We start from the raw sequence: 227,340 nt of genomic DNA, 5'->3' as shown, positions 1-227,340 counted from the left end.
TGCGGCCTAGTACCACTTCCAGCCGGCACCAGCGATGGTGGCAACGGCAACGAGGGTGGTCGCGGAAGCCGCAACGCGCACGACCTTCGAGTTGGCGAGGATGGTCCACTTGTCCATGACAGATTCCTTACGTGAGTGAAGTTGAGATGAGTGAATTGGGGGCAAAGCTGGGTAGGGCCTAGTACCACTTCCAGCCGGCACCAGCGATGGCAGCGACGGCAACGAGGGTGGTCGCGGAAGCCGTGACGCGCACGACCTTCGAGTTGGCGAGGATGGTCCACTTGTCCATGGTGATCTCCTTATGTCGTGGCGATGGCAGAGCCGCAAGCCGCCCCTGCGGAGATCCTCGAGACTGAGGGGACCCTGGATCTCTGTTTTGCCGCCATCGTCAACTTCGGTGTTGTGGTGCAGGGCGCAACCAAGACCCATCATGGCGTCCGGACGCCTTTGGTGCCACCCATATTTGGGGCAAATATCGCAAACTGGCTGTGAGCGGTCCCAGTCGCTGAGCCGCTAGGCTCTCAAACATGAGCGCAGCAGGACTCACTCAGGCCCAAGACAAGATGCGTGCAGCGGGCATCAGCCCAGCAGCGGTAGACGTCTTCACTCACTATTACGGGGAGCTCGAGGCGGGGGCTACTGGCCTCATCCTTGAGGACTCGATTGAGCCTCTGACCCGCCCAGACCATCTCGCAGGCGTCGAGATCAGCGACGAGGCCGCCAACGAGGCATTCGCCAAGACCGCGATCATCAAGCTCAACGGTGGACTCGGCACGTCCATGGGCATGGACCGCGCCAAGTCTCTACTGCCCGTGCGGGACGGAAAGAGCTTCCTCGACCTCATCGTTGGCCAGGTGCTTCACGCGCGCGCCACCACGGGAGCCCGCGTCCCGCTCATCCTCATGAACTCGTTCCGCACCAGGGACGATTCTCTGGAGGCGCTTGCCGCGCATCCCGACATCGCGGTGGCAGGACTCCCCCTGGACTTCCTCCAGAACGCGGAGCCCAAGGTCCGCGTTGACGATCTCACCCCCGTGACCTGGCCAGCCGACCCCACCCTCGAGTGGTGCCCCCCGGGCCACGGCGACATCTACACGGCGCTGCTCGGCTCCGGGGTTCTCGAGCAGCTCCTTGACGCCGGCTTCACGTACGCGAGCGCCTCCAACAGCGACAATCTTGGCGCCGTGCCAAGCCCGCGTATTGCGGGCTGGTTTGCAGCGTCGGGCGCCCCGTACGCCGCGGAACTGTGCCCCCGAACCCTCGCGGACAAGAAGGGCGGCCACCTCGCCATCCGCAAGGCCGACGGCCGGCTCATCTTGCGCGACACCGCCCAGACCGCTCCCGAAGAGATGGAGTACTTCACCGACGAGTTCCGCCACCCGTTCTTCCACACCAACAACCTGTGGTTCGACCTCGAGAAGCTCTACGCGGCCCTCACCGAGCGCGGCGCGGTGCTTGGCCTGCCGCTCATCCGCAACGTCAAGACCGTGGACCCCACGGACTCGAGCAGCCCAGAGGTGTTCCAGATCGAGACCGCCATGGGCGCGGCGATCGAGGTGTTCGAGGGCGCAACCGCCATCGTGGTTGGCCGCGATCGCTTCCTGCCGGTGAAGACCACCAACGACCTGTTGTTGCTGCGCAGCGACGCCTACGCCCTCGCCGATGACGGCGCGCTTCGCCTCGCGGTGGAGGCCGCCCCGCTCGTGGACCTGGACCCCAAGCACTTCAAGACGATGCAGAAGTTCGACGAGCGCTTCCCCTACGGCGCCCCGTCGCTTCGCGACGCGACGTCGCTCACGGTCAAAGGCGACTGGACGTTTGGCGCCGATGTCACGGTGACCGGGGACGTCAGCCTGGCCGACGCTGGCTCGCCACAGCTTGTGCCCGACGGCTCCCAACTGGGCGGCACCGCTTAACCCAGCCCCAGCGTCGGGCCGGCTGGCGGCCCCTGCCTCCCCAGAATGGGTTCTGAGTCCGGCTATGAGCCAAAACAGCCAGCACCAGAACCCATTCGGGACGTGGGAGAGACTCAACGCGGCGCGCCTCCGCGGAAATCAGATCCGGGACGCTTAGCGTTGCCATCAGCAGCTGGCAGTTGTTCATTCAACGCAAAGCTGCGGGCAAGGCGAAGGCCCCCCGGAATAGGAGTCCGGGGGGCCTTGCCATGACCAAAGAGTTCTCGCCCACGTGCGGGAAGCCCCGCAAGAAGCGACGGCCGCGATTGACGATGCGGCTTCACCCCCGTGAGGGTGACCTCTTGGCCGACGCTACGGGCCGTGAGTCCCTGTGCCGTCACCCACAGTTCGCACCGACGGCCTTGCGGGCTGCCGCTTTGAAGTGGACCAACGTTGTCCGAAGCGTCCGATCGGATCATTCACCGTTCCCTTGCGGGGAGAGCCTGCGCCTCGGTCGAGATCCGGCCGCGGCCCCAAAGGGGCCCCGGTCGATCCCGCTCGGCTCGGCTGCCGATCCGCCGCCGGGCGTAAGCCCTGCAGCCTCACAGCGACCGGTCCGCCATCCGCACGAACCCCAAAGGGCCACGGCTTCCGGCATCCCGAGGGATCGCACTTCGACCGCAACCCCCAAAGGGGCCGCACTCTCCGGCCATCCCGCGCCGAACCACCCGAGGGCCGAATCAGCTGGATGCCCAGCCAACCCTGGCCCGCTCCGAGCCGCGGTCTCCCGCCGCCCGGAACAACTCACCGGCTCCGGTTTCCCGGACCCCGCGAGCCTCGCGTGGGTTTGTGATCGTCTTCCTAGGTGACGATCGAGGGGCCAGCCCGCCTTCCGCTTCGCCGTAAGGCGCCGCTTCCGGCGATGCAGTCCCGGCTGCCCTAGGGCCTCCGGCACTCCAGAATCCTTCCCCGACGGCCCGGAGGCCCTCGGTTCCGGTACCTTCCCTGCTAGCTCCGATTTCGCATCCGCTGAGGACCGCTACCTGAGCCCGGAGGCTCCTGTCGCGGTGACCCTCACCGGCTGCCTCTCGGCCACCAGTTCCGGCTATTCCGGTCCCTCATCGATTGGTGAATGTCCCTCTCGATGTGGATAGGTCTACTCGCGTCCCAGGGGCGGTGCAAGGCGAAATGGAGACTTTTTTTGTTCCACTTTTTCCTCACATGGTTCTCCACCGCGTTCACGCGTGATTCACCGGAAGTTCACATGCCTGTGGAGGAAATTTGTGGATGACTGGGGTGGCGGAGTGGGCTGCGTCACGTCCCCGGGGGCCGGGACTTTGGTCCCTGCGGCAGGGGCAGCGAGGCCGCGCCCCCCGCGGATTCCGGCGGATCGGGCCTTCGCGGTTCCGTCAGTTTCCGCGCAATCACGGAATCTGACGGTCAGGCCTTGCGGGCGTCCGTTGCAACCCGCGTAGCGCTGGGGAGCCGCCGCCAGCCCGACGCTGTGCCTGGCCGCAGCGGGGCCGTCACCCTTGGCGCTCGGCGTCCTCTTGGGCCACTCGGGCGAGCATCTCGTTGTAGGCGTTGAGATCGGCGTCGTGGTCGCGCTCGGCCTTGCGGTCGAGGCGAGCGGTCTCTCGCGCGTCCGATTGCCTCCAGAACGTGACCACCAGCACGGCGAGCAGCACCACGGGCAGCTCACCCATGCCCCATGCCAACTGGCCGCCGTATTGCTGGTCGGTAATAGCGTCGGGCCCCCAAGTGCGGCCCATGAGTCCAAACCAGGTGGGTGCCAGCAACACGTGCGAGGTGGTGAGAACCACGCCAAAGAACGCGTGCGCTGCCATCGTGGCGAAGAGCAGCACGATGCGCATGGGGAAGCGCGGGCGGGACGGCCCTGGGTCTATGCCGATGAGTGCGTTCACGAAGAGGTAGCCGACAATCGCGAAGTGGAACAGCATCCACAGGTGGCCGGCGTGATTGCGCAGCGTGAACTCGAACAGCGGCGTGTAGTAGAAGAGGATGAGCGCGGACGCGAAGCTCGCGGCGGCGATCACCGGGTGCGAGACGAACTTCATGAAGCGCGACTCGACGAGGCCGCGCAGCCACTCGCGCGGACCGCGCGAGTGGTCGTGGCGAACAGGGAGGGCGCGCAGCGCCAGCGTGATGGGGGCCGCGAGCGCCAGAAAGATGGGCGCCACCGTCACGAGCACCATGTGTTCCACCATGTGACCGCTGAACAGCGTCATGCCGTAGATCGCGGGCGCGCCCTGGCTCACCCAGATGAGGATCAGGATGCCGATGATCCACAACACGTCGCGATACACGGGCCATGCGTCGCCGCGTCGCCGTAAGCGAGCGGACCACCGCAAGTACTGCACGCCCGCGGTGACGAACACGAAGGCGGCGATGATTTCCAGTCGCCACAGCGCCACCCAGTTCCAGGCCGACGGCGCGGGCGGCAATTCGTAGCCCGTCAAGTAATACGCGGGGCTGGGGTCGATGACGGGGAGGGCGGTCAGTGGCGGCGCCATGGTGCCGAGCACCCCGGCGATTCCCATGATCGCGACGAGCGCTATGACATCGACCGAGAGGACGCGCCAGAACTTCGCGGCCACCTCCGCGTCGCTGAGGCGCGGAAGGGTGCGCGCGCGGTGCCACGCCGCGAGCGCAATCGCCACCGCCATGAGCGCGACCTTGGTAGCGAGCACTCCTCCATATGAGGTGGTGAAGAGGTCGGCGGGCGAGTTGAGGCGAAGCGCGGCGTTAGCGACGCCAGAGACGGTCACGAGGATCGCACCCCAAATAGCGATGCGTGACGCGCGCCTCATGACATCCTTCGCGGCGTCGCCAAGGGGCTTGCGCAGCAGCGCCACGACGAGGATCACGCCCACCCAGATGGTGGCTCCCGCCAGGTGGAGGGCCATGGAGCTCGTGGCGAGGTGATGGTCGGCGGAGCCTGCCGCGTGGCCGGTCTGTGCGAGCCATCCCACGGCCCACGCCACCGGCAGCAGGGACCAGCCAGCGAGTAACGGCCCGCGTACCAGGGCCATCATCACAGAGGCGATCAGCGCGCCCACCAATACCTGCCGGTGCGCTTGGAGCAGTTCCACCGAGTTGGAGTAGCTCCACCACTCCTGGAGGAAGCGGTTGACGTCCACGCCCGAGTCGCGAATGTAGGCGTAGGTGGCCAAGGAATAGGTGAGCGCGGAGGCCACCCACACGATGCTCGAGATGCGGCCGATGAGCGCGGCCCGCTCGGCTGCGGCGCTACCAGCGGGGATGCTCGTGGCGATGAGCAAGAGGGCTCCGACGACGCCTGCCATCGACAGGTCGCGAACTGCGCCTGACACGGCCACGATCGTGTCGGCGGTCATGCTGAAAAGCGTACGCGGCCCAGGCTGCTGGCCCTACCGCGCGCGCAGCCCCCCACCACACCGGATTTAGGCAGCTCACACATACCAAATCGCTCCCGCGGCCTTCCTCTAGGCATCTCACTGGTACTTCGCGCAGGGACCCCATCCGGAGGCGCACCCGCACTGGGCGCCGCGCGAAGTACCTGTGAGATGCCTAAACGGAGCGCATTTTGCTCCCGGAGTATGTGTGAGATGCCTAAACCGCTAGTGGTGCGGGGGTGGGCGGGATATCCAGCCACGCACCATGGTGATGGCCTTGCGCGACGGCGGGGCTGTCGTAAGGCCGGGCTCCCACGTGGATCAGCGGGAAGAGGCTGCCGTGCCGCGGCTCGAAGGAGACGCGCGCGAGCGGCCGGGTCTCAGCAAGTGAGGCGACGATGTCGTCGAGCGTCGCCTGGGCCTCCGCCGGCAATTGATACAGCGCGATCGTGTGGAAGATGAGCGCCGGCTCCCCTGCTGGCAGGGCCTCGACAACGCCAGCGAGCGTCTCAAGCGCGTCCCCCGCGATCATCGTTACTGGCGTCTGACGGCGGATCGCGATGGCGGCACGCAGGCGCTTCAGCCGGTCCGCATGCTCGGGCCACACGAGAGCCTCGAGCCACGCCACCGCGTCCGCATCCTCAACATCAATGGGAGAGAGGTCCAGGCCAGTACGGCTCGCGAACTGCGGCACACCAGAAGGCAGCGCAAAGCCGCCACGGTTCTCGCAGCCAAGCACGAGCGCACTGTCGCCCACAACGCCCGCTCCGTAGTCGTAGGCGAAGCGATCGAGGCACAGATTGAGCCCCGCCGAGGTGCCGATGTCGATCGCATGCGCCCGCGCGCCGTCGCCAAACCCGGCCACCGCATTGGCGACGAAAGGGAGGATCACGGCACAGCGTCGGGCCTCATTGGTTTGGGTGCGGCGCGTGCACCCGATCCGCACGATCTCCTCCTCGTGGGCGAGCACGAAGGCGCGAAACTCGCCGTACGGAACGCTAGGCAACGCGCCGCCGCGCAAGAACTGCACCGCGCCAAAGAGCAGATTCATGGGCGGCACGTTGTCGATGCGCGCCACGACGTCCAGCAGCACGGGGTCCTCACACACCTCGGCAGCGAGGCGCGAGTAGATGGGGGAATCGGCGGCCGCGGGAATCCAGCCGCGAATCTCCGCAGCGACGCCCTCGCGCGTTGCCCTGTCCGCGCTCGAGTGCGCCCAGTCGCTCATGGGGCGAGGCTACGGCGTGTGGGCGCCGCGGCGTAGGGTCACGGGCATGGCAACTGGCACCTCCACTGCACTGTCCGACGCTGACGTCAGGAAGGCACGGTTGCGCTCGCTTCTGCTGGGCAAGGGTGAGCAACGCTTCGTGCTTGAGGTTGCCGAATGGTTTGGCGCGATGCAGGCTCAAGACCTCGCGAGCGGGGCGTGGTCGTTTGGGGTGCGGGTGCCCGGCCTGACCGCGGCGGATGTTCAGGCGGCGCAAGAGAATCGCGAGGTGCTGCGCACGTGGCCCATGCGCGGCACGGTGCACTTTGTGCCCGCGAAGGATGCGGCGTGGATGGTCAAGCTCATGGAGAAGAAGCCGCTGGCCGGGGGTGCGGCGCGGCGCGAGTACTTGGGGATCACGCTGGCGCTCGTTGACCGCGCTGTGGGCCTGCTCTCGGGTGCGCTCGCGGGTGGGCGCGTGCTGACTCGCGACGAATGCGTGGCGGTGCTCGAGGCCGGCGGCGTGCCAACTGCGGGTCAGGTGAGTTATCACCTGCTCTGGTACGGGTGCCAATTAGGGGTGCTGTGCCAGGGGCCCCCGCGCGGGAAGGAGCACACCTTCACGCTGCTCAGCGAGTGGGTGCCGAGCCCCAACACCCCGTCTCGCGAAGAGGGTCTCGCCATCATGGCCCGGCGGTACTTCCAGTCTCATGGACCGGCGAGCGAGAAGGACTTCTCACGCTGGACGGGGCTTGGACTGCGCGAGTGCCGCGAGGGGATCGCGGGCGCGGGCGATGAGCTCGTGAGGGTGGAGACGAGCGCGGGGCCGATGCTCGCTTCACGGAGCGTGCTCGACTCGACGACGGCCGTGCGGCGGCACGTGGTGCTGCCCGGCTTCGACGAGTACATGTTGGGGTACGGGGACCGCTCACTGCTGCTGGAGCCCGAGCACTTCAAGACCGTCGTCCCCGGCAATAACGGCGTCTTCCAGTCGACGCTCGTCAAAGACGGGCGTGTGGTGGGAATCTGGAAGCGAACCCTGAAACCCAAGACCGTCGACGTGGTGACGACGACGCTCGAGCCAGCCACAGCGTCGGACAAGAAGGCCTTTGAACGCGAGTTCGCGGCGTACGGAAAGTTCCTTGGGAGAGAGCCGCGGGTTTCTTGGGGTTAGCATCGCCGGGCGTTCGAGGCAGTCTCAACCTGGTCTCAAATTCCGCCGGCGGGGGTCACAGGCGCGCGTGCGCGCAGTAGCGTTTTGGCACTGCTGGGGAGGCACAATCATGACCGTTCTTGACTTGCGACCGCGTATTCGGAGCATGGTGGCAGCGATCGCCGCCACACTGATGCTGGCGGGAATCATCACCGCCGTTGAGGCGCAACCTGCCGCCGCTGCCACGGTGACCCTTCCGAATGGCTCCTGGTACTCGGGCGCGATGCAGAACACCAGGGAGATCGACTGCTCCGGCGTGATCTGGGGCAGCCCGTACATCAGCCCCGCGGTCATGGCGTATGCCGCGATCGAGGTAGATATGGCGGCGTCCAAGCCCGCGCAGGGCGACACGTTCTATGCGTCCATCTCGGTGGGCGCCGCGGCCGCGCCGTGCGGCGGCCAGGGCGTCGTTCCTGGATTCAAGCTTCCCGCAGGCGTGCAGCTGAACATCACACCATCCACTCCCCTTGCGGTGAACGGCACCGTGCTTGCCAGCAGTTATGTGCAGCAGAACTGCGCGGGCACCTCCGGCGTGTACTGCATCACCTCGAACACCGTCGACGCGCCGCTGTGGGCAGCGGTCGGCGGCAACAAGTGGGAGTGGCTGATCCCGCTCAAGGCGACGACGCCGCAGAACATGACGAAGTTCGAGGCCTGGGTGCAGGTGGCATCGGGCTCCGGAACGTACCTGTTGAAGCCGTGGGCTCCCATCAACGTGTTCGGCACTGCCTCCAACGTGGGCAATGGCTCCACTCCGACGGTGACGGGCGCCAACTCCCCCAACGCCTACCGCGTTGGCTACCCGCAACCCTCGACGAGCGCGGTAGACCAGTTCGAGTGGTTCGGCGAGACCTATACCGCCAAGTACGGGCTGCTCTCGCTCGCCTACTTGTATACAAACGGCAGTGGCGGCACGTACTACGTAAGGCGAGCCACAACGTCGGCCGGTCTTGATACGAGCGGCTCGTATCAGCAGTCAACGGGCGCCCTGCCAACTGGCTCCGACGCGCTGACGTTCGCCTCCGACTGGGACGTGGCCGCCTACTCGGCCATCAAACCCGGCGTGAAGTACTACTGGAAGATCGGCTTCAAACCCACAGGAGCGTCGTCCGTTATCTGGGGCTCCGTGCAATCGTTCACCGGCCTGTACTCCGCGCAATGCGCGGGGCATGGAGTCACGGTGTCGCTCGCTGCAGGAGAGGTGCCGACCACCGGGGCGGACGTCATTCTTGGCACGCCTGGCGATGACATCATCGATGGCCTTGGCGGTGACGACGTGATCTGTGGGCTTGGCGGCAACGACAAGATCATCGGTGGAGCGGGCGCCGACCAGATGTTTGGCGGCGACGGCAACGACTCGATCGACGCCTCGGAGCCGCTGTCCAGTTGGAAGGTGGGCGGGAGTGTCTACGGCAATGACATCGTCAACGGTGGCGACGGCACAGACACGGTGAGCTATGCCCGTCAGGGCCAGGATGACGGCTACGGTACGGGCGTCATCGTGGATCTCAGCACCACGTCGATGCAGAACACGGGTAATGCTGGCCGCGACACCATCTCCGGCGTGGAGAACCTCATCGGCTCGCAATGGGGAGACACGCTCAAGGGCACCACGGGCAACAACACGTTCCGCGGACTTGGCGGCACCAACAACATCAACGGCAACGGCGGCTCGGACACGATTGACTACTCGTGGCTGACCTCGCAGAGCGCGGATCCCACCTACAAGGGCGTGAAGTACGAGCTGCTCGACGGTGGCGCCACCACCAGGGCGACGTTCGGCAGCGGACAGCAGACCGGAATGGACAACCTGGCGTGGAGCGGGGTGGTCGTGGCACCGCAGCACGTCATCGGCTCCAAGTACGCGGACTACATCTTCGGAGACGCGCGCGCCAACACGATCCGGCCGGGGCTTGGCAATGACCGCATCGACGGCATGGGCGGCACGGATACGGTCTCGTACTCGGGGATCACCAAGGCGATTTCGATCAACCTTGGGGCAAAGAAGGCCACGGGCGGCTCTGGTACTGATGTGTTGATCGGCTTCGAGAATGCCATCGGCGGAAGCGGCGGTGACACTCTCATCGGCACCTCAGGGAACAACGTGCTGAACGGTGGTTCCGGCGTGGACACGGTCTCGTACGCGGGGACCACTAAGGCCGTGAAGATCAGCCTGACCACCAAGAAGGTGACAGGTGGCGCCGGAACGGACACCTTGTCTTCGATCGAGAATGCGACGGGCGGCAGCGCCTCGGACACGATCTACGGCAATACGGGGGTCAACATCCTCAAGGGTGGCAAAGGCAACGACCTGATCAAGGGCTCGAGCGGGAACGACAAGTTGTACGGCGAGTCAGGAAACGACAAACTCTACGGGGATTCTGGCAAGGACTCATGCTCCGGGAGCACCGGCAGCGACAAGGGCTACTCCTGCGAGTCGAAGAGCTCGATTCCTTAGCCCCAGACGAGCCCGTGCGCGGGGCCACTGTAACCGAGCGCGGCAAGACTCGGCCTCATACACACGATTGAGGCTAAGGAGTACCGTCGCGCTGGGGCGGGTCGGTACACTCCGTGGAAATGGTGCGTCGGGCACCCGGCGCCATACGGCTCAGTGGCCGAGGTTGGCGCGCAGTCGCGTTCGGGAGGTAACTTGGCACCCAGGGGCAAGACGTTCGCGAATGCTATCGACATTCCGGCAGAGGTGACTCCTCACATGTTCGAACGGCGCATCCAAGATATTCACTCGGACCCTGGTCGGCCAGTTCGCCTTCCGACAAGTTTCGCCGAAGACAGTGCAAGCGCGGCTCGTGCGTTCCAACTTGTCGCTACATGGGCCGAAATGAACCGTGACAATGCGCGCAATCTCATTCTCGCGTCATTGAAGGACGCGCGCACGTTCGGATTGAACTCATCGAGCCCAGTACACGCCTTCGGTTTTCGCGTCGCCACGGCAGTGCATTCATCGGACATAGACAAGCCCGAACTAACCGGTGCGACACTCCGCGAACTGGCAAGTGCTTCTGGAGAGTCACGCGCCGAGGAACACAAGGAGGAAGGCTCCTGGCTCGCCGTCGCGATGGCCAGCCAAAAGCAACTCCCTCGAACGATGTACGCGCGTGCAGCCGTCCACCCCGCCGAACTACGTGCTCAGGATGTCAGCACATCCGTGTCCACGATATTGCGTCTTCACCCCATGCTAGTCAGCGACCTGGACACCGCGACGAAAGAGTCGCCCGGCGTCGGAGTCAGCACCCATCTCATGGACGGGGGGCCCTCAGAGTGGCTGAAGACTGTTGTCGAAGAGGTCCTCGGGAACGCACACTTGCACGGCGCACGAGGATTGGTAGCGGGCACCGCGCCCGAGGCGGCCATTCTGGTACGCGCGCGGGTTGGAACGGTTGGGGCGGAGGACGCGCCGCCAAGAGCGGCGCTGTGCATCACAATCGCTGACACGGGTCAAGGCATCGCTCTGAGGCACAAACTGCGCGACGAGATGCGCGCGACACCGGCAACTGTCGGGGCCGGCTTCGTGTCATTCGACGAAGAACTTCAGCACCTCCGTGCCGCCCTCGGCCTTCGCCTCGCCGGTCGGGACAACCCGTCGCCATACCGCCGTGGGATGCCGCTTATCGCGGTTGGCCTTTCCCAGCTCGAAGCCCAGATCGAGATCCGGACCGGGCGCGTGCTGCTTACTCGCAACTTCGCCAGCGACCCACTCGAACCCGAAGAACTCGGAAATCCGCGCTGGACCCGAGACTTGCCTCTGTTCGGACCCACCTCCGTGACGGGTGTGCCGCCGGAACGCGCGCTGGTACGAGGCACCTCCATCGGAATCACCGTCCCCCTTGAGCGCAACGAGAGCCAGACTCAGTCGTGACCGCAATCCCGTACCGCTCGGTTGAAGCCGCGATCGCCTTCACGACTCGCATTGGAGACAGCGAAGAGCTCGTGATCTGGATCGACAGCGACGACCTACAACGAAGCGAACTTGACCAACTCATTCGCGTTGACACATGGCGCTCATTTAGGGCGGTACGCCTCATCGGATCAGACCGGGGCATCGCCAACGTCGAGAGGCTGCTCGGCTCGGCATGGTTCGCGAACTGGCTCTTGGGGCGGAAGATCGAAATCGACATCCTGCCGACGCACTACTCGCAACGCATCAGCGATGGAGTGTCGGACCCACGACTCGCCGCAGTGCTCGCAGACGGGGTCGCTTTGGCAATACGGCATTACGACGCACTCTCGGACGCTCGCACTCATGCCTATCACTTTCAGGCGCCGAGCGGACTCCACCAGAACTACTTCGTCCGCACGGGCAACGCGCTTATGAGCGGCGCAGCAGCCCGGCTCGCGGCGTACGCCTGCGTGGAGGCCATCGCATGCCAGCGACCGGCAGCGCAGGTCGACGAAGCCACTCATTCGCGGCGGATTTTCACGGACAGCCGGACAATCCTTCCCGTCGGGATGCTCGTCGCCCAACTGCTGAATACTCCTGGGAATCACCGGTGCGAAGTACTGTCCGCGACGAGACTGGATGCCGACCTGTTCCTCGACGACGCCTCGCTTGTGCTCGAGTCCGTTGCGGTGTCCGGTGCGTTCGAACAGCGCTTGTCCCGGCACGTCGAACCCGCCAGCACAACGACTGTCGTGAGACTTCTCGATGCCGGACAGATCGATGAATATCCCCCGAACGCGCCGCTGAAGGCAGTTGTCGTCTGCGGTCCCGAGCGCCTAAATCTCCAAATCCAAGAGAGCGGATGGGACGCTCGTGACTGCCCACGCTGTGCTGCAGGGAGCCCGGTGGTCAGGATCACGCCCGAGGCATTCAGCTACGAAGTGCCGCGGGCCGACTATGTGTCAGTCGTGCGCAAGTACGCAATGGAAGATGACTTCCAGTCCTTCGTCCCCGGCGCGCTTAAGTACTCGTGCGTGTCGATCTCTGCCAGGCCCACACGAGAAACTCTCATGAGGGCAGGTGAACGGACCGCAGTGCACTTCGATATCGAGGGAGCAATTGCTGCATACGTTGCCGAGGATGCATCAGCCCGAAACGAGACAAGCCTCGGGAGGCGTATTGCTGAGGTTGCGCGACAGGTAGGCGAGGGCGCCTACGCGACGGTGGTCACTGGTCCCGATCCTGCGTCCGATGCCATCGTGGAACTGGCCCGCACCGAATATGGTCTGCCGCCTGCGACCACAATAATCGCATATGAACAGCTACAGATGAGCGAGAAGCTACGCGGGCCAATCGCGGTCCTCCTCCCCGTTGTTCAGTCCGGGACCGAGGCCGAGAACGTATCGACCTGGCTTCGCGACCGAGCTATCGATGCACCCATCCACTACTTGGCGGTAGTGACCAAACCCAGAGACCATCAGCATCTCGACTTCCTCAAGGCAACTCTCGCGGTCGACGGGGCGGGCACTCCGCACAGGTTTGATCCTGGCTTCGTGATCCCACATGCCGCCACCTGGCCACTCCGATACCATCCTTGGCGAGGAGAGCTTGAGTTCCTGAGCAATCGGGCTTTCGAGGGGATCGGCGACCGCATCGCGATGATCAATAACATGATCACATCGGACTCACGGCTGGGACACCGGGATCACATCTTCCTCCCGGACTCGGCATCAGTCTCGATGCACGGCTCGTCCGCCATCCCCTTGACGCTCCAGGATGGCTTCAGCTTCTGGCCCCAGAATGCTCCCGCGCAAGTCGCATGCCAAGCAGACGTTCTGTTTGCAATGTCGTACACATTAGAGCGTATGCGCCGCGGCGCGCGGTTCGGCGAGGGAACAATGCCGCACCGATGCCCCAGATGCAACCACAATCACGACGGGCCTGTGTCGCTTGCAGCGGTCTTGCACCAGGACTATCACGGCAGTCGAATTGATCCTCGGGTGTTTCGGCGCTTGTCGGATGGTGTTGTGCAGGCGGCACTCATTCGCTCCGCGAGAAGTGTCGAACTTGACTACTCGGGAAGCGAGCGCATGAGCAACGAGCTCGCAGACGTCATTCTCGATCAAGTTGCGGTTCGATCGCAGCCAGAGGGTAGCGCGCTCCCCGAGTTCCTGCTTGCCTTGCATCCCGAGGTGGCACACATGAGGCTCGCAGAGCCCGTACTGCCCCGCCTAGTTAAGGCGCTGCGTTCCCAAGTGGGCCCAAGCGGGACGTTAGGTGCTTGGCTGATCGGCCAGTTCCCCGGCTAGGCGCCGCCTCAGCACGGAAGCCTCGGTCCGGAGGCGTGCGGCGACTCGCGCCGGTCACTTGCCAAACTTAGCCCCAGACGAGCCCGTGCGCGGGGTCGTTCATGACCCGCGCCACGTCCGCAAGCACGCGCGCCCCCAGTTCGCCATCCACAAGCCGGTGATCGAAGGAGAGCGCCAGTTGGGTCACCCAGCGGATCTGGATCTCGCCGTTGTGCACCCACGGCTGCTCGCGGATCGCGCCGAAGGCGAGGATCGCGGCCTCGCCGGGGTTGAGGATCGGCGTGCCGGTGTCGATGCCCAGCGCACCCACGTTGGTGATGGTGATGGTGCCGTCGGACATCGCGGCGGGAGTGGTGCGTCCCGCGCGCCCCTCGGCCGTGAGGTCCTGAATGCGCGATGCGAGACCGTGCAAGGGCAACCGGTGCGCGTCCTTGATGTTCGGCACCACAAGGCCGCGCGGCGTCGACACCGCGATGCCCAGATTCACGTAGTGCTTGTAGACGATCTCTTGCGCGGCGTCATCCCAGCTGGCGTTGATCTCCGGGTGCCTGCGCGCGGCGAGCAGCAGCGCCTTCGCCACGATCAGTAGCGGGGTGACGCGCACGTCCGCGAACTCGCGGTCCGTCTTGAGCTTGGCCACCAGGTCCATCGTCGCGGTGACGTCCACGGTCTGGAACACCGTGACGTGCGGCGCCGTGAACGCGGACGCGACCATCGCCTCCGCGGTGCGCTTGCGCACCGACTTCACAGGCACGCGGGTGGCGCGACCATCGGGCGTCGAGACTCCCGACTCCAGCCACGGCTGGTCGTCCGCCTCATACGTCGCGAGCACCTTCGCCGACGTCGCCTTGGCGTGCTGCTCCACATCTTCCCTGGTAACGATTCCACCGGGGCCACTCGGCGTCACGGTGGTGAGGTCGATGCCCAGGTCAGCCGCGAGCTTGCGCACCGGAGGCTTGGCCAGCACGGGGAAGTCGTCGTCCTCGCCGCCAATCGGCTCCAGGTCGCCAACGCGCTCGCGCCGCTTAGCGCTACCCGCCTTCACGCCGTAGCCAACAAGCACGGCGCCCGACGCTGACTCGGCTTGGGCGGGAGCGGCAACTTGGGCGGGGGCTGGCTCGGGAGCCGGCGCTTCCACAACCGGTGCGGGCTCAGGCCCCGCGTCTTCGCGCAGGGTGACATCAGGCCCTGCGTCTTCGCGCAGGGTGACATCCTCACCCTCAACCTCAAATCGCACAATCGGCGCGCCAACATCCACAGTCTCGCCCTCGGCGACGAGCAGTTCGGCAATCACGCCGTCGTACGGTGAAGGCAGCTCCACCAAGGACTTCGCGGTCTCGATCTCGACGATCGGCTGGTTTACCTCAACGGTGTCCCCAGCGGCGACGAGCCACGTGATGATGTCGGCCTCGGTGAGGCCTTCGCCTGCGTCCGGGAGGTTGAAGATCTGGAACTTGGGCATCCCAAGCCTCCTTAATGAGCGACGACGCGGTCTACGGCGTCGAGTACACGGTCGATGTTCGGCAGGTACTCGTGCTCGTACTTGGCTCCAGGGTATTGCGCGTGGAAGCCTCCCACGCGGAGCACGGGCGCGTGCAAGTGGAAAAAGGCCTGTTCGGATACGCGAGCGGAGATTTCCGCGCCCGCGCCGTACGCGGTGGGCGCTTCGTGGATGACCACCACGCGGCCCGTCTTCTTGGCGGATCGCACCACCGCGTCGGAGTCCAGCGGCGACAGCGAGCGCAGGTCGATCACCTCCGCCGAAATCCCTGACTCTTCCGCAACGGAAGCGGCCTGCAAAGCCAGCCGCACCGTCGGGCCGTAGGAAACCAAGGTGACGTCCGCGCCTTCGCGGGCAACGCGGGCCGTGCCCATTTCCGCGGTGCCAGCCAGCGCACCGTCGGGCGCGGCGAGCTGGCGCGCAACCCGCTCAACGCCCACCTCACCCTTATCCCAATAGCGGGCCTTGGGCTCAAAGAACAGCACCGGGTCCGGCGAGGCGATGGCCTGCTGGATCATGTCGAAGCCGTCTTGCGGCGTGGCGGGCGTGCAGACGCGCAAGCCGGGGACGTGCGCGAAGAGCGCCTCGGGGCTTTCGCTGTGGTGCTCGATGGCGCCGATGCCGCCCGCGTAGGGGACGCGGATGACGACGGGCACGGTGAGCTCGCCACCAGAGCGCGCGTGCAGCTTCGCGAGCGACGTGGTGATCTGATCGTAGGCGGGGAAGATGAAGCCGTCGAACTGGATCTCCACCACGGGCCGGTAGCCGCGCAGTGCCAGGCCAATCGCGGTGCCGACTATGCCGGATTCCGCGAGCGGCGTGTCCATGACGCGGTCGCCGCCGAAGTCCTTGTGCAGGCCGTCCGTGACGCGGAAGACGCCGCCGAGCGCGCCGATGTCCTCGCCCATGAGTAGCACCTTGGGGTCGCGCTCCATGGCGGCGCGCAGGCCCGCGTTGATCGCTCCAGCGAACGTGAGGGTGTCAGCCATCAGTGGGCCTCAACAAACGAGCGCTCAAAGCGTTCGTACCAGGCACGTTCCGCCTCCACGGTGGCGTGGGGCGCGGCGTACACGTTCTCAAACATCCCGACGTTGGGGCCAGGCTCCCACGACCTCACCTCTTCGCGGGTGCGGCGGGCGAGCTCCTTGCCTTCGGCGGCAACCTCGTCGACGAACTCGTCGGGGAGCTCGCCGATGGACTGCAAGTAGGCGACCAGTCGCGAGATGGGGTCGCGCTCGGCCCAGTAGGCCTCGTCGGCCTTGGTGCGGTAGCGGGTGGGGTCGTCGGAGGTGGTGTGCGCACCCATGCGGTACGTGAACGCCTCGATGAACACCGGCCCGGCGCCGGAACGCGCGTACTGCATCGCCCAGTTGGTGACCGCGTAGGAGGCGATGACGTCGTTGCCGTCCACGCGGATGGACGGCATGCCAACACCCTTGCCGCGCTCTGCGAGCGGCACGCGGGCCTGGCGCGTGGTCGGCTCCGAGATCGCGAACTGGTTGTTCTGGCAGAAGAACACCACGGGGGCGTTGTAGACGGAGGCGAACACGAGCGCCTCGTTGACGTCACCCTGCGCCGTGGCGCCGTCGCCAAAGTAGGTGATGACGGCCGCGTCGCGCGTGGGATCGCCACTTGCGACGAGGCCGTCACGGTCCATACCCATGGCATAGCCGGTTGCATGCAGGGTATGGGCGCCTATGACAAGCGTGTAGAGGTGGAAGTTGTGGTCCGCAGGGTTCCACGCTCCGTGCTTGAGTCCTCGGAAAATCTTGAGCATCTGCGGCAAGTCAACGCCGCGCTGCAGGGCCACCGCGTGCTCGCGGTAGCTGGGGAAGACGTAGTCGTCGCCGCGCACCACCGCGCCCGAGCCCACTTGCGCCGCTTCTTGGCCCCATGACTGCACCCACAGGCCCAGCTCGCCCTGCCGCTGCAGGCTCGTGGCCTCCATGTCGAAGGCGCGCGTGAGCGCCATGGAGCGGTAGAACTCGCGCAGCTTCTCAGGCGTGAGGTCGGCGGCGTACGGCGAGAAGAACTCGTGCTCCTCGCGCTCACCGGTGTGGTTCAGCAGACGGATAAGGCCGTCGTCTGACAGCGGACCAACAGCGTCCATGGATTCCTCCGGGCTGGGGTGGTTCCCCCCAAGGTTTCGTAACTTACGCAAGCGTAGGCTACGGAACCGTAGGTTGCAAGTGCAACGGCCCGACGGCGTGGCGGCTTTCGCGCGATAGGCGCCAGTTAGGAGGCGGCTGGCCCGGGCAACGCAGCAAGCAGCGCGTCGTTCTCGTCCGGAGTGCCGATCGTGATGCGCACTCCCTCTCCCGCGAAGGGCCGCACCAGAATTGGGGTGGGCAGCGCGCCCAGCGCGGCCACAACATCGGCCGTGCCGTCGCCAGCGGGGAGCCACACAAAGTTGCCGTCAGTCTCCGGGGCGTCCCAGCCAAGTTCGCGCACGCCAGCCAACACTCGTGAGCGCTCGGCCGCCGTCAAGTCCACCCGCTCGAGCAACTCGTCCACCGCGTCGAGCGACGCAATCGCGGCGGCCTGGGCCGGCTCGGTGATCGAGAACGGCGTCACGACCGCGCGAATCGGAGCGAGCAACTCGGGAGAGCCGAGCGCGTATCCCACGCGCATGCCCGCGAGTCCGTACGCCTTGGAGAACGTCCGCAGCACCAACAGGTTGGGGTAGCTGGCGAGGAGGTCGGCGCCGCGAACCGCGTGCGGGTCACGCGAGTACTCGCCGTACGCCTCGTCCAGCACCACCGCTACGTACGAAGGCACCCGCGCCATGAACTCCGCGAACTCGTCGGCGTGCACCGCCGGGCCGGTGGGGTTATTGGGCGAGCACACCAGCACCACCTTGGTGCTGTCCGTGATCGCGGCAACCATCGCATCGAGGTCGTGCCGCGCATCCGCATCGAGCGGCACGCGCACCGCTTCGGCACCCGCAATGGCCACCAGAATGGGGTACGCCTCAAAGCTCCTCCACGCGAAGACCACCTCATCGCCTGCGCCCGCGTAGGCCTGAAGGATGTGCGCGAGGACGGCAACCGAACCGGCCCCCGCAACCACACCGTCGGGCGTTGTGCCGCAGGCCTCAGCCAAGCGAGCGTGCAATGCAGAGGCGCCCATGTCCGGATAGCGCTGAGGCGCGGCGGCACCAGCGGCGATCGCCTCAAGCACGGAAGGCAACGGGCCATACGGGCTCTCATTCGAGGACAACTTGATCGGGGCGGGGCCGTCGCCACCGCGTGCGCCGGGGACGTACGCGGGGAGGGCGGCGATGGCCGGGCGAGGCGCGGGGGTGCTCATAGGTTCAGTGTGTCAGGCGCGTGGAAGAATGCGAGCCATGCGATTCCTGTTGAACTCCGCCCTGACCGCCGTGGCCGTGTGGGTGGTGACGCTCATCTCGTGGTTCGACGTGGTGGTGGAAGGCGGCGAGAGTGACTGGTGGAAGCGCGCGCTCGTGTTCCTGGTCATCGGCATGGTGATCGCGGGCATGAACGCCCTGGTGCGACCGCTGCTGACGTTCCTCGCGTTGCCGTGCTTGATCCTGACGCTTGGGCTGTTCTCGCTGCTGATCTCGTGGGCGATTCTGTGGCTGGCCTCGTGGTTCACGGGCATCATCCCGGGAGTGGAACTCACGCTTGGCGACTTCTGGCAGACGTTCTGGGCAGCGCTGGTGCTCGCGATCGTGACCGCGATTCTGCAGGCGCTCATTCCTGGCGCTGGACAGCGCAGGGAGCAGACCTTCTAGGCACTACCGCGTTACCGGGGTGTACTCGGTGACCGTCACCTCCTTGGTCTCATCGAAGAACTCCGCGGCATCTCGCATCCACGCGTCCGTCGACTCGGTGAGTCCCTCATCTACGAGCCGCGCCGTCTGCCCGTAGGTGTCGAGGTGATGCGCTGAACCGATCGATGTTCCCTCTCCGGCGAGTTCCGGCAGTTCAGAGCGCCGCGCGTCGTGATGCACGGTGACGCGCGTGGGGGTGTCGGGATTGGGCTTGCCGTCGAGGCCAGGGACGATGTCTCTGGTGCCCTCGAGGTGGAGCGCGCTGACCGTGGAAGGCACCGTGATGCGGCCCACGGGAGAGCCGGCCGTGACGAGCGCGCGGACGTTGAACCGCCGAGTGAAGTCCGGGTTGGCTGCGAGCGCCGTGGCCAGGATCCCGCCAAGGGAATGGCCAGCGAGCAGTACCGGCTCGTTGGGATCGGCCCCGTCGGCGACAAGCGCCGCCGCCACAAGGTCCGCCATCTGGGGCATCTGCCGCGCCATGAGCGCCAAGTCCGCCTCAACGTCTACCGGGTTGCCGTCCCAGAACAGCCAATCCTCGGTGCCAGGCAGATAGACAATCCTGTGGGTAACGTCGCTCTGGTCCGTCCATCGCTCAATGCGAATGGAGCCGTCATTCACGAGTTCCGTCTCGCGCAGCCGATGCATCACGTCTTCGACGCTCGCAGCGGGTTGCGCGTCAACGACGCTGCCGTGGGCCGCGAAGAACCCGGGCTCCCCAAGCCACCCCTCTAGCGCCGCCGCGACTCGCGCAAGCAGCGCCACCACCACGGCGTACTGAGCGAAGCTCAGCGTGCCCTCCACCGAGTCGCGGGTCAGCGTGCCGGTGGTTGGTGGCGCGTCATCAGGAAGCAGCCCCGTGATGGCGCCGCCGTTGCCTGTGGCGATGAGAGCCGTGCCGGGCGTCGACACGGCGGCCACCCCCGCGAGCGCAACCTGGCCAAGCCACATCCCGCGACCTCGCAGGTCTTCCCCAGCCTCAACAACGGCTTCAATGCGAGTCACCTTCTGCCTGGCTCGCCGCTCCGCGTCGAGGTACGCGTGCGTCACCTTGGCCAGCCGGCTCGCGGTGTCGTCGAGCTCTGCCTCAACTCGCGCCGCGGGCCCGAACGCAAGGCTCGCCAACGCCGCACTCGCTCCCGCATGCCCGACGCTGTGGCTGAGCTCCATAGCCGCGCGCCTTCGCGCCACCTCCAGCCGGGCGGAGGCGACATGATCCGCGGCGGCACGCAATGCGCTGACCGCCCATTCGAGATCCTCCGTGACGGCGCGCTCCCCGCCCGCGCCGCCCGTGGACCAGATCGGCTCCGTCACGCCACCCCGTCCCTGGCCGCGGAGAGGCGGTCGCGGAACTGCGTGAGGTCCTGGATGGTGGCGTAGAGCTCCTCTCGATAGCGAGTGGCGAACACCGAACGCCAGTCCACCTCTTGCGCGTGCCGCACCTTGGCAATCGCGACCTGCACGTCGTCGATGGCGCGACTGAGCGCGGCGTGAGTGGCTGCCAGGTCATCCATGGAGGCAAACCTAGCCAGAGCGTCGGGCCTGCAGGGAGGCCACCGGGGGTACCTGTGGAGAACTCCTATGCCATGGAAGAATGGGGACGTGACTGACTGGACGCCGCTCGCCGAGATCACCCCGCCCATCGCCCTTGGTCCGCTTGACGGCCGGTATCGCCGCACCGTGGCGCCGCTCGTTGACCACCTCAGCGAGCCCGCCCTCAACCGCCAGCGCCTGCACGTGGAGGTGGAGTGGTTCATCCACTTGTGCGCCACGAACGCGGTGCTGGGCACGCGCGAGCTCACCTCCGATGAGGTGGCGCTGCTCCGCGCGATCCCTGCCGGGTTCGATGCGGACGGCATCGCCGAGCACGCGGAGATCGAGCGCGAGACGATCCACGACGTCAAGGCGATCGAGTACTACATCAAGCGTCGCCTCGTCGGCACGTCCCTCGAGAATCTAAGTGAGTTAACTCACTTTGCCTGCACGAGCGAGGACATCAACAACCTCTCCTACGCACTCATGGTGAAGGGGGCGGTGAGCGAAGTCTGGCTTCCCGCCGCCCAAGACTTGGTGACACAGATTGCGGACCTGGCCACGGCGTCGGCCGGTTTGCCGATGCTCTCGCGGACGCACGGGCAAACCGCAACCCCTACCACGCTGGGCAAGGAACTCGCAGTACTCGCTCACCGGTTGCGCCGCCAGCTGCGCCGCATCGAGGGCGCCGAGTATCTGGGCAAGATCAACGGCGCCACGGGCACCTACGGCGCGCACACCGCGGCCGTGCCGGGCACCGACTGGATCACCGTCTCGCGCACGTTCGTGGAGGGCCTTGGTCTCACGTGGAACCCGCTCACCACGCAGATCGAGAGCCACGACTGGCAGGCAGAGCTGTACGCGGACGTCGCGCGCTTTGGCCGCATCCTGCACAACCTCACCACGGACGTGTGGACGTACATCTCGCTCGGCTACTTTGCGCAGGCCGCTGCGCCGGGCTCGATCGGCTCCAGCGCCATGCCGCACAAGATCAACCCCATCCGCTTCGAGAACGCGGAGGCGAACCTCGAGATCTCGGCAGCGCTCTTTGACTCGCTGGGCTCCACCCTGGTGACGTCGCGGCTTCAACGTGACCTCACCGACTCCACCACGCAGCGCAACATTGGCGTGGCGTTTGGCCACTCGCTGCTCGCGATTGACAACGTCGCGCGCGGGCTCAAGACGCTGTCCGTGAACGAGGCCGCGCTTGCCGCGGACCTCGACGCCAGCTGGGAAGTCCTCGCCGAGCCCATCCAATCCGCAATGCGCGCCGCGTCCATCGCCGGCGTCCCCGGCATGGACAAGCCCTACGAGCGCCTCAAGGAACTCACGCGCGGCCAGCAGATTGACGCCGCCGCGATCCGTGAGTTCGTTGGCACCCTTGGCCTGCCCGACGCTGTGGCTGAGCGGTTGTCCGAGCTCACCCCTGGCACGTACGTGGGATTGGCGGAGCGGCTAGTTCGCGACTACCTCTAGTAGGTGCCACCCTGCGCGCAGTAGCCCGTCACCCTACGCGAAGTCGCAGGGCCTGAGTCACTCCGCGGGGTCGAGTTTCTGCCACGCGTACTCCGGGCCAGTCCATTCGAGTCCGTCGAACCGCGCGACGCCCCCAACTGCGTAGAGGTCCCACGGGGCGTCAAGCGAGCCGTCGGCGCACGCCACGAGCGCATCAGCAGGATCCGTGAGTCCCCAGAGTCGTGGTGGAGACAACTCTCCATGGGCGTACGCGCCACTGTTAACATTGCCCGCGCGGTACAAGCCCACCACCTCGCCGTCGCGCACCGCGATGAAGGTGGTGCCCACGACGAGCTTGTCCTCGTCTGGGTCTGACCCGCTTGTGGTCATCTGGGTGGCCGGGTCGCCGAACGTCTGCACTTCGTAGCCAGTCGTGTTCACTCCTGCGTCCTCCCAATAGTCACTCTGAAAGGCGGCCACCGGCAGCGGGCCAGCGGCTTGCGTTTGAGGTACGGATGGGGGATCTGAGTACAGCGCCAAGAACTCCGCGTCGACCTCTTGGGCGGACTTCCAACCCGCGCTCACCACTTCAAACGTGTCGGAGCCGTGCCCGAACGTGCCGAGCTGGGTGCCGCACGTGAACGGGTCGATGCCAGTTGCGGTTGGGTTGCCAAAGGAGTCGCTCACCCGCGGGTCAGGAGTCACCGTAGCTTGCGCACTGATAGCCGGAGAGGTCGTTGCCGCCGCACTCTCACCCGGCTCGGGCGTGATAGTCACACACGTCACCGCCGGCGCTTGAGCTGGTTCTAGTGAGGTGCTGGTCAGCTCCAGGTGGTCGTTGATGACGGTGAACGTGACTTGCTTGCCCTCGTCGATCTGCAGCGCATACACCCCGCCACTGTTGGGAGTCAGAACCGTCGAGTCGCCGCTAGGCAGCGAGCCGAGGACCTCCTGTGTCTCAAGATCGATCGAGATGTTCGCTATGAGGTGGGGCGCCTCTTCATCACCCACGGACACGGCCCAGACCACGCTCCCGGAGGGCGATGGGATTGGCGAGACGTGTAGCGCATCGCCTGAACCTGTGTCCACAGCGCTCTGTGCGCGGTGCGACGTGACGTCGACGTCCCCGTCAAACACCGAAACGGTGAGGTAGTCGTTGGGGTCCGTACCCTCTGGCAGCCCGACCAAGAAGATGCCGAACCCGATGGTCGCCTGCGCACCATTGGGAAGGGTGAGGCGGTACTTGCCATCCTCGAGCGCAACGAGCGCCGCCCCTTCCGTCTGCAGCACCGGGTCCTCGTCCGCCGACAACGCGACATCCGCCGTCGAACCATCCGAAGAATCCGTGAAGGTGAAAATCTTGGGTGGCCACGAGGTCTCCGTCGTGGATTCCACAGCGTCGGGCGTTGACGTGGTGCACACCACGTAGGGCGACGCTGCCGGCCCCGCAAACACCCACCCCGACCACGGCACCTGGCTCGCGCCAAAGGCCACCGCACCAACGCCCGCCAACGACACTCCGCCAGCCGCAGTCGCGGACAGGGCGCGGCGACGCTTCACGCGTCCAGCCACCCCGCGCCCAAATTCGCCGGCGAAGTCCTCGTCCGCAAAGAGCTGCCGCTTCGCGTCCAAACCCCCAAGCAACGCGTCCTTGAGTTCATCGGGCATGTCAGCGGCCCACCTTCCCAGTTGGGAGCACCGGCACATGGTCGGCCTCCGGGTTCTGTCCCTCCGCGGTGCCGAGCTGAATGGCCAACTTGGCCGTAGCGTCGGACAGATACCGCTTGACGGTTCCTTCCGCGATGCCCAACTGGTGCGCCACTTGCTGCACGGTGCAGTCGTCGAAGTAGCGCAGCGCCACGCATGCGCGTTCGCGCGGTGACAGCGTCGCGAGCGCGCGTTGCACGTCTACCTGGGCTTCCACGTCCGGGGTTGTCGCCGCGTCCCGCTCATACGCGCGGGCGTGATTGCGCTCACGGCTCTTGCGCTTGCGCAATCCGTCCAGGTAGACGGTGGGAATGGCCCTGCGCACGTACGCCTCTGCGGCGTTGACGTGAGCGAAGGCCCGACGCTTGGAAAAGCTCCGTACGAGCGCCTCCTGGAGCACGTCGTGGGCTTCCGCATCGTCGCCGGTCACCATCGCGGCATACGCGAGCAGGCGTGCGGCCCGCTCTCGCATGACCTGATCGAGGATCGGTTCCCAGTGCGCCACCCCTACCCCTTCGTTTGGTTGAGCATCTCACTTCAACAACGTGAGCTGCGCACCAAACGGTTGGGGGCAGGAGCGGCGGGGGCTGAGCTCAGCCTTGGAGGTCGATCTTCTTCCACGCGAAGACTGGCGCCTCCACGACTCCGTCTTCGTCCGCGTACATCTCTCCGGCAACTGCGTACATGTCCCAGTCATCGCCCAAGTCCACGCCCGGGCATGCCTCGAAGGCATCGTCGGGAGTGAGCAGGTAGGCAGAGGGGTCGGGGTCCATGCCGTCCTCGTACACGTGGCCCCCTGCGCTTGAGTCGTCAGGAAGTACGCCGACCACGACGCCGTCACGCACCGCGACGAAGCCAAGGCCCCTCGCGAACGCCGCGCCGTCGCCATCGGTCATGATGTAACCGAGATCCCACAGGTCGCGCGGGTCCCCGGGCCACGTAGAGCCAGCACCGGACTGCGGCGGGTCGCTCGCCGCGGGACCGGTGTCAAGGTCCACCTTGAGCACCTCGTCCGCGGTGGCGCGATCCCAGAAGTCATCTCCAATGTTCTCGACAATCCCGTCAATTTCCGCGTTGACTTCCGCCGAAGGCACCGTGGTGACGCTCGTCACCTGGAGATCCGCGTCCCCGTGCTCCTCCGTTGCGATCTCGGCCTTGCAATAGAACGGCGAGTCCACTGCCGCCGCGGGGCTCGTAGTAGGAACCGCCGATTCACTCACGCTGGGCAACACGCTGGGTGACACAGACGCGCTCGGCGAAGCGCTCGGTGCCTGGCTCTCGCACGTCACCGCGCCCTCGGCGTTAACGATGGTGAGTGTTCCGCCGTCAAACATGAACTGCAGCTCGCCCCCGTTGGCAAGACCCATGCTCAACTGTTCGTCCGCCGTAAGTTCAGCGACATCGAACTCAACAGTCTCACCGCTCATGAACGCAAAGGTGAGCGTGGAGCCGTCGAAGTCCGCCTTGGCGAGTTGTTCGCCGTCTTGAAGGAGCAGCCACGAGTCAAGCTCTGTGCCTCCGGCGCCTGGAATCTGGCTGCCATTGGGGTCGGCGCTTGCGGGCCCAGGCGTCACCACGTCCTCAAGATCGTTAATGGGCATCGCTGTCACGCCCTCTGGCGCTTGCACTCCACCACCCTCGGGCAAGAGCAGTCGAGCTCCCGACTCGAGCACAAGTTCCGTGCGCCCGTCGGTGGTCTCAAACGTTGTGAGGGAGCCGTCCATGTTCCGTGCCCTGGGATTGCCGTCGGCGTCCCAGTCCACGAAGTAGACGTAACTCGTCGCCTCGTCGATGATGCCGAACCCTGGCGGCGTGGGAAGCACGAATGGCTTCGCGACAACGACACCTGGGGTCGGAGTGCAGAGCTCTTCGCCTCCGCCCGCAGGCGAGCCAAGCACAAACCCACTCCACGGCACCTGCCCGGCACCAAAGGCGACGGCCCCAACGCCCACCAGAGACGCGCCACCGATACCCGCAGACCTGGCGGCACGGCGTCGGGCAATGCGCCCCTTCACCGCGCCAAACCGGGCGTCGGCGTACTCGCCGCCGTTGAACCTCATCGAATCCACATCTACTGCGGCGTCAAGCCGCGCGTGCAGTGCTGTCATGGCTTTGCTCCCTTCATCTCCGGCGTGACCACCGGAACCCCCTCCGCCTCGGTTGAGGCATCGACTTCCTCGCCAAGAATCCGCGCCAATTTGCCCGACGCGTCGCTCAAGTACCGCTTCACAGTTCCCTCTGCGACGCCCAGTTGGGCAGAAATCTGCGGCACCGTGAGGTCGTCATAGAAGCGCAGCACAACGCAGGCCCGCTCCTGTGGCGGCAGGGCGGCAAGCGCGGCGCGGACATCCATGACGACGTCACGGTCCGTTGTTAAGACGTGGCGCCCCCCGATCGCCACGTCTCGATCATGAGCCCGCTCAGCGGCCTTGCGCTTGCGGAGCCGGTCAATGAAAACGCTGGGGATGGTGCGGCGCACGTAGGCCTCCGCGAGGTTCGCGTTGTCGAACGCGCGGCCCCTGGAGAAAGAGCGAACCAGCGCGTCCTGGAGCACGTCTTGGGCCTCGGCGTCGTCGCCGGTGAGGAGTGCCGCGTAGGCGAGCAGGCGGGGCGCGCGCTCACGCATCACCTCATCGAGCACCGGTTCCCAGCGAGCCATGCGTCCTCCCCAATTGCAAAGTCTGTCTGAAGAACGCAGCGGGAATCATGAATCGTTGGGTGGAAGCGCGCCGCCACGACAAACGTCGGAACCACTACGAGGCTTTTTTCGGCTGAGGTGCCAGCGAAATGCCGAGATAGTGGTTCAGACGTTTGTGGCGGCGACATTGCGGGCGGTCCAGTCGTTACTGTGTCCGTGACCATGGACACCGCTGTTGCTTCGCAAGGGCCCGACGCTGGGGCGGCTCTCCCCTCGCGTCGCCGCTTGCGTGCCGAGATTCTCATCGTGCTGGGGTTGTCGCTTGGCAAGAGCGGCATTTACGCGATTGTGAAACTCGCCGAGCGGTACGCCGCGGAGACCCCCGTGGGCGATCAGGCCACGACGATCAACCCGTCCCGCTCCAGCATCGACATCTTTGACCTCATCTACCAGGTGCTATCCATCACGTTCGCGCTCGTGCCCGTGGCGCTGGCCATCTACTTGCTCGGCTCACACGGAACCCGCGCCACCCGCATCCTTGGGCTCGTGGGGCCCGCGCGCGCGTGGTGGAAGGACGTGGGCCTCGGCGCCGTCCTGGCCGCGTGCATCGGCATCCCCGGTCTCGGCGTCTACTACCTTGGCCGCGCGATTGGCCAGAACGTGCACATCGACACCTCCGGACTTCCGGAGTCCTGGTGGGCGTCCACCGTGTTGCTCACCGCCGCGGCCGCGGCCGCGATCCTCGAGGAGACCATCGTGGTGGGCTACCTCGTGACGCGACTGGAGCAGTTGAAGTGGTCGCTGCCGGCGATCCTTATCGCCTCGGCGCTGCTGCGCGGCTCGTACCACCTCTACCAAGGCTGGCCCATGGCGCTCGGCAATGTGGCGATGGGCCTGGTGTTCGCCTGGGTCTTCTACAAGCGCCGCCGTCTGATGCCGCTGATGGTCGCGCACTTCCTGCTCGACTTCGTGAGCTTCGTCGGCCCCGAAGTAGTGCCGCACGAGTGGCTCGTTGCGCTCGGCCTGGTTTAGGGCACGTCCGCATAGACTCCCCCTATGGCCGCCGATGCTGACGCAACTGCGCGCGCTCAGGTGACCCCAGCGTCGGGCATAGAAAAGCCCCAGCAAGCGGTGCAGGTGATCGATTCCCCGCTCACCAGAGTGCATCGCTTCACCGATCTCATCTCGCTAATTGCGACGTCGCTAGGCATTGCGCTGACCCTGCTGATTTCGGCGTATGCGCAAGAAACGTCGGCGGGCATTACCGAGGACATCCAGGGGGTGTCGTCGTTCGTGCAGCGGCTGCTCGTGGCGCCGGTCAACATCATCAGCGGCATCATCACGATCGTCATCCCTGGGTACGTGATCATCGCGCTCGCGATTCGCAAGGAGCCGCGACGAATCCTCGAGATCATCGGGGCGTCCGTGGTGGGCTTCATGCTCACCGGAATTGCCGCCTTGCTGTTGCTCAGCTTTGCCTCCGAGCCGCTGCTCTCGTCGCTGTCCATTCGAAATGCCGACGGCACCACGAGCCTGCAGTTGCCCGCCTATATCTCGGCGGTGTCGGCGATGGTGACGGCGTCGGGGACGCGACTAGGTGGGCGGACGACCACGTGGTCATGGACGCTGCTGTGGGTGGGGTCCGCGATCGGCGTGGTCACCGGAATCGTCACGGCGCCTGCGGCGATCCTGACGATCCTCATCGGCCGCGTTGCTGGCCTTGCGGCTCGCTATGCGGTGGGCTCGAACGCCGACCGCGCCTACGGCGACGCGCTCGTGGACGGGATTCGGCGGGCAGGGTTTGAGCCGCGACGACTCGTGCGCGCCGACGCTACGAACAACTACACGCCCGAGGGCATCGACCCCATGACGGCGGCCATTGCGCGCTCGCGCGCGGCCCGCATCTACGCCATCACTACGCGCGAGAACCACCACCTCATCGGCGTGGCGATCGACGGTGATCAGCATGCAGCGGGCTTCCTCACCAAGCTGTGGGGCACGCTGCGGCTGCGCGGCATCAACACGCGAGCGGATGTGTCGCTGCGGGCGAGCGCCCAGGCCACCGCGTTGGTCAGTCACGCCGCGCGCACAGCGGGGGTTCGCACCTCGCGAGTGCTTGGGATGGCGGCCGCTCGCGACACCTTCATCACGGTGTACCAGCGGCCCCCGGTCGCGACAACCGTTGCGCAGGCCTCTGCGGAGGACATGACCGACGCCGTGCTCGACGCCCTGTGGAACCAGGTGGAGGTGGCGCACAGCGCCAACATCGCGCACCGCAACCTGTCATCGGAGACGGTGCTCGTCTCCGGGGAGCAGGAGGCGGACGATCCGTCCGTGTGGCTCACCGCCTGGGACCTTGGCGAAGTGGCCGCCTCCGACCTTGCGATTCGCATCGACCGCGCGCAGGTGCTCGCGATGCTCGCGACCAAAGTAGGGGTGGAGCGAGCGCTCGCCTCGGCCTTCCGCTGCCTGTCCAGCGAAGAGGTGGAGCAGTTCGCGCCGCTCATCCAGCCAGTTGCGCTTCCTGGCGTGACGCGCGCCGAGCTCAAGGCGGCCAGGCCGGTCAAGCTGCTCGAAGAGCTGCGCGAAGGCATCCTCAACAAGCTGCCCGATGCCAACGTGGACACGCAGAACATCACGCGCTTTGGCGCCCGCACCATCATCACCGCGGTGCTCGCGATCGTCGCGATCGTGGTGATGGCCGGTTTCAACACCACGGAACTCATCACCGCCCTGCGAGACGCGAACCTGTGGTGGCTGCTGGCGGCACTCGTGTGGAGCTTCGCCACGTATGTGGGTGCGGCGCTGACTCTCATGGCATTCAGCCCTGTGCGTCTGCCGTTCATCAGTGCGTTCCTTGCGCAGGTGGCCGCGACCTACGTGGCCCTTGCCGCCCCTGCCGGGGTGGGGCCTGCGGCCCTCAACATGCGGATGCTGTCTCGCCGCGGGGTGGCGACACCGCTTGGCCTCGCGACCGTGGCGCTCATTCAGGTGAGCTCCGTGGTGGTCACGGTGATTGGCCTCGTAACGCTGACGCTGCTGACCGGCTCGCCGGACACTCTGGCGAATCTGCCCTCGACCGCCGTGCTCATCGGCGTGGGCATCACGATCGTGGTGTTGGCGCTCGCACTACTGGTTCCCCGCGTGCGCAAGTTCGCGCTGGGCAAGGTCATGCCCGTCGTGAGCCAGACGTGGCCCCGACTGTCCCAAGTGCTTAGCAAGCCGTGGCGGCTTGGTCTTGGCCTGGGCGGAAACCTGCTCATGACCGTGGGCTACATCGGCGCGTTCTACGCCTCCCTCGAGGCGTTTGGCCAGTCTGTCAAGATCGTGGACTTGGCGATCGTGTTCTTCATCGGAAACGCCGTTGGCGCCGTCGTGCCAACTCCCGGCGGTGTTGGGCCAGTCGAACTCGCGCTCACCGCAGCGCTCACGAGCCTTGGCATTCCGTATGGTGTCGCGTTCTCCGCAGTGCTGATCTACCGCTTCATCACGCACTTCCTGAACATCCCGCTTGGGTACATCTCGATGAAGTACTTGGAGCGTAAGGGCGAGGTATAGCGCTCAGCCAGCCGTAGCGTCGGGCAGATGCCTGCGCCCCCCTTACATACCCGACGGCATGTTGGCGAAGTGCGCCACGTCCTTGCGGAAGGCCACGGCGATGGTGGCGGTGGGGCCGCCGCGGTGCTTGGCGACGATGAAGTCGGCCTCGCCGGGGCGGGCCTCGTAGTCGTAGGCGTCCTCGCGGTGCAGGAGGATGACGATGTCGGCGTCTTGCTCGATGGAGCCGGATTCGCGCATGTCGGAGAGCATGGGCTTCTTGTCGCCGCGCTGCTCGGGTCCACGGTTGAGCTGGGAGATCGCGATGACGGGGACGTTGATCTCCTTGGCGAGCAACTTGAGGGCGCGGGAGAACTCGCTGACCTCTTGCTGGCGGGACTCGACCTTGCGGCCAGAGCTCATGAGTTGCAAGTAGTCGATGACGACCAGTTGGAGGTCGTGCTGCTGCTTGAGGCGGCGGCACTTGGCGCGGATCTCCATGAGCGACATGTTGGGGCTGTCGTCGATGTAGAGCGGCGCCTTGGCCACGCGCGCGGCGTGGGTGGCGAGCGCCTCCCAGTCGTTGGGGCCCATGGGTCCCTTGGTGAGCTTGGTGAGCTTCACGCCCGACTCCGCGGACAGCATGCGCTTGGTGATTTCCTCGCGGCTCATCTCGAGGGAGAAGATGACCGACGCCTTGCCCGCACCGATCGACGCGGCGCGCGCGATGTCGAGGCCGAGCGTGGACTTACCGATGGCGGGACGAGCCGCGATGACGATCATCTGGCCGCCCTGGAAGCCGCCCGTGAGGTCGTTGAGTTCGTCGAAGCCGGTGGGTACGCCGCGCAGGGAGCCGTCGTGCTTGGAGGCCGCCTCGACCTCCTCGAGCGTGCGCTCGATGAGGTCGCCCACCGCGAGGTAGTCCTCGGAGTTACGCCGCTCGGTGACCGCGAAGATCTCCGCCTGCGCGCCGTCGACGACGTCGTCAACCTCGGTGCCGTCGGCGTCGTAGCCCATGTTGGCGATGCGCGTGCCGGCCTCAACGAGGCGACGCAGGATGGACTGCTCGCGCACCAGGCGCGCGTAGTAACCGGCCGACGCTGCGGAGGGTACGGCGGCAATAAGGGTATGGAGGTACTCGGCTCCACCAACCCGTGAGATCTGGCCGCTCTTCTGGAGCTCGGCGCCCACGGTGAGGGCGTCCACCGGGTCACCGGAGTTGTAGAGCTTGACCGCGGTGTCGAAGATGGTCTCGTGCGCCGGGCGGTAGAAGTCATCGCCGCGCACCACCTCGACGACGTCCGCCATCGCGTCCTTGGAGAGCATCATCGCGCCCAACACGGACTGCTCCGCGTCGACGTTCTGCGGCGGCACGCGGTCATACGTGGCGGGGCGCGAGCCGTACGCCGCTGCCAACTCATCGACCGACATGGGACACCGCCTCGCGCATCATTTCTCCCTCACCCTCGGACCTTCGCGCCTGTCTGCCTACAGTGTTGCTCCGGGGTCTGACACGCGAGAGTATCGCGGTCGCGTGGCGGCCACGACCGGAGTGCTTACGGGCCTGTGAGTTACTGCGAATTTCTCGTGGACAGCCGGTGGATGACGTGTGCAGACGCCACCGAGGGCGCTGTGGAAACTTGTGTGAATTACTCGGGGGAGTATGGCGTATTAGGGCGTTTACCTGGGGTTTTACCGAACGTCGCTATGGGGATAAACCTGAGGTTGAAGTTCTCGGCGTGTCGCGCGTCGGGCGTGTCGCGGCTTGCGCGGCGAGGTGAAATGTGCCTCCTGTGCTGGTCCCTCATCGTGCCGCCATCGTGCCTGGTTGAGGTGGTGTGGTGCGGGTGGTGGCGCACCTAGCGCCGCCGTCGCGACGCGAGTCGTGGCGCACCTAGCGCCGCCGTCGCGACGCCAGTCCGGATCCCTCCTCGCACCTCGTGACGCCGCCGCCGCGCCTCGCGACGCCGGGCCGCGCGCTCCCTGAGTCCCTGAGTGCTCGATCTCGGCCAGATCCGACACTCACGCACTCACAGAGCGCAGCGGCTGGAGGCGGAGGCGGGTTCGGCTGGGGGCGAAACGGGAGGCGAGCGGGAGGGGAGCGGGCGGGGCCTGCGGCTCGCTCGCACACTCCCTGAGTGCCTGGGTGCTCGATCTCGGCCAGAACCGACACTCACGCACTCAAGGGGTGTAGCGCGCCTGGGCGCCGGGCAGACGCAGCAGCCCAGGGCAGATGCAGCAAGGCCCGACTCCCCGGCGCCTTTTGAACGGCGCAGGGAAGCCGGGCCTCACCAGCAGTCTGAACAGCCTTACTTGGCTGCGACCACCTGAACGTCCACGGTCGCCACGACGCCGTCGTGGAGCGAGACCTTCACCTGGTAGTCGCCAACAGCCTTGATGGGCTGGGCGATCTGGATGCGACGCTTGTCTACGGCGGCACGCGAACCGATCGCCTCGGCGATGTCACCGGTGGTGACGGCGCCGAACAGGCGACCGGACTCGCCGGCCTTCGCGGACACGACCACGGGCGACGCCTGGAGCGCCGAACGTGCAGCCTGAGCGTCCTCGACGGAAGCGAGCTCGCGAGCGCGGCGCGCCTTGCGCATCGCCTCGATGGACTTCTCGGCACCCGCGGACCATGGCGTGGCCAGCTTGCGGGGGACGAGGAAGTTGCGTGCGTAACCGTCCTTGACGTCAACGACGTCACCGGCAACGCCGAGGCCGTTGACCTCGTGCGTGAGGATTACCTTTGCCATAAGAGCACGCCCCCGATCAGCGGCCGGAGCCGGCGTAGGGGAGAAGCGCCATCTCGCGCGCCACCTTGATGGCACGGGCGATGTCACGCTGCTCCTGGACGGAGACACCGGTGACGCGACGCGAACGGATCTTGCCGCGGTCAGAGATGAACTTGCGAAGCAGCGCGGTGTCCTTGTAGTCAATTGTGGAGACCTTGGCGGCCTTCAGCGGGTTGACCTTCTTGCGCGGCTTGCGAATGTCGTTCTTAGCCATGTTGAAACTCCTGAAGAAGATAGAAAGAAGATTTAGAACGGGGGTTCGTCAGACGCCGGGGCGGATGCCCACGGGTCGTTTGCCGATCCACCAGCTGGGGCCTGCGAATAGCCGCCGCCACCGCCAAAGCTGCCACCGCCGTCGGGCCCCCCAGAACGCTGGGTACGGTTCACCTTTGCGGTGGCGTAACGCAGCGAGGGACCAACTTCGTCGACCTGCATTTCGGTAACGGTGCGCTTCTCGCCGTTGGCCTCCCACGACCTCGACACCAGGCGGCCCGTCACGATGACGCGCATGCCTTTGGTCAGCGACTCGGCCACGTTTTCCGCGGCCTCGCGCCACAGGGAGCAGCGCATGAACAGGGTCTCGCCGTCCTTCCACTCGTTCGACTGACGGTCAAACGTGCGGGGAGTGGACGCCACCGTGAAGTTCACTACGGCCGCACCGGACTGGATGAATCGCAGTTCGGGGTCGCCCGTGAGGTTGCCAACCACGGTGATTTGAGTGTCGCCTGCCATGTGAGTTCCCTTTGGTTGTGGGTTGTGTCTGGACTAGTGAGCGTCCGGACGCAGCAGCTTGGTGCGAAGAATCGACTCGTTGAGGCCCAGCTGACGCTCGAGCTCCTTGGCCGTGGCGGACTCCGAGGTGAAGTTGATCACCGCGTAGATGCCGTCTGCCTTCTTCTTGATCGGATACGCGAGACGACGACGGCCCCAGATGTCGAGCTTGTCGACCGTGCCGCTGTCTCCCGTGATCACCGTCAGGTACTTCTCAAGCGACGGCTGAACCGTGCGCTCTTCTACCTCAGGGTCAAGAATGACCATCATTTCGTACTGACGCATTGATACCCACCTCCTCTGGACTCATGCGGCCACGGACTTTCCGTGGCAGGAGGGTGTCGTCATGTGGCAATTGCCACCGAACAAGGGTACCGGGCGGCGGCGACATTAGCGAATGAGGATGCCCGACGCTGTGGATAAGTCCCGTACGCCGCCCACCCGGGCCTCCGAATGGGTTCTGGTTCCGGCTATAGGGGCCAATAGCCTGACTCAAGACCCATTCGGGGCTGGGGGATCGTGCGGGAGGCCCCACATGACCCCCGACTAGACTCAACTCGCACCCAGACAGTTAGGAACAGCGTGAAGCCTGTGCTCCTTGTCGGCCTCGGCGGCGACATCGGCGTCTACGCGTTCCTGCGCGCCGCCCACGAACGCTACGGCTGGCGCCCCACGGTCCTGTCGCAGAACACCACCACGTTTGGCCGCTACTCCACTCTGGGCGATTGGCTCATCGAGCCCAACATCCACACCCCGGCCGTCCTCATCGAGCGCCTCAACCAGCTCGCCAAGGACCACACAGAGCACGACCTCATGCTCTTCACCAACCTCGATTGGCACGTGCGCGCGCTCGCGCAGCACCGCGCAGACCTCGACCCCCGCTGGGTGGTGCCCCTGTGCGACCTCGCCACCTTCGACCTCGTGAGTTCCAAGGTCGCGTTCGCCGCCGCCGCCAAAGCCGTGGGCGTCCGCACCCCGCTCACCATTGACGTGGTTTTCCGGCCCGACGCTGTGGGCACCCCCGCGCGCGACGTCGCCTCCCGCATCGAGGAGTTGGGCATCCAGTTCCCCGTCATTGGCAAGCCCGCGATCAGTGCGGACTGGTTCCAGGCGCACTTCCCCGGCAAGGCCAAGATCCACCACTTCGAGTCCCTGGCAGAACTCACCACAGTCCTGGAGCACCTGGACACACTCCAGTACCCCAGCGAGTTCTTGCTCCAGGAGTTCATCCCGGGCGACGAGACGCACATGCGCTCCCTCACCGCCTACCGGGACTCCAAAGGAGAGATCACGCTGCTCGCCGGCGGCCAGGTGCTGCTCGAAGAGCACACCCCCGGCACCATCGGCATACCCGCCGCGATCCTCACGGGCGAGGACGCCGATGCCTTCGCGGACGCGAGCCGCATCCTGGACCACACCAACTACTTTGGCTTCGCCAACTTTGACTACAAGATCCACTCGGGCACGGGCGAGCGCGTGTTCTTTGAGCAGAACCCCCGAATCGGTCGCAACAACTACTACGTGACGGCCGCGGGTGTGAACGTGGCTCAGATCGCCGTGCAGGATCTGCTCCCACATCAGGAGCAGGAGCCGGCCAAGGCGCACACGGTCACCACGGAGATCCTCTACTCCGTGGTCCCCTACAAACTGCTCACTCACTACCTGCTTGACCCCGCGCTCCGCGAGCGTGTGGACAAAGCCAAGCAGCGCAGCGGACTGTTCCACCCGCTCAGGTACCGCAAGGGCGATGGCTCGCTGAAGCGTCGGGCATATGTACGGGCGCTGGACTGGCGGCTCACGCGCAAGTACAAGGAGTTTTACCCCAACGCCACGGACAGCGGGTTCTGATGGCGGCGCCGTTCGCGCACCTCGTTGAGGGCAAGAACCTGCTGCCCGTGATCCTGGGCGGGGATATCGGCGGGTACTCGCTCGCGCGCGCGTTCCACGAGGCGTTTGGGGTGAAGTCGATCATCATGTCGACGGCGCTTGGCGGCACGGTGCGGGACAGCGCCATCGTCATCAACGTCGTGGAGCCGGGGATGGACTCGCCTGAGGTCGCCGTGGCGGCGCTCAAGCGCATTGCCGCCGCTCATCCCGGGGCCGCGCTCATCGCGATGGGCAGCGCGGACTGGCTGGTGCGGATCCTCGTGGAGAACCGCGAGCAGCTGCCCGAGTACGTCGTCCCCTACGTGGACAAGGAGCTGCTGGATCGTGTCACGTCCAAGGAGGCGTTCGCGGAACTGTGCGTGGAGTACGGGCTGGCACACCCGCGCACGGTGGTCGTTTCGCTTGGCTCCGGGGTGCCCGACGCTGGGGCCGGGTTGTTCTCGGAGTTGACGTTTCCTGTGGTGGCCAAGGCGGCCGACTCTGGCGCATTCCACGCGGTGGAGTTCGCAGGCAAGGAGAAGGTTGCGTACGTGGCCTCGCCCGCCGAGCTGGTGGACCTGTTGGGGCGGGTGGTTGAGGCGGGGTATCGGGACGCGTTCATCGTGCAGGACTTCATCCCTGGCGACGATGCGGGTTTGAGGATTTTCAACACGTACTGCTCTAGCGCTGGCGCCGTGGAGTGGACGGTCTACGGGCACGTGCTGCTGCAGGAGCACACGCCGTCCACGGTGGGGAACTCGTCGATTGTGCTGACCGAGCCCGCCCCCGCCGCGATCGAGCCGTTCCTGCGACTTCTTGAGGGCATTGGGTGGCGCGGGTTTGCCAGCCCAGATATGAAAGTGGATCCGCGCACCGGCGAGCTGGTGTTCTTTGAGCTCAATCCGCGGTTGTCTCGCTCCAACTACTTTGTGACGGCATCCGGGGTGAACCCGGCCGTGGCGTATGTGCGGGACTGGCTGCTGGGGCTGCCCCCCTCAGAAGAGGAGTGCGGCGGGCCGCAGAAGCAGGCGGTGTTCACGGTGGTGCCGCGGTGGATCATGGATCGGTATGTCATCGATGCGGATATCCGCGCGCGGGTGAAGGCGTTGCGGCGCTCTGGATCTGTGAAGAACCCCTTGTGGAACCCTGCTGAGCGTCATCCGCGCCGGCTCGCGTATGTGGCCGCACACCAGCTGAATCAGATCCGGAAGTACCGGACGTTCTATCCGCGGTCTGTACAGGCCGCGGAGCGCGAAGCGATCGAGGGGATGCCGTTTCCGCGGGGGAGCAACGCCTAACCCCTACGGCGCAGGCGTCGCAGTCGGCTCCGGCGTCACGCTCGGCTCCGGCTCACTCGTCTCGGTCGGCTCGGGCTCCGGCTCCGTCGTCTCCGTCGGCTTCGGTGTAGAAGACGGCGTCACCGACGGCGACGGCGTGGTCACCGGCACGTAGCCAATGTTCGCGCGCGGCGGGAACTTCTCGATGTCCGTGCCCTTGAGGATGGGCGCCATCATCCACGTGAACACGCGGGCGGGTACCGATCCACCGGTGATCTGGTCAAAGCCACCGAACGTGGTGATGCTCTCCGCAGAGCCGTCCTCACCCACCTGGTACAGCGCAACGGCGCCCACCACGGAGGGCGTGAAGCCCACAAACCACGCCGACTTGTTGTCGTTCGACGTACCTGTCTTGCCAGCCACGGGACGCCCCAGCTCCTTCACATAGGAACCAGAGCCCTTCTCCACCACCTGCGTCATGGCGTAGGTAGCGTCGGCGATGACGTCGGCGCTGAACTGCGCCTCCTCAACCACCTTGTGCTCGTACACGGTGTTGCCCTCGGCGTCCACGACGCTGGCCACGATGTACGGCTCGGTGCGCACACCGTTGTTGGCGATGGTCGCGTAGGCGCGCGCCATATCCAGCACGTGCGGGGACGCGGTGCCAAGTACGTTGGCCGCGTTGTTCGTCAAACCAGCCGTGTCCTCAGGCAAACCGGCCCTTATCGCCACGTCCTGCACAGCGTCGGGCCCTACCTCCTGGCCAAGCTGCGCGTACACAGTGTTCACCGAGTACGCGGTGGCCGTGGTGAGGTCGATGCGGCCAAAGCTGTCGTTGTCGAAGTTGCGCACCTTGTTCTCGAAGCCGGGAACTGTCATGAGGTTCTTGCCCGAGTACTTGGTCTTGAGCGAGATGTCATCCTCAAGCGCCGCGATGAGCGCGAAAGGCTTGAACGTGGAGCCGGCCTGCGCGATGTCTTGGGTCACCGCGTTGCGCTGACGCTCCAGGTAGTCCGCGCCGCCATACATAGACAAGATCGCGCCGGTCTTGGGGTCAAGCGTGACGGCGCCCACCTGCAGGTTGTCCGCGTGGTCGTCCGGGATCTTCTTGACGGCCTTGACCGTGGCGTTCTGGGCCTTCTTGTCGATGGTCGTGACGACCGTGTAGCCCATGGACTCGATCTCTTCTTGGGTGATGCCGGTTACCGACTCCACCTCCTTGAGCGCGTAGCTCAAGAGATACCCCTGGGTGCCGCCGTAGGTGTCCTTACTGGCGTACTCGATGGTCTCGGGGAACACCGCCGCATTGCGCTGGGCCGCAGTGATGTAGCCCTCCTCCTCCATGGAGTTAAGCACGTAGTTCCAGCGACGCTCGGCGTCCTCGGGAGAGATGCGGGGGTCCCACGCGGACGGCGCGGGGATGATGCCCACGAGCAGCGCGGTCTCGTCCACGGTGAGATCCGCGGCGCCCTTGCCAAAGTACTGACGAGCCGCGGCCTCGATGCCATACGCACCCCTACCGAAGTAGATGGTGTTCATGTAGTTGCCGAGGACCTCGTCCTTCTCCTGCTCGTTGTCGATCTTGTACGCGAGCAGCGCCTCATCGATCTTGCCCTTGATGGACGTGGTGGTGGAGCCCACGTAGTACCGCTCCACGTACTGCTGGGTGATGGTGGAACCACCCTGCTTCTTGCCCAGCACCACGGTCTTGAACAGCGCGCGGCCGGTGCCCATGAAGTCGATGCCGTGGTTGGTATAGAACGTCTTGTCCTCCGACGCCACAAACGCCAGCGGCACGTAGTCCGGCAGCGTGGAGATGTCGATGATCTTGCGGTCGGCGACGCCGAGGCGTCCCATCTCGGTCTTGCCGTCTGCGTAGTAAATGGTGGAGGTCTGCGCCATCGCGAACTCCGACGGCTCCGGCACGTCCAGCATCGTGTACCGTATCGCGAGCCCGAGGAAGCCCAGGATCATCGCCGCGCACCCCGCGATGAGCACGCCAAGGCCAAGGCGCTTAGCCACGCGCTTCCACTTGGGGCCCTCTGGCTGCTTCTTGCCGTTCTTGGTGGGGGGCTTGGGGCCGCCTCCATTGGTAAAGCTGCCCGACGGCACTGGCGCCTTGGGTGCCGACGCGTGGGTAGTCGCGGGCTTGGTTGAGCGACGAACGGGCTGGTTGGTGGCCTGCTTGGGGGTCGACGCAGAGCGCGTCGAGACACGCTGCGGAGCCTTGCGCTGGTCAGTCACGAGAGTTTCCCTCAGTAGAAGTTGGTGGATGTGCTGCGCGGGACACTGCGCGGCGTTCTGCGTACCTAACGCTCAAGGCGGCTGGAAAGTGCCCCGGTCATCCTGCGCGGAGTTGCAGGACCTAGGTACTGCGATCCGCTTCGCGGCCGCAGCATGACGAGGAGCTTTCCCCGTCAATTTGCGCGACCCCTTGCTTGTGTCTATTCTATTCGATGTATCGACGCGATACAACTAGGTGTTATAGCGAGCAGAAGGGAATGGCCATGGCGAAGACCGACGTGTTGAACCTTGCCATCCTCGGCATGCTCGCCGAGCAGCCCCTGCACGGCTACCAGATTCGCAAGCTTCTTGGTGCCGAGCTGGGCCCGTTCCGTGCCCTGAGCTACGGCTCGCTGTATCCGGCGCTCAAGCGCATGGAGGCAGAGGGGCTGATTACCCTCGCTGAGGATGAAGGCGACGGTCGCGGCTCGCGCCGCTCCCGGATCGCCTACGCCCTCACCCCCGCAGGCAAGGCCGCCCTCGACGCCGAACTGGCGTCTTCCGGCGCGCACTCCTGGGACGACGATGCGTTCGACGTGCGCTTCTCGATGTTCGGCAAGACCGACTCGGCGACGCGACTGCGCATCCTCGAGGGCCGCCGCACCCGTTTGGCCGAGAGGCTCGACGAGGTGTCTGCTGCGGCGCGCCGCCAGCGCGACCGCTACGACGCCTACACCGCTGAACTGCAGCGGCACGGGCTGGAGCAGGTGGAGCGCGAGGTCGCCTGGCTGGATCAACTGATCGAAAACGAACGATCCGCGAACAGCGGAACCCCAACCCCGTCCGCTGAGCAAGCGGACAACAACTAAGGAGAACACCATGGCGAAGCTGCGCGTTGCCATCGTCGGCGTGGGCAACTGTGCCACGTCGCTCATCCAGGGCGTCGAGTTCTACAAGAACGCGGCCGCTGGTGACACCGTGCCTGGCCTCATGCACGTCCAGTTTGGCGACTACCACATCTCGGACATCGAGTTCGTGGCGGCGTTCGACGTGGACTCGCTCAAGGTGGGCAAGGAACTCGTTGAGGCCACGCAGGCTTCCGAGAACAACACGATCAAGATCTGCGACGTCCCCAAGACGGACATCCAGGTGCAGCGTGGCCACACCTACGACGGCCTTGGCAAGTACTACCGCCAGACCATCGTCGAGTCCGACGAGAAGCCGGTCGATGTGGTTGCGGTTCTGCGCGAGACCGAGGCCGACGTGCTCGTGTGCTACCTCCCCGTTGGTTCCGAAGAGGCCGCCAAGTTCTACGCGCAGTGCGCGATCGACGCCAAGGTTGCGTTCGTCAACGCGCTTCCGGTGTTCATCGCGTCTGACCCCGAGTGGGCTTCCAAGTTTGAGGCCGCCGGTGTGCCGATCGTCGGCGACGACATCAAGTCCCAGGTGGGCGCCACGATCACGCACCGCGTGCTCGCGAAGCTCTTCGAAGACCGTGGCGTGCGCCTCGACCGCACGTACCAGCTCAACGTGGGCGGCAACATGGACTTCAAGAACATGCTTGAGCGGGACCGCCTCGAGTCCAAGAAGGTCTCCAAGACGCAGGCCGTGACGTCCAACCTCAACTCCGGCCCGCTGTCCGGTGTGAAGGATGACCGCAACGTGCACATCGGCCCTTCCGACTACGTGGCGTGGCTCGACGACCGCAAGTGGGCGTACGTGCGCCTCGAGGGCTCGGCGTTCGGCGAGGTGCCCCTCAACCTTGAGTACAAGCTCGAGGTGTGGGACTCCCCCAACTCGGCCGGCATCATCATCGACGCGATCCGTGCGGCGAAGATCGCTAAGGACCGCGGCGTTGGCGGCCCCATCCTGTCCGCTGCGACGTACTTCATGAAGTCCCCGCCCGTGCAGACCGAGGACACCCTCGGCCGCCAGCACCTTGAGGAGTTCATCGCGGGCTCGCGCGAGCGGTAAAGCCTGACTCACCGCCGCACGTGTGAGGGCGGCGTTGAGTCACACAAGGGCCGGGTTCCTCTGAGGGGGGAACCCGGCCCTTTGCTGTTGCTTGGAGGTGGCACCCAGCCAAGCGCCCAAATGGGTCGTGAGTCTGGCTATACAGCGGACTAGCCGGACTCAGAACCCATTCCGGCCGGGACGGTTAGGTGACCACAGCGTCGGGCACCCCCAGCTAAGCCGCGACCGGTAGCCGTGCGTCCTGGCGGCACCCAGCGCGTCGCATAGCCCGGATGCGACGCCTGCAGGGCCGCCAGCGCGCATTCGCGCAAGGTCGGACGGTTAGGTGACCACAGCGTCGGGCACCCCCAGCTAAGCCGCGGCCGGTAGCCGTGCGTCCTGGCGGCACCCAGCGCGTCGCATAGCCCGGATGCGACGCCTGCAAGGCCGCCAGCGCGCATTCGCGCAAGGTCAGGCGGGTAGACGATGCGGCCCGGTGAGGCCGGGTCAGGACGCCCGGTGAGGCCGGGTCAGGAGGCCCGGTGAGGCCGGGAGCGCCAGCTCAGACGAGCGTGTTGCCGCGCTTGTCCCGGTACGAGCCCGTGCCAATCATGATGGCGTCAATGATTGTGCCGATCACGAAGAGCCCGCCGGTGAGCACCCACAGGAGGCCCGTCCAGATCTTGCCGGTGTAGAAGCGGTGAAGTCCCGCCACACCCACAAAGCCAATCAGGCACAGAATGAAAGCCACGGTCTTCGAGTTCTGTTGGTCCATGCCTGAACTGTAGGACCCGCGACACCAGCGTGCGCGCAGGCGCGAGTTAGTCCATGGGCCAGACGAACCCGGGAACGCTTTGTATGCGAGCCGTCTTGTCGACAAGGTCACGACCGGTGGCGACACGTCGCACCGAGAGCGCGAAGCTAACCGACACGAGCACCCACGCGGCGAGTCCGACCCCTGCCAACGAGTACACCGCGAACCAGAAGAAGTACTGCCCAAAGGACTCGGATCCAGATGGCAACGCGAGGAGCACCACGCTCACAAGGACGAGCGGCAGCCACGTTAACGGCGCGGGAACACGGCGACCGAGGATCTCGAGCACGGCGACAGCCCAGCATCCAAGCGTTGCGGCGAGGAGCAGCTGTCCCGACCAGTCCGCATCGACGCCGAAGGACATGGCCGCCCCAGCGAACACGAGCGGCAGGGAGAGCACCATCCCCCACACGCCGTGGAACGTCACCCCTCTTCGCGCATACTCCGGCGTGCCGCTACGGCCCCGACTGCGCCGCACACCGGCCCAGATCAAGTAAGTCACGCATGGCGCCGGAATGGCCGCGATCGCCAGCGCGCCCAGGCCGTCGCTCACAACTCAGCCCACCCAGGCCGCGCTACGTGCAGATCCGCGAGCTGTTCCAGCAGCACCCTCACCAAGGGCCGCACTGCGGGAACGCGTGACAGTGATACAACCCGCCCCAGCGTCGTTCCAAGCCGCTCAACCGAACGCCGCGTCGCAACCTTGCCCTCCGAGAGGTCCTGCACCCACCCCAGCGTGGTCGCCAGTTGAACCAGCCACAGCAACTCTGGCAGCGCCGCGCGCAGCTCCGCGTCAATACGACCCCGCGAGCCCTCAACCAGTTCGGTGCACGTCTCGATGAACAGTTCGCGCGCCCGGGCGCTCTCGCGGCTGAAGGGGTTGAGCGGCCCCCGCGGCGCGATGCCGCGCGTGAGTAGCGCGTCCGCCACGGGCTCGTACTCGTCGCAGATGTCCACGAGCACCAACAGGCTCGCGGTGATCCGTGGCCCCAGTCCGCGCTTGCCGCGCACGGCGGCACGCGTCCTCACCTGGTGCTCTGCGGCGACCTCGTCGTAGATCCCCTGGATCAGGTCGTCTTTGCCCGCGAAGTAGTAGTAGGCGTTGCCGAGCGACACGCCCGCCCGCTCGGCGATCCCGCGCATGGTGGTGCGGTCAAAGCCGCTCTCAAACATGAGCTCGCGTGCGGCTGCGAGGATCGCGGTGCGAGTGTCTTGCGTGAGTTCCATGGGTGTCTCCGAGGGACTTGAACGTGTTCAACTTTCGCCACGTTAGCACCGCTTTTGAACATGTTCAAGACCTCGCGTGCCCGACTCTGTGGCTGGCCCCGCTCGGATCGCACCCCAGAGCGTAACTCGCCCCGGCGCGCAAACCACCCCCGCTCCTAGCGCACCTCAGTGCGCCACGGCCACCCCGTTGACGGACTGAGTGGGCTCCTCGCCCTCAGGGCGATCTGCCGGCAGCGGCACCAGGACCACATACGTGCCGGCCTCCAGGTCAGCGCCAATCACCACCATGGGATTAGGCCCCGAGTAGCAGTTGTCGCTGAGGCCCCACACCAGCACGCTCTCCACCGCGCCAAACGCCACGTGCGAGACGGGCCGGTCAACCAAGCCCGCATCGGAACCCGGCACGGGTTCAGAACTCCCCACTTGCATCGAGGAGTAGGCGGTGGGGCACTCGGTGAGTTCTGGAGAAGTGCCCGCCACCACGTGATTCGCCGCACCCGTGACGCCCACAAATACCGCGTTGCGCTCTCCGAACACCTGAACCGTGTCGTCAGACGCCCGCGCAACGATCGTTGGCCAGGCATCTCCGCCAAATCCGCAGGTGACGAGCGGCGAGTCGTTGGTACCCGGCGCTGCCGCAACGCAGTCGTCCTGCCCCAACTCGGCGCCCACCTTGGCCACACCGTCCACCGCGTCTGGGATGGAGTACCCCTCTTGACCCCCATCCGGCGAGATAGTGACGAAAGCCGACACCGTGTCGTCCCCCCGCCACACCGGTGACCCGTTGTCGTCAAGGAACGCGAGGGACCAGATGTACGGCGCGTACCCATCGTTCGGCGTCACGGTGCCCGTGGTCAGGTCAACGCTGCCCCCGTAGCGGTCGAACTCGGGCGTCTCCACCGTCACCGGTGCCGTGACCGCGCCCCCTTCCCACGCGAGCACGCTGACCGTGTCGTCTCCAGAAACCGTCGTCAGCTCATACCTCTCCCCTGCAGGCGACACCAGGTAGATCACTTGCGGGCCGTAGGCAAAGGGCGCGTCGTCGGCGTCACCCACAAGCCACGATTCCTGGTACGAAATCAACGCCCAACCCGGCCCCGCGGAAGCCCACACCTCGGGAGTAATGGCCATAGCGTCGGGCAGATGGGGGTCAACGGTGACGGTGCCAGCGAAAGCCGGCATGGGCGCGACAGACGGCGACGGCGACGCAGACGGCGACACCGTTGCCGCCGCGCTCGCGCCAGGGCCGCCACCGGCGCCGTCCATCGACGCCGACCCTCCGTACTTCCCCAGCCCGTACACCGTCCCGGCCCCCACGATCACCACGGCAACGGCCGCCAGTCCCGCACGCAACGCAGACCGCCGCGCATGCGCGCGCCGCACCCGCGTGTGCACCTCGCCAAGCTCCTCGCCAGCCAACCTCGCTCCCCCTGCCGCGCGCGCCGCACCGGCGTCCGCCTCGTCGAAGAGATCCCCAAGTCCATTCATCGCACACCTCCCTTGGGCGTCGCCGACGGCGTCACCGAGGCGCGCACCGGATCGTCCGGCGAATCGTCGGTACCTAGCAACGCATTCAGCGCGCGGATGCCGTCAGAGAGGTAGCGCTTGACCGCACCCTCACTCAGCCCCAGCGCCTCGGCGGTCTCGCGCGTGCTCAGCCCCTCCAAATACCGCATCGCCACGCACGCTCGCTCTCGCGGCGCCAGCCTGCGAAGGGCCGACGCTACGTCAAGGGCGTCTCCCGCCGCACCGGCGGGGTCGCTCACCACGTCCCCAGCGAAAGTGTCACGCTCGCGCCTCCTGGCCGCAGCGTCGGACCTCACGGAGTCCACGTACCGCGAGGCGATGGCGCGCCGCACGTACTGCTCTGCTTGGTTGATCGAGTCAAACGTCCGCTTGGTGCGCAGCGCGGAGACCAGGGCCTCCTGCACCAAGTCCTCTGCCGCACCACGGTCGCCACACAGCAGCACCGCGCGCCCCAGCAAGCGCGGGTAGCGGTCAGCCGCGAGCTCCGCGAGCGCCTGATCCCACTTGATAGGCATAGCCGTTGTCACATCCCCTCCATGCAACAAGACCGGAGCCGCCCGGCGATCGGTTGGGGTTAGCCGCGGCCCTTAGGGTCCGGGCCGTACTTGTTGGTCGTGGGCTGGCCGTCAAACATCGCCATGATCCAGCCAACGAGCGCGAGCGGGGTGAAGAAGAACAGCACCCACCACTTGCTGCGGCCGAGGTCGTGCATGCGCCGCACGGCCACGGCGAGGAACGGGAAGAAGATCACCACCGCGAGCGCAAACGTCACGGTGATGCAGATCCAGCCAACGAGGGTGACCTGGTCAATGGCGAGCGTCATCGTGTCCGAGTCCAACGCTGGGTTGACGACCATCGCCGTGATCGCGAGCGCGAACACCTCGATCAGCCACGCCACGAGCGTGAAAAGCCAGAACTCCGTGCGACGCGCTCGCGTGCGGTAATCCGTCCACTGGCCAAGGGCCTTGAAAAAGTAACCACCGGGCATGATGCGCTCCTAGTCGTTGCGCGGCGGTGCCGCGAAGGGATCGGTCGGTTCGCCCGACGCTGGGGTTGGCGGCGCCTGCTCGGTCGCGGGCGGCTCCTCAACAGGGGTCTTGGAGTACGGCGGCGGGGCGTCCGGCGGGAGCTCCACGACGTCGGGGCCTGGGTTGAGCGGTGCCGCCGAGTATGGCGGGGGCGTGGGCGGGGCGGCGGGTGCCTCGGTGTAGCCGGGGGCCGGAGCCGGCGGGATGTACGCGGGGGGTTGGGCGTACGCGGGCGCCTGCGGGTAGGCCGGCTGGGGGTAGCCGGGCTGCGCGTATCCCGGTTGCGCGGCGGGCCACTGCTGGTTACCGATGCCCTTGGGGTTGGGTCCCCACTGGTTGGGGTACGGCTGCGAGTCGAAGAACGCCATGATCCACGGCACGATGCTGAGGCCGGCGAGGCAGAACCACATCCAGTGACCGCTGTACCCGGCGTCGTGCAGGCGTCGCACCCACACCGCAAGCATGAGGAAGAACGTCACGAGGCTCACCACAAAGAGCAGGCCGTAGGAGACGAGCATGCTGCCCAAGAACTGAGCCGCCTGTTCGTCGGTGAGTTCGCCGGTGGGGCTGTCGTTCGTGAGGTTCACGAGCGTCGCGAACATCGGGATGAAGACCGCGAAGCTCAGCGGCAGGCTTACGAGGAAGGCGAAGAGGTAGAACCACCAATACTCGCTGCGACGGGCGCGCCCCTGGAAGTTGGTGAGGTTCTTGAAGACGTGCTTGATCGACTGTCCAAAGCTCATGGGGCAACGCTAGCGCGCCGCACGGCCAGCGTCGTGAGAAGCGCCGACGCGACCACCAGCGCGCACGCCGCCACCGAGTTAAGCGGCACGCCCACCACGGTGACCGTGTAGAGCTCGGCGATGCCGCGGAAGCCCACCGCCGCGAACCCGATCATGCCCACGATCCCGCACGCCACACCCAGGGCGGCGACGAGCGTGCGCCACAGTCGCGGCCCGGCAATCTCCGGGGTGGGGAAGCGCTCAAAGCGGCGGAAGACGAGGACGAGCGCGGCCACGAGGCCCAGATAAGGGACGAGCAGGTAGAGCTTGGACCACCACCATGCGGCCGTGCCCCCTGCCGGCGACGTGTCAGGGCCAAGCCACCACCACAGCCCATTCACGCCAACCAGCGCGGTGAAGTGCCACAAGAACGCGGTCATCGCCATGGAGCCGCCGACGATGACTGCCTTCCAGGTGCGCGGCCGCTCGAGCTTGCGGGTGGCCCAGTCCCTCGCGAGCAGCGCAACCCCCGCCTGGGCCACGCCGAAGGCCAAGAGCACCACCGTGGGAGGGGCAAGGTTGCTGAGCTGCTCGCCCTCGTAACTCACCATCGAGATGCCGTATGGGCCGAGTGTGGTGAGGAGAACGATCGCAATGGTGCCCGTGGCCAGCATCGCCGCACCTAGGCGTTTGGGGCCCAACTTCTCGTGCACGCCGTCCGCGTAAAAGAAGCCCAACTGATGGATCGCGAGCCACACGAAGGCAAAGTTGAGCCACTTCACGCCGTCGGCAACCTCGGTGAGGCGCAGGACGTCCACGAGTGCCGCCGCGGCAACGAGGGTCGCGAGCGCCCGCCAGCCCCACCGCTCGTGCGCCCTGAGCAGCGCGGGTGCGAAGGCCGCGGCGATGAGATAGATGCCGATGAACCACAGCAGTTGGCCAAGAATTTGGAGGATCGGCGCGCTCTGCTCGGGCCACAGCAGTCCAATGACGAGTCCAAGCACCATCCACACCCCCACGTAGACCAGCGCGGGCCTAATCAGCCGGCCCACGCGAGCGGCGACGAAATCTGCGTAGCCGCCGTGCCGTCGGGCAGTAGAACGCCACGCGATGGCGTGCGAGAAGCCGCCAACCGCAAAGAAAAGGGGCATGACCTGCAACACCAGCGTCATCCAACGGGTCCAAGGCTCCACCGCGAGGATATTGGTGAAGCCCACGTTTTCGCCGGGCGCCCACGTCACCACGGCCATGAGGTAGTGGCCCATGATGACGCCCGCGAGCGCGAGCACGCGCAAGGCATCCACGTAGCGATCGCGAGTGGCGGGCGTGGCGGCAACCATGGCATCAACGCTCATGGCCGGGATGGTACGCGACGCGGCGGTTTCGGCGACCCATAGGGTGGAGCCATGTCGCTCGCCTCTGATCTGCGGATCCTGTGGCGAGCGAGGGGATTCCGGAGGCTCGCGTACGTGCGGCTCATGTCGCAAGGCGGCGACGGAATGTTCCAGGTGGGCATCGCCACGGCGTTCTTCTTTGACCCCACCCATGCCACGTCGGGGCGCGACATCGCGATCGGGTTCGCCACGCTGCTAGCGCCGTTCACCCTCGTGGGGCCGTTTGTGGGGCCGCTCACGGACCGATGGCAGCGGCAGCGCATTGTGCTGGTGGGGAACCTAGTGCGGCTGGTGCTGGTGGGGGCGATCATCGTGTGCGTCGCCGGTGGGGCGCCGCAGTGGACGCTGTACGCGTTGGCGCTGCTGACGCTTTCCGTGAATCGCTTCTTGCTCGCGGCGCTCACCGCTGGCATTCCACGGGTGGTGCCGGCGAGCGAGCTGCTTGCAGCCAACTCCGTGCTGCCCACGCTTGGAACCTTGGCGGCGGCGCTCGGTGGGGCGATTGGGGCGGTGGCGTCGTTCGTGGTGCCGGGATCCACAGATTCGTCGATTGCGTTGGCCGCGCTGATTGGCGCGGCGGTGGCGTTTGGGATGTCGTCGTGGCTCACGACGTTGCTGGCACGCACCGAGCTTGGGCCCGTGCATCCGCTGGAGCGGCTGGACTTTCTGCGGCAGGTACGGGAGTTGTTCGCCGAGCTGATGGCGGGCGTGCGGCACCTCGCGGCGCGGCGCACTCCGGTGCACGCGCTTGGAGTGATGGCGGCGCAGCGATTCCTCTACGGGATGCTGTTTGTGGCGGCGATTCTGATGTCTAGGTCCGTGTTTGGGCCTGGTGGTGGTTCTGGTTCTGGGGACGGTTCTGGTACTGATGCGCTCGCGAACTTCACGATTGTGTTGGGGTTCGCGGCGATTGGCTTTGGCTTGGCGGCCGTGATCACGCCGCTGTTTGGTGACCGCGTGGACCGGCATCGGTGGATCGTGGTGTGTCTGTTCGTGGGGGCCGTGGGGCAGGGGTTGCTCGCGATGTCCACCGAGGTGTGGGCGCTGCTGACGGCGGCGGTGATTGTGTCGTTCGCGGTGCAGGGCTCCAAGATCGCGATCGACACCATCATTCAGCGAGACACCGACGACGAGGTGCGCGGGCGGGCCTTCACGCTCTATGACGTGCTGTACAACGTGGCGTTCATCTCAGCTGCCGTGGTGGCGGGTTGGGCGTTGCCGGACTCCGGGTACTCCGCCGGGGTGATGGCGGGGCTGGTGCTGGCGTACGTGGTGGTGGCGCTGATCTACTGGCGAACCCCAAGGCGCCCGCCGAGCGTTCCCTGAGTGCCTGAGTGCTGGATCCGAGCACAATCGAGCACTCAGGCACTCAGGGGGTGCGGATGACCGACGGTAGGGCTGGGGCTGGAGCGGATGGCCGACGCTGCGGCCGGGTTTGGCCGACGCTGTGGCCAGCTCGGGCGGGCCTGGTGCGGATGGCCGACGCTGTGCCCAGCTAGCCCCGCTCCGCCCACCACTTCTTCAGTTCCGCCTGGGCTCGCTCGGCGCCCAGCGGGCCGTGTTCCATCCGCAACTCCAGCAGGAACTTGTAGGCAAGCCCCACGTCTCGCCCGGGCCCAATGCCCAACAGCGCCATGATCTGCGTGCCGTCCAGATCCGGCCGGATCGCGTCGAGCTCCTCTTGCTCCCGCAACTCGGCGATGCGCGCCTCCAGATCGTCGTACGCGAACGACAACCGCTCGGCCTTGCGGCGGTTGCGCGTGGTGACATCAGCCCTAGTCAGACGGTGCAGTCGCTCCAAGAGCGGCCCGGCATCCGTCACGTACCGCCGCACCGCAGAGTCAGACCACCGCGCATCCGCGTATCCGTGGAAGCGCAGGTGCAACTCCACCAGCAAGGACACGTCGCGCACGGTGTCGCGGTCAAATCGCAACTCTTTGAGCCGCCGCGAAGCGAGCTTGGCGCCCACCACCTCGTGATGGTGGAAGGACACCCCGCCGCCAGGCTCGAGCCGCCGCGTCGCCGGCTTGCCGATGTCGTGCAGCAGCGACGCCAAGCGAAGAACAAGATCCGGCCCGGGCACCGGCCCGGAAGCATCCGTCTCCAGGTCGATCGCCTGCTCCACCACGGTCAGCGTGTGCTCGTAGACGTCCTTGTGGTGGTGGTGCTCATCCACCTCAAGCCGCAGAGCTGGCAATTCCGGCAGCACCACATCCGCGAGCCCAGAATCCACCAACGCGGCGAGCCCCTCGCGCACCCACGTCCCAAGCAGCAGCTTGGTGAGCTCGTCCCGGCACCGCTCCGCAGAAACAATCGCCAACCGCGACGCCATAGAAGACATCGCGGCGAACGTCGCCGGCTCCACGTCGAACCCCAACTGCGAGACGAACCGCGCGGCCCGCATCATGCGCAAGGGATCGTCCCCAAAGGACACCTCGGGCGCAATGGGCGTCCGCAGTAGCCCGCCCGCGAGGTCCTCGAGCCCCCCAAAGGGATCCACAAACTCCAACGAGGGCAGCCGCACCGCCATCGCGTTCACCGTGAAATCGCGGCGCGCGAGGTCCTCCTCGAGCGACGTGCCGAACGCCACCACGGGTTTGCGCGTCTCGCCGTCGTAGGCGTCCGCTCGGTACGTCGTGACCTCCACAATCACGTCGCCTAACCGCGCGCCGATAGTCCCAAACTCGCGGCCCATGTCCCACGTGGCCCGCGACCATTTCGCAAGCAGGGCCTCGGTCTCGGACGGCGCGGCGGACGTCGCAAAATCCAGATCCGCCGTGGATCGCCCAAGGAACGCATCGCGCACCGGACCGCCCACGAGCGCCAACTCATGCCCCGCCTCGGCGAACAAAGCGCCAAGGGTTGCCACAGCGTCGGGCAGGCCGTGCCACAGCCCGACGCTGCGCTGACGCAAGACGTCGAGCGACGGCTGGGAAGGTGGCTGGCTTGGCATGCCGACTAGCATCCCACGGGCGGCGGTGACCCAGGTGAGCGAGCCCGCTCGTTAGGCTGACACCATGTCCTCCTCGCCTCCCGTCCCTCGCCCGCCCGGCGCTGGGCTGCTGGGGGCGAGCGCTGGCACGCAGCGATCCGATCCGCAGCGGCAGCCGCAGCTGCCGGTCAGTAACGAGGTGTCTGCCGGGGGAATTGCGATCCGCGTGGAGGATGGCGTGGCGTACGCCGCGTGCATCGGCAGGCGGAATCGCGCCGGCCGCCTTGAGTGGTGCCTGCCGAAGGGGCACCTTGAGGGCGGCGAGACTCCAGAGCAGGCCGCGGTGCGCGAGGTTGCGGAAGAGACCGGTATTGAGGCGGAGATCATCCAGCAGTTGGGGACGATCGACTACTGGTTCACGGGCGATGATCGCCGCGTGCACAAGGTGGTTCACCACTTCCTGCTGGAGGCGAAGGGCGGCGACATCACCGTGATGCATGACCCCGATCAGGAGGCCGAAGAGGCACGCTGGATCGCGGTGAGGAACCTCGCGGCTGAGCTCGCTTTTCCCAACGAACGCAAGATGGCGCAGGCGGCGGCCGCGCTGCTCTCGATCGACACGTGATCCGCCGGCTGCTCGTCGTCGCCGCGCTTGCCGTCCTTGGGCTTGCGGGCGCTACGAGCGCATCCACCGCCGAGGGCGAGCCCAGCATCACCCTCACCGAGTACGGGCCCGCAGTTCTCACGGCCACGGACACACTCACCGTAGGGGCCACCGTGGCCAACCCCACCACTGAGACCATCACCACGGTCAACGCCACCATCTCGATCACCACGAAGCCGCTCACCACGTCCTCCGCCCTGTCCCAGTTCCTCGCCAATCCCGTGGCCGTGGAGACTACGGAAGCGGCAAGCACCCCCGTACTGTTCTCCACCCCTGGCGGGCCGGTGAATCTGCTGCCCGCCGGTGGCGTGTCGAAGGTGTCGCTGAGCGCGGGCGCCACCGCTTTGGGCCTCCCCGCTGACACCGCGGGCGTCTATGGAGTGGTGATCGCCCTGCAAAGCGCCGACGGCGTGCTCGCCTACCAAACAGCCGCACTTACCTGGTATGACGCCGAGATCACCGCGCTTCCAGTGTCCGTTGTTGTCACCGCCTCGGGATCGCAGGAGCGCGTGGCCCAGGTGCTCGCCGCGGCGAGCGACAGCCGCGCCACCGTGCAGCTGGATCCGGCGACCATCACCGACTCCACGCAGGCGGACGCCCTCGCCACCCAGCGCGAGCTGTTCGGCGTGCCCACGTGGAACCCCGATCTCACCTCCATTGCCCACGGCGAGGACCGCACCCTCCTCGACTTCGCCATCGCGGATGCGAACACCAACTCGCTGCCCGCGCTGCAGTCGCTTCCGTGGCTCGCGACGCTCTCGGTGGTGGACCAGGCAACTGTCGAGCTCGCGGCCTCGCGCGGCGCGGTCGCGGGTCTGCTCAACGTCGCCGGCGGCGCCACGCTCGGCGCGAGCGCCCCGGTGGTCGACGTCCGCGCGGGCGACACCACCCTCCCCGTCCTCGTGCCCAACGGCGCGCTGTCCACCCTCCTCGCGACGTATCACCCAGGCATGCCCGACGCTTCGGCTCGGTTGGTAGCTGAGGCCGCCTTGATCGCCGCTCACTCGGATGGGGAGACTCCCGTGGTGGTGGCACCTGGGGCGTCCTGGCAAGTGCCGACGATGGGAGAGTCCGCGGCACTCGCCGACCTCCTCAACGCGCCCTTCGTCACTCCCGTGACCCTGCAGTCCGTGATCGACGGCGCGGACAGGGGCAGCTTCGAGGCCCCAGAACTGCGCGGGGCTAAGGATGACCTCGGCCCGGATCTCATCAACGCGCTCGCCCTGCAACTCGAGGAGGTCAAGCAGCTCTCCGTGACGGCGGAGAACCCCGCGGACATCTACGTTCCAGGTGGTCGCACCCTGCTACAGCCCCTGGCGTCGAACTTGCGCGCGGATCCCGATGCAAGAAGCACCACCTACCAGGCGTCTCGCGATGCGGCCAACGAGCTGCTCAGCTCTCTCCATGTGGCGGTGGGATCGGACGTCAACCTGATTGCAGCGTCGGGCAATGTGCCTGTGACCCTGCGCAACGATCTGGGCGTGGACGCCACGGTGACCGTGGTGATGCGCTCCACGTCCCCCAACCTGGTGGTGCAGGATCAGCCGGTGGTGACGATCCCGGCGGGCTCGGACCTCACCGTCCACATTCCGGTGACCGGCGTGAAGAGCGCCAACGTCACCACCACGGTGGCGCTGCGCAATGCAGATGGCGACGTGGTGGCCGCGCCGCAAGCGCTCAAGGTGCGCGTGCGCGCGGACTGGGGCAACGCGATCACTGTGGTGTTCGTTGTTGGTCTTGCGTTGCTGCTCGTGGCAGGGGTGGTGCGCACGGTGCGGCGCGGACGCAGGTCTAGCCGCATGGCACCCATGGAGCCGCCGGTTCCGGAGGGGAACACCGATGCCGGAGGCAAGGATGGCTGAGCGCGGACCCTCGCTGAGCGGCGCCACGGCGATCATGGCGTCTGGCACGCTCGTGTCGCGAGTGCTTGGCTTTGTGCGCAACGCCCTGCTGGTCTCCGCCGTGGCGGTCAACGCCTTCGGTGCGAACGCCTACGACGTGGCCAACCGCATCCCCAATGCGCTCTACGCCGTGCTTGCGGCGGGAGTGGTGAACTCCGTGCTCGTGCCGCAGATAGTGCGCGCCTTCCGCAGGCCAGACGGCAAACGCACCGTTGACCGCATCGTCACCATTGGCCTCGCGATCTCGCTGATCGTCACCGTGGTGTGCACCATCGCCGCGCCGTTCATTGTGCGGTTGTACTCGTCCGCGGAGTGGTCAGATGCGCAACGCGACCTCGCCACCGCCTTCGCATTCTTGGTGATCCCGCAGCTGTTCTTCTATGCCGCGTACACGATTCTTGGCCAGGTGCTCAACGCGCGTGAGCAGTTTGGGCCTTACATGTGGGCGCCCGTGCTCAACAACATCGTGGCGATTGGCGGCCTGCTCGCATACCTGGCCCTTTACGGTGCGTACGATCCCGCGAACGACGCCGCGAGCGACTGGTCAACGGGGCGGATCCTGTGGCTCGCGCTTCCCGCCACGATCGCCATGGCGTCGCAAGCGCTCATCCTCATCTGGCCGCTCTTGCGCGGCGGCTACCGCCCCAAGTTTGTGTGGCGCGGCCCCAAGGGCGAACTCGCCACGGTGCGCGTGGTGGCCAGCTGGGCGCTTGCCGCCGTGATCGTGGAGCAGATTGGGGTGGCGCTGTCGATACGCGTGGCCTCAGCGGCGGATCCCACGGGCGCGGACCCGTCCATCGCGGGAAACGCCGCCTACTTCAACGCGCTCATGATCTACCTGGTCCCTCACTCGCTCGTGACCGTGTCGATGCTTACGGCCCTTGGCACCACCATCGCGAAGCACTGGGCGGACGACGACCGCGAGGCCACAAGGGGCGACGTCGCTCGCGGCCTTCGCCTCACTGCGGCGTTCACCTTCTTCGCCACCTCGGCGCTCATCGTCCTTGCCCCCATGCTCGCGCGCACGCTGCTGCCCAAACTCAGCGTGGTGCAAGTGGAATCGGTGGCTCCCGTCATCGTGGCGCTCGCACTTGGCATGGTGCCGCTTGGCGCGATGGTGCTCGTAAAGCGCGTCTACTTTGTCTTGGAAGACGCGCGCGGCATCTTTCTCATCCACATCCCCATGACCCTGGCACTCGTGGCAGTGGCATACCTGGGCAAGTGGACGCTCGACGCGAAGTGGTGGACGGTAGCCGCGGCGCTCGGCCTTTCGGTGTCCAACCTGGTTGGCCTTGCCCTGCGCGGCGGGGGCTTGCGCTCTCGCCTCGGCAGCCTACGGGGAAGGGGCATCGCACGCGTGCACTGGCTCGCGGCCCTTGCCGCCGTGCTCGCTGGCGCGGTGGGCTTCGCGTTGCGCATCTGGGTGATGCCGTCCGTCGAGACTGCGTCCAGCAATCCCGTGCTCATCGGTGGCTTCACGTGCCTCGTGGTGGGGCTCGCGATGGCGCTCGTTTACGGCGCTGTTCTAAAGCTCGCGCACGTGGAGGAAGCGGATACCTTGATCCGCCGGGTCACCTCGCGACTGCGTCGCAACGTACGATAGGTCAGCATCTAAAGATCACGAATGGGGGATTTTCGTGCTGACCGGCGAGGTCCTCGATGGGCGCTTTGAGGCGCTCCACACCGTTGAGTACGACCTGCCCGGAATCACCCGGTACGAGGGGGTAGACACTCGCCTCAACACCACGGTCTTGGTGGATGAGGTCACGTCCGTTGCCCCCACCGCGGTGCGCAGGGCGGCACTGCGGTTCATGTCGGTGCGCGACCCTCGCCTCAGCCGCGTGGTCGCGGTCACCGGAGGCTCCGCGGGAAGCCCAACCGTCATCGTTTCCGAACCACTGCAAGGGGTGAGGCTCAGCACGATCTTGGCCCGCCGTCGGCTTGATGAAGCGAAGGCGAGCGCTGTGGTTGGCGAGGCCGCACGCGCCCTTCTGGTCGCGAGCGCCGCGCGCGTGCACCACGGCTGGGTGCGCCCGTCGTGCATCGCCGTCGACAGCCGTGGGCGCGTCAGCATCGCTGGTACGGGGGTCGATTCGGAGCTCGCGCTGCAGGCCGGCGTGCGGCGCGGCAAGGGCGAAGGGGCCGACGCTACGGCCCTGTCTCGCGTTTTCCTCGCCTGTGTGACGGGTAAGGACGCGGATGAGGCGACAGAGGCGGATATCCCGCAGTCCACGAGCGCAGAGGCGCGAGCGCTGTGCGAGCGAGTGCTTGCGGGGAAGAGCTTCGACACCCTGACCGGGCTTCTCGATGCGCTCGGACCGTTCGACACGCGCGTGCTGCGCAATCTGCCGTCTGGGGTCGACTCACTGCCGCTGTCCCTCACCAAGCAAGCGGAGGCGGAGAAGAAGCGCAAGCGGGACAAGCTCGACGCGGCCAGGCGCGCCTTCACGGGGCCGCGCGTCACGGGCGGTGTGACGATCGCCAGGGAGACGCTCGTCAAGGCCGAGGTGGAGGCGGAGGCGGTGAGCGGGTCGATTCCGCTGGTTGTTGCGGGCTCGCCGGTCACTCCTGTTGTTGAGGAGGAGCCGCTCGAGGACCTGCACGACCTACTCACGTTCGAGGAGATGGTGGACGAGCAGGTGGCGCGATCAAAGCCCACCACCGCTGAACTGTTCTACGAGCGGCTGCACGCGCGCTGGCCGCAATCACGTGGAATCACCAAGCGCCTGGAGCGCGCGCACTACCGCGCGGTCAACGGCGGTCCCATCAATGCCACCCCCATCTTGATGGTGCTGCTGGTGATTGGCCTTGTCGTCTTGGCCATCGTCGCGGTCTCGCTGCTGAGCCAAGGATTCGGCCAAGATGATCCCGGTGGCGGCGGCAATATCTACCCCACGTACTCGTACGGGCCGTGAGTAGGCCTGCGAGTGGTCGCGAGCGGGAACATTGGGCCCCTACGATCTGTTACCAAGCCACACCAACCCCAAGGAAGCACCCGTGAGCGACACCCGCAACGTCATCATCATCGGCTCCGGCCCCGCCGGCTACACCGCGGCCATCTATGCCGCGCGCGCCGGCCTTGAGCCGCTCGTCATCGCTGGCTCCATCACGGCCGGCGGTGCGCTCATGAACACCACCGAGGTGGAGAACTTCCCCGGTTTCGTCGAGGGCATCCAAGGGCCGGAGCTCATGGAGACGCTCAAGGCGCAGGCCGAGCGTTTTGGCGCCGACGTGCTCATGGATGACGTCGTCGAGGTGTCTCTTGAGGGTGACATCAAGACCGTCAAGACGGGCATCGGCAAGGAGTTCTCCGCGAAGTCCGTGATCCTCGCGATGGGCTCCGCATACCGCGAGCTTGGGCTCGAGGACGAGAAGCGCCTCAGCGGCAAGGGCGTCTCGTGGTGTGCGACGTGCGACGGCTTCTTCTTCCGCGACCAAGAGGTGGTTGTGGTTGGCGGCGGCGACTCCGCCGTGGAGGAGGCCACCTTCCTCACGCGCTTCGCGTCCAAGGTGTACCTGGTGCACCGCCGCGATGAGCTGCGCGCCTCCAAGATCATGGCCGACCGCGCTGCCGCTGACCCCAAGATCGATTTCGTGTGGAACTCCGAGGTGGTTGGCCTGGACGGCGACACCAAGCTCGCGGGCGTCCACGTGCGCAACCGGGTCACCGGCGAAGAGAGCGTTCTGCCTGCTACGGGCCTTTTTGTTGCCATCGGCCACGAGCCGCGCAACGAACTGGTGCGCGGAGTGATCGACATGGATGCCGCGGGCTACGTGCTCGTCGACGGCCGCACCACCGCCACGAACGTGCGCGGCGTGTTCGCGTGTGGCGACCTCGTTGACAGCCGCTACCGCCAGGCCATCACCGCGGCCGGTTCCGGTTGCGCGGCGGCCCTCGACGCCCAGCACTTCCTCGACGAACTGACCGACGCTGAGACGGCTTCGGTTGCGGACGCCGCCTCCGCGGTGGTTGCGACGGAAGACGCCGCGCCTGTCGCCGAGGCCCCCTCGGCTCCCGTCGCGGCCACCGAGGACACGTTCCAGGCGGAGGTCATCCACTCGGACGTCCCCGTGGTGGTGGACTTCTGGGCCACCTGGTGCGGTCCGTGCCGCGCGGTGGCGCCGATCCTCGACGAGCTCGCCGCCGAGTACCAGGGCAAGCTCAAGATCGTGAAGGTCGACACCGACGAGAACCCCAACCTCGCGATGGCGTACGGAATCACGTCCATCCCCACGATGAACTTCTACAAGTCGGGTGAACTTGTGAAGTCCGTCGTAGGCGCTCGGCCAAAGCCCGCGCTCAGCGCGCTGTTCGACGAGGTCATCGCCTAGGTCGTTCTCACTGGCCCCGTCCGGAAGGTGCCAGTGGCGCGCGCGGTGGCCAGCGTCGGGCATGAAACACTGTCCCCCATGAATGAGAGCACGCCTGGCGTGCCCCGGGCCACCGAGGGCACGCGCCTCGACCCTTGGTTCGATTCCTACGCAGCCCGCGCGCACCAGATGCGGGCCTCGGAAATACGGGCTCTCTTCGCCGTCGCAAGCCGCCCGGAAGTGGTGTCGCTTGCGGGCGGCATGCCGTACATCGGCGGGCTTCCCCTTGGCGACCTCGGCGAGATGATGAGCCGCATCGTGAGCGAGCGCGGCGAGGTCGCACTGCAGTACGGCTCCGGCCAGGGCGATCCCGCGCTGCGCGAGCACATCACGCACGTCATGGCGCTTGAGGGGATCTCGGCGCATCCGGACGACGTTGTGGTCACCACGGGCTCTCAGCAGGCTCTGGATCTGGTCACTAATATCTTCATTGATCCGGGCGACGTGATCGTTGCGGAGGCGCCCTCGTACGTTGGCGCGCTTGGGGTGTTCCGCGCGCGCGAGGCCGAGGTTGTCCACGTGCCCATGGACACCGACGGCCTCATTCCTTCCGCGCTCGAGGAGACTCTCACGTCGTTGCGGGATGCCGGGCGGCGGGTCAAGTTCCTGTACACCGTGCCCAACTATCACAACCCGGCTGGCGTCACGCTGTCGCTCGAGCGGCGGCCGCAGGTGGTGGAGATTTGCGCGCGCTTTGGCGTGCTGATTCTCGAGGACAACCCGTACGGTCTGCTTGGCTTCGATCGTGAGCCGCTGCCCGCGTTGCGGTCGTTGTCGCCCGAAGGCGTGGTTTACCTGGGGTCTTTCTCCAAGACCTTCGCCCCCGGGTATCGCGTTGGCTGGGCCGTGGCGCCTCACGCCGTGCGCGAGAAGCTGGTCTTGGCCTCTGAGGCGGCGATCCTCTCCCCGTCCAACATCTCCCAGATGGCCATCTCGACGTACTTGGACCACTTCGATTGGCAGGGCCAGATCAAGGCGTTCCGCGAGCAGTATCGCGAGCGCAGGGACGCGATGATCTCCTCGCTGCAGGAGTTCATCCCCGAGGCCACGTGGAATGTGCCGGATGGCGGCTTCTACGTGTGGGTGAAGCTTCCCGAGGGGCTCGACGCGAAGGCGATGCTTCCGCGTGCTGTGACCGCGCGCGTGGCCTACGTGGCAGGAACTGCGTTCTTCACCGACGGCTCCGGCGCCGACTACATGCGCCTCAGCTACTGCTACCCCACGCCGGAGCGGATTCGCGAGGGCGTGCGCCGGCTCGCGGGCGTGGTCGAGGCAGAACTCGAGACGGTGCGGATCTTTGGCACGGCGGGAGGTACGCGATCCGAGATCGTTGACTTCCCGTCACCCGATTTGGCTTAGGAAACACTCAAGGAGGCTGGCATGGACGTGACGATCCTCGCAGGGGGCCTGTCCCACGAACGCGACGTGTCGCTGCGTTCCGGCCGCCGCGTGCAAGAGTCACTTCGCGCGCTTGGCGAGTCCGTGACTTTACACGATGTTGACCCTGACCTGATTGCTTCTTTGCGCTCAGCGGGCCCCGATGTGGTGTGGCCCATGGTTCACGGCGCGTCGGGCGAAGACGGCTCGCTCCAGGGCCTCCTTGAGCTGCTTGGCATCCCATTTGTGGGCACGTCGGCGAAAGAAGCACGCGTGGCGTGGGTGAAGTCCGTGGCCAAGGCGGTGCTCGGCCGCGTCGGCATTGCCACTCCCGACTTCGTCACGCTCCCCCAATCGCTCTTCCTCGAGGTAGGCGCCGAGCAGGTCATGGACGTGCTCGCCACCAACTTTGGGCTGCCCGTGGTGGTCAAGCCGGCTCGCGGAGGATCTGCGCTCGGTGTCACGCTTGTGACCGCCCGCGGTCAGCTGCCGCAGGCGCTCGTGCATTGCTTCGCGTACGGCGACATGGCGCTCATCGAGCGCGCGGTGACCGGCACCGAGGTTGCGGTGTCCGTAATTGGCACCGGCGACACCGCGAGGGCACTTCCCGCGGTGGAGATTGTGTGCGATGGCGCCTATGACTACGACGCCCGCTACAACCCCGGCCGAGTCGAGTACTTCGCTCCCGCGCGACTCGATGAGGCAACGGCGCAAGCTGTGGAGCGCGCGGCCGTCGCCACCCACCGTGAGATGGGACTGCGAGACCTCTCCCGCATCGACATCATCGTGGACGCCGACGGTACGCCGAACGTCATCGACATCAATGTGGCGCCCGGACTCACCGAGGTGTCGCTGTTCCCGCAGGCGGTTGCCGCGGCCGGGCTTGATCTTGGCCAGCTCTACCGCGAAATCGTCTCGGGAGCAGCCGCGCGCGGCTGACGGGTCATCCTGCGGCCGGCGTGGTTATCCTGCGGCCGGCGTGGTCATCCTGCGGCCGCGTAGCGGATCGCAGGATCTAGGAGAAGACGCCCGGGTCAGTGGGGTCAATGAGCGCCACAATGCGGTTGAGATCCTCCACGGTCGCGAACTCGATCGACACCGCCCCCTTAGCGCGCCCCAGCGTGACCTTGACGCGCGTGTCGAGGTGGTCCCCTAGGCGCGCTGCAAGGTCGTCAAGGGCCGCTGTGTGGCCTCCTGCGCGCACAGAACCCTTCTTGGGGCGTGGAGCCTCGACCCCAAGCGCTACGGCCTCTTCCGTGGCGCGCACGGAGAGGCCCTCATTCACGATGCGTTGGGCCAGGTGGTCCATGGCCTCGGCGTCCTCGAGGCCGAGAAGTGCGCGAGCGTGGCCCGCGCTGAGCACCCCGGCCGCGACGCGCGTCTGCACCTTGGGAGGCAGCTTCAGCAGTCGCAAGGTGTTGGAGATTTGAGGGCGGGAGCGGCTGATGCGATCCGCGAGCTGCTCGTGGGTCAACTCGAAGTCGTCAAGTAGTTGCTGGTAGGCCGCAGCTTCCTCGAGCGGGTTGAGTTGCGACCGGTGCAGGTTCTCTACGAGGGCGTCGCGAAGCAGGTCGGTGTCGTCGGTTTCGCGAATGATCGCTGGGATCGTTTGCAGGCCAGCCGCCTTGCTCGCGCGCAGGCGGCGCTCGCCCATGATGAGCTCGTAGCCGTCGCCCGCCTGGCGCACCACCACGGGCTGAAGCACACCGATTTCCTTGATCGAGCCAATGAGCTCGGTCAGCGCGTCCTCGTCGAACACTTCGCGTGGCTGGCGAGGATTCGGGACGATGAGCGAGACGTCGATCTGCGCGAAGCGGGCTCCAGGAACGGGAACCAGGTCAACTTCGCTGGTGCGAGGCGAGTCGCCACCGAAGAAGACGTCGCGGGGACGGTCCGCGCGCGTGGTTACCGAGGACAGCTCGGTGGTGTCGGCCGGGGCCTCTGTGGGGATGAGGGCGCCCAGACCGCGCCCTAGGCCACGCTTGGTGCTCACAGGCGTTCTCCTGGGTCTCGAGTGGCGATGTCTTGCGCAATCGCCAGGTAGGCCACCGCACCCGGCGAGTGGGGGTCGTGGGTCATGACCGTCTGGCCAAAGCTCGGTGCCTCGGAGACGCGCACTGATCTCGGCACGGTGGTCTCCACGGTCTGCTCGGGGAAGTGGCTGCGCACCTCGTCTGCCACGTCTCGTGCCAGATTGGTGCGGGCGTCGTACATCGTCAGCACGATCGTGGAGACGTGAAGCGACGGGTTGAGGTGCTTCTTGACCATGTCGACCGTCTTGATCAGCTGGGTCAGGCCCTCTAGTGCGTAGTACTCGCACTGGATGGGGATGAGCACCTCTCCCGCGGTCACCATCGCGTTGAGCGTGAGCAGCCCCAGGCTTGGCGGGCAATCGATGAAAACGTAGTCGAGTTCCTTGCCAGCGCCAGCCATGAGCTCCTTGAGCGCGTCGTGGAGCCGGAACTCGCGGCGCACCACAGACACCAACTCGATGTCCGCGCCGGCGAGGTCAATGGTCGCAGGCACGCACCACAGCGTCTTCACGTGCGGAGAGCGCTGGGCAACGCGGGAGAGCGGAACCTCGTCCAAGAGCACGTCGTAGATAGAAGGGGTGCCGCTGTGGTGAGCCACACCGAGGGCCGTCGAGGCATTGCCTTGAGGATCGGCGTCGATCACGAGGACGTTCGCACCCCGCTGCGCGAGTGCGGCGGCGAGGTTCACCGAGGTGGTGGTCTTGCCCACCCCGCCCTTCTGGTTCGAGACCGCGAACACGCGGGTCTTGCTAGGGCGCGGGAAGTCCCGCGACTCGAGGTCCCGGCGGAGGCGCTCTGTGGCGATCATCTCGGCCGCGAGGGGGCTGTCTCCGCCCACCTCAAGAGCCGCGAAGACGTCGTCTGTTTCACGTGAAACATCGGCTGCGGGAAGGGGCTCGCGCGGACCCGAGTCCGCGGGGAGACCGCCGTCAGCGGCCGCTGCGCCGGGGGCACCCTGCGGGTCTCGCGAGCTTTGGTGCTCTCGAGACTGCGAGGCGTCGTGGACGTCCTGAGGGGCCACGGTGCCGTTGGAGTCCACGGCATCGTTCGAGTCCGCACTGTCGTTCGAGTCCGCACTGTCGCGAGAGTCCCGAACTACGCGGGCGGCGGTGGTCTCTTCGCTATCCACCGCGTCCACAGCGCCCTCCTGCCCGTGGGCGCCACGCGAGGCGTCAGCCCGATGATCGCTGAAGCGCGCATCACCCGCGGCCGGCGAGTCACTCGTGGGAAGCACCGCCGAACCGTCGAGCCACGCGGCGTCAGACACGGCACCCGCACTGGAAAGCACGGCGGAGTAGGTGGGCATTTCGGCACGGCCGTGCGCCATCTCGCGATCCGACACCTACTCACCCTCCCTGGCTCCGAGTCAATGTTTCACGTGAAACACACGCCCCGCAACTGGTGGCCCAAACTGGCCCCGCGGCGACGTAGACAACCGACTCTACCGGCCCAAGGCTGCTTGTGGAGACCTCGGGGGATAACCCCGATCTGCGCACAAAAAGTCTGTGGATAGCGCTGGGGAGACCGCCCTCGAGTGTCAAGAACGCGTGAGGGTCACCACCGTCGTCGCCTCGAGCCCCGGCACGGTTGGAGCGCTGTGTACGGAGCCCACAAGACGCGCCTTGCGCAAGACGTACTTGGCCTTCTCGAGCTCGTCTGTGGCGCTGCGCCCCTTGAGGAGCGCCATCCGCCCGTCGTCGGCAAGAAGGGGAGCCGCCCACTTCACCAGCTTGTCAATCGACGCGACGGCGCGGGCGGTCACGACGTCGGCCTCGACGACCTCCCGGACTTCCTCGGCGCGGCCCCTCACCACTGTCACCCCGTCGAGTCCAAGAGTCTCGGCGGCCTCTCGCAACCATGCGCATCGGCGCTCCATCGGCTCCACAAGAACTACTCGCCTCGACGGCTCCATCGCAGCAATGACCAACCCGGGCAGGCCCGCGCCGGAACCGATGTCCACCACCACGCCTTCGCCGAGAAAGGGAACCACTGCGGCCGAGTTGAGGAGGTGGCGTTCCCACATGCGGCCGAGTTCACGCGGACCGATCAGGCCCCGAAGTTCACCTTGGTCGGCGAGCAGCGCGCCGAATTCCCTGACGGCGTCGTATCGATCACCCAGATAGGCGACTACGGCAGGATCGCCGTCCAGGGGGTCGCGCGATAGGTCGCGAACCCCGGCAAACTCCGCCTCGTCACCGCTCATGTTTCACGTGAAACATCAGGCCTTGGGGAGCACCACAACGTAGCGGTGTGGCTCTTCGCCCTCGGACTCGGACGCCAGTCCGGCCTCCAACACCACGTCGTGGACAACCTTGCGCTCGTAGGCGTTCATGGGCTTCATCGCCACTCGCTCTGCGCCGCCATTGACCTCAGCGATGGCCTCGCGAGCCTGCTCAGCGAGACGCTCACGGCGGCCCGCGCGGAAGTCGGCGATGTCTAGCATGAGCCGGCTCATCTCACCAGTCTCCGACTGCACCGCCAAGCGAGCCAGATCCTGCAGCGCGTCCAACACCTCGCCATCGGCGCCCACGAGACGCTTCAGGTTCTGATTGGGTCCCTCAGACACGATCGCCACTTTGGCGCGGCCGGCCTCGACGGAGATGTCGATGTCGCCATCCATGTCGAGGATGTCAAGCAGTTCCTCGAGGAAGTCCGCGGCGGCATCGCCTTCGGCATCGAGCTTGGCGCGGGAAGTCTCGTCAGTCATGGTGGCTCCTACTTCTTCTTCTTCGGCTGGGTGCGCTGCCCTGACTTCGCCTTAGGTGCGGGTGCAGCGGGCGCAGACTCTGCCGGGGTGGTCTCTTCTTCGGTCGCCTCGAGCTCGCCTTGCGGCTCTGGGACCACGGCTTTGGACTCGGCAGGCTTGGCAGCCGTTGCTCCGGAGCGCTTGGCGCGCGATCCGGCCTTCTTCGGCTGCTGGCGCTGACCACGAGCGGCCTCGATGGCCGCCTGCTTCTCCGCCTCGATCTCCTCGAGGGTGGTCTCTCCGCGCTTAATGGCGCGCGCCTGGTCCTTCGCCGCCTTCTTCTCCAGGAAGACGCGCTCGGCCTCGGAGCCGGGCGTGGGGTTGCGCTTGATCACGTAGTACTGCTGACCCATGGTCCACAGGTTCGTGGTGGTCCAGTAGATGAGCACACCAACGGGGAAGTTGGGGCCGGTGATGATGAAGATGAACGGCAACGCGTACATGATCATCTGCTGCTGACGGGCCATCGGGCCATCGAGCGCGGACTGTGGCATGTTCTTGCGCGTGAGCTGACGCTGCGTCGTGAACGTCGTCGCCACCATCGCAATGATGAGCACCGCGGACACGATCTTCGCGGCCGAGCCTTCAGAGGTGGTGAAGGACTCGGACAGCTTGGCGCCGAAGATCGTTGCCTGCTCCGCTTGCGCGGCAAGTTCCGGCGTCAGAAGGCCGATGCCGCCGCTCTTGAGTTTGTTGTTAAGCACCTGGAACAGCGCGAAGAAGATCGGCGCCTGGAGCAGCATCGGCATGCACGAGGAGAACGGGTTGGTGCGGTGCTTGGCGTACAACTCCATGGTCTCGCGGCTCATCGCCTCGCGGGACGCCTGGTCCTTCTTGCCCTTGTACTTGGCCTGCACGGCTTTGAGTTCTGGCGCGATCATCTGCATCGCGCGTGACGCCTTGATCTGCTTCACAAACAGCGGGATCAGGATCACGCGGATCGTCACAACGAGGCCCACGATCGCGAAACCCCAGGCCGCACCGCCCGCGGGGTTGAGCCCAAAGAACGTGAAGATGTTGTGCCAAACCACCATGATGGCGGCGACGACCCACTCGAGTGGATACATGATCGTGTTGATGAAACTCACGGGGATCCTTGATGCTAGGCGAGTTGCTGCTCGCGGCCAGGTGCGGCGCTAGCCGCGGAAACGGAAGAGGCAGCGTTGTTACGGTGCAATCGGAACAACTGCTCGCCGGGCGCGGGGACGTCGTCCACCCCACCAACACTCCACGGGTTGCAGCGCGCAATCCGCCACATCGCGAGCCCGCTGCCAACGAAAGCGCCATGAACTCGCACGGCCTCCATGCCGTAGTGGGAGCACGACGGGTAGTACTTGCAGCTCGCAGGCGTCATGGGCGACAAGACCAGTTGGTAGCCACGAATGAGTCCCATCACAGCGACGCGAGGGGCGCGCGCAACAGCCTGGGAAACGGTGGTCATGCGCTCACCTTAGTCAGTGCCTGCCCGACGGCCCCGCGCACGTCCGCGTCTAGCGAACCAAAGCTCGCGACGGCAGCCGGGGGGAGGGCGCGCACCACCACTGCTGTACCAGCGGGGAGAGTGGGGAGAGCCTCGGACATGATGGCGCGGAGGCGGCGCTTGACGCGGTTCCTCACCACGGCACCTCCTACGGCCCTAGAAACAGCGAAACCGGCCATGCTTTTCGCATCGCCGGTAAGCGCCACATGCACTACCACGGTGTTCCGGCCCGCTCGCGCTCCATGACGCATCACCTTCTGAAAGTCGGTGGATGACGTCAGTCGCGAGTCAGCCGGCAGCACCCCTACGCCGAGATTTCGGAGCGTCCCTTGCGGCGACGGGCCGCGAGGATCGAGCGTCCTGCGCGGGTGCGCATACGCAGACGGAAGCCGTGCGTCTTGGCACGCTTGCGGTTGTTCGGCTGGAAGGTCCGCTTGCTCACGGCATGGCTCCTGAAACGACGATTTGGGGGTGGTCAAACAGCGCATTAACGTTACGCGAAGATGACCCCCTGGTCAAATTCTGTCGCTCGCGTTGGTAGTGCGCCGTGAACAGGCTAGGCTCCACCATCACGGCCTCTACATTGTGCACGACACGCCGTGGGGCCAGGTTACGAACGGGTGACACTGCCTCAACCGGCTGTGAACAACACTGTGGAAGACACTCAACCCTGAGGGGAAAGCATGACGGAGACGGCCAGCGACTTGCCCGTCGACGAGGTGTGGTCGCGCGCTGTTCAGCAGCTGATTCGCGATGAGCAACTCTCCCCGCAGCACCGTTCCTTTCTGCGTCTCGTCAAGCCCCTCGCGATCGTTGAGGACAACGTCTTTCTGGCCGTGGCGGAAGACTTCACCAAGAACTACGTGGAATCCACCATTCGTGGTCCCGTTACCGAGGCGCTGTCGAACGTCATCGGCCGCGAGGTTCGCATCGCCGTCACGGTTGACGCGTCGATCACCCCGCCACCCTCTCCAGAGGTGACGCCGGACGAGGTGCCAGCCAAACCGTCGGGCAGGCAAGCGGCGGCAGCGCCGAGCGATGATCCCCATCTCAACCCGCGCTACACCTTTGACACCTTCGTCATTGGGCCGTCCAACCGTTTTGCTCACGCCGCGGCGCTCGCCGTTGCCGAGAGCCCTGGCAAGACGTACAACCCTCTGTTCATTTACGGCGATTCTGGGCTTGGCAAGACGCACCTGCTGCACGCGATCGGCCACTACACGCTGCGCTTCAAGCCGCAAGCCAAGGTGCGCTACGTGAACTCTGAGGAGTTCACCAATGACTTCATCAATTCCATCCGCGATGACCGGTCCTTAAGCTTCAAGCGTCATTACCGCGAGGTGGACGTGCTGCTCATCGACGACATCCAGTTCTTGCAGGGCAAGGAACAGACGCTCGAGGAGTTCTTCCACACGTTCAACGCTCTGCACAACGCGGGCAAGCATGTGGTCATCACCTCTGACGTGAGCCCACGCAATCTCGACGGCATCGAGGAGCGCATGCGCACTCGCTTCGAATGGGGCCTTATGACGGACGTGCAGCCGCCGGACCTCGAGACGCGCATCGCGATCCTGCGCAAGAAGGCGGCCGCGGATGCGGTTCAGGCGCCGTCGGATGTCTTGGAGTACATCGCGTCCAACATCACGAGCAATATCCGCGAGCTCGAGGGCGCACTCATCCGCGTCACGGCCTTCGCCGCGCTCAATAAGCAGCCGGTGGATCTTGGCCTTGCCCAGGTGGTGCTTAAGGACCTCATCAGCGACGACGATTCCGAAATCACCGCATCGATGATCATCGGCACCACCGCCGAGTACTACGGCATCACCATGGACGAGCTCACGGGCACCAGCCGCAGCCGCGTCTACGTCACCGCACGGCAGATCGCCATGTACTTGTGCCGTCAGCTCACGGACCTCTCACTGCCCAAGATCGGCGAGCACTTTGGCGGCAAGGACCACACAACGGTCATGTACGCGGTGAAGAAGATCGAAGAGCAAATGGGCCAGCGCCGCCAGACGTACAACCAGGTCAACGAGATTCACGCTCGCATCAAGCAGCGCTCTCGCGGCTGATCTCTTCGCGCTTTCCTCCAAATTCTCACGACACGCCGCACCGACACGCCGTTCACACCTGTGGATAACTTTGTGGAGGTCCGTGGAAGCACGGTTTGTCCACAGGGGAACAGTTGTGAACAAATGCCCGACGCTGGGGATTGCTGGATTCGGATTCACAAGAATTCGTGTGGTTCCGTTGGTTTGTCCGCAGGGACCTCACAACTCCTGTCATGGGTTTACCAGGAGCGTCGATGAGTTTCCACAGATTGAGACCTCCCTATGACTACTTCTTGAGATCTCTAGTTATTCATCCACCGGACCTTCATGACGCTGCGCGCCGGCCCTGGTCGCCTTCCACTTGCTTGCGCGTCACAACGTTGGCGTAGTCTGTGGCGCAGTTACCTTCAGGAGTCAAGCAATGAAGTTCTCTGTCGAGCGCGATGTACTGGCCGACGCCGTGGCATGGGTTTCCCGTGCCGTCCCTGCTCGTCCCCCAGTTCCGGTTCTTGCCGGCGTCCGGATCGTCGTCGATTCCGGTGGCACCGTGACACTCTCAAGCTTCGACTACGAGGTGGCCGCACGCAGCGAGTTCGGCGCTGATGTTGACGACGCCGGCGAGGCTCTTGTGTCCGGGCGCCTCTTGCGTGAGATCGCTAACGCGCTCCCGCATAAGCCCGTGCAGTTTGTGCTCGACGGCACCAAGGTCTCCGTCACATGTGGAGCCTCACGCTTCACCTTGGCGACCATGCCCGTTGACCAGTACCCCAACCTGCCGGAGCTTCCCGAGCGCAGCGGTGTCGTTGACGGCGCGGCCCTTCAGCAGGCCGTTTCGCAGGTCACGTCGGCAGCATCCCGCGACGAGACTCTCCCCATCCTGACCGCCGTGCGCATGGAGATCGAAGGCTCCACTATCTCTCTGCTCGCCACGGACCGCTACCGGCTTGCGCTGCGCGAGCTCACCTGGAAGCCGGCGAAGTCGGATGTCTCCACGGTGGCCCTTGTGCGCGCAAAGACCCTGGCAGATACCGCGAAGGCGCTTGGCCACGGCGACGTTGACGTGGCGCTTGGCGAGGGAACCGGCGTTGACCTCATCGGCTTCTCTGCCGGAGGGCTCGTCACCACCTCGCAGCTCATGGACGGCGACTACCCCCCGGTGCGTCGCCTCTTCCGCGACGAGAACCCCATCACCGCCGTGGTCCGCACCCAAGACCTCATCGATGCCACGCGGCGCGTGTCCCTCGTTGCCGAACGCAACTCCTCGGTGCGTCTCGCCTTCGCGGAGGGCGAGGTGGTGCTCGACGCCGGCCAGACCGACGACGCCCAGGCCTCGGAGGCGCTCGAGTCCACGCTCGAGGGCGACGCGATCACGGTCGCGTTCAACCCCCAGTACTTGCTCGATGGGCTGGGCGCCCTCGCCACCGAGTACGTGCAGTTTGGCTTCCTCCAAGAGACCAAGCCCGTGGAGTTCGTTGGCATCGACAAGCCGGGCGGCACTGTCGCTGCCGAGTTCCGCTACTTGCTGGTGCCCATCCGCATCACCTCGTGATGCTCGCGGTCTCGCCGTGCACGTTGCCCACCTCCAACTCGCGGATTTTCGCTCCTACCCAGAGCTAGATCTGGCGCTGGACGCAGGCGTCACCACCTTTGTAGGCCGCAACGGCCAAGGCAAGACCAACCTGGTGGAGGCGGTGCGGTATCTCTCCACACTCTCCTCTCATCGCGTAGCGTCCGACGCTCCGCTCATCAAGGCGGGCAAGGAACGTGCCGTGGTGGGCGCCAAGGTTGTCAAGGGTGGCCGATCGCTCACGCTCGAGGTGACCATTCAGCCGGGAAAGGCGAAGACGGCTCGACTTGGCAGGGCGGCCGCGCGGCCGCGCGATCTGGTGGGGATACTCCGCACGGTGGTGTTTGCTCCCGAGGACCTTGCGCTGGTCAAGGGTGACCCGTCTACTCGCCGGGCGTTCATGGACGAGTTGTGTGTGGCGCTCGCTCCCGTCCACTCCGGAGTGATCGCGGACTATGAGCGCGTGCTGCGACAGCGCACGTCGCTGCTCAAGACCGCGCGCAACGCACGTGTGGATCTCACCACGCTCGACATCTGGGATGAGAAACTCGCTGAACTCGGCGGAAAAATCGTCGCCGCGCGGCTCGCTTCGCTCGCCGCGCTGCGCCCGTACGCGGAGACCGCGTATCAAGACGTCGCCCCTGGCAGTGCGCCATTCTCGCTGACGTACTCTTCCGCGCTCGACACGTCGAGCGCGGAGGCCAGCGCGCTTGGGGCCCAGATCCTCGCAACGATCGGTGATCGCCGCCAGCAAGAGATCGAGCGCGGCGTGTGCCTGGTTGGCCCGCATCGCGATGACGTCGAGATCGCGATCGGCGACCTTCCCGCGAAGGGCTACGCGAGCCATGGCGAGAGCTGGTCGTGCGCCTTGGCGCTCAGGCTCGCCTCATACGACCTGCTGACGGCCGACGGCGGCCCCGACTCCGAGGCGGACGGTGAGCCCGTGCTCATCCTCGACGATGTCTTTGCCGAACTCGACTCCGGCCGCCGCGCGGCTCTCGCCGCGCGGATAGCCACCGCGAGCCAAGTTCTCATCACCGCAGCCGTCGCCGAGGATGTGCCGCCGGCGCTCGAGGGATCGGTTTTCGAGGTCTCGTCTGGCACGGTGACTCGACGTGACTGACGAGATTCCCCCAGACTCCGCGCCCAAGGATCCCCACGCCATGGCGAGGGAAGCGATGGAGCGAGCCAGAGCGTCGGCCAGGCAGAGGGGAGCGCGAAAGACGTCAGCTTCCCGCGGCCGCTCTGCGAAGCACGACGCACGCCGATCGACGGAGCCGTTCACGTCCGGGCGCGATCCGCGGCCGATGTCCGATGCCGTGGAAACCCTGCTCAAGCGGATGGGGTGGACCGAGCAGGTGGAGGTGGCGGCGGTGACCGCGAGGTGGCGAGAGGTGGTCGGTGACCAGATCGCCGATCACTGCGAACCGCTTGGGTTTGACGAGGGGAAGCTCACGGTGAGGGCGTCGTCGACGGCGTGGGCCACGCAGCTGACGCTCATGGCGGGGCAGATCCGGCACCGCATCAACGAGGAGTTTGGGCGAGACATCGTTGGTGAACTGGTGGTGCTTGGGCCCACCGCGCGGAGCTGGGTCAAGGGGCCGCGCACCGTTCCCGGCCGTGGACCAAGGGACACGTACGGATGAGTTGGGTTGTAGGTTCTGAACTCGCACGCGGCGCCACCGCGGTGATCACGCGCGGCGAGCCGGGCACCGTGGTGAAGACGCTGACGCGCGAGCTGCCCGCGATCGTGATGCAACTTGAGGCGGCGGGAACCCAGGCGGCGATGGCCGCGGGGCTGCCGTGCGCGGCGCTGCTCGCCGCGGACTTTGAGGGTGAGCCGCCCTCGCTCACGTTCGAATATGTGGAGGGTGCGATGCTCGCGCGTCTCTACGAGGAGTTGGGCCCGGGCGCGGTGGGGGTGATGCTCGCGGATCTCCAGCACCAGGTGCGTCAGGTTCCGGCCCCAGCCGTGATCCCCATCGAGGACTTCCTCGGCTTTCAGTTGGGCAACCCTGCGATTCCCGAAAATCTCGCCGCCGCTGCGCTGCGAGACCTCGCGCGCCTCACGGCGCGCTCGGAACGGGTGCTGTGCCACATGGATCTGCACGATGCGAATGTTCTGTATGGGCCGCGGGGCCCGGTGATCATCGACTGGATGAACGCGTCTGCGGCACCGCCGGAGGCGGACGTGGCGCGCACGCGCGTGGTCGTTGGGCACGAACGCTTCAACTCCCCCGACGAGGAGCAGGCGCTGACCGAGATGCTCGACGCGTACCTTCGCCGCACCGAGGAACTGGTGCCCGGGTTGGTGGGGGCTTCGCGCGAGTGGGATCGCGTACTCGCCGCGGCCAGGCTCGATGAGCACCCGGGGCCCGCGGAGCGCGAGGCGATCCTCGCCCGCTGGTCGCGCTGACTCGCTGACTCGCTGTTCGAGCGCGCACCCCGGAGCGCCCTGGCGGCAACCAGCAGGTCGCATACCCGCCTTAAGACGCGTCCGTTGCCGCCAGCGTGCATGTGGCTGGGGAGGGGCAGCTGGCTGGGGAGGGGCACGCGGCTTCCCATTGCGGCCACCCGGGCGCCCAACCCATCCCGACGCTGGGGTCACCCGAGCGCCCAACCCCACCACAGCGTCGGGCAGGCTTGGAATTTGCTAGGCGCGGAACTATCCACAGATAGCCCTGAAACGCCCAGGAAAGCCGCCAGATCGCGCTAGAATCGAGCGAGATAGCACGCATGCCGTATTGGCGCGTGTCAGGCGCTTGGAAGGCGAATTCGTGGCCCAGAAGGACAAGAAGGAAACGACCCCTGCCTACGGCGCGGAGAACATCACCGTTCTGGAAGGCCTCGAGGCCGTCCGCAAGCGCCCCGGCATGTACATCGGTTCCACCGGTGAGCGCGGCCTGCACCACCTAGTTTACGAGGTCGTCGACAACTCCGTCGATGAGGCGCTCGCGGGATATTGCGACACCATCACCGTGACGCTCCTGGCAGATGGCGGTGTGCGCACCACAGACAACGGTCGCGGCATCCCCGTCGACATTCACCCCACCGAGGGCAAGCCCACCGTCGAGGTCGTTATGACGATCCTCCACGCGGGCGGAAAGTTCGGCGGCGGCGGGTACGCGGTCTCCGGCGGCCTCCACGGCGTGGGCATCTCCGTGGTGAACGCGCTCAGCTACAAGGTGGAGACCGAGGTCAAGCGCCAGGGTCACGTGTGGCGCCAGACCTTCGCCGAGGGCGGCAAGCCGCAAGGCACCCTCGTCAAGGGAGAGAAGACCGACGAGACCGGAACGCAACAGACGTTCTGGGCAGACCCGGCCATCTTCGAGACCACGGTCTACGACTTCGAGACGCTCCGCGCTCGCTTCCAGCAGATGGCCTTCCTCAACAAGGGCTTGAGCATCACGCTCACCGATGAGCGCCCTGAGCACATTGCGCCCGACGCTGATGCCACTGACGACGAAGCGCCCACTTCTCGCTCGGTCACCTACAAGTACGACGGTGGCTTGGTTGACTATGTGGCTCACCTCAACGCCACCAAGAAGGTGGAGGTTGTGCACCCTGAGGTGATCTCGCTCGAGGCCGAGGACACCGACGCGAAGATTTCGGTAGAGCTCGCGCTGCAGTGGACCAACGGATACAGCGAAGGCGTCTACACCTACGCGAACACCATCTCCACCACGGAGGGCGGCACGCACGAGGAGGGCTTCCGCGCCGCGTTGACCTCTCTCGTCAACAAGTACGCGCGGGACAAGGGCCTACTCAAGGAGAAGGACGAGAACCTCACGGGCGACGACGTCCGCGAGGGCCTCACCGCCGTCATCTCTGTGAAGTTGGGCGAGCCGCAGTTCGAGGGACAGACCAAGACCAAGCTGGGCAACACCATCGCGAAGACGTTTGTGCAGAAGGTGGTCAACGAGCGGCTCACCGACTGGTTCGATTCGCACCCCAACGAGGGCCGCGACGTGATCCGCAAGGCGATTCAGGCGTCGCAGGCGCGGCTCGCGGCGCGCAAGGCGCGCGAGGCCACGCGGCGAAAGGGCCTGCTGGAGTCGGGCGGAATGCCCGGAAAGCTGCGCGACTGCTCGTCCAAAGACCCGTCGATCTCCGAGATCTTCCTGGTGGAGGGCGACTCGGCAGGCGGCTCCGCCGTGCGCGGGCGCAACCCTGAGACGCAGGCGATCCTGCCGCTGCGCGGCAAGGTGCTCAACGTGGAGCGGGCCCGCCTGGACAGGGCGCTCGCGAACACCGAGATCCAGGCGCTGTTCACCGCGTTCGGCTCCGGCATCGGCGACGAGTTCGACATCGAGAAGGCCAGATATCACAAGATCGTGCTGATGGCCGATGCCGATGTTGACGGCCAGCACATCCGCACGCTGTTGCTCACGGTGCTGTTCCGCTACATGCGGCCGCTCATCGAGGCCGGTTACGTGTACCTCGCCAACCCGCCGCTGTATCGCATCAAGTGGTCCAACGCGGATCACGACTACGCGTTCAGCGACCGCGAACGCGACGGCATGATCGAGGCCGGCAAGGCCGCGGGCCGCAAGCTCCCCAAGGAGAACGGCATCCAGCGCTACAAGGGTCTTGGCGAGATGGACTACTCGGAGCTGTGGGACACCACGATGAATCCCGAGACCCGCACGCTGTCCCAGATCACGATGGACGATGCCGCGCTCGCGGACGAGACCTTCTCCATCCTCATGGGCGACGACGTCGAGTCTCGCCGCAGCTTCATCCAGCGCAACGCGAAGGACGTGAGGTTCCTTGACATCTGAAATCACCGAACCGCACAACCACGGCCAGATCGAGCAGGTCGATCTCAATGTGGAGATGCAGCAGTCCTACCTGGACTACGCCATGTCCGTCATCGTGGGGCGCGCCCTTCCGGACGTAAGGGATGGGCTCAAGCCCGTCCACCGCAGGGTCATCTACGCGATGTACGACGGCGGCTACCGGCCCGACCGGGCGTTCTCCAAGTGCACTCGCATCATCGGCGAGGTGATGGGTAACTACCACCCGCACGGAGACGGCGCCGTCTACGACACCTTGGTGCGCATGGTGCAGGACTGGTCCCTGCGCTACCCGCTGGCCGACGGCCAGGGCAACTTCGGTTCGCCAGGTAACGACCCCGCTGCTGCACACCGCTACACCGAGTCGCGCATGTCCCCCATCGCCATGGAGATGGTGCGGGACATCGACAAAGAGACGGTGGACTTCAAGGACAATTACGACGGCCGCACGCAAGAGCCGATCGTTCTGCCTGCGAGGTTCCCCAACCTGCTCGTCAATGGCTCCGCCGGTATCGCCGTGGGTATGGCAACGAACATCCCTCCGCACAACCTGCGCGAGGTCGCCGCGGGAGTGCAGTGGTTCCTCGAGAACCCCCAGGCGTCGCGCGAAGAACTGCAGGACGCGCTCATCGAGCGCATCCAGGGACCGGACTTCCCCACCGGGGCGATGATTCTGGGCCGCCGCGGCATCGAGGACGCGTACCGCACGGGCCGCGGCTCCATCACGATGCGTTCCGTGGTCACGGTGGAGGAACTGCAGGGTCGCCAGTGCCTCGTGGTCACCGAGCTGCCGTACCAGGTGAACCCAGACAACCTCGCGCTCAAGATCGCGGAGTTGGTGAAGGAAGGCAAGATCACCGGCATCGCGGACATCCGCGATGAGACCTCTGGACGCACGGGTCAGCGCCTCGTGATCGTGCTTAAGCGCGACGCCGTGGCCAAGGTGGTGCTCAACAACCTCTACAAGCACACCCAACTGCAAGAGACCTTCGGCGCCAACATGGTCGCGCTGGTCGACGAGGTGCCGCGCACGCTCAGCATCGATGCCTTTGTGCGCCATTGGGTGACGCACCAGATCGAGGTGATCCAGCGTCGGACCGAATACCGCTTGCGGGAGGCCGAGCGCGAAGCCCACATCCTGCGCGGCTACGTCAAGGCGCTCGACCAGCTGGACGAGGTCATCGCGCTCATCCGCCGCTCCCCCAACGTGGACGAGGCCCGCGAGGGGCTGATGAAGCTGCTCGACGTGGACGAAATTCAGGCCACCGCGATCCTCAACCTGCAGCTGCGCCGCCTCGCGGCCCTGGAGCGGCAGAAGATCGAGGACGACTACGCCAAGCTCATGACGGAGATCGAGGACCTCATGACGATCCTCGCCTCCGAGAGCCGCCAGCGGACGATCATCTCCGAGGAGCTCGCTGAGATTGTGCGCAAGTTCGGCGACGAGCGCCGCACGGAGATCTCGCCGTTCGACGGCTCCGTGGACTTTGAGGACCTCATCGCCGAGGAGGAGGTCGTGGTCACGATCACCTCCGGCGGGTACGCGAAGCGCACGCGCTCGGACCAGTACCGGGCGCAGCGTCGCGGCGGCCGCGGCGTGCGTGGGGCGACCCTGCGCAGCGACGACGTGGTGAACCACTTCTTCGTGACCACCACCCACCACTGGTTGCTGTTCTTCACCAACCTTGGTCGCGTGTATCGCGCCAAGGCGTACGAGCTGCCAGAGGGCGGCCGCGACTCCAAGGGCCAGCATGTGGCGAACATGCTCGCGTTCCAGCCGGGCGAGGAGATCGCGCAGGTCTTGGCGCTCAAGTCGTACGACGACAAGCCGTACCTGGTGCTCGCGACCAAGCGCGGCCTGGTGAAGAAGACGGACCTCACCGCGTACGACTCCAACAGGAGTGGTGGCCTCATCGCGATCAACCTCCGCGACGTGGAGGGTGAGGATGGTTCGCTGCAGCCCGATGAGCTGGTGGCCGCGCGCCTCGTCGGGCCCGAGGACGACCTGCTTCTCGTGTCCCGCAAGGGCCAGTCCATCCGCTTCACCGCCGACGACACACAGCTGCGCCCCATGGGCCGCGCCACCTCTGGCGTGACGGGCATGAAGTTCCGCGATGCGGACGAGCTGCTCGCCGCAGACGTCGTCACTCCGGGCATGTTCTCCCTGGTAGTCACCGAAGGCGGCTACGCCAAGCGCACCGACATGGACGAGTACCGCGTCCAGGGCCGCAACGGTTACGGCATCAAGGTGGCCAAGCTGCAAGAGCAGCGCGGCGACCTCGTTGGCGCGCTGCTCGTTGAGGAGGCCGACGAGGTGCTCGTCATCATGGAGTCCGGCAAGGTCATGCGCTCCCCCGTGGAGGGCGTGCCCGCCAAGGGCCGCGACACCATGGGCGTCATCTTCGCCAAGCCCGCCGAGGGCGACCGCATCATCGCGGTGGCTCGCAACGTGGAGCGGAACCTTGGTGAGGAAGACTTGGCGGAGGGCGCTGAGGAGCCAGCCACCGAGGTGCCCGCGGCCGAGTAGGCGCCGCCAGGACTCCTATTGGTGGCTCAGGTTTACCCCTGGAAGCCGCCCGACGGCCAACCCGGCTTGCGTTGCCAACTCGCCACAGCGTCGGGCCGGCAGCCCTAGTCTTCGAGCACCGTGTGCGCGGCCGCGCCGTGGTCGGCGGGCGTCCGCACAAAGAGCAGCAGCACCAGGCCAATCGCCACCACGGTGATGATTCCGAGCGTCCCCCACAGTGTGGCGCCCGTGATCCCCACCGCGATCGCCCACGCGATCGGCGACATGAACGAGGCCGCGCGGCCGGTGGTGGCGTACAGACCGAACATCTCGGTCTCGCGGCCAACCGGAGAAACGCGCGCCAGCAGAGATCGCGACGCGGCCTGGGCCGGCCCCACCATTCCCGCAAGTAGCAGGCCAAAGATCCAGAACGTGATGTTCCCGAGCGAGTGGAGGAACGCCACCGCGAGCCCACCAATCACGATGCCGCACAGCGCGGCGATGATCACGGTGCGGGGGCCGATCCAGTCGTCGAAGCGCCCGGAGATGAGCGTCACCAGCCCCGCCACCAGGTTGGCCGCAATGCCGAACATGATGACCTCTTGGTCGCTGAAGTCGTAGGCGTTGGCGGCGATCACGGCGCCGAACACGAACACGCCAGCAAGCCCATCGCGGTACACCGCGGACGCCGCGAGGAACCACAGCGTGGAGCGCGCCTCTCGCCACAGCCCGCGCACCGAGTGCCACAGCAGCACGTACGCGTAGAGAATGCCGCCGCCGTCACCGCGCGGAACGGCGGGCGCCTCGGGCACAAAGCGGAAGAGCGGCCAGGCGAAGATCACGGTCCAGATGGCGCACCCCACCGCGATGAGCCGGTAGGCCATGCCGTTGGACGTGTCGATGCCGAACCAGTCAAACGAATCCGCGACCACCACCAGCACCAGCGCGATGATGCCCCCGATGTACCCAAGGCCCCACCCAAGTCCGGACACTCGCCCGGCCGTGCGCGGCGTCGACACCTGCACCAGCATGGCGTTGTAGTTCACGGAGGCGATCTCGCCAATCACCGAGCCCACCGCAAGGATGCACACGCCAAGCAGGAAGTAGGAAGGAGACGCCTGCACAAAGTAGAGCGCAAGCATCGAGATCACCAGCAGCACCGTGGTCCAGCCGAGCCACGCCTTCCGCCGTCCCGTGCGGTCCGCGAGCTGGCCGAGCACCGGCGCCACGAGCGCCACGCCGATTCCCGCGAGTGCCATCGCCCACGCCACGGTTCCGGACAGCCCGGCCAGCGCGGTGTCGTGATCCTCGCCCGGCTTGATGAAGTCACCGGATACCAGGTACAACGCGGTGAACACAAAGGTGAGGATCACCGTGTTGAATGGCTGCGTTGCCCAGTCCCACAGCGCCCACGAGAACACTTGCTTGCGCGGAATGCGGGTGGGTTCGGCGTCCAGTGGCGTCATCGTTGACGGTTCGCTCATGGCGTTAGTGTGGCGCACTCGCATGAACGGTGGGTGACGGCACGGCTAGATTCGTACCGTGGATTTCCTGCCCGACGTTCTGGCTGGCTTCAGCGCCGCCGCCACCGATGGCGTCACCCTGGTACGGGACGACGGCGCACCCGCCTCTCCCCGAGCCGCGGTCTTGCACGTGCACGGCTACAACGACTACTTCTATCAAGCCGAGCTGGCAGAGTGGTTCCGCGAGCAGGGTGTCGCGTTTTTTGCGGTGGATATGCGGCGGTCTGGGCGTTCGCTCAAGCCCGGCGAGCACGCACATGACATGGCGGACCTCGCCGAACAGGGTGATGACATCACCACCGCGGCTCTCGCGGTTGCGGAGCTCTACCCTGACCTGCCGCTCTTCGTGCACGCGCACTCGACGGGGGCACTCGCGGCCGCGATCTGGGCGGCGGACCGGCCCACGCCGAACACGGGTGGCGTGATCCTCAACTCCCCGCTCTTTGGCCTCGCAATGACGCGCCGCGACCGCGCGGCCATGCGCGCGCTCCCCGCCCTGGTGCGGATCCGCCCGGGGATGATCGTGGGCGACCGGCCCGCCATCTACGCCAAGTTCCTGCACACCAGTGGCGGCGGGCCCGCTGAGTTCGACTTCGCATGGAAGACCCCGCGCGGCGTGCCCGCCACGGCGCGATGGATGAACGCGGTCAATCGCGGATGGGCGCGCATCGCCGCCGGCGCCGAGGTGCAGGTGCCCACGCTCGTTGCGCACAGCGACTCGTCCGGACCGGAGCGCGACGACAATCCCCGCATCCTCGAGCAAGACGTGGTGATCGACACGGAAGCGATCGTGCGCGGGATCCCCAAGCTGGGCCCGCTCGCGCGGGAACTGGTGGTGCCCGGAGGCATCCACGACCTCAGCCAGTCGGCCCCCGGCCCGCGCAAGGTCTACCTCGACGGGGTGGCCGCCTTCATCGATGAGGTGCTGGGTTGAGCACCGCGCTCCCGCAGCTCACTCGCTAGCGTGCCGCGCCCACTTCCCTGAGTCCCTGAGTGTCAGGTTCCGCGCAAATCCGGCACTGAGGTACTCAGGGAAACCGCGGCACCGCGCTCGCAGTAGCGTGAGGACGTGAGCCACCCGTACTTCGACACCGGCGGCGCGATCGCCGCGCTCGCCCACCGTGGCTTCGACCTCGACGGTCTCGAGAACTCGATGCGCGCCTTCCAGGCGGCGGTTGACCTTGGCTACCACTACGTCGAAACTGACGCCCACGGCACCAGCGACGGCGTGGCGGTTGCTCTTCACGATGCGAGCCTTGACCGCACCACGGACGCCAAGGGCAACGTCGCGGACCTCCCATGGAGCGAGGTCAAGGGGGCGAAGATCGGCGGCGTGGAACCGGTGCCGCTCTTCGAGGATCTGCTCGGCACCTGGCCAACACTCAGGGTCAACGTGGACGTCAAGGCCGTAAGCGGAATCGAGCCCATCGCGAGCGCCATCGAGCGCACCAACGCCCACGATCGCGTCTGTGTCGCGTCCTTTTCGGCAGCCCGACGGCTCGCCACAGTCAAGCGGCTGTCTCGCCCAGTTGCGACGTCAGCAGGCACCACGGAGTTCGCGCGGTTCTGGGCGGGAGCCGGCGTGGGGCTGCGTGGCCATCGTCCCATCCGGCACGTGGACGCGCTGCAGGTGCCGTGGAAGGCGGGCCGGATGACGGTGCTCGGCCGCCGCCACATCGAGAAGGCCCACGCCGCCGGCACCGACGTATACGTGTGGACCATCAACGACCCCAACGACATGGAGACCCTCCTCGACCTCGGCGTGGACGGCCTCGTCAGCGACCGCGCGGACCTTCTCAAGGAGGTCTTGATCAAGCGCGGGCGGTGGATGGACTAGGCGATAGCGCAACCCACATGTTGGGCATCGCGCATCCCCCAGGTACCCTGGGAGACTGAACGCCTCAGGAGGGGCGCACGCAAGGAGACGTTTATGGCCGCGAACGACAGCGGAAACCTCTACACCCCGTCAACCGGCACTGAGCCGGCCCCGGTCACCGCAGAGACGCCGCGCCGTTCGGCATTCCGGCCCATCAACTCCACCGCAGCTCCCACGGCCGCACCCGCCGCCCCGGCAACCGCGCCCGCCTCCACGACACCCTTCCAGTGGACCGCCCAGCCGTCGGCACCGGCCGCTCCCGTATCGTCGGCCCCCGCAACCACTGCGCCCGCAACCACGGCCCCAACCACCACCCCCACTCCCGTTGCTCCGGTGACGCGCCCCGTGAACCCGGCCCCAGCGTCGGACGGCGATAACGGCGGCGCGTTCTCCGTTGGCGTGGACAAGGTCAAGGGCTTTGCATTGCGCGCCAAGAACTCGCTCACGGAGGGCGATGACCTCTCCGCGTCCGCGAAGCGCGGCGGCCCCCGCAAGGCCCGCGTGCTCGTGAGCCGCATCGACCCGTGGTCGGTGCTGAAGATCGGCTTCCTGCTGTCGATCGCGATCGGCATCATGATGGTCGTCGCCGTGTTCGTGCTTTGGAACGCGCTCAACGAGTTTGGGCTGTTCGCGCTCGTGGACGAGTGGGTCGCCAAGCTCTTCGAGGGCGAGCAGCCCATCGACATCACCAAGATCTTCGAGCTCAACAAGGTGATGTCCGCCACCATCCTCGTGTCCGTGATGAACGTGGTGCTGCTCACCGCGCTGTCGACGATTGGCGCGTTCTTGTACAACACGGTGTCTTCCGTGGTGGGTGGCGTGTACGTCACCCTTACTGACGACTGATTTCTGCCCGACGCTGTGGCCACCTCAGTTTGGGCGGCGCACGGCGCTTAGGGTACAGTTGGTCGCCGCGGCTGACGCCGCGAAGGGCCCATAGCTCAGGCGGTTAGAGCGCTTCGCTGATAACGAAGAGGTCGGAGGTTCAAGTCCTCCTGGGCCCACTGCGCTTCGGTAAAGATGCGGTGAGGTGATTCGCATGAAGAAGGCGTTGCTGATCGCCGCAGGCGTTGCCGCGGTGGTGGTGATTGTGGCTGTGCTGTCCTCTCCCCAAGACCGCGATCTCTGGGACACTGTCCTCGACGACATCTAGCCGAACGCACGGGGCCTTAGCTCAATTGGTAGAGCGCCTGCTTTGCAAGCAGGAGGTCAGGGGTTCGAGTCTTATCTTGGGGTCGCGCAACATGATGCCTGCTAGATGCCTCGTTTATTGTCGTCCACTTTGAGACCACGAGGACGCACCGTCTTCATCTGGGTCAGTTTGCGCAACCGCGCCTCCCTTTCGCGTCGGCGCGTACACGCCGGTTCAACGCGTAAAGCATGGGCATAGCCCTGCTGGCGGTTCGTGACCGAAGGCGCGACCTCGGCTTCGACATGCGAGGATCCCAGTAGTTGACATCTCCTTTGTGCCCCGAGGCGTCGACGCGGAAGCATCGGGAGCCAGAAGTGCGTGTACGTGGCGGACAACCCCCAGCGATGCGTGCACCCCAAGCCGACCGGCCGAGGGGACTACTACGCCCACAAGACGTGCCAGAACGGACTCGCCAGATGATCGAGTCCGGGGTTTGGGAGTCAGCCACTTTTGCAGAGCAGTCTGCGGTGAGCGCGACGGTTTCGCTTGGGGGCCACCTTCCCGGAGTTCAAGCGGATCCGAGTATCGATGCGATGCCCCTCAAGGCGCGTCTATACGAGGTAGCCCAGGTCCTAAGGCGGACATTTGCGGCCGATGAGATGTGGGAGGCCACGGTGGGGGGCAATGATGTCGTCCGATCCTCGGCAGCGATCGCCGTCGGATGCGATACGCGGGTGAGTCCACGTCGACGGCTGGCGTTGATGGCGCCTTTCGCGGACGATCATCATTTTGGTGTGCGGGAGTGGGCGTGGATCGGCCTCCGGGACAACCTGGGGCTCCGACTCGAGAGCCTGGTCAGCGACCTCGAAGTGATTGCTCAAGCGCCTTCGCCGAGGATCCGGCGGTTCGCGGTTGAGATCACGCGACCGGTCGGGGTGTGGTGTCGCCACATGCCGTTTGACCCGCGCCTGTCGCGGTTCTCCCGCCTGCCCGAGATTCTGTACACCGACGGCGCTCGCTACGTCCAGGACTCCGTCGGCAACTGGATGAATGACATGAGCCGCACCCACCCCGACTGGGTTCGCTCCACCTGCGAGCGCTGGGACGAGGTGGCCGTTTCCTTCCCAAGCGTGGAACGCATCACTCGGCTCAGTCGGCGGCGCCTGGATCGCCGCGTTGCCCCCGCCACGCAGACGCGGCGTGACGAGTGATCTCAGCGCGCAGGGCCTCAAGTTCTTCGATCGGGGACTGTGTTCCAGCGAGGTAGGCATCGGTTCGAGTGAAGACCTCGTTGAAGAGCAACTGTCCAGTCGACGGGTCTACCCATGAAGCCGCAAGGTACGCCACGACATGATCGCCCTGCCGGGCGATCGGAACTTGAATAAGCGGGTCGGCAATTCCCATCGCACGCAGCGCCGAGCACACCTCGGCAATGCCGGAGGTCTTTAGGCGGCGTCCAGCGACAAGGCGCTCTAGACCGCCACCGATGTCGACAAGTACTCGCACCGCCATCAGGTCGTCAAGACCGAGACGTAGCCACCGTCCCGCAGTCGGCCCGGAGTCGCCCGCGCACTCGCGCCGCAGGACGACAAGACGTCGTAGCCGCGCATGGTCGACGTGCGCCAAACCCAGAATCTCGGCAGCCTCGCCGGGAAAGAACTCGGGCCCGCCTCCACTTGCCAGCATGCGCGAGCGCGGAGATTTCTTACCGCGTCCGTGGAAATGGCGATCCATAAACTCTAGAATAGGAGTAGGACCTAATACGGATTTTGGAGGTGCCATGGCCACCGCGATCGAGACCTCGCTCGAGGCGAGCCCACCCGTCGAAGTTCGTCGGCGTCGGGTTGTCGTGTGCGGCAGTTTTCGCAGAGACCCGGCTGGCCTTAGCGCTGCTGTCGCGGGTCTGGAAGAGCACTTCGACGTCCTATCTCCACGTGGCACCGACTTCATCAACCCCGGAGCAGAATTCGTTCGCCTTCCCGGCGAGGAACTCGCGCCTGCGTGGGAGATCGAGCGCGCACACCTCGATGCAATTGAGCAAGCCGACTTCGTTTGGCTTTTTGCACCAGACGGCTACGTGGGCCGCAGTGCTGCGCTTGAGGTTGGACATGCAAATGCCGTGGGAGTACCGGTCTTCACCGACGCGGTTATCACAGACGAGGTTCTTCGTGGCTGCGTCCACATCGTTGCGGCTCCCGGTTCAATCGATCGCGCCGCGCTGCGCGACAAGGGCGCGTCCGGCCGCGGGGTCGGCCGATTGCAGCGGTACTACGCGGAGACGGCGCACCGCCGTGGCTGGGACTCCGAAGGGCCGGACCAGACGCTCCTTCTGATGTTGGAGGAAGTCGGGGAACTGTCTCGCGCGATGCGCAAGGGCGGCTCAACACCGTCTGCGACGGCGCGGCGTGAGATCGGCTTTGAACTCGCGGACGTGCAGTTGTACTTGGTGCACCTCGCCAACGCGTTAGGTCTCGATCTCGCGGATGCCGTGAGCGCCAAGGAACGTATCAACGCGAAGCGCTTCCCTGAGGTGAAGTAGCGCTGTGGCACCTGGGGGAACCGAATCGGGTCTGAGCCTGCGGGAGTTGGCCGATGAGCGCAGGCGCCTCCAGGAGTCAGTCCGCCCGCATCGGGAATCGGTCAACGCGTTCGCGACGGCGCAAGGTTTTGGGCGCCCATCCGAGGAGTCACCCAGGCATCCGAACGGCCTCCCCCCAGTCCTGCCTCCGCGGGACGGACCCGTCAAGGGTGTGACGACGGGTGCAACCTGCTTCGAATCACTTGCTTCTGTGTTCGACAAGGAAACCGCCGGAGCCCTCGACCTCCCAACTCAGGAAGACACTGATCGACTGTCGGCGTTCTGCGACTGGGTTCTCCCCGACGCACCGAAGTGGAAGAGCGAAGGCGCCGCGCGTCGCTACTGCATCGTGCGCGCGGCAGCGCCGATCTTGCGGCTTCGTCCTGCCAGCGCCGAGACGCCTCTACGCGACGCGATCGAGACTGTCTGGTCGTACGTGAGCGGCGATAGCGCAAAGCCAGGTAGCGGTGATGCGATCTATGAGGTTTCGCCGCCGAGCAAGAGCACCAAGTCGGAAGACCGCTGGGGTAACGATCTCGATCGGAGATACCCCGCCAACGCGTTCCTCACCTACTACGCGCTGGCATCACTCTTTCGCCTTCATGGTGACAAGTTCCCGGACTCCTACGCCGAGCGTGTCTCGCGCACGCGTTTGTGGCTCTCAAGCGCGTTGTCGTTTGAGACTTCCCAGGCGGCGGAGTCGGCACCCGATACTGACCCCCAGCAACTCGCTTGGGCCGTCAGCGGTCTCGTCGCTAGCGACGTGAAGCCCCTCTCGGACCGTTCCGATCTCCGTGCGCTCCGCCGGGTGGAGACAGGGCTCGACAGGTTCTTCTCGATGCAGCGAAGTGACGGCACATGGTCAACGGGCCGGCCCCTGTTCCACTACCCCAAAGCCGGAAACGCCTACTGCTACATATATGAGACTCTCGCAGAACTGCTTGGCCTTGCTCTGGACCCGGACGCGAAGTATGCCGATGAGATGCGATCTCTCCTTCGCCCGTACTTGGGTCATCTGTTGGCGGCAGACGCGTACCTTGAGCGGACGGCGAGGCAACTGGGGGAAGGCGCGGTTGGATGGTCTTCGGGCCATCACCCCCACCGAACGGCACCCGAGAGTTGGGCCACGGCCACGGCGTTCCGCTTCCGTCAACACCTGCGGCAGATCGTCTCGGCCGAAACCGTACGCCAGTCAAAGTCGGGGCTGCATGCGCGCACTCCGCGCGCGGATGCCAGCATGACCGACGCCCGATGGCGGACGTGGGGTCCTTACACCCCCTCGCTCGGCGAGACATTGCAGACCAACCTCGTTGATCCGATCTCGGCGATGACCCGAAATCGACACGACCCGGATCTCCCCTCGATCCCGGCTAGGGACTCGTGGCGTTCCGCGATGCTCTTTGGACCGCCTGGCACTGGCAAAACTTCGCTCGCTGAAGCCGTGGCCCATGCGTTGGGTTGGGACTTTGTCGAGATCACGCCCGCGGACTTCGTGAAAGAAGGCATCGACCGCGTGTCGGCTAGAGCCGACGAGGTCTTCGACGCGCTCATGGAACTCGATGAATGCGTCGTTCTGCTTGACGAACTTGATGAGTTGATACACACCCGTGCGAACGGCAACGGGCAACCGGGTAACGGATCGACGTCGGTGGAGGGCGAAGCAATCAGCCGTTGGTTCACTACGACGATGCTTCCGCGCTTGTCGCGATTGTGGAATTCTCGGCGAGTGGTGTTCTTCGCAAATACCAATGGCATCGACACCGTGGATCCGGCCATACGTAGGCGTCAGCGTTTCGATGCGCTGTTGTTCGTCGGGACACCGGACCTAGAGTCCAAGCGGGCATGGCTGTCACCAGATGTGGTGTCGCAGGTGCCAGACGCGGACCAAATTCGTCACCTCCTCGAGGACCTGAAGGTCGCGAGCGTTGATGCGCGCTGGGCCTGGCTTCCGTTCGTTGGCTACGAGAACAAGGACGCACTCGCGAAGGCGGCCACGGTCGATGAGGCGCTCAGCATTCTTAAGGAAGTAGGTTCCACGGCCGCTGGCGAGTGGACCACGACGGCCCTGTCCGACAATCACGACGACGCGCTCCAGAACGCGGTTGCGTGGCTCCACACTCAAACCAGTTTCGTGCGCCCTCGCGCGCAAGTTGAGCCCGCGCGGCCGACAGAGACAGAGGACGACTCTGAGGAGGGAACGGCCGGTGGCCGACCTCAGTAGCGACTCCGAAGTGTTGGTCCTAGTAGGGCGGATCTCGGCGGGCAAGACGACGCTTGCCAATGCCCTCACGATGGAACCCGTGCTGGCCCGCCGAATTTCCGCCCGCGAGTGTCTCCTCGCGGGTGTGCCTGAGAGCGAAGTTTCGCGGGGCGATCTCCAAAGGCTTGGTGTCGAAGTCGACACCCGAACTGAAGGCATGTGGTTGTTTGATCACGCATCGAGCCTCATGGACGGCCCGGGCCGTTACGTGATCGATGCGGCGCGGACGGAACGGCAAGCACGTCCGTTCCTCGAGCAATTCGCCTCCAGTCGCCTGTTGTTCGTTGACGCACCGGAAGCACTTCGCCGCGCGCGCTACGAGCAGTCCGCTGGACAAGGGGGCCTGCGACACACTCCTGACACCCACGCGGTATTCTCTCATCCGATCGAGCGAGGCGTGGTCGCGCTCGCGGAATTCGCTGATGCGGTTGTGAACACGGGAGTTCTCGGACCGGAAGAGACGGCCGCCGTAGCCCGAGAGTTGATGGGCTGGGGCTAGCGACAGATGCGTGATCGCTGTGTGTGTGAACCCTGGGGCGGCTAGCAGTCCAGTGTGCGCGGTTGAGCGAGGGTCGACACCGCCGAGTGGGCGACGTAGGCGCCATCTGCGCGATGTCACCCCGCCACGGCGCCTTGCTCGTAGATGTCCACGCGCAGAAGGTTGCGCACATGGTCCGAAGCGCTCGGAGACTTATGCCGATCGAAGGTGTCGGCGATGTAGTCCCGGTTGTAGACGCGAATCAGTTCCGTGCTTGCGGCCCTGGACCCTTCGATCTCCACGCCGGTTCCATATGAGTGGTCAGCGAGCGCTCGGCCAATTGACGTCTTGCCGGATCCATTCGGCCTGAACACGAAGTTCAGTTCGCGCACCGGTCCGGAGACCAGCGGATCGCAAAGTTGCACCCTTCCGGCTATGGTCAACGATTTGATCATGGCTGCCCCCGTCAATCGCGACGCAAATGCGAGCACCCTAGCGCCGCACGCCCCACGCCGCCCTAGCGTCCGACTGTGACATGCACCCTCGCAGATCTCGAGGGATGCTTCGGGCGCATGCATGACGTTGAGAGTGATGCCTTACGTCGAGTGGCGCGGGGCCTGGACCTGTGACGCACCGACGCACCGACGAGCCGACCCGGGGACGGTCTCAAAGCATGACTACCTCACCCGCGAGGTCTTCGCTAACCAAGGTGAGCGATCCAAGAACCTACCGATCCGATTCGTTGCGCGCTGTCGGCGAACCCAGCCGCGGGGCTCGTGGTTAGCGGTGATCGAGCGGGCAGAAGGGAGGGTTGTGAGGGGATCGGGTGGGGCGCAACTTCTTGCTCGTCAATGACCTGAGGTTCGCCGGGCTGCGAAGATGTCTGCCGTCTCGACTGTTAACCGGAACCGAGCGGACTTGCGCTTCGACAGGTCGAAGCCACGAGGCGACTGACTACGTTTCGAGTGGCAGCGCCTGGCGGGGGCCGCTATTACTTGGTTGTGCGGGCAAGGCGTTCGCACAACTTACAAAGGAGTGAGCGCGTGAACAGAACCTCTCGATCAGCCGTAGCGCTGCTGGTCCTCGGCATCGCCTTCGCGATGTCGCCACCTGCGTCGGCAGCACCACCCGTCGGGTGCATAAATTCTGCCTACAAGCCGATTCGATCAGGGATGACCACGATCACGTATGGCAAGTCGAAGCAGACCTGCCCCACGGGCTACAGCCTCGTGGCCGCATACCAGGAGTCTCGCCAACAGGAGCAGTTCGTAACCTGGCTCTGGCGGGGGAGTTGGGAAGGCCAGCCCAGCAATCTGAACACTAACACCGTCACCCAGGAGTATGACTGCGAGGGTCATGGCGTAGACAATTGGCGCACCAAAGGCCAGGGCTACGACAACTGGGACCGCTGGACGTACAGCACCTCAGGTAGCGTGGGCACATCCTGCTAGCGATAGGCTGATGCACCAGGCTGCTTTGGAGCCATGTTGCGCGGTACCAGAGCAGCCTGGTGTGAAACCTTCGGGCGTAGTCGGCAGTGCCAAAGGAGGCAACGGTGTCGGTGTTGGGGCGCGTGGCGGTCGGATCGTTTGCCACGCTCGCATTTTGCGCGATAGTTGTCGGTTGTGCAGGTGACGCGGGACAGGCTGACGCCATTACGTCATGGTCTGGTGTGGAACTCAACGCGTACCAGCAGGAACTCGCTGCAGATGGTCGCGTGTCTTCCGCGGAATTAGCCGCAGCCTTCGAACATGCCGCCGAGTGTGCGCGCGCCGAGGGGTGGCAAGTTACCGTGCAGGACTCAAGTGACGGCGGATTCACTCTCGCTGCATCCGCGCCAAAGGAAGACGCAGAACGAGTGATGGCGAAGGTCGACACGTGCCAGGACCAGTGGGTTGGCCCCCTAGACCAAGTGTTCCAAGCGTCAAACTTGCCACAAGGGGCCGAGCGCGAGGCCGAGTTCGCCGCATGGCAGGAGTGCATGCGCTCCAACGGCGCAGAAACAGAAGGCGTTGTTCTTGGTATGGAGCAGCCCCAGACCATCGCGCAACTAGAGTCACTCAACGGCCCATATCCGGAGTGGCAGATCTCGTGGGCCGATTGCGTTGACAAGTACTACTTTGTTTTGTGGCCAGACGCTGCGGGTAACGCGGACTAGCAATGCCCGCACATCGGTTTCGACGGGCGGCAGTCGGCGTCCTTGTCGCGATAGGCATCGTTGCCCCCGCGGTCGTCGCAGTGCTCGTGGCGAACTATGCTTCGAGCGAGATCTTGACCGGACAAGTAGATGATCGCACGCTCACAATGGGTGTTGAGACGCAGCAGGTAGAGATATCGAGCCCGGTGAGCGTGACGGTGGCTTCGACAGAGCAGATTGCCCCTGCGCCCCTTCTCACCGGGGGTGTGGTCACAGCAGTACTTGTGAAGCCAGGTGACGCCGTACTTAGCGGCGACAAGGTCTTCGCGATCGATGGAGTTGTGCGGTTCGCGTACATTCCTTCGAGCGGTGCCGTCCTATACCGGATCCTGTGCAATGGCGATCAGGGTCCGGATGTCTCGGTACTCCAGACTCTCCTCAGAGAGCGTGGCCTCTCGGGCGTTGAAGTTGATGGCAAGTTTGGCCCACGGACAGAGCGCGCAGTCGTGAACCTAAATCGCGCACTCGGGTCGAAAGACCCTTCACGATGCTTTGACCCGACGGTCGCCGTCCCCATTCCCAGCCAAGGCGCTACGGTCGACGCCGTGCTTGTCAGGCCAGGAACGGTCGCATCGACGGCCGCTGAGTGGGCCGTGTGGGTGCCAGAGGTTGAGAGTGTGAATGTTGAGCCGACTCGGACCGTTTCCTTGCCAGACGGACGATACTCGCTCGCGGTGAACGGTACTGACTATGGTGCGACGGTCATGGCCGGTGAAATTCTCGTCGACGAGCCGCAAGCCTTTGCAGGCATAGTTGACGAAGCCGGTGCGGCAATCACTGGCAATATTATGCTCGCTTCGCCAGTGTCAGCCCAGGTTTTTCCGGCGTCTGCGATTGTGGTCGCTCGAGACGGCTCACTTTGTGTGGCGATAACCCAGGACGGCGGAGCGACTATCGACTTCGTGACCGTTGAGCCTCTGCCAGTTGGCTTCGGGGAGAACGTGGCAGCAAGCCCGAGACCTGAACTTGAGGGCCGCGATGTCGTGCTTGGTATTGGTGGCCTCAAGGGTGAGACGTCGTGTCACTAGAAGTGGATGCCGTTTGGTTTCGATACCGAGCGGGTTCGCAGTACGTGCTCAAGGGTGCAAGTCTCACGGTCAAGTCCGGTGAGTCATGTGCCATTATGGCGCCGTCGGGCGAAGGCAAGTCGACGCTCCTTTCGATCGCGGGCGCTCTGTTGGTTCCCGAACGCGGTCGCGTGTCGCACGGCCCGGGGAGCAATGCCCGCGACCAGGTAACGTGGATCTTCCAGGGACCATCTGTGCTCGTGCGGCGCACAGCACTAGACAACGTCACCCTCCCGCTGGTCGCGAGAGGCGCCTCACACACGGATGCGCGTGGCCCCGCGCGCGAAGCGCTGACCCGGGTTGGTCTTGAAATGGATGTCGATCGACCAGTGCGGCAGTTGTCGGGTGGACAGGCGCAACGAGTGGCAATCGCCCGTGCATTGGTGACGTCGCCCGCCGTTGTTTTGGCCGATGAACCCACCGCGAGTCTCGACTTCGAAACTGGACGGAGCGTCTGTGCTGCATTGCTGGAGACGATGGCCGGCTCTGCGATCTTGATCGCCACTCACGATGTTCGCATTGCACGCATGGCTGATCGCTTGGTGCGGCTTGAGAACGGCGTCATTGTTGAGGCGGCGACATGAGAATGCGAGCGGCATGGACCGAGGCCGTGGCGAACCTTCGCCGCCAACCGCCGGTGATTTCGCTGACCATGTGTGGCGTCGCAACCGCGGTCGCGTTCACCACAGCAGCGACGGCCTACACGGCGTCTACGCTGGCGGAAGCCGAGTTGGCGGCGGGTGGCTCCGTGGTCGTGGTGAGTGCGACCAGCAGCGAGGGACTCAACATGCGTGAGTGCGAGAGGATGGCGAGGCTCCCCTTTGTAACGGCTGTCGGCGGACCATACCTTGACAGTGGTGTCTCGGCTATCACGGTTGTCAGCGGCGTGCCGATTGCAGTGGTCGCTGTATCACCCGGTGCGCTCGCGGTCTGGGATGGCCAAAGTCACGGTGACCCGGTGGTCGGTTACGACCTCGCGTCGACTCTCGGTATGGAATCCGGAGCGAGCGTCGGGATTCGCGTCGGCAGCGACGTGCTGGCCGTCGGCAGCGTGCTGCCGAGCACCGTGCCGGTCTCATCATTGCAGTCGGCGATAGTGATCCCGTTGATCTTGGATGAGCCCCTCTCCGAGTGCTGGATTGCGCATGAGCCGGGAGCGCAAGACGCGGTTGTGTCAGCAGCGTCGGCCACATTTGCCGCCAGTCCGAGCGCAGTCGGTCCTTACGTGCGCACTAACGCAGGAAGTCTGACCGCAACGGAGTACTGGCTTCGTTTCGTCTCGTTTCGACCGTGGTTGCTCGGTGCGGCGGCAGTTGGAGCGGTGACGGCCGCGACGGCAGTCTTTCGACGTCGCGAGGTGGGTGTCTACCGAATCAGCGGCACCAAGCGTCGCAGCGTCGCGCTGATCTTTGGGCTCGAGTACATTGCACCGCTTGTCTTCGTGCTCCCGGTTGGATACTCATGGGGCGTTGCATTGTGCGCGGTTGCAGCCGGGCCGAACCTCGATGCGTCGGCAGTGCTCGTCGCGGCGGCCTACGTCGCAGCGCTCGGAGGGCTGTTCGTTCCCTTGGCAACGCTCATAGCGGTGCTTGTGTCGCGATCGAACGCATTCGCCGCACTACGCGACACCTGACTGCCGGTTACGTTTCGTCAGCCGGGCACGGCCGCGCCGGCCTCCAGACCGCACCCGCGAGAGGTGCTGGTAGGCAGTTATGTGCCCGCCCGTGGACATCGAAGGTCGACGCGGCGTCGCGGGGGGAGGAGGACGGCAAAGAGATTCGCGGTCCACGGCTATACTCATGCGGTGCGCGTGGCGCCCGAAATGTGCGCACGGGGCGGTAGTTCAACGGTAGAACGGGGCCTTTGCAAGGCTCTAATCAGGGTTCGATTCCCTGTCGCTCCACTCACAAGCGGTACTCCGAACGCCTGCGACGACCTTGGCGGCAGATCGCGAGAGATCTACGAGCGTGGGACGCATTGCTGATCACGTCGGCGAGGAACGAAACCGCCGCGCGTCGACGCAACTACGTCCGGTCCGGAGCGGGAGCCCTCTTCACGGGCTTCCTTCCCGTTGTCTTTTCGAACCCATCTTCTGTGCTGCAACGCTTGATGAGGTACTTCACATAGCCTCGGGTATAGCGGTAGGTTCCGGTGGGCTCGTCGTACTCGCACCAGTCTGGATTTGTGACGTGCGGGTTCGTGGAGCCGGACTCGGGTCGCACCTTGAGACGCTTCCACGCGTCCGTGAAGTGGTGTTGCCTGAACTCGAACTCAATGCCCGCCTGCACTTCAGCGGCAGCGCGGCGGCCGGCATGAGGCGGCCCGCGCCGGAGACGGGCTGCTTTCGTGTCCGCACAACCACGCGGCCCGTGCGGCCCAGGCCTTCGATGACGAGACGCTCGTCCTCGGTGAGATCTTCGAAGCGTGTGAACTGGAAGGCGACGGTGTTGGGGCCCTTCTCCGCAGTGTCTAGAGTGGCTCGCAGACGAAACTCATAGCGCGGATCACTGCGAACTTTCTTCTCGAGTCCCGACTCGTATTCCGTGACGAAGCCGGCGATATCTGGGGGCAGAGTCGCTTTGACCTCCCGCAGTGCCTCTTCGCCGCGCACGCTGAACGCGCCTATGAAAACGGGCATTCGCAGTCGGTGCGCCAAGGTCCGATCGTGGCCAAACTCGTGGGTGAGTTCTTCCTCGAAGTTCAGGAGCAGCGCGTGCGCGTGGCCTGCAAGCGAGAGCGTCAGCGGAGCATCCGAACGTGCATGGCGATGTTCCAGTCGGTTCCGAAGGCGTATGAAGAGCGAAAGGTTTGCTCGCACGGGGTCGTTAACGTCTGGCCACCGTGCGCTCATACAGCGGTCGAGTTCCCAACGCTTGGGTTCGCCGTCTACGCGGAGCAGACGTCGCTTGTGCTGTGGATCCCAGTATCGAAAGTCTTCGCCGTCTCGAATCAACTCTGCGTGCAGAAGATACAGCCACGCTAAGTGCATGTGGATGGCGAACCCCTCAAACGACCGCACCTCGGCGGGATCATTGAAGAGCCTGACGGCAAGGCACGCTTCATCGACAGCCGCATCCAGCGTGGCCTGCCATCTCGGGGGGCGACCCATGCTTCCGAAGGTAGCCCTCGACTCTCGAAGCGAGGGTCGTTGTGTCTGGCGTGCCCGACTATTGGTCGACAGATCTTCGCCCGCCTGAGCGCTCAGCCGGGCGCACGGCGCACCGCCCGCGCCGTTAGGTTGCGATCTCTTGAGCCGGAGAGAGAGCGGACTTCTCTGCGCGTTCCCCCGCGCTGTAGCGGCGCTCGACGACTTCGGAAGGCACGATCTCGACAACGTTCGGGTTGTCATCCGAAACCCGTAGGTAGAAGTCATCGCCACCGGCGAAGTGCAGTTGCCGCGCCACCTGGGCAGGCAGGCGGAACTGGAGGTTGCTGCTCAGCCGCACTGGCCCATGAAGGCTCGCCACAGAGGAATTGTAGTCAGATGTTTTACTTTTTTTAAGTCCCGCGTAGAATGGTAGCAAGCGCTGACCCGAGCCCCATGGCTCGGTTAGGCGCTTCCCGCCCCCGGCCTTCGGGTCGGGGGCCCCTTTCTTTCACCGCAGCACGATTCCGGGCGCGGCACGCTGCGCGTGCTTGTTGACGGCGGTGTGGGTTGCGGGCCCCAGCGCCTCCCACGTCGTTGACGGACACACTTGGGCGACGCTCCCACCTGGTGGAACTACCGAGCGAAACCCTGCATACGCAACCAGGTCAGCGATCTGGATTAGGTATGACTGGTGTGAGTGGCGCGCAACGGGATCGTCTACGAGAAGTCGCGCAGGGTTGCGGACGCTACCGCCACCGTTCATGAGCCCCGCCGTCAAGTGACGGCGCGCGCGGCGGGTCCATCGCCGAACGGCATCGTTGTCGCCATCGTCGTGGATCAACATGAATGTTGCATTCTCGTAGTGGCTTGTGCGCTCCAGCCGTTGCATTAATCCTTCCCAAGCGAGGTCAAAACACCCAGAAGGCGTGAGGTCACGATCGCGCTTGTCGACGACCACTGCGAATGCTCGAGCCGGCAACGTCGACAGCATGTCGAGATGTGCCCTGTAGATCAGCCCGCGTTGCGCCGGAGCGAGGCCCAGCGCTCGTAGGTCGCCAGACCCGCGGGTCAGATATTGCGCTTTGATCTCGGACCGCATCGGCAATCCGAAGTCGTCGCGAAGTCGCCGCCTGAAGGCCAGCAACTCATCGAACGCCCCTGGCCAACGATCTGCGTCAACTAGGACGCAGCCCAGCGCGTAAGTCAGTGAGCCGCCCGCGGCGGGCGCGCCGGTGTTGCCAGATTCGTCCACGTACGCAAGCAGCATGGACTAATGGTTCCAACCACCCGGAGGACTGCGCTGTCGCGACACACCGCTTTTGCGACACGCCGCGCTCGGTCAGCGAGTGCCAATGCTGATGCTCATGTCCACGAGAGCACTACTCGTGTAGGTCGGGCACGCCCGGACCGGACACAGGCGTGCCCGCTTCCGAAGACGCGGTGCCTACGATGCTGCGAGGCAACCTCCCAAGGTGGTCGACACCGCTTGCCCGCAACGCTGTCCACAGATCGTCATCCATCCAGTCGATGGCCCCTGCCCGATGTGCCTCCACGACGGCCCGGCCTACGGGGGAACCGTGCCTTAACCACAGGCATTCGGTCACTTCGCCATCCGCACTCAGTGCGACGTATGCGGGACCGAGAGGCGAGCCGAAGTTGCCTTCGTGTTCCCTCTCTATGGTGACCGCTCCACTTAGGAACACGTGGAACTCAAGGCTCGCGTCATGCGAAAAGTCCCAGGTCACTACGACCTCGAAGTCGGACCGGATCGAGACTTGGGGCTGCGTCTCCGAGACTTGCGGAGCGTCAAGATCGCCCGACCTAGTGTCCACGTGGGGGCGCAATCTCAAGGTCCTCAAGCCTTAGCACTGCGGGGTGCCTAGGCCTGCATCGGGGTCGAGCCCGTGCACGTGGGTGCCGTTGGCGTTTTGCACGTTCACAGTTTCGACGGCGATGTGGGGGTTGCTACTCGTCATCACGGCGTGGCCTCCTCCCGATGGCGATGAACTCCTGGATGTCGACTACCTCTGCATCGGTGAGCCCGATGCGCGGGTCGCAGGACACGGTGAGCACCTCAGCGTTGTCGACCCACGCCGCACCTAGCACTTCGCTATCGGGACGGCCCGGTCGGCATATCCACGAGTCGATCTCGTCGTCCAGCCACACCACGCGGTAGCCGGCCTTGTGGGAGCCCTTGACCGCTGCGGCCTTCCACCAGTCCGCGTCCGCAGGCTGTGCCGCGCTGGCCACGTGTGGCCAGCCTGTGCCGATACCCACCTCGCGGCCAAAGGCTTCAGGGGCTGCAGCCTCCCATGTGGTGCACCACATCATCTCAACGCCTGGCAAGGCGGCGATCTCACGCAGAGCATCGACAACGGAGGTGCTGTACGTGACCCACACCCTGATCCCGTGTGACCGGATGTAGACCTGCCTGCGCCGCCAGGACTTCTCCGACCAGTCGGATAGGTCCGGTCGGTCGACATTGAGGACGCCGTCGATGTCGACGAAGACGCGAGTGCGGGTGGTGGATGCTTCGACCACTACACGCCCTCAGGCCGCTCAACGTAGCCTTCCGTCTTCGCCCGCTCAACCTCCGGCGGCATCTCGCCGAGCAGCACTAGCCGTGTGACAGGGCGCTGGCGCCACCAGTAGTCGGTTGTATCCGCGAACCCACCTGGCACCCGGTATTCGTAGACATGGACAGCGCCGACCCTGATCACCCACGGCTCAGCGTCGTCGTCTTTGAAGGTTGCCTTCATCGGGTCGGGCTCGCCCGAGAGATCAAGACCATACGACGTGATCTTCGTAACGCGGTGCCAGGAGTTGTCTCCTTCTGTCGTCAGGGATCTGCCAAGGCCCGTCGCTCGCATGACCTCCAGCCCTCGTTCGTCGGTGGCGCGCAGGTAGTAGACCGTGCTGGATGTCGACTCGATCCTCAAGATGAACGGGTCGCGCTGGGCGTTGATGTCGAAGCGTTCGAGGCCGGCCCCGCTCTGACTGTGGTCATTCATGGAGCCATGGTGGCGTCAAGACATGGCAGTTCCGGGGACGCTCAATACAGGGCTGTGGTAGCCCCGCGCCGGAGTCGACCGCGAAGCAGTGCGGGTGGAGATGTGGTGGTCTCGCCGCTGCCTACGGCGTGTCGCGAGATGCCTAGAAAGTGGTCGCGGCGACAACCCAAGGTTGCGACCGCTTGCTCGACATTTGGTACTTGTCTCTCCTCGCGGCACCCTGCAACTCGCCGAGGTTGCGTGGCTGGCGCGGCTGCTTCCACACGGACACTGCCCCCGACGCAACCGCGGCAGCGAACTCGGCGGGGTTGTCCCACCGGTACGCGAGCAACTCGGTTGGTTCGAACGCGCTCTTTCTCGGCCGGCTATGGCCAGTGTTCGAGGTCCGCCGCGCGCTCGCCTTGGTTGCGGTGGCGTCCTTGACCCAAGCGTAAAACTCGCCCGTCCGGTCGAACGTCGCGATGCCCTCCATGACGATCAGGCCAAGGCCATCCCTCGCCACGCAATGTTCCATCGCGACCTTGTCGTTGAGGATTGTCTTGTCGTCACCGCGCTCACGCATGCGCTCGGGCAACCAGAGTTTGCCAACAACGTGGGACTTGAGATCCCAGACGTAGTTGTGCGCGTAGTCGAAGTAGGTGTTGCCGTACCGCTGCTCCGGACCGCTCGCCGGCTTGGTGCCGAGTGCTGCAGCCAGCGCCGCGAGGCCCCTGAACTCGAAGTACCAGCCGGGCCATTCAGGTTGACGCCAATGGTTGTAGCCAGCATCGCGCATGTGGACGATGCTGGTCCGACCATCCCAGACGGCTCCGCCATCGAACTCGTTCTTGAGCACACCGAGAATCTGCGCGGCCTCGATCGCAGGCGACATCACGGCGGTGCCCCGACGCCGCATCTCTCGCGCCGCGCCCGCGAGTACGACGTTGAGACCCTCGAGAGTGATGGTGTACCCAGTGGAGGCGCAAGTGTCCGTCCATATGACGCCAAGACTCTGTGCGATCGCTTCGCCCAGTTCGATCTTCGACAGATCCGTGTTGACGCTCAGTCCCATACGGTTTGCCAAGTTCACGAACACGCGCTTGCGCTCCTTGCCGCCCGGCCCGAGATCTTCCGGGCCCGACTGGGTGAGCGCCGAGATGAGGTTGACGGCCTCGAGTTTCGAGCGAGCGGGCTTGAACCAGTCCCACTCAGGTCCGTCGAACTGCGGCGGCAGCGAAGCGGGCCTAGGTAGCGGGTGCGAATTGAAGTACACCCACGCACCGAGGAGAAGGTCATTGAAGACTTCGAGTTGCAAATATCCGCCGTGGCGGGCGCGCAGATCTACCACCACACGTACGCCAAGGTGCTCCGCAAGCACAAGGCTCAGTTCCTCGTTGGTCAGTTGCAGGGGAGCATCAAGGCCCACAGCGTTGGCGAGCGCTCGGAGTGCCCGTTTGGGCCCCCGCGTACTGCGATCCAGTGTCGTCCCAGCGATCGCGAAGATCCGCGCTTCTGCCTCAGGAACGGACAGCGCCGGCACAAAGTCAGCCATGCGCGTTAGCGTGTCAGAACTACCACAAGTCTGCCTGCCGACGCGCTAGCGATCGCCAAGCCAGAGCGCGAATTGCGGGGTACCGTTACGCCATGTCCGATGCACCCGCCTTCTCCTACGCGGACCTCTTCGCAGGCGTCGGCGGCTTCGCAGCGGTCCTCCGCGCCATGGGCGGAGAGCACGCATACGCCGTCGAAATCGACAATGCTGCGGCCGCCATCTACGCCGACAACTGGGGTCACGATCCGCTCGGCGACATCACCAAGGACGCCAACGACACGACGATGAACGTGCCTGCGCACGACATCATCGCGGGTGGCTTCCCCTGCCAGCCGTTCTCGAAGTCCGGTGCCCAGCGCGGCATGGACGAGGTTCGCGGCACTCTGTTCTTCCACATCGAGAAGGCCATCCGCGCGCACAAGCCGACCATGGTGTTGCTCGAGAACGTCCGCAACCTCGCTGGCCCACGCCACACCCACGAGTGGGACGTGATCATCCACCACCTGCGTGACGCGGGATACCAGGTGTCGAGCACACCGGCGATCTTCTCTCCCCACAAGATCGCGCCAGACTTCGGCGGCGCACCGCAGGTGCGCGAGCGCGTCTTCATCACCGCAACGCTTGTCCCTGAGGGCATGGTGGCCGACCCAGAACCAGAGCCGGTCGCGCTGCCGGATCGCGTCCTGATGCATCACGAGTGGGATCTGTTCGAGAACCTGCCGATCGACGATGAAACCGACGTGCCGGGCACTGAGATCAGTGACGACGAGCGAGCGTGGATCAACCACTGGGAACTCATGGTGCAGGTGATGCGACAGTGGCGTGCAGCGCAGTCGAAGGCGACGGGGGAGAGCCTGCGGCGGTTGCCGGGGTTCCCAATGTGGACCGACGCGTGGGTAGCCCAGAGTAAGCGCGCAGCGTTGCTGAAGGATGCGCCCGCTTGGAAGGCAGACTTCCTCCGCAAGAACTTCGACCTCTACGACGCGCTCAACGGCCTGGACTCAGTGTGGATGCGCGGATGGCTGCGCACCATGCGGCGGTTCCCTGAGAGCCGACGCAAACTCGAATGGCAGGCACAAGACACGGCGAGCCTCTGGGACTGCGTCATCTCTTTCCGGCCGAGTGGCCTGCGCGCGAAGCGGCCGACTCATCTACCAGCGCTCGTCGCAATCACCCAGACACCGGTGCTCGGCCCGCTCAAGCGCAAACTCTCGCCCCGCGAGGCTGCACGACTTCAGGGACTGCCGGACACATACGACTTCGGCGAGCAACGTGACGCGCTGACGTACAAGCAGATGGGCAACGGCGTGAACACCGGCGTCGTATGGAACGTCCTCAAGGCTCACTGCGAGCGTGACAAGGACCTGCTGCTCGCCACTGGGCGTGGCCGTGCGATCTACGAGGCTGTGACCGAAGCACCAGACAACCCACGAGAGAGGCTACGCCGGGCACTCTCGTCGACAGCGCTCAGTGATGCGGCGACCACCTGACGTAGTTTCGGATGCCGCGGCTCCCGTGGAGGGCACAAATCGGCGCGGCCCCGTTCGACGAGCACGACGGCCGGCCTATGGCAGTCCATACGCCCATACGAGAGGCCGAGCGGACAATCAAGGGCCAGTGGGCTGTTAAGCGCGTCGTCCAGGAGGCAGTCAGCCGGCTCGTCACTTGATACTCCGGACGCTCCGGAAACGGCGGACCACCGCATGGGCTGAGTCTGCGCGCAGAATCATGGGCTCGTTGTCAGTGCTCGTAGATATCGTGTGGGTGAAACAGAAAGCGGTGTGACCATGACAGTCAACGAGTCCTTCATTGCGCTTCAGGAGCACGTCGATGGTGACGTTGCGTTGGCACAACTTGCCCGTGAGCGCCGAGACATCTTCAAGGACGCACTGCGGAGTTCCGACGATGTCGAAAGTGTCTGGGGTTCTGGCTCCTTGCGGCGAAGTACTCAGTTGCAGCCCATTCACGACGTTGACCTTGTCGTTGAGTTCGACCGGACGGCTCACCCAGACTGGGGCAACGCGGGAGCATCGGCGTCGGAAGCCCTTGAGCGGTGCCGTGATCTCGTGACCGAACGCTTGGGTATCGACTCTGGAACGCATGAACGGCTAGTCCGCCTGGTTCGGACCGCCAACCGGAATCGTGCCGCAAAGTGCTTTGTCGATCCCCCGGAGGACGAACTGGCGTTCACCGTTGACGTCATGCCAGCGATTCGGGTGGAAGGCGGCATTCTCATCCCCCTCAAGTCAGAGGAGCGATGGACGCTCGCAGACCCCGAGTATCTGGCGCATGCGGTGAGTGACCGCCAAGCGGCTTGGGACAAGTTCCGTCCCCTTGTGCGCGTCCTCAAGTTCTGGTCGAAGCAGCAGTCTGTCGAGATCAAGTCGCTTGTCATGGAGGTACTTGCCCTAGATTGCCTCGTCGAAGCCGCCAACCGGCCGGCGGCGGTTGCCTCGTTCTTTGCCAGGGCCGCCCAACACAGCCTGGACGTCACAGACCCGGCAGGACTGTCTGGACCTATCCAGCCCAATCTCGACGTCGCAGGGTTCCGCGACGCGCTTGAAGAAGCGAGCATCTGGGCGGCGGCAGCGCAACGCGCGGTGGCAGACAACAACCAACCCGAAGCCACGCGGCTGTGGGCGCACATATTCGGCTCGGCGTTTCCGATCGTCCTCCCGCCGACTGGTGAGACGCCTGGCCCACGCCCGGTGAAGGACTCCCCTCAAGGGCGAGCCTGATGGAGCCAGCACGTCGAACGTGGTGGCAGGCCGAGCCCGAACGTCTCGCGGACGAACAGTCAAAGATGCAAGAATTGTTCCCGACGTTGGAATGGACTGCTGAGGGCGCTGGCAGGTGGGAGGGGACCGTGCCCCTATGGGCGTTCGAGCGCCCCGCGCCGACGGACCTCGAACTACTGCTCGGTGAGATCCCTTTTGAGATCGCAGTCGTCTACAGCCACGCGTTCCCGGCGTCGCCGCCAATGGTTTACCCGACAAATCCTGCGGCCGCACCGGAGTTGCGCAGTTTTACGGACTACCACGTGCTCGGCGATGGATCCCTATGCCTTCTGCGGGACGCGACCGACTGGTCGACGCGCGGCCTAACCACAGATCTTGTGCTCAAAGCCATCGGTTGGCGCCTCGAGTACGCACTCTTCCAGGTCGGCAAGATCAGGAGGTTCAGCAAGCGGGGCATCGTGACCAACCCGAAGTACGACGCGCTTATCCGGGAGGCTGTCGAGGAGGCGCGCAATGGCGTCACCCAATGATTGGCTCGTGGTTCTGCCCGGACACGTCGCTGAAGTGATTGGGAGCGGGGGCAGCCAGGGGCAGATTGCGTGTCGAGTGTCGCAGCCGGATCGGGCGGCCAGAGTCATATCTGTCTCGGTCGACGACGGTCCAATGGTGCAAGTCGCTAGCGATCGCGATCACTTCTTGGGCTCAGCGGACGTTCGACGCAACGGCATGTGGTTCGCCGCCGACGAGAGCGTTCACGTGCTTGCGTACTTTGCTGTCCGACAACACCGCGCCGTCCCGTTGGAGGAGTTCAGGCGCCTCCTGCCAGGTGTCCGCGATCCGGGCAATAAGCCATATGTTGCGCTGACCTACGTGGCGCACCCTCCCGAGTTTGCGCCGGGCCGACGACTTCCGAAGTTCTTTGCCTGGACAGTCGCCCGCCACGGCGTCGAGGTCATGGCGTGCGATGTGGAGCAAGGCGGCGCGTCGATCACGGCGCTGGAACCGCACTGGCCTACCGGAGAACTTGCCTCTAGACGCGTTCTCGTCGTGGGTGCGGGCAGCATCGGTGGGGCGACCGCACAGGCTCTCGCGGGGTACGGGATAGGTCACATTGACTTGTTGGATCCGGACAGGTTGCGTGACCACAATGTGCCGCGGCATGTGTGCACGCGCAATCAAGTCGGTATGCACAAGGTCAACGCGCTCGCACGCCTGATTTCGCGAACGTGGCCCGAGACGACGGTTCAACCATGGGTCGCGAGTGTCATTGAGGATGCTGATCTCGCACGGCCCCTGATTGACGCGGCAGACATCGTGGTGTGCACTGTCGATGGAGTTGAGCCGCGGCGCGTTGTCAACTACTTGGGGCAGCGTGCGTCCACGACAGTGGTGTTCGCTTGTGTCCTCGAGGACGGGCGATATGGCGAAGTCTTGAGAGTCCGACCGCTATCTGGCGTGGGGTGCCTGGACTGCCAGCGCCAGGCTTTGGAGGAGGGCGGCGCCATGAACCCCGAGCCTGGCCTTGACCATGGCTACGGTGAGGGCACGCGCCACAACCCGATGACCGCGGTTGGGCCAGACCTCCACTTTGTTGGTGCGCTTGCTGCCAAGGTCGCAATCGCTGATCTTCTAGCCGGTCCCAACCACGTTGACCAGTTCCTTGTCTCCGACAACGTTGTGGTCTCCCTGCGCCCTCAGCCAGGGATGGCGCGTCCATTTGACTCGTCGCGCGTGCTTGGGGCGAGTTGGTATCCCGCGGCAAAGCCATCTTCGGATTGCCCCGCTTGTGGAGTTCGAGCGTGACGGCCGTCATTGTGTACGGTTCCGCTTGGGCTAACATCATGGACTTCGCGGCTGCGAGTGATCCGAGCCTCGAGACCGGCGGCGCGCTCTTCGGCGAGGCCACCGGTGGCCGAGCGGTCGTTGTCGCGGCATCCGATGCTGGTCCGGGCGCCACGCACCTCTCAGATTTCTTCTTGCGCGATCTCGCGTACACGCAAGCGTTTGCGTCACGGCTGCACGCTGACACGGGGGCACAGTGGGTGGGCGAGTGGCACACGCATCCGGAAGGGTCGGGGACGTTGAGTGAGCGAGACCTGGCAACGTACGTCGGGCATCTGACGGACCGGTCACTGAGCCTCGATACCTTCGTCTCAATAGTCCTCACGCCCTCGGCGCACCACGTGTCTCTTGAGCCACGCTTGTGGCTCCTGACCCGGATGCACGACCTCGTACGAGTCACGTCACACGAACTCACGATCGGAGAACCCAGCGATGACCGAGAAGTTTGACATTCGAGCAGCCTTTGCTGCAAAGCAACGGAATCTTCTTTCATCGCTCGGACTGCCTGCGAACTTCGTGACACATCCATCTGCCAAGGGGACCGCGACCGAAGGTCAGTGGATTCGCACGCTCGCGGGATTCTTGCCTGCTCGGTACGGCGTGGGCACAGTCTTCGTCATAGATTCCGACGGTAAGCGCAGCGATCAGATTGATCTGGCGATTTTCGACCGCCAGTACTCGCCGTTGTTCTTCACCGAAGGTGACTTCGATGTCGTGCCGGTCGAGAGCATCTACGCGATCTTTGAGGTCAAGCCAGTACTCGACCTTGACAAGGTCAAGTACGCGCAGGCGAAGATCGCGAGCGTGACCTCGTTGAAGCGAACCTCTGTGCCGATCGCGCACGCCGGGGGTGTGTACCCCGCGCAAGACCCTACGTCGAAGCCGATCCTCGGGGGACTCCTGAGCACGCGGTCCGAGTGGAAGCCAATGGACGGAACCGCCGCACGTGCAGGACTACTTAGCGACGCTGGCGGGTGCCAGTTGGACTTCGCGATTGCCGTTGACTCGGGCGCCACTGAACGCGTCGGAAACGCACTCGAGTACGCGCCCCCAGAGACTCAGTTGATCTGGTTCGCTCTCCGCCTTCTGAGACGATTGTCGGCGATGGGCACAGTCGTTGCTCTTGACCTAGACGCTTACGCGCGGCCGCTCGGCGACGCGCAGGACAGCGGCACTGCTCCAGCACGATGAGTGATTCAGTGTCACCGTCGCAATCGGTATTGCGTCGGGGTGAACTCGTCATGACATCCCTATCGCTCATCAGCATGCTTGAGAACTTTGTCGAGACCACCAGTGCGGACGTCGCGTACCTACGTTCCGCAGCACAAGTTGCGGCACCTTTCGACGACTACGAGACACGCGCGGTTGCGAGCGTGCAACGGGTTAGCCCTGGCCTCGACGAAGTGGCCGCAAGGGCCCTAATCAAGGAGCCCTTCCGCCGACTGCTCCGAGAAGTCCAGACAGCATCGGCTCAGGGCACGGCCGAAGCCCTTGAGGGGTTGCTTCCGACGCTGTCCGATCTGGCGCGCGATCCAATCACAGGGCGGTACGTCCAGGTGATGCTCCGCGTCGCGACGCGGCGTTCAGTCGCGGAACGCGCGCGAATCGCGACGTTTGTGATGTGCGTTGCGGCGTTTGAGTTTGCCGTTGGTGAGTTGTCGGTGGTGTTGGCCGCCGTGCCTCCCGGAGCGGTTGGCGTTGCCTCGTCGGAAGCGCTCGATGGAGAGGCGCGCGCGGCCTACGCCGCGCTCTCGCGCAAGCCGGCAGATTTGCGGCTTGAGGGCCTTGACGTGAGTCATGGGATCCGGCCCGCGGACACGAGCGCGATCCTCGAGTTGATTGGCCGCCGAAATGCCCTGACCCATGCGGACGGTCGCTCGGACGACATGTATGCAAAGCGTTCCGGTGTGTCGACTGAGCAGTGGCCGGAGGGATCTCTGCTGCCTGTCTCGCAGGCATATCTGGACGACGCAATCGTGACGATGCAGGCGGTCTTGACGGATGCTCACCTAGGGGCTCTGAGCCTCTACAAGGTAGACCCGGCCGACCCGGTTGTGGCGGGCGCTCTGAGTTTTGCGGTTCGGCTAATGTCCGTCGGCCAAGACCGCTTGGCGCTCCGTGTCGTCGAATGGGTGGTGACGCAATCGATCGTCGACTCGGAGTTGCGCGCGCGGGCACATGTCAACAAGTGGTTCCTGATGCAACGCGTCGGCAAGGGAGCCCGCGTGCTCCAGGAAGTTGAGAGGTGGGATGGAGACGCAGTTGGGCCACTGTTCGGCCTCGCGCGCCTTGTGCTGCTTGGCAGGGTCGGTGACGCGGAGGCCCGTGCGCGGCGTTTGGTGAGTGAACGCACGTTGGATATTGCAGACATTCGTGCGCAGCCGCTCTTCGCGGTGCTCGTGTCCGCTCTCGGCGACGAACCCTGACAAACTTGCGCTGCCGGATCGACCCGCCCGCACCGCCACATGGCCTGCAGCGCTATCCCGTGCGAGCAACCCGCACGTTGCGGGCGAACGGGCGGGCGGCTCGCGAGATGCTCAGCCGACACCTACACCACGAGTCGTCTCCGTTGCTGTCGCAGGCGCAACCCTGCGCGATTTCACCCAGCCGCGACTCGAATGGCGCGGATTACCGCTTCGATGTGCTCCTGCGGGAGATGCAGCAGCGCAGCGTCAAGTTGCACGTCGTTCGCCCCGAGAAGCGCCGCAGCGATCTCTGCGACCGCCCGCTCGCCAGCCGACCAGGGGCCGCTCGCGGCGAGCAAGACCTCGGCGGTGGCCTCGGGGGCGCCAGCGTCATCTCGAGACCACGCGACGCGATGGAGTAGCGACGCGTCAAACATGAGGTCGCAGGCAGCCCGGTACGGGCCAACGGCGTGCTCCCCGCGAATGTCAACGTGGATAGCGCGTGCGGGTCCTTGAGTCATGTGCCTCTACCTACTTTCAGAATGACTACGAAACGGGCGGCAGTGTCGCGATTGGGTGAACGTCTCAATCCGAACGCGCACTTCACGCTCTGGACGGAATCGTTCGACCGACTCGGCACGGTGCATCGAGATGACGGCACGGAGGGCCTCATCGGCTCCTCCGACTCAAGTTGAGTTGGATGACCTCACCTCGAAGTGCCGCGTTCTCCTTGCGCAAGGTGGTGACCTCACGCTCGAGCGCTCGTACGCGTTCGGTCATGACTCCTAGTTTTGTCCGAATCGATGCGGCACTTGGTTGATTTGGAGTTCCTTCGCTCACGGCTCGCCTTGCCTCGCTACCGGCGAGTGCTCGCACTTGTGCCAGGAGTTCGGGATGCTTCCGAATGAAACTCGTCGAGCATCCGGCCTCTTCCGCGACAGCCACGAGATCGAACGGTCCGCCGCACGCACGCAACTTCACTAGAGCGCGTTCGAAATCCGCCCTCTTCTCGGCGGCGCGCCGTGCTGCTGCCGCGCGAACCTGGTCGGTGCGAGCCTGCCTCAAACCGCTCTCCGTGGTCGTCATGCGCTCACCTCGTTCACGGGCAACAACTCATCAAGCCTTTCTAGGATTCCGCGATTGAAGTCAGCCTGCCTAGGATTCGCCTCTGCCTGTGAGATCACAGACAATTGCAGCAACCGCCGATGGTTCGCGTGAACCTCCCCGAAGCGCTGAGGGTCGGCATCGAAGAAGGAACATGACAGGCAGGGGTTCTTTGCGAAGTCGCAGCCCTTGCCTGTGCTTTGCGGCATCGTGCACAGCCCGTTGGGCAAGACTGTCGCAATTCGACTTCGCAATTGCTCCACCGCCGGGTCGTCGTAGGGCTCGCCGGTGCGACGGGACCTCTCAAGCGCCTGGGACTCATAGAACTCGTCCGACTTGCGCTCCAGGGTGTCGTCCGTGATCTGGGCGTACACAGCGGTCATCGTTGGAGACGCGTGTTTGAAGAACTGCTGCACCTCCCGCTGCGTCCACCCGTTGTTTAGCAACTGCGTTCCGATTGTGTGCCGGTAACGGTGAATCTGTGACCCGCGCACCACCTCACCGGTGACCGCAGACATGTGAATACCATTTCTTACGAACGCCTCGGCAACGTGACCCCGAAATCCCGCCGCCGACCACGGGTGCACGACTCCAACAAACCTGGACGAGCGTGCAGGAGAGGGGAACATGAGTGCGACGTCGTGGCCGTAAACGCGCCGCACTTGGTCCTGCTGCTTTCGGAGTAGGGCCGCGATGTCGTCAGGAAGTGGAATCTTGCGCCAATCCTGGGTCTTGTCCATGAAGAACTCGGCCCACAACTTTCCCTTCTTGTTCGTGCGGAGACAGTCAAGGGGCAGTGGCAGGAGTTCGCTGATTCGGAGGCCGCCCCACCGGTTGAAGCGAAGCATCGTTCGGATTGTGGGATCCATTATTTCGTCAGACTCGAGCATGGCATCGATCTGGTCGACGATGTCGGGCGGGAATGGGCGCGGCTCCGCCGACTTCTTCACCCCGTTTTCTCCCCGACGCAGATAGACCTCAGATCCGAGGTTTGGTACGACGCCGCCGAGACGCAGGTCTGTCAGCAGCGCTGAAACCGTGCTCACTCCCATCAGGCGACGTTTGTGGGCGCCAGCCTCGCGAGTCTCCTGTAGGTAGTCGAGAAAGAGTTCGCGGTCCACGTCTTCCGGGCCCTCGATGCCTTCTTTCGCGAGGTACTCTGAGAAGTACGCGGCGTGTCTTTGCCACTCAAAGACGGTCTGCCAGGTGCGCGTGCCCGCGGTCAGACGCTCCCGGGCAAGTGCCTTGAGCGCATTGCGCAACCACAGTTGCTCGATTCGCTCCCAGTGGATGTTGGGCTTGCTGAGTCCGCCGGGCTTACCGAAGAGTGGTTGAAAGCCATGGGTCCACAGCCAAATATCTTCGTCCCAAGGGTCAGAGCAAGCGGTCCTATGCAGCGTCGCAAAGAACGTTCGAAAGTACGCCCGAATGTTCCCAACGTTCCTGCCCGGCTGGCACGCAATCAGTATCCAGTCCTCGGGACGGCGCTCGAAGAGCGACTCGGCGCGCGTTGATTCGACCGCGCCGATAAGCGCCAACAGCACGGCTCGCAAAGAGTTGTTTGGCGACCAGTCGCCTGCGAGAATCTTCGTTCCGACTACGAAGCGGATCTCCTGCGCGACCGCCGGGGGTACCCGTCGAAAGTCCACAACAGCGCGGTTGGTGGCTCGCACGGCTGGCTCCGATGCGAGCGGTAGCCACCCGGTCACCGGCTTGGGCATGCCAGCGCGGTACCACTGCTGATAGTGCGCGTTGCAGAGTCCGGACTCAAGTACGTAGAGTTCCAACTCGCAGTTCGCGACTGCGCAAGGGTGGGTTGCATTGCGCCGGACGGTGCCTTTGCGTCCGACCAAGTCCCAAACCGGCGCCATCCACGGCCCGTCGGGAGGCTCCAGGCGGCCATACTCGACGTCAGCCGCTCCCACCAATCGTGAAGGCAGAGTGTGTTGCTTGCCGACGAGTGTCATTGCTAGTCGTCCTCCCAGGAGGTCAGGGGTCGAATCAAGTGCTCGGTCTCCGCGAGGCGCTTGTCGATGTGCTCGTCGGAGAGGTGGATGTAGACATCGCACGAGTTGGCGTGATTGTGGCCAAGGCGCTTCGCGATCTCGGCGGACGTCCACCCCAGCGCCGCAAGTGAAGTCGCGTGAGTATGGCGAAGCATGTGTGGGTGGACGTGTCCAACCCCGGCTCGAAGACCAATCGCTACACACTGGTCGTAAAGATTCTTCGGACTCATCGGTTCCCCAATCGTCGCGCCCTTGATGTTCACGAACACGTAGTCACTCTCGATCTCGGCAGGCACCAGTTCGCGTAGTAGGTAGTCGCGGTAAAGATCCAAGAAGCGCGCCGACGCTTTCACGTGAAAGGTTTCCTTCTGCTTCGAAAGGGCACCGTTTGCGTTGTCTTTGCGCCTGACGATCGTCACGCGTTTCCTCATGACGTCGAGGTCGCCGTGGCGGAGTCCCAGGACTTGCCCGATGCGAAGGCCCATGTCGTACATCGCGGTGAGGGCAAGCCGGTCTCGAGCGGTGACCGCCGCAGACAGCATGAGTTCAAAGTCGCCCTCGAAGTTGATGATTTTTGGCTCGGCACTCGGCGCCCCCGAGCGACGCGGTGCGAGGCGGTTCACAGAACGGGGTCGAAGGTGCTCCACGTGTGCAAGGAATGCAAAGGACGAATGCGAGTGTCGGAGCCTTGACACGGTCAGAACGAGATCGGACGGCCCTGCTCCCCGGTCCACTCGCTGGAACTCGTAGAACTCCTTTACCGCGGCGGCCACCGCGATCATCGTGCTGTCGGATCTGCCTCCGCCTCCACGCTTCTCGAGTGGCCATTGGCCCATGCGCATCGTGAGCATGAAGTCGCTCAGGCACCGGAAATCCACCTGATCCCAAGGCACATCGTTCACTGCTAGCCACTCGAACAGGTCCGCGAGGTGAAATGCGTATGACCGCACCGTGCTCGGAGACCGGTCTATCGCCCGCAGCCAGTGAAGGTAGTCCTCGACGCACATGACAGGTATGCCAGCCGCGTCGATTACGGTCCATGTGGCCGTTCCGCGCAGGGTGACCTTGCCCGCTCGATGTCCCCGTTGCCGTTCCAAAGCAGCACCTCTCGTCGTGCGCCAGCCCAAGTTATCTGTTGGACGACGACCATACCGAGGGGGTCTGACATTGGTCGTCCTCGTCGTGACCTTCGCATGTCTACCCCCAGATAACGATTCCCCTAGGCTCCACTTAGGTCCCCCCAACTCCAGGGAGGCGACGATGCCAACCGACTTCAAGAAGTCCCTCGATTCGTACAAGGCGAAGGCCGGCGAGTTCCGTATCCTCGACGTCCCGCCCATGCGCTACCTCATGGTCGACGGCCATGGCGATCCCAACACGTCCCCCGAGTACGCGCGCGCGATAGAGACTCTCTATCCGGTCGCGTACAAACTCAAGTTCGCGTCCAAGCGCCAGCTGGGCGAGGACTACGTGGTGCCTCCGCTCGAGGCGCTGTGGTGGGCCGATGACATGTCCAGCTTCGTCACGGGCGACAAGTCCGCGTGGGACTGGACGGCGATGAACATGGTGCCGGAGTGGATTCCCTCGGAGATGATCGGCGAGATCGTGCCCGCAGGTGTGCGCGTCGAGACCCTCGAAGAGGGCCGCGCCGTCCAGACCCTTCACCTTGGCCCCTACGACGCCGAAGGCCCCGTGCTGGAGCGCCTTCACCACGAGTTCATCCCCGCGAATGGCCTCACGATGACCGGCAGGCACCACGAGATCTACCTGGGCGACCCCCGCAAGACCGCCCCCCAGAAGCTGCGCACCATCCTGCGCCAGCCGGTCGCCTGACCCAACCACGCCGTCGGGCCTGGTAGTTACTACGATGGCCCCATGGGCTTTGCTGAGGCGCCTGTACTGGAGAACGCACACGTTCGTCTTGAGCAGTTGACGCGCGCCCACGAGCCAGACCTCGCCGCGGCGGCCGGGGCAGGCGATTTGTGGGAAAAGGCCTGGTATACCTCGGTCCCACGGCCCGACGCTGTGGCGGCAGAGATTGACCGTCGCCTTGGTTTGCAGGCTGAGGGGCGGATGGCGCCGTGGGCGATTTTTGACCTGGCGAGCGGGCGCGCCGTGGGGATGACGACCTACATGAACATCGATGAGGCGAACCGGCGAGTGGAGATCGGCTCCACGTGGATGGGCTACGCGGCGCAAGGCACGCGCGTCAACCCCGCCGCCAAGCTGCTGCTGCTTGCCCGGGCGTTTGATGACTTGAACTGCATCGCCGTGGAGTTCCGCACGCACGCCGCGAACGCACAGTCCCGGGCGGCGATCGCCAAGCTGGGGGCCACGCAGGACGGCATTCTGCGCAAGCACCAGATCTGGGGCGACGGCTTCCGCGACACGGTGGTGTTCTCCATTCTGGACACGGAGTGGCCCGAGGCGCGCGCGGGCCTCGAAGCGCGATTGGAGGGGTGAGCGATGGCGGATGAGCCGAGCCTCCGCGATGTCGCCGACGCGGCGGATGCGCAAGCGTTTGTTGGCCGCGCCGCAGAATTGGCCGCTCTCGATGAGCTGCTGGATCCGTCCACCCCTAGCCGCGTGCTGTACGTGCACGGCCCCGGCGGCATCGGCAAGTCCGCGCTGTTGAGGGCGGCAATCCGGCGGGCAGCCGCGGCTGGGGTCACCAGCACGTTGCTGGACGCGCGCAGCCTGTCCATCCTGCTTGACCAGCTCACGGCCCGCGTGCTGGACGCCGCCGCGGGCGCCACGCTCGTGGTGATCGACGAGGCGGACGAACTCGGCTCCGCACTGGCCCCACTGCGCGATGCGCTGCTCGATGAACTGCCGGGCTCCGCGCGCATCGTGCTCGCCGGGCGCGCGGCGCCGGATCCCAGCTGGCGCCATGGCGCCCTTCACACGGTGTTCCGAGATGTCGCCCTTGCCCCCTTGCGCGCCGAGGAAGCGGAGGCCTTGCTCGAGACACGAGGCGTGGACGATCCCGCGCGCAGGGCGCAACTCGCAGAGTGGGCGGGAGGCTCGCCGCTCGCGCTCACGGTTGGCGCCTCCATGCTCCCCTCTGCTGGCGCGCTCGATCCCGATCAAGAGCTCGAGCAACAGCTCACGCAGTGGCTCGAAGGCGCCCCAACTCTCGACATCGACGCCGACGTGCTCGCGGTCGCTGCCCTGGTGCGGTCCGTGGACGCGCGCGTGCTCACCGCCGCCCTGCCCGGACGGTCAACCCGCGAGTCCCTGCAGCGCCTTGGCGAGCTGCGCGTTACCCAGCGGCTTGGTGTAGGGGTGAGCCTCCACCCCGTGCTCGCGGCGGCGATCAAGCAGCGGCTCAAGACGCAGTCACCCGACTACTACCGGGCCTTGGCGGGCCGCATCGTGCACCACTTGGGCACGCGAGCGCGGCTCGGCGACATCGAGGCGCTGCTGGAAATGACGCTGTTCATTGAGTCGCCGCAGCTGCGCGACGCGATCGGCATGGACGCGAGCCCGTCTCACTACGCCGACCGCCCCCGCCAAGGCGAAGTGGCGGAGTTCGCGCGCGCCAACGGCTTCACCACGTCCCCGCAGTGGTCGCAGATCGCGGAGTTCCTCGCCCTACCGGGCGGCGTGGACCTGGTGATGCGCCGCAACGACGGCAGCGCGGTGTTTCTCAGCGTGCTGCGCCAGGCGACCGACCTCCCTGATACCCCGCTTGGTCGGGACCTCGCCGCCTCCGCCCGTGCCACGGGCGCCGAGCCCACCCTCGCGTTTGGCGGGGTGGTGCTCTTCGCGGACGTCCCCGAATACGACAGGGCCGAGGCCACGCGCATCGCCATCGGCGCGTTCACGCGGCGGTACCGCGCGGCCACGATGGAGGCGATCCTCCTGCACTACCCAGAACCCGCCCGACGGCCGGAGCAAGTGATCGCCCAACTCGCCCAACCCTTTGACGGGCCTTGGGAGTTCGAGATCTACCGCAGCGACTTCCGGCCCGGCGGGGCCGTTGGGTTCGTGGAGCGGGCCGTGTATGCCGACCTGGGGACGCCGCCGCCGGACGCGTCGCTCGCCGAGCTCCTCGCCGCAGACGACGATCCCGTGCGGCGAGATAGGCTCACGCGCGTGCTTGACGACACCTTTGGCTCGTCGGTAGACGAGCGTCGCTTGCGCAGGACGATCGAACTCGCGCACTTGGGCCCACGCCGCAGTGAGCAGGAGTGCCTCGACGAACTCCACGTGAGCAGGGCCACGTGGTTCCGCCTGTTGCGCGAGGCGCGCGAGCGAGTGCTCGCCTACCGTAAGTAGGTCGGTTACGCCTTAGGGGTCCGGGGCTTGCGGGCCGCCGGCGCCTTCGGGGCTACCTTCTCAACGGGGGTGAGGCCGTCATCGTTGGTGCCGCCCTCGTCCTCCCACACGTCCTCGGCGTCGTCAAAGGTGTCCGCGAGGGCGTCGGCCGCCTTCTCCCTGGCGTCCACGGCAGCGTCCTTGACCTTCTTGGCCTCCGCAACCGCGGTGTCCTTGACCTTGGTCACGGCGGGCCCGGCGGCCTCCGCCACCTTCTTGGCCTCGGCAACGGCGGTGTCCTTGACCCGCACCGCGGCGGGTCCCGCCTTCTCCGAGATGACCTCCGCAGCTGCGCTGGCAGCGGCCGTGGCGGCCGCGGCCGCTCGCTTCGCAGCGTCGGCGGCGGCGTCCGCGGCGCGGTTCACGCCGTCACGCAACTGGTCCTTGAAGTCGGCGTCGTCCGCGAACTCCCACTCGTCATCGTCGCCGGCCCACGTGTCGCGGCCGGGATCGCGGCGTGCCCACACCACGAGCGCGGCTGCGGCCGCGCCAACGAGCATCGCGGGGATGATCACCTTGGGCCACGCGGAGCCGTTCTTGGGCTCCTCGTCTGCTCGCGTCGCCGAGTCCACCGCGGCAAGCACCGCGGGGATCGCGGCGCCAACGACGGCGGCGTGAATCGCGTCCGTCATGTCAGATGCGCGGTCGCCTGCGCGGTTCACGTATGGCTTGGCGCGGCGAGCGCCGGACGCGTACAGGTGCTTGGCGCGCGGCCCCAGCCACTCCTTCGCGTGCTCTACTTGCGGGCCCGCCCAGTCCTTGGCCTTCGCGGCGGCCTCGGCAGCTGCAGCGGCGGCTTCCGTCGCGGCCTGCTTGGCTGCGGCAGCGGCCTCCGCGGCCTGCTTCTGGTACTCCTGCGCGGCCTTGTGGGCCTTCGAGCTGTTCATGGCGATTCCTTTCCCAAACTCACATGCTCTCTTTCCATCGTGCCACGCAAACCGCCTGTTGGCGAGGCCGTGGAACAATGGCACTTATGAAGGCAACGATTGAGACCACTGAAGGTGACATCACTGTTGAGCTGTACCCCAACCATGCGCCCGTGACGGTCGCGAACTTTGTGGGTCTGGCCACGGGCGAGAAGGAGTGGAAGGACCCCGAGACGGGCCAGCCAAGCCACGAACCTCTCTACAACGGCGTGGTGTTCCACCGCGTCATCGATGGATTCATGATCCAGGGCGGCGACCCCTTGGGCAACGGCACTGGCGGCCCTGGCTTCACGTTTGACGACGAGATCCACCCCGAGCTGCGCTTCAGCGAGCCCTACCTGCTCGCCATGGCGAACGCGGGCAAGCGCCTGAACCCCATCACCGGCCAGGTGGGCGGCACCAACGGCTCGCAGTTCTTCATCACTGTTGGCGCCACGCCTCACCTCAACGGCGCGCACACCATCTTCGGCAAGGTTGCGGACGACGCCTCGCGTGCGGTCGTGGACAAGATCGCGACCACCCCCGTTGACGGCCGCGATCGCCCGCTCGACGACGTCCTCATCACGGGCGTCACCATCACCGACGACTAGCGGCTCGTGAACAGCACGCCCGACGCTGGGGCTGGCTTCGGCGCCTCCGCGCCGCCGGTCTGCCCTCGCCACCCTGAGCGCATCTCCTATGTGACCTGCCAGCGGTGCGGGCGCCCTGTGTGCCCGGAGTGCCAGCGGCCCGCCCCCGTGGGGATCCAGTGCGTGGACTGCGTGCGCGAGGCGGCTGACCGGCGCGGGCCGGTGGTCAACCGGCTGGGCTTCGTGAGCGCGCAGGGCACTCCCGTGGTGACGTATGCACTGATCGCGGCCAACATCGCGGCGTACCTTTACGGCTCGTTCGTCCTTGGCACCAACACGTGGATTGTGCAGTGGGGCCTATGGCCGGACGGGGCTGACGGCTACCCCGACTTTGGTCAGGACTGGTACCGCTGGGTCACGAGCGCGTTCTTGCACTTTGGGATCCTGCACATCGCGCTCAACATGTTCGTGCTCTGGCAGTTCGGCACCCAACTTGAGCCCATCCTTGGGCGGGCGCGCTTCATCGCGCTCTACGCAGTCTCAATGCTCGGCAGCTCGGCGGCGATCATGCTGCTCGGCAACGGCAGCGTGCACGGTGGCGCCTCTGGCGCCATCTTCGGACTCATCGCGGGCTTCGCCGTCATCCTGCTCAAACTGAAGCTTCCCGCCCAGAGCCTCATAGCGTCGGCCGGTATTTGGTTGGCAGCTGGCTTCTTCATCGGCGGCATCTCATGGCAGGGCCACCTTGGCGGCGCCGTGGCGGGCGCGCTCGTGATGCTCGCGATGCTGCGGGGCGTGGAGCGGCGCCAACAGCGCCGCAATCAGGGAATCACACCGCTGTAGTTTTCCCCAGGTTTGTCCCCAAAAGGGGATAACTACATGGGTGTAACTAACAGGCTGGGGCTACTTCCAGCGCGTGAACAGGATCATCGAGGCCATGAGGAACGCGAAGCCGATGCCGATGTTCCAGTGGCCGATGTCCAGCGGGAACTGGCCCTTGGAGATGTAGTAGACGATGATCCACGCCGGCCCGAGCACCAGCAGGGTCACGGCGGTGGGCAGCAGCCACTTGGGGTTCTCCGCGTGTACTTTGGCGGCGCTGCGGGGCACCTTGACCGCTTGCTTGTGGTGGTCGCGCTTCTTCGACACGGGCACGGCTGACTCCTCTTGCTGCTGAATGCTGGGGACAAGCGTACCTGGGCCGCCGTGGGACCTGCGAACGGCCCGACGCTGTGGCTGGGTTGCGTGGGTCACAGTCACTGGGCCGCCGTCGCGGCGTCGCGTACCCTTGTAGGGCCATGGAAACGCTCGCGGAGACCACCGCCTCCCCCGACTCTGCCCCGGCTCCTCAGCCGCGGAAGAAGCCGGGCGTCGGATCGCGCCTCATCGCCCTCGTTGGCGAGCTCATGATCATCGCCGGAGCGGTCATTGGCCTGTACGTGGTGTGGCAGCTGTTTTACACGGACATCGAGGCGAACTCGATCCAGGAAGAGGCGGTCAAGGAGCTCGACTGGGCCTACACCGCGCCCATCACGGCGGGCGAGCCAACGAGCACCGGCCCAGAGACCATCCCGAACGAGCTCAAGCTCTCCCCCGACACCGCAGAGGTCATGGACGAGCCCGCCTTCGGGACCACCTTCGCCACCTTCTACGTTCCGCGCTGGGGCGAGGACTACGTCAAGCCCATCTCCGAGGGCGTTGACCGGCACAAGATCCTCGACCGCCTTGGCATTGGCCACTACCCGGGAACGGGAATGCCGGGAGAGCTGGGCAACTTCGCCATCAGCGCCCACCGCACCACGTACGGCAAGCCGTTCAACCGCATCGCGGAACTCAAGAAGAACGACTACCTCATCGTGCAGACCGAGACTGCCTGGTACGTCTACAAGGTGACGAGCCACGAGATCGTGCGCCCCACCGCGGTCAAGGTCATCGCGCCCGTTCCGAATGACCCAGGCGCCGCCCCGGATGACCACTACATCACGCTCACGAGCTGCCACCCGATGTTCTCCGCCGCCGAGCGCTACGTGGTGCACGGTGTGCTCGAATACTGGAGCCCCGTGGGCAACGGCGTCCCAGAAGAGCTGCTGGAGGTGCCAGGAAAGTGATCTTCCCCGCCATCTGGAGCCTGCTCCCCGGACCCCGCTTCGTCAGGGCCCTGATCCTCATCGCTCTCCTCGCCGCGATCGTGTGGCTGCTCTTTCAGTACGTTTTCCCTTGGGTTTCGGTTACCTTTGGCATCCAGGACCAGAACGTGGGAGACACCTAATGACGCGAATCCTCGTGATCGACAACTACGACTCATTCGTGTACACGATCGTGGGGTACCTGCGGCAGATGGGCGCCGAGACCGAGGTGGTCCGCAACGACGTCCCTCATCCCCCTGTGAGCGAGTACGACGGTGTGCTCGTCTCCCCTGGCCCCGGCACCCCCGCGGAGGCCGGCTCCTCGATGTCCGTGATCCGCGAGTGCGCGGAGGCCGGCGTGCCGATGCTCGGCGTGTGCCTTGGGCACCAGGCCCTCGCGGAGGTCTACGGCGGCGTGGTGTCTCACGCCCCCGAACTCATGCACGGCAAGACGTCCCAAGTGGAGCACCACGGCGACAGCGTCCTGACGGGACTGCCGTCACCGTTCACGGCCACGCGGTACCACTCGCTCGCCGTCGAAACCCCCACCGTCCCTGACGAGCTCGAGGTCACCGCAACCACAGCGTCGGGCCTCATCATGGGCCTGCAGCACCGCGAGCTTCCGCTCACGGGTGTGCAATTCCACCCGGAATCCGTGCTCACCGAGGGTGGGCACCGCCTCCTCGCCAATTGGCTTGAGGTGTGCGGCATGCCCGACGCTGAGGCCAGGTCCGCTGGCCTCTCGCCCCTCGTACGTCGCTAGTTACGGCGTCGCGGTTGGGTCTGGCTCCGGCGGACCTGTCGACACGAAGATCGTCACCGGTTGCCCAAGCTTGAGCGAGATCCCGGCGTCGGGGCTCTGGGCGTAGACGTTGCCTGCCGGCTGGTCCTCCGACGTTCCCGTCTTGACCGTCACCTTGAAGCCTGCGCTCGTGAGCGTGCTCTCGGCGTCTGACTGCGACTTGCCGACCACGCCAGGAACCTCGGCGGTGGTGGGCTCTTCCGCGACCGTGATGGTGACGGTGCTGCCCACCTCGACGAGGCCAGGCTTGGGGCTCTGCTTGTACACGGTGCCCGCAGGCTCGCCACCGGTCTCCACGCGCTTGGTGGTGATCTTGAGGCCAAGGTCGCCGAGCGTGCTGCGTGCCTCGTCCTCTGTCATTCCGGTGACGTCCGGCAGGTCCACCTGGCCAGACGCGATGTACAGGATCACCGGCGAGCCGGAGGCAACCGGCGTGCCCGCTGCAGGGTCCGTGACCGTGGCAAGGCCTTTGGCGATCTCCGGGTGCTCGTTGTCTGGGAGCACCTCGGAGACGGTGAGGCCGTTCTCCGTGAGAAGAGTGATTGCCTCTGTTTGCGGCAGCTCCGCGACGTCGGGAACCTCGAGCTCGGCGGGTCCCGTGGAGAAGTAGACCGTGATGGTGGAGCCAGAGGGCACCATCTCGCCCTCGGGAGGCGCGGTGCGCGTCACGAGGTCAACCTCAACGTCATTGCTTGGCTCGCCCTCGAAGACGGGCTTGAGCCCAAGTTCCTCGAGTTGGGCGCGGGCCTCCTCCTGAGTGGCGTTCACCAGTGAGGGGATGGGCCCTGCGCTCGCGGACACGTTCGGCTCGCCGCTTCCGCGAGTGAACAGGAAGATCGCGAGCACGATGAGCAGCGCGGCGAGGGCCGCGGCGCCAAGCAACAGGTACTGGCGACGCTTGCGCTTGCGCTCCTCGTCCTCGTCGTCGTAGAGCGTGGGGTCTAGTGGGTCCGCGACAATCTCCGCAGGGGCGGGCGCGGTGACCGTTGCCCACGGCGATTGCGCGGGAAGCACCTCGGTGGCTCCCGTGGTGGGGACGGCCGGCATCGCCTGGGTGGCCCGATCGGCGATCGCGGTGCGGTCGTCGTCCATGAGCGCGGCCGCGCCTAGCCCGGCAGCGGCTCCCGCAGCGGCCCCGAGGCCAGCGGCCCCCGCAACGCCGATGGCGCCGGTTGACGGGTCAACGGGATCTCCAGAGCTGAACGCGCGCAGGTCCGCGAGGAACTCACCGGCGCTCGAGTAGCGCTCGTTGCGGTCCTTGGCGAGCGCGCGCAGCACGATCTGGTCAAGCTCTTGCGGAACGTCAGACGCGTACTGGGAGGGACGAGGTGCCGCCTCACGAACGTGCTGGTATGCAACAGACACCGGAGAGTCGCCGATGAACGGCGGCCGGCCGGTCAGGAGTTCAAAAAGCAGGCAACCCGTTGAGTACAGGTCCGAGCGCGCATCGACGTTCTCGCCGCGCGCCTGCTCGGGAGACAAGTACTGGGCCGTGCCAACAACGGCCTGCGTCTGCGTCATGGTCTGCCCAGCGTCGGCAAGCGCGCGAGCGATGCCGAAGTCCATGACCTTGACCGCACCCGTTGGGGTGAGCATGACGTTTCCCGGCTTGATGTCGCGGTGCACGAGGCCCGCGTGGTGCGAGTACTCAAGAGCGGAGAGCACGCCGGACACGATCTCGACGGCCTCGTCGATGGGGGCGGCGACGTCTCCCTTGAGGATGTCGCGCACCGTGTGGCCCTCGACGTACTCCATCACGATGAACGGGACGGCCTGGGGCGCCCCAGTGGAGCCGACGATGGTGTCCTCGCCCGTGTCGTAGACGGCGACGATCGACGGGTGGTTGAGGCCCGCGGCTGACTGCGCCTCGCGGCGGAAGCGCGTCTGGAAGCTGGGGTCGCGCGCTAGATCGGCGCGCAGAATCTTCACGGCGACAGTGCGCCCAAGGCGGGTGTCATAGCCGATGTGTACCTCGGCCATACCGCCACGCCCAATGAGGTCGCCAACCTCATACCTGCCCGCGAGAATCTTCGCTTCGTCGCTCATCAGCCATCCCTCCGCGGCCCAGCGGGCCTCGTACTGCAAACTATTGTGGCATTCCGCACGGTCATGGTCGCTTCACATCGGGCCGTGGCCGGTACTCGCGGGGTGCGATAGACGGCGGCATGAGCCGTTTGGCGTCCCGAGGAGTAGGTGCGGGGCCTACGGGAGCCGGCACAGCGTCGGGCACCTGCATGGCGCTCAAGACCCGCTGCAACTCTTGCGCGGTGCGCGGGCGCTTGCGGGGGTTCTTCTCCAGCAGCAGCTGAATGAGTTCTTGCATGCCCGCGGAGACGCTCGAGGGCAGCGGCGGCACCGGCTCGTTGACCTGGGCGATCGCGATGTCCACCGCGCTCGCGGCGGTGAAAGGGCGGCGCCCCACCACGGATTCGTACGCGATGATTCCGAGCGCGTAGATGTCCGACGCTGGGGTTGCGGGCTTCCCGAGCGCTAGCTCTGGCGCCAGGTACTGGGCAGTTCCCATGACCATGCCGGTGGCGGTCAAGGTGGTCTGGTCCATGCCGCGGGAGACCCCGAAGTCCGTGATCTTGACGTTGTCGTCGCCGAACACCAGCAGGTTTCCTGGCTTGATGTCGCGGTGCATGACGTGGGCGGCGTGGGCCGCGGCAAGGCCGTTCGCCGTCTGGTCGAGGATGCGCACCACGCGAGACTCCGAGATGGTGCGTTCGCGCTCGAGGATGGAGCTCAGCGGCTCGCCGTCAACGAACTCCATGACGAGGAACGCGACCCCCTCGTGATCGCCGTAGTCGAAGACTTGGGCGATATTGGGGTGCGCGAGGCCCGCAGCGTTCTTGGCCTCATTGCGGAAGCGGCGCAAGAACGTCTCGTTGCCCGTCGCGTTTTCTTTGAGGACCTTGACCGCGACGAGCCGATTGAGATCGGCGTCCTGGGCGCGCCACACCTCGCCCATGCCGCCAACCGCGATGAGCGACGCGAGCGTGTAGCGGCCCGCAAGGGTGGTTCCCGCGCGCATTGTCATCTCGCCACCCCCATCACTGGTCTTCCTTGTCCAGCTCAATGGCCTTCTGCATGACCTTCTTGGCGATGGGGGCGGCGATCTTGCCACCCGTGGCCTCGGAGCCCATGGAGCCACCGTTCTCGACGATGACCGCCACCGCAACCACTGGGTTCTCCGCGGGAGCGAAACCTACGAACCACGCGTGCGGGGCGGCGCCCGTTCCGGTCTCCGCCGTGCCGGTCTTTCCCGCAACCGTGACTCCGGGAATCTGGGCGGCCTTACCCGTGCCGTTCTCCACCACCGAGATCATCATCTGCGTGAGCTGGCTGGACTCGTTGACCGTGAGCGGGTTTCCGTACAGCTCTGGCGAGGTGCGATCGATGACGCTGAGGTCGCTCGCCCGCGCGGTGTCGACGAGGTACGGCGTCATGAGGCGCCCGTTGTTGGCGATCGCGGCCGTCACCATCGCCATCTGCATGGGGGTGGCGCGCACGTCGAACTGGCCGATGGAGCTCATCGCCACTTGGGCGTCATCCGGGTCAAGCGGCAAGCGAGACGGCGTCACCACGAGCGGCACGCGGAACGTGTCCGTCCAGCCAAACTCGATGGCCTTGTCGCGCACCGCATCCCACCCAAGCGTCATGCCGAGGTCCGCGAACGCCGTGTTGCAGCTCACCGTGAGGGCGGCCTCAAGGGTGATCTGCTCGCTCTTGCCACAGCTCTCGCCGCCGTAGTTCTGGATGGACTTGGTGGAGCCGGGCAACGGGAGCTCGTCTGGCGCGTAGACGGTCGAGTCCGGCGAGTAGCCGGCGTCGAGAGCGGCAGCCGCCACGATCAGCTTGAACGTGGATCCCGGCGGGTAGGTGTCTCCCGCGATCGCGCGGTTCACGAGCGGGCCGTCTGGATCCTCGTTGAGCTCTGCGTACGCGTCGTTGACCTCTTGCGTGTCATGGCTGGCAAGCAGCGCCGGGTCAAACGTGGGGCTCGTGACCATCGCGAGGATCTTGCCCGTCTTGGGGTCCAGCGCAACGACGGCGCCCTTCTGATCGCCGAGCGCCTCCGCGGCGGTCTGCTGCAATGCGGCGCGCAGGGTCAGCTCGATCGAGGCGCCCTGCTGCTCGCGGCCAGAGAAGAGATCCTGGAGTCGGTTCCAGAACAGCGCGTCCGACGTTCCAGCGAGCAGCGAGTTCTCCGTCTGCTCAAGGGCCGTCTTGCCGAACACGATCGAGTAGTAGCCCGTTGCGGAGGCGTAGAGCTCGCCGTTTGTGTACGTGCGCTGGAAGTTGAAGGGATCGTCGACGGGCTTGGAGAACACCACGGATTCGCCGTCCACCACGAACGGGCCGCGGAAGTTGCCAAACTCCCGGTACAGGGTGCGCACATTGCGCGAGTCCGCGTTGAGCGAGGAAGCCGTAAGGACCTGAATCCAGCTCGCGGCGATCATGAGCGCGAGGAACATGACGAGGATGACAACGCTGAGGCGGCGCACGGGCTCATTCATGCGGTCACCTCCTGAGGTCTTCGCGCCTGATCCGAGATGCGCAGCAACAGGGCCACGATGAGCCAGTTCGCGATCATCGCCGAACCGCCATAGGCAAGGAACGGGGTGGCGAGGCCCGTGAGCGGGATCACCCGCATCACGCCGCCAACCACGATGAACGTCTGCAGCGCGATCGTGAAGCCGAGGCCGGCCGCCATGAGTTTGCCAAAGCCATCGCGCACGCCGATCGCGGTGCGCATCGCGCGCTGCACGATGATCACGTAGAGCATGAGGATCGCGAGCAGGCCCGTGAGCCCCAACTCCTCGCCGAGCGACGGGATGATGAAGTCGGAGTACGCGTACGGGACCAGGTCCGGCCTGCCCTCACCAAGGCCCGTGCCGAACAGCCCCCCGGAGGCCATGCCGAACAGTCCGCGCACCAACTGCTCCGATTGGCCAGAGGAGTACACGTCCGGGTCAAGGGCGTGCAACCACGCGGTGTAGCGGCTGCGCACGTGCCCAAAGACGGTGCCGGCGAAGGCGGCACCAAGCAGGAACAGGCCAACACCGAGCACCACCCAACTGGTGCGGCGAGTGGCCACGTAGAGCATGCCGACGAAGATGCCGAAGAGCAGCAGCGAGGTGCCGAGGTCGCGCTCAAATACCTGCACCGCGATGGCCGCCGCCCACACCACAAGCAACGGACCCATGTCTCGCGCGCGCGGAAACCGGATGCCGAGGATCTTGGGGCCAGCCACCGCGAGGGTGTCGCGATTGGTCTGCAAATACCCCGCGAAGAAGATGACGAACGCGATCTTGGCGAACTCTCCTGGCTGCAACGAACGGCCAAACAGGCCGATCCAGATGCGCGCGCCGTTGATCTCGCGCCCGAGCCCCGGAATGAGCGGAAGGATCAGGCCAACAAGGCCCAACACTCCCGCCGTGTAGGTGAACCTCCGCAGCACGCGATAGTCCCGCAACACCAGAACGGTGACGATGCACACGGCCGCGCCGATGAGTACCCACATGGACTGCGTCTCACCAAAGTGCGTGGGCTTTCCGCGAGCCGCCCACGCGAAGTCGATGCGGCGAATCATCGCGAGCCCAACCCCCGTGAGCGCGGCCGCAGCGGGCACGATCACTGGGTCAGCGTCGGGCGCCCACCTGCGCAAGGCGACGTGAATGGCCAGCAGCACCCCCACCACAATGGCCGTGTACCAGAGCATCTGGGAGATGACGAGCACGTCCGCGTGATAGTCAACGAGGCCGCGGGCGGCCACCGCGATGAGCGCGGCGAGTGCCAGCAGCATGGCCTCGGAGCCACGCCCGCGGTGATACCTGACGGTGGAGACGGTGGCCACTAGACCCCCGCCTGCAGGCCCGCGATGACGGCGCGAGCCTCTTCCACTCCGCTCACTCTGATGGTGGCCTCGATGCGATCCCGCGCGTAGGGCTGGAGGCTGTCGAGCGCGATGTCCGTATCCTCAAGAACGGTGGACAGCTCAACCGGCCCCACTTCGCCGGGAACGCCGCGGTAGATCGCGACCACGCCGTCGTGCTCGCCGATGAAGTACTGGTTCTGGGTCCACGCGTACGCACCCCACGCGGCGGCCGCGAGGGCGATGATGACCGCGATCGTGAGGCCCCAACCACGCCAGCGTTCCCAGAAGCTCCCCCAACGGGAGACGTCTTCTTCCTCGTCCTCAGCGCTCGCTTCGGTGAGCTTTGCTGCCCGTGCGGCAGGGGTGTCGGCGGCGCCCGACGGCCGGTGTCGGTCGAGCGCGGCGGCCCCCACCACTTGGGCGGCGGTGGACGGGCCGACACCATCGGGGGCCTCGTCGATGTCCACGATGTCGCCGATGATGCACGTGACGTTGTCGGGGGCGCCCGCGGCGAGTGCGAGGGCGACGAGGGCGTCCGCACAGTCGCCAGGATCCTCCACCTCGAGCATCGTCGTGTGAATGGTGTCGCGGCTCACGACGCCGCTGAGGCCATCCGAGCAGACCATCCAGCGGTCGCCCGGCTTGGTCTCACGCACGGAAATGTCCACGGGCACGTTGGCGTCGATGTCGCCGAGCACACGCAGGATCAAGTTGCGCTTCGGGTGATTCTCCGCGTCCGCCACCGAGAGCCGGCCGGTGTCCACGAGGTGCTGCACGAACGTGTGATCGCTCGTCACCTGATCCAGCGTTCCCTGGCGCAGCAAGTACGCGCGGGAGTCGCCAATGTGCGCCATCGCAAGCGTTGATCCAGAGCGCAGCAAGGCGGTGACCGTGGTGCCGAGGCCGCTCAGTTCCGGGTCGTTGCGGGCGCGGCCAACGATCTGGGCATGGGCCTCCGAGATGGCGGTCTTGAGCTCGTCGAGGGCCTCGTCTGGGCCTAGAGCCTCCTCGTCGAGCGCCGCGAGGCGGCCCACGGCGATCGACGAGGCGATGTCGCCGCCCGCGGCCCCGCCCATGCCGTCGGCCACAAGAAGCAGGTGCGGGCCCGCGTAGCCGGAGTCTTGGTTGTTGGCGCGAGTAAGCCCAACATCAGTGCGGGCCGCGTAGTGGAAGGCGAGGAACGTCACTGGGCAAGCTCCACCGTGGTCGCTCCAATGCGGACTTGGTCGCCGCGCCGCAGCGGCACGGGGTCGGTGACGCGCTGGTTGCCAAGGAAAGTGCCGTTGGTGGAGCCGAGGTCCTCGACCTTCCACCCGCCGGCCTCAAAGAAGATGCGGCAGTGGCGGGCGGACGCGTAGTCGTCGTCGATCACGAGCGTGCACGTGGGCGCGCGGCCGATAAGCACGGGCGCCGAACCAAGCGGCAGCGTGGTGCCCTTAAGCGGGCCCGAGGAGACGTGAAGGCGAGCGGGCGTGGCCTCGTCTTGCGGCCTTACCCCCGTGCCGCCCCTGGTGGGCGCGGCGGTTTTCTCAGCCACAGCGTCGGGCTGTGCCTTGGCTTTGCGGCCGCGACCGCGAGCGGTGACGCGCGTGCCGTACAGGTCCGCGCGCAACACGCCAATCGAGCTCAGCACCAAGAGCCACAGCAGTACCAGGAATCCGAGCCGCAGCAGGGTGACGGAGAGTTGGCTCACGCTCTAGTCCTCGTCCGCCAGCACGGCGTCCCAATACATGATGGGCGTGCGGCCGATGCGAATCGCGTTGCCATCTACAAGTGTGACCTCGGTGATGCGTTGCTCTTCGACGAACGTGCCGTTGGTGGAGCCGAGGTCCGTGAGGATGGTGCCGTCTGGCGTGACCTCAAAGCGGATGTGGCGGCGGCTCACGCCGTTGTCGTCCACGACGATGTCCGCCTCTGTGCCGCGGCCAATCACCGTGCTGGCGCCCGTGAGGTTGTAGCGCTGGCCGTCGATCTCGAGGAGGGGGAAGCGGGAGAGGGGGTCTGGGCTCGTGGCGGGCGCTACGGGGCCGCGTGTGGTGCGGCTCGTGACGGCGTAGCGCCCCGTGGCGAGCGACTCATCCTCTTGGAACTCCACGTCCACGGCGCCAACGAAGGCGTATCGCAGGCTGCGTGCATGATCCTCGAGAGAGTCTTGGAGCTCGTGCGCGAGCGCCTCGTCCCCCCAGCTCGTCACGGTCTCGTAGTCCGTGGGCGACAGGGACACGATGTATTCATTGGGGGCCACCGTGCGGTTGCGGTCAACGGCCGCGGCGCGGGCGTCGCATTCGCGCTTCACCGCCGCCGCGAGCTCCACGGGCTTGACCCCGGACTTGAAGGTCTTGGCAAACGCGTTCTGCATCGCGTTCTCCACGCCCTTTTCGAACCGGTCCAGCACGCCCATCCCTCCATCGTATAGGGGGGTTCCAGCGTGCTATCGTTATCCCTCGCGCGCGAGTGGCGGAACGGCAGACGCGCTGGCTTCAGGTGCCAGTGTCCGAAAGGGCGTGGGGGTTCAAATCCCCCCTCGCGCACTAGGGAAGGCCCCCAGGGAACTGGGGGCCTTTTTCATGCCCGGGGCGTTCCTGCCTGTCGCCGTTGCTACCCGTGAACTTCGTGCCGGCGGCCTTGTGCCCGTGGCCTTCCTGCCCGACGCAGTGGCGAGGTTGCGCGCTTGGGCGGCCCCAGCGTCGGGCAGGGTGCGTCCTGGCGGTAAGCATCGCGTCCTAAAGGCCGTATGCGACGCGGTCCTTACCGCAGGGGTGCAAGCGGTGCCCCGGGCGCCTTGCTGCCCGCGGCCTTCGTACCGGCGGCCTCCGTGCCCGACGCTGTGGCGAGGTTGCGCGCTTGGGTGGCCCCAGCGTCGGGCGAGATGCGTCCTGGCGGTAAGCATCGCGTCCGAAAGGCCGTATGCGACGCGGTCCTTACCGCAGGGGTGCAAGCGGTGTCCCCGGCGCCGCGCACTTACGGCGCCTCGCACTCAGGGCGCCGTGACAGTGGAAGGATGGCCCCATGGGGACCACGAGGCGGGCGCTGTGGCGCGCAAGGTGACCGGCAAGCGACGCGCGGTCCTCTTGGGGATCGCAGTCGTATTCGCGATCATGACGGTGCTGCAGCTGTGGTCGCTTGTGGCGCCCACGCCAGCGGTGGACAAGGTCGCGCACGCTGCGTTCATCCTCTTCTTTCCGCTGCTTGCCCTCGTGGTGGTGTTGCAGATCAAGAAGGATTCCGCGAACTAGGCCGCGAGCTCTCTCACCCAGCGCGTGCCCTGCGGCGCGAACCCCATGCGGCGCAAGTACACCTCGTCGGTGGCGTCCGTCTCCTCGACCTCGAGGGTGCGGAAGCCGGCGTCCGCGAGCGCGTGGGACTCGCGATAGACGAACTCACCCGGCGTGAAGTCGCGGAAGGTGGGCTTGACCCAGTCCAGTTCCACCACGCCAACGCCCGCTCCCTCTTGGCGCAAGGCGACCACGCCCACGTTCTCGTCCCCGCGCACCACGAGGAACGCCGATCGCGCACGCGCAGAAGCGGGGTCCGCCACGAAGTCCGGCTGAACCTTGGCGATGTCCTGACTGTGAGTGGCAAGGACATGTTGAAGGAAGGCGTCGCCGGGCGCCACGGGGATGACTTTGTAGACCGCGTCATCGTGGCGCTCGCGAGTGAGCTTCCAGATCCACACCGCGTCGATGATCGCGATCGCGAGGTTCATCGCGAAGAACGGCCACAGCTCGATGGCGAGGTTGTAGATCGTGGCGATGACCGAGCCCGCGAAGTTCATCCACCGGAATCGCAGCACTCTGGCCACCATGAGCGACCACACGACGAGGATGGAGCCGAGCCATCCGAAGGCAACGAACCACAGTTGTTCTGTCATGCGCCCCACATTAGGCGCGGGGCAGGCGCAGCGCCCGGGCTACTCCCACGCGAAGCGGTTGGTGCCCGCCATGGGGTCGTCATTACGGCGGCGGCGGTGCCCCTCAGCGACCACGGCGTCGATGCGCTCTGTCTCGCTTTCGTGGCGCCTGCGCGAGGAGATGATCGCGGCCCACAGCCCGCCAAGCCCAAGGGCGACGAACTGGGCGAGGATGACGAGCGGCTCCGGGGGGCGACCAACGTCGCCGCAGTACCCATCGACGCGATCCCCGCAGTTGATGGCGCTCAACAGCGCGATGAACACGATGCCGCAGACCAGGAATACCGCGAGCACCGCGCGGCCCACCCACAGCGACCTCGCCTCGTGTTCCCTGCGGGCGCGCAGCACCTCGGCGCCATGCTCGCTTAGCAGGTACGGCTTGTTACGGGCAAAGAGTTCATTGAGTTGGGCGCGAGACCACAGCAGCGTGCCTAGGCCCGCGAGGAAGAACACGGGCCACAACAGCGCGAGGCCAGGGCGCTCCCACGCCACGATCTGACCGATGACGAGTGCGAGCCCACACCCGGTGGCCACGGTGCCGCCAAGCGACACCGCGCGCACCAGCTCGAGGCGCGCGGGGTCCTGGTACGTCAGCGGCGACATGCCGCCAGGCTAGTGGCCGCCCGCCGCGATGAAGACCAGCGCACCGAGGATTGTGGCGGCCACCACACCAAAGCACGCGTAGGCGCCTGCCTTGTACATGGTGGCTGCACGCCCAGCCTGACGCGACGACGAGTCGAGGGCGCGCACACCAATCGCGTAGAGCGCAGGCATTCCCGCACCGATGAGGATGCCGAACGCGACGATGTTCGCAAGGGCTCCCCACTCCACATATCCGCTCATGGTGACCTCCTACTTCTTCTTCGCCGGCTTCTTTGTCTTGGGCCGCGACTTCTTAGTCGCGGCCTTCGCCTTGGCCTTCTTCTTGGCGGTGGCCGCCTTCTTGACCGAGCCCTTCTTGGCCTGCTTCTTCGCCTGCTGCGTCTTGGACTTCTTCTTAAGCTTCTTGGGCACAGGCGCGGGCTTGTGCTTGCGCTTGCGCGGCGGCTTGGGCACGCGCATGAGGCGCGGGTTGTGCATGGTGAGCGACTCCGCGAGGATCGCCTCTTGGTCCTCCTTGGGGTCCCAGTCGTCGTTGACGTTGTGGGCGCTCACCGGTTGCTTGCGGGACAGGATGTAGATGAAGGTCGACGTCGCGGCGAGGATGCCGAACACCACGAACGGGCCAACGGTGTGCCCAAAGAGCTCGCCGATTCCGTAGCACAGACCACCAACGGCGGCCGCGGCGGGAACCGTGACGAGCCACGCCACAAACATCTTGCGAGCCACGGACCACTGCACCTTGGCGCGGCGGCCAACGCCCGTGCCGAGGATGGATCCCGTGGCCACGTGAGTGGTGGACAGCGAGTAGCCAAAGTGGCTCGAGAGCAGAATCACCGAAGCCGACGACATGTCAGCCGACATTCCCTGGCGCGAGTCGAGGCGCACCAGGCCCTTGCCCAAGGTGCGAATCACGCGCCAGCCGCCCATGTACGTGCCCAAAGCCATCGCGAGCGCACACGAGACGATGACCCAGGGCGGAACCCCAGCGTCGGGCGCTACTACCCCGGCCGCAATGAGCGCAAGGAGGATGATGCCCATGGTCTTCTGCGCGTCGTTGGTGCCGTGCGCGAGGGCCATGAGCGAGGCGGAGCCGATTTGGCCCCAGCGGAACGACTGATCGTTGTGCTTTTGCGAGACGCGGCGAGTCACGCGCGTCACGAGCCACGTGCCGATGCTGCCAACGAGGATCGCGATCACCGGGGCGAGCAGGGCCGGGAGCAGCACCTTTGCCACAAGGCCGGACCAGATGACGCCCTGCGTGCCCGCGGCGGCGAGCACCGCGCCAACCACGCCGCCAACGAGCGCGTGCGAAGAACTGGATGGCAGCCGTACGAGCCACGTGATGAGATTCCAGATGATGCCGCCCGCGAGGCCGGCAAGCACAACGCCAAGCGTGACCACCGTGGAATCGACGATGCCCTTGGCGATAGTCGCCGCGACCGTGAGCGACAAGAACGCGCCCACGAGGTTGAGGATCGCGCACAGCAGCACGGCCTGCTTGGGTTTGAGGGCGCGCGTGGCGATGGAGGGTGCCATCGCGTTGCCGGTGTCGTGGAAGCCGTTCGTGAAGTCGAAGACGAGGGCCGTCACCACGACAAGCGCCAGCAGGGCGGTTTCAGTCACGGCGTCAATTGTGAAGCATGTTTGGGAGTCTTGCGTCCCCTAAAGGTCATGCGCGCCAGATGCGGTCCAGGTAGTCGCGGATGGAACGGTCGGAGCTGAAGAAGCCGGAACGCGCCACGTTGAGGATCGCTGAGCGCGTCCATCCGTCCTGGTCCTTCCACGCCTCGTCGACGCGCGCCTGCGCGTCCACGTAGGCGCGGAAGTCTGCGAGCGCCATGAAGCGGTCGCGCTCCACGAGGCTCGCGAACACGGAGGATACGGCGCCATCACGCGCCCCACCCGTGAATGCCCCGGAGTGCAGCAAGTTGAGCGCGTTGCGGAGGTCCTCGTCTTGCTCGTAGAAGTCGCCGGGCTTGTAGCCCTTGGACTGCAGCGCCTCGACGTCGGGCTCCGCCATGCCGAACAGGAAGAAGTTGTCGTCGCCGACGAGCTTGCGGATCTCGACGTTGGCGCCGTCATCGGTGCCGATGGTGAGCGCGCCGTTGAGCGCAAACTTCATGTTGCCCGTGCCCGAGGCCTCCTTGCCCGCGAGCGAGATCTGCTCGCTGAGGTCGGCGGCGGGGATGAGCGTTTCCGCGAGAGTGACGTTGTAGTTGGCAGGGAAGGCCACCTTGAGGCGGCCCTTGAGCGCGGCATCCGCGTTGATCGTGGCGCCCACGGCGTTGATCAGGTAGATGGTCTCCTTCGCACGCACGTAGCCGGGAGCGGCCTTGGCGCCAAACACGAACGTGCGCGGGGTGACGTCCTCGAGCGCCACCTTGCCGGTGGTGATCTTCTCGTACAGCGAGATGATGTGCAGCAGCTTGAGGGACTGGCGCTTGTACTCGTGGAGGCGCTTGACCATCGCGTCCACCATGCCGTCCTGGGCAAGTTCCAGGCCGTCGCGCGCCCTCAACACCGTGGCGAAGCGCTCGCGGTTTGCGGACTTGATCGCGGCGAAGCGCTCGCGGAACTCCTCGTTGTCGGCGAAGGCCTCGAGGCCCTGGAGGCGCTCAAGGTTGGTGAGCCAGCCGTCGCCGATCGCCTCGGTGATGAGCTGCGAGAGGCCGGGGTTGGCCATGCGAACAAAGCGCCGCGGTGTCACGCCGTTGGTGACGTTGGTGAACTTCTCCGGATACATCTGAGCGAAGTCCTTGAGCACCTTGTCGCGCAGCAGTTCGCTGTGGAGCTCGGCAACGCCGTTGACCTTGAAGCCCGCCACCGTCGCGAGGAACGCCATGCGCACGGAGCGCACGGGCTCCTCCGCGATGATCGACATGTGCCGCTCGCGCAACACGTCGCCGGGGAAGCGGTCGCGGACGTCGTCGAGGAACTCGTCGTTGATGCGGTAGATGATCTCGAGGTGCCGCGGGAGCAGACGCCCAAGCAGGTCAACGGGCCACACCTCTAGCGCCTCTGGCAGCAGCGTGTGGCACGTGTAGGCGAATACCTGTTGCGTCACGGCCCAGGCCTCATCCCACGCCCAGCCGCGCTCGTCCACGAGGATGCGCATGAGTTCCGGCACCGCGATCACGGGGTGCGTGTCGTTGAGCTGGAACGTGATGCGCTCGGGGAGCTTGTGGAGGTCGTAGCCCTCTGGGAGCACCTTGTTGATGAAGTCGCTCAGCGAGCACGCCACGAAGAAGTACTGCTGCTGCAGGCGAAGCTCCTTGCCCTGCGGGGTGGAGTCCTCGGGGTAGAGCACCTTCGAGATGTTCTCCGCTTGGGTCTGCGCGGCAACGGCGTCGGCATAGTCGCCCGAGTTGAAGATCTTGAGGTCGAACTCCTGGGTGGCGCGGGCGCTCCACAGGCGCAGCGTGTTGACGCGGCCGTTGCGGTAGCCGGGAACCATGTAGTTGTACGGAACGCCGTTGACGTCCCACTCCGGCACCCACTTGCGTGCGCCGTTCTTGGCACCGGGCACGTCCTCCACGTGGCCGCCGAAGTGCACCTTTACGGCGTTCTCCGGGTGCGGAAGCTCCCACGGGGAACCAAGGCGTAGCCAGTCGTCGGGGTCTTCCACCTGGCGGCCATCCTCGAAGCGCTGCTTGAAGATGCCGTACTCGTAGCGGATGCCATAGCCGATGGACTGAATGTCCATGGTGGCCAACGAGTCGATGAAGCACGCGGCGAGGCGGCCAAGGCCACCGTTGCCAAGGCCCGGCTCGATTTCCGCGTCGCGCAGGTCATCGAGGTTGATGCCGAGGCCCGCGAGCGAATCGCGAGCGATGTCCTCGAGGTCCGCGGCCAGCAGGTTGTTGTCGAGCTGACGGCCAAGCAAGAACTCCGCCGACATGTACGCGACCGTCTTTGACTGGCGCTGCGCCTGGTTGCGGCTCGTCTCGAGCCAGCGCGTCATGAGATACGCGCGCACCGTGCGCGCAAGCGCGAGGTACTTGTCGTTCGTGGACGCCCTGTCGAGGTCCACGCCCTGCCCAAAGTTCACCTCCCGCAAGAACTCGCGGGTGAAACTGTCGACGGTGTACTCGCGCGCGGCGACGGGAAGCATGCTCACCCGGTCAATGTAACCGTTTTCACCTGGGACCCGCGACGATGTTGCCTAGATTTAACAATTGCCAAGCCCGCCCGACGCTGCGGCGAGGTGCGCGCTCGGGTCACCACAGCGTCGGCCCGGCTTGGTAGCCGCGCCCCTAGACTTGCCCGCATGCGCGGCATCATTCTTGCGGGCGGTTCGGGGACGCGGCTGCACCCGATCACGCAGGGGATCTCGAAGCAGCTGACCCCCGTGTACGACAAGCCGCTCGTGTACTACCCGCTGTCTACGCTCATGCTCGCGGGCATCCGCGACATCCTCGTCATCTCCACGCCGCATGACCTGCCGCAGTTTGAGCGGCTGCTTGGCGACGGCTCGCAGTTTGGAATCTCGCTCACCTACGCGGTGCAGCCCGAGCCGAACGGGCTGGCGCAGGCCTTCGTCATTGGAGCCGAGCACATTGGAGAACAGCCGGCCGCGCTCGTCCTTGGCGACAACCTCTTCTACGGCCCTGGCCTCGGCCTCAATCTTGAGCGCTTCAGCAACGTGGACGGCGCGGTGGTCTTCGCCTACCGCGTCGCCGATCCCACCGCGTATGGCGTGGTGGAGTTTGGCGCCGACGGCCGCGCGCTCTCGCTCGAGGAGAAGCCCGCTTCGCCCCGCTCGGAGTTCGCCGTTCCCGGCCTGTACTTCTACGACAACTCGGTGGTGGCGCGCGCCCGCGACCTTGCCCCCTCGGCGCGCGGCGAGTACGAGATCACCGACGTCAACCGCACCTACCTCGATGAGCGCAAGCTGCAGGTGGAGGTGCTGCCGCGCGGCACCGCCTGGCTCGACACTGGCACGTTTGATTCGCTGCTCGAGGCGAGCCAGTTTGTGCAGACCGTGGAGAAGCGCCAGGGCCTCAAGATTGGGTCTCCGGAGGAGATCGCGTGGAGGCGCGGTTGGCTCAGCGATGCCGAACTCGCCTCGATCGCGGGCGGCCTCGCAAAGTCCGGTTACGGCGACTACCTGTTGGGCTTGTTGGAGAGGGAACGCAAGTGAAGGTGCTGGTAACCGGCGGGGCCGGGTTCATTGGCGCCAACTTTGTGCGGCTAACGCTGGCAACGCGGCCCGACGCTGAGATCACCGTTCTCGACAACCTCACCTATGCGGGAAACCAGGCTTCGTTGCCACCAGAGGTGGCGTTTGTGAAGGGGGACGTCGCCGACGGTGACGTGGTGGACGCCCTGGTGGGAGCGTCGGACCTGGTTGTGCACTTTGCCGCCGAGAGCCACAACGACAACTCTTTGGACGACCCCTCACCGTTTGTCCACACCAACCTGATTGGCACGTTCACGCTGCTTGAGGCGGCGCGGCGGCACAAGACCAGGTACCACCACATCTCGACGGACGAGGTGTACGGGGATCTTCCGCTTGAAGGAGACGCCAAGTTCACGCCGGAGACGCCGTACAACCCGTCGTCGCCGTACTCGTCGACGAAGGCGGGCAGCGATCTCATGGTGCGCGCGTGGGTGCGGTCGTTTGGGGTGGCGGCGACGATCTCGAACTGCTCCAACAACTACGGGCCGTACCAGCACGTGGAGAAGTTCATCCCGCGGCAGATCACCAACGTGCTCGATGGAGTGCGGCCCAAGCTGTATGGGGCGGGTCTCAATGTGCGCGACTGGATTCACGTGGACGACCACAACTCTGGGGTGTGGGCCATCATCGATCGCGGGCGGATCGGCGAGACGTACCTGATTGGCGCCGATGGCGAGGTCAACAACCTCACCGTGGTGCGCACGCTGCTGGAGCTCATGGGCCAGGAGCCGGACGCGTTTGACCACGTCAACGACCGGCCGGGGCACGATCTCCGTTACGCCATTGATGCGTCTCGATTGCGTTCTGAGCTTGGGTGGGAGCCGCAGTACGGCGACTTCCGCTCCGGCCTAGCCGCGACCATCGACTGGTATCGCGAGAACGAGGCCTGGTGGCGGCCGGCGAAGCTCGCGACGGAGCTCAAGTACGAGCGCCTTGGCCGCTGAGGCGGCGCAATGAGCACGCGGATCGATGCGTGGCTGTGGGCGGTGCGCATCTACAAGAGCCGCACGCAGGCCACCGCCGCGTGCCGCGCCGGGCATGTGCGCATCAATGGCGAGAAGGCCAAGGCGTCCACCACGGTGGTCGAGGGGTCAACCGTGGTGGTGCGCGTTGGCGGCCGCGACCGCGTCTTTGAGGTGGTGCACCTGCTCTCGAAGCGCGTTGGCCCCGAGCCCGCGGCTGCCGCATACATTGATCGCACGCCAAAGGAGCTGCCGCGGGACGTCGGGACGCCTGCCTTTGCGACGCGAGACCGCGGCGCTGGGCGGCCCACCAAGCGAGAGCGGCGGCAGATCGATCGCTTGCGCGGCCGCTAACACGGGTTTAGGCACCTCACACCTACCGTTTGCCGCGAACTGGCCCCGTTTAGGCAGCTCAGGGGTAGGCGCCGCTGGTCATGGAGTCTCCCGAGGCTGCGGGTTGACGCTGGTGCGCTGTACCAGTGACCTGCCCAGACGGAGGGATTGTCCGCTGAAAGGTATACGTGAGTTGCCTAAACCGAGGGGGGTGAGGGTTTCGCCGCTTCGATGACCTCGTGCAGCAGCGCGCGATACCCCGCGCCCACGGCCTCCACCGAGTAGCCGCGCGCGCGGATCGCCGCCGCCTCTCCCAGCGCCCGACGCTGGGAAGGGTCCGCGGCCAGCTCGCTGATCGCGGCGGCCAGCACGCCAGCGTCGCCCGGCGGCACGAGCAGCCCGGACTCCCCGGAGACCACGGCCTCGTTGAGCCCGGCGAGGTCCGAGGCGATCACCGCGAGCCCGGACCCCATCGCCTCCAGCATCGCCACGGGCAGCCCGTCCTGATCCCCGGATGCTGCGGGCCGCGACGGGAACACCGCGATGTCCGCATGTCGATAGACCTCGTCGAGCTCTTCGCGGCCCAGCTGACCCGCGAAGGTGACCCGGGCACCAAGCGAGTGCGCTGCCGCCTCAAGCTCGCCGCGAGAAGGCCCGTCGCCCACGATGGTGAGCACGGCGTGGGGCACCGCCTCGAGGGCGCGCAACAGCACGTCAAACCCCTTCTTCTCCACGAGCCGGCCAACGGCGAGCAACCGCACCGGCCCGGAGGCCGGCGCGGGCGTCACCACGGAGAACCGCGCGCCCATCGGCATGACGCGAACATCGCGGGCGCCAAGCGAAGCAGCCCGCGCGGCCATGTCGGAGTTCATAACCGTCACCACCGACGCAGCTGCGGCCACACGCCGCTTAAGCCACCGCGCCACCGCAAAGTTGAGCGCGTAGAGGTCGCCGCCAAGCGTCGTGACAACGAGCGGCACCCGCCGGGACAGCGCGCGCGCGGACACGCCCGCAGGGATCAGCCAATGCGCATGCACAACCGAGGGCCGCACGCGCCGGAACTCGCGGCGCACCGCGAACCACTGGGACGCCCACAAGAACGGCACCTGAATCACCGCACCCCGCGACGCCCGGACGTTTTCGAGGATTGCGCCGTCCGCCACGGTCTCCCAACGCCGCGGGAAGTAGCGGTGGCGCACCACGGCGAGCGGGCCGTCCTGCTCGCGGGAAGGCGCCCCGCGAACCGCAGGTACCAGCACGGTCACCTCAAACGAGGAGGACAGCTCAAGACACAGGTCGCGCACGAACGCGGGGGTGCCGTCGCCCGGCCGGGCGGGGTACGTCGTGGCCACGACGAGCGCGCGCGGGAGGGCCATAGACTGCAATCCAATGTCGAGGAGCGGGGCGAGTGAGCACAGTGTATGACGTGGCCGTCGTGGGCTCGCGGGGCTTCCTCGGCTCCGCCGTGGCCACGGAGCTTGAGCGCCGGGGCGCCCACGTTGGCCGCTTCACCAAGGACCACCCGTTTACGGGCGGAGCGGCCACGGTGGTGTGGGCAGCCGGCCACGTCACCCCTGCGGACACCACGCGCGCGGATCAGGCCATCGGCGACCTCGCCTCCGCCCTCAACGCCGCCCGACGCTCGGGTCGCGTCCCGCACGTCGTCCTCCTGTCGTCTGGGGGCGCCGTGTACGGCCCGCCCGCGATTGCGCCGTTCCGCGAGACCGACGAGCCAAGCCCCGCGAATGACTACGGCCGGGTGAAACTTGCGGAGGAGCGCCTGCTCGCGGACCAGGGCGTGCCCCACACGGTGCTCAGGATTTCCAACCCGTACGGCCCCGCGCAGGTCAGTTCCGCGGGCCGCGCGGTAGGCGGCCAGGGCGTGGTGGGGCATTGGCTTGCGGCGATCCGCACGGGCCAGCCGATCACGCTCTTCGGCGACGGCTCTGCCGTGCGCGATTACGTGTACGTCGACGATGTGGCGGACGCGATCGCCACCGCCACCGAGCGGCGCCACGAGGGCCTCATCAACGTGGGCTCGGGGGTGGGAACCAGCCTCGCCCAACTGCTTGGGGTCGTACAGAAGACGGTCGCGCCCCACCCCGTAGAGGTGCGCAGCGAGCCCGCTCGCGGCGTTGATCCCGTGGCCGCGTGGCTCGGCGTGGACCGCGCTGCTCAGCACCTTGGCTGGCGCGCCACCACGTCTCTCGAGGACGGCCTTGCCCGCACGTGGGACGCGGTGCGGCCATGAAGAAGTGGCTCCGCTGGGGCTTCCTCGCGCTCGCGGCCGCCCTGCTCGCGTGGGCGGTCGCCAAGGAGTGGGACGACGTCACGGCCGCCCTCGCGGCCCTGAGCTGGGGAACCATCCTTGCCGCAGGGCTCGCGGCCACGATCGCGCTCGGCGTCAACGCGCTGTCTTGGCGCGAGGTGATGGTGAGCGTGGGGCTAACGGCGAGCGTGCCGTCGGCCTTGCGCGTGTTTTTGCTTAGCCAAGTGGGCAAATACGTGCCCGGATCCGTGTGGCCGGTGCTCGCGCAGGCGGAGTTCGCCCGCGACCACGGCGTCTCGCGAGCCCGCGCCATGACCGGCTCAATCGTCGCGATGATCGTTGGCGTGGTGACGGCGGCATTGGTTGGGCTCACCGGCGCGGCGCTCACAGTGCCCGACGCTGTGGCCACCTATTGGTGGGTGCTTCCGGTGGCCTTGGGTCTGGTTGCGCTGCTGACGCCGCCGGTTCTCAGCCGCGTGGTGGCGCTCGCCTTCCGTGTCACGAAGCGCACGGAGGACCCGGTGCACATTAGCGGCCGGGCGCTCGCGGCGAGCGCGGGGTGGTCGGTGCTTATGTGGCTATTGCTTGGTCTGCAGGCGTGGCTGCTGCTCCGCGAGATAGCGCCGGGCGAGAAGTCCACGTACATCCTCGCGACGGGCGCGTTTGCGCTCGCGTGGCTGGTTGGCTTCCTCGTGGTGATTGCCCCCGCGGGGGCTGGCGTTCGCGAGGCCGCGCTGGTGGTCTTGCTTGCGTCGGTGGCTACCCAGGCGCAGGCGTTGTCGCTCGCGCTCGTGAGCCGATTCGTGATGACCGCGGCCGATGCGATCGGCTTCGCTGCCGGGGTGGCTATTGGACGCGGTCGACCGGCGAGTGAGCCGGACCGTACTGCTGCGTCTTGAGGCGCTCCAGCTGATCCTCCGCGAGCACCCGGTTCGTCTTGAGCAGGTCCGAAAGCACCCCAAGGGCGATGGACAGCAGCGCACCGGAGATGAGCGCGCCACCAAGGATCAGGGACTGAATGTGATTGCCGTCGTCGCCCATGATGCGCACGATCGCGAAGCGAATGAACGGGATCAGCCCAAGCACGCCAAACGTGAGCGCGAGGAGCCGGAATATCGACCACGGCTTGAACATGATGTACGAGCGCATGATCGCCTGGGCGGACTTGATCATGTGCTCAAAGACGTTGGAGAACAGGCGTGACTCTCGCGTCTTGGGGTTCGTGACCACAGGCACGGACTCGATCGCGAGGCGCTTGTTGCCCGCCTGAATGATCGTCTCCATGCAGTACGAGAACTGCGTGACGATATTCAGGCGGTACAGCGAATACCGGCTGTACGCGCGAAAACCGCTCGCAGCGTCGGGCAGTTTGGTGCCGGCGGCGCGATTCACTACCCACGAACCAAAGCGCTGCATCGCCTTCTTGAACGGCGAGAAGTGCGCGATCGACTGGGTTTGGCGATCGCCGATGACGATGTCAGCGCGCCCGGCAAGGATGGGCGCTACGAGGTCGCCGATGCGTTCTTGCGGGTACTGGTTATCGCCGTCGGTGTTGACCACGATGTCCGCGCCGTTGGCGAGCGCGTACTCCACGCCATCCGCGAAGGACCGCGCGAGCCCCATGGTGCGCGTGTGCTTGACGATGTGCGTGACGCCGTGGGCGCGCGCCACCTCAACGGTGCGATCGGTGGAGCCGTCGTCGATGATCACAATGTCGATCTCGTCGATGCCGTCGATCTGTGTGGGGATGGTGCTCAGTACCAGGCCAAGCGTGGCCTCCTCGTTGAGGCATGGGATCTGAACCACCAGTTTCACGTGCCCAGGGTAATGCGCCGCGAGTCATTCGGGATGCGAGAACCGCGCGCCGCGGGTAGCGTCGAAAAGACCCAAACACATAGGAAAGGGAGAATCATGACGAAAACCTCGTCTTGGCGAGCGTTCGCGGTAGTGACGGCCAGCATGGCCGCACTGGTCGCCGCAATCGCCACTCCGGCCCAGGCGGATGATGGAGACACCACCATCCAGATCCTTGGCATCAACGATTTCCACGGGCGCATCCTGCCCGATCCCACAAACGGCGGCGCTGGCGGAGCGTCGCTCGTCACGGCGGTGGACACGCTCAGAGCAGAGCACCCCAACACCGTCTTTGCCGCGGCGGGGGACCTCATCGGTGCCTCCACCTTCGAGAGCTTCATCGCCCACGACAAGCCCACGATCGACGTCCTCAATGAGGCGGGCCTCGAAGTGTCTGCAGTGGGCAATCACGAGTTTGATCAGGGGTACAACGACCTCGTCGACCGCGTCATGGCGCCCTACGACGCCGTCACCAACCCGTACGGCGGCGCCTCCTGGCAGTACCTTGGCGCCAATGTTCGCGTGAGCGGCACCAACGCCCCGGCCCTTCCCGAGACGTGGACGGAGACCTTTGGCGACGTCACGGTTGGCTTCATCGGCGTGGTCACCGATGAGACGCCCAGCTTGGTATCGCCCGACGGCGTGGCTGGCTTGACCTTCGAAAAGGAGTTCACGGCCACGAACCGCTCTGCCGCCGACCTGAAGGCCGCGGGCGCTGACCTGGTGATCGCGCTCATCCACGAGGGCGCGCCAACCACGGCGTATGCGGACGCGGTGAATCCCGCGAACGACTTTGGCCAGTTCGTGACGAGCCTCTCCGACGACGTTGACGCCGTCATCTCCGGCCACACGCACTTGGCGTACAACCACCTGGTGCCGGTTCCCGGCTGGGCGGATAGGGCGGTCACGGAGCGTCCGGTGGTCTCCGCCGGTCAGTACGGGGCCAACCTCAACCAGTTGTTGTTCACGGTGAACGCGGCGGGTGACGTCACCGGGCTCACCACGTCGATCATCGATCTCGAGGTGGGCGGGGTGCCCGTGTACCCCGCGGACCCCACCACGGCGGCCCTCATTCAGAAGGCCGTGATCGAATCTGATGTTCTTGGCGCCGAGGTGCTTGGCGCCATCAGCGGTCCGCTGTATCGCGCCAAGACGGCGACGGGCACCTCGGGGTCCAGCCGCGGCGGCGAGTCCACTCTTGGCAACGCGGTGGCAGAGATCCAGCGCTGGGCCACGGCGGAGCTTGGCGCCAAGGTGGCGTTCATGAACCCTGGCGGGCTGCGTGACGACATGTTGGGACTGGCAGGGGGCACCGGTACCTATCCGTCAGACATCACCTACAAGCAGGCGGCGCTCGTGCAACCCTTTGCCAACACGCTCGTGACGATGGACATGACGGGTGCGCAGATCAAGGCGGTGCTGGAACAGCAGTGGCAGCCCGCGGGCGCGTCGCGGCCGTTCTTGCGCCTTGGCACCTCGGAGGGGTTCACCTACACGTATGACCCCACCACCAAGAAGGTGCTTGACGTCCGGCTCAACGGCAAGTCGATCGCGGACACCGCGGTGCTCAAGGTCACGGTGAACTCGTTCCTCGCCTCCGGCGGTGACAACTTCACGGTGTTCAAGGAGGGCGCCAACAAGGCCGACTCCGGCCGCGTTGACCTCCAGGCACAGGTGGACTACCTCGCCGCGAACGGCACGCTGAACGTGCCGACGGAGCAGCACGCCGTGGGCGTCACGGGCCTCGCGGCAGCCGACTTCACCGTGGGCAAGGACGTGACCCTTGGCCTGACCTCGCTCATGATGACGGGCGCGGGCGACGTCATCGACGCCAACGTCACCGCGAAACTGGGCAAGGTGAGCCTTGGCTCGTTCGCGGTCACCAACGTGCCGCCAACGGACGTGTACGACGAGCACGGCACTGCCACGCTCGCGTTCACCGTTCCTAAGGTCAAGCCGGGCGACTACGTGTTGACCGTCAAGGGCAAGGCAACGGGCACCGTGGTGAAGATCCCTGTCACCGTGAAGGCGGCCCCGGTGCCGCCGTGCGTGGTCTCGTACAAGACGTACGACAAGCGCCACGGTGAGTACTTCGCGCGCGTGTCCGTGAAGAACACGAGCAAGACCACCGTTAAGGACTGGAAGGTCGAGTGGACCTTCGCCGGTGCGGACAAGGTCAAGCACGCGTGGGGCGCCAAACTCAAGCAGTCTGGCGCCACGGTAACGGCCACGGGCTACCGCTGGCACGACGACCTGCGTTCTGGACACTCCGCGACCTTCGGGTTCACGTCCAAGGGCGCAGCGAGTGACGTTGCCCAGTTCACGCTCAACGGTCAGGTCTGCGTAACCAAGTAACCGCAGAGGTGACGCACAACGGGTGCCCGGCCATAGCGTCGGGCACCCGTTGTTGCTGTGGGAGGAAAGTTGGGTGGGCGCCCTAGATCTTGGCTTGGCTCGAGATGGCCCAGCGGCCAACCGCCGCGCCGATGCCTGCCGCTGGGGCGACGACGGTGCCGAGGCCAACGAAGTTGCCGATCAGGAACCCGACCACCGCGCCAAGAAGGGCGAACGCGAGCACGTGCATCCCCTGGTTCTCGTTGTTGCGCAGCATGAAGCCGAGGCCCCACGCGAGCGCAGGCCCCACGAGCACGAACACCGCGAACACGATGCCGAGCAGGAAGATCGCGCCTTGGAATACGGAGCCGGAGTCGTTCAGTTGGTCGTCTGCGGAACCAGTGACGAGCGTGAGCAGCAACACGATGGTGGTGACCACCGCCGCGATGGCGCACCCAACGAAGATCCACCACGCGCTGAAGCGGATGGTCCACACGGGGCGAACTTTTCCGGTTTCCGGATCCCACTGAGCCATGGGCCAAGCGTAGACGTGCTCGCCGCGCGCACCGCACGCCGCCGCAATAGCATCGTCGATGAGGGGCGCAACCAGGAGGAACAATGAAGTTCGAGATCTACAAGGACGCAGCTGGCGAGTTCCGGTTCCGCATCATCGCGGCGAACGGCAACATCCTCGCGTCGAGCCAGGGCTACAACCAGAAGCAATCGGCGAAGGATGCCATCGCGTCAATCCAGAAGAGTGCCGCTGACGCAGCAATCGTCGACAACGCCTGACGCGCCGCTCCTCCTGAAGCGGCGCTTTGCGCCACAATGGGCCAGTGACTGCGTTCGCTGACCGCCACATCGGACCCGACGACGCCGGCATCGAGGCGATGCTCGCGGAGGTTGGCTATCCGTCGCTCGCCGCCCTCGTGGAAGCGGCCGTGCCCGCGTCCATCCGCCAAGACGACGTGCTGGTGCTGCCCCCTGCCCGCGACGAGCAACAGACGCTGAGCGCCCTGCAAGGCTTTGCGCAGCGCAATCGCGTACAGGTCTCGATGATTGGCCAGGGCTACTACGACACCGTCACCCCTATGGTGATCCGCCGCAACGTGCTGGAGAATCCTGCCTGGTACACGGCCTACACGCCGTACCAAGCGGAGATTTCGCAGGGCCGCCTTGAGGCGATGCTCAACTTCCAGACGATGGTCGCCGACCTCACGGCGCTTCCCGTCGCGGGGGCTTCACTGCTGGACGAGGCGACCGCCGTTGGCGAGGCAGTGCTGCTCATGCGCCGTGCCGTCAACGGCAAGGACGGCGGCGTGATCGTCCTTGACTCCGAGTGCTGGCCGCAGACCATCGAGGTGGTGACCGCGCAAGCGGAGGCCATTGGCCTCCCGCTTCGCGTTGAAGACCTGTCCGACGGCTGGGTTGCGCCAGCTGACCTCGTTGGCTTGGTCATTCAGCAGCCGGGCAACTCGGGGCTGGTGCGCGAGATCGGCGGGCTCGTGGAGGCCGCGCATGGCGTGGGAGCCCTCGTGACGGTGGCCGCAGACATCCTGTCGCTGTGTGTCATCAAGGCCCCTGGTGAGCTTGGCGCGGACATCGCGGTTGGCTCCACTCAGCGCTTTGGCGTGCCGCTGTTCTTTGGCGGACCGCACGCGGCGTACATTTCCGTGCGCGAAGGCCTTGAGCGTCAACTCCCCGGCCGCCTGGTTGGTGTGTCCGTGGACGCATCTGGGAAGCCCGCCCTGCGGCTCGCCTTGCAGACGCGTGAGCAGCACATTCGCCGCGACAAGGCCACGAGCAACATCTGCACCGCGCAGGCCCTGCTCGCGATCATCGCCGGCTTCTACGCGATGTACCACGGTCCTGACGGGCTTCGCGAGATCGCGCTCCGCGTGCATCGCATGGCCGCGACCCTCGCGGACGCCCTCACGGCGCGCGGCGCCACGGTGCGCCACGAGGCGTTCTTCGACACGATCGTGCTTGACGTTCCGCGCGGCGCCGAGTCCGTGGTGCGCAGGGCCGCGGAGCAGGGCATCAACATCCGCAAGCTGAATGACGACGCGGTGGCAATCTCCTGCGACGAGCTCACCACCCTCGAGGTGCTCACGAAACTCGTCTCCGCCGTGCTCGGCCACCCCCACGAACGCCCCGTATACGGCGGCCCATCGGTGACGATCCCTAGGGACCTGCGCCGCACGTCGGAGTACCTGACACATCCCATTTGGACTAAGTACCGGTCCGAGACCTCGCTCATGCGTTACATGCGCAAGCTCGCGGACAGGGACCTTGCCCTTGACCGCACCATGATCCCGCTTGGCTCGTGCACCATGAAGCTCAACTCGGCCGTGGAGATGGCCCCCGTGAGCTGGCCTGGCTTCGCCGCAATCCACCCCTTCGCGCCAAGCGACCAGACCGCGGGATACCGCGCGATGATCGGGCAGCTCGAGGCGTGGCTCGCGGACATCACGGGATACGCCGCGGTGGCCGTGCAGCCCAACTCGGGAGCCCGCGGTGAGTATGCAGGACTGCTCGCCATCCACGCTTACCACCGTTCCCAGGGCGAAACCGAGCGCGACGTGTGCCTCATCCCAGCGTCGGCCCACGGAACCAATGCCGCGAGTGCGGTGCTTGCCGGCCTGCGCGTAGTGGTGGTCGCTACGGGCGACGACGGCGAGATCGACATGGGTGATCTGCGCAAGAAACTCGAGGCGCACGCGGGTCGGATCAGCTGCATCATGCTCACCTACCCCTCGACGCACGGCGTGTACGAGAGCCACGTTGGCGAGGTGTGCGCCGCCGTGCACGACGCGGGCGGCCAGGTGTACATCGACGGCGCCAACCTCAACGCGCTCGTTGGCCTTGCCAAGCCCGGCCACTTTGGCGGCGACGTGAGCCACCTCAACCTCCACAAGACGTTCTGCATCCCCCACGGCGGTGGCGGCCCCGGCGTAGGCCCGGTGGCGGTTGCTGAGCACCTGGTGCCGTTCCTGCCGCGGCTGTCGAGCCCTATCCAGACGCCCGAGGAGCTCATCCGCCAAGGCGCGCCGGTGAGCGCGGCGCCCTACGGCTCCGCAGGCATCCTCGCGATCTCGTGGGCGTACATCGCGCTCATGGGGCACGAGGGCCTTACGCGCGCCACGTCGACCGCGGTTCTCTCCGCCAACTACGTGGCATCGCGCCTGGCAGACGCCTACCCCGTGCTCTATCGCGGGCCGGCTGGCCTCGTGGCGCACGAGTGCATCCTCGACCTCCGCCCGCTCACGAAGGCCACCGGCGTGACGGTAGAGGACGTGGCGAAGCGACTCATCGACTTCGGCATCCACGCACCCACCATGAGCTTCCCCGTGGCGGGCACCCTCATGGTGGAGCCCACCGAGAGCGAAGACCTTGGAGAGGTGGACCGGTTCATTACCGCGATGCTCGCGATCCGCGAGGAAATCGCCGCGGTGGAGCGCGGCGAGGTCACGGCAGAGGCCTCCGTACTGAGGGCGGCGCCACACACCGTCGAGGCGATCGGCGCAAACGATTGGGACGCCCCGTACTCCCGCGAGCAGGCCGCCTTCCCAGTGCCGGAACTGAGGCAAGACAAGTACTTTGCGCCGGTTCGCCGCATCGACAACGCCTACGGCGATCGCAACCTCGTGTGCGCATGCCCGCCCATGGAGGAATACGAGGGGTGACGGAGCGCGCGAAACCCGCGCGAGCGTCGGGCAATTGCCGTGTTTATCCGCGTGTGAAGGTTGCCACACGCATAGTTACGTCCAAACCGCCCTCAGTTAGTCTTTCTCTCTAGCGCTGCCGTCGCCCAGGTAGCCGTCGCTTGGGCCCGAGGGAGGACCGTGGCCGCACGTCGTCAGAGCCTTAACCCACCGACCCTTCCGGGCTACGCCTACGTGCGGCCCCTGGGGTCCGGTGGGTTTGCCGACGTGTTCCTATACCAGCAGAACCTTCCGAGGCGCGTGGTGGCGGTAAAGGTCCTGCTAAAGCCAATCACTGACCCGGAGACCGCGATGGCAATGGCGGCAGAGGCGGACGTCATGGCGGGCCTCAGTTCGCATCCCGCGATCCTTACGGTGTTTGAGGCGTCGGTGGCTCCAGACGGCCGCCCCTACCTCGTCATGGAGTACTGCCCTGCGTCGATGGCGGTGCGCTATCGCAGCGAGCAGATTCCCATCGCCGAGGTGCTATCCACGGGCGTGCGGATCGCGAGCGCCGTCGAGTCTGCACACCGCGTGGGCATGCTGCATCGCGATATCAAGCCCTCCAACATCCTCGTGACCACCTACGGACATTCCGTGCTTAGCGACTTTGGTGTGGCGACGGCGAGCGCGACGGGCGAGGAAGACATGATCGCGATGTCGCCGCCGTGGAGCGCCCCGGAGGTGGTGGAGCGGCGGTCGTCCGGCACCGTGGCGAGCGAGGTGTGGGCGCTTGCGGCCACCATCTACACCCTTGCCGCGGGGCACGCGCCGTTCGACGTGCCAGGCGGAAGGCGCTCCGATGAGCAGCTCAAGGCGCGGATTCTGCGCGCCAAGTACGTGCCGGTTGGCAGGGACGACGCTCCTGCCGCGCTCGATGACGCGCTTGCCGGCGGCCTCAAGCGGCTCCCCGCGGACAGGTACCCCTCCGCGCTCGAGTTTGGCAAGGCGCTCCAAGAGGTGCAGCGAGAAATGGGGCTCCCCGTCACGGAGCTGGAACTTGCTGGCGACGACTGGTCCCCTGCGGACTACGCGGCGGATTCCCTCGGTGGCCCCACGCGCTCCACGGTGCCGGTGGAGTCCGCGAGGCAGCGCCACGACGCTGCGGGCAGCAGTCACCACACGCGCACGAGTACCGCGAGTCAGGTGGCGCGGCGGGCTACGGTGCGCCGCCGCATCGCTGTGGGCGCCATCATCCTTGGCGCCGCAATCGTGGGCGTGCTCGTGACGCTCGCTTTGGTTCTTGGTGACTAAATGACCACCGTGATGCCGGAGGTACCGCGCCCTGAGGATCCGCTCCTCAAGGCGAGGCGCCGCAGGCTTGTGTGGCGATCCGGTGTGGTGGTGCTGGTAGGTGCCGTGATTGCGGGCGCCATCGTCGCGCCGGGATTCGACGAGCGGGAGGTTGTTCCCGACGACCCGTCCGTCTGGGCGCTGCAATCCGTGGAGGGTCAGCGCTTTGCGCGCATCAACACCGTGGTGGGCGAGGTCGACACGGTCAAGAACGTCAGCGCCCCAACGGATTTGGCGCAGTCCGGCGATTCTCTACTCGTCTACTCGGACAACCTGGGAACTGTCACGCCCGTGGACGCCTCGCGCCCAACAGACCTCGACGACAGCAGCTCGGAGACCTCGGTGGCGACGCCGTCGGGCACCGAATCCGTGACGTACGCGGGCGACTTCGTGGTCTATCTCACTGACACGGGCATGGTGCTTGCCGGGCGCATTTCCGACGGCACCGGCGTGGCCCCGGCGCAGTTCGATCCTTTCGCCGACGCAGTGGTCGAGGAGGGCGCGGAGCGCCCTGAGTTCCGCGCGCTCGCGGCCACCGTGTCACCAAACGGGGACATTGCCGCGTACTCCGCGGAGCAGGGCGCGGTGCTCCGCGCTAGCGCCGCAACGGGCGAGATCGCGGGGCTCGACCCCATCACCGACGGCCCCACAGACGGCAACCTTCAGCTCACGTGGGCAGGCAACGCGTGGGCGCTTCTCGATGCCTCAAGCGGCACGCTGTGGCGCCAAGGCGTCGCCGAGCCCATCGACACGGGCGCCGGCTCCGGCGCCGTGCTTGCGCAGCCAACGGAAGACCTCGACGCCTTCCTCGTGACCGACGAGTTCGGCGTGATCTCCGTTCCCAAGGGCGAGGGCTCCGCGCAGCGCATCTTTGGGGCCGACGGCGTTGGGCTTGGCGAGCCGGCGGCGGCCATGCAGGTGCCCGGCGAAGCGACGATGGTTGCCGCGTGGTTGCCTGCGGGCCTTGGTGCCGGAACCATGTGGCGGTCCGACGCTCCTGCCGTGGCTCTCGATTACGGTGGGCTTACGCTCGGCGACCAGCGCACGCCGCAGTTGCGCTCCAACGGCTCACGGCTGATCCTCAATGAGACGCGTTCCGGATGGGTGTGGAGCGTGCCCTCTGGTCAGCTCATCGCCTCCTCGCAGCAGTGGGACCAGGATCAGGACGCGCCAACCACGGACGACGAGGATGACGTGGCGCCGGAGGTCACGGATCCTCGCGCGCCCGTCGCCGTGGATGACTCCTTCGGTGTGCGCGCCGGCCGCCAAGTGGTGTTGCCCGCGCTTCTCAACGACCACGATGCCAACAAGGACGTGCTGACGATTGCGTCGCAGTCGCTGACCGCGATCGATCCCGCGTTCGGCACGCTGTCCATCGCGGATGACGATCAGTCGGTCATCATCACGGTCAATCCGAACGCGACCGGCACAGCGACGTTCGACTACCAGGTTACGGATGGCACCACGAGCGACGGGCTGCTCTCCGAGCCGGCGACGGTGACCCTGAGGGTGCACTCGGCGTCCGAGAACGCCGCGCCCCAGTGGTGCGGCGTGGACGGCTGCCTCACGACGTGGCCCTCCCTTGAAGTGCACCCGGGAGGCACTGCCGCGGCCGACGTACTGACGGGCTGGGTGGATCCGGATGGCGACCCCATGTACCTGGCGTCGGCAACTACCTCCTACGCCTCCGGCGTGGTAGCGGCATCACCAGAGGGACGCGTGGTGTTCCAGCACGTGAACGCGAGCGCGTCCGGCTCCGCCACCGCCGCGGTCACCGTGGCCGTATCCGACTCGTTTGGCGCAACCACCACCAAGGTGCTCAACGTGAGCGTGCTCGACGAGCCGGAGCTCACGGTCGAGGACGTGTCGGTGACCGTGGTCGCCGGCGTGACTACCACGATCGACGTTGCCGACAGGGTCACGGGCGGCGTGGGCGCTCTCGAACTCGAGGAGGCCTCGCTCGCCCCTGGAGACAAGGCGACCGTTGCGGTGGCGCAGGGCGTGGTGGGCTTCACGTTCGTTGCGGACGATCCCGGCTCGCATCTCGTGGATTTCAAGGTCACGGACGGCGTGGAAGTGGCGCGCGGCGTTGCGCGCATCACCGTGCTGGATCCCAGCGCGGAGAAGATCTCCACGGTGCCGTCCACCGCCTTCGTGCGTGCCAAGGAGGACGCCACGGTTGACGTCTTGCGCACCGTGTCCAACCCTGGCGGCCGCGTGCTGCTGATCTCCGACGTCTCCATCGACCCCGCGCCAGGGGCGCAGTTGTCGGCGGACGTCGTTGGATTCTCGGCGTTGCGCCTCAGCGGAGACACGCCCGACGGCCAGCCGGGCACTCTCGGCGTGGTCACGTACACGGTGTCCGACGGCTCCGGTCGCCCTGGCATGACGGCTACCGGTGAGGTGACGGTGGTCTTGCTGCCTACCGAGACTCCGCCCAACCCCATCGCGATTGACGACACCGCGACGGTGCGCGCGGGAACGCAGTTCGACACCTCGGTGCTGCGCAATGACATTGGCCCCACGGGAACGGTGATCGCGCTCGACCCCGATTCGATCGTTGCGCCCGAGGGAGCCGGCCTCGCCTTCGCGGGAGGCTCGCGGTTGCGCTACCTCGCTCCCGATACTCCTGGCACCTACGTCATTTCGTACGCCACATACGTGCTGGGATATCCCACTCAGCGCGACACCGCGCAACTCGTGGTGACGGTGCTGGACAACCCCACTAACTCGCCGCCAACGCCGCGAGACCTCACGGGCCGCGTGGCGTCCGGTCAGAGCGTGCGGCTCGCGTTCGATGGCACGCGCCTTGACCCGGATGGCGACAGGGTGACGCTGTCTCGAGTGGAGACGCAGCCGTCCTCGGGCATCGCCGCCGTCTCCGCCGACGGCCAGGCAATCGTCTATACATCGGATCCTGGCTTCTCTGGGCAGGTCTCCTTCACGTACTCCGTGGTGGACGCTCGCGGCCAGACGGCCACCGCGAGCGTCCACATCGGTGTCATCGCGGTGGAGTTCGAGGCCAAGCCCGTCACCTACGCGGACTACGTGCAGGCGCAAGTTGGCGACGGCAGAAGCGTGGTTGTGGTGCCGACGGCAAACGACATCGACCTTGCAGGCGGAGAGCTCGAGCTCGTCGACCTGTCCCCCGACGCCCCGCTCGAGACGGACGAGTACCGCGAACTTGCGGACCGCGTCGTCTCTGTCGCGGACGACACCGTCATGCTGCGTGCGGGCGAAACGCCTGGTACCTACAGCTACCTCTACACGGTGCGCAACTCCGCGGGCTCTACCGCGGTGGGCCGCATCATCCTCAAAGCCGTGCGCGAGCCGGTGGCCGACGTACCCGTGGTGACGGACACGGTGCTCGCTCTCGACACGCGCGAGTCGCTGCCCACCGGAGTTGACGTGCTGACGGGCAAGGTGTCGTGGGCATCGGGAGACCCCGCGGGCCTGGTGCTGTCGCTGTGGGGCAGCCAGCCGGGCGTGACCGTGGATGGTTGGACCATCTCTGCCCCGTCCACCACCGCGGGCCGGATCATCCCGTTCCAGGTGACGGGCACCAACTTCGCGGGCGAGGAGGTCACGAGCTACGGCTTCCTCAAGGTGCCCGGACTCGACGAGACGCGGCTCGCACTCAAGGACTCCTTCACCGAACCTCAAGTAGTCGAGGGCGAATCCGTGACCTTCGACATCAAGCCGCTCGTCGCGGTGCCCGCCGACACCCAACTGGTGGTCGACGGAGACGATGTTCAAGCGTCGGGCGTGCGCAAAGGCTCCACGTGCGAACTGGTCTCTGGCACCACCCTCAGGTACACGGCATCCGAGGGTCAGCCGTATTCCGATATGTGCAGGGTCTCAGCGCGCGTTGCCGATCAGGATCGCTTCACGCTCGTGCCGATTCCCATCACGATCATCCCCAAGGACCCGTCGCCGGTGCTGCGCAGCGGCTCTATCGAGCTGTCGCCCGGGGCAACAACAACGTTCGACCTCGCGGGCATGGTCAGCTGGCCGACAGGGGCTGCCGCCAGGGACGTTGAGATTGCGCTCAACTATGCCGGTCAGCAGTTCGACGTGCGGCGCTCCGGCGACGTGCTGACCATCACGGCTCAGGACAGGGCCGTGCCGGGCAACGTCGACGGCGCCACGGTGTCGCTCACCTCGGATCCAGAGGTCCCCGCCGTGTCCCTCACCTTCGTTGTTGGCCCGGCTCCCTCGAGCCTGCCAAAGGGCGCAAATATCACGCGTCAATGCTCGCAAGCGTCCGGTTCGTCGTGCGCGATCAGCGTCATCGGCGGCCCGGGAGAGGTCAACCCGCTGCCGGGGACGCCGCTCGAGTTGGCCTCCGTGACCCCAGATGTCTCGTGCCCAAATGTGACTTTCACCGTTTCCGGCAACTCGACGATCACGGCGTGGTGGACCGCGGACGCACCTGGTGCCACCTGCACCGCCACCTTCACCGTGATGGACGCGCAGGGCCGCGTGAGTGCGGGTGACCGCGTTGGTGTGCTCCACCTCGACCTGCTCGGCTATCCGGCCTCCCCCGCGGAGGTGCGCCAGACCGCCTTCGGCGACGGCACCCTCACGCTCGCGGTGAGCCCGAGCCCAAGCGGCGCCTCGTACCCAGGCGTGACGTCGTACGTCATCTACGAGGGCGCCACCAAGGTGGCCACGTGCGCGGCCGACGGCTCCTGCCCCGCCATTACGGGACTCACGAACGGCGCCAAGCACACGTATGTAGCCAAGGCGCTCAACAGCGTCGGCGAATCCCGAGGCTCTGTGAGCGTGAGCGCGTGGTCGTACGCGCCTCCGGCAGCGCCTGTGAACGTCACGTGGACGCCAACGCGCAACACCGGTGGCGACGGCAAGCGCATTGATATCGAGCTCGATGTCACGGACGCCACCACCAAGGAACTGCGCATCACGAGTGGGAGCGGCGAGACGATGGTGGTTCCCGTTTCCGGCAAGGGCCACAAGTCGGTATCCGCGTACTACGTGGGCTCCAACACCACGGAGCAGGTGACAATCACCCCCGTGACGAGCCTTGACCTGCCCCCTGTTGCGGGCGCGCAAGAGCAGGGCTCTGCGGTGACCTTTGCCGCGAACGGCGTTGGCGCGCCCACGATCGTGCAAGCGGTGCCCACCGTGGATGGCAGCGGAACCACGGCCACCCTCGCAGTTCAGGTGACGTCTGGCGGCGTGGGCTCGGACACGTTCGTTGGCGTCCTTAATGGCGGCACGTGTGAGTCGATGGTGGCGGCGTCCGGCGGATCGGCAAGCCTCACGGTGACCGTGATTCCTAACACCACCAACCGTCTCAAGCTGTGCGGTGAGAGCCGCGTCGGCTCCACCACCTACGGCTCGGCCCCGTCGCTCGACGTGGCCGTCTACCCCTGGGTAGACCCCGGCGCCCCGCTCATCACCCGTGGCTACCGGGTGGCTCCGGAGTGCACGGGTGACGGGATGTCATGCCAGACGGGAGTGACGGAGCCCATCGTCAACCTTGGCGCACTGCCAGCCACGGTGGTGGTGGGCTACCGCTTCAACGGCGGCTCGTGGACCACCAAGTTCTCCAACATGCCGGTAGGTGTGCCGGTCACCGTGAACGCTCGCCTGTGCGTGGTCTTTAACAGCACCACGGCGCAGTGCTCGCCAACGGTTGGCACCGTGGCACCGGACGACGGCTATGCCGCCTATCGCACTCAGGTCACCGTGCGTACGTGTGAGGTTGGCGTGCCGCCCTCGGTCACCGTGGGCGCCTCGGGCGACGACTACGCGGTCGAGTGGACCTTGCGTGACGCAGACGGGGAACTCACCACGCACTACGACGCGATGCGCACGGCAAGCGTCACGGTGAACTTCACCGGAGCCCTCATCGGTATTGATCCATGGACATCCGCGACCAGCACGTGCACGGGTGTCCCCGAACCAAGTCCAGAGCCATCGCCGAGCGTCTCACCCACACCGTGAAAACGGCCGATGAGTGTAACGAGGAGATCACATGACCATCAATGACGAACAGACGCAGTGGTTCGCGGAGACCTTCCGCTCGCTGTGCGACAACGTGGAGCTCGCCGTGCTCGGCAAGCAGCACGTCGTGGAACTGGCATTCACCGCGCTCATCGCCGAGGGGCACCTGCTGCTTGAGGACGTGCCGGGAACCGGCAAGACGTCGCTCGCGCGGGCCATCGCGCAGACGGTGCGCGGCACGAGCACGCGCATCCAGTTCACGCCCGACCTCCTGCCCGGAGACGTCACCGGCATCACGGTGTTCGACCAGAAGAAGGGCAAGTTCGAGTTCCACGCGGGTCCGGTGTTCGCGAACGTGGTGCTCGCGGACGAGATCAACCGCGCGAGCCCCAAGACCCAGTCGGCGCTGCTCGAGGTCATGGACGAGGGCCAGGTGACCGTCGATGGCGTCACCCGCGCGGCCGGTACGCCCTTTATGGTGCTCGCCACCCAGAACCCCGTGGAACAGGCGGGCACCTACTCGCTTCCCGAGGCCCAGCTCGACCGCTTCCTGATGCGCACGTCGCTCGGCTACCCCGACCACGCCTCGACCCTGCGCATCATCGAGGCAGGGCGCCCGCAGCGCGTGGTGGTGGAGCCGCTCGTCGAGCTCAAGACCATCGTCACGATGACCGAATTGGCACGCGAGGTCCACACGAGCCCGCTCGTGCTCGACTACATCGCACGCATCGTGGACGCCACCCGCAACGCCACCCAGGTGCGCCTCGGCGCGTCGATGCGCGGTGCGATGGCGCTCGCGAGGGCGTCGCGCGTGTGGGCCGTTGCTCACGACCGCTCGTTCGTGACTCCTGACGACGTCAAGTCCCTCGCCGATGCCGTGCTCGCGCACCGCCTCATCCTGGATCCGGAAGCGGAGTTCGATGGCGTCACGGCCACCGCCGTCATCGGCCAGATCCTTCTCGACACCCCGCCGCCGAGTCACAAGGACATTGAGTGACAGCTGAACAGGTGTCGCAAGCCCCGGCCGTAGCCCCGGGGCGTGCTGGCGCGCCCGCGCAAGGGCGCACCGAGTACGTCGAAGGCCCCGGTGGCTGGGTGCCGCTTGGCGTTCGCGTGGTGCGCTTTGGGCGGTCCGCTCGCGAGCGCATCGGGCGCGCGTGGGCGACGGTGCGCGCGGTCGTCACTCCTGCGGGCTGGCTCGTGGTGCTGTGGGCGATCGCGGGCCTCGTCATTGGGCTGGTCTTTGGATGGGGAGAGTTCCTCATCGGCTCCGCGGTGGCGTTCATTTTGCTGCTGCTCGCCACGCCATTTCTCGTTGGCCGCGAGGCCTACGAGGTTGACTTCACACTTCAACATGACGCCGTGGTGGCGGGTCAGGACGCGCACGGCGCCATCGCCGTCCGCAGCGGCCGCTCCCGCCTCGCGCTCCCTGGCCGCATCGACATCCCCGTTGGCGATGGCCTCATCGACTTCCACGTGCCGCTGTTGCGGCGCGGCAACGAGCACCGCGAGCAGCTCGTCATTCCCGCTCGCAAGCGCGGGATCATCGACGTTGGGCCGGCGACCACGACGCGGACGGACCCCCTGCACCTGCTCCAGCGCGAGTTCCGCTGGGCGGAGATCCGCACCCTCTACATTCACCCGGTGACGATCGCCGTGCCGTCCACGTCTATCGGATTCATTCGCGACCTCGAGGGCTCCACCACGCGCACCGTGACGAGCGAAGACATCTCATTCCACGCCGTGCGTGAGTACGCGCCCGGAGACGCGCAGCGCCACATCCACTGGAAGTCCACCGCCAAGGTGGGAAGCCTCATGGTTCGCCAGTTCGAGGAGACGCGCCGCTCCACCATCAGCCTTGTGCTCGACCTCGACGAGGGCTCGTACGCGAACGAGGACGAGTTTGAGATGGCGGTGAGCGCCGTCGGCTCGCTCGGCGTGAGGGCGCTTCGCGACGGCCGCGACGTGCGTGCCGTGGTGAGCGGCGAGGTGCCAGAGTTCGCGCGCTCAAGCGTGCGCGCGTTGCGGCAGCTCAAGGTGACCACCCCGCGAGCCCTCCTCAACGACCTAGCCGGCGTAGCGTCGGGCAGCGATGTGGCCGATCTACCAGCCATTACGCGCATGCTGAGCGAGGTTAGTGCGGATACCTCGCTCGCGTTCCTGGTGACGGGATCCGAGGCGTCGCTTGCCCGGTTGCAGAGCGCGGCGCTCGCGTTCCCCGCAGACGTAGCGGTGGCCGCGGTGGTGTGCGATCCGCAGTCAGAGCCGTCCATCCACCCCATTGGCCACACGCGAGTGCTGACCATCGGCCTGCTTGGGGACCTGCGGCAACTGCTGGCGAAGAGGGCGCGCGTATGAGCCGCACACCGCCAACGACCACCCTGACCTTTGCGCTCATCAACGTGCTGTGCATGGCGGGCGGGGCCGCGATCGCCGCGTGGTCCCTGTACCCCGCCTACGATTCGTCGCGCTATGTCAGCGCCGTTGCCGCAGGAATCGGATTTGGCGCCCTCGTGGTGCTTGTTGCCGATCGCCTTGGATGGAGCGGGTTCGCCGTTGCGGGGCTCACGGCAGTTGGCTTCCTTGCGATTGGGCTCACGCTCGCGGTCCCCGGCTTCGCGCGCGGCTCCACACCGCTGGCCGAGGCCGTGCGAGAACTGGTGCGCGGCCCCGTCACAGGGTGGAAGGACATCGTCACGCTCCCGCTTCCCCTTGGGGAGTACGGCGCCACCATTGTGCCCGCGTTGTTCCTGGTACTTGGCGGCACCGTGCTCGCTGGCTGGCTTGCGCTACGTGCCCGACGCTGGTGGGGCTTTGCCGCCGCGGTGGTTGTGATGATGGTGGCCACGGCGATCGTGGTTGGTCCCGCCACGCGAGCGATGCCGCTCACGTGGGCGCCGTATGGGATGTACATCAACCGCGAGTTCCTCATTGGCCTCGCGACGTTTGCGTTGCTGCTCGTGTGGCTTGGGTGGCGCGCCACCTATGCGCGCAGGCGCGCCGTCGCGCGCACGGCAGGCGGAGCGCGGTTGGCGTCATCGCCGCGCGTGCGCGCGCTGTCCACGGTCGTGACGGGAGCGGTGATGGTGGCCGTCGCCGTTGGGGTGGGTGCGATCGTGGCGGGGCCGGTCGCCGCGGAAACCCCGCGCGATGTGGCGCGATCCGTGATCGACCCGCGCGTGGTGGTGGACTCCTCGGTTGCCCCGCTCGCGTCGTACCGCAACTACTTCAGCAACGTGGCGTTCAGCGAGCCGCTGTTCACGGTGAAGGTCACCGAGGGAGAGGCGGATCGCATTAGGGTCGCCACCTTGCGCTACTTCACCGGAGACGAATTCACGGCCGCCGCGCCCTCCGACTCTGCCGCATCGCGCTACGAGCGTTTGCCCTCGTCGATCGCGCCCGCCGACGCCACGTCACGCGTCGAGGCGGAGATCTCCGTGCGTGCGCTGTCCGGCATGTGGCTACCGCTCGTGGGTAGCCTTGGCGCGATCTCCTTCAGCGGGGATCGTGCCGGCGTGCTCACCGATTCGTTCTACTACCAACCGGACACAGCGTCGGGCCTTATCACCGCACCCGCGGGAGTGGCCCTTGGCGACAGCTACACCGTGGTGGCGTACGAGCCGGACTCGATGCCGACGCTCGCGGAGCTTGGCGCCGCGCCCGGCGGTGAGGTCATCGACTCGTCGCTGATCCCGCCGTCGCTGAGCGACTGGGTGCTTCGCCAAGGCGTCACGCACGACGGCGCTGGACTTGCCATCCTCGTTGACCGCTTGCGAGAGCGCGGCTACCTCAGCCACGGGCTCACGCAGCCCGCGACCCCCGCGCAGTGGGAGACCGCGCTTGGCGCGTACTCGTTCGCATCCTCGGCAGCGGGCCACTCGTATGACCGCGTTGACCGGATGTTCCTTGAGCTCACCGCACGCGAGGCGGAGGCCGGTGCGAGCGGGGACGGAAACTTCGTTGCCGCGGTGGGTGACGACGAGCAGTTCGCGACGGCCGTGGCGCTCATGGCTGCCGATCTCGGCTTCCCGTCGCGAGTGGTGCTTGGCGCGCGCCTCGCGCAGACCGACGCGAAGGGCTGGACGGTGCCGGTGTGTGCCGAGGGCACGTGCACGGGACGCAACATGGCGATCTGGACAGAGGTGCAGTCCGCGGCGGGCACGTGGGTGCCGATCGACGTCACCCCCCAGCACTCCACGCCCCCCTCTCCCGATGTGCAGCAGCAACAGGATCCCAAGTTCGTGTCGGCCCTTGACCCGGAAAGGGCGAGCCCCATCGTTCCGCCCTCGACGCAGCGCGGCAGTGCCGCTGAGGCCGATCCCCCAGCGCCCGAGCAGACGGGCGTGTGGGGGTGGCTCGGCCCCATGCTGACCGTGGCGGGAATCAGCCTGTTGGGCATCCTCATCCTCATTGGCCCGCTCATCGCGATCGCCGTGTGGAAGGCGCTGCGCAGGCGCCGCAGGCGCCGTGGCGAGCCCACTGACGCCATCCACCACGGATGGGACGAGTACGTGGACACCGCGATCGACGCGGGCCACACGCCCCTGCCGCTGTCCACGCGCCTCGAGACCGCGCACGTGTACGGCAGCGCCAACGGGGAGCGCCTTGCTCGCCTCACGGATGCCGCCACCTTTGGCGCCGGTCACGCCTCCGACGCGGACGCGCAAGCGTTCTGGGACCTCGTCGCAGCGGATAGGGCCTCATGGCTCGCGGGCCGCGGATTCTGGCGACGCATGCGCATGCGCTTGTCCGTGCGGTCCATGCTCAACGCCGTGGCCCTGCAGGCTCCGGCCGTGATCCCGGAATCGACAACTCGCGTTGAGGTTGCGCACTCCGCCGCTAAGGGCGGTGAGTGACGTGGTGTGGACGGTGCTCACGCTCGCCGCGCTCGCGCTCGCGGCCGGATATGTGTGGATGGGCGCCACGCTGCAGGCGGTCTTCGCAAAGCTTGAGCTTAAGAGGGCCGACGCGTGGGTCCCCATCTATCGGTACGTTCAGTCCGCGCGGGCTGGGCGCTTGCCAACGTTGCCGGTGTGGATCGCAAGATCAGCCGCCCTTGTCTGCTGGACTGTCTTCGTCTCCATCGTGGTCTTGAGAGCGGCGAACACGATCAGTCCGTCCAAGGGGCTCGCGCCCTTGGCCTCGACGATGTTCGCCGTTGCCGTCTTGGCATCGCTGGTGGCGTGGGCGGTATGGATTGTCAGCGCGAACCGGATCGAACTGCGCCTCGTGGTGCAGTCTCGACTGACATGGGTTGCGGCGTTGTTGCCACCGTTGTGGGCAACGCTCGTGGGGTATGGGTCTGCACGGCCCGCAGTAGTAGGTCCAGTTGTTGGTGCGGCTCCCGCCCCACCAGTGGACGACGATGACGCCACTCGCGCCATCCAACGGGTAGCTCAACCCGTGCCTGAGGCGGAGCCGGTTCCCCAAGAACCCGCGACGCAAGAAGTAGTGGAGGATCAGATGACTACCGACGAGCACGACATCACGGGCAAGTTTGCTCGTGCCTACTCGCCATACGACGCGAGCCGTCCGGCAGAAGAACCCGCAGCGGACACCGGGGGTCACATTCCCCCGTGGGCGTATGACGACGATGACGCGACCTTCTTTGCCAAACGCCGACGGGCGCGGTGGGTACTACGCGTCGTTGGCGGCGAGGAGTACGACCTCGAGGACGTCACCACGATTGGCCGTGAGGGCATCCGTCCCATTCCCGGCGTGCTGCCGATCATGGACGACACTCGCACCGTCTCCAAGCTTCACGCCCGCCTGCGCAGGGAGTCAGACAACTGGTTCATCACCGACCTCGGCTCCACGAACGGCACGTTTGTGCGGGACAGCGCGGGCACCGAAGTGGAGGTCAAGGCGCAATCAGAGGCCAAGGTCGAGGGCACGCTGCTGCTGGGAGACCTCGAGCTCGTGATCGTGGATCAGCGCGAGGACGCACAGTGACACCGCGAGCGTGGAGCTACGGGTACGGCGCCACCGACGCCGGCCCGCGCGCTCGCAACGAGGACTCGTTCTGTGCCGCGCCGCCCGTGTACGTGGTGGCCGACGGTATGGGAGGTCACGCGGCGGGAGCGGACGCCAGTTCTGCCGTTGCCCGCACGTTCGCCCAACTGGCGCACCTGCCTGTCATCACGCCAGACGACGTCACGGCGGCGGTGCAGCAAGCGCAGCTCGCGGTGGTTGAGGTCTCGCGTGCAGTGGGCGGCCACTCGGGAAGCACGCTCACGGGCGTCATCGGCGTTGAGCATGCCGGTGAGCCATGGTGGATGGTCATCAATGTTGGCGATTCGCGCGTGTATCGGTTGGTCGATGGCGTGGTTGACCAGCTGACTGTGGATCACTCTCACGTTCAGGAACTCATCGACGCGGGCGAGATCACCGCCGCGGAGGCCGAGGTTCACCCTGACCGCAACGTGGTCACTCGCGCTATCGGTGACGGTGACTTCTCGTTTGACGCATGGCTCCTCCCCGTGCGTCCTGGTGAGCGCCTCATCGTGGCGTCCGACGGCCTCACCAAGGTGCTGAGCGACGCCAGAATCGCGGAGATCATCAACCTCGCTGGCGACGATGCCGCCATGCGCCTCGTTGGTGCCGCGCTCGCGGCCAACACCACCGACAACGTCACCGCGATCGTCGCCGAATCCGAGGGAGCGGTCACGCGCGAGGGCGCCAACCCCTACCCGTGGCGCGAGTGGACCAAAGAGGCCCGCGACGACGACACCACGCAAACCACGAGGGTCAAGGTCTGGGCGTGACCCAGCCAGAGGACGACCTCACCGAACTCTCCGCCCGCAACAAGGAGGCGGAGGATGACACGGTGATGTCGTCGCGGGCAACGGCGCCCTCAGCCGCGCCGGACGTCGAGGACGATGACGCCACCCGCATGTCTGCCCGTGCCATCACGGGGCAAGAGGAGACCGCAGACGTCACCCGCATGTCCCGCCGAAGTGCCACCGCCACGCCAAAGCCGAGCACGCCGTCGGGCAGAAAAGTGCGAAGCGAGGCACCCCCCGGCGCCGCCACACACGTGGTCGCGGAGCGTGGCGCGTTTGGGCAACCGGCCCTGGAGTACGACCCCCGCGACCTGCCGTTCGAGCCCGCCACCGCGCCGCCCGTCATCGGCCCCACCACGGATCCGGTGCCCGAGGTTCCGGACCTCGACCGCGTGCGGTCGAAGCGCGAAGCGGCGCGCCACCGCAGGCTCATCACGGCTGTGGTGGTGGTTGCGGTCACGGCAGCCATCATGACCGCCGCGGTGATCGGGATCATCGCGCTCGTGCGCGGCCAGCAGTGACCGCGCTGACGTGCCCCACGCCGTGAAGTAGCGTTGTCACGTGACCGCGCTCCGCTCGCCCCTGCACGATGAACACGTTGCGCTCGGCGCCACCCTCGTGGACTTCGCCGGCTGGGAGATGCCCGTGCGCTACACCGGCGACATCGCGGAGCACACCGCGGTGCGCACGTCTGCCGGCCTCTTCGACTTGTCCCACATGGGAGAGATTGCGGTGCGCGGAGATGACGCCGTCGCGTTCCTCGAGTACGCGCTCATTGGGCGCTTGGGGGCGGTGGGTCTTGGGCGCGCCAAGTACACGATGATGTGCGCTCCCGATGGCGGTGTCATCGACGACCTTGTGGTCTACCGCAGGGACTGGGACCACTTTGTGATCGTGGCGAACGCCTCGAACAAGGACGTGGTGCTTGGCGAACTTGAGGGGCGCTCCGTTGGCTTCGCTGTGGACGTCGAGGACGAATCGGCCCAGGTGGCGCTCATCGCGGTTCAGGGCCCGCGCTCGGAGGCGATCGTCACCGCGATGACGGCGCGCGACGCCGACAACATTGGCCCGCTGCCGTACTACGCGGCCACCAACGTGGTGCTCACCGGGGACATTCACGCGTTCGTGGCGCGCACTGGGTACACGGGCGAGGACGGCTTCGAGCTGTTCGTGGCCGCGGCCGATGCCGTGGACGTGTGGCGATTGGCGCTCGCGGTTGGGGGCGACGCGATCACCCCGTGCGGGCTGTCGTCACGCGACACCCTGCGCCTTGAGGCTGGAATGCCTCTCTACGGGCAAGAACTCACCAGGGACACCACCCCTTTTGACGCTGGCCTTGGCCGCGTCGTCGCCCTCGGCACCGAGGCGAACCCGCGCGGCGACTTCGTTGGCAGGGGCGCCTTGGAGGCCGCCAAGGGCGCGCCGCCCGCGCGTGTGCTTGTTGGGCTGGTTGGCGACGGCCGCCGTTCCCCGCGCACGGGCTACAAGGTGACCGACGCTGAGGGTGCCGTGATCGGTGAGGTCACCTCTGGGGCGCCGAGCCCCACGCTTGGGCGGCCCATAGGGATGGCCTACGTGGACGCGGCAGCGAGCGAAGTGGGCACCGAGGTGCTCATCGATGTTCGCGGCAGGGGTGAACCCATGACGGTGGCCGCGTTACCTTTGTACAAGCGGGCGTGACGAGAGAAAAGGCAGGGTTGGCGATGGCGAACGTTCCCGAGGATCTGCAGTACTCGGCGGAGCACGAGTGGGTTGACGGCGACGCGGAGCCGGGTGGCGAGGTCACCATTGGCATCACCGAGCACGCGGCCGACGCTCTTGGCGACATCGTCTACGTGGAGGCACCCGCTGTGGGCACCACGGTCACCGCGGGCGAGGTCTGCGGCGAACTCGAGTCCACGAAGGCCGTGAGCGAGCTCTACTCGCCGGTCACCGGAACCGTCATCGCGATCAATGACGAGCTCGCCTCCGCCCCGGAAAGCATCAACAGCGACCCGTTCGGCACGGGCTGGATTTTCAAGGTGGCGGTGACCGAGGACCCAACAGAGTTGCTCGACGCCGCCGCGTACGGGGACCTCACGGCGTAGGCCATGGGCGCCGACGGCGGCACGCGACTGGTGGTGGCAGCGGCCATCACCGATTCCCTTGAGGCGCCGCGCGTGCTGCTCGCAGCGCGCCGCACCGAGCCGCAGGCGCTTGCTGGCCTGTGGGAGTTTCCCGGCGGCAAGGTGGAGCGTGGAGAAACCCCTGAGCGCGCGCTTCGTCGCGAGCTGCGCGAGGAACTCGGTGTGGAGGTGGCTCTCGGCGACGAGATCCTGGGCCCCGACGGCGGTGACGACTACGGCTGCGACGGCCCCGTGTGGATGCTCCGGCCCGGAGACGTCGAGGGCGTGAGGCTCGTGATGCGCATCTGGTGGGCTACCGTTGCCCCTGGTATGGACGGCGTCACGCCCGAACCGAGGCCCCTAGAGGACCACGACCAGGTGCGCTGGCTCGAGCCCGGCGCATGGCGAGACGTGGCCTGGCTGCCGGCCGACAAGCGCATCGTCGAGGCGCTCATCGAGGACGCCGTGGAGCGCCACCGCAGGGCGTACTGCTGATGACTTCGGGCGTGTCTCGGCGAGCTTGCTTGCATTGTCAGCGGCAGCTGTTAAGCTCGAACACATGTTCAGCTATGTAGACCTGTTTGCCGGCGTCGGCGGCTTCCACGCGGCGCTTAGTGCTCTCGGCGGAGAGTGCGTTTTCGCCTCCGAGATCGATGAGGCGGCCAAGCGCGTATACGAGCGGAACTGGGGGATGGAAGTTGCGGGGGACATCATCCCGCTTACAGAGGGCCAGATGGCCGTGCCCGGGCATGACGTCTTGGCGGCGGGTTTTCCGTGTCAGCCCTTCTCGAAGAGCGGCTTCCAGCGCGGCATGGAGGAGACTCGCGGAACTCTGTTCTGGAACATCTGCCGGGTGCTAGAGGAGCGCAAGCCCGCGGTCATCCTCCTCGAGAATGTCCGCAACCTCGCAGGTCCGCGGCATCGGGACACATGGGAGACGATTGTCACGACGCTACGCGACCTCGGCTACAAGGTGTCGGGGGTTCCAACCGTCTTCTCCCCGCACAACCTTTCGCCTGAATTAGGTGGCCGACCCCAGACGCGCGACCGCGTCTTCATCACCGGCACCTATGTTGGACGGGCTCGTGCTTGGGCGGAATCGGTCGACGAACCACTCATCCCAAACCAGCCTGTCAAGGGTTGGAGTCCACTCGCGTGGGATCTCGAGCGAGACCTGCCACTTCAGACGGATCCGGCAGCCAGAGCCGAGTATGGCCTCACCAGTGTTGAGACCGAGTGGATCAACATCTGGGACGAGTTCATTCAGGCGGTACGTCCTCGCATCCCCGGCAACCGCTTGCCCGGTTTCCCGATCTGGGCAGATGCATTCGTCGCAGAGCCGGAGATGGAGGCTGATACACCCGAATGGAAGGCAGACTTCCTCCGCAAGAACAGCGATCTCTACCTCGACCACCGTCGTGTGATCGACGCTTGGTTGCAGCGGCACGACTACTTGCGCGACTTGCCAGCTTCTCGGCGGAAGTTGGAGTGGCAAGCCCAGGATGCGCCGACCCTTTGGGACACCGTGATGCACTTCCGTCCCTCTGGCATCCGCGCAAAGAAGCCCACTTATGTTCCGGCTCTTGTTGCGATCACGCAGACGAGCATCGTCGGAAAACTCGGTCGTAGGCTCACTCCTCGCGAGGCGGCCAGATTGCAGGGCCTTCCTGAGTGGTTTGACTTCGGGGACCAGCCCGACGCTGCTTCCTACAAGCAGATGGGTAATGGCGTCAATGTTGGCGCTGCGTATTTCATCCTGCGCGAGCACATACTCAGGGACATCGAGGATGTGCGTGCCGTCGCACCCGCTCTCGCCGACTCGGTCGTCGCGTCGGCGAGCAGTCCCGACCGCGTCTTAGCGTTGCTTGGTTCCGGAGTGACGCAACGCGCCTGAAGCGTTGTCTCTTAGTGGCGGTCTTCGAGTTTGGAGGTCTCCACGCCAAACCCGTTTGCGACGTGGAGCCAGTTGCTGATCGTTGACGGCTCTGCTTCTACGTGGCCCAGATACCGTGCATAGAGTTCGACGAAGCGCGCAATCGCTACGTTGGCGTTAAGGCCCGACCACACGACAGCATCTCGGACCATGTCGGCAGGGTTGGTCCACGTGAGCGAGATGACGCCACGCGACTCGAGCACTTCGTGCCAGCTAGGAAGCGGCGCTTGACGCTTGCTCTTTGCAGCGGCGCGGTCATTCACGAGTGCCCCATAGGCGACAACGCCCCCGCTTTCATACTCGCGGACATCCGCGGCGAACTGATCAATCCACTCGGGTTCCGTCACCTTCTGCTTGGCCTCGGCGAACAATGCTCGCTGCACTCCATCCGCGCCGACCACCGACACTCGCACATCGCCCGGTTGGCCGCGACTCGGGTCGTTGACGCTGCGGGGCGTATCGACACTGTCGCCATGCACAAGCGCCAGAGCCGCCGCGACCATGGCTTGCGCGCGACGGCCGTTCTCCCCGTCGTCTAGGAGAAACTCCCCAAGGCTCGCGAAGAAGCGCTCTAGGTTGAGAGCACCTTCGGCCACGGTTGCGATGATCTCGCCACGTTGAGCATCGTCCGGCGTCGCATATAGGAATGACCGCAGCGCATCGCGCGCTTCCGCGACAGTCATCTCACCCACGGTGGCCATAAGTTCATAGGTTCGTTCGAGCACCGGGCGATTGGCCCCAGACACGTTCTCCCATTCTGGGCTTATGAAGCGCTTGCCTGTGAAGGGGCTGTTGTTGAATGGCTGGTTCTTGAGTTGACGAAGGTCGATTCTCCCTTGGGCGTGAGTCTGGATTGTTTGCCATAGGGAGGTCGCCGCGTATCCGCCATCGAGCGCACCGACCTGCAGACTCAGGGGGTTAGCGTGCAGATCCGTTGCACGGGCAACGAGGCCGCAGAGGACCGCTGCCAGGTAGGTCTTGGCGCCTTTCCACGCGAAGACCTCCTGCGCGATGTGGGCCCAATCGCTCGGGATGAACGCAGTATTCGCGCGGTCTGCATCTCGTTGAGCGAGGGCTGCCTCGATTGTCGCCTCGGCTTGTCGCAGGTTTAGGCGCCAGGTGTCGCTTCCCTCGGGAGAGTGTGCCATGCCGCGACGCTATCAGCCGGAGTGGCTAGTCAGGCCTTCAGCGCCACGCACCCCTTGATGTGATCGTTGACCAGGCCACACGCCTGCATCGACGCGTACATGGTGGTGGGCCCAACGAACACGAAGCCGCGCTGCTTGAGCGCCTTCGCGAGCGCCTTGGACTCATCCGTTGACGAGGGCACGTCGTGCCACGACAGCGGAGGCTTCTTGCGCGCGGGAGGCTGGAAGCTCCAGAACAGGTCGCTGAGGCTCTCGCCCGCGGCGTTCATCGTCACCACCGCTTGGGCGTTCGTGATGGCGGACGTGATCTTCTGACGGTTGCGGACGATTCCAGGGTTCTCGAGCAACCGCTCAATGTCCGCCCCCGTGAACTCGGCAACCGCGGCGGGGTCAAAGCCTGCGAAGGCCTCCCGGTAGCCCTCTCGCTTGCGCAGGATGGTGATCCAGGACAGCCCTGATTGCGCACCCTCAAGGACGATGCGTTCGTAGATGGCGGAGTCGCCGTGAACCGGCACTCCCCATTCGTGGTCGTGATACTCCTCGTAGAGAGGGTCCCCCGCGCCAAAGCAGCGGGTGAGGTCGTTGGTCTCGGTGATCATGCGGCCAGTCTGCCGCGCCCCTCCCACAGGGCGCCCACGAACAGGCGAGGTCTGGGGATAACTCATTGCAGCGTCGGGCCTGGGGACGCGTATTGTTTCCCACGCCATGACCATCCGCTCGCTGCTCGACGCCGCCCTCGCCGGGCAGGCGCGGCCGACGCTGTCCTATGAGCTCTTCCCTCCTCGCAGCCCCGCTGCCGAGGACACCCTGCTGCTCACGATGGGCCTGCTCGCGGCGACCAACCCGGACTTCATGTCGATCACGTATGGCGCGTCCGGCAGCACGCAGACCACCTCGCGCGCCGTGGTGCACGAACTTGCGCTTGCGCATACGATCCCACCGCTTGCGCACCTCACGTGCGTGGGGCAATCGCGAGCGGATCTCGTGGCCGTCATCGAGACGTATCTGGCCGACGGGGTGCGCGACTTTCTCGCTTTGCGCGGCGATCCTCCGCGCGGCCAGGCGGACTGGCAGCCGCACCCGGACGGCCTGCTTTACGCCTCGGAGCTGGTGGCGCTGCTCCGCGAGGTTGCCGCGGCGCACGGCGTGGACGTGTGCATTGGTGTCACCGCGTTCCCTGCGCAGCACGCGATCGAGCGGTGGCGCCAGCAGGGCCTTGATGTGCTCAAAGCCAAGCAGGATGCGGGTGCCGACTTCGCCATCACCCAGGTGTTCTACGAGGTAGATCAGTACTCGGCGCTCGTCGACGACGCCCGCGCGCAGGGAATCGACATCCCTGTTGTCCCCGAGGTCATGCCGCTCGTTTCCGCCCGCCGCGCAACGCGCGCTCAAGAACTGACGGGCGTGCCCACGCCCGCGGAACTCATGACCGCGCTCGAGATCGCGGAGAGTGACGATCACGCGCGCGCGGCGGGAGTGGAGCACGCGGCCGCGCTGTCGCGGGACCTGCTCGCGGCCGGCGCCCCCGGCATCCACATCATTACCTTCAACCGCCACGAGGCGGCGTTGGAGTTGGTGCGCGCGCTGCGCCCGTGACGCTTATGCTGCGCGCAGCATGACCGGGCTACTTCTGCCGCAACTCCACGGGCACTCCGGCCTCAACGGTCCGTGACACCGTGCACGTGCGATCGTGAGCGGCCTTCAGCGCCGCACCGACGCGCGCTCGCGCCTTGTCCCCATCGGCCCCCTCGGGGAACTCCAGGTCAAACTCCGCCACGATGTTGCGAAGGATCGCAGGGGTGTCCCCGCCCACCTTGTCCGCAGAAGCGGTGACGTCAAAGCGAGACGGCTCCGAGCGTCGGGACGTCATCATGTCCACATCCGTAGCCGAGCACCCGGCGATCGCCACGAGCAGCAGCTCTACCGCGGTGAAGGTGTCCTCCGTGTTGTAGCCAAACCGCAGTTCGGCGCCCGCTGAATTGCGCGCCACGTAGACGCCCTCCGCCTCGCGGGTGAGCGTAATCGACTTCTGAGCAACCTCTTCCATGCCTCCATCGTCGCACGCGCTCAAAGCCGCCACTTTCCCCGTTCACGCTCAACCGCTAGAATCGCGACCACGAATGCGGCGCCACTGACGGCGTCGATCAAGCGCAATGGCGAGCCCGCCGCGCACACACCCTCATGAGGAACCATGACTGAGCTCAACAACGCCCCTGCCCCTGCGCCCGCCTTCCCCGGCGGCACCATCCTCGGTTACCCGCGCATCGGCCGAATGCGTGAGCTCAAGAAGGCGCTTGAGTCGTTCTGGAAGGGCGCCATCAGCGAGGCGGAACTCGAGTCTGCCGCCGCTGCGCTGCGGGCGGAGAACCGTGCGCGCCTCGCCGAGCTTGGCCTTGGCAAGGACGACTCCTCGATCCCAAGCAACTTCTCCTTCTACGACCACGTTCTTGACGCGGCCGTGACGTTCGGCGCGGTCCCCACGCGCTTCGCGAACCTTCGCCAGGACGACGGCTCGGTCACCTTGGGTGGCTACAGCACCATCGCGCGTGGCGAGGGGGCAAAGGCTCCGCTCGAAATGACCAAGTGGTTTGACTCCAACTACCACTACCTCGTTCCGGAGATCGGCCCCGAGACCGAGTTCTCGCTGTCCAGCACGCGCTGGGTTGACGAGTTCCTTGAGGCCAAGGCGGCGGGCTTCCTGACGCGCCCTGTCATCACGGGCCCGCTCACGTTCCTGTACCTCGCGAAGCCTTCCGACGACGCTCCCACGGGCTTCCTGCCCATCGAGCGCCTCGCCGACCTCGTCGCCGTCTACGCCGAGCTGCTCGGCAAACTGGCCGACGCTGGGGCTGAGTGGGTGCAGATCGACGAGCCCGTGCTGGTTGCGGACATCGACGCCGACCGCGCCGAGGTACTCGCCAACGCCAAGGCCGTGTACGAGGGCTTTGTGGCGCTCGCGAACCGTCCCAAGCTGCTCGTTGCGGCTCCGTACAACTCGCTCGACGACGCCCTTCCGGTGCTCGTGGACGCGGGCGTTGACGCCATCGCGATCGACCTCGTGCGTGGAGCGGTTCCTGCCGCGGTTGCGCAGGGAACGCAGATCGTTGCCGGCGTTGTCGACGGCCACAACATCTGGCGCACAGACCTCGACGCCGCGCTCACCAAGGTGGCCGCGGTCGAGGCCCTCGGCGCCATCGTGTCCGTTGGCACCTCGACGTCGCTCTTCCACGTCCCCCATACCCTCAAGGGTGAGGAGCACCTCGGCGAGGAGCTGCTGTCGTGGCTTGCCTTCGCCGACCAAAAGGTGACGGAGGTTGCGGTACTTGCCGCAGCGTCGGGCACGGGAGACGTGAGCGAGGCCCTCAGCGAGGCACGCGAGGCCCTTGCCAGCCGCAAGGCGCACGCGGGCACCAACAAGGCCGAGGTGCGTGCGGCGCTCGACGCCGTGACGGACGCGGACCTCAAGCGCTCTCCGTACGCGCAGCGCGTGGCCGCGCAGGACGCTCGCTTCCACCTTCCCGAGCTTGCGACCACCACGATCGGCTCGTTCCCGCAGACCCCCGAGATCCGCAAGGCTCGCGCCGCGTGGGCCAAGGGCGAGCTCGACGACGCGGGCTACGAGGACGCGATGAAGGCCGAGATCGCCTCCGTGATCGAGCTCCAGGAGCAGCTTGGTCTTGACGTGCTGGTGCACGGCGAGGCGGAGCGCAACGACATGGTGCAGTACTTCGCGGAGCTGCTCGACGGCTTCGACGTGACGGTCAACGGCTGGGTGCAGTCGTACGGCTCGCGTTGCACGCGCCCGTCGATCCTGTGGGGCGACGTGACGCGCCCGGAGCCCATGACGGTGCGGTGGGCGCAGTACGCGCAGTCGCTCTCGGACAAGCCCGTCAAGGGCATGCTCACCGGGCCGGTGACGATCCTGGCGTGGTCCTTCGTTCGCGATGACCAGCCGCTTGGCGCGACGGCAAACCAGGTTGCCCTGGCGCTGCGCGAAGAAATCGCCGACCTCGAAGCCGCTGGTATTGGAATCATCCAGGTGGACGAGCCGGCCCTGCGCGAGCTGCTCCCGCTCAAGAAGAAGGACCAGGCTGCCTACCTCAAGTGGTCCGTGGACTCGTTCCTGCTCGCGACCTCCGGAGCGGCCGACGACACCCAGGTGCACACGCACCTGTGCTACTCGGAGTTCGGCGAGATCATCGACGCGATCGACGGCCTTGGTGCCGACGTGACCTCAATCGAGGCCGCGCGCTCGCGCATGGAGGTGCTGCCGGCGATCCGCAACCACGGCTACGAGCGCCAGATTGGGCCGGGCGTGTGGGACATCCACTCGCCGCGCGTGCCCTCGACGCAAGAGATCACCGAGCTGCTCGAGCTCGCCAAGGAGTCCATCCCCGGCAAGCAGCTGTGGGTCAACCCCGACTGCGGCCTCAAGACGCGCGCCTACCCGGAGACGAAGGCGACGCTCGAGAACCTCATTGAGGCAACCCGCGCAGTGCGCTAAGAGCCGGCGCGCAGCACCTCGATCACGGCGAAGGTCATGCCCATCTCTTTGAAGAGTTCGGGCTTGGCCAGGGGATCGAATGCGTCGCCAACGTACACGCGCACCTCGTTTCCGCTCGAGGTTTCCGGGTTGATGCGCAACCCGCTGACCACGAGATCGGCGTTCACGCCGTCGGCAACGGCCGTGCGCTCGTAGTTCTGCTCCGTGTAGAACGTGAGGTCCTCGCGGGGCACCACCACGCGAATCCACTCGTCGCCGTACGCGGCCGGGTCCACCTCGATGATCGTTCCCGCGTTCATCGAGGGGTCTCCCGCCGCCGCCCCGGAACCGAACAGCGTGAGCTCAAGGTTGACCTTGCCACCGTCCAGTTCGCTCAGCTGATCCGCGGTGAGCAGGTCGCCGTAGGCGGCCTCGTAGTCCGCGGGCTGGGGAATCGAGGAGGTTGCGGCGTCCAGACGCATCTCGAGCACGATCGCGTCCACCGCGCCAAAGGTCAGCCCATCGCTCGCGAACTGCGACTCGATGCCGTTCGCGTGCTGCTGATCCCAGTCGTAGGTCTTCTTGGCGAGCACCACAGGCAAGGTCTTCGCGTTGCCGCACGTAGCGTCGGGCAGGTAGTTCTTCGCCGTGATCGCGTACTGGCTTGGCTCAAGCGCCACGGTCTCAAACGAGCCGACGCCGTTGATGTGGTTCCATCCGCCCACGCGGTACAGGTCGTCGGAGAGCACCACCACGGCGGTGGGGTCGTGCGCGTCGGCGCCGCAGTCGATGGTGGTTATCCCCGGGGCAAAGACAACGCCCGACGGCATGGTCGCCGTGGCCTCAACGCTCGGCAGGGCGGTGGGCGCCGAGCACCCGGCAACAGCGAGCAGGGAGGCCGTGACAAGGGCGAGGCGACGATGCATGCGCGCTAGCGTGGCAGACCGCTCCCGCTAGTGGGGAGACAACACCCCAATGATGTTGCCTTCCGTGTCGCGGAAGCGCCCCCAGTAGCCCTGAGTGGCCGCCACCGGTTGCTTGGGTTCTACGATCTCGCCGCCAGCGGGGACAACGCGATCAAGCATGACCTGGAGGTCATCTCCGCCACTGATGTAGATGACGATCCCATCGGGTGAGGGGCTCCAATCCGGGCCATGGGCGATAGAGCCAACCACACCGTCGGGCCCCGAAAGCAGGGACTTTGGCTGACCGTCGCCGATGTCTTCAGGGGTAGTGGTGACGCCGAGCACGGCCTCGTAGAAGGCGGTGGCCCTCTTCAGGTCCAACGCGGGAATTTCAAAAAGATGATCACGGTGCCTCCCGAGCCCCACGGTAGTGGGAAGGGGGCCGCGCGGGACGAAAAAGCGGGCCCGGCCTCTCGGCCGGACCCGCTGGTCTCGTGCGATGTTACGGACACTGCCCGTCGGCAAAGCCCCCCGTTGCGGAGTACATCAACCCTGGATCGGCGGACTTGCGTCCACCAGGGTGAGTGACGTCGATGCACCAATCCAGTGGCGACGTCCCCGAGATGCCCCCAAGAACCACGCCGTCAGAGGCGGAAACCACCTCTTTGCCATTCACCAAATAGTTGCCATCGACAACCGCAACCGTGGGAATTTCATCGGTTGAGGAGATGGCACCCATGACGAATGTAACGAGATTCTTTAGGTCGGACTCTGCCGCCGCGTCATACGCGCTTGCCCTCTGATTCATGAAGACAGGAACGGAAATAGCGGCGAGGATTCCAATAATGATGATGACGACCAACAGCTCAACGAGCGTGAAGCCTTCATCGGATCCCCGCCGTGAGGTGGGGGTATTCATTGGGCTTACCTTCTGTTCAATTTTCCGGCGTCGCCGGGTCACGGCAAAAGGGCTTGTGGCCAGCGCCGTGACGCGCTCATTGTGGATCCGGCCGCTGATTCAGCGCAATGGGGAGCGGTAATATCTCACACTTGCCGTTCACGATTTCGCATTCGGGCCGCTCTGGGGCTAGTGAGCGAGCGGCAACTGCCAATACCCAACGTCAAGCCAGCGGCCAAACTTGCGGCCCACGTCCACAATGGTGCCGGTGTGACGGAACCCCACGGCCTCGTGCAGCGCCACGGACGCATCGTTGGGGAGCGCGATGAGGGCCACGATCGAGCGCACGGGCGCGTGCGGGCCGGCGTCGAGTTCTCGCACTGCGCGGATCAGATCCGCGTACAGGACCTTGCCAACCCCTCGCCCTACGGCGCCGGGGTCCACGTAGACCGAGCACGTCACGGTGTGCACGTATGCGGCGCGCTCATGGAAAGGTGCCGCATACGCGAAGCCCTGCACGCCGTCGGCGTCCTCGAAGATCAGGAAGGGAAGGTCAGCGGCCTGCACCGCGGCGATCCGATTGGCCATGACGGCCTCGCCAATCGGCTCCACCTCAAACGTCGCGGTGTTGGTCTCGACGTAATGGTTGTAGATCTGACGAACTCGCTCGGCGTCAGCGATTGGTGCGGCGTCACGGAGCATGGACACCATTGTGGCGCTAGCCTTGCGATCGTGAGCACAGTTGCCAAGCCGTCCAGTTGGTCGGTGATCATCATGCTGGCGGCGGCGCAGTTCATCATGGTGCTCGACACCACCGTGATGAACGTGTCGATCTCTCAGGTAGTCGAGGATCTCGACACCACCGTGGTTGGCCTGCAATCCGCCATCACCATCTACACGCTCGTCATGGCTGCGTTCATGTTGCTCGGGGGCAAACTGGGGGACCGCTGGGGTGCCAAACGGGCGTTCGCGATCGGCCTCGTCATCTACGGAATCGGCTCGCTCACCACCGCGGTGTCGCCGGACCTCAAGACCTTACTCATTGGCTGGTCCCTCATCGAGGGCCTCGGCGCCGCCTTGGTGATTCCCTCCATCGCGGCGCTCGTCGCCTCCACCTACGAGGGCAAGCAGCGCGTGCTCGCCTACGGAGTGCTCGGCGGCGTCGCGGGCGCGTCCGCCGCCGCTGGTCCGCTCATTGGCGGGTGGGTGGGCACCCAGTGGACCTGGCGCTACGTGTTCGCCGGCGAAACCGTGGTCGTGGCCGTGCTGATGCTGTTCCTGTTCCTCATCCCCAAGACCATAGGTAAGCCCGGCAAGCTAGACATAGGCGGCGCGGCGTTGTCCATCGCCGGGCTCGGCCTTGGCGTTCTCGCAATCCTGCGATCTAGTCAGTGGGGATGGATTCTCCCTGGCCCCAAGGTGCCCGTGGTGAACGGCACCGAGCTGACACCGCTTGGATTGTCGCCCGTGATCTGGCTGCTGATTGCGTCATCGATCCTGCTCAGCGCGTTTGTGCGTCACGAGCAGCGCCTTGTGGAGCGCGGCGGAGAGCCGCTCGTGGACCTCTCGCTCCTCAAGATTCCCACCATGCGCGCCGGGTTGATCATGATGGCGGCCCAGCAGTTCATCATCATGGCAACGTTCTTTGTGCTTCCGCTGTACCTGCAAAGCGTGCTTGGGTTCGACGCCTTCAAGACCGGTGTGGCGATACTGCCGCTGTCGATCTCGCTGCTCGTCTTTGCGCTCGGCGGCGCGGCCCTGTCCGCGCGCATGCCCACCAGGCGAATCGTCCAGATAGGCATCGGGGCGATGCTGATCGGCGAGGTCATGATGCTCGCCATGATCGATCACGAACTCAAGGAGTGGGGCTTTGGCATGGGGCTCGCGCTCGTTGGCGCCGGGCTTGGGCTGCTCGCGAGCCAGTTGGGCAACGTCATCATGTCGTCTGCACCCAAGTCCAAATCCGGAGAGGCGGGCGGCCTCCAGGGAACGGCGCAGAACCTGGGGGCGTCGCTTGGCACCGCCCTGATCGGCGCGGTGCTGATCTCGGTACTGTCCACGAACTTCGCCACCACGGTCATGGATCAGCCCAACCTGTCTGCCGATTTGCAGCAAGAGGCGAGTGCCGCGCTCACCGCGAGCGCCAACTTCATTACTGTGGATCAGGTAACCGCTGCCGCGGAAGGCGCCGGCCTATCTGCTGAGGAGACAAGCGCCCTGGTAGATGCCTATTCGGAAGCTCAACTGGCGGCGCTCAAGGGAGCGCTCGCGGGAATTGCTCTGTTCGCGCTGCTTGCGCTTGCATACGTCCGACGCTTGCCCAAGCGAGCTCCCGACGGTACCTTCGCGCCAGAGGGGACGACCAGCTGAGGTCCCCTCGGAACGGGAGGGGCCGTGAAGGTGAAGGTTGCGGTGGGGATCGCATTGCTCGCATTGGTGATGAGCGGGTGCGGCAAAGAAGAGAAGACGAACATGGGCCCAACCCAGGCCCCTGTCGAGATCACCTCACAAGCGCAGCTCAATGGAACGGGACTGATCTAGCGCGTCACCGCTCGCGTCACGCCTTGTGTGGGAGGGCGTTTGAGCACGCCCGGAACGGGCAGCCTGTCTGCGTAGCGCATCAGCAGTGACCCGCCTATCGCGAGCACAAGCACGTACCCGGCGGCCACCGGGCCAAGTTGTGAGTGTGCGCCCGCGGCGGTGCCTAGTCCGGCGATGACGATCGAGAACTCGCCGTGCGGCACCAGGGACAACCCGGCTCGCCACTGGCCCTTGGGGCCAATGCCTGAGCGGCGAGCGGCCCACGCGCCCGTGCCCACCTTCGTCACGGCCGTGACCACGGCCAAGATCAGCACGGGACCGGCCACGGGAATGAGATCCCTTGGGTCGATCGTGATGCCGAAGAACACAAAGAAGATGCCACCAAAGACGTCCCGCAAGGGCGGCAGCAGCGCGCGTACCTGATCCGCGACCTGGCCAGAAAGCGTGAGTCCCAACAGGAACGCACCCACCGCGGCGGACACCTGCACGGCCTCCGCGAGCCCCGCAACGAGGAACGCCAGCCCCAGGACGCCCAACAGCAAGAGCTCTCGCGAATGTGACTGCACCAGGCGCGACACGTGCCGCGAGAACCGGAAAGAGATGAACAGCGCGGCAGCCACGGCGGCGATCGCGATCGCGGCCGCGGTGGCGCCCTGCGCAAGGCTCGCGCCAACGAGTAAGACCGCCATGATGGGCAAGTACAGCGCCATCACGATGTCTTCCATGACAAGCAGGCTGAGCACGGTGGGGGTCTCGCGGTTCGCGAGCCGATCAAAGTCATCGAGCAGCCGCGCCACGATCCCGGAGGACGACACATAGGTGACGCCGCCAAGCAGCAGCGACGCGGTAACCGACCAGCCAAGAATGAGGCCCATCGCAAAGCCGGGGGTGCCGTTGACTACCGCATCAACGATTCCCGCCTTCCACGTGGTGCGCAGTCCCACCTTGAGATCGTCAGGCGTGTACTCGAGGCCGAGCAACAACAGCAGCAGCACCACGCCAATCTGGGCGCCCACCTCGAGGAACTCCTCGCCGGCGTTGACCGGGATGAACCCACCCTCGCCCATGAGCACGCCAGCCAAGAGGTACAGCGGCACGGAAGGGATTCCCACGCGCGCCGCCACGCGGCCCACCACGGCGAGCACCAGGAACACCAGGCCCAACTCAATGAGCACCAAAGCCGCACCGCCATGGTCGGACTCAGCCACAGCGTCGGGCAGCGAAAGGGGCAGGGGAGTGCCAGGTAGCGGCGCGCCCCAGCCAACCATGGACTAACCCGTCAGGATGGCGCGGGCGCGGTCAACGGCGTCGTCGGAGCCCATGACGAGCACCGTGTCGCCGGCGGCGAACGTGAAATCCGGCTCCGGCCCCGGGATGGCGCGGTCATCACGGATGATCGCCACTACCGACGCGGAGGTGTGGGTGCGGATCTGGCCGTCGGCGATGCGCTTGCCCGTGAGGCCGCCGGAGACGGGCATCGTGACCCACTCGATTGCGAGCCCTTCAACCGTGTGCTTGAGCTCGTCGAGGCGAGCGGTGATCTGGGTGCCACCGAGCAGTTCGGCGACTTTGCCCGCGTCAGATTCGCTCAGCTCCAGGGTTCCCTTACACGAATCGGGGTCGTCGCGGTCATACAGCGCGATGTCGCGCTTGCCGTCTCGCCGCACGATGACGCCAACGTGGTCGCCACCCTCCGCCGTGAATTCGTAGCGCACGCCAACGCCGGGCAGCGGAGTCTCGAAGATCTCCATGCGCTTACTGTGCCACGCCGGTCACGCAGGTCACGCCGGTTACGCCTCAGAAACGAGATCGAGTTCGATGAGTCGCTCCCAAGCGATGCGCACCAGGAACGGATCGCCAAGCTCTATGAGCCGCAGCGCGCCAAGCAATTGCCAGCCGCGCACGCGCTGCGCTGTCTGGGCGGACTGCTCGCCGTACGCGTCGAGGAACCCGCTTAGCTGGGTGCTCGAGAACAGATTGGTGGCGTAGCCCACGTCCGCGGCGGGGTCGCCGCCGCCGAAGTTGTGCCAGATGAGGATGCCAACGAACGCCCCGCGATCGCTCAGCACCGCTCGGGGTTCGAGGTTGCCGTGGGTCCAGGTGCGGGCGTCCACGGGGGTGTCGGCGGCCGCTTGCCACATGGCGTTGGCTTTCGCGGCATCGAGCACGCGGTTCTCGGGAGCGCCCGACGCTGTGGTCGCCTCGAGCAGTCGGGTCCACTCGGGCTCGAGGGAGCGCAGGGTGGGCGCCGTGATGGGGCTGTCGGGAGCGTCGGTGCCGATGGGGGCGCCGTGGATCTGCCTCAGCGCGTCGCCCAGAGTGACAGCGGACTCGTCGTGCAAGGGCACGAACGCCGCCGTGGATCCAGAGAGCCACCGCACGAGGGTCCAGTGATACGGGAAGCCGTTGTCCGGCTCTCCGGTGGCGATGGGAGCCGAGTAGGGGAACGTCCAGGTGGGCAGCAGCGGCTCGAGGAGGTCGCTCACGCGCTCATAGAGGTAGTCCTTGCCTGGGACGGTGGGCATGAGCACGCCGTAGTCATCGCCGATGCGCACGGTGACGTGGTCATGCATCGTGTAGCGCCTGCCGATATCGCGGCCTGCAAGGGCCGGCATCTGGCCAAAGACCATCGCCGCCACTTGGTCGTCACTGGGCGCGAGTCGGCCGTCGTTTCCTCCCATGGCATCACAGTAGTCGGAGTGATGCCGTATGCGGCAAAAGTTCCTTACCGAGTGGTACGAAACGATTCGAGTCCGGCCCTAGACTGAAACCCAGCCCCAGCGTCGGGCATCACTCACGAGCAAAGGTGGGATCGCAATGAAGCGACCGAATCTCAAGGTCGAGGCGGCGGGACAGCCGCAGACGTGGATGGGCGTCAACTTCTGGTCGCGCGCCGGCGGGCCGCTCATGTGGCGGCACTACGACGGCGAGATCGTGAGCCAAGAACTGGACCAGATGCGCGAGCATGGCATGACCGTGACGCGCTCGTTCCTGTACTGGCCGGACTTCCACCCGGAGCCGGATCGCCTCGACGAGGAGATGCTGAGGCGGTACCGCGACTTCCTAGACCGCCACCAGGCACTCGGCATGCAGACCATCCCCACCTTCCTCGTGGGCCACATGTCTGGCCAGAACTGGGACCCGGTGTGGCGGGACGGCCGCGACCTGTTCGACGACGTGTGGTTCGTGGCGCGACAGGCCTGGTACGTGCGCGAGATCACGGCTCGCTTCAAGGACCACCCGGCGATCGCTGGCTGGCTGCTCACGAACGAGGTGCCCATCTATGGCGCGTGGCGCTCTCGCGGCAACAGCGACCTCGATCCTGATGTGATCATTTCGTGGTCTCAGCTGTTGATCGACGCGGTGCGCGCGGGCGGTGGCACGCAGCCGGTGTCCGTTGGCGAGGGTGCGTGGGGCGTGGAGATCACGGGCCGCGACAACGGCTTCCGCGTGCGCGACATCGCGGCTTTGGTCGATTTCCTCGGCCCGCATGTGTACCGCATGGAGACGGATCAATCGCGGCAGTTCCTTGGTGCCGCTTTCATCTGCGAAATGCTGCACCGCTCCGGCAAGCCCGTGGTGATGGAGGAGTTTGGGCTCACCTCCGACTACACCTCGGACGAAAACGCCGCGCATTACTACCGCCAACTGCTGCACCACACTCTGCTCGCGGGCTCAACGGGCTGGCTCGCGTGGAACAACGCCGACTACGACGACCTCTACGCGCAGGCGCCCTACACGCACCGGCCGTTCGAGCAGCACTTTGGCCTCATCGACCGCCACCTGCAGCCCAAACCGCAGGCGCTCGAGATGCGCGACTTCCGGGCGCTGCTGGATCGCATCGACGGCGCTCAGCTCACGCGCCCGGACTCCCAGATCGCGTTTGTGGTCACGGCGTACCTCGACAACCAGTACCCCTTCACTGACGTTTCTGACGGCCCGACGGCTGCGGCCACTTTGATGCAGGCGTACGTTTCCGCTCGGCACGCTGGGTTGCCGGTTGGGTTTATCCGGGAGGCCGACGGGGTCTCGTGGAAGCCGGGCACGGTCCGCGACCTCGACGCCGGAGTGCAGCACCGGTACGCGAGTGCCGACGAGCCGATGGACGTTGGCGCCGGGCTGCCCGATGACGCGACGCTGTACCTCATCCCGTCCACCAAGCACCTGACGTCACCGACGTGGGTGCGGCTTGGTGAGCTGGCAGCGGCCGGCAAGACCATCTACGCCTCGTACTTCCTCGGGACGCACTCCAACCAGCGTGGCCCGTGGTGGCCCACGATGCATGAGCTGTTTGGGGTCAAAAAGCTGACCCGGTACGGCCTCGTGGACGTGATCGAGGATGACACTGTCGAGTTCACCTTCACGCAGGACTTCGGTGGCATCGCCGCCGGTACGACGCTGTCGTGGCGTGCCGCAGGCACCGAGAACTCGCGCGCGTATTTGCCCGTGGAGCTCGATGGTGCCGAGGTCGTAGCGGTGGACGCGCACGGGCGGCCGGCCCTGCTGCGCCACCACCTCGGCGAGGGCCAGACCATCCTGTGCACCTACCCCATCGAGCACATGGCAGCGGTGTCCGCAGCGGTGAACCCTGACTCGACGGCGGTGCTCTACGCGGCGCTCGCGGCCGAGGCCGACGTGCTCCCGGACCTGCGCGTGGACTCCACCGACGTGGTGCTCGGCGAGATGGAGCACGCCGATGGGGCGCGCTATGTGTGGCTCATCAACATGACCGACGAGGAAACCACGGCGACCCCAGCGGGAGCCAGCCTTGTCACGCTAGACGGCGACAGCGTCGGACAGGTGACGTTGGCGCCGTTTGGGGTGGAGGTGCTCAAGCGGGCCTAGCCGTCATCCTGGGCGACGTCGCAGGACCTCTACGCCACCGGCGTCCAGGCCACGCACCACTCCTCGTCGTAGCTGATGGGGTCGTCGAAGCACGCCGCGAAAGGTTCGTCTGCGCCATCAACCCAGTACGTGACCCAATTGCTCTCGCCGTTGCCCCACTCGTTGGTGTCGATGGCGGGCATCACGGACGGTACGGCAGGGATCTGCCTGTCTTTGACGTCCAGTTCGTGGCTACTGCCGACTTCCCACGTGACGGAGCGGGTGTCGACGCGGTAGGTGCCGTCCGCCAGCCCGTCCCATGCGGAGAGCCGCGCAGCCGCGCTCGCGCTTCGTTGGTCGATGTTCTCGAAGGTGTCGCAGTTCTCACCGCCCTCGCTGAAGTGGTCGCACAGCGTCACCTCGCCGTTCTCGCCAGCCTCGATCGTGGTGTTGTTGCCCTCGTAGAGCAGGTCCGCGGGGGTTCCGGGTGTGTAGCCGAAGAATTCCTGCGCGGCCTCGTCCGCGCTGATCCAGACGTCGGTTACGACGCCGTTCTGGACCAGCACGGTCGACGCGTCGGAGTACTCCGTCGCCGGGTCCACGAACGTGTACGTGCCGGTCACATAGTCGAGCTCCCCGGCGCGCGTGAGAGCCACTCCAAGTGCAAGCACCAGCGCTGCTCCCAGCGCGACCATGCCGGCCACCCCGCCGTACCGGTTCCCCATGGTCAGAACCTAGCGCAGCAGGTGCCGCGTGCGCCCAACCCAGCCCCGCCGTCGGCCCTCCACCTGCAAGCTCTCCAACAACGACACGCGCGACGCGCCGGTTGGAGGACCTCCGGGGCTGCGACACGCCGGGCGACACGCCGAAGCCTTGTTGGAGGGCTTGCAGGCGGGTACTGCGACGCACGGATGCTGCGGCTTCGTGCAGCATGACGGCGCTAGCGCTCGCGGTTCACTCGTGCGGCGTCCCAGACGGGCTCGGCGCTCTCGGTGATGCGGCCGTCTTCGCCGAAGACGAGGAAGCGATCGAAGCCGGCGGCGAACCAGCGGTCGTGGGTGACTGCGATGACGGCGCCCTCGAAGGCGGAGAGCGCGGACTCGAGCGATTCGGCGGATTCGAGGTCGAGGTTGTCCGTTGGCTCGTCGAGCAGCAGCATCGTGGCGCCGCCTAGCTCAAGGAGCAGCACCTGGAAGCGCGCCTGCTGGCCGCCGGAAAGTCGATCGAAGGGCTGCGCGGACGAAGCGCCAAGACCGTAGCGATCCAGCACTGACTCCGCTGCCGAGCGCGCCAAACCCGGCCGGTGGTCATCGCCGCGGTGCAGGATCTCCACGAGCGCACGGCCGGTCCACTCCGGATGCGCGTGGGTCTGCGCGAACCAGCCGGGCCGCACGCGGGCGCCAAGCCGCACCGAACCGGTGTGTGCCACGGGCTCCGGCACCACGTCCCCGGCCGGAAGGTGTTCGTCGTCAGGATCGGAGCCTCCCGCGGCCAAGAGCCGTAAGAAGTGAGACTTCCCTGATCCGTTGGAGCCCAACAGTGCTACGCGATCCCCAAACCAAATCTCCGTGGAGAACGGCTTCATGAGTCCCGTGAGCTCGAGGTCCTCGATGACCACCGCCCGCTTCGCCGTCCGTCCGCCGGCGAGGCGCATGTTGACGGACTGCGGCAGCGGCACGGGCTCCGGTTTTCCCGCCTCCTCGAACTTACGCAGCTTGGTCTGGGCGGCGGCATACCGAGAGGCGAGGTCGGGACTGATCTTGGCGCGCTCCTGCATGGTGCGCACGACTTCCTTGATGCGCTCGTGCTCCTCGTCCCAGCGGCGAAGGTCCTCGGCGAGGCGCTCGTTCCGGGCCTCGCGCGCCTCGCGATACGTGCGCCACGGTCCCGCGTGCACCCACAGCGTGGAGCCCGTCGCGTGACGCTCGAGCGTGGCGATGCGGGTGGCCGCGCGGTTGAGTAGTTCGCGGTCATGGCTCACCAGCAGGATCGCCTTTCGCGACGCAATGAGCTGCTCCTCAAGCCATCGTTTACCAGGCACGTCGAGGTAGTTGTCCGGCTCGTCGAGGATGAGCACCTCGTCGTCGCCAAGCAGCAGCGCCTCAAGAGCAAGGCGCTTCTGTTCTCCCCCAGACAGCGTGGTGACCAAGCGGTCGCGCGCCCGGTCAAAGGGAATCGCAAGAGCCGCAACCGTGCACACGTCCCAGAGCGTCTCGAGCTCGTAGCCACCCTCGTCGCCCCACGCGATCACGGCGTCGGCGTATGCCATCTGGTCCTTCTCGGTGCCGGTATCGTACATGCGCGCCTCAGCGGCAGCCACCCGGGCGGCGAGCGCCTGATGCTTGGGAGCCGCCAACGACAGCAGCAGGTCGCCCACGGTGGAGGCGTCGCGAACGGACCCAATGAACTGCCGCATCACGCCAAGCCGCCCGGTGACCGCACATGTGCCCTCATCGGCGGCGACATCCCCCGTGATGATCCGCGTCAGCGTGGTCTTTCCCGCGCCATTAGGCCCCACGAGCGCCACCACGTCCCCGGCTCCCACCTTGAGCGTGACGTCGCGAAGCAACACGTGCCCGTCCGCGAGGGTGAACGTGAGATCGGTCAGTTGCAGGTGGCCCACCGGGGAAGTGTAGTTCGCACTCCCGCGCGCGCGGCGGAGTCGGTAGGGTGACCCGCATGGGATGGAGGGATCTCTTCGGCAAGCGCGCCGAATCCACTGAGGACCTGATCGCGCAGGCGGAATCCGCGCGCCCATCCAGCGATCCCACGGCCCAGATCCCCCGCCTCGTCGCAGAGGGCGAGAAGATCGAGGCCATCAAGCTCTATCGCGAGCACTACGGCACGAGCCTTGCCGATGCCAAGGAGGCCATCGATGCCATGGCCCGTGGCGAGAGCCCGGCGAACCAACCAGAGCCCCTTGCCCCAGCGTCGGGCAGCGAGGACGAGGTGCGCGCGCTCGTGGCGAAGGGCGAACTCATCGACGCGATCAAGCTGTATCGCGAACTGCACGGCGTGGGCCTCAAGGAGGCTAAGGATGCCGTGGACGCGATGCGCGGGTAGCGTCGGAGACGCCGGAACCTAGGAGGCCCCATGCCCAAGCACGCAGCAACCTGGTTTGAGATTCCCGTCACCGATATGGACCGCGCGGTCGCGTTCTACGAGGCGATCCTCGAGGCTTCGCTCACGCGCATGACGGTCGGTACCGAGGTGGCGACCCTGCCGTCCGACGACGACGGCGTTGGCGGCGCTCTCTCGCTCGACGGTCGCAAGCCGAGCCAAGAGGGCTCGCTTGTGTACTTGAGTGTGGAGGACATCTCCGCGGTGCTGGCACGGGTGCCGGGCGCGGGCGGCGAGGTGGTGCTCGAGCGCACGGAGATCGGCAACGACTACGGCTTCTACGGCTACCTGATCGACTCTGAGGGCAACAAGGTGGGCCTCTTCGAGGACGTCTAGCGGGCCCCGAGGAAGCGAAACGGCCCCGCCGGATCTCCCTTGATCCAGCGGGGCCCGTCACTTCGCGCCGCTACCCTGCCAGGCTGCTGCGGCACCCTCAGTGGGTTACTTCCCTCAGTACGTCAAAGTCTTCCGGCCCGACGCTGTGGCTGGCAATGGCGTGCGGGTCACGGTTTGGCTACGGTCAGGTCACGGACGCTTGGCCGGCCAATCGCGCGCGAGGAGGCCCCAGAGTGCGTCATCGGTCACGGTGTCACCCACCCAATACGACTCGCGCTTGGTGCCCTCGCGCGTGAAGCCGAGGCGTTCGAGCACGCGGTTCGAGGCGATGTTGTCGGGGTGAGTCGACGCCTCGATGCGGTGCAGGTGAAGGTCGTCGACGAGGTGATCGATGAAGGCCGCCGTTGCCTCCGTGGCATAGCCGTGGCCGCGTGCCCACGGGTGCAACGTGTAGCCCACTTCGGCGGTGTGGCCGTGATCTGCCAGGTAGAACGCTAGGTCGCCTGCCACCTTGCCGGTGGCGGTCTCGACTATCGCGAGCTGGTGCCACTCGCCAGGTGTCGCCCACAGATGTTTGGTGACGTCCTCGATGAGCGCCACCGCCTTGCCAAGCGAATAGGGGACCGTCCACGCCTGATATTGAGCCGTGCTGGGGTCGGAACGGCGCTCGGCGAGGTCCGCGGCGTCGTCGAGGGTGAGTGCTCGCAGCGTGAGCCGCGCCGTATCGCGAGGGCCGAAGGGCATGAGGTCACGCTACTCGGGCGGGACTTTTGGGTATTTACGCAAGGGGGGTCTTTCCTATTAGGATTCACGTGCACCCCCCAAGGAAGGAAATAACGTGAAGACCTCACGCCTGGCAGGACTTGCGATTGTCGCCGTGGCAGCGATGACTCTCGCCGCATGCTCGAGCGACGCCGAGCCCAGCGAGACCGCTGGAGGCACGTCGCCCACATCTGACGCGCCCGCGGCCGAGTTCCCCATCACGATCGAGCACGCTTACGGCGAGACGGTCATCGAGACGAAGCCAGAGCGCGTTGCCACCGTTGCGTGGTCCAACGGCGAGGTGCCGCTCGCACTCGGCGTCGTTCCCGTAGGAATGGCCGCTCAGGATTGGGGTGACGACAACGGCAACGGCATCATGCCGTGGGTAGAGGAGCAGCTCACCGAACTGGGTGCCGAGGCCCCTACGCTCTTTGACGAGACCGACGGCATCGACTTCGAGGCAGTCGCCGCAACCGAGCCCGACCTCATCCTCGCCACCTACTCCGGCCTCACGCAGGAGGAGTACGACACTCTCTCGCAGATCGCCCCCACCGTCGCGTACCCCGAGTTCGCGTGGGGCACCACGTGGCAGGACCAGATCCTCATCTCCTCGAAGGCACTTGGCCTCGCGAGCGAGGGAGAGGCTCTCGTTGACGAGCTCAACGGCGTCATCGCTGACTCGCTGGCCACGCACCAGGAGCTCGTTGGCACCAAGACGCTGTTCTCGTGGGTAACCCCCGCGGACCCCAGCACCATCGGGTTCTACACCCTCACCGACACCCGCCCTGGCTTCCTCGACTCTGTTGGCATCCCCGCCCCGCAGGTGGTCGTGGACACCACCGCCGCTGACCCCACCCAGTTCTACTCGCAGATCAGCGCGGAGGACGCGGACCAGGTGGCAGACGCGGGCCTCATCATCACGTACGGCGACGACTCGACGCTTGCGGGCCTGCAGGCAGACCCGATCCTCGGCACCATTCCGGCGATCAAGGATGGTCACGTTGCGGTTCTCGCGGACTCGACTCCGCTCGCTGCATCAGCGAACCCATCTCCGCTGTCGATTGAGTGGGGCATCGACGACTACTTCGCGTTGCTCGCAGCACCGCTCAAGTAGTGACACTCGCCTCACCCATAGCACCCGCGCCGGACGCCGCACATTCGCGGCGTCCGGCCGCGGTGCGTTGGGCTTGGCTATTTGCCTCGCTAGCCCTGCTGGTGGTGCTCATCCTCGCCTCGGTAGCCTTTGGCGCCCGCGAGGTCACGTTTGACGACATCATCGCTGGTATCACAGGTCAGGCGGAGTCTCTTTCCGCTCTCGCCGTGCAGCAGCGCGTGCCGCGTACGGTGCTCGCGATCTTGGTTGGCGCCGCGCTTGCCGTTGCGGGCGCCACGATGCAGGGCATCACGCGCAACCCCCTTGCCGATCCCGGCATCTTGGGCATTTCCCCTGGCGCTTCTCTTGCCGTCGTGATTGGCATCGCCTACGTGGGCCTGTACAACCCGTGGGCGTACATCGCGTTCGCCACGGTCGGCGCCGCAGTTGCCGCAGTCTTTGTGTACTTTGTCGGTTCGCTTGGGCGCGGCGGTGCAACTCCCCTCAAACTGGCGCTTTCTGGAGCGGCCGCCACGGCCGCTTTCCTGTCGCTGACCTCGGCGATCATGCTTCCGCGCGTAGACCAACTCAACAACTTCCGGCTGTGGCAAGTGGGCGGCGTCGGCGGCGTTGGTTGGGACCAGATTGCCGTAGTGACTCCCGTGCTGATCGCTGGCGGTGCCCTGTGCTTTGCGATGGCTCGCGGCATGAACATGCTCGCGCTTGGTGACGATCTCGCTGCTGGCCTCGGCGAGCGCGTGGGGCGTACGCGGCTGCTGTGTGGCATCGGCGCCGTGATCCTTTGCGGCGCCGCTACCGCGGTTGCGGGCCCCATCGCCTTCGTCGGCCTTGTCATCCCCCACCTATGCCGGCTCCTCGTGGGCGCGGACTACCGGTGGATCCTGCTGTTCAGCGTGGTGCTTGGCGCCTCCCTCATCGTGGGTGCGGACGTTGTTGGCCGCATCATTACTCGCCCGCAAGAGGTCGAGGTGGGCATCATCACCGCTCTCATCGGTGCCCCATTCTTTGTGTGGATCGTGCGGCGCACCAAGGTGCGTGACCTATGACCGCAGAAGCAATCGCACACTCTCGCCGCTCCCGCGCGCTGCGGCGGGCGTGGGTGCTCGTCGCCCTCGCGACCATCGTCGTCGTCTTGTTCTTCGCCGCGGTGATGGTGGGTGACAAGTTCTATGGGCTCGGCACCGTGTGGGGGGTCATCACGGGCCAAGACGTAGGCGGTGCCCAGTTCATCGTTGGCAAGCTGCGACTGCCGAGGGCCGCGCTCGGCGTACTAGCTGGCGCCGCGTTTGGCGTGGCGGGAGTGACGTTCCAGACGATGCTCCGCAACCCCCTCGCCTCACCAGACATCATCGGCATCGATGCCGGTGCGGCAACGGCCGCGGTGGCTGCAATCGTGGTGTTCCGGATGTCGGGCACCGAGGTGTCGATCGTGGCTCTCGTGGCCGCTCTCGTGACCGCCGCCACGATCTACGCGCTGTCCATCAAGTCCGGATTCCGGGGCACACGGCTCATCCTCATCGGTATCGGCATCGCCGCGTTCCTCGACTCCATTACGTCGTATCTCCTCAGCAGGGCGGCGCAATGGGATCTGCAGGCCGCAATGCGGTGGCTCACGGGCAGCCTCAATAACGTGAGCTGGGACGAGGTGCGCCCCGTGGCGCTCGCGATGCTCGTCATCCTCCCGGTGCTGCTGCTCTTGTCGCGCGACCTGGGCCTGCTTCGCATGGGTGACGACGCGGCCGCCGCGCTAGGCGTGCGCGTCAACCTCACACGAATCGTGCTCATCGTTGGCGCGGTGGCCCTGCTTGCGTTCGCCACGGCGGCCTGCGGCCCCATCGCGTTCGTCGCCTTTATGGCAGGCCCCATCGCCTCGCGAATCGTGGGCCCTGGCGGCTCACTCATCCTGCCCGCGGCCCTCGTTGGAGCGATGCTGGTGGTGGCCGCGGACATGATTGGCCAGCATCTGTTTGACCACCGGTACCCGGTGGGCATCGTCACCGGCGTGCTCGGCGCCCCCTTCTTGCTGTACCTGCTCATCAGAAACAACCGTTCGGGAGGCTCGATATGACCGAGTCCAGGGCCCTTGTCGCGGAGGGCATCACGCTCGCCTACGGCGACCGCACCGTCGTGGAACACCTTGACCTCACGCTCGCGCCTGGGCGCATCACCGCAATTGTGGGGGCCAATGGCTGCGGGAAGTCCACCCTCTTGCGCTCATTGGCGCGCCTCTTGCCACCACGAGAGGGCCGCGTGCTGCTCGACGGCAAGGCGCTCAACACGATGGCCCCCAAAGCAGTCGCGCGAGTGCTCGGTCTGCTCCCACAGAGTCCCATCGCTCCCGAGGGCATCCTCGTTGCCGACCTCGTTGGGCGCGGCCGCAACCCGCACCAGAAGCTCCTCGCGAGTTGGAACAAGGAAGACTACAAGGCCGTCGCGGATGCGCTCGAGGCCACCGGCATCGCGGACCTCGCGGAGCGCCCCGTCGACGAGCTCTCTGGAGGTCAGCGCCAGCGCGTGTGGGTGGCAATGGCCCTGGCGCAGGATCCGGACATCCTGCTGCTCGACGAGCCCACCACCTTCCTCGACGTCACCCACCAGGTGGAGGTTCTCGACCTCTTGCATGACCTCAACATTCGCCGCGGAACTACCGTGGCGATGGTCCTCCACGATCTCAACCTCGCCGCACGGTACGCGGACGAGCTTGTCGCGGTTCACGAGGGCAAGGTCTACGCGCAGGGTCCGCCAACCGAGGTCGTCACCGAGGAGCTGGTGCTCGCGGTCTTCGGCCTCGACAGCAGCGTGATTCTCGACCCGGTCTCAAAGACCCCCCTCGTCATCCCCATTGGCCGCCACCGCGTGGGCTAATTACGCAAGTCTCGGTTTGCAAAAACCGGGTACGATGGACGCCGTCCCCAGAACGAAAGGCTTGTCTTGGAGAGCATCTACGGCACCACGGTGACCGCCCGTCAACAGGTCACCCCGCAAATGGTGCGGCTCACCCTGAAGTTCGACGAAGGTACCGAGTGGACCACCACGGGCCTTGGGGACGAGTTCATCCATATCGACGTCAACGCTGAGACGCTCGACGCCGACGGCCACTCCGAGCGCCACTACACCGTGAGCGGCCTCGTCGAAGGCGGCATTGAGGTGGAGGTGTTCCTGCACGGCCACGGGCCTGGCGCCACGTGGGGCCGTGAGGCCGCCATCGGCGACGCCGTGAAGATTTCCGACCCCTTCGGCTACTACAAGGTCCCGGCCGACGCTGGGTTGCGTGTTCTTGTAGGTGACCTCACCGCTCTGCCCGCCGTGGCACGCATCCTCGCGGAGGCGAGCGCGGATGAGCGCTTCCACGTGGTGGTGGAGTTGCCGTCGCTGAGCGAGACTCGCGACCTCCCCACCGCCGCCACCGCAACTGTCGACTGGCGCGTAGGCGGCAACGGCATCGGCCCGTCGCTGCTGCCCGACATCGTTCGTGAGCTCAGCGACAACGGCACCGTGGATCCCGCGGGTGACGAGTACCTGTGGATCGCGGGCGAGTCCAAGGTGACGCGCAAGGTTCGCACGCAGCTGCGCCACGAGGTCAAGCTCCCCATCACCCGTCAGCGCATCGTGGGTTATTGGCACGCGAATGCGGAGCAGGTGCAAGAGGCCTGGGACGCGCTCAGCGACGACCTCAAGGCCCAGTACATGGCGATCTGGCGAGAGGATCGCACCGACGAGGAGAACTGGCTCGAGCTCGAGCCGTTCCTGCAGTCCGTGGGCCACTAACCCCAGCAGCGGCTAGGCCGCGCCGGCCACCCCTAGGTCCACGAGGGCCTTCCAGCCCGACGCTCGGTACGGCCCTTCCTCGAGCGTCGCCATCATCACGGCATAGACGAGCGCCTCGGCGCGCACGCGCGGAGCGGTGGGGTCGGCGGGGCCACCAGCCTCCCGATACGCAGAGACGCACACGTCAAACAACTCAGAACCGAGCAGATACCAGGCCTGACCCAGGTCAGTCGCGGGATCGCCCGCGCCGGAGTCCCCCAATCGAGGATTCCCGCGAGCTGGCCGTCCCTACTGAGCACGTTGTTGCCGTGCAGGTCCAGGTGGCACCACGTCAAGAAGGGGCGAGGGTCCGCGTTGGCAACCGCGTCAAGAGCAGCCTCCCGATCCACAGAGAACTCGCCGCGCCCATCAAGCATTGCGACTCGGGTGTCGAAACGCGCGGCCCTATTGGCGAGCGGGTACCCCCGCCACTCGTTGTTGGGAGCACCGTCAGGCGCCGGAATGTGCACCTGGGCGAGGGCCGCACCCAAGCCGGCCGCGCCGTCGGGCCCAAGGGGTGCCTCAAGCGCGACCGTGCCCTCGATCCACGGCACGATGCTCCACCGCCACGGATAGCCAAGACCGGGCTCGCCGATCGCCACAGGGAGAGGCGCCGCGAAGCTCCAGTTGCGGCCCACTCGGGGCAGCCAGTCCAGTTCCGAGGTGGAGATGTTGGCGGCCATCTGATGCCGAGGCACGCGAACGGAGTGGTGCCCGCCAAGCCGGTAGACGACGTTGTCCCAGCCCTCGTTGAGGAAGGTGAGCGGCCCTGCAAGTTCAGGGAACTGGGCTTCTATGAGCGCGGCGACGAGCTCCGCCGAGATGTCGGCCTCTGCAGGGGGCGCACCCGTGCCGATGGTGCCGGTCACGCCGGCCACTCACCCGTGAGCACCCACTCCAAGGCAGGCGGGAAGGGGCCGTGGCCGTCGTCCGCGTTGATGTGGCCCTCACCGGGCAGCACGTGCACTTCGCGCGCACGGCCGCCATCCAGCCAGTTGAGAGGCGTGTTGCGGTAGCGATCGCGCTCGCGGGCAACGAGCGTGACGCCGGTCGTTTCGAGAAAGTCCGGGCCCAGCGCGCCAGCGAAGGGCGCGATGACCCCGTCCAACCGATCCCGGGACGGCGGCGCCACCATCAGCACCCGCTCACCGCTCGTGAGCCCGCGATGCACAAGGTGCGACCACAACACCCCGCCGAGCGAGTGCGTCACCACCATCCTGTCCCCATCGCCGAGCATCGCCAGCTCGTCGGTGGCCACCGAGATCCAGTCGGCGAGCACGGGGTGATCCGGCGCGGGCAACTGCGGGTATTGCACCGGAACCTGCCGCTGCCGCAGCTCCTCCGCTAGCCACCACAGCCAGTGATCGCGCGAGCGGTGGTGCTGGAATCCGTGCAGGATCAGTACGCGCGGCGTGGCCATGCGCCCATTATGGTGGCGGGATGTTCGTCCGTCCCGCGACCTTCGCCGACGCCGCTGGCCTGGCTCGCGTCCACGTGGCCGCCTGGAGATCGGCGTATGTGGGCGTCATGCCCGACGCTTACCTGGCCGAGCTCGACGAGGCTCGCTTTGAGCGGGGCTGGGTTCGTGCGCTCGAGGAGGCGGTCTCGACGGTGCTCGTGGGGGCGGTTGACGACGCTGTCCAGGGATTCGCGACGTTCGGTGCCGCTCGCGATGAGGGTCCCGCTGCGTCCCGCCAGCTGTATGCGTTCAACCTGCACCCGATCGCGTTCGGGTCAGGGCTCGCGGTGGCGTTGCACCAAGAGGTGATCGCTGCGTTGCGGGATGCGGGGCACGAGAGCGCGTACCTGTGGGTCGCGGAGCTCAACCCGCGGGCGCGGCGCTTCTATGAGCGGGAGGGCTGGGAACCGGACGGGGCTAGCCACATGGAGGAGTTTGGGGGAGCTCCGCTGACCGAGACCAGATACATAAGGGGGATTTCGTGACCGACCACACGCCCGACGACCAACGCCGCAACCACACGATCGACTACTTCAGGGGCCTGCTGCCGCTGATTCCGGCTGGCGCAAGCACCGCGCTCGACATTGGCTGTGGCGAGGGTTTCGCAGCGAGGGCGCTCGCGGCACGCGGGGTCGAGGTCACGGCCATAGACCTGGATGCCCCAAGTCTTGCGCTCGCCCGTGAGCAGGACACTGCGGGCATCACCTACGTCGAAGCCGACTTCATGACCGCGGACCTCCCCGGCGGCTACGACGTCATCACGATGCTCGCGGTGTTGCATCACTTGCCGGTGGAGGAGGCGCTCGCACGGGCGAAGTCGCTGCTTGCTCCCGGCGGCGTGTTGCTCGTGGTGGGGCTCGCGGCGTCGGAGCTACCGAAGGACGGGTTCCGGGAGCTCGCTGCCGTGGTGGCCCATCAGGCGGGGCGCCTCACCCACAAGCAGTGGGAGCAGCCGAGCCCAACCGTGTGGCCCCCGCCGGTCACGTACTCGCAGGTTAAGGACGCCGCAGCGAGCATCCTGCCTGGTAGTTCATTCAAGCGGCGTGTGAAGTGGCGATACACGCTCACGTGGGTGAAACCGACAGTCTGATGCTGCGACTGCGCGCAGCATGACAGAACCTCTATAGCGAAGCCGCCATGCGCGCCACGGCCTCGCCGAGGATCGCGGGCGACGTCGCGATGTTGATGCGCACGTGCCCCGCGCCTCCCGTGCCAAACGTGTGACCGGGGTTGAAGGCCACACGGCCTCGCTCCAAGAACACGCGAGCCGGATCGTCTCCCAGCTCAAGCCCGCGGCAGTCCACCCATGTCAGGTAGGTGGCGGCGGGGACGTGATAGCGAACCTCTGGCAGCCGTTCGGCGAGGAGCGCCCCGAGCAGGCGACGGTTGGCATCCAAGCCGGCCAGAGCGTCGGCCAGCCAATCCCTGCCCTGCGAGTAGGCGACCGTCTGCGCCACGGTGCCCCAATACGTGGGGCCGTGGTGCTTGCCGGCGTCGTAGCGCGCCAAAGCCGCCCCAGCGTCGGGCCCAAAGGTCAGCAGCGCCGCGGGAATCGCGGCGAGCGACCACCCCTTGGAGGCGGCGTGCACGGCGATGCCGCGCGGGTCAACGGCGAGGTAGGGGACGAACGTGGACTCGGCGTAGACCAGAGGCGCGTGGATCTCGTCGGAGACCACCTGCACGCCATGCTGCGAGGCGAGCGAGGCGACGGCCTCGAGCTCCGCGCGGGTATGCACGGTGCCTCCGGGGTTGTGGGGGTTGCACAGCAAGAAGCCCTGCGCGCCGGCGAAGGCGGCCTCGAGGCCGTCGAGGTCGAGGCGCAAGTCCTCCGTGAGGGGCACCTCCACCACGGTGAGGCCAGCCTGGCCCAGGTACGAATAGAAGGGCGGATACACGGGGGAGGTGACCACCACGGTGCCGCCTGGGCCAACGGCCTCCACGAGCGCATCGGTATAGCCGGCGATGACGGAGGCCACCTCGCGGGTGCGCGCAACTGAAGGATCCCATCCCCACGTGTCCGTGGCGAAGGAAGCAAAGGCCTCGCGATACGGGGTGTCGCCCGGGTAGCCGGCGTCGCCGGTCTCTACCAGGCGGTTCAGCGCCTCGGCGATGGGAGCGGCGAGCTCGACGTCCATCTCAGCCACCCACAGCGGCAGCACATCCTGGGGGTAGTGACGCCACTTGGCGCTGCGGCGGGCGCGCAACTGTTCCAGCGTGAGCGCCTCGAAGGGATTGGGGCGCTCGGTCATGGGAAGAGCCTAGACGGTGGGGATGCCCCTGGCAGGCGTCTCGTCGCCGAGGTCGTCACGCGTGAGTTCGCGGGCATCGGAGAACGCGTAGTCATGCCACGTAGCAAAGCGCTCCGGAGTCACCACTTGGTGGGAGTTTCGCGACGGGTAGTCGCCATCAACCTCGTGAGCGCGCGGCATGGCCATGATCAAGCGTCCTTTCGGGCGGCGCGGGTAGCGGCGCTCGGTGTTGGGGTGCGCGGCCCTGCTTTTGGCGGGGCGTGCGGCAGCCACTCGATGGAGTGGGATACACACGATTTTAGCCGAGCGGCCGCGTTCCGGCGCGGCGAGAGCGTGTGACCTGGGTCACTGTCCCATCTGTGCCAAGAGGGCGTCGAGGCGAGACGAGGCCTCCCTCAAGCGTTCGGTGCCGCCGAGCGCCATGTAGGTGCCAAGGGCCTCGTCGGACTCGAACTCATAGGTGCTCACCACGACGGTTCCCGCGTCGCGCGCGGCGAAGTCTTGCGTGAGCCGAATGGTGGACTCGGGGAACAGCTCGCTCACGATCGAGATGACGAGCTGACGCTCCGGCTCCACCGTCTCGACCTTGCCGTAGAACGAGAACTGGTTGCCTTGGGGGTCTCGCTGGAGGATGCGCCAGGCGCCACCCTCAGCCGTGGTGATGTCCACCTCGACGTTCTCGTAGTCGGTTGGCGCCCACCACTGTTGAACGTAGAGACCCTCCGTCTGGGCGAGCCACACGCGCGCGAGCGGATACGGCATGAGTTCTGTGACCGTCAGGCACGCGGGATCGTGCGTGGCCTCGAACGAGATCTTGATCACGCGCTCTCCCCTGCGGCTCGGACTCTCGATGTCATGGCAAGCCTGGTCTGGTGTGGGCCAAAGGTCAAGGAACGCGCCGAGTGGAGCGCAGGCTCACCACTGTTGTCACGGCCAAGGTCACGAGGATGAAGCCAAGGGAGAACAGCGTCGGGATGGTGGGAACAGAGGGCCACACGCCGTGCGCCCAGTGCAGCACCAGCTTGACGCCGATGAAGCCCAGAATCACCGAGAGCCCAAAGCCCAAGTACACGAGCTTGGACAGCGCGCTTTCGAGGACAAAGTAGAGCGCGCGCAGTCCCAGCAGGGCAAAGGCGTTGGTGACGAACACGAGGTACGGGTCCGCGGTGATGCCGTAAACGGCGGGCACGGAGTCGATCGCGAAGACGATGTCCGTGCCGATGATGGTGGCCATCACCAGGCCAAGCGGCGTGAGCGCGCGCCTACCGGCTTCTTTCCACGTGATCTTGGTGCCGTGGTACTCGCCCGTCACGGGCCAGAAACGGCGAATGAGGCGCACCACCATGAGGCTGTTGACGTCGACGTGGGCGTCCTCCTCCTTGCGCGCGTCTCGGTACACCTTGACCGCCGTGAAGAGCAGAATGATGCCGAATACTAGGAATGTCGCGGCAAACTGGGCGATGAGCGCCGCGCCAAGCCAGATGAACAGTCCGCGCAGCACGAGCGCGCCAGCGACGCCGACGAGCAGTACCCGCTGCTGTAGCGCTCGCGGCACCGCGAAGGACGCGAGGATCACGATGAATACAAAGAGGTTATCTACGGACAGGCTCTTCTCGACGAGATAGCCCGTGTAGTACTTCACCCCGGTGTCCGAGCCGTGCTCGCTCCACACCCACACGCCAAAGATCAGCGGCAGCGCGATGTAGAAGATAGACCAGCCAACGGCCTCCTTCATCGACACCTCATGTGGCTTGCGCGTGACGATGAAGTCGAACGCGAGCAGAACCAGCACGCCCGCGAGCGTGATGGCCCACAAGGTGGGGGTGCCGATGGTGGTGAGTTCGTTCACGCGGGGTCTCCTCAGATATCGAATCTGAGGTCTCCTTCACCGCCTCGTGAGGCGGCGCCCGTCCGGGAGGCGCGTGCCTCGTGATGACCGGAGCGGAACTTGGGAAGTACTCCCCTCGGCGGCAATGCTACATGGTGCCGTTTTGCTCGCTACACCGCATTGACGGCCCGACGCTTACACCAGTAGCGCTCGGAAGGCGGCCGCCGCTGTGGCTGGGGCCTGCGGGTGGAGAGCGAGGAAGAGGCTGGGCTCGGTGAGTTCCAGTTCGAGCACCACGGGGCCGTTATCGCTTGGCAGGAGGTCCACGCGCGTGTAGGCGAGATCGGGCAGTTCAGCGACGATGCGTTCGGCGAGTTCGAGCTCCTCTGGTGTGGCCTCGGTGGGCACGACCTTCTCGTCCGCGTAGAGGCCCGTGCTCCATGACATGTCGCGAGAGAGGATCGCGGCCTTGCGCGCGGCGTGCGAGAAGCGCCCGCCGAGGAAGATGAGTGCGGTCTCGCCCTGCTCGTCCACCGCCTTCTGGTACGGCTGAATCATGACGGTTGCCCCATCGTTGTGGAGCGCAGCGGCGTGGGCTCGCGCCTCCTCCGGCTGCCCATCGAAGAGCTTGGCGCCCTTGGAGCCAGCCCCCACCGAAGGCTTGACGACAACGTGGCCGGCCACAGCGTCGGGCGTTATTTCCTCACCGGGTGCTACGAAAGTTGTAGACACGATGGGGATGCCGCGCTCAGCGAGGTCCGCGAGGTAGCGCTTGTCCGTGTTCCACTCCACGATCTCCACGGGATTGACCAGGCGCGTCACCTGCGAGACGCGGGTAGCCCAGGCGAGAAACTCGCTCAAGTGCTCGGTGTAGTTCCAGGTAGAACGCAGAATCACCAGTTCGTAGGCCGCCCAATCGGTGTCTGGATCATCCCAGTAGGCGATCTGAGCCTCAGGGAGCAGAGGGAGCAGCAGCTCTTCGTCGACGTCCGGGGTGTCGAGGTGGCGCGTGGAGACAAGGGCAATACGGGCGGGCATGGCTCACAGACTATCCGCGCCAGTTGGACACATCGCCGCGGATTCTTGGCGGATTCTCAGCGAATTGCCAGGATGGGCGCGTTAGGTTGTTCCTAGACGCCGCCTTGGCCGCAGACGCGAGCTCATCACCCCCCCGAGTGGGTTCGCCCGGACAAGGCGGCGTCATCTGCTCTCCGGACCTCGCCGGGAGTTGGTTGTTGGCGGGCCGTCACGCCTCGAGGTTCGGCACCGTGACCGAGGCCACCTCGCCATAGCCCCCCGACGCAATGAACTCCGCGTGGGCGCGGTACATCACGGCATCTCGCTGGCGGTCGGCGTTGTCCTGTTGCTCGCACCACTCGACCATCGCGATGAGGCGCTCCACCGCGTAACCGAGCGCGTCCGCGCGTCCATACGTGAACTTCTCGTCGCCGTAGCCGTACGCCGTTAGGAACCGGTCGAGGCGGTCAAGGCGACGTTTGAGGAGTGTCCGGTCAGCGTCGGGCGTCAGCGGCACGTACCGGTACGCCGTGTAGGCCATGTCCCACAGGCGCGGCCCCGGGTAGCAGAGGTCAAAGTCGATGGCACCCATAAAGCGGCCGTTGTCGAAGACGTGGTTGTAGGGCGCGAAGTCGACGTGACAGATCACCTCGTCGGGGAGTTTGCCCGGCCAGAACCACACATCCTTGGTGTTGCGGGGGAACGTGACGGTGGCGTCGTGCCACTCGCGGAGCTTCCGCGCGACCTCCTCGACCACAACCCCGGGATAGCCGTCGTGTGGGTCCTCGTGCGAGACGCCGCCGGGGATGAACTTCCACAGATCCGTGCCGGACTTGGTCACCCCGAGCGGTTCTGCTGGCCACAGCACGCCTTGGTCTCGCACGTGCTTCACGAGGCGCTGCACGGTGCGACTCTGCGGTTGCGACTGCTTGTGGACCACGTCGCCAAAGCGGGTGGCGCCTCCCATATTCCCGCCGTCGAGCGCGACGCCGTTGCTCGCGGGAGCTGCCTCACTGCTGCGCCCACGCAGCGCCGAGCGAAGTTTCGTGAAGGGGTTCGCGGCCATGCGGGTCAGGGTAGCGGGCGAAGTGAGTAGTCTGCCCCCGCACAAAGAAGTATCGGCGCCGGCGCCCCTGGGGGAGGGATAGGAGCGCCAGCGCCGAACAGGGGGCGGCTCAGGTGATCAAGTCCCCGGATGACCACCTGAGCCACGTTCTGTGGAGGTCGGCGCCTTTGCCGACCTTGTGTCCACGCATGACGCTACGGGCTGTTCGGGTCGCGGCTGAGGGACCTTGGTCCCGTGATTTCCGGGGTCGTGAGCTTTCGCCTCGAGGGTGTCGGTGGGGCCGTCCACGGCGGTTCCGCGTGGTGCACCACTGGACGACGACCCGTGGGCAGGCTTTCGCTACGCCCCTACTGCGAGTGGGGGGCGTGCGGGGCGGGGTTGTTGTCGAGGGTGGCGTTGTCGCGGGGGCGCGGTTGCTTTCTCCCAGGAGCGGCCGGGCTCGCGGATTTCGACGCGATCTTGGTAGATGCGCAGGTCCCAGTGTTGTTCGTGGAGGCGGTGGTGGCAGCCGGTGCACAAGCTGACGGCGTTGAGGATGTTGGTGGGTCCGTCGTCGGCCCAGAAGCGTATGTGGTGGCCGTGACAGAACGCGGGGGGTGCGGTGCAGCGCACGCAGCCTTGGTCGCGTTCGGTAATGGCGACTTTTTGCCATTTGGTGAACAGGCGTTTGGTGTCGCCAAGGTCTAGGGGCAGGGACGCGCCTCCCATCATCTCAGGGAGGATCTGGGCGTCAACGGCCATGAGGCGTGCCGCACCGGGGGAGATGGGTTGCAGGATGCCGTCAACGGAGCAAAACCGAGCCTGCGCGGTGAGTGGCGCGTTGTTCTGGTCGATGAGCCCTAGTTCACGCAGGTCGTCGACGAGGACGTCATGGTCGATGCGCACTACCACTGTGGTCTTGGGCTTGCGGGGGACGTGGGTGCATCCCAACGCGTGCAATGCGACATCCGCGAGGGCATCGGCGCAAAGCGCCCCCGCTGACACGCGCTCTCCCTTGGGCAGTTTCCTTTGGCGTCGCATGGCCGCCGAGCTCATGCCATCCAGGAGCGCCTTGATGGGTGCGGCGGTGGCGACGTCGAGCAGCCCGTAGATGCGCACCTTGCCGTCCGCTTGGTCGGTGATAGACACGAACCGTTCTTGACGGTGTCGCGCCTCACGAGCGGCGAGGCCAGCCGGATCCAATTCGCCAAGTCGCCAGAAGCAATGCTTCATAAGTTTGCGATTCCCCACGTGTGGTGCGAGTTCAACGAACTCGCGTTCTGCGTCACGCGAGTCGATGGTGAAGTCCGCAAGCGTGGCACGGATGACGTCGCCCTTGTCCGGACCAATCTGCCCCGAATCCAACGCCCGAGCGAGCAACTCTCCTGAAGCGACCTCGCGCGGCCGCGGCACCAACCGTGGAGGTGCGGGGGTGAGCGGTTCGTAGGGGACGTCGTCCCACGCAATGGTTGGTGGCGCGCCTGCGGAGGACTCCGACGCCGCTACCCCGGCCGCCGCCCGCTCAGCCGCCTCCCGCTCAGCCGCCGCCCGCTCAGCCGCCGCCCGCTCAGCCGCCTCCCGAGCCTCCCGCTCGGCCCGCTCCGCCGCGGCATCGGCCGCAAGTAGCCCGCGCCCCATCGTCACTAGCCGGTTCGCCTCACCCAAGCTCAACCCAGCCACACGCGAAAGGAGGGCGGGCCGGAAGCCGCGCCATGCCGTCGGGCATACCCTTCCGTTCCCGGCGACTGCTCACACACGTCATCCACACGCGCCGCGAACCGGGCCACCACCGCCTGCAAAGCATGGATCGCGGCCGCCCCAGCCTCCGCCGCGGCGAGCGCGTCATCCGCGCCCATGCGCGCCACATCCGCGCCATCCCAGGCCGCCACAGCAGCAAGATGCTCGCGTACGGAACGCGTGGAAGAGGTCATGACTCAAGCACACCACGAGGGTCTGACATTGACCCCAAACCAGCACAAATGGACATGGCTCAAGACAATCAGAAGGGTCTGACATGGCGATTGCGCGCAACGGCCGTACATTCATCCCAACCGATCACGACCACGTGACGTCTTGATAGGCATGACAAGTCCGCAGCACAGGGGGTGTGCGTGAGCGAGTGGGAAGCCGTGGCGTGCTCCCTTATGGAGCAGCGGTATCGCGCTCTCGTGGGATACGCGCGCATGGTCGCGGGACCGGATAGTGCGGAGGACCTAGTCCAGGACGCCCTCGTCAAGACCTTCTCGCGCCCGCGCGGGCTCGCGAACGTCACGGTCGCGGAAGCGTACGTGCGCCGCGCCATCGTCACCGGCTTCCTTGACTCGGCGCGCAAGACCAAGCGCGCGCCTCGAGCGAACGCGGACGCGCTCCACGCGCTCGCGACCGACAGCCACGCGGACGCCGTCACGAACGCCACCACCCTGGAGGCGGCCCTTTCTGCCCTCACTGCCCGCGAGCGCGTGTGCGTGGCCCTCCGCTACCTCGAGGGCCTGTCGGTGGCGGACACCGCTCGCACGCTTGGGCTCGCGGAGGGCTCGGTGAAGCGCTATGTCGCCGACGGCATCGCCAAACTCAATCGCCTGCTGGGCACGGACGCTGTCGTCGATGAGACGGACTACGTGCAGGTAGTGAAGGGAGGATCGCGATGACGTCACTCGATGACCTCTTTGCGGCGGGCTTGGCTCGCCAGTCCGACGCTGTGGCTGAGCCGGATTTCGTGGCCCTGGAAAGCACGGTGCTGGGTAAGGCGCGGAGCAAGCAACGCACGCGGGTCGCGGTGAACGTGGCCGCCACCGTCGTGGCTTCGGCGGTGGTCGCGTCGGTGGCGTGGGCAAGTACGCACACGGTGGTCACGCCTTCAGAATCCACGCCCACACCCTCCGAGGACATCGTGGGTGCGCTGCCAGAGCCAACTCTCAATCCGGTGTGGGATGACGGCCTGTATCCCGTGAACCAACCCCTTCCCCAGGCGTTCGCGGAGACGGTGGATCTGTCGTCGTTGACTCTCGCCGAGCGGCCCGGGCCAAGTTATCCCGCTGCATACGAGATCGCGGATCGCGTCTGGGACGACGTCCGCGGCGGCTGGTCGATGCAGACGTGGCGGGGACCCGCGGATACCGACCCCGTGATGCTTTACCTCGTGAGCCCATCTGGCACATTCTTCAAAGTGCGCCAGTTGGACGATTTCGAAGGCGGTGAGCACTGGTACGTGCAGAGTTGGAGCGCGCACCCCGCACGCGCCACGCTCCAAGGGTACGAGTCCAACACGGAGAATCAAGTGCGCTTGTTGGTGGACCTGCGCACCGGGCGCGTGCTCCGTGCACACGCCGACACGGGGCCCAACCAAGGTTCAGACGACACGGTTCTCGCGGGCGGTTTCTCCGAGGGCCGCTCACTTCAGGTGGAGTTTGAACGAGATCGCGGGTACAGCGTGCAAGATCTGGGCCTCGAGGGCGTGCGCGACGTCAGGGTGCGAATCGTGAGCCCGGACGGCTCGTCAACCACCGTGCCAGGCATTCCCCAGTTCACGTCGTTGCCTGCGGTCACGTCCGCCGGGGCAGACGGCCGGTACGCCGTGATCTTCTCCAGCGCCGACGACGAACTGGCGGTGATCGACCTCGACACCGCAACCGCGACGGTCGTCATCCCATCTCTTGGCGTCAATGAAGGATGCACGGCCTATGGGGTCCTTGATGCCCATACCGTTGCCGCGCACTGCTTCGTCGGTGACACGCCAAGCGACGTCACGTTCAGCCTTGAGACTGGCGAGCTGCTCACGGAGGAACTCGCCAGCGGACGAGACCTCCAGGGCATCGACGTAGGCGTCATGCCTATGGTGGACACGGCCACGGACACAGAGATCGACATCATGCGCGCCCCTGAACTCATGTGGGATCCGGCCGTGGCCCCCATCGGTGGGGATCAGTTCGCGATTGACGCGGCACGCAGGCTGCTCGTGTTCGACCGAGCCTCAGGAGAGTCGTACGTGGTGGTCGGTGATCTCATGGCGGACTCCCGCACTTCACCTGGCATCCTGTCCATCGCAGTGCTACCCGACAGAACAGCGGGAGAGCGAGCTCCCCTCGTGTTGGGAGAGAACTCGTGGTACTAAGGGCATCGATCGCCGAGGTGCCCCATCGCCGCTACCTGGCGTGGGGGTGGCTACTTGGCTTGCCCGCAGTGTTGGCGTTCGCGGTGGGTTCTGTCGGGTGGACCACGAGCGACCACGCGTCTGCGCCAAGCCCCTCGCCGTCGGCCAGCGCCGTTCAAGGGAGCCCCGGCCTCATACGGGGCTTCCCCGACGCCCCCCGCATGACCTCCGCGCTGTGGGGCCAAGTTGACGCGTCCTGGGATCTGCTCGCGGCGTCTGCGAGTAGCGCAGTTGCCCCGCAGAGCAAGACCGCGCTTGCCGTGTACGTGAGCGCTCCGGGCGGCGAGCGACATTTGGCCTTCGCAAGTGACGGGTTGCCGGACGGCCCACTAGACGTCATCGCCTGGGATCCGGAAGCCAGGACAGCGTTGGTGGCCACGGGGGATAGCTCGTTCCGGGTGGCGAACATGCAGACGGGCACGTACACCGAACTTGCGTCGCCCATTGATGGACCCGTGGAGAACGTGTATCCGCTTGGCCGGGCGTCGGACGGCCGCACCTACCTCCGGTTCATGATGGGGGAACAGAGTGGGGGTTCCATTGCGATCGTTGCGTGGGACGGCCGTAGTTGGGGGTCTCTTGACGAACCACCGATCGGCTTTGCCAACCGCTTGGCCGGCGACGTGGCCATAGGCCACGATGACCGCGAGCTGGTCACGTACAACGTGGTGACGCGCCAGAAGTCGGGGCCGCTTCCCGGGCTTGCCGACTGCTACTTCCAGTCCTGGGCAACGGACACGGATTTCTCGGCACTCTGCACGCCTCAGTCGCAAGACGACCGTCCAAACGCCGTGTCTGCGAGTATCCAACAAGGCAAAGTCAGCGACCTCGGGACCGCCATCACTGGTTCCGTCGAGTGGTCTGACGTCCCGACGAACTGGACAGGCACGCCTGTGGTGGTGCAACTCGAAGGCGAGCACATCCTCGTCTCGGTGCGCACGGAGCAAGGCCTTCACCCGGCAGGCACGATGGACCGCGCTTACGCCCCCGTGATCGTGACGCGCGCCGCGGACTCGCGTTGGCTCCTCATCGCGTCGTCCGATCTCCCTTACCTGCTCGATGCCGAGCGCGGCACGCTGCTGGATCTCAGTGAGGGCTTCACGTTCATTCCGGAGTCCTACGCCTTCCTCCCAGGCACCCGCGACTAGATTCGCCCCAACCGATTCGCGCGAACCCTCGTTCTATACGCCGAATCGGTAAGGAGGGGCCAATGGCCGAGTGGGAAGCAGTCGCGAGGGAACTCGTCGACGCGCGCTACGGCGTTCTCGTGGGCTACGCGCGGCTAGTGGCCGGCGCCGCCGCGGACGCAGAGGACCTGGTCCAGGAGGCCCTCATCTCCACCTTTGGCCGCCGCCGCACCTTTGCCTCCATCCCCGAGGCGGAGTCCTACGTTCGGCGCGCCATCGTCTCCCGCTTCCTCGATACGGCCCGACGCTCCTCCCGCACCAAGCGCTCGTCGTTGCCCGAGATCGGAATACCTGGGCATGCCGACGCGGTGGACCTTTCGCTCGATCTCACCGCCGCGCTCGCGCACCTCACGCCCCGGGAGCGCGCGTGTGTTGTGCTGAGGCACCTTGACGGGCTCTCGACCACCCAAACCGCTCACGCGCTCGGCATCGCTGAGGGCAGCGTGAAGCGCTATGTCGCTGACGGGCTCGCCACGTTGAATGCGCGGCTCGGAACCAATGAAGCACTCGAGGACGACGTGCGCGTGCAATCCCACAAGGGAGGTGCCAAGTGAACTCGCTTGACCGGTTGTTTGGAGAGGCTCTCGATCGCGCGGCGATGCCGACCACGCAGGAACGCCGCGGCGCGGTGGCCGAGGTCACGGTGCACGGTGCCCGCCGTCGCCGCCGCGTTCGTGCCGCGGCACAGGTGGGAGGCGCGCTAGCACTCGCGGCCGTGCTGGTACTCGCGGCAGGGCTGTTCCTCAACCGTGCCGACGCACCCCCTGCAAACGCAACGCCAACGCCTCCCCAGCCAACGCCGTCGGCCATTGCGTCAGCGCCCCCGGACGTGGCCACCGAACTGGACCCACGCTTGGCCCCCGCACGCGCGATGACAGGTGAAGACTGGAACAACCTCTCGCTGACGTGGGACGCGGAGATGGCTTCGTTCATCGGCGGCGGCAAGGATGTGTACGGTTCTGTACTGGCGATCTACCTAACCCCGCCTGGCGGCTCGCGCATCCTCGCGTACTCCAACTCCACGAGCTTCACCGAGGCCCCCAGCCTGCTCGGTTTCGACGCTGAGACGCGGTCGGCGATAGTTGGCGGGCTGTCGCCAACGGGAGGGGTCAGCGCGTTGAACCTGCTCACCGGAGACATCACTGACATGCCGCTCGGCCTTGAGGAGCCCGTGAGCGGCTCCGCGGCGCTCGGCAAGCTCTCCAACGGGGACAGCCTGTTCGCCGTCGGGACCGTGGGCTCGAACAACAGCTACGAGGTGCACGTCTTCCGTACCTTCAACAACACGGCGATCCCGGTGACGTCCGGCGAGTTCGACGTGAGTCCCGTGTGGGGAGACCGTCTCGTGGTGACCACCGATGACGCCTTCACGTTCCTCGACGCCGACGCTGAGCCTCCCGCCGAGATTCCCGCCCCCGAAGACTGCGCGTTCTTCGCGTGGCACACCGACGGCACCTTTGTGGCGATGTGCGGGTTCTCGACCGGCGAGATCACCCAGTACCAGCAGGTAGACCCGGAGGCGGGAACGTCCACGGTGCTGTGGGAGCGTGCGGAGGACGGGAGTGAGGACCCGCTTCCCGCGTCGCTCGACGAACCGCGCGCAGTCGACCAGGTGCGCGCGTGGGTTGGCTTGGGGATTGGCATTGCTCCGGCGCTCCCCATCGAGCCCCCTCAGGTCTACGAGAACGGGGTTCAGGTCGCGGATCTTGCCGATGGCTTCTCGGAGCAGCCAAAGTCCTACGGCATCATCTTCGGCTTTCAACATCCGCCTGGCCAGTGACCCTCTGCGTGGCGTTGCCCACACTTGGGCCGTCCGTGGACGGGACAAAGCGGACGCGCGACTAGCCTTGCCGCATGACCGCCATTGCCGCCGCAGAAGTCATCGTCACCTCCCCCGGCCGTAACTTCGTCACTCTCAAAGTAACAACGGCCGACGGCGTGGTTGGCTTGGGTGACGCAACGCTCAATGGGCGGGAACTCGCCGTTGCGGTGTACCTGGCAGATCACGTGATTCCGCTGCTCATTGGGCGGGATGCGATGAACACTGAAGACACCTGGCAGTACCTCTATAGGGGTGCCTACTGGCGTCGCGGACCGGTCACGATGGCCGCGATCGCCGCCGTCGACATGGCCCTGTGGGACATCAAGGCGCGCTACGCCGAACTTCCGCTGTACCAACTGCTCGGCGGCCAGTCACGCAAGGGCGCCCTCGCCTACGGTCACGCCTCCGGAGCCGACACCGAGCAGCTCTTCGATTCCATCCGCGAGCACCTCGACCTTGGGTACAAGGCCATCCGCGTGCAGACCGGCATTCCCGGCCTCGATTCCGTCTACGGGGTGGCCGCCTCCAAAGCCGGGGACGGGGAGAGGTACGACTATGAGCCCGCAAGGAGGTCAGCGTCGGGCCGTGCCTTGCCGGTAGAGGAGGCGTGGGACACGCGCGCCTACCTGCGCCACGTGCCCACCGTCTTTGAGGCGGTGCGCAACGAGTTTGGCGCCGAGCTGCCCTTGCTCCACGACGGCCACCACCGCATGACGCCGCGAGAGGCCGCCCATCTGGGCAAGTCGCTTGAGCCCTACGACCTGTTCTGGCTCGAGGACTGCACGCCTGGCGAGGACCAAGACGCGCTGCGCTACGTGCGCTCGCAGACCACGACGCCCCTGGCAATTGGCGAGGTCTTCAACACCGTCTACGACTTCCAGACCCTCATCACCGAGCGTCTCATCGACTACGTGCGCGCGGCGGTGACCCACGCGGGCGGCATTACACACCTCAAGAAGATTGCTGACTTCGCGTCCATTTACGGCATCAAGACGGGCTTCCACGGGCCCACCGACGTTTCCCCAGTTGGCCAGGCCGCGCACCTGCACCTCGACCTCGCGCTGCACAACTTTGGGATCCAGGAGTACATGCGCCACTCCGACGAGACGCTCGAGGTGTTCCGCACCTCGCTCACGTTTGAGGATGGGCTGCTGCACCCGGGCGAGCAGATCGGCCTAGGAGTGACGATCGATGCCGACGAGGCCCGCAAGCACTCGTACGAGCCTGCCTACCTCCCCGTGAACCGCCTCTTGGACGGCACCGCTCACGATTGGTGATCAGGCGAGCGGCGGCACCGGGGGGTGCTCCACCAGGGTGTCCGACGCTGGGTCGCTAGGGCGCTCCCCCTCGCCATCGTTGCCCGTACCGCGCTTGAGCAGCGGGATGGTCGCGAGCGCGAGCACAAAGACGAGCACCGCGGCAGCCGCGGCCACCACGAGCCCGTAGCGCGCGCCCTCATTCTGGATGAGCCACCCTGCCGCCCAAGCGCCAAAGGCCACGCCAATGCCGATGCCGATGCGCACCCATGCCATGCCCTCGGTGATCTGGTCGCTCTTGACCACGCGCTGCACTACGGAGTCGATGTTCGTCATCGTGGGCGCGATCGTGGCGCCTGCGAAGAAGCCAATCACGGAGAAGATCAGCAGGTTGGGCGCGAATCCGAGCGCCACGAAACCCACCGCGAGCACGCCGGCAAAGACCACGGTTCGCTTCCACAGCGCCATGGACCAGTGGCGCGAGCCGTAGTAGAGGCCGCCAAGCAGCGACCCAACGGACAGCACCGCGAGGATCACGCCAGACAGTGACTTGAGCCCGTGCTCGTCCGCGAACGCCACGGCCGAGATGTCGAACGCGCCAAACATCAGGCCAAGTGCCGTAGCGATCACCGCCACCGCGATGACGGCCACCGGGAGCCGGAAGCCAAGGCTCGATCCGCCCGTCTCAGAGCGCTTTGGCGGCTGCGTGGAGGTCTGGCGAAGCAGGAACGTCATGCCCACGATCGCCGAGATGGTGCACACCACAAGGCCCAGCGGCGGCCACACCACCGTTGCGAGAATCGTCGCCAGCGCGGGGCCACCGATGAACAGCACCTCGTCAAGCGCGCCCTCAAGCGCGAACGCGGTGTGAATCTCGTCTTGCTTGAGGATGTGCGACCACCGCGCGCGCGTGAGCGATCCCACCGGCCCGCTGACGGACGAGACGGCCACGCCAACCCACAGCAGCCACTCTGGCCCTCGCGTCATGGCGGTCCACACCACGATGACGGCGCCAATCACGAACATCACGGTGAGCGGGATCATCGCGACCCGCTGCCCCACGCGGTCGACGAGCCTCGCGGTGGGCACGGTCTGCGCGGCCCACACGAGCGTGCCGATCGCGGCCACGCGGCCGGCCATCGAGTAGCTGTCGTACTGGATCTGCACCATCAAAATGACGGAGATGTTGAACATCGACATCGGCAGGCGCGCCAGCAGCCCCGACCAGGCAAAGGAGAACGCCCCAGGCTTGCGGAGAATCACGCGGTACGTGTCGAGCATCCGAGCATTTTCCCATGGCCCGCTGACCGGCGCTTACCAAGCGGTCGGAACGCCCGACGCTACAGGGGCTTCTCGTCGTCCGTCGCCTCGGTAGTGGGCTGGGTTGGCGGTGCCTCCTCAGGGATGATGAGCACCCCTGGACCGCTCGCGCCTTGGCCGGCCCCAGCGTCGGGCTGTGGCAGAGTGTTGTGGCGATGGCGCCGCACGTCCTGAACCACAAGTGCAGTGGCGCCGCCAATGATGACGAGCGCCGCAAGGCCAATCCCGCCCCACATGAGCCACGGCTTCCAGTTCATCTCCTCGGCCGCGCCGGCGACAATCGTGATGTCCTCGCCCGTGGCGAGGTCCGCGAGGTTGAGGGTGACGCTCTTGCCGTCAATCTCGCCCGCGGTTGCGGACGTCACGAGCCCGGGGAACGAGAACATGAGGCGGATGTCCACGGAACTACCGAGCAACTCGAGCTGGCCGGCGTTGACCCCCTGCTCGCTGAGCAGATCGCCGAGCGCGCCGGAGGGAATCGACACCACGTAGGTGTCCTCTGTGTGGACGAGCGTGGCTTTCGCCGTGAACGGCAGCTGCGCCGTGAATTGCGCAAAGGTGCCCTCAAACGCCTCGAGCGGCAGGTCCGTTGCGGTGATCTGAACCCCAGAGAGGTCGCCGTCCGCGAAGTCCTCCACCTCGATCTGGCCCGGGTACTCGGCGGCGATCGCCAGGTACTGCTCCGACGACTTGATGGAGCCCATCAGGTCACCAAGATCGAAATTGGCCATGGTGCCCAGCTGTTGCCGAGCCCGCTCGGTGGTGGCGATGATCGCCGTCTGGCTGAACGTGTCATCCGCGTGCACCTGCGTGTCCGACGTAATGCGCACACACCCAGCCAACGCCACGACCGCGACCACGCCGAGCGCCGCAAGGCGCGCTGCGCGCACAAGAGGAGTCATGTGACTACCTTGGCACACGCTCGATTAGCGTGCGGCGGGGTCCTCCGGAGCGGACTCGCCCTCAGCAGGGGCCTCCACAACGGGCTCCGGCTCGACAACTGGTGCCGCAGAGGCAGGGTCATACGCCACGGCGGGAACGGCGGCAGCAGGCTCGAGTTCGGGGTCGGGCTGCTTCTTGCCGCGGCTGCGAACCACGATCATCACCACCACGGCAGCGATGATGAGCACGCCGAGCGCGATCACCAGCAGGCCCCACGGGAAGTTGCCGCCAGCGGTGGCCTTGCCCTCAGCGTGCATGGTGGCGGGCGGGTCCAGCAGGTCCCACGTCACGGTGTTGCCCTCGACGGTGCCGTTGGAGTCCGTCACCTCGCCGGGGAACGTCACGGAGAAGGTGAACGACGCGCCGAGCGTGCCGGGGTCCATGCCCTCGGTGTCGCCCGTGGCGTCCTCGGTGTCCCACGTGCCGTCAACGATGAACAGGTCGCCCTCGCGAGTGATCGAGATGTCAGAGCCGTCCTCGTCGCTCTGGAACTTGTCGAGCGGCTGGTTCTCGAACGTCACCTTCTTGCCGATGAAGCCCGCCTCGCCGTCGGTGCCCTCCTCGACGTAGTCCTCGACCTTCGCGCCATCGAAGTCATCGCCGAGGTCCCCGGTCATTTCCGCGAGGATGTCCTCATCGGACATGCCAAGCGTGTCGCCAAGGCCCTTCTGGATCGCCATGACCATGGAGCCGTCAATCGTGTTGTCGCTGTTGAGCGTCAGATCGACCTTCCCCTTGAAGCACCCGGCAAGGGTGAGGACAACGAGCAGTGACAGTGCGGCTACCTTCGCGGCGTTCTTCATGCGCCATACCTTGCCACAGCAGGGCCCACGCGGCTAGGACCTATGGGGGACGTCACACGCGGCGAACGGCCGCCGGCCTGCCCGACGCTGTGGTGCGTTGGGCGCTTTGCCCACCGGGCCGTCGGGCCTGCTTGGGTTCGCGGGGCCAGAAGGTGACGCCCAATGCCGCCAATACCAGCGCGGTTACGAGAATTGCTGGCCACGGAGACTGGTTGGAAACGGCGCTTGCGCGGGCCTCGAGTTCCGGGGGGCCGCCCACGAGGTTCCACGTCACCGTGTTGCCATCGATGGTGCCATTGGAGCTGGTGACCGCGCCGGGGAAGGCGATGGTGATGGTCATGTCCGGCGTGCCGGCCGCATCCTGAGCCTGCTCCGCTTCCGTGGACGAGGCCTTGCCGCTCACCACGAACTCGTCACCGTCTCGCGTAATGCCAAAGCGATCGGACGTGGGGGCGAACGTGGCGAGGGGCTCGTCTCGGAACTCCACCTCGATGCCGCTGAAGCCGTCCTTTGAGTACGGGTGCGTCCAGCTGCGCGTGAACGAGGTTTGCAGGCCCGAGTCGTCGTAGAGGCCTTGGGCGATCTCCTTGTCGCTGCCGCCCATCGCGGCGCCGGAGCCCTTCTCGATCGCGACCACGTAGGAGCCGTCCACGGTGTCGTTCTCGGAAACCGTGAGGTCCGCGGTGAAACGCATGCAACCGGACAGTGCGAGCGCGGCAAGGAGCGCAAGCCCCAACCCTGTTGCGCGACGCCTCACGCCCTCAGGGTTCCACGCGCCCCCCTGCAAGTTCTCCAACAGGGCGTCGGCGTGTCGTCCGGCGTGTCGGGGCGAAATGCACTCCTCAACCAGCGTGTTGCGCGTGTCGTTGTTGGAGAGCTTGCGGGGGGTAGCAGCACGGAGAGGCGCACCGGGGGTTAGGCGCCTAGGGCCTCGCTCACCACGTCCTTGGCCTCGGCCTGCACCTCGGCGAGGTGGGCTGGGGACACGAAGGACTCCGCGTAGATCTTGTAGACGTCCTCGGTGCCGGAGGGACGTGCGGCGAACCATGCGTCCTCGGTGACCACCTTGAGGCCGCCGATCGCTGCCCCATTGCCGGGTGCCGCGGTGAGCTTCGCGGTGATCGCGCCGCCCGCGAGGGTGGTCGCGGGGACTTGCTCGGGGGAGAGCTTGCCGAGCGCCGCCTTCTCGTCCTTCGTTGCCGCGGCGTCCACGCGCGCGTACCAGGACTCACCGAGCCGCTCCACCAGCGAGGCGTGCAGTTGGGACGGCGTGCGGCCGGTCTTCGCAATGATCTCCGAGCCGAGCAGGCACATGATGGGCCCGTCCTTGTCGGTGGTCCACACGGTCCCGTCCTTGCGCAGGAACGACGCTCCCGCGGACTCCTCGCCGCCAAAGCCAACCTCGCCACTCAACAGGCCCGGAACGAACCACTTGAAGCCCACCGGCACCTCGATGACTCGGCGACCAAGCTCCCCGCCAACTCGGTCAATCAGCGAACTGGATACGAGCGTCTTGCCGATTGCAGCGTCGGACCGCCATCCCGGCCGCCCACCGGAGTACAGGTACGAGATCGCCGCCGCCAAGTAGTGGTTGGGGTTCATGAGGCCGCCGTCTGGGGTGACGATGCCGTGGCGGTCGCTGTCCGCGTCGTTGCCGTGAGCGATGTCGTATGGGGCGCTGCCGCCCGCCATGAGTTCGCGGAGCGAAGCCATCGCGTACGGGGACGAGCAGTCCATGCGGATCTTGCCGTCCCAGTCAAGGGTCATGAAGGACCACGCGGGGTCCACCTTGGGGTTGACCACGGTGAGGTTGAGGCGGAACTCCTCGCCGATCGCGCCCCAGTAGTCGACGGCCGCGCCGCCAAGCGGGTCCGCGCCGATGCGCACCCCAGCGGTGCGAATCGCCTCCAGGTCCACAACGGACGGCAGTTCCTGCAGGTAAAGGTCCAGGTAATCGAAGGTCTTGACGTTCTCACGCGTGAGCGCGCGGGCATAAGGGATGCGCGGCACCTGGCGCCATCCGCCCGCGAGCAACTCGTTCGCCCGTGCGGCGATCCACCCGGTCGCATCTGTGTCCGCTGGGCCGCCGTGCGGCGGGTTGTATTTGAAGCCGCCGTCGCGCGGAGGGTTGTGAGAGGGCGTGATGACGATGCCGTCGGCGAGCCCGGACCCAGACGTCCGCAGCGCGCCGGGTGCACCGTTGGCCACCAGAATCGCCAAACTAACCGCGGGCGTTGGCGTGAAGCCATCGCGCGCGTCGATGCGCACCTCAACCTCCGCGGCGGCGAGCACCTCCACCGCGGTCTCTTGCGCCGGGCCAGACAGCGCGTGCGTGTCCTTGCCCACGAACACGGGCCCGTCCGTTCCCTGCGAGCGCCGGTACTCGACGATCGCCGCCGTAATCGAGACGATGTGTGCCTCGTTGAACGCGGAGTCAAACGAACTGCCGCGGTGACCGGAGGTTCCGAAAGCCACACGCTGGGAGGCGACCGCAGCGTCGGGCACTACGTCGTAGTAGGCGCCCAAGAGGGCGTCGATGTCGGTGAGGTCTTCCGGAAGGGCACGGGTGCCTGCGCGATCATGCATACGCCCACTGTTCCACGCCCCGCCTAGGACTGTCACCACCCCTGGTAACGGTTTGGTGTGACATTGCTAAAACCCTCTCCCTGCCCGACGCTGTGGCTGGCTAGGCTTGGAGGGTGGCTCGCAAGGCTGAGGACAAGCAGGCGGCCGCCAATGACGGCGGCTCGTCCGCTGCCGCCTTGATCGTGGCCCATAACCAGGCGCGCTACATCGCGGCTACGGTGCGCGCAGCCACTGCTATCCCTGGTATCGACCTGGTCTTGGTGGTGGACGATGCCTCCACCGACAACACTCAAGAGCTGGCGCGAAAGGCCGGCGCGGTGGTGGTTCGCAACTCTCACGCGCGCGGCCGCACGGCCTCGCTTGAACTTGGTGCCGCCGTCATTGGGATGCGGGACGAGCCGGGCGCGGTGCCCAGAGCTCTGTTGTTCCTCGACGGCGCGCTTGGCTCGTTCGCGATCGGCGCGGCGCCGCTGGTTCCTGCCGTCACCGAAGGCGTGTGCGATATGGCGATCGCGCTCACCGACATGACCCCCGTGTCAACCGGTCCCACCGCAAAGGCGGCGCGCAAGGCCATCGAGCTCGCGAGCAACTGGAAGCCGCAGCAGCCGTTGTCGCGCATCCGTTGCGTCAGCCGCGACGCGCTCGAGGCCGCCATGCCCTTGGCCCGCGGGTGCGGGCTTGAGGTGGCGCTGACCCTCGATGCGCTCACTGCAGGTTTTCTGGTCACGGAGGTCGAGTGCGACATCCGGCACAAGAGCCACGCGCACGAGCGCCGTTCGCTCGGCAAGCGCACCAGCCAGTACCGTGACGTCATGCTTGCCGTCTCCGCTCGCCGCGTGAAGGGTGCCGCGTCCTCCACGCGGAGCGCCGTTGGCGACCAGATGCAGAAGGTCACGCATCGCCGTAGCAAGGGGCCCGACGCTGTGGTTGAGGAGTCCTCGGAGGTCGCCGAGTGAGCGGCCTGCCTCGCTACGCCTACCTCGGCCCGGAAGGCACCTTCACTGAGATGGCACTGCGCCTCATGGTGTCGCCTGCGGAGGCCGAGTTCGTTCCGGTCGTGGACGTGCCGACGGCATTGGGCGCCGTTCGCTCGGGAGACGCGGATTATGCGGTGGTTGCGATTGAGAACACGGTCGAGGGTGGTGTCACCGCCACGCTCGACACGCTCGCTGAAGGATCGCCCCTGGTAATCCTCGGTGAGGTGGTGCTGCCCGTCGAGTTCGAGTTGGTGGCCCGCGAAGGGCTGGAGATTGCGGACATCCACAACGTGGGCGCCCACCCTCACGCCTGGAACCAGGTGCGACGCTGGGCGAATCAGAACTTGCCCGGTGTGCTCTTCGTGCCCGGCACGTCCAACGCCGCCGCGGCCGAGGCGGTCGCGGCGTGGAAGGACCTTGGGGGCATCCCGGTGGACGCCGCTTTGGCCCCGCCTGGGCTCGCTGCGCGACTTGGCCTGAACGTGCTCGCTGACCACATCGCGGACATCGAGCACGCGGCCACGCGGTTTGTGCGCGTTGGCCGCCCTGAGGCCTTGCCCGCGCCAACAGGCCACGACAAGACCACCCTGTCCGTGCACCTGCCAACGGACCGCGCGGGCGCGCTGCTCGAGATGCTCGAGCAGTTCTCCGTCCGTGGCGTCAACTTGTCGCGGATCGAGTCGAGGCCGCGCTCCGACCGGCCCGGCGAGTACTCATTTTCGATCGACGCGGCGGGGCACATCGCGGAGCGGCGCGTTGCCGAGGCTCTGATTGGGCTCAAGCGCACGTGCCCGCTCGTGGTGTTCTTGGGGTCCTACCCCGCGGCGGATCCGACGCCCACGCCGGTGGCGCCAGGGACAGCGGATGCGGCGTTTGTGGACGCCGAGCAGTGGGTTGCGCGGCTCGTCAGCGGCGGTGCCTGAGCGACTGAGCCGTCAGTGACTGACCTCAGTCTGGCTCTCATGCCACGCCTTGCTACCCTCTAGCAACTCGTTGGCCATGTCGTCGAGGAACCTCGCCACGGCCTCCCGCTCCGCTGACGTAAGGCGCGCTGCAGCATAGAAGCGGCGCGCCTGCTGGCGGCCAACACTTCCCGTGGCGGCACGCCGGGTCTCTTGCGTCACCGTCACCGTCAGGGCGCGCCGGTCACTCGGGTGGGGGTGGCGCACCACGTGGCCGCCGCGCTCCAGGCGATCGAGCAGCTTGGTCGTTGACGCCGCCGAGATGCCGATCTGCATGGCCAGCGCGCCGGGGGTCACGATGACGCCGCGGTTCTCGGACACCATCAAGAAGTGCAACGCACGCATGTCAGTCTCGCCGAGCTTCATGAAGCGCTGAGACTCGTCGGAGAGCTTGCGTTCCACCTCGCGCAGCCGCCCAAGCGCGCCCATGATCGCGTTGATTTCTGCCATCGTCACCTCGTCCACGCCGCTTACGTCGATGAGTTCTGACCGCTCGTTGTTGGAGGCGACGTGATAGAGCGATCCCCGCTCTTCGTTCGCCGCTCCCGTGGTCACAGGTGAACATTACACCGATGACTTGTTATGCTAAGCAAAATATTGCCGTGGCTAACTAAGATGTCCATGTGTGAAGGGTGGTGAGCATGACGGAGGATCGCCTTGTCGTCCTGCTTGATGACGCTGGCCGCCCCATGGGCACGATGCCGAGGGACGCCGTCCACGGAACCGATACCCCTCTCCACCTCGCCTTCTCGTGCTATCTGCTTGGTCCAGACGGACGCGTACTCATCACTCGCCGCGCGCTCACCAAGCTCACCTGGCCCGGCGTGTGGACCAACAGTTTTTGTGGCCACCCCCAACCCGAAGAGCCGATGGAGGCCGCGGTCCGCCGGCACGCCGTGGATGAGCTCGGTGTCACCCTCGACACCCTCACTTCCGTGCTCCCCACCTTCCGCTACCGCGCCACCGACGCGAGCGGCGTCGTGGAGAACGAGGTCTGCCCCGTGTTTGTGGCGACGACGTCCGACGCTGTGGTCGCCAATCCGCTCGAGGTCGCCGAATGGGCGTGGGTTGGGATGAGCGAACTCGCCGAAGTCGCGCGCGCAACGCCCCAACTGCTCAGCCCGTGGTCCGTTCTCCAGCTCCAGCGGCTCAGCGAAGCGATGGCGGTCCACACATGAGCATCGCCGTCCACCGCCCCTCAACCGACGTGCGCCTTGACCAGGTGCACTACGCGATCCGTGCGTACTTTGCGGAGCGCACCCACTCCGCGTCTCGCTACGGCCCCGAGTTCACCGAGTTGTGGCGCATCGCCACGGCCACTGTCCTCGGCGGCAAGCTCGTGCGCCCACGACTGGTGATGGCCGTGCACTCCGCGCTCACCGACGACGACGGCCCGGCGCCGTCGCCCGTCGTGAACGCCGCCGCCGCGGTAGAGCTACTCCACTACTCGTTCCTTCTCCACGACGACGTCATCGACGGCGACCTCATGCGCCGCGGCCAGCTCAACCTCATCGGGGAAGTCGCAGCCGGGCTCGCAACCACCGCTGACCGCACGGCCGCGCTCCACTGGGCCACAACGTCGGGCATCCTCATGGGCGACCTCATGCTGAGCGGCGTCTATCAGCTCATCGCCGAGCTCGACGCGCCCGCGTCCGTGCGCTCGCGGCTCACGCGCGTACTCGGCGAGGCTATCGACGAGACAGTCGCCGGCGAGCACGCGGACGTTGGCCTCGCGCATGGCGCGATCGCCCCAGACCTCGGCACCATCCTCGCGATGGAAGCCAACAAGACGGCGACGTACACGTTCTGCCTGCCGCTCGCCTTTGGCGCCATCCTGGCCGACGCTGACGCCGCTACCGTGCGTGCGCTCACCAGGGCGGGGCGTCACCTTGGGCTGTCGTTTCAGCTTCAGGACGACCTGCTGTCGGTGTTTGGGGAACCCTCTCGCCACGGCAAGGATGAGGTCTCCGACCTCCGTGAAGGGAAGATGACCGCGCTCATCGCGCACGCCCGCGACACGCGCCAATGGCGAGACATCCACCCCTATTTGGGCCGGCGGGACCTCACGCGCATGGAGGTGCGTCGCGTGCGCACGCTCCTTGAGGAGTGCGGTGCGAAGGCGGAGATCGAGCGTCACATCGACGAGGCGATGGAGGGGTTCGCCGTGGCCGTTGGGGACGCCGCCGTGCCGGAGCGCGCGCGTGAGGATCTCAGCGCGCTCGCCGCGAGCCTGCGGGGAAGATCGGCGTGACCACGGACCACGTCAAGGGCACCGGGCACGCGCTCGACGCGTTCACGCGCACGGCGCAGGGGGCCGCGAACACGGTCATCGACTCGTACTCGACGTCCTTTGGCATGGCCACGCGGCTGCTCGGTGCGCGGCATCGCCAGCACGTGCGCAACATCTACGCCTTGGTGCGCGTGGCCGACGAGATCGTCGATGGGGTGGCAGCGCAGGCCGGGCTGTCGGTCGCTGAGCAGCGCGAGGTGCTTGCGCGCTTCCGGGCCGACACCGACGAGGCTGTGGCGCGCGGGTACTCCGCCGATGTGGTGATTCACGCGTTCGCGTGCACCGCTCGCGCGAGCGGCATTGGGCCCGATCTCACGGACCCGTTCTTCGACTCGATGGCCATGGACCTCGAGCCGGGCGACGCGCCGCATGACGCGTATGTGTGGGGGTCCGCCGAGGTGGTGGGCCTCATGTGCCTGCGGGTGTTCTTGCGCGACGAAAGCCCTTCGGTGGAGCAGCTGAGAGTGATGGAGCACGGCGCGCGGCAACTTGGCGCCGCGTTCCAAGACATCAACTTCTTGCGGGACCTCGCCGACGACCTGGACCTGGGGCGGCACTACCTCGGCGAGCGGCTCACCGACGCGGACAAGGACGCTTGGGTGGCGCGCATCCGGGGGCAGCTCGCGGACGCCTCGCTTGCGATCCCGCTGCTGCCTCGCGACGCTCGCGCGGCCGTACGGACGGCGCAGGCGCTCTTCGCTCGCCTCACGGACCGAGTGGCCGCAACGCCCGCGAGCGAGCTCTACGCGCGTCGCGTGCGCGTCGCGGATCCCGTCAAGGCCTACTTAGGGGTGCGGGCGCTGGCCGCGACCGCGCTGGAGCGGCGATGACCCGGACCATCGTGATCGGCGCCGGCGTTGGCGGTCTCGCGACCGCGGCGTTGCTCGCGCGCGAGGGCCACGAGGTCACCGTCTTCGAGCGCCTCGACCGCGTCGGCGGCCGAGCGGGCTCGATGAGCGCGGACGGTTTTCGCTTCGACACGGGCCCCTCGTGGTACCTCATGCCGCGCGTCTTCGAACACTTCTTCAACCTCCTCGACACCACTGCCCATGAGCAGCTCGACCTGCGCCTTGTGGACCCCGGCTACGCCGTCTTTTCCCAGCCCGACGCTGGGGCGAGTGAGGGCGAAAAGGTCACCGTGCCGTCGGGCAGGGAGGGCGTTCGCCGACTGTTTGAGGGAAGGGAAGCAGGGGCTGGGGCGCGCATAGACGCCTACCTGGATTCCGCTAACCGCGCGGCCGATCTCGCCGAGCGCGAGTTCCTGTACAACCCGTTCACGCGGCCGTCATCCATGGTGAGCGGGGGCGTGCTGCGGGCCGCGCCGCGCCTTGCGCGATTGCTTGGGACCTCCCTCGACAGCATGATTAGCAGGAGCTTCGCGGATCCGCTGCTGCGACAGATCCTCGGCTTCCCCGCGGTGTTCCTGGGCACGAGCCCCATGGACGCGCCCGCGATGTACCACCTCATGAGCGCCTACGACCTCGACGACGGGGTGCGCTACCCGATGGGTGGGTTCTGGGAGATCGTTCAACGGCTGCGCGCGCTTGCGGAGCGCGAGGGCGCGCGCATCGTCACCGGTGCGGACGTCACGGCGATCACCACAGATGGCACGGGCAAGGCGAGGCGGGCCACGGGAGTTGTGGTGAATGGGGAGACCGTGCCCGCTGACGTCGTCGTGTCCGCCGCGGACCTGCACCACACGGAGACCGCCCTGCTCGAGCCAGCCGCGCGCAGCTACCCAGAGGAGTGGTGGGAGAAGAAGGTGAGCGGCCCGGGAGCGGTGCTCGTGATGCTCGGAGTGCGCGGCGAGCTGCCGCAACTGCCGCACCACTCGATGTTCTTCGCGCAGGACTGGGAGGCCAACTTCGACGCGATCTTCGGCGACGCCCCCCGCGTTCCCAGCCCCGCCTCAACGTATGTGTGCCGCCCAAGCGCCACGGATCCGGCCGTGGCCCCGCCCGGCCACGAGGCGCTGTTCGTGCTCGTGCCCGTTCCCGCGGACGCGCGGATGAGCGCGGAGGCCGTCCTCGCGACCGCGGACGCGGCCATCGACCAGGTGGCCTCGTGGGCAGGCGTTCCGCACCTGCGCGAGCGCATCGTCACGCGCCATGCCGTTGGCCCCCAGGACTTCGCCCAGCAGTATCACTCCTGGCACGGCGGCATGCTGGGGCCCGCGCATGTGCTCAAGCAGAGCGCGATGTTCCGCCCCGGCAACGCGTCCAAGAAGGTGCGAGGGCTCTTCTACGCGGGCGCCACGACCTCGCCGGGGATCGGCGTGCCGATGTGCCTCATCAGCGCGGAACTGGTTCTCAAGCGCATCCGCGGCGACCACTCGGCGGGGCCGCTCCCGGTCCGCGCACCAGTACGGGCCACCGCGTGATCGGGTTCGCCTACCTCGCTGCGCTCCTCGCCAGCAGCGCGTGCATGCTGCTTCTCGACTGGCGCTTCCGGCTGTTCTATTGGCGGGACTGGCGCGCGGCGGCGATCGTCACCGCGATCGGGGTAGGAGCGCTGCTGCTGGTGGACGTCGCGGGCATCGCATTCGGCATTTTCCGCAAGGGTGACGGCGACGCGGCCACGGGCGTGATGCTCGCTCCACACTTCCCGCTCGAGGAGCCGTTCTTTCTGATCTTCATGGTGCTGTGCACGATGGTTCTCTACACGGGTTCGTTGCGGGTCATCGAGTCGCGGAGGCGCGCATGACCTATCCGCAGCTGATCGGGGTGCTCGCGGTGGTGACGCTGGTTGTCGCGGCAGTGGCCCTCGCCGCCTTGCCACAGGCCCGACGCTCCGCTCACCTTCTCGCGATTGTCACCACGTGCGTGGCGCTGGCTGGGCTCACCGCAGTGTTCGATTCGCTCATGATTGCGGCGGGACTGTTCACGTTTGCGGCCGACAAGATCAGTGGAGTCACGGTGTGGCGCGCGCCGATCGAAGACCTCGCGTACGCGGTGTTGTGTGGGCTGGCACTGCCTTCGGTGTGGGTGCTGGTGAGGAGGCGTCGCGATGCCGACTGAGACAGTGAGGGGGCGGGAGTTCTTGCGCGGGGCGATCGCCGCCTCGCGCCCCGTGAGCTGGATCAACACCGCGTACCCCTTCGCGGCGGCGTACGTGCTCACCACCCGCGAGGTGGATTGGGTGTTCGTGGTGGGGACGCTGTTCTTCCTCGTTCCGTACAACCTTGCGATGTACGGAATCAACGACGTTTTCGACTACGAGTCCGACCTCCGCAATCCGCGCAAGGGCAGCATCGAGGGCGCACTGCTTCCCCCTGCGATGCATCGGCCGCTGCTGTGGTTCGTCGCGGTGGTCAACGCGCCTTTCGTGGTGGCGTTGCTCCTCGCGGGCGACACGGTCTCTGCCATTGCGCTCGCGGTGAGCGTGTTCGCGGTGATCGCGTATTCGGCGCCCGGGTTGAGATTCAAGGAGCGGCCGTTCCTCGACTCTGCGACGTCCGCCACGCACTTCGTGAGCCCGGCCGTCGTTGGCTTCACGCTCGCGGACGCGGACTTCACTCGCACCATCTGGCTCATCCTCGCTGCCTTCTTCTTGTGGGCCATGGCGGCCCACGCGTTTGGAGCGGTGCAGGACGTGGGGCCGGATCGCGAGGCGGGAATCGGTTCCATCGCCACCGTGATCGGCGCGCGCGCAACCGTGCGGCTCGCCATCGCCATGTGGGCCGCGTCCGGGCTGATCATGCTCGCGGTCCCGTGGCCGGGACCGCTCGCGGCCATCGTGGTGATCCCCTACATCGTGAACTGTGTGCCGTGGTGGAACGTGACCGATGAGGCCGCGGCCGCGACGAATGTGTCGTGGAGGCGCTTCATCGCGCTCAACTACGGGGCGGGCTTCATCGTGACGCTGCTGCTCATTGGCGCGTGGGGAGCGTACTAGCGCTAGATAGAGGGGTCTTCGCCGGGCGCGTCGGGCTGCGCCTCGGCCGTGCCCGCTGGCACCCGCACGGCAAGCGCTCCCGCGTCCACTCGCGCGGTGATCGCGGTGGCGCGGCCGAGCAGTTCGCCGTCCACCTGCACCTTCTGGGGCGAGTGAAAGCGCACCTCCACCTCTTTGCAGCTCACGTGGTCAACGCGAGACGCCTTCAGCACTCGCGACCACCACGGGTCTTTGATTCCCGCGTTCTGCGCCACCACTTGGCCCAACAGTTCGGTCCAGCCGACGAGCCCGCCGCGCGCGTCGAGCGTGGCGACGTCGAGCATGCCGTCAACGGCAGAGGCGTCGGGGATAAGCTGCAGCCCGCCGGGCAGCCGCCCAACATTGCCCATCATCACGGTGCGCATGTGGGTCTCCGTCGGCTCCCCGCCGTCCACGGTGATGCGAGCGGCGATGCGCTTGGTGCCCAGGTGGGCCACGGCCGCGAAGAAGTACGCGAGCCAGCCAACCCGTGCCTTGAGACGTTCGTCGGCCCCGGCGACCATCTCTGCGTCCAGCCCGCCGCCCGCAATCACCAGGAACAGATGCGAGGCCGGCTCTGTGTCGTCCTGCGCCGGCGTGCCCCGCACGTCGAGCCAGCCGACGTCCACCGTCTGCTCCTCTCCGTCGATCGCAAGCCGCAATGCCGCTTGAGGATCGTTCAGCGGGATGTCGAAGTTCCTCGCGAAGATGTTTCCCGTGCCCATGGGCACAATCCCCATGCTCGCCGCTGTGTGCGCCACTCCCGTTGCCACGGCGCGAACGGTGCCGTCACCGCCGCACGCAACCACAACGTCGGCCCCAAGCTCTACGGCGCGCTTTGCCTGCCCCACTCCGGGGTCGGCCTCGGTGGTGGTGAACCACATCGGCTCTGGCAAGTAGCGGATGGCGCACGCGCGCATGGCTTGCTCGCGCAACTCTCCAACGCCCGCCTTAGTGGGATTGGCCACGAAGGCGATGCGCTGGTTGCGCGTGAACATTGGCGGGACTTCGTCGGTCACGACGGTCGCGGCAATGCGAATGAAGAGCAGCCTTCGCCACAGTCGCGGCACGTTTAACGGATCGCGGTGGCCTATCTGTCGCGTCACCGAGATGACAATGACGAGCGCCAGGAGGGCAACGCCCAACCCCACCATCCCAAGGACGTCTGCCGTCATGGGATGAGCGTAAACGGCGCGCCGATAGACTGCCAGGCATGATCGATCTCAAGCTCATCCGTACCGACCCCAACGCGGTCAGGGCGAGCCAGATCTCCCGTGGCGATGACCCCGCGCTCGTTGACCAGGTGCTTGAGGCAGATGCTGCGAATCGTGCCGCCCTCAACGCCTTTGAGACCGCTCGCGCTGAGCAGAAGGCGCTCGGCGCCCAGGTGGCGCGCGCCCAAGGCGACGAGAAGGCCGCGCTCCTCGCGCGCACCAAGGACCTCGCCGCCCAGGTGAAAGAACTGCAGGCGACGGCCGATTCTGCCGCAACCCAAGCGTCGGACCTTGCCAGGGCGCTGGGAAACATCCCGGAGCCCGGGGTGCCAAGCGGCGGCGAGGACGACTTCGCCGTGCTGCGGCACGAGGGGGCGGTGCGCGACTTTGCGGCCGAGGGCGTCACGGTGCGGGACCACCTCGCCATTGCGGAGGGTCTCAAGGCGATCGATATGGAGCGCGGTGCCAAAGTGTCGGGCGCGCGGTTCTATTTCCTGACCGGCATTGGCGCGCGGCTCGAGCTCGCGATCCTCAATGCGGCGATGGCCGCCGCACAGGAGGCGGGCTTCAGCCCCATGATCACGCCCACGCTTGTGCGGCCGGACGTCATGGCGGGCACCGGCTTCCTCGGCAAGCACGCCGACGAGATCTACTACCTCGAGAAAGACGAGCTGTACCTCACGGGAACGAGCGAGGTCGCGCTCGCGGGCTACCACCTCGACGAGATCGTGGACCTGTCCGATGGCCCGCTGCGGTACGCGGGGTGGAGCGCGTGCTACCGGCGCGAGGCGGGCTCTGCGGGGCGTGATACGAGGGGCATCATTCGTGTCCACCAGTTCCACAAGGTGGAGATGTTCGCGTACGTGCGGGCGGCCGACGCTGCGGCTGAGCACGCGCGCTTCCTCGAGATCGAGGAGGCCATGCTCCAGGCGCTCGAGCTGCCGTATCGCGTGATCGACACCGCGGCGGGCGACCTTGGCATGAGCGCGGCCCGCAAGTTCGACTGCGAGGCCTGGCTGCCATCGCAAGAGCGATGGATGGAGGTCACGTCCACCTCAAACTGCACCACGTACCAGGCGCGTCGGCTCAACATCCGCGAGCGCGGGGAGAACGGGACCGAGGCCGTGGCCACGGTCAACGGCACCATCGGCACCACGCGGTGGATCGTCGCGCTGCTCGAGAACCACCAGCAGGCGGATGGCTCTGTCTATGTGCCGCCCGTGCTGCGGCCGTACCTCGGCGGCGTGGAGTACCTGACGCCAGTGGGCTAGTCGCGTAGCCAGCCCAAGCGCCGGGCGAGCCCCAGCGTCGGGCAGATGCGTGCTGGCGGCCTCCGTCGCGTCGCAAGCGGCGTTTGCGACCTCTCCGTTGCCGCCAGGGCGCGTCGGGGACGACCCCAGACCACCCCGGACATCCGCCCGAGCGGAAGGTTGGTCGCGTAGCCGGCCCAAGCGTCGGGCAGATGCGTGCTGGCGGCCTCCGTCGCGTCGCAAGCGGCGTTTGCGACCTCTCCGTTGCCGCCAGGGCGCGTCGGGGTGGCGCATCGGGGTGAGTGCTTGAGCGATGGCCGCCGACCAGCGCAGAGCGTCGGCCGACGTTCACCCAACCGTCACCCGTCGTTGCGTTGCCACGTCACACCCCCGTCGTATGGTCATGGCATGACAAGAGAAGAAGAGAACGGGCTGGCCGCCACGGATTGGCGGCTCGTGGGGCTCGATATTGACGGAACCCTCATGAACTACGGCGGGGAGATCTCGCCAGCGGTGATCCAGACGGTGGAGCAGGTGCGGATGTGCCGCACGCACGTGGTGCTCGCCACGGGTCGCAACATTGTCGCCACCCTTCCGGTGGCCCACGCGCTCGGCATTCGCCGCGGTTGGGCCGTGTGCTCCAACGGCGCGGTGACCGTGCGCCTCAACCCCGGCACCCCCGGTGGCTATGACATTGCGGCGGTGCGCACCTTTGACCCGCGAGCCGCCCTTGAGCTGGTACGCCAGGAATTGCCCGACGCTTTTGTCGCCGTTGAGGACCTAGGCGTCGGTTTCCGCGTGGCCAAGGAATTTCCCATGGGAGAGCTCGTTGGGCGCCAGCTCGTCGTGGACTACGACGCGCTCGGCCACGAACCCGCCACCCGTGTGGTGGTTCGCGCGCCAGGCGTGGACGTGACCCACTTCGATGCCGTGGTGCAGGCGATGGGCCTGCAAGACGTCACCTACTCCATTGGCTACACCGCGTGGCTTGACCTCACCGGCCCCGGCGTCAGCAAGGCGAGCGCTCTCGAAGAGCTGCGCGTGCACCTCGACGTTGATGCCGCCCACACCATCGCGGTTGGCGACGGCACCAATGACGTGGAGATGCTCCAGTGGGCCGCGCGGTCCGCGGCGATGGGCAACGCGCCCGATCGCGTCAAGCAGGTAGCGGACGAGGTGCTCGGCGTGGTCGCGGACGACGCGTTGGTGCCGTTCCTCGACGAGCTCGTGGACCCCTCGCGGCTCGCGGTTCTGTAGCGCCAACTGGTGGCGGCCGCGTCACTAGGCTGGCCACATGAACTGGCTCACGACGCCCGCCCATCACCGTTGGCTCGAAGCGGAGACCGATCGCCTCCTGGAGTTTGGGGCGGCGAGCAAAGACCCCAGGGGCGGCTTCGGCTGGCTCGGCGAGGATGGCGCCCGCGACACGTCGCACGACGTTGAACTGTGGATCACGTGCCGCATGACCCACAGCTTCTCGCTCGCCACGATGATGGGCCGCCCTGGCGCCGCCGCTCTCGCGGATCACGGCCTCGCGGCGCTCGCGGGGCTCTTGAGGGATGACGAGAACGGCGGCTGGTTCGCCGCCGTTGGAGCCGACGGCCCCACGAACACCGCCAAAGAGGCGTACGGGCACGCCTTCGTGATCCTCGCGGCGTCCTCCGCAACTGCGGCAGGGCGCCCCGGGGGCAGTGAGCTTCTTGACGAGGCCCTCGCTATCCATAGCGAGCACTTCTGGGACGACGACGCAGGCATGAGCCGCGAAAGTTACGCAGCCGATTGGTCCGGCGAAGAGGACTACCGCGGCATCAACGCGAACATGCACACCGTCGAGGCGTACCTCGCTGCCGCTGACGTCACCGGAGACCGGCTGTGGCTGCAGCGCGCGCTCCGCATCACCGAGCGCGCCATCCACCAGTTCGCCGCGGGAAACGAGTGGCGCATCCCCGAACACTTCACGGCGGACTGGGAGCCCGTGCTCGACTACAACATCGATGCCCCGGCTCACCCCTTCCGCCCGTACGGCGCCACGATCGGCCACGCCTTTGAATGGGCACGGCTCGCGTTGCAGCTGGGGGCGGCGCTTGAGCTCGCCGGCATCGCGGCTCCCGAATGGATCGTGCCCGACGCTAGGGCCCTGTATGACACGGCCGTCGCCGAAGGCTGGGACGTGGACGGCGCGCCCGGCTTCGTCTACACGATTGATTGGGAGGGGCGGCCCGTGGTGCGCGAGCGCATGCACTGGGTGAGCGCGGAAGCCATCGGCGCCGCTGCGGTGCTGTGGACGCGTACGCATGTGCAGCACTACGCGGACCAGTACGCGCTGTGGTGGGACTACGTCGCCACCTATCACCTGGACCCCAGTGGCGGCTCGTGGTGGCACGAGCTCGGCACGGACAACGCGGTCTCGCGCACCGTGTGGGAGGGCAAGGCCGACGTCTACCACGCGATACAGGCCACGCTCATTCCACGGCTTCCCGCTGCCCCGGCCCTTGCCGCGGCATTGGCGGCCGGCAAGCTCGCCTAGCCACAGCGTCGGGCACCTACCCGACGCTGAGCACCACTTTGCCGAATACCTCGCCGGATTCGAGGGCCCGGTGGGCGGCGTTGACGTCCTTGAGCGAGAAGACGTCGTGAATCACGGGGCGCACGGCCGTGGGTACGAGCGGCCACACGTGCTCGTGCACGCTCGCGACGATTGCGGCTCGCTGCGCCAGCGGACGGGAGCGGAGCGTCGTGCCCGCGACGGTGAGTCGCTTGGACAAGACCGTTCCCAAGTTGATCTCGGCTTTCGCTCCCGATTGCAGCCCGATGATGACGAGCGTGCCGTCGTCGCGAAGCACCTCGAGGTTGTTCGCGAGGTAGTCGCGGCCGACGCAGTCGAGCACCATGTCCACCCCTCCGCGCTCGCGGACGGCGGCCACGAAATCCTGCGAGCGGTAGTCCACGGCGAGGTCGGCGCCCAACTGGCCACAGCGTCGGGCACGTTCTTCGCCCCCGGCGGTGACGAACACGGTGAGGCCAAGCGCCTTGCCCAACTGTATGGCGGTAGTGCCGATGCCTCCAGAACCGCCATGGACGAGCACAGAGTCGATGCCGGGGAACCCGCCGGCGCGGAGGTTGGACCACACCGTGCAGGCCGCTTCCGGCAGCGCAGCGGCCTCAACATCCGAGATTCCTGAGGGTGTTGGCAGCACAAGTGATGAATTGCACACGGCATATTCGCCGTATCCGCCACCCGGAAGAAGCGCACATACGCGGTGGCCGGCTGACCATTCGGTGACGCCCTCGCCAACCTCCTCGATGACCCCCGCGACCTCAAGACCGGGCCAGGCGGGCGAACCGGGCGGTGAGGGGTACAAACCGCGCTTTTGCAGGACATCTGCCCTATTCACGCCCGCGGCGGCGACCCTGATGAGCACCTCATGCGGGCCGGGCCGCGGCACGGGGGCGTCCTCAATGACCAGGTCTCCGGAATCGGTGAAACCGGGCAAAGTGGCTACCTTCACCAAAAATCCCTCAGAACTTCCGTCATAGAGATGTGGCACGTGACTCTCAATGTACGGGTTGTACTTGGGTACCTCAGGTTTTCGGCGACGTGGCCGATAACCGGTGGGACTGGAATGGCTCGTGTGACCCACGACGAGGCTGCGGGATCCGCAGGTTCACAAGGGAGAGGCTTCATGCTCCAAAGGCTTGGTATTCGAGGAAAGATCCTCGCGGTTGTGGCAGTGCCGATTCTCGTTCTGCTGCTCGCGGCCGGATACATCACGCTCGCTGCCGTGAACGCGTTGAACGACGCCACGAACGCGCAACAACTGGTGGAGACCGACAAGTCCGCCAAGCCCTTCCAGACGGCCTTTAACGCGGAACGCGACGCCGCGGCCAACTTTGTGGACACGTACACGAGTTACAACTCTGAGCGCCAGGCGCAAGAGGTGCCGATCGACACCGCGATGGATGCGCTCTTGCTCGCCTCGCCCTCCGCATGGGACAAGGTCAACGACATCTTCGCTGGCGGCAACGGTGACGCCACCATGAGCCTTACCGCTGCGCGCCTCGTTGCACCGTCGGTGCCCAAGAACGGCACCGAGGTGACCTGGCCCGCAAAGCAGAGCTCCGACGACGCTGTCGCAACGCTTTTCGCGATGAGCGACCAGGTAGACGCACTCGCGGACAAGGCAAAGGGCGACGCCGCGGATCTCCTGGGTGACATCGCGTTCGACCTCAACACTGAGGCGACCGCCGCGCAGAACCTCTTCACAGTGCCCCAGCCCTATGAGGCTGCATACGAGGCCGCAGTGGCGGACTCCGACCAGACCTGGGCAGCGTTGCTCAGCGACATGAACTCGGTTCCCTCGAACGCTACCAACGACGCCGTGGTCGCCATGATCACCACCGTCAAGGACCAGATGCGTGACCTCGAGGAGACGCGCGCAACGGTGGCAACAGTTGGCAACTCCGCGAACAACCTGTCCCAGTGGTACGGCGGCGTGCTCGACTCCGTGAACGACATGATCGACCGCTCGTCGATCGCCGTTGACGACCCCGACCTGAGCCTCCAGCTGAGCGCCTACGGCGCCATGTTCAACCTGATGCAGGAACTCTCGTTGGAGTCCACGCAGACTCAGCGCATCCTCCGCCAGGGTGACTACAAGCAGGGTGACGCTACCGCTGCTCGAAACCAGGTTGCCGCCACCGACTTCGCCCTCGAGCAGGCCCAGATCGCGGCCGCCGCCGTAAGCAGCGAACTGCTGGTCCCTGACTGGGGCGCATCTCGCGTTGCCGGTAACAACTACGACTTCGCGTCCATCCGTAACACCGTGGCCAACGGTGACGCGGCGGCCCTCGCAACGATCGCTACCCAGGACTGGGTGGGAATGGTTGACGCGGAAGAGGCCGCCCAGGAGCCCGCATTCGACCAGTCGATCGCAATGGCCACGAGCCAAGCCGACACCCTGCGTCAGGCGGCCCTCGTGCAGGCGGCGATCACGGCCGTCGGCGCTATTGTCGCCATCGCGCTGTCGCTCATCGTGGCCCTCCTGATCGCCCGCCGCATCGTGGTGCCGCTGCGCCGCCTGACCACCACGGCTACCGCCGTGCGTGCAGAGTTGCCGCGTCTTGTGGAGCGAGTCGCGATGCCAGGTGAGACGGTTGACGTCGCTGAAGTGCAGATCCCCGTGGAGTCGCGAGACGAGGTGGGACGTCTCGCGGAGGCGTTCAACGGCGTTAACGCTGCAACGCTCTCGATCGCCGCCGAGCAGGCCGCCCTTCGTGGCTCTATCTCGGAAATGTTCGTAAACGTGGCCCGTCGCGACCAGGTGCTGCTGAACCGCCAGCTTGCGTCTATCGACGACATGGAGCGCACGCAGGACGATCCCGAAACGCTCACCAAACTGTTCGCTCTTGACCACCTCGCAACCCGAATGCGTCGTAACAGTGAGTCTCTGCTCGTGCTCGCAGGTATCGACACCGGTCGCCGCTTGCGTCGCTCGATGCCGCTGTCCGACGTGATCCGTACCGCGTCGTCTGAGATCGAACTGTATGAGCGGGTTCAACTTGAGCTCGACGCTGACCCCGCCATGCTCGGTCACTCCGCCCTTACCGCCGCGCACCTCTTTGCTGAGCTGCTGGAAAACGCCACCGTGTTCTCCGACCCCGGTACCCCAGTCATCGTTCGCACGAGCGAGCAGGACGGCCTGTACGTCGTAGAGGTGCAGGACTCCGGAATCGGTATGACGGAAACCGAGCTCGCCGAGGCCAACAGCCGCGTCGCGTCCACGGCGGCGTCCGAAATCCTCGGTGCCCAGCGTTTGGGCCTGTTCGTGGTTGGTCGTATTGCCCGCCGCATCGGTGCGCGCGTGTCCATTGAGTCCGCCGAGGGCCAGGGCACCACCGCGCGTGTCGTCATGACGCGCTCGTTGTTCGACTCGACGGTTGCTCCCGACGTGGTGCACCACACGGAGTCCACTGTTGACGAGGCCATGCACGCCCCCGCGGCGCTCGTTGCGAACAGCGCGGAGGACGAGCAGTTCGAGGCGCCGGCGGCGCCGTCCGAGGCCCCCGCGGCCGCGGCAGCGGCCGCAGTGGCCGCGTACCAGCCGGCCGTCGTTGAGTCCGCACCGCTTGTGAGCCGCGAGGCTCCCGCAGAGGTGAGCGTCGACGACCTGATCGCCGCCGATGCGGAGGCCGCCCCCGCAGGTGTGGCCGTTGACTCCGCAGACCTGACTGACGGCGTCACCGGCATGGGCCTGCCCACGCGCCGCCGCCGCAACGCGCCCGTCGAGGTCTCCGAGGACGAAGAGAAGAAGATCATCGGCCTTCCCGCTCGCGCCACCGCCGCACAGCTCAGCGCTCTCGAGGCCGCAACGCCGGACGAGGCGTTCAAGCCCGCAATTCCCGCGAGCGAGCTGTCCCCGCAGACTCCGGAAGAGCGCGCCCAGATGTTCCGCGGCTTCCGCTCTCGCAGGGAGCTCACCGAGAACGCGCCAGAGGTCGATCCCGAGGCCGAGTCGCTTGGTCACGCCGCCCGCCGCGGTGGCCTTGCTCCCGAGGATCTCGTTGCCGCAGCGCAGGTCGAGGAGCCCGTGGAGCAGATGGTCATCCCGTCGCTCGAGGAAGACGAGCACGACCACGAGGCGGCGGCCGCCGTTGCCGGTGTCGCTGCAGTCAGCGCCCTCGACGTCCCTGCCCTCGCGGCGGACGGCGACGAGGATGTGGCAGACGCGCCAATGGTGGTGCCCATGCTCGAGGACGACGACGAGTTCCCCGTTGCGCAGCAGGCTGCAGAGCCGGTCGCGCAACTCGACGACGCTGTCGCAGAGGTCCAGGTTGAGGACGATGCCCCTGCGCAGCAGCTCGCTGAGCCAGCAGAGGTCGCAGAGCCTGCCGCAGAGCCGGAGCCTGAGTTCGTTGGTTTCGCGGCGCAGCCGGAGCCACAGCCCGAGCCACAGCCCGTTGTGCCTCCCGCCGCGCCCGTCGTGGCGGCGGCCGCCGCTGCGGCCCCGTTCTCCTACGCCGACGTCTACGGCTCGCTCCCGAGCCCCTCGCCGGCACCTGAGCCGCAGCAGGCCTGGGCGGCAGAGCCCGCCCCTGTCACCGACGCATCCGCAAGCTCAGAGCCGACGCTCGATGAGCTGATCGCCGGATCCACGGACGAAGAGGCGGTCAAGAGCGGATTCTTCTCGCGATTGTTTGGACGCTCCAAGAAGGACAAGAAGGTTGTCGCAGCCGCGGCCACCGCAGCCGTGGTGGCGAACGCCGCTGACGACAGCCCGCCTTCCGGCGGGCTGGGGTTTGGCAACGAGCCCACCGACGGCGGGTTCGGCGGCGGACCGCGTGTAGTGCCGGAGCCTGCGTTCGCAGGCGCCCCTGCCTACGAGGCGTCCTCGGGCTATGGCGAGGCTCCCGTTCCATCGGCGGCGCCGGTATACGACTCGGCCCCCGCTTACGAGGCGGCCCCCGCTTACGAGGCGGCCCCCGTGTACGACGCCCCCGCAGTGGTGGAGGCCCCACCCGTGGCCGCGCCGGTTGCCGAGGCTGCTCCTGTAGAGCAGGCCGCACCGGCGGCACCTGGCGGAGCGTTCGCGCTGTGGACCTCGCAGCCCGCGCAGGAGGCCCCCGCGGCGCCGGCGGCGCCCGAGGCCGCGGTGGTGGAGGCTCCAGCACCCGCGACGTTCGAGGTCCCGACGGCCGGCCAGGCCTTCTCGGTTGACGAGTTGGCGAACCCGTTTGGCTGGGAAGCTGCTGGCGCCACGGCGCTCGCGGCCGCGGAGCCCGAGGCCACGGTCGAGTACCAGCCGGTAGTCGACATCCAGCCGGAACTCGACTCCGAAGTCTCTGGCCAGGCGGAGATGACCAGCGCGGTCTTCTCCGAGTTGAGCTCTCTTGCCGCCGAGCGCCCCAAGGTCGAGACCACCCGGGCCGGACTCCAGCGTCGCCGCGCGGCAGATGCTCCAGCCGTCGAAGTCAAGCCGATCGAGGCCGAGGTTCAGTTGTCGCACAAGGAGCGCGACGCTGACGAGGTCCGCTCGCGCTTCTCAAGCTTCTATTCCGGAACGCAGCGGGCGCGCCACGACGTGGCGGAGTTCGAGCAGCGCTCGCAGAGCACAGCAGGCAAGGAATAGGACAATGGCACAACCAAACACCCACAAGGAGGACCGGTGACCACCCTCAGCACTGAGGCCACCAACTTTGGATGGCTACTGGACAACTTTGTTCAGACCGTTCCCGGCACGCGGCACACGCTCGTCGTCAGCGCCGACGGCTTGCTCATGGCAATGTCGAAGAACCTGGACCGCACGGGCGGCGACACGCTCGCGGCCGTCGTCTCAGGCATGGCGTCGCTTACGCGCGGCGCCGCTCGCCAGCTCAACGCGGGTGAGGTGCGGCAGTCGATCATCGAGATGGACGAGCTGTTCCTCTTCCTCATGAGCGTGAGCAACGGTTCGGTTCTCGCCGTAGCAGCGGACTCGACGTGCGACGTCGGCCTTGTTGGCTACGAGATGACGCTGTTGGTGTCGCGCACGGAGAACGCGCTCACGCCTCAGCTCATCAGCGAGATGCGGCAGAACCTCCCGACCGACGGCCAGACCCGGTCGTAAGGACGCACGATGCCCGATCTCTACGCCACGCAGTCTGAGGACGAGCCGGAGGACACCTACGCGGTGCGCCCCTACGCCGTCACGGGTGGGCGAGTGCGTGCAGCGAGTGCGGACCTGCCGATGGAGGCGCTCGTTGAGGCTTCCTCCACCCCAGAGGCTTTGAGGGGACTCACCCCCGAAAAGAAAAAGATCCTGCAGCTTGCTACAGGTCAATATCAATCCGTCGCTGAGCTCTCTGCTCACACCAGGCTTCCGCTTGGTGTGGTCCGGGTGTTGGTGACGGATCTTGCTGAAGAAAATTACTTGAGAATCCACACCGGCGGAACCGCTCAGGATGCGAGTACGCATGATGAGTCCGGCGGTCTTTCACTAAGTCTCTTGGAGAGTGTCCTCGATGGCATCGCAGCCCTCTGACGCGCCCGTCGCCACGGCGACGGCGCCGTCCCACGTTGCCCCCACGGTCGTCAAGATCGTGATCGCGGGTGGTTTCGCCGTGGGCAAGACCACCTTCATCGGGTCGATCTCCGATATCGATCCGCTCAACACCGAAGCCGCCATGACGGAGCACTCCGTCGGCGTCGATGACGCAGGCGGTGTTACCGACCGCAAGACCACCACCACCGTGGCCATGGACTTTGGACGCATTGCGCTTCCTGGGTCGCTGTGGCTGTACCTGTTTGGCACGCCTGGCCAGGATCGCTTCCTGTTCATGTGGGACGACCTGGTTCGCGGTGCGATCGGTGCCGTGGTCCTCGTCGACACGGAGCGCCTTGACCAGTGCTTCCCCGCCGTCGACTACTTCGAGGGCCGTGGCATCCCGTTCGTGGTTGGTGTGAACTGCTTTGATGGCGTCGCCAAGCACCAGCTTGAGGACGTCAGGGAGGCGCTGGGCCTTGGCCCTGACGTGCCTCTGATGTACACGGATGCTCGCGAGAAGGCTGCGACGAAGCAGGCCCTCATCGCGGTTGTCCAGCTTGCAATGCAGCGCATCAAGGAGCGCTAAGTCTCCTCGCAGCGGCGCGGATCCTTCCCTGGCGGGGGCGGGGTCCGCGCCGCTGTTGCGTTTGGCGGGATACCCTGGTCGCCGTGATGTACCTGGATGGCTCGGCCCTGTGTCGCTTCTTGCCGGGCGTCCGCTTCTACGGGGAGTTCACCGCGTGGGCGATCCCGCAACTGGAAAACCTCGCCACGAGCCAGCTTGGGCTCACCGAGCTTCGCCAGGCCGCGGCACTGTATCCCCGCGAGGAGAAGGACAACGCCTACGAGGTGGTGGAGCAGGTCCGCGCCCGCATTCCGGTGGTGCGTTTCAGCGACGACAACGTGCAGGTGTCCACCCACGCGGCGAGCGTGTTGCGTCCCTTCGCTGCGCTGCATCTTGGGGCTGCGGTTGCACACCCGTCGATCGACACGATCGTCACCTACGACCCCGAACTTGCCCGCGTCGCCGCACTCTATGACCTCAAGGTGGTGAGTCCCGGCCTGCCCGCAGGCTGGCACAATGGGCCAGTCGGTTAGCCGACGAGGAGAGTTGACCGAGCGGCCGAAGGTGACGGTCTTGAAAACCGTTGTGGCTACAACCACCGTGGGTTCGAATCCCACACTCTCCGCGCATGTGATGTCTCAAGACATCGTTCCGCGGTGTCTCGAGACATCGTTCACTGGGGCCCTTCCGTCAGGAAGGGCCTTTGGTGTTTTTGGGTTGGTAGTCCTTGTCGGTGTTGATGGTGTGTTCGGCGA

General features: G+C 66.2%; 208 protein-coding genes, 4 tRNA genes and 1 pseudogene. 118 read left to right on the top strand and 95 right to left on the bottom strand.

Going from position 1 to position 227,340, the window contains the following annotated elements; translation table 11 throughout:
- Positions 1-527 precede the first annotated feature (527 nt).
- Positions 528-1,916, top strand: a complete 1,389-nt coding sequence (locus QM618_RS08845) for a UTP--glucose-1-phosphate uridylyltransferase (RefSeq protein ID WP_428097231.1) — start codon at positions 528-530, stop codon at positions 1,914-1,916.
- A gap of 1,505 nt (positions 1,917-3,421) precedes the next feature.
- On the opposite strand, the gene QM618_RS08840 is transcribed toward QM618_RS08845, so the two are convergent.
- Positions 3,422-5,272, bottom strand: coding sequence for a cytochrome c oxidase assembly protein (locus tag QM618_RS08840; protein ID WP_428097229.1), 1,851 nt, complete (start codon positions 5,270-5,272; stop codon positions 3,422-3,424).
- Between the two features lie 235 nt (positions 5,273-5,507).
- The gene (locus QM618_RS08835) at positions 5,508-6,518 is read right to left on the bottom strand and encodes a DUF2332 domain-containing protein (protein WP_428097226.1); all 1,011 of its coding nucleotides are present in this window, start codon (positions 6,516-6,518) and stop codon (positions 5,508-5,510) included.
- Positions 6,519-6,564: 46 nt separating this feature from the next.
- Between QM618_RS08835 and QM618_RS08830 the strand changes: the two genes are divergently transcribed.
- The 4 genes from QM618_RS08830 to QM618_RS08815 all read left to right on the top strand — a co-directional run bounded on the left by QM618_RS08830 (position 6,565) and on the right by QM618_RS08815 (position 13,917).
- Complete coding sequence (locus QM618_RS08830; protein ID WP_428097223.1) at positions 6,565-7,671, top strand: winged helix DNA-binding domain-containing protein; 1,107 nt, start codon at positions 6,565-6,567, stop codon at positions 7,669-7,671.
- A gap of 109 nt (positions 7,672-7,780) precedes the next feature.
- Positions 7,781-10,168: a calcium-binding protein gene (locus QM618_RS08825; RefSeq protein WP_428097220.1), complete on the top strand. Its 2,388-nt coding sequence runs from the start codon at positions 7,781-7,783 to the stop codon at positions 10,166-10,168.
- A gap of 381 nt (positions 10,169-10,549) precedes the next feature.
- On the top strand, positions 10,550-11,587 hold the full coding sequence (locus QM618_RS08820; RefSeq protein ID WP_428097217.1) for a hypothetical protein: 1,038 nt from the start codon (positions 10,550-10,552) through the stop codon (positions 11,585-11,587).
- Complete coding sequence (locus QM618_RS08815) at positions 11,584-13,917, top strand: hypothetical protein (protein ID WP_428097213.1); 2,334 nt, start codon at positions 11,584-11,586, stop codon at positions 13,915-13,917. Before QM618_RS08820 ends, QM618_RS08815 begins: the two co-directional genes overlap by 4 nt.
- Before the next feature lie 67 nt (positions 13,918-13,984).
- On the opposite strand, the gene QM618_RS08810 is transcribed toward QM618_RS08815, so the two are convergent.
- The 4 genes from QM618_RS08810 to hisC form a co-directional block, all read right to left on the bottom strand.
- Positions 13,985-15,379, bottom strand: coding sequence for a dihydrolipoamide acetyltransferase family protein (locus QM618_RS08810; protein WP_428097210.1), 1,395 nt, complete (start codon positions 15,377-15,379; stop codon positions 13,985-13,987).
- A gap of 11 nt (positions 15,380-15,390) precedes the next feature.
- Entirely contained in the window at positions 15,391-16,407 is a 1,017-nt protein-coding gene (locus tag QM618_RS08805; protein WP_428097207.1) for an alpha-ketoacid dehydrogenase subunit beta, read from the bottom strand.
- Positions 16,407-17,528 carry a thiamine pyrophosphate-dependent dehydrogenase E1 component subunit alpha gene (locus QM618_RS08800; RefSeq protein ID WP_428097203.1) on the bottom strand — a complete coding sequence of 374 codons (1,122 nt, stop codon included), beginning with the start codon at positions 17,526-17,528 and terminating at the stop codon, positions 16,407-16,409. The genes QM618_RS08805 and QM618_RS08800 overlap by 1 nt, the downstream gene beginning before the upstream one ends.
- A 125-nt stretch (positions 17,529-17,653) precedes the next feature.
- Positions 17,654-18,727 carry a histidinol-phosphate transaminase gene (gene hisC / locus QM618_RS08795; RefSeq protein ID WP_428097200.1) on the bottom strand — a complete coding sequence of 358 codons (1,074 nt, stop codon included), beginning with the start codon at positions 18,725-18,727 and terminating at the stop codon, positions 17,654-17,656.
- 37 nt (positions 18,728-18,764) lie between these two features.
- Between hisC and QM618_RS08790 the strand changes: the two genes are divergently transcribed.
- Entirely contained in the window at positions 18,765-19,172 is a 408-nt protein-coding gene (locus QM618_RS08790; RefSeq protein ID WP_428097197.1) for a phage holin family protein, read from the top strand.
- A 3-nt stretch (positions 19,173-19,175) separates the two neighbouring features.
- On the opposite strand, the gene QM618_RS08785 is transcribed toward QM618_RS08790, so the two are convergent.
- Positions 19,176-20,525, bottom strand: coding sequence for a hypothetical protein (locus QM618_RS08785; protein WP_428097192.1), 1,350 nt, complete (start codon positions 20,523-20,525; stop codon positions 19,176-19,178).
- A complete protein-coding gene (locus QM618_RS08780; protein WP_428097188.1) occupies positions 20,522-20,725 on the bottom strand; it encodes a hypothetical protein in 204 nt (67 codons plus the stop codon). The genes QM618_RS08785 and QM618_RS08780 overlap by 4 nt, the downstream gene beginning before the upstream one ends.
- A gap of 67 nt (positions 20,726-20,792) precedes the next feature.
- On the opposite strand from QM618_RS08780, the gene purB reads away from it, so the two are divergent.
- The gene (purB, locus tag QM618_RS08775; RefSeq protein WP_428097185.1) at positions 20,793-22,220 is read left to right on the top strand and encodes an adenylosuccinate lyase; all 1,428 of its coding nucleotides are present in this window, start codon (positions 20,793-20,795) and stop codon (positions 22,218-22,220) included.
- 57 nt (positions 22,221-22,277) lie between these two features.
- Here purB and QM618_RS08770 read toward each other — a convergent pair whose 3' ends face one another.
- The 4 genes from QM618_RS08770 to QM618_RS08755 form a co-directional block, all read right to left on the bottom strand.
- Positions 22,278-23,867 carry a hypothetical protein gene (locus QM618_RS08770; protein ID WP_428097182.1) on the bottom strand — a complete coding sequence of 530 codons (1,590 nt, stop codon included), beginning with the start codon at positions 23,865-23,867 and terminating at the stop codon, positions 22,278-22,280.
- A gap of 1 nt (position 23,868) precedes the next feature.
- Complete coding sequence (locus QM618_RS08765) at positions 23,869-24,411, bottom strand: sigma-70 family RNA polymerase sigma factor (protein WP_428097179.1); 543 nt, start codon at positions 24,409-24,411, stop codon at positions 23,869-23,871.
- Between the two features lie 88 nt (positions 24,412-24,499).
- The gene (locus tag QM618_RS08760; protein ID WP_428097176.1) at positions 24,500-26,014 is read right to left on the bottom strand and encodes a hypothetical protein; all 1,515 of its coding nucleotides are present in this window, start codon (positions 26,012-26,014) and stop codon (positions 24,500-24,502) included.
- Positions 26,011-26,565 carry a sigma-70 family RNA polymerase sigma factor gene (locus tag QM618_RS08755; RefSeq protein ID WP_428097173.1) on the bottom strand — a complete coding sequence of 185 codons (555 nt, stop codon included), beginning with the start codon at positions 26,563-26,565 and terminating at the stop codon, positions 26,011-26,013. The genes QM618_RS08760 and QM618_RS08755 overlap by 4 nt, the downstream gene beginning before the upstream one ends.
- A 201-nt stretch (positions 26,566-26,766) precedes the next feature.
- Between QM618_RS08755 and QM618_RS08750 the strand changes: the two genes are divergently transcribed.
- Both QM618_RS08750 and QM618_RS08745 read left to right on the top strand, forming a co-directional pair.
- Positions 26,767-27,576, top strand: coding sequence for a CPBP family intramembrane glutamic endopeptidase (locus tag QM618_RS08750; RefSeq protein ID WP_428097167.1), 810 nt, complete (start codon positions 26,767-26,769; stop codon positions 27,574-27,576).
- A gap of 24 nt (positions 27,577-27,600) precedes the next feature.
- A complete protein-coding gene (locus QM618_RS08745; RefSeq protein ID WP_428097162.1) occupies positions 27,601-30,102 on the top strand; it encodes a lysylphosphatidylglycerol synthase transmembrane domain-containing protein in 2,502 nt (833 codons plus the stop codon).
- 42 nt (positions 30,103-30,144) lie between these two features.
- On the opposite strand, the gene dnaB is transcribed toward QM618_RS08745, so the two are convergent.
- The 5 genes from dnaB to rpsF all read right to left on the bottom strand — a co-directional run bounded on the left by dnaB (position 30,145) and on the right by rpsF (position 33,932).
- Positions 30,145-31,512 (bottom strand): replicative DNA helicase, encoded by a 1,368-nt coding sequence (dnaB, locus tag QM618_RS08740; RefSeq protein WP_428097158.1) that lies wholly within the window; start codon positions 31,510-31,512, stop codon positions 30,145-30,147.
- Positions 31,513-32,390: 878 nt separating this feature from the next.
- Entirely contained in the window at positions 32,391-32,837 is a 447-nt protein-coding gene (gene rplI / locus QM618_RS08735; protein WP_428097156.1) for a 50S ribosomal protein L9, read from the bottom strand.
- Positions 32,838-32,853: 16 nt separating this feature from the next.
- Positions 32,854-33,090 (bottom strand): 30S ribosomal protein S18, encoded by a 237-nt coding sequence (gene rpsR / locus QM618_RS08730; RefSeq protein ID WP_428097153.1) that lies wholly within the window; start codon positions 33,088-33,090, stop codon positions 32,854-32,856.
- A gap of 32 nt (positions 33,091-33,122) precedes the next feature.
- Positions 33,123-33,608 (bottom strand): single-stranded DNA-binding protein, encoded by a 486-nt coding sequence (locus QM618_RS08725; protein WP_428097149.1) that lies wholly within the window; start codon positions 33,606-33,608, stop codon positions 33,123-33,125.
- Positions 33,609-33,641: 33 nt separating this feature from the next.
- On the bottom strand, positions 33,642-33,932 hold the full coding sequence (gene rpsF / locus QM618_RS08720; protein ID WP_428097146.1) for a 30S ribosomal protein S6: 291 nt from the start codon (positions 33,930-33,932) through the stop codon (positions 33,642-33,644).
- Between the two features lie 297 nt (positions 33,933-34,229).
- On the opposite strand from rpsF, the gene QM618_RS08715 reads away from it, so the two are divergent.
- Positions 34,230-35,495: a carboxylate--amine ligase gene (locus QM618_RS08715; RefSeq protein WP_428097142.1), complete on the top strand. Its 1,266-nt coding sequence runs from the start codon at positions 34,230-34,232 to the stop codon at positions 35,493-35,495.
- Positions 35,495-36,811, top strand: a complete 1,317-nt coding sequence (locus tag QM618_RS08710) for a carboxylate--amine ligase (protein ID WP_428097139.1) — start codon at positions 35,495-35,497, stop codon at positions 36,809-36,811. Before QM618_RS08715 ends, QM618_RS08710 begins: the two co-directional genes overlap by 1 nt.
- A gap of 3 nt (positions 36,812-36,814) precedes the next feature.
- Here the strand turns inward: QM618_RS08710 and QM618_RS08705 are convergent, their stop codons facing one another.
- Complete coding sequence (locus tag QM618_RS08705) at positions 36,815-39,034, bottom strand: transglycosylase domain-containing protein (protein WP_428097136.1); 2,220 nt, start codon at positions 39,032-39,034, stop codon at positions 36,815-36,817.
- A 263-nt stretch (positions 39,035-39,297) separates the two neighbouring features.
- On the opposite strand from QM618_RS08705, the gene QM618_RS08700 reads away from it, so the two are divergent.
- Together QM618_RS08700 and QM618_RS08695 are read left to right on the top strand one after the other, a co-directional pair.
- Positions 39,298-39,882 carry a PadR family transcriptional regulator gene (locus QM618_RS08700; RefSeq protein ID WP_428097133.1) on the top strand — a complete coding sequence of 195 codons (585 nt, stop codon included), beginning with the start codon at positions 39,298-39,300 and terminating at the stop codon, positions 39,880-39,882.
- 10 nt (positions 39,883-39,892) lie between these two features.
- A complete protein-coding gene (locus QM618_RS08695; protein ID WP_428097129.1) occupies positions 39,893-40,987 on the top strand; it encodes an inositol-3-phosphate synthase in 1,095 nt (364 codons plus the stop codon).
- Between the two features lie 541 nt (positions 40,988-41,528).
- On the opposite strand, the gene QM618_RS08690 is transcribed toward QM618_RS08695, so the two are convergent.
- From QM618_RS08690 to QM618_RS08655, 8 genes are all read right to left on the bottom strand, one after another.
- Complete coding sequence (locus QM618_RS08690) at positions 41,529-41,741, bottom strand: TM2 domain-containing protein (protein ID WP_428097126.1); 213 nt, start codon at positions 41,739-41,741, stop codon at positions 41,529-41,531.
- 46 nt (positions 41,742-41,787) lie between these two features.
- Positions 41,788-42,333: a hypothetical protein gene (locus tag QM618_RS08685; RefSeq protein WP_428097123.1), complete on the bottom strand. Its 546-nt coding sequence runs from the start codon at positions 42,331-42,333 to the stop codon at positions 41,788-41,790.
- Positions 42,330-43,007: a TetR/AcrR family transcriptional regulator gene (locus tag QM618_RS08680; RefSeq protein ID WP_428097120.1), complete on the bottom strand. Its 678-nt coding sequence runs from the start codon at positions 43,005-43,007 to the stop codon at positions 42,330-42,332. The genes QM618_RS08685 and QM618_RS08680 overlap by 4 nt, the downstream gene beginning before the upstream one ends.
- A gap of 165 nt (positions 43,008-43,172) precedes the next feature.
- The gene (locus tag QM618_RS08675; protein WP_428097116.1) at positions 43,173-44,495 is read right to left on the bottom strand and encodes a hypothetical protein; all 1,323 of its coding nucleotides are present in this window, start codon (positions 44,493-44,495) and stop codon (positions 43,173-43,175) included.
- On the bottom strand, positions 44,492-45,061 hold the full coding sequence (locus QM618_RS08670) for an RNA polymerase sigma factor (RefSeq protein WP_428097113.1): 570 nt from the start codon (positions 45,059-45,061) through the stop codon (positions 44,492-44,494). The genes QM618_RS08675 and QM618_RS08670 overlap by 4 nt, the downstream gene beginning before the upstream one ends.
- 47 nt (positions 45,062-45,108) lie before the next feature.
- A complete protein-coding gene (locus tag QM618_RS08665; protein WP_428097108.1) occupies positions 45,109-45,522 on the bottom strand; it encodes a DUF805 domain-containing protein in 414 nt (137 codons plus the stop codon).
- A gap of 9 nt (positions 45,523-45,531) precedes the next feature.
- Positions 45,532-46,305, bottom strand: coding sequence for a DUF805 domain-containing protein (locus QM618_RS08660; RefSeq protein WP_428097104.1), 774 nt, complete (start codon positions 46,303-46,305; stop codon positions 45,532-45,534).
- Positions 46,302-47,639 (bottom strand): acyltransferase family protein, encoded by a 1,338-nt coding sequence (locus QM618_RS08655; protein WP_428097102.1) that lies wholly within the window; start codon positions 47,637-47,639, stop codon positions 46,302-46,304. Before QM618_RS08655 ends, QM618_RS08660 begins: the two co-directional genes overlap by 4 nt.
- Before the next feature lie 51 nt (positions 47,640-47,690).
- Here QM618_RS08655 and QM618_RS08650 point away from each other — a divergent pair, with 51 nt between their 5' ends.
- A complete protein-coding gene (locus tag QM618_RS08650; protein WP_428097100.1) occupies positions 47,691-49,004 on the top strand; it encodes an MFS transporter in 1,314 nt (437 codons plus the stop codon).
- 169 nt (positions 49,005-49,173) lie between these two features.
- Here QM618_RS08650 and QM618_RS08645 read toward each other — a convergent pair whose 3' ends face one another.
- Complete coding sequence (locus QM618_RS08645; RefSeq protein WP_428097095.1) at positions 49,174-50,631, bottom strand: CCA tRNA nucleotidyltransferase; 1,458 nt, start codon at positions 50,629-50,631, stop codon at positions 49,174-49,176.
- A 64-nt stretch (positions 50,632-50,695) separates the two neighbouring features.
- Between QM618_RS08645 and QM618_RS08640 the strand changes: the two genes are divergently transcribed.
- The 8 genes and pseudogenes from QM618_RS08640 to QM618_RS08605 all read left to right on the top strand — a co-directional run bounded on the left by QM618_RS08640 (position 50,696) and on the right by QM618_RS08605 (position 59,862).
- Positions 50,696-51,235, top strand: coding sequence for an NUDIX hydrolase (locus QM618_RS08640; protein ID WP_428097092.1), 540 nt, complete (start codon positions 50,696-50,698; stop codon positions 51,233-51,235).
- Positions 51,232-53,136 (top strand): DUF6049 family protein, encoded by a 1,905-nt coding sequence (locus QM618_RS08635; RefSeq protein WP_428097088.1) that lies wholly within the window; start codon positions 51,232-51,234, stop codon positions 53,134-53,136. The genes QM618_RS08640 and QM618_RS08635 overlap by 4 nt, the downstream gene beginning before the upstream one ends.
- Entirely contained in the window at positions 53,129-54,778 is a 1,650-nt protein-coding gene (gene murJ, locus QM618_RS08630) for a murein biosynthesis integral membrane protein MurJ (RefSeq protein WP_428097085.1), read from the top strand. Before QM618_RS08635 ends, murJ begins: the two co-directional genes overlap by 8 nt.
- Positions 54,779-54,812: 34 nt before the next feature.
- The gene (locus QM618_RS08625; RefSeq protein ID WP_428097082.1) at positions 54,813-56,090 is read left to right on the top strand and encodes a hypothetical protein; all 1,278 of its coding nucleotides are present in this window, start codon (positions 54,813-54,815) and stop codon (positions 56,088-56,090) included.
- Between the two features lie 82 nt (positions 56,091-56,172).
- Positions 56,173-57,150, top strand: a pseudogene (gene trxB, locus QM618_RS08620) (thioredoxin-disulfide reductase); the annotation flags it as partial.
- Positions 57,142-57,507, top strand: a complete 366-nt coding sequence (gene trxA, locus QM618_RS08615) for a thioredoxin (protein ID WP_428097245.1) — start codon at positions 57,142-57,144, stop codon at positions 57,505-57,507. The pseudogene trxB and the gene trxA, both read left to right, overlap by 9 nt.
- A gap of 78 nt (positions 57,508-57,585) precedes the next feature.
- A complete protein-coding gene (locus QM618_RS08610) occupies positions 57,586-58,905 on the top strand; it encodes a PLP-dependent aminotransferase family protein (protein ID WP_428097078.1) in 1,320 nt (439 codons plus the stop codon).
- A 21-nt stretch (positions 58,906-58,926) separates the two neighbouring features.
- On the top strand, positions 58,927-59,862 hold the full coding sequence (locus QM618_RS08605; protein WP_428097075.1) for a D-alanine--D-alanine ligase family protein: 936 nt from the start codon (positions 58,927-58,929) through the stop codon (positions 59,860-59,862).
- Positions 59,863-59,938: 76 nt separating this feature from the next.
- Here QM618_RS08605 and QM618_RS08600 read toward each other — a convergent pair whose 3' ends face one another.
- The 8 genes from QM618_RS08600 to rpmH all read right to left on the bottom strand — a co-directional run bounded on the left by QM618_RS08600 (position 59,939) and on the right by rpmH (position 65,624).
- Positions 59,939-60,916 carry a ParB/RepB/Spo0J family partition protein gene (locus tag QM618_RS08600; protein ID WP_428097071.1) on the bottom strand — a complete coding sequence of 326 codons (978 nt, stop codon included), beginning with the start codon at positions 60,914-60,916 and terminating at the stop codon, positions 59,939-59,941.
- Complete coding sequence (locus QM618_RS08595; RefSeq protein WP_428097068.1) at positions 60,913-62,298, bottom strand: AAA family ATPase; 1,386 nt, start codon at positions 62,296-62,298, stop codon at positions 60,913-60,915. Before QM618_RS08595 ends, QM618_RS08600 begins: the two co-directional genes overlap by 4 nt.
- A gap of 195 nt (positions 62,299-62,493) precedes the next feature.
- A complete protein-coding gene (gene rsmG / locus QM618_RS08590) occupies positions 62,494-63,159 on the bottom strand; it encodes a 16S rRNA (guanine(527)-N(7))-methyltransferase RsmG (protein WP_428097065.1) in 666 nt (221 codons plus the stop codon).
- Between the two features lie 15 nt (positions 63,160-63,174).
- Positions 63,175-63,663: a protein jag gene (locus tag QM618_RS08585; protein ID WP_428097062.1), complete on the bottom strand. Its 489-nt coding sequence runs from the start codon at positions 63,661-63,663 to the stop codon at positions 63,175-63,177.
- An 8-nt stretch (positions 63,664-63,671) separates the two neighbouring features.
- Positions 63,672-64,790, bottom strand: a complete 1,119-nt coding sequence (yidC, locus tag QM618_RS08580; RefSeq protein ID WP_428097059.1) for a membrane protein insertase YidC — start codon at positions 64,788-64,790, stop codon at positions 63,672-63,674.
- A gap of 14 nt (positions 64,791-64,804) precedes the next feature.
- Positions 64,805-65,143, bottom strand: coding sequence for a membrane protein insertion efficiency factor YidD (yidD, locus tag QM618_RS08575; RefSeq protein WP_428097056.1), 339 nt, complete (start codon positions 65,141-65,143; stop codon positions 64,805-64,807).
- Positions 65,140-65,484, bottom strand: a complete 345-nt coding sequence (gene rnpA, locus QM618_RS08570) for a ribonuclease P protein component (RefSeq protein ID WP_428097053.1) — start codon at positions 65,482-65,484, stop codon at positions 65,140-65,142. Before rnpA ends, yidD begins: the two co-directional genes overlap by 4 nt.
- A 2-nt stretch (positions 65,485-65,486) precedes the next feature.
- Positions 65,487-65,624, bottom strand: a complete 138-nt coding sequence (rpmH, locus tag QM618_RS08565; RefSeq protein WP_428097049.1) for a 50S ribosomal protein L34 — start codon at positions 65,622-65,624, stop codon at positions 65,487-65,489.
- Positions 65,625-65,865: 241 nt separating this feature from the next.
- Here rpmH and dnaA point away from each other — a divergent pair, with 241 nt between their 5' ends.
- The 7 genes from dnaA to gyrA all read left to right on the top strand — a co-directional run bounded on the left by dnaA (position 65,866) and on the right by gyrA (position 76,123).
- The gene (gene dnaA / locus QM618_RS08560; protein WP_428097046.1) at positions 65,866-67,254 is read left to right on the top strand and encodes a chromosomal replication initiator protein DnaA; all 1,389 of its coding nucleotides are present in this window, start codon (positions 65,866-65,868) and stop codon (positions 67,252-67,254) included.
- A gap of 400 nt (positions 67,255-67,654) precedes the next feature.
- Positions 67,655-68,782 (top strand): DNA polymerase III subunit beta, encoded by a 1,128-nt coding sequence (dnaN, locus tag QM618_RS08555; RefSeq protein ID WP_428097043.1) that lies wholly within the window; start codon positions 67,655-67,657, stop codon positions 68,780-68,782.
- 16 nt (positions 68,783-68,798) lie between these two features.
- Positions 68,799-69,923, top strand: coding sequence for a DNA replication/repair protein RecF (gene recF / locus QM618_RS08550; RefSeq protein ID WP_428097040.1), 1,125 nt, complete (start codon positions 68,799-68,801; stop codon positions 69,921-69,923).
- The gene (locus tag QM618_RS08545) at positions 69,916-70,446 is read left to right on the top strand and encodes a DUF721 domain-containing protein (protein WP_428097036.1); all 531 of its coding nucleotides are present in this window, start codon (positions 69,916-69,918) and stop codon (positions 70,444-70,446) included. Before recF ends, QM618_RS08545 begins: the two co-directional genes overlap by 8 nt.
- Positions 70,443-71,216, top strand: coding sequence for a phosphotransferase (locus QM618_RS08540; protein ID WP_428097032.1), 774 nt, complete (start codon positions 70,443-70,445; stop codon positions 71,214-71,216). Before QM618_RS08545 ends, QM618_RS08540 begins: the two co-directional genes overlap by 4 nt.
- Positions 71,217-71,577: 361 nt before the next feature.
- Positions 71,578-73,581 carry a DNA topoisomerase (ATP-hydrolyzing) subunit B gene (gene gyrB, locus QM618_RS08535; RefSeq protein WP_428097029.1) on the top strand — a complete coding sequence of 668 codons (2,004 nt, stop codon included), beginning with the start codon at positions 71,578-71,580 and terminating at the stop codon, positions 73,579-73,581.
- Positions 73,571-76,123, top strand: coding sequence for a DNA gyrase subunit A (gene gyrA, locus QM618_RS08530; protein ID WP_428097025.1), 2,553 nt, complete (start codon positions 73,571-73,573; stop codon positions 76,121-76,123). Before gyrB ends, gyrA begins: the two co-directional genes overlap by 11 nt.
- A gap of 104 nt (positions 76,124-76,227) precedes the next feature.
- Here gyrA and QM618_RS08525 read toward each other — a convergent pair whose 3' ends face one another.
- Entirely contained in the window at positions 76,228-77,586 is a 1,359-nt protein-coding gene (locus QM618_RS08525) for an MFS transporter (protein WP_428097021.1), read from the bottom strand.
- 58 nt (positions 77,587-77,644) lie between these two features.
- On the opposite strand from QM618_RS08525, the gene QM618_RS08520 reads away from it, so the two are divergent.
- The 5 genes from QM618_RS08520 (at position 77,645) to QM618_RS08500 (ending at position 81,844) form a co-directional block, all read left to right on the top strand.
- A complete protein-coding gene (locus QM618_RS08520; protein WP_428097018.1) occupies positions 77,645-78,559 on the top strand; it encodes an alpha/beta hydrolase in 915 nt (304 codons plus the stop codon).
- 135 nt (positions 78,560-78,694) lie between these two features.
- Complete coding sequence (locus QM618_RS08515; protein WP_428097012.1) at positions 78,695-79,462, top strand: glycerophosphodiester phosphodiesterase family protein; 768 nt, start codon at positions 78,695-78,697, stop codon at positions 79,460-79,462.
- 93 nt (positions 79,463-79,555) lie between these two features.
- Positions 79,556-80,347 (top strand): DUF3566 domain-containing protein, encoded by a 792-nt coding sequence (locus tag QM618_RS08510; protein WP_428097009.1) that lies wholly within the window; start codon positions 79,556-79,558, stop codon positions 80,345-80,347.
- An 84-nt stretch (positions 80,348-80,431) separates the two neighbouring features.
- Positions 80,432-80,505, top strand: a tRNA-Ile gene (locus QM618_RS08505).
- A gap of 922 nt (positions 80,506-81,427) precedes the next feature.
- Positions 81,428-81,844 carry a hypothetical protein gene (locus tag QM618_RS08500; protein WP_428097006.1) on the top strand — a complete coding sequence of 139 codons (417 nt, stop codon included), beginning with the start codon at positions 81,428-81,430 and terminating at the stop codon, positions 81,842-81,844.
- Here the strand turns inward: QM618_RS08500 and QM618_RS08495 are convergent.
- Positions 81,783-82,367 (bottom strand): hypothetical protein, encoded by a 585-nt coding sequence (locus tag QM618_RS08495; RefSeq protein ID WP_428097003.1) that lies wholly within the window; start codon positions 82,365-82,367, stop codon positions 81,783-81,785. The genes QM618_RS08500 and QM618_RS08495 overlap by 62 nt on opposite strands.
- 46 nt (positions 82,368-82,413) lie before the next feature.
- On the opposite strand from QM618_RS08495, the gene QM618_RS08490 reads away from it, so the two are divergent.
- From QM618_RS08490 to QM618_RS08480, 3 genes are all read left to right on the top strand, one after another.
- Positions 82,414-83,172: a MazG nucleotide pyrophosphohydrolase domain-containing protein gene (locus QM618_RS08490; RefSeq protein WP_428097000.1), complete on the top strand. Its 759-nt coding sequence runs from the start codon at positions 82,414-82,416 to the stop codon at positions 83,170-83,172.
- Positions 83,173-83,422: 250 nt separating this feature from the next.
- Positions 83,423-85,432: an ATP-binding protein gene (locus tag QM618_RS08485; protein ID WP_428096995.1), complete on the top strand. Its 2,010-nt coding sequence runs from the start codon at positions 83,423-83,425 to the stop codon at positions 85,430-85,432.
- The gene (locus QM618_RS08480; RefSeq protein WP_428096991.1) at positions 85,416-85,970 is read left to right on the top strand and encodes an AAA family ATPase; all 555 of its coding nucleotides are present in this window, start codon (positions 85,416-85,418) and stop codon (positions 85,968-85,970) included. Before QM618_RS08485 ends, QM618_RS08480 begins: the two co-directional genes overlap by 17 nt.
- 116 nt (positions 85,971-86,086) lie before the next feature.
- On the opposite strand, the gene QM618_RS08475 is transcribed toward QM618_RS08480, so the two are convergent.
- Entirely contained in the window at positions 86,087-86,404 is a 318-nt protein-coding gene (locus QM618_RS08475; protein ID WP_428096985.1) for a hypothetical protein, read from the bottom strand.
- Between the two features lie 588 nt (positions 86,405-86,992).
- Here QM618_RS08475 and QM618_RS08470 point away from each other — a divergent pair.
- From QM618_RS08470 to QM618_RS08445, 6 genes are all read left to right on the top strand, one after another.
- Entirely contained in the window at positions 86,993-87,400 is a 408-nt protein-coding gene (locus tag QM618_RS08470; protein ID WP_428096982.1) for a hypothetical protein, read from the top strand.
- 221 nt (positions 87,401-87,621) lie between these two features.
- A complete protein-coding gene (locus tag QM618_RS08465) occupies positions 87,622-88,107 on the top strand; it encodes a hypothetical protein (protein WP_428096979.1) in 486 nt (161 codons plus the stop codon).
- 2 nt (positions 88,108-88,109) lie between these two features.
- Entirely contained in the window at positions 88,110-89,174 is a 1,065-nt protein-coding gene (locus tag QM618_RS08460) for a peptidoglycan-binding domain-containing protein (protein ID WP_428096976.1), read from the top strand.
- Positions 89,165-89,797 carry an ABC transporter ATP-binding protein gene (locus QM618_RS08455; RefSeq protein ID WP_428096971.1) on the top strand — a complete coding sequence of 211 codons (633 nt, stop codon included), beginning with the start codon at positions 89,165-89,167 and terminating at the stop codon, positions 89,795-89,797. The genes QM618_RS08460 and QM618_RS08455 overlap by 10 nt, the downstream gene beginning before the upstream one ends.
- Entirely contained in the window at positions 89,794-90,846 is a 1,053-nt protein-coding gene (locus tag QM618_RS08450; RefSeq protein WP_428096968.1) for a hypothetical protein, read from the top strand. The genes QM618_RS08455 and QM618_RS08450 overlap by 4 nt, the downstream gene beginning before the upstream one ends.
- Before the next feature lie 199 nt (positions 90,847-91,045).
- Positions 91,046-91,116, top strand: a tRNA-Ala gene (locus tag QM618_RS08445).
- Positions 91,117-91,332: 216 nt separating this feature from the next.
- Here the strand turns inward: QM618_RS08445 and QM618_RS08440 are convergent.
- The 6 genes from QM618_RS08440 to QM618_RS08415 form a co-directional block, all read right to left on the bottom strand.
- Complete coding sequence (locus QM618_RS08440; RefSeq protein WP_428096964.1) at positions 91,333-92,322, bottom strand: DUF3644 domain-containing protein; 990 nt, start codon at positions 92,320-92,322, stop codon at positions 91,333-91,335.
- Positions 92,323-92,446: 124 nt separating this feature from the next.
- Entirely contained in the window at positions 92,447-92,680 is a 234-nt protein-coding gene (locus QM618_RS08435) for an AbrB/MazE/SpoVT family DNA-binding domain-containing protein (protein ID WP_428096962.1), read from the bottom strand.
- 129 nt (positions 92,681-92,809) lie between these two features.
- Positions 92,810-93,568: a DUF3800 domain-containing protein gene (locus QM618_RS08430; protein ID WP_428096957.1), complete on the bottom strand. Its 759-nt coding sequence runs from the start codon at positions 93,566-93,568 to the stop codon at positions 92,810-92,812.
- 698 nt (positions 93,569-94,266) lie between these two features.
- On the bottom strand, positions 94,267-94,842 hold the full coding sequence (locus QM618_RS08425) for a hypothetical protein (protein ID WP_428096954.1): 576 nt from the start codon (positions 94,840-94,842) through the stop codon (positions 94,267-94,269).
- Entirely contained in the window at positions 94,842-95,312 is a 471-nt protein-coding gene (locus QM618_RS08420) for a hypothetical protein (protein WP_428096951.1), read from the bottom strand. Before QM618_RS08420 ends, QM618_RS08425 begins: the two co-directional genes overlap by 1 nt.
- A 142-nt stretch (positions 95,313-95,454) precedes the next feature.
- The gene (locus tag QM618_RS08415; protein ID WP_428096947.1) at positions 95,455-96,843 is read right to left on the bottom strand and encodes a hypothetical protein; all 1,389 of its coding nucleotides are present in this window, start codon (positions 96,841-96,843) and stop codon (positions 95,455-95,457) included.
- A 92-nt stretch (positions 96,844-96,935) separates the two neighbouring features.
- Here QM618_RS08415 and dcm point away from each other — a divergent pair, with 92 nt between their 5' ends.
- The 7 genes from dcm to QM618_RS08380 all read left to right on the top strand — a co-directional run bounded on the left by dcm (position 96,936) and on the right by QM618_RS08380 (position 103,849).
- Complete coding sequence (dcm, locus tag QM618_RS08410; RefSeq protein ID WP_428096943.1) at positions 96,936-98,333, top strand: DNA (cytosine-5-)-methyltransferase; 1,398 nt, start codon at positions 96,936-96,938, stop codon at positions 98,331-98,333.
- Between the two features lie 297 nt (positions 98,334-98,630).
- Complete coding sequence (locus tag QM618_RS08405; RefSeq protein WP_428096939.1) at positions 98,631-99,581, top strand: hypothetical protein; 951 nt, start codon at positions 98,631-98,633, stop codon at positions 99,579-99,581.
- Positions 99,581-100,111 (top strand): hypothetical protein, encoded by a 531-nt coding sequence (locus QM618_RS08400; protein WP_428096936.1) that lies wholly within the window; start codon positions 99,581-99,583, stop codon positions 100,109-100,111. The genes QM618_RS08405 and QM618_RS08400 overlap by 1 nt, the downstream gene beginning before the upstream one ends.
- Before the next feature lie 133 nt (positions 100,112-100,244).
- A complete protein-coding gene (locus QM618_RS08395; RefSeq protein WP_428096933.1) occupies positions 100,245-101,384 on the top strand; it encodes a HesA/MoeB/ThiF family protein in 1,140 nt (379 codons plus the stop codon).
- Positions 101,381-101,872: a Mov34/MPN/PAD-1 family protein gene (locus QM618_RS08390; protein ID WP_428096930.1), complete on the top strand. Its 492-nt coding sequence runs from the start codon at positions 101,381-101,383 to the stop codon at positions 101,870-101,872. Before QM618_RS08395 ends, QM618_RS08390 begins: the two co-directional genes overlap by 4 nt.
- 67 nt (positions 101,873-101,939) lie before the next feature.
- On the top strand, positions 101,940-102,614 hold the full coding sequence (locus tag QM618_RS08385) for a DUF6602 domain-containing protein (protein WP_428096927.1): 675 nt from the start codon (positions 101,940-101,942) through the stop codon (positions 102,612-102,614).
- Positions 102,615-102,664: 50 nt separating this feature from the next.
- Positions 102,665-103,849 (top strand): hypothetical protein, encoded by a 1,185-nt coding sequence (locus tag QM618_RS08380; RefSeq protein WP_428096923.1) that lies wholly within the window; start codon positions 102,665-102,667, stop codon positions 103,847-103,849.
- Between the two features lie 173 nt (positions 103,850-104,022).
- Here the strand turns inward: QM618_RS08380 and QM618_RS08375 are convergent, their stop codons facing one another.
- The 3 genes from QM618_RS08375 to QM618_RS08365 form a co-directional block, all read right to left on the bottom strand.
- Positions 104,023-104,349 carry a hypothetical protein gene (locus QM618_RS08375; protein ID WP_428096920.1) on the bottom strand — a complete coding sequence of 109 codons (327 nt, stop codon included), beginning with the start codon at positions 104,347-104,349 and terminating at the stop codon, positions 104,023-104,025.
- A gap of 561 nt (positions 104,350-104,910) precedes the next feature.
- Positions 104,911-106,899 (bottom strand): tyrosine-type recombinase/integrase, encoded by a 1,989-nt coding sequence (locus QM618_RS08370; protein WP_428096917.1) that lies wholly within the window; start codon positions 106,897-106,899, stop codon positions 104,911-104,913.
- 2 nt (positions 106,900-106,901) lie between these two features.
- Positions 106,902-107,840 (bottom strand): tyrosine-type recombinase/integrase, encoded by a 939-nt coding sequence (locus tag QM618_RS08365; protein ID WP_428096914.1) that lies wholly within the window; start codon positions 107,838-107,840, stop codon positions 106,902-106,904.
- A 358-nt stretch (positions 107,841-108,198) separates the two neighbouring features.
- On the opposite strand from QM618_RS08365, the gene QM618_RS08360 reads away from it, so the two are divergent.
- Genes QM618_RS08360 through QM618_RS08350 form a run of 3 tightly spaced genes read left to right on the top strand, consistent with a single transcriptional unit; the run spans position 108,199 to position 111,219 of the window.
- Entirely contained in the window at positions 108,199-108,771 is a 573-nt protein-coding gene (locus tag QM618_RS08360) for a GyrI-like domain-containing protein (RefSeq protein ID WP_428096909.1), read from the top strand.
- 42 nt (positions 108,772-108,813) lie between these two features.
- Complete coding sequence (locus tag QM618_RS08355; RefSeq protein WP_428096906.1) at positions 108,814-109,401, top strand: GNAT family N-acetyltransferase; 588 nt, start codon at positions 108,814-108,816, stop codon at positions 109,399-109,401.
- Positions 109,402-109,404: 3 nt separating this feature from the next.
- Positions 109,405-111,219 carry an AAA family ATPase gene (locus QM618_RS08350; RefSeq protein ID WP_428096903.1) on the top strand — a complete coding sequence of 605 codons (1,815 nt, stop codon included), beginning with the start codon at positions 109,405-109,407 and terminating at the stop codon, positions 111,217-111,219.
- 5 nt (positions 111,220-111,224) lie between these two features.
- On the opposite strand, the gene QM618_RS08345 is transcribed toward QM618_RS08350, so the two are convergent.
- Positions 111,225-112,145 carry a hypothetical protein gene (locus QM618_RS08345; protein ID WP_428096899.1) on the bottom strand — a complete coding sequence of 307 codons (921 nt, stop codon included), beginning with the start codon at positions 112,143-112,145 and terminating at the stop codon, positions 111,225-111,227.
- 86 nt (positions 112,146-112,231) lie between these two features.
- Between QM618_RS08345 and QM618_RS08340 the strand changes: the two genes are divergently transcribed.
- Positions 112,232-112,774, top strand: coding sequence for a peptidylprolyl isomerase (locus QM618_RS08340; protein ID WP_428096895.1), 543 nt, complete (start codon positions 112,232-112,234; stop codon positions 112,772-112,774).
- 162 nt (positions 112,775-112,936) lie between these two features.
- Positions 112,937-113,596, top strand: a complete 660-nt coding sequence (locus QM618_RS08335) for a rhomboid family intramembrane serine protease (protein WP_428096891.1) — start codon at positions 112,937-112,939, stop codon at positions 113,594-113,596.
- 60 nt (positions 113,597-113,656) lie between these two features.
- Here QM618_RS08335 and QM618_RS08330 read toward each other — a convergent pair whose 3' ends face one another.
- Positions 113,657-113,908 (bottom strand): cell division protein CrgA, encoded by a 252-nt coding sequence (locus tag QM618_RS08330; protein ID WP_428096886.1) that lies wholly within the window; start codon positions 113,906-113,908, stop codon positions 113,657-113,659.
- 143 nt (positions 113,909-114,051) lie between these two features.
- Between QM618_RS08330 and QM618_RS08325 the strand changes: the two genes are divergently transcribed.
- The 3 genes from QM618_RS08325 to QM618_RS08315 are packed head-to-tail and all read left to right on the top strand — an operon-like array spanning position 114,052 to position 115,642.
- Positions 114,052-114,861, top strand: a complete 810-nt coding sequence (locus tag QM618_RS08325; protein WP_428096881.1) for a class E sortase — start codon at positions 114,052-114,054, stop codon at positions 114,859-114,861.
- Positions 114,858-115,022 carry a hypothetical protein gene (locus QM618_RS08320; protein ID WP_428096876.1) on the top strand — a complete coding sequence of 55 codons (165 nt, stop codon included), beginning with the start codon at positions 114,858-114,860 and terminating at the stop codon, positions 115,020-115,022. Before QM618_RS08325 ends, QM618_RS08320 begins: the two co-directional genes overlap by 4 nt.
- A complete protein-coding gene (locus QM618_RS08315; RefSeq protein WP_428096873.1) occupies positions 115,022-115,642 on the top strand; it encodes an aminodeoxychorismate/anthranilate synthase component II in 621 nt (206 codons plus the stop codon). Before QM618_RS08320 ends, QM618_RS08315 begins: the two co-directional genes overlap by 1 nt.
- Here QM618_RS08315 and pknB read toward each other — a convergent pair whose 3' ends face one another.
- The 7 genes from pknB to QM618_RS08280 form a co-directional block, all read right to left on the bottom strand.
- Positions 115,643-117,727 (bottom strand): Stk1 family PASTA domain-containing Ser/Thr kinase, encoded by a 2,085-nt coding sequence (gene pknB, locus QM618_RS08310; protein WP_428096870.1) that lies wholly within the window; start codon positions 117,725-117,727, stop codon positions 115,643-115,645.
- A 61-nt stretch (positions 117,728-117,788) separates the two neighbouring features.
- Entirely contained in the window at positions 117,789-118,721 is a 933-nt protein-coding gene (locus QM618_RS08305) for a serine/threonine-protein kinase (protein WP_428096865.1), read from the bottom strand.
- A gap of 13 nt (positions 118,722-118,734) precedes the next feature.
- Positions 118,735-120,201, bottom strand: coding sequence for a peptidoglycan D,D-transpeptidase FtsI family protein (locus QM618_RS08300; protein WP_428096862.1), 1,467 nt, complete (start codon positions 120,199-120,201; stop codon positions 118,735-118,737).
- On the bottom strand, positions 120,198-121,541 hold the full coding sequence (locus tag QM618_RS08295) for an FtsW/RodA/SpoVE family cell cycle protein (protein WP_428096859.1): 1,344 nt from the start codon (positions 121,539-121,541) through the stop codon (positions 120,198-120,200). Before QM618_RS08295 ends, QM618_RS08300 begins: the two co-directional genes overlap by 4 nt.
- Positions 121,541-122,749 carry a PP2C family protein-serine/threonine phosphatase gene (locus QM618_RS08290; RefSeq protein ID WP_428096855.1) on the bottom strand — a complete coding sequence of 403 codons (1,209 nt, stop codon included), beginning with the start codon at positions 122,747-122,749 and terminating at the stop codon, positions 121,541-121,543. The genes QM618_RS08295 and QM618_RS08290 overlap by 1 nt, the downstream gene beginning before the upstream one ends.
- Positions 122,746-123,255, bottom strand: coding sequence for an FHA domain-containing protein FhaB/FipA (locus QM618_RS08285; protein WP_428096850.1), 510 nt, complete (start codon positions 123,253-123,255; stop codon positions 122,746-122,748). The genes QM618_RS08290 and QM618_RS08285 overlap by 4 nt, the downstream gene beginning before the upstream one ends.
- A gap of 3 nt (positions 123,256-123,258) precedes the next feature.
- On the bottom strand, positions 123,259-123,963 hold the full coding sequence (locus QM618_RS08280) for an FhaA domain-containing protein (protein ID WP_428096847.1): 705 nt from the start codon (positions 123,961-123,963) through the stop codon (positions 123,259-123,261).
- Between the two features lie 47 nt (positions 123,964-124,010).
- Here QM618_RS08280 and QM618_RS08275 point away from each other — a divergent pair.
- Both QM618_RS08275 and QM618_RS08270 read left to right on the top strand, forming a co-directional pair.
- Positions 124,011-124,093: transfer RNA gene (locus tag QM618_RS08275), tRNA-Leu, on the top strand.
- Between the two features lie 462 nt (positions 124,094-124,555).
- On the top strand, positions 124,556-124,798 hold the full coding sequence (locus QM618_RS08270; RefSeq protein WP_428096842.1) for a hypothetical protein: 243 nt from the start codon (positions 124,556-124,558) through the stop codon (positions 124,796-124,798).
- On the opposite strand, the gene QM618_RS08265 is transcribed toward QM618_RS08270, so the two are convergent.
- Genes QM618_RS08265 through QM618_RS08245 form a run of 5 tightly spaced genes read right to left on the bottom strand, consistent with a single transcriptional unit; the run spans position 124,795 to position 130,186 of the window.
- Positions 124,795-125,433: a hypothetical protein gene (locus QM618_RS08265; RefSeq protein ID WP_428096838.1), complete on the bottom strand. Its 639-nt coding sequence runs from the start codon at positions 125,431-125,433 to the stop codon at positions 124,795-124,797. The genes QM618_RS08270 and QM618_RS08265 overlap by 4 nt on opposite strands.
- A 39-nt stretch (positions 125,434-125,472) precedes the next feature.
- Positions 125,473-126,075, bottom strand: coding sequence for a hypothetical protein (locus tag QM618_RS08260; RefSeq protein ID WP_428096835.1), 603 nt, complete (start codon positions 126,073-126,075; stop codon positions 125,473-125,475).
- A gap of 9 nt (positions 126,076-126,084) precedes the next feature.
- On the bottom strand, positions 126,085-126,315 hold the full coding sequence (locus tag QM618_RS08255) for a hypothetical protein (RefSeq protein WP_428096830.1): 231 nt from the start codon (positions 126,313-126,315) through the stop codon (positions 126,085-126,087).
- 9 nt (positions 126,316-126,324) lie between these two features.
- Positions 126,325-127,698, bottom strand: a complete 1,374-nt coding sequence (locus tag QM618_RS08250) for an anion permease (RefSeq protein ID WP_428096826.1) — start codon at positions 127,696-127,698, stop codon at positions 126,325-126,327.
- A gap of 46 nt (positions 127,699-127,744) precedes the next feature.
- Positions 127,745-130,186 carry a glycogen/starch/alpha-glucan phosphorylase gene (locus QM618_RS08245; protein ID WP_428097240.1) on the bottom strand — a complete coding sequence of 814 codons (2,442 nt, stop codon included), beginning with the start codon at positions 130,184-130,186 and terminating at the stop codon, positions 127,745-127,747.
- 156 nt (positions 130,187-130,342) lie between these two features.
- Here QM618_RS08245 and rfbA point away from each other — a divergent pair, with 156 nt between their 5' ends.
- The 3 genes from rfbA to QM618_RS08230 are packed head-to-tail and all read left to right on the top strand — an operon-like array spanning position 130,343 to position 132,570.
- Positions 130,343-131,215 carry a glucose-1-phosphate thymidylyltransferase RfbA gene (gene rfbA, locus QM618_RS08240; RefSeq protein ID WP_428096823.1) on the top strand — a complete coding sequence of 291 codons (873 nt, stop codon included), beginning with the start codon at positions 130,343-130,345 and terminating at the stop codon, positions 131,213-131,215.
- Positions 131,212-132,198: a dTDP-glucose 4,6-dehydratase gene (gene rfbB, locus QM618_RS08235; protein ID WP_428096819.1), complete on the top strand. Its 987-nt coding sequence runs from the start codon at positions 131,212-131,214 to the stop codon at positions 132,196-132,198. Before rfbA ends, rfbB begins: the two co-directional genes overlap by 4 nt.
- Before the next feature lie 9 nt (positions 132,199-132,207).
- Complete coding sequence (locus QM618_RS08230; protein ID WP_428096816.1) at positions 132,208-132,570, top strand: RNA-binding S4 domain-containing protein; 363 nt, start codon at positions 132,208-132,210, stop codon at positions 132,568-132,570.
- Between the two features lie 176 nt (positions 132,571-132,746).
- Here the strand turns inward: QM618_RS08230 and QM618_RS08225 are convergent, their stop codons facing one another.
- Positions 132,747-133,925, bottom strand: a complete 1,179-nt coding sequence (locus tag QM618_RS08225; protein ID WP_428096813.1) for a glycosyltransferase — start codon at positions 133,923-133,925, stop codon at positions 132,747-132,749.
- 32 nt (positions 133,926-133,957) lie between these two features.
- Between QM618_RS08225 and QM618_RS08220 the strand changes: the two genes are divergently transcribed.
- Both QM618_RS08220 and QM618_RS08215 read left to right on the top strand, forming a co-directional pair.
- A complete protein-coding gene (locus QM618_RS08220; RefSeq protein ID WP_428096808.1) occupies positions 133,958-134,800 on the top strand; it encodes an NAD-dependent epimerase/dehydratase family protein in 843 nt (280 codons plus the stop codon).
- The gene (locus QM618_RS08215) at positions 134,797-135,717 is read left to right on the top strand and encodes a lysylphosphatidylglycerol synthase domain-containing protein (protein ID WP_428096805.1); all 921 of its coding nucleotides are present in this window, start codon (positions 134,797-134,799) and stop codon (positions 135,715-135,717) included. The genes QM618_RS08220 and QM618_RS08215 overlap by 4 nt, the downstream gene beginning before the upstream one ends.
- On the opposite strand, the gene QM618_RS08210 is transcribed toward QM618_RS08215, so the two are convergent.
- Positions 135,665-136,633, bottom strand: coding sequence for a glycosyltransferase family 2 protein (locus QM618_RS08210; RefSeq protein WP_428096801.1), 969 nt, complete (start codon positions 136,631-136,633; stop codon positions 135,665-135,667). The genes QM618_RS08215 and QM618_RS08210 overlap by 53 nt on opposite strands.
- A 96-nt stretch (positions 136,634-136,729) precedes the next feature.
- Between QM618_RS08210 and QM618_RS08205 the strand changes: the two genes are divergently transcribed.
- Positions 136,730-139,027 carry a 5'-nucleotidase C-terminal domain-containing protein gene (locus tag QM618_RS08205; RefSeq protein ID WP_428096797.1) on the top strand — a complete coding sequence of 766 codons (2,298 nt, stop codon included), beginning with the start codon at positions 136,730-136,732 and terminating at the stop codon, positions 139,025-139,027.
- Positions 139,028-139,109: 82 nt separating this feature from the next.
- Here the strand turns inward: QM618_RS08205 and QM618_RS08200 are convergent, their stop codons facing one another.
- A complete protein-coding gene (locus QM618_RS08200; protein ID WP_428096794.1) occupies positions 139,110-139,541 on the bottom strand; it encodes a hypothetical protein in 432 nt (143 codons plus the stop codon).
- A gap of 83 nt (positions 139,542-139,624) precedes the next feature.
- On the opposite strand from QM618_RS08200, the gene QM618_RS08195 reads away from it, so the two are divergent.
- From QM618_RS08195 to QM618_RS08130, 14 genes are all read left to right on the top strand, one after another.
- A complete protein-coding gene (locus tag QM618_RS08195) occupies positions 139,625-139,798 on the top strand; it encodes a YegP family protein (protein ID WP_428096791.1) in 174 nt (57 codons plus the stop codon).
- Between the two features lie 44 nt (positions 139,799-139,842).
- A complete protein-coding gene (gene gcvP / locus QM618_RS08190; protein ID WP_428096788.1) occupies positions 139,843-142,692 on the top strand; it encodes an aminomethyl-transferring glycine dehydrogenase in 2,850 nt (949 codons plus the stop codon).
- A gap of 159 nt (positions 142,693-142,851) precedes the next feature.
- Positions 142,852-143,964: a serine/threonine-protein kinase gene (locus QM618_RS08185; protein ID WP_428096784.1), complete on the top strand. Its 1,113-nt coding sequence runs from the start codon at positions 142,852-142,854 to the stop codon at positions 143,962-143,964.
- Positions 143,965-149,973: an Ig-like domain-containing protein gene (locus QM618_RS08180; protein WP_428096781.1), complete on the top strand. Its 6,009-nt coding sequence runs from the start codon at positions 143,965-143,967 to the stop codon at positions 149,971-149,973.
- A gap of 31 nt (positions 149,974-150,004) precedes the next feature.
- On the top strand, positions 150,005-150,970 hold the full coding sequence (locus QM618_RS08175) for an AAA family ATPase (protein WP_428096778.1): 966 nt from the start codon (positions 150,005-150,007) through the stop codon (positions 150,968-150,970).
- Positions 150,967-152,331 carry a DUF58 domain-containing protein gene (locus tag QM618_RS08170; protein WP_428096774.1) on the top strand — a complete coding sequence of 455 codons (1,365 nt, stop codon included), beginning with the start codon at positions 150,967-150,969 and terminating at the stop codon, positions 152,329-152,331. Before QM618_RS08175 ends, QM618_RS08170 begins: the two co-directional genes overlap by 4 nt.
- Complete coding sequence (locus tag QM618_RS08165; RefSeq protein WP_428096771.1) at positions 152,328-154,829, top strand: transglutaminase domain-containing protein; 2,502 nt, start codon at positions 152,328-152,330, stop codon at positions 154,827-154,829. The genes QM618_RS08170 and QM618_RS08165 overlap by 4 nt, the downstream gene beginning before the upstream one ends.
- Positions 154,822-155,925, top strand: a complete 1,104-nt coding sequence (locus QM618_RS08160; RefSeq protein WP_428096767.1) for an FHA domain-containing protein — start codon at positions 154,822-154,824, stop codon at positions 155,923-155,925. Before QM618_RS08165 ends, QM618_RS08160 begins: the two co-directional genes overlap by 8 nt.
- Entirely contained in the window at positions 155,922-156,737 is an 816-nt protein-coding gene (locus tag QM618_RS08155; protein ID WP_428096764.1) for a PP2C family protein-serine/threonine phosphatase, read from the top strand. Before QM618_RS08160 ends, QM618_RS08155 begins: the two co-directional genes overlap by 4 nt.
- Positions 156,734-157,276 (top strand): hypothetical protein, encoded by a 543-nt coding sequence (locus QM618_RS08150; RefSeq protein ID WP_428096759.1) that lies wholly within the window; start codon positions 156,734-156,736, stop codon positions 157,274-157,276. The genes QM618_RS08155 and QM618_RS08150 overlap by 4 nt, the downstream gene beginning before the upstream one ends.
- 40 nt (positions 157,277-157,316) lie before the next feature.
- Complete coding sequence (gcvT, locus tag QM618_RS08145) at positions 157,317-158,435, top strand: glycine cleavage system aminomethyltransferase GcvT (protein WP_428096756.1); 1,119 nt, start codon at positions 157,317-157,319, stop codon at positions 158,433-158,435.
- A gap of 23 nt (positions 158,436-158,458) precedes the next feature.
- Positions 158,459-158,842 carry a glycine cleavage system protein GcvH gene (gene gcvH, locus QM618_RS08140; RefSeq protein WP_428097237.1) on the top strand — a complete coding sequence of 128 codons (384 nt, stop codon included), beginning with the start codon at positions 158,459-158,461 and terminating at the stop codon, positions 158,840-158,842.
- A gap of 3 nt (positions 158,843-158,845) precedes the next feature.
- Entirely contained in the window at positions 158,846-159,355 is a 510-nt protein-coding gene (locus tag QM618_RS08135) for a (deoxy)nucleoside triphosphate pyrophosphohydrolase (RefSeq protein WP_428096752.1), read from the top strand.
- 64 nt (positions 159,356-159,419) lie between these two features.
- A complete protein-coding gene (locus QM618_RS08130; protein ID WP_428096749.1) occupies positions 159,420-160,754 on the top strand; it encodes a DNA cytosine methyltransferase in 1,335 nt (444 codons plus the stop codon).
- Between the two features lie 11 nt (positions 160,755-160,765).
- Here the strand turns inward: QM618_RS08130 and QM618_RS08125 are convergent, their stop codons facing one another.
- Both QM618_RS08125 and QM618_RS08120 read right to left on the bottom strand, forming a co-directional pair.
- The gene (locus QM618_RS08125; protein ID WP_428096745.1) at positions 160,766-161,941 is read right to left on the bottom strand and encodes a restriction endonuclease, SacI family; all 1,176 of its coding nucleotides are present in this window, start codon (positions 161,939-161,941) and stop codon (positions 160,766-160,768) included.
- Positions 161,942-161,970: 29 nt separating this feature from the next.
- Entirely contained in the window at positions 161,971-162,540 is a 570-nt protein-coding gene (locus tag QM618_RS08120) for a DNA-3-methyladenine glycosylase I (RefSeq protein ID WP_428096740.1), read from the bottom strand.
- Between the two features lie 106 nt (positions 162,541-162,646).
- Here QM618_RS08120 and QM618_RS08115 point away from each other — a divergent pair, with 106 nt between their 5' ends.
- Positions 162,647-163,537: a methylenetetrahydrofolate reductase gene (locus tag QM618_RS08115; protein ID WP_428096737.1), complete on the top strand. Its 891-nt coding sequence runs from the start codon at positions 162,647-162,649 to the stop codon at positions 163,535-163,537.
- Positions 163,538-163,565: 28 nt separating this feature from the next.
- On the opposite strand, the gene QM618_RS08110 is transcribed toward QM618_RS08115, so the two are convergent.
- Positions 163,566-163,988 carry an OsmC family protein gene (locus QM618_RS08110; protein WP_428096734.1) on the bottom strand — a complete coding sequence of 141 codons (423 nt, stop codon included), beginning with the start codon at positions 163,986-163,988 and terminating at the stop codon, positions 163,566-163,568.
- A 144-nt stretch (positions 163,989-164,132) separates the two neighbouring features.
- On the opposite strand from QM618_RS08110, the gene metE reads away from it, so the two are divergent.
- Positions 164,133-166,445, top strand: a complete 2,313-nt coding sequence (gene metE / locus QM618_RS08105; protein ID WP_428096730.1) for a 5-methyltetrahydropteroyltriglutamate--homocysteine S-methyltransferase — start codon at positions 164,133-164,135, stop codon at positions 166,443-166,445.
- Here the strand turns inward: metE and QM618_RS08100 are convergent.
- The 4 genes from QM618_RS08100 to QM618_RS08085 form a co-directional block, all read right to left on the bottom strand.
- Positions 166,442-167,350 carry a hypothetical protein gene (locus QM618_RS08100; RefSeq protein ID WP_428096725.1) on the bottom strand — a complete coding sequence of 303 codons (909 nt, stop codon included), beginning with the start codon at positions 167,348-167,350 and terminating at the stop codon, positions 166,442-166,444. The genes metE and QM618_RS08100 overlap by 4 nt on opposite strands.
- 27 nt (positions 167,351-167,377) lie before the next feature.
- Positions 167,378-167,710, bottom strand: coding sequence for a VOC family protein (locus QM618_RS08095; protein ID WP_428096721.1), 333 nt, complete (start codon positions 167,708-167,710; stop codon positions 167,378-167,380).
- Between the two features lie 121 nt (positions 167,711-167,831).
- A complete protein-coding gene (locus QM618_RS08090) occupies positions 167,832-168,248 on the bottom strand; it encodes a prepilin-type N-terminal cleavage/methylation domain-containing protein (protein ID WP_428096717.1) in 417 nt (138 codons plus the stop codon).
- Positions 168,249-168,416: 168 nt separating this feature from the next.
- A complete protein-coding gene (locus tag QM618_RS08085; protein WP_428096714.1) occupies positions 168,417-168,929 on the bottom strand; it encodes an N-acetyltransferase family protein in 513 nt (170 codons plus the stop codon).
- A gap of 30 nt (positions 168,930-168,959) precedes the next feature.
- On the opposite strand from QM618_RS08085, the gene QM618_RS08080 reads away from it, so the two are divergent.
- A complete protein-coding gene (locus tag QM618_RS08080; protein WP_428096711.1) occupies positions 168,960-170,597 on the top strand; it encodes an MFS transporter in 1,638 nt (545 codons plus the stop codon).
- Between the two features lie 24 nt (positions 170,598-170,621).
- Positions 170,622-170,768 (top strand): hypothetical protein, encoded by a 147-nt coding sequence (locus QM618_RS08075; protein WP_428096708.1) that lies wholly within the window; start codon positions 170,622-170,624, stop codon positions 170,766-170,768.
- Here QM618_RS08075 and QM618_RS08070 read toward each other — a convergent pair.
- Genes QM618_RS08070 through QM618_RS08060 form a run of 3 tightly spaced genes read right to left on the bottom strand, consistent with a single transcriptional unit; the run spans position 170,765 to position 173,449 of the window.
- A complete protein-coding gene (locus tag QM618_RS08070; RefSeq protein WP_428096704.1) occupies positions 170,765-172,036 on the bottom strand; it encodes a cation:proton antiporter in 1,272 nt (423 codons plus the stop codon). The two genes, QM618_RS08075 and QM618_RS08070, sit on opposite strands and share 4 nt — an antisense overlap.
- A gap of 3 nt (positions 172,037-172,039) precedes the next feature.
- Entirely contained in the window at positions 172,040-172,519 is a 480-nt protein-coding gene (locus QM618_RS08065; RefSeq protein WP_428096701.1) for a cation:proton antiporter regulatory subunit, read from the bottom strand.
- A 39-nt stretch (positions 172,520-172,558) separates the two neighbouring features.
- On the bottom strand, positions 172,559-173,449 hold the full coding sequence (locus QM618_RS08060; RefSeq protein ID WP_428096699.1) for a phosphotransferase: 891 nt from the start codon (positions 173,447-173,449) through the stop codon (positions 172,559-172,561).
- Positions 173,450-173,585: 136 nt separating this feature from the next.
- Here QM618_RS08060 and QM618_RS08055 point away from each other — a divergent pair, with 136 nt between their 5' ends.
- On the top strand, positions 173,586-175,613 hold the full coding sequence (locus QM618_RS08055) for a cellulase family glycosylhydrolase (protein ID WP_428096696.1): 2,028 nt from the start codon (positions 173,586-173,588) through the stop codon (positions 175,611-175,613).
- Positions 175,614-175,642: 29 nt separating this feature from the next.
- Here the strand turns inward: QM618_RS08055 and QM618_RS08050 are convergent, their stop codons facing one another.
- The gene (locus QM618_RS08050) at positions 175,643-176,317 is read right to left on the bottom strand and encodes a hypothetical protein (RefSeq protein ID WP_428096693.1); all 675 of its coding nucleotides are present in this window, start codon (positions 176,315-176,317) and stop codon (positions 175,643-175,645) included.
- Between the two features lie 215 nt (positions 176,318-176,532).
- On the bottom strand, positions 176,533-178,215 hold the full coding sequence (locus QM618_RS08045) for an ABC-F family ATP-binding cassette domain-containing protein (protein ID WP_428096690.1): 1,683 nt from the start codon (positions 178,213-178,215) through the stop codon (positions 176,533-176,535).
- A 56-nt stretch (positions 178,216-178,271) separates the two neighbouring features.
- Here QM618_RS08045 and QM618_RS08040 point away from each other — a divergent pair, with 56 nt between their 5' ends.
- Positions 178,272-178,655: a hypothetical protein gene (locus tag QM618_RS08040; RefSeq protein WP_428096687.1), complete on the top strand. Its 384-nt coding sequence runs from the start codon at positions 178,272-178,274 to the stop codon at positions 178,653-178,655.
- A gap of 30 nt (positions 178,656-178,685) precedes the next feature.
- Entirely contained in the window at positions 178,686-179,048 is a 363-nt protein-coding gene (locus tag QM618_RS08035) for a VOC family protein (protein ID WP_428096684.1), read from the top strand.
- A 189-nt stretch (positions 179,049-179,237) separates the two neighbouring features.
- Here the strand turns inward: QM618_RS08035 and QM618_RS08030 are convergent, their stop codons facing one another.
- Positions 179,238-179,792 (bottom strand): GNAT family N-acetyltransferase, encoded by a 555-nt coding sequence (locus QM618_RS08030; RefSeq protein WP_428096681.1) that lies wholly within the window; start codon positions 179,790-179,792, stop codon positions 179,238-179,240.
- A 94-nt stretch (positions 179,793-179,886) separates the two neighbouring features.
- On the opposite strand from QM618_RS08030, the gene QM618_RS08025 reads away from it, so the two are divergent.
- From QM618_RS08025 to QM618_RS08005, 5 genes are all read left to right on the top strand, one after another.
- Positions 179,887-180,924: an iron-siderophore ABC transporter substrate-binding protein gene (locus tag QM618_RS08025; protein ID WP_428096677.1), complete on the top strand. Its 1,038-nt coding sequence runs from the start codon at positions 179,887-179,889 to the stop codon at positions 180,922-180,924.
- On the top strand, positions 180,924-181,970 hold the full coding sequence (locus tag QM618_RS08020; protein ID WP_428096672.1) for a FecCD family ABC transporter permease: 1,047 nt from the start codon (positions 180,924-180,926) through the stop codon (positions 181,968-181,970). The genes QM618_RS08025 and QM618_RS08020 overlap by 1 nt, the downstream gene beginning before the upstream one ends.
- Entirely contained in the window at positions 181,967-182,992 is a 1,026-nt protein-coding gene (locus tag QM618_RS08015; protein ID WP_428096669.1) for a FecCD family ABC transporter permease, read from the top strand. The genes QM618_RS08020 and QM618_RS08015 overlap by 4 nt, the downstream gene beginning before the upstream one ends.
- Positions 182,989-183,789: an ABC transporter ATP-binding protein gene (locus QM618_RS08010; protein ID WP_428096663.1), complete on the top strand. Its 801-nt coding sequence runs from the start codon at positions 182,989-182,991 to the stop codon at positions 183,787-183,789. The genes QM618_RS08015 and QM618_RS08010 overlap by 4 nt, the downstream gene beginning before the upstream one ends.
- Positions 183,790-183,855: 66 nt before the next feature.
- Entirely contained in the window at positions 183,856-184,692 is an 837-nt protein-coding gene (locus QM618_RS08005; RefSeq protein WP_428096659.1) for a siderophore-interacting protein, read from the top strand.
- Positions 184,693-184,787: 95 nt separating this feature from the next.
- On the opposite strand, the gene QM618_RS08000 is transcribed toward QM618_RS08005, so the two are convergent.
- Positions 184,788-185,600, bottom strand: a complete 813-nt coding sequence (locus tag QM618_RS08000) for a phosphotransferase (RefSeq protein ID WP_428096656.1) — start codon at positions 185,598-185,600, stop codon at positions 184,788-184,790.
- Complete coding sequence (locus QM618_RS07995; RefSeq protein ID WP_428096652.1) at positions 185,597-186,151, bottom strand: RBBP9/YdeN family alpha/beta hydrolase; 555 nt, start codon at positions 186,149-186,151, stop codon at positions 185,597-185,599. The genes QM618_RS08000 and QM618_RS07995 overlap by 4 nt, the downstream gene beginning before the upstream one ends.
- Positions 186,152-186,171: 20 nt before the next feature.
- On the opposite strand from QM618_RS07995, the gene QM618_RS07990 reads away from it, so the two are divergent.
- On the top strand, positions 186,172-186,675 hold the full coding sequence (locus tag QM618_RS07990) for an N-acetyltransferase family protein (RefSeq protein ID WP_428096649.1): 504 nt from the start codon (positions 186,172-186,174) through the stop codon (positions 186,673-186,675).
- The gene (locus tag QM618_RS07985) at positions 186,672-187,280 is read left to right on the top strand and encodes a class I SAM-dependent methyltransferase (protein ID WP_428096646.1); all 609 of its coding nucleotides are present in this window, start codon (positions 186,672-186,674) and stop codon (positions 187,278-187,280) included. Before QM618_RS07990 ends, QM618_RS07985 begins: the two co-directional genes overlap by 4 nt.
- Positions 187,281-187,311: 31 nt before the next feature.
- On the opposite strand, the gene QM618_RS07980 is transcribed toward QM618_RS07985, so the two are convergent.
- From QM618_RS07980 to QM618_RS07945, 8 genes are all read right to left on the bottom strand, one after another.
- Positions 187,312-188,439 (bottom strand): MalY/PatB family protein, encoded by a 1,128-nt coding sequence (locus QM618_RS07980; RefSeq protein ID WP_428096643.1) that lies wholly within the window; start codon positions 188,437-188,439, stop codon positions 187,312-187,314.
- A 9-nt stretch (positions 188,440-188,448) separates the two neighbouring features.
- A complete protein-coding gene (locus QM618_RS07975; protein WP_428096640.1) occupies positions 188,449-188,625 on the bottom strand; it encodes a hypothetical protein in 177 nt (58 codons plus the stop codon).
- Between the two features lie 159 nt (positions 188,626-188,784).
- Entirely contained in the window at positions 188,785-189,261 is a 477-nt protein-coding gene (locus QM618_RS07970) for an SRPBCC family protein (protein WP_428096636.1), read from the bottom strand.
- Between the two features lie 64 nt (positions 189,262-189,325).
- Positions 189,326-190,288, bottom strand: a complete 963-nt coding sequence (locus tag QM618_RS07965) for a TerC/Alx family metal homeostasis membrane protein (RefSeq protein WP_428096631.1) — start codon at positions 190,286-190,288, stop codon at positions 189,326-189,328.
- A 174-nt stretch (positions 190,289-190,462) separates the two neighbouring features.
- Positions 190,463-191,305: an ATP-grasp domain-containing protein gene (locus tag QM618_RS07960; protein WP_428096627.1), complete on the bottom strand. Its 843-nt coding sequence runs from the start codon at positions 191,303-191,305 to the stop codon at positions 190,463-190,465.
- 208 nt (positions 191,306-191,513) lie between these two features.
- A complete protein-coding gene (locus tag QM618_RS07955) occupies positions 191,514-192,350 on the bottom strand; it encodes a phosphotransferase (protein ID WP_428096623.1) in 837 nt (278 codons plus the stop codon).
- Positions 192,351-192,689: 339 nt separating this feature from the next.
- Positions 192,690-194,009 (bottom strand): HNH endonuclease, encoded by a 1,320-nt coding sequence (locus QM618_RS07950; protein WP_428096620.1) that lies wholly within the window; start codon positions 194,007-194,009, stop codon positions 192,690-192,692.
- Positions 193,997-194,260 carry a hypothetical protein gene (locus QM618_RS07945; protein ID WP_428096617.1) on the bottom strand — a complete coding sequence of 88 codons (264 nt, stop codon included), beginning with the start codon at positions 194,258-194,260 and terminating at the stop codon, positions 193,997-193,999. Before QM618_RS07945 ends, QM618_RS07950 begins: the two co-directional genes overlap by 13 nt.
- Before the next feature lie 180 nt (positions 194,261-194,440).
- On the opposite strand from QM618_RS07945, the gene QM618_RS07940 reads away from it, so the two are divergent.
- From QM618_RS07940 to manD, 6 genes are all read left to right on the top strand, one after another.
- Positions 194,441-194,977 (top strand): sigma-70 family RNA polymerase sigma factor, encoded by a 537-nt coding sequence (locus QM618_RS07940; protein WP_428096614.1) that lies wholly within the window; start codon positions 194,441-194,443, stop codon positions 194,975-194,977.
- Entirely contained in the window at positions 194,974-196,440 is a 1,467-nt protein-coding gene (locus QM618_RS07935; protein WP_428096611.1) for a hypothetical protein, read from the top strand. Before QM618_RS07940 ends, QM618_RS07935 begins: the two co-directional genes overlap by 4 nt.
- Entirely contained in the window at positions 196,431-197,627 is a 1,197-nt protein-coding gene (locus QM618_RS07930; protein ID WP_428096608.1) for a hypothetical protein, read from the top strand. The genes QM618_RS07935 and QM618_RS07930 overlap by 10 nt, the downstream gene beginning before the upstream one ends.
- Before the next feature lie 62 nt (positions 197,628-197,689).
- Positions 197,690-198,220, top strand: a complete 531-nt coding sequence (locus tag QM618_RS07925) for a sigma-70 family RNA polymerase sigma factor (protein WP_428096603.1) — start codon at positions 197,690-197,692, stop codon at positions 198,218-198,220.
- Positions 198,217-199,446, top strand: a complete 1,230-nt coding sequence (locus QM618_RS07920; protein ID WP_428096599.1) for a hypothetical protein — start codon at positions 198,217-198,219, stop codon at positions 199,444-199,446. Before QM618_RS07925 ends, QM618_RS07920 begins: the two co-directional genes overlap by 4 nt.
- Positions 199,447-199,520: 74 nt before the next feature.
- Positions 199,521-200,765: a D-mannonate dehydratase ManD gene (gene manD, locus QM618_RS07915; RefSeq protein ID WP_428096596.1), complete on the top strand. Its 1,245-nt coding sequence runs from the start codon at positions 199,521-199,523 to the stop codon at positions 200,763-200,765.
- Here the strand turns inward: manD and QM618_RS07910 are convergent, their stop codons facing one another.
- From QM618_RS07910 to pgm, 5 genes are all read right to left on the bottom strand, one after another.
- On the bottom strand, positions 200,766-202,025 hold the full coding sequence (locus QM618_RS07910; RefSeq protein ID WP_428096593.1) for an MFS transporter: 1,260 nt from the start codon (positions 202,023-202,025) through the stop codon (positions 200,766-200,768).
- Between the two features lie 59 nt (positions 202,026-202,084).
- Positions 202,085-202,966 (bottom strand): LppM family (lipo)protein, encoded by an 882-nt coding sequence (locus QM618_RS07905; protein ID WP_428096590.1) that lies wholly within the window; start codon positions 202,964-202,966, stop codon positions 202,085-202,087.
- Positions 202,967-202,990: 24 nt separating this feature from the next.
- Positions 202,991-203,809 (bottom strand): LppM family (lipo)protein, encoded by an 819-nt coding sequence (locus QM618_RS07900; RefSeq protein ID WP_428096586.1) that lies wholly within the window; start codon positions 203,807-203,809, stop codon positions 202,991-202,993.
- 52 nt (positions 203,810-203,861) lie between these two features.
- Complete coding sequence (locus QM618_RS07895; protein ID WP_428096582.1) at positions 203,862-204,566, bottom strand: LppM family (lipo)protein; 705 nt, start codon at positions 204,564-204,566, stop codon at positions 203,862-203,864.
- Between the two features lie 158 nt (positions 204,567-204,724).
- Positions 204,725-206,395 (bottom strand): phosphoglucomutase (alpha-D-glucose-1,6-bisphosphate-dependent), encoded by a 1,671-nt coding sequence (gene pgm / locus QM618_RS07890; protein ID WP_428096577.1) that lies wholly within the window; start codon positions 206,393-206,395, stop codon positions 204,725-204,727.
- A 113-nt stretch (positions 206,396-206,508) separates the two neighbouring features.
- Between pgm and QM618_RS07885 the strand changes: the two genes are divergently transcribed.
- On the top strand, positions 206,509-207,351 hold the full coding sequence (locus QM618_RS07885; protein WP_428096574.1) for a glycosyltransferase family 2 protein: 843 nt from the start codon (positions 206,509-206,511) through the stop codon (positions 207,349-207,351).
- Positions 207,348-208,295 carry a prephenate dehydratase gene (gene pheA, locus QM618_RS07880; RefSeq protein WP_428096571.1) on the top strand — a complete coding sequence of 316 codons (948 nt, stop codon included), beginning with the start codon at positions 207,348-207,350 and terminating at the stop codon, positions 208,293-208,295. Before QM618_RS07885 ends, pheA begins: the two co-directional genes overlap by 4 nt.
- Positions 208,296-208,307: 12 nt before the next feature.
- On the opposite strand, the gene QM618_RS07875 is transcribed toward pheA, so the two are convergent.
- The gene (locus QM618_RS07875; RefSeq protein ID WP_428096567.1) at positions 208,308-208,889 is read right to left on the bottom strand and encodes a MarR family winged helix-turn-helix transcriptional regulator; all 582 of its coding nucleotides are present in this window, start codon (positions 208,887-208,889) and stop codon (positions 208,308-208,310) included.
- Positions 208,890-208,975: 86 nt separating this feature from the next.
- Between QM618_RS07875 and idi the strand changes: the two genes are divergently transcribed.
- From idi to QM618_RS07840, 7 genes are read left to right on the top strand one after another with little or no spacing between them, the layout of a single operon-like run.
- Positions 208,976-209,512, top strand: coding sequence for an isopentenyl-diphosphate Delta-isomerase (gene idi / locus QM618_RS07870; RefSeq protein ID WP_428096564.1), 537 nt, complete (start codon positions 208,976-208,978; stop codon positions 209,510-209,512).
- The gene (locus QM618_RS07865) at positions 209,509-210,585 is read left to right on the top strand and encodes a polyprenyl synthetase family protein (protein ID WP_428096561.1); all 1,077 of its coding nucleotides are present in this window, start codon (positions 209,509-209,511) and stop codon (positions 210,583-210,585) included. Before idi ends, QM618_RS07865 begins: the two co-directional genes overlap by 4 nt.
- Positions 210,582-211,454 (top strand): phytoene/squalene synthase family protein, encoded by an 873-nt coding sequence (locus QM618_RS07860; protein WP_428096557.1) that lies wholly within the window; start codon positions 210,582-210,584, stop codon positions 211,452-211,454. Before QM618_RS07865 ends, QM618_RS07860 begins: the two co-directional genes overlap by 4 nt.
- Positions 211,451-213,004 carry a phytoene desaturase family protein gene (gene crtI, locus QM618_RS07855; protein ID WP_428096554.1) on the top strand — a complete coding sequence of 518 codons (1,554 nt, stop codon included), beginning with the start codon at positions 211,451-211,453 and terminating at the stop codon, positions 213,002-213,004. Before QM618_RS07860 ends, crtI begins: the two co-directional genes overlap by 4 nt.
- Positions 213,001-213,327 carry a lycopene cyclase domain-containing protein gene (locus QM618_RS07850; protein ID WP_428096551.1) on the top strand — a complete coding sequence of 109 codons (327 nt, stop codon included), beginning with the start codon at positions 213,001-213,003 and terminating at the stop codon, positions 213,325-213,327. The genes crtI and QM618_RS07850 overlap by 4 nt, the downstream gene beginning before the upstream one ends.
- On the top strand, positions 213,324-213,641 hold the full coding sequence (locus QM618_RS07845; protein ID WP_428096548.1) for a lycopene cyclase domain-containing protein: 318 nt from the start codon (positions 213,324-213,326) through the stop codon (positions 213,639-213,641). The genes QM618_RS07850 and QM618_RS07845 overlap by 4 nt, the downstream gene beginning before the upstream one ends.
- Complete coding sequence (locus QM618_RS07840; RefSeq protein ID WP_428096545.1) at positions 213,631-214,518, top strand: prenyltransferase; 888 nt, start codon at positions 213,631-213,633, stop codon at positions 214,516-214,518. The genes QM618_RS07845 and QM618_RS07840 overlap by 11 nt, the downstream gene beginning before the upstream one ends.
- A 2-nt stretch (positions 214,519-214,520) precedes the next feature.
- On the opposite strand, the gene QM618_RS07835 is transcribed toward QM618_RS07840, so the two are convergent.
- Entirely contained in the window at positions 214,521-215,711 is a 1,191-nt protein-coding gene (locus QM618_RS07835) for a diacylglycerol/lipid kinase family protein (RefSeq protein ID WP_428096542.1), read from the bottom strand.
- Between the two features lie 38 nt (positions 215,712-215,749).
- On the opposite strand from QM618_RS07835, the gene serS reads away from it, so the two are divergent.
- The 3 genes from serS to QM618_RS07820 all read left to right on the top strand — a co-directional run bounded on the left by serS (position 215,750) and on the right by QM618_RS07820 (position 219,527).
- Positions 215,750-217,021, top strand: a complete 1,272-nt coding sequence (serS, locus tag QM618_RS07830) for a serine--tRNA ligase (protein WP_428096538.1) — start codon at positions 215,750-215,752, stop codon at positions 217,019-217,021.
- Positions 217,022-217,408: 387 nt separating this feature from the next.
- Positions 217,409-218,257: an HAD family hydrolase gene (locus QM618_RS07825; protein WP_428096534.1), complete on the top strand. Its 849-nt coding sequence runs from the start codon at positions 217,409-217,411 to the stop codon at positions 218,255-218,257.
- A 37-nt stretch (positions 218,258-218,294) separates the two neighbouring features.
- Entirely contained in the window at positions 218,295-219,527 is a 1,233-nt protein-coding gene (locus QM618_RS07820; protein ID WP_428096531.1) for an AGE family epimerase/isomerase, read from the top strand.
- Positions 219,528-219,543: 16 nt separating this feature from the next.
- Here QM618_RS07820 and QM618_RS07815 read toward each other — a convergent pair whose 3' ends face one another.
- Complete coding sequence (locus tag QM618_RS07815; protein WP_428096528.1) at positions 219,544-220,509, bottom strand: NAD(P)H-quinone oxidoreductase; 966 nt, start codon at positions 220,507-220,509, stop codon at positions 219,544-219,546.
- Positions 220,510-220,683: 174 nt separating this feature from the next.
- On the opposite strand from QM618_RS07815, the gene QM618_RS07810 reads away from it, so the two are divergent.
- The 6 genes from QM618_RS07810 to QM618_RS07785 all read left to right on the top strand — a co-directional run bounded on the left by QM618_RS07810 (position 220,684) and on the right by QM618_RS07785 (position 227,210).
- A complete protein-coding gene (locus QM618_RS07810; RefSeq protein WP_428096524.1) occupies positions 220,684-225,126 on the top strand; it encodes an ATP-binding protein in 4,443 nt (1,480 codons plus the stop codon).
- A 36-nt stretch (positions 225,127-225,162) separates the two neighbouring features.
- Positions 225,163-225,603 carry a roadblock/LC7 domain-containing protein gene (locus QM618_RS07805; protein WP_428096521.1) on the top strand — a complete coding sequence of 147 codons (441 nt, stop codon included), beginning with the start codon at positions 225,163-225,165 and terminating at the stop codon, positions 225,601-225,603.
- A gap of 9 nt (positions 225,604-225,612) precedes the next feature.
- Entirely contained in the window at positions 225,613-226,017 is a 405-nt protein-coding gene (locus tag QM618_RS07800) for a DUF742 domain-containing protein (RefSeq protein ID WP_428096519.1), read from the top strand.
- Positions 225,998-226,606 (top strand): GTP-binding protein, encoded by a 609-nt coding sequence (locus tag QM618_RS07795; RefSeq protein WP_428096516.1) that lies wholly within the window; start codon positions 225,998-226,000, stop codon positions 226,604-226,606. Before QM618_RS07800 ends, QM618_RS07795 begins: the two co-directional genes overlap by 20 nt.
- An 86-nt stretch (positions 226,607-226,692) precedes the next feature.
- On the top strand, positions 226,693-227,118 hold the full coding sequence (locus QM618_RS07790) for a type II toxin-antitoxin system VapC family toxin (RefSeq protein ID WP_428097234.1): 426 nt from the start codon (positions 226,693-226,695) through the stop codon (positions 227,116-227,118).
- Positions 227,119-227,125: 7 nt separating this feature from the next.
- A tRNA-Ser gene (locus QM618_RS07785) sits at positions 227,126-227,210 on the top strand.
- The last annotated feature ends 130 nt before the right edge of the window (positions 227,211-227,340 follow it).

Source organism: Demequina sp. (assembly GCF_049841215.1).
GTDB lineage: Bacteria > Actinomycetota > Actinomycetes > Actinomycetales > Demequinaceae > Demequina.
This window is presented reverse-complemented; position numbering and strand designations above follow the sequence as displayed.

What these genes read in the sequence shown, in the direction of transcription:
- QM618_RS08845 (WP_428097231.1), top strand. Translation starts at nt 528, where the DNA reads ATGAGCGCAGCAGGACTCACTCAGGCCCAAGACAAGATGCGTGCAGCG.
- QM618_RS08840 (WP_428097229.1), bottom strand. Translation starts at nt 5,272, where the DNA reads ATGACCGCCGACACGATCGTGGCCGTGTCAGGCGCAGTTCGCGACCTG.
- QM618_RS08835 (WP_428097226.1), bottom strand. Translation starts at nt 6,518, where the DNA reads ATGAGCGACTGGGCGCACTCGAGCGCGGACAGGGCAACGCGCGAGGGC.
- QM618_RS08830 (WP_428097223.1), top strand. Translation starts at nt 6,565, where the DNA reads ATGGCAACTGGCACCTCCACTGCACTGTCCGACGCTGACGTCAGGAAG.
- QM618_RS08825 (WP_428097220.1), top strand. Translation starts at nt 7,781, where the DNA reads ATGACCGTTCTTGACTTGCGACCGCGTATTCGGAGCATGGTGGCAGCG.
- QM618_RS08820 (WP_428097217.1), top strand. Translation starts at nt 10,550, where the DNA reads ATGAACCGTGACAATGCGCGCAATCTCATTCTCGCGTCATTGAAGGAC.
- QM618_RS08810 (WP_428097210.1), bottom strand. Translation starts at nt 15,379, where the DNA reads ATGCCCAAGTTCCAGATCTTCAACCTCCCGGACGCAGGCGAAGGCCTC.
- QM618_RS08805 (WP_428097207.1), bottom strand. Translation starts at nt 16,407, where the DNA reads ATGGCTGACACCCTCACGTTCGCTGGAGCGATCAACGCGGGCCTGCGC.
- QM618_RS08800 (WP_428097203.1), bottom strand. Translation starts at nt 17,528, where the DNA reads ATGGACGCTGTTGGTCCGCTGTCAGACGACGGCCTTATCCGTCTGCTG.
- hisC (WP_428097200.1), bottom strand. Translation starts at nt 18,727, where the DNA reads ATGAGCACCCCCGCGCCTCGCCCGGCCATCGCCGCCCTCCCCGCGTAC.
- QM618_RS08790 (WP_428097197.1), top strand. Translation starts at nt 18,765, where the DNA reads ATGCGATTCCTGTTGAACTCCGCCCTGACCGCCGTGGCCGTGTGGGTG.
- QM618_RS08780 (WP_428097188.1), bottom strand. Translation starts at nt 20,725, where the DNA reads ATGGATGACCTGGCAGCCACTCACGCCGCGCTCAGTCGCGCCATCGAC.
- purB (WP_428097185.1), top strand. Translation starts at nt 20,793, where the DNA reads ATGCCATGGAAGAATGGGGACGTGACTGACTGGACGCCGCTCGCCGAG.
- QM618_RS08770 (WP_428097182.1), bottom strand. Translation starts at nt 23,867, where the DNA reads ATGCCCGATGAACTCAAGGACGCGTTGCTTGGGGGTTTGGACGCGAAG.
- QM618_RS08760 (WP_428097176.1), bottom strand. Translation starts at nt 26,014, where the DNA reads ATGACAGCACTGCACGCGCGGCTTGACGCCGCAGTAGATGTGGATTCG.
- QM618_RS08755 (WP_428097173.1), bottom strand. Translation starts at nt 26,565, where the DNA reads ATGGCTCGCTGGGAACCGGTGCTCGATGAGGTGATGCGTGAGCGCGCG.
- QM618_RS08750 (WP_428097167.1), top strand. Translation starts at nt 26,767, where the DNA reads ATGGACACCGCTGTTGCTTCGCAAGGGCCCGACGCTGGGGCGGCTCTC.
- QM618_RS08745 (WP_428097162.1), top strand. Translation starts at nt 27,601, where the DNA reads ATGGCCGCCGATGCTGACGCAACTGCGCGCGCTCAGGTGACCCCAGCG.
- dnaB (WP_428097158.1), bottom strand. Translation starts at nt 31,512, where the DNA reads ATGTCGGTCGATGAGTTGGCAGCGGCGTACGGCTCGCGCCCCGCCACG.
- rplI (WP_428097156.1), bottom strand. Translation starts at nt 32,837, where the DNA reads ATGGCAAAGGTAATCCTCACGCACGAGGTCAACGGCCTCGGCGTTGCC.
- rpsR (WP_428097153.1), bottom strand. Translation starts at nt 33,090, where the DNA reads ATGGCTAAGAACGACATTCGCAAGCCGCGCAAGAAGGTCAACCCGCTG.
- QM618_RS08725 (WP_428097149.1), bottom strand. Translation starts at nt 33,608, where the DNA reads ATGGCAGGCGACACTCAAATCACCGTGGTTGGCAACCTCACGGGCGAC.
- rpsF (WP_428097146.1), bottom strand. Translation starts at nt 33,932, where the DNA reads ATGCGTCAGTACGAAATGATGGTCATTCTTGACCCTGAGGTAGAAGAG.
- QM618_RS08710 (WP_428097139.1), top strand. Translation starts at nt 35,495, where the DNA reads ATGGCGGCGCCGTTCGCGCACCTCGTTGAGGGCAAGAACCTGCTGCCC.
- QM618_RS08700 (WP_428097133.1), top strand. Translation starts at nt 39,298, where the DNA reads ATGGCGAAGACCGACGTGTTGAACCTTGCCATCCTCGGCATGCTCGCC.
- QM618_RS08695 (WP_428097129.1), top strand. Translation starts at nt 39,893, where the DNA reads ATGGCGAAGCTGCGCGTTGCCATCGTCGGCGTGGGCAACTGTGCCACG.
- QM618_RS08690 (WP_428097126.1), bottom strand. Translation starts at nt 41,741, where the DNA reads ATGGACCAACAGAACTCGAAGACCGTGGCTTTCATTCTGTGCCTGATT.
- QM618_RS08680 (WP_428097120.1), bottom strand. Translation starts at nt 43,007, where the DNA reads ATGGAACTCACGCAAGACACTCGCACCGCGATCCTCGCAGCCGCACGC.
- QM618_RS08675 (WP_428097116.1), bottom strand. Translation starts at nt 44,495, where the DNA reads ATGAATGGACTTGGGGATCTCTTCGACGAGGCGGACGCCGGTGCGGCG.
- QM618_RS08665 (WP_428097108.1), bottom strand. Translation starts at nt 45,522, where the DNA reads ATGCCCGGTGGTTACTTTTTCAAGGCCCTTGGCCAGTGGACGGATTAC.
- QM618_RS08660 (WP_428097104.1), bottom strand. Translation starts at nt 46,305, where the DNA reads ATGAGCTTTGGACAGTCGATCAAGCACGTCTTCAAGAACCTCACCAAC.
- QM618_RS08655 (WP_428097102.1), bottom strand. Translation starts at nt 47,639, where the DNA reads ATGAGCGTTGATGCCATGGTTGCCGCCACGCCCGCCACTCGCGATCGC.
- QM618_RS08650 (WP_428097100.1), top strand. Translation starts at nt 47,691, where the DNA reads ATGTCGCTCGCCTCTGATCTGCGGATCCTGTGGCGAGCGAGGGGATTC.
- QM618_RS08645 (WP_428097095.1), bottom strand. Translation starts at nt 50,631, where the DNA reads ATGCCAAGCCAGCCACCTTCCCAGCCGTCGCTCGACGTCTTGCGTCAG.
- QM618_RS08640 (WP_428097092.1), top strand. Translation starts at nt 50,696, where the DNA reads ATGTCCTCCTCGCCTCCCGTCCCTCGCCCGCCCGGCGCTGGGCTGCTG.
- murJ (WP_428097085.1), top strand. Translation starts at nt 53,129, where the DNA reads ATGGCTGAGCGCGGACCCTCGCTGAGCGGCGCCACGGCGATCATGGCG.
- QM618_RS08610 (WP_428097078.1), top strand. Translation starts at nt 57,586, where the DNA reads ATGAATGAGAGCACGCCTGGCGTGCCCCGGGCCACCGAGGGCACGCGC.
- QM618_RS08605 (WP_428097075.1), top strand. Translation starts at nt 58,927, where the DNA reads ATGGACGTGACGATCCTCGCAGGGGGCCTGTCCCACGAACGCGACGTG.
- rsmG (WP_428097065.1), bottom strand. Translation starts at nt 63,159, where the DNA reads ATGAGCGGTGACGAGGCGGAGTTTGCCGGGGTTCGCGACCTATCGCGC.
- QM618_RS08585 (WP_428097062.1), bottom strand. Translation starts at nt 63,663, where the DNA reads ATGACTGACGAGACTTCCCGCGCCAAGCTCGATGCCGAAGGCGATGCC.
- yidD (WP_428097056.1), bottom strand. Translation starts at nt 65,143, where the DNA reads ATGACCACCGTTTCCCAGGCTGTTGCGCGCGCCCCTCGCGTCGCTGTG.
- dnaA (WP_428097046.1), top strand. Translation starts at nt 65,866, where the DNA reads ATGACGGAGACGGCCAGCGACTTGCCCGTCGACGAGGTGTGGTCGCGC.
- dnaN (WP_428097043.1), top strand. Translation starts at nt 67,655, where the DNA reads ATGAAGTTCTCTGTCGAGCGCGATGTACTGGCCGACGCCGTGGCATGG.
- QM618_RS08540 (WP_428097032.1), top strand. Translation starts at nt 70,443, where the DNA reads ATGAGTTGGGTTGTAGGTTCTGAACTCGCACGCGGCGCCACCGCGGTG.
- QM618_RS08525 (WP_428097021.1), bottom strand. Translation starts at nt 77,586, where the DNA reads ATGAGCGAACCGTCAACGATGACGCCACTGGACGCCGAACCCACCCGC.
- QM618_RS08510 (WP_428097009.1), top strand. Translation starts at nt 79,556, where the DNA reads ATGGCCGCGAACGACAGCGGAAACCTCTACACCCCGTCAACCGGCACT.
- QM618_RS08495 (WP_428097003.1), bottom strand. Translation starts at nt 82,367, where the DNA reads ATGGATCGCCATTTCCACGGACGCGGTAAGAAATCTCCGCGCTCGCGC.
- QM618_RS08490 (WP_428097000.1), top strand. Translation starts at nt 82,414, where the DNA reads ATGGCCACCGCGATCGAGACCTCGCTCGAGGCGAGCCCACCCGTCGAA.
- QM618_RS08475 (WP_428096985.1), bottom strand. Translation starts at nt 86,404, where the DNA reads ATGATCAAATCGTTGACCATAGCCGGAAGGGTGCAACTTTGCGATCCG.
- QM618_RS08460 (WP_428096976.1), top strand. Translation starts at nt 88,110, where the DNA reads ATGCCCGCACATCGGTTTCGACGGGCGGCAGTCGGCGTCCTTGTCGCG.
- QM618_RS08450 (WP_428096968.1), top strand. Translation starts at nt 89,794, where the DNA reads ATGAGAATGCGAGCGGCATGGACCGAGGCCGTGGCGAACCTTCGCCGC.
- QM618_RS08440 (WP_428096964.1), bottom strand. Translation starts at nt 92,322, where the DNA reads ATGGGTCGCCCCCCGAGATGGCAGGCCACGCTGGATGCGGCTGTCGAT.
- QM618_RS08430 (WP_428096957.1), bottom strand. Translation starts at nt 93,568, where the DNA reads ATGCTGCTTGCGTACGTGGACGAATCTGGCAACACCGGCGCGCCCGCC.
- QM618_RS08420 (WP_428096951.1), bottom strand. Translation starts at nt 95,312, where the DNA reads ATGAATGACCACAGTCAGAGCGGGGCCGGCCTCGAACGCTTCGACATC.
- QM618_RS08415 (WP_428096947.1), bottom strand. Translation starts at nt 96,843, where the DNA reads ATGGCTGACTTTGTGCCGGCGCTGTCCGTTCCTGAGGCAGAAGCGCGG.
- dcm (WP_428096943.1), top strand. Translation starts at nt 96,936, where the DNA reads ATGTCCGATGCACCCGCCTTCTCCTACGCGGACCTCTTCGCAGGCGTC.
- QM618_RS08405 (WP_428096939.1), top strand. Translation starts at nt 98,631, where the DNA reads ATGACAGTCAACGAGTCCTTCATTGCGCTTCAGGAGCACGTCGATGGT.
- QM618_RS08400 (WP_428096936.1), top strand. Translation starts at nt 99,581, where the DNA reads ATGGAGCCAGCACGTCGAACGTGGTGGCAGGCCGAGCCCGAACGTCTC.
- QM618_RS08395 (WP_428096933.1), top strand. Translation starts at nt 100,245, where the DNA reads ATGGTGCAAGTCGCTAGCGATCGCGATCACTTCTTGGGCTCAGCGGAC.
- QM618_RS08380 (WP_428096923.1), top strand. Translation starts at nt 102,665, where the DNA reads ATGACATCCCTATCGCTCATCAGCATGCTTGAGAACTTTGTCGAGACC.
- QM618_RS08375 (WP_428096920.1), bottom strand. Translation starts at nt 104,349, where the DNA reads ATGACTCAAGGACCCGCACGCGCTATCCACGTTGACATTCGCGGGGAG.
- QM618_RS08370 (WP_428096917.1), bottom strand. Translation starts at nt 106,899, where the DNA reads ATGACACTCGTCGGCAAGCAACACACTCTGCCTTCACGATTGGTGGGA.
- QM618_RS08360 (WP_428096909.1), top strand. Translation starts at nt 108,199, where the DNA reads ATGCCAACCGACTTCAAGAAGTCCCTCGATTCGTACAAGGCGAAGGCC.
- QM618_RS08355 (WP_428096906.1), top strand. Translation starts at nt 108,814, where the DNA reads ATGGGCTTTGCTGAGGCGCCTGTACTGGAGAACGCACACGTTCGTCTT.
- QM618_RS08350 (WP_428096903.1), top strand. Translation starts at nt 109,405, where the DNA reads ATGGCGGATGAGCCGAGCCTCCGCGATGTCGCCGACGCGGCGGATGCG.
- QM618_RS08345 (WP_428096899.1), bottom strand. Translation starts at nt 112,145, where the DNA reads ATGAACAGCTCGAAGGCCCACAAGGCCGCGCAGGAGTACCAGAAGCAG.
- QM618_RS08340 (WP_428096895.1), top strand. Translation starts at nt 112,232, where the DNA reads ATGAAGGCAACGATTGAGACCACTGAAGGTGACATCACTGTTGAGCTG.
- QM618_RS08325 (WP_428096881.1), top strand. Translation starts at nt 114,052, where the DNA reads ATGGAAACGCTCGCGGAGACCACCGCCTCCCCCGACTCTGCCCCGGCT.
- QM618_RS08315 (WP_428096873.1), top strand. Translation starts at nt 115,022, where the DNA reads ATGACGCGAATCCTCGTGATCGACAACTACGACTCATTCGTGTACACG.
- pknB (WP_428096870.1), bottom strand. Translation starts at nt 117,727, where the DNA reads ATGAGCGACGAAGCGAAGATTCTCGCGGGCAGGTATGAGGTTGGCGAC.
- QM618_RS08305 (WP_428096865.1), bottom strand. Translation starts at nt 118,721, where the DNA reads ATGACAATGCGCGCGGGAACCACCCTTGCGGGCCGCTACACGCTCGCG.
- QM618_RS08300 (WP_428096862.1), bottom strand. Translation starts at nt 120,201, where the DNA reads ATGAATGAGCCCGTGCGCCGCCTCAGCGTTGTCATCCTCGTCATGTTC.
- QM618_RS08280 (WP_428096847.1), bottom strand. Translation starts at nt 123,963, where the DNA reads ATGGGCGTGCTGGACCGGTTCGAAAAGGGCGTGGAGAACGCGATGCAG.
- QM618_RS08265 (WP_428096838.1), bottom strand. Translation starts at nt 125,433, where the DNA reads ATGACAGAACAACTGTGGTTCGTTGCCTTCGGATGGCTCGGCTCCATC.
- QM618_RS08260 (WP_428096835.1), bottom strand. Translation starts at nt 126,075, where the DNA reads ATGTCGCCGCTGACGTACCAGGACCCCGCGCGCCTCGAGCTGGTGCGC.
- QM618_RS08255 (WP_428096830.1), bottom strand. Translation starts at nt 126,315, where the DNA reads ATGAGCGGATATGTGGAGTGGGGAGCCCTTGCGAACATCGTCGCGTTC.
- QM618_RS08245 (WP_428097240.1), bottom strand. Translation starts at nt 130,186, where the DNA reads ATGCTTCCCGTCGCCGCGCGCGAGTACACCGTCGACAGTTTCACCCGC.
- rfbA (WP_428096823.1), top strand. Translation starts at nt 130,343, where the DNA reads ATGCGCGGCATCATTCTTGCGGGCGGTTCGGGGACGCGGCTGCACCCG.
- QM618_RS08230 (WP_428096816.1), top strand. Translation starts at nt 132,208, where the DNA reads ATGAGCACGCGGATCGATGCGTGGCTGTGGGCGGTGCGCATCTACAAG.
- QM618_RS08225 (WP_428096813.1), bottom strand. Translation starts at nt 133,925, where the DNA reads ATGGCCCTCCCGCGCGCGCTCGTCGTGGCCACGACGTACCCCGCCCGG.
- QM618_RS08215 (WP_428096805.1), top strand. Translation starts at nt 134,797, where the DNA reads ATGAAGAAGTGGCTCCGCTGGGGCTTCCTCGCGCTCGCGGCCGCCCTG.
- QM618_RS08205 (WP_428096797.1), top strand. Translation starts at nt 136,730, where the DNA reads ATGACGAAAACCTCGTCTTGGCGAGCGTTCGCGGTAGTGACGGCCAGC.
- QM618_RS08200 (WP_428096794.1), bottom strand. Translation starts at nt 139,541, where the DNA reads ATGGCTCAGTGGGATCCGGAAACCGGAAAAGTTCGCCCCGTGTGGACC.
- QM618_RS08195 (WP_428096791.1), top strand. Translation starts at nt 139,625, where the DNA reads ATGAAGTTCGAGATCTACAAGGACGCAGCTGGCGAGTTCCGGTTCCGC.
- QM618_RS08180 (WP_428096781.1), top strand. Translation starts at nt 143,965, where the DNA reads ATGACCACCGTGATGCCGGAGGTACCGCGCCCTGAGGATCCGCTCCTC.
- QM618_RS08175 (WP_428096778.1), top strand. Translation starts at nt 150,005, where the DNA reads ATGACCATCAATGACGAACAGACGCAGTGGTTCGCGGAGACCTTCCGC.
- QM618_RS08165 (WP_428096771.1), top strand. Translation starts at nt 152,328, where the DNA reads ATGAGCCGCACACCGCCAACGACCACCCTGACCTTTGCGCTCATCAAC.
- gcvH (WP_428097237.1), top strand. Translation starts at nt 158,459, where the DNA reads ATGGCGAACGTTCCCGAGGATCTGCAGTACTCGGCGGAGCACGAGTGG.
- QM618_RS08135 (WP_428096752.1), top strand. Translation starts at nt 158,846, where the DNA reads ATGGGCGCCGACGGCGGCACGCGACTGGTGGTGGCAGCGGCCATCACC.
- QM618_RS08130 (WP_428096749.1), top strand. Translation starts at nt 159,420, where the DNA reads ATGTTCAGCTATGTAGACCTGTTTGCCGGCGTCGGCGGCTTCCACGCG.
- QM618_RS08125 (WP_428096745.1), bottom strand. Translation starts at nt 161,941, where the DNA reads ATGGCACACTCTCCCGAGGGAAGCGACACCTGGCGCCTAAACCTGCGA.
- QM618_RS08120 (WP_428096740.1), bottom strand. Translation starts at nt 162,540, where the DNA reads ATGATCACCGAGACCAACGACCTCACCCGCTGCTTTGGCGCGGGGGAC.
- QM618_RS08115 (WP_428096737.1), top strand. Translation starts at nt 162,647, where the DNA reads ATGACCATCCGCTCGCTGCTCGACGCCGCCCTCGCCGGGCAGGCGCGG.
- QM618_RS08110 (WP_428096734.1), bottom strand. Translation starts at nt 163,988, where the DNA reads ATGGAAGAGGTTGCTCAGAAGTCGATTACGCTCACCCGCGAGGCGGAG.
- metE (WP_428096730.1), top strand. Translation starts at nt 164,133, where the DNA reads ATGACTGAGCTCAACAACGCCCCTGCCCCTGCGCCCGCCTTCCCCGGC.
- QM618_RS08100 (WP_428096725.1), bottom strand. Translation starts at nt 167,350, where the DNA reads ATGCATCGTCGCCTCGCCCTTGTCACGGCCTCCCTGCTCGCTGTTGCC.
- QM618_RS08090 (WP_428096717.1), bottom strand. Translation starts at nt 168,248, where the DNA reads ATGAATACCCCCACCTCACGGCGGGGATCCGATGAAGGCTTCACGCTC.
- QM618_RS08085 (WP_428096714.1), bottom strand. Translation starts at nt 168,929, where the DNA reads ATGCTCCGTGACGCCGCACCAATCGCTGACGCCGAGCGAGTTCGTCAG.
- QM618_RS08070 (WP_428096704.1), bottom strand. Translation starts at nt 172,036, where the DNA reads ATGGTTGGCTGGGGCGCGCCGCTACCTGGCACTCCCCTGCCCCTTTCG.
- QM618_RS08065 (WP_428096701.1), bottom strand. Translation starts at nt 172,519, where the DNA reads ATGGAGATCTTCGAGACTCCGCTGCCCGGCGTTGGCGTGCGCTACGAA.
- QM618_RS08060 (WP_428096699.1), bottom strand. Translation starts at nt 173,449, where the DNA reads ATGGGAGGAAACGACGGCCGACTCGCGCCCAGTGACGACCAAGTGGCG.
- QM618_RS08055 (WP_428096696.1), top strand. Translation starts at nt 173,586, where the DNA reads ATGAAGCGACCGAATCTCAAGGTCGAGGCGGCGGGACAGCCGCAGACG.
- QM618_RS08050 (WP_428096693.1), bottom strand. Translation starts at nt 176,317, where the DNA reads ATGGGGAACCGGTACGGCGGGGTGGCCGGCATGGTCGCGCTGGGAGCA.
- QM618_RS08040 (WP_428096687.1), top strand. Translation starts at nt 178,272, where the DNA reads ATGGGATGGAGGGATCTCTTCGGCAAGCGCGCCGAATCCACTGAGGAC.
- QM618_RS08035 (WP_428096684.1), top strand. Translation starts at nt 178,686, where the DNA reads ATGCCCAAGCACGCAGCAACCTGGTTTGAGATTCCCGTCACCGATATG.
- QM618_RS08030 (WP_428096681.1), bottom strand. Translation starts at nt 179,792, where the DNA reads ATGCCCTTCGGCCCTCGCGATACGGCGCGGCTCACGCTGCGAGCACTC.
- QM618_RS08015 (WP_428096669.1), top strand. Translation starts at nt 181,967, where the DNA reads ATGACCGCAGAAGCAATCGCACACTCTCGCCGCTCCCGCGCGCTGCGG.
- QM618_RS08010 (WP_428096663.1), top strand. Translation starts at nt 182,989, where the DNA reads ATGACCGAGTCCAGGGCCCTTGTCGCGGAGGGCATCACGCTCGCCTAC.
- QM618_RS07995 (WP_428096652.1), bottom strand. Translation starts at nt 186,151, where the DNA reads ATGGCCACGCCGCGCGTACTGATCCTGCACGGATTCCAGCACCACCGC.
- QM618_RS07990 (WP_428096649.1), top strand. Translation starts at nt 186,172, where the DNA reads ATGTTCGTCCGTCCCGCGACCTTCGCCGACGCCGCTGGCCTGGCTCGC.
- QM618_RS07980 (WP_428096643.1), bottom strand. Translation starts at nt 188,439, where the DNA reads ATGACCGAGCGCCCCAATCCCTTCGAGGCGCTCACGCTGGAACAGTTG.
- QM618_RS07975 (WP_428096640.1), bottom strand. Translation starts at nt 188,625, where the DNA reads ATGGCCATGCCGCGCGCTCACGAGGTTGATGGCGACTACCCGTCGCGA.
- QM618_RS07960 (WP_428096627.1), bottom strand. Translation starts at nt 191,305, where the DNA reads ATGCCCGCCCGTATTGCCCTTGTCTCCACGCGCCACCTCGACACCCCG.
- QM618_RS07955 (WP_428096623.1), bottom strand. Translation starts at nt 192,350, where the DNA reads ATGGCCGCGAACCCCTTCACGAAACTTCGCTCGGCGCTGCGTGGGCGC.
- QM618_RS07945 (WP_428096617.1), bottom strand. Translation starts at nt 194,260, where the DNA reads ATGACCTCTTCCACGCGTTCCGTACGCGAGCATCTTGCTGCTGTGGCG.
- QM618_RS07935 (WP_428096611.1), top strand. Translation starts at nt 194,974, where the DNA reads ATGACGTCACTCGATGACCTCTTTGCGGCGGGCTTGGCTCGCCAGTCC.
- QM618_RS07925 (WP_428096603.1), top strand. Translation starts at nt 197,690, where the DNA reads ATGGCCGAGTGGGAAGCAGTCGCGAGGGAACTCGTCGACGCGCGCTAC.
- manD (WP_428096596.1), top strand. Translation starts at nt 199,521, where the DNA reads ATGACCGCCATTGCCGCCGCAGAAGTCATCGTCACCTCCCCCGGCCGT.
- QM618_RS07910 (WP_428096593.1), bottom strand. Translation starts at nt 202,025, where the DNA reads ATGCTCGACACGTACCGCGTGATTCTCCGCAAGCCTGGGGCGTTCTCC.
- QM618_RS07905 (WP_428096590.1), bottom strand. Translation starts at nt 202,966, where the DNA reads ATGACTCCTCTTGTGCGCGCAGCGCGCCTTGCGGCGCTCGGCGTGGTC.
- QM618_RS07900 (WP_428096586.1), bottom strand. Translation starts at nt 203,809, where the DNA reads ATGAAGAACGCCGCGAAGGTAGCCGCACTGTCACTGCTCGTTGTCCTC.
- pgm (WP_428096577.1), bottom strand. Translation starts at nt 206,395, where the DNA reads ATGCATGATCGCGCAGGCACCCGTGCCCTTCCGGAAGACCTCACCGAC.
- idi (WP_428096564.1), top strand. Translation starts at nt 208,976, where the DNA reads ATGACGGAGGATCGCCTTGTCGTCCTGCTTGATGACGCTGGCCGCCCC.
- QM618_RS07865 (WP_428096561.1), top strand. Translation starts at nt 209,509, where the DNA reads ATGAGCATCGCCGTCCACCGCCCCTCAACCGACGTGCGCCTTGACCAG.
- crtI (WP_428096554.1), top strand. Translation starts at nt 211,451, where the DNA reads ATGACCCGGACCATCGTGATCGGCGCCGGCGTTGGCGGTCTCGCGACC.
- QM618_RS07845 (WP_428096548.1), top strand. Translation starts at nt 213,324, where the DNA reads ATGACCTATCCGCAGCTGATCGGGGTGCTCGCGGTGGTGACGCTGGTT.
- QM618_RS07840 (WP_428096545.1), top strand. Translation starts at nt 213,631, where the DNA reads ATGCCGACTGAGACAGTGAGGGGGCGGGAGTTCTTGCGCGGGGCGATC.
- QM618_RS07835 (WP_428096542.1), bottom strand. Translation starts at nt 215,711, where the DNA reads ATGACGGCAGACGTCCTTGGGATGGTGGGGTTGGGCGTTGCCCTCCTG.
- serS (WP_428096538.1), top strand. Translation starts at nt 215,750, where the DNA reads ATGATCGATCTCAAGCTCATCCGTACCGACCCCAACGCGGTCAGGGCG.
- QM618_RS07825 (WP_428096534.1), top strand. Translation starts at nt 217,409, where the DNA reads ATGACAAGAGAAGAAGAGAACGGGCTGGCCGCCACGGATTGGCGGCTC.
- QM618_RS07820 (WP_428096531.1), top strand. Translation starts at nt 218,295, where the DNA reads ATGAACTGGCTCACGACGCCCGCCCATCACCGTTGGCTCGAAGCGGAG.
- QM618_RS07810 (WP_428096524.1), top strand. Translation starts at nt 220,684, where the DNA reads ATGCTCCAAAGGCTTGGTATTCGAGGAAAGATCCTCGCGGTTGTGGCA.
- QM618_RS07800 (WP_428096519.1), top strand. Translation starts at nt 225,613, where the DNA reads ATGCCCGATCTCTACGCCACGCAGTCTGAGGACGAGCCGGAGGACACC.
- QM618_RS07795 (WP_428096516.1), top strand. Translation starts at nt 225,998, where the DNA reads ATGGCATCGCAGCCCTCTGACGCGCCCGTCGCCACGGCGACGGCGCCG.
- QM618_RS07790 (WP_428097234.1), top strand. Translation starts at nt 226,693, where the DNA reads ATGTACCTGGATGGCTCGGCCCTGTGTCGCTTCTTGCCGGGCGTCCGC.